We start from the raw sequence: 228,301 nt of genomic DNA, 5'->3' as shown, positions 1-228,301 counted from the left end.
AATTGGGAAGGCTCAGGGCTTGCGATACTCGGCGTCGAACGTGACGGTCACGTCGTCTGCCACCTTCATGGCTCCGAACATCTGCGAATACGGCGTGATCTTGTAATCCGTTTGACGCACGGTAGTTTCGGAACCGATCTGCCATCTGTCGCCGGAGTCGGTGACGTCCACGTCCACGGTGATCTCCTTCGAGACACCGTGTATCTCGGCGGTGCCCGCCAAGCGAAATCCGGAGGCAACGGCAGTGATCTCCTCCGAACGAAATCGAATTGTCGGGTACCGATTGGCGTCGAAGGCCTTGAGTGCGTTGGCTTTTGCGACGATCTTCTCCGGCCCGATCAGCGGTGTCAGTCCGCCCTCGCCGTGGATCACCTCGAGTGAGCCGACCTCGGCGGTCAGTGACACCGCGGTGGGGGCGTCCCCGGACCACTCGACCGTCGCGGTCCAGGAGGTCACCGCAATCGTGAGTCGATGCCCCATCTTCGATGCCCTCCCGGTGACATCCGTCCGAACAGCCAGCTGCCCGCCGTCCGATGCGTCGAAAGCCCAGGTCTCGGTGGTCATCTTCGCGACTGTAGACGCGCGGCGGCCCGGCAGCTCACCGAAGCCGACAATGGAGGCTTAGTGTGAAGGAATGTTCTCCAATTCTCCTCGAACATTCGTCGCCGACGCCCTCCGCGGCTTCGTGGCCGCCACCGACGACGTCACCTGGCACGCCGATCCCGGATTCCTCACCCGTCGCTATCGCATCTCCGACGGTCAAGTCGCGCTGCTGTCCGGTGGCGGATCGGGCCACGAGCCGATGCATGCCGGATTCATCGGTCGCGGCATGCTCACCGGCGCGTGCCCCGGCCTGGTGTTCACGTCACCGAACGCCCTCCAAGTACACGAGGCATCCAAGGCCGTGGACTCCGGCGGCGGAGTGGTGCACATCGTGAAGAACTACACCGGCGACGTGATGAACTTCAAGATCGCCCGAGAGTTGTTGCAGGAAGACGGTATTGCAGCCGATGTCGTTCTCGTCGACGACGACGTGGCCAGCGAGAGCGAGGACGGCCCGGGTCGGCGTGGCACTGCCGCGACCATCGTCGTCGAAAAGGTGTGCGGCGCAGCGGCAGAACGCGGCGACAGCCTGCAGGCGGTGGTCGCGCTGGGGCGTCGAACAGCGGAGAACGCGCGCAGTATGGCGGTCGCACTGAACCCGCCGACGCTACCGGGTGCCGACGGGCCGTCGTTCGAATTGCCCAAGGAGGAAATCGAACTCGGCATCGGTATCCACGGCGAGCGCGGCACCGACCGGGTGTCCCGGCTGCCTGCTCAGGAGGTCGTTAAGAAGCTGACCGAGCCCATCGTGAGCTCGCTCGGATTGAACTCGGGCGAATCGGTGATCGCCATCGTCAACGGGCTCGGCGCAACGCACCCGCTCGAACTGCATCTGCTGTTCGGGGAACTCTCGGAGTACCTCGCGGGTAAGGGCATCGAGATAACCCGCTCACTCGTCGGAAGTTTTGTCACCGCACTCAACATGGGCGGAGCGTCCATCACTCTGGTGCGCGCCGACGACGAGATGCTCGAGCTCTGGGATGCCCCCACCGATGCGCCCGGTTGGCCCAACGCGCAGAGCCAAGGCGCGAAACCGGTGGGCGAGCGCGGCGCATTCGGGCCGACGTTCTCGCCGTCCGACACCGGAGAGAAATCGGCATTCGTCTCGGAGTGGATCGGGTCGTGGGCACAGCGGGTACTCGACGAGGAGCCCGCCCTGACCGAATTGGATCGCAAGGCGGGCGACGGCGACTTCGGAACCAACATGGTGGCCGCACTGGAACAACTCGACCTCGACGCGATCAAGGAAACTTACTCGGCAGCAACGGTATTCGAAGCCGTGAGCGAGGCCTACCTCGGCCACGCTGGCGGTACGTCCGGCGCACTGTTCGGTATTTGGTTCCGGCAGTTCTACCGAACGATGCTCGACACCGAGCCATCTGCCGCGGCTGTCGCAGCGGCCGCGCGGGCCGGACTGGACAGCATCACCGAACTCGGCGGAGCCCGCGTGGGCGACAAGACGATGATCGACGCCATTGCCCCGGCTGTCGACGCGCTCGAGAAAGGCGGCGGCACCCTGCAGGATGCCGCCGACGCCGCGAAGACCGGAGCCGAATCGACCAAGGACATCACCGCCAACCGCGGCCGCGCCAGCTATGTCGGCGAGGCCGCGCGAGGCGTCGTCGACCCCGGTGCGTTGGTCATGGCCTGGTTCTTCGAGGCAGCAGCGTCTAGCTGATCGAACCGAGGAACACCGCCGCGATCGCTTCGAGGCCGGCCTGATCGTCGGCGTCGAAGCGGTTCGGCACGGGGCTGTCCAGATCGAATACACCGATCAGTTTCTCGCCCTGGTACAGCGGAACGACGACCTCGGAGCGAGTGTTGGCATCGCACGCGATGTGGCCGGGGAAGGCATGAACGTCGGCCACTCGCTGTGTCTCGCGGGTGGTCGCGGCAGCGCCGCAGACCCCTTTGCTCAGCGCGATACGAACACAGGCAGGCTGGCCCTGGAACGGACCGACTACCAGTTCGGTGCCGTCGAACAGGTAGAAGCCGACCCAATTGACCTCGGGCAGAGCGTGATAGACCAACGCGGAAAGATTGGCGGCGTTGGCGATCAGGTTCGATTCCTCGTAGACGAGGCCCCTGGCCTGCTCGGCGAGCTGCTGGTACTGCTCTGCCTTGGACCCGTTCAGTGCTGTCGCGGTGAAGGACATGCGCCGAGTCTAAGCGCACACCCCAGCACCACCAGATACGCCGACATCCCGCCCACCTGCACCCGCTGAGCGATGCCGAGGCCGTGATCGCCGGGAAGGTTGTCGGCGATCAACAGCCACGCCGTGGCCAGGGCCGTGATGGCCAGCACCGCGACACCGAGCGTCCGAAGCAGGGGATAGGCCCGATAGCGGAATGCGGCGAGCGTGAACGCGATCATGACCGTGAAGATCGCGAACACCGCGATGGTGCTCGTCAGAGCATGAAGATGATGAAGCTGTGGGAACAACCCGCTGGGCTCGATCGGGCAGCTCGGATCGTCGGCGGCCACACACTCGAGTGGCAGTTTCGCGTCGGCGATGGTGGCGACACCGAAGATGCCCGACGCCACCCAGCCGGTGACGACGAGCCGTCGGCGAGGGCTGACGAGGAAACCGAGCACGGCGGCGAGAATCATCAGCGAACCCGTGACCACGTCTGCGGTGGAGAAGAATTCGCGGTACGGCTGATCGCGGGCATCGAGTTCGCTGAGGAACGACCGGGCCGGGTCGAGCCCGGTGTCGAGGAAGAATTCGGCCACCCACGCGGAGTACAGCAACCCGGCGAGGATCAGAAACACCACCGCGATTACTCGGCGGATATCCACACCTTCGGTTTTCGAGCGCACCGATCAAGGCTAACCAGTGAGCTCGTCGGCAGCTGCCACCGCCAGCGCGACGGCGGAGTCGCAGTCGTCCGCCATGACGGACAGCTCGGGAACCGTGCGGGCGTAACGCGCGGCCGAGTCGTCGTTACCGGGCAGGCCGAGAACGGGGTTGCCCAACACGATGTCGGCCGAACACACCGAATCCGAGTCGCGAGTCTCGACGGTGTAACCGCCCTGCCGGATCTTCTCGCGATCTGTCGAACGCAAGTCGCTGTCGTCGTAGGTGAGCGCGACGTCGAGCAGTACCAGGTTGTCCTCGAATGTCGCCGACGACGCCTCGAAGTGGCAGCCGTACGGATCCGCGGCAGGGTTCCACCGGTCGACCGTCCAGGTCTCGGGCAGATGCTCGAGAACGCTGCACGGATCCTTCGTGGCCAACGGCAGGTTGTACCTGGAATCGGCACGTAGTGGTGGATCGCTCACGAGGCCGAGTGCGGTTTCGGTGACGGATTTCGCTGCACTGCAGGCGTCTCCTTCAGCGCGATAGACGTCGATCGTGGCGAAACTACGACCGGATTCGGTGAGGACATCGTCCATGGGGCCGGAGGTGGCACCGTCGAACTCGTCGCGAAGCGGGAAGCTGACGCGACACGTCCCTCGGGAGGCGTCGTCGAGGTACACCTGTTCGTCACCGATCGTGACTTGCTCGAAGTTCGGGTCGGCCGGCGTCGGCTGGTATCCGTTCAGCTTGATCGACACGGAGTCCGTGGCGTCCGATCGCCCAGGGTTGACTTCTGCCGAGCAGCTACTCAGTTCGCCGTCCGGTCGGAGCTGCACCACGGTGCCGAGGGCGGAGAGGTCGTCCTCGGTGAGGAAGCCGCAGGGATCCAGGCTGCGGACGTAGGCCGCCGAGTCGGCCAGATAGCGGTCTGCCTCCGACATCTCGAATCCGTGCCGGTTCTGCCCCGCCGGCGACGCACTGCCGGCGGGGAACGCGCTGCCGAGCAACACCACCGCGCATCCACTGGTCGATACCGACATCGCCGCTGCCATCGCCGCAAGCACCCAACTTTTACGCACTGTCCTCATCCCCCGACTCGAATCGACCGATCATCAGGTTGGACGCGCGGGGAGTGCTGTGGGTTTCAGTCGGTCACTATCGGATCTGCAGCAAGATCATCGACGACGCGTTGGGCGGCGACGACCGGGTCCTCGTGTTCCCAGATCCGCACGACGCGCCAGCCTTCCTCGATCAGGCGGGTGTCGGTGTCGCGGTCGCGGGCCACGTTGGCGGCCAGCTTGTCGGCCCACCACTGGGCGTTGTTGCGCGGTTTCGTCGCGTGGACGGGGCAACTGTGCCAGAAGCAGCCGTCGACGTAGACCGCCACTTTGCGTCGGGGAAACACCAGATCTGCTCGACGCCGCATGCCCTTCAGCGGGGCGCGGTCGACGAAATAGCGCAGTCCTCGTCGGTGCAACTCACGACGCAGCGCCACTTCTGGCTTGGTGTCGCGGCGGCGTTGCTTACTGAGCCGTGCACTGGTTTTCGCATCGGTGACGGGGCGTTTCGCGCTCACACCGACACCCGTTGCGTGTACCCACCCATGCGCTCGAGGTGGGCGTCGAGGTCGTCGAGAAAGCCGTCGGCGAAGCGGAGGTTGCCGGCTCGCGCGCGCTTGAGGAACCCGGCCGTGGCTCGCGCCGACAGCAGGGTGGAGTCGTCCAGGAAGTCGATCAGGTCCTCGGGCGGTTCGTGCACCGGCATGGTCGAGACGGTCACCTTGAAGCTCGCGCGGTCTCGGCCCCACGCGGCCGTCGGCCAGGCCTGACCGGGCAGCAATGCGGTGTCGCCTGCGACGTCGTAGGGCTTCGGGTCGTCGAGTGCACCGGCCACCCACGACGCCATCCGCACACTGACGGCGTTACCGACGAGCTTCCAGCGATGCCCGGTACGTACTCCGGCGCGCTCGACCGCGGGCAGCGTCCAGTCCGGATCGAACCCCTGCAGTCGCTCGGCCCCGATGATGCCGGGCGTGACGATCTCCCCGGACGGCAACCGGACGGCCGGCGGACTGGCGATGCCGAGGGAGGAACCGCCCTTGAGGGTGGGGACGGCGTTGACGGCCCAGCCCAGTCCGCGGGTGCCCTCGGTCCAGTAGAAGCCGCAGGGCTGAGTAGTCGGATCGCCGTCGGGCAACGGCCCGGCATCCTGCGAGAACAGCACCTCACGCGGATCGTCGGTGCGCGAGGCCAGCATCACCACGCGCTGTCGACGCTGCGGCAACCCGAACGCACGGGCGTCGACGACGCGGTAGGCCCACATGTAGCCGAGGTCCTCGAGCGCGTCGGTGATGTGTCGCATCGCTGCGCCACGTCCGAGTTGCAGCATGAACGGCACGTTCTCCATCAACAGCCACCGCGGGCCGCGGCGACGTGAGACCAGCCGGAACACCTCGTCGACCAGCCCGGAACGAGCCCCGGTGATGCCTGCGGTCCGTCCGGCCTGGGAGAGATCCTGGCAGGGGAAGCCGGCGGCCACGAGCTCGGTGCCGGTGGGCAGGCTGCGCAGTGTGGTGACGTCGGTGTGCAGCGGCACGTTCGGCATGCGCGCCGACAGCACCGCGCCGGCACCCGGATCGATCTCGCACAACAGCTGCGTCGTCCACCCTGCCTCGGCCAACCCCAGCTCGAGCCCGCCGATACCGGCAAACAACCCGACCATCGACCGTGTGCTCACGTATGCCCTTCTCTCGCCCGACGGGTTCACGTTACTCGAGAGTCGGTGCGCTGAGGGTCTACAAGCTGAGCGTCCGCGAGCTGAGCGTCGGTCGAACTTGACCTCGACCGCGCTCGAGGTTCCACACTGGAATGCACGCCGCCGAAAATCGGTTGGAAACTGAGCCTGAGCAATGAAATCATTCGGGCACCGCAATAAGGAGAACAACACGTGTCCACGGGTGTGCTCGACCCCGAAGCTCCAACCGTCGTTGAGTCGAACCCAAATGCTGCGCGGACACCCACGTCGCTGCAGCGTTTCGCGCCGTTCCTGGCCCCGTACAAGTGGTTCTACATCGGCTCCATCGTGGTCTCGCTCATCGCGACCCTCACCGGCCTCGTCATTCCGCTGGTGATGCAACGCGTCATCGACGGGCCCATCGCCGACCGCAACTTTTCCGCGGTGTGGTGGCCCGCGGCTTTGATCCTGCTGCTCGGCACCATCGACGCGGCCGGCATCTGGGTGCGTCGATACCTGGTGTCCCGCCCGTCGAGCCAATTCGAGATCAGTGCTCGGGCAACGGTATTCGACAAGCTGCAACGGCTGTCGGTCGCGGCGCACGAGAGTTGGGAATCGGGTCAGCTGCTCTCCCGTGCCATCGCCGATCTCGGGTCGCTGCGCCGGTTCATGGCGTTCATCGGTCCGTTCATCATCATCAATGCCGTCACGCTCGTCGTGGGTATCGGCGTATTGCTCGTTCAGGCATGGCAATTGGGTCTGATCATGTTGGTGACATCGGTTCCGCTGGTGATCGCCTGCACCAGGTTCGAGACGTTGTACCGCGTCGTCGCGCGCGATGCTCAGGACCAAGCGGGCGATGTGACGACGACGGTCGAGGAGTCCATTCAGGGCATCCGCGTTCTGAAGGCGTTCGGGCGAAGTGCACACCTGGGCAAGCAGTTTCTGCGTCAGGCCTACACTCTTCGCGGTACCGAGCTGAAGAAGGTGCGCTATCTCGCGATCATCTGGGCGGTGATCGTCGGACTGCAGCCGATCACCATCGGCGCGATTCTGGCCGTGGGGACCTACTCGATCGTGCAGGGCACGATGACGGTCGGCACGCTCGTCGCTGCCATTGCCATCGTCACGTTCCTGCTGTGGCCGATCGAATCCTTCGGATACCTGCTGGCGGAGTTGAACAATGCGCGGACTGCGGCGGATCGGTACTGGGAGATCATCGACACCCCGGAGACCGTGACGGATCCGGACAACCCCGTCGAATTGCCCGACAAGATCCGTGGCCGAGTGCAGTTCGACCGCGTCGGATTCACCTTTCCGGACGCGTCCTCGCCGCTGCTCACCGATGTCAGTTTTGTCGTCGAGCCGGGGGAGACCGTTGCGCTCGTCGGCAACACCGGCAGCGGAAAGACGGCACTGACGAACCTCGTTCCTCGCTTGTTCGACGCCACCGAGGGCACCATTTCGATCGACGGTATCGATGTGGCGTCGATGCGCCTGGCCGATCTGCGCTCGATCGTCTCGGTAGCGTTCGAGGATCCGGTGCTGTTCTCGGCCAGTGCGCGGGAGAACATCGCGCTCGGCTCTCCCGGCGCGTCCGATGCCGAGATCACCGAGGCGCTGGAGATTGCCCACGCAACGGAATTCGTCGACCGGCTGCCGTGGGGCCTGGCCACGCGCATCGGTGAGCAGGGCATGAGCTTGTCGGGCGGGCAGCGGCAGCGACTGGCACTGGCCCGTGCGGTGCTGGGCAAGCCGCGGGTGCTGGTGCTCGACGACCCGCTCTCGGCACTCGACGTGGACACCGAAGCGAAAGTGCAGAAGGAATTGCGGCGCGTGTTGGCGCATTCGACGACGTTGCTGGTGGCTCACCGACCGTCGACTGCAGCGTTGGCCGACCGGGTGCTGTATCTGGAGAACGGAAGAATTGTGGAGCAGGGAACGCACGAGGGACTGCTGGCGTCGTCGCCGCGGTACCGCGACGTCATGGGGTCGATCCATGGCTGAGCAGACCGCAACCGCAGACTGGCGGGGAGTGGGCGGCGAGGACTCGGAGGTCGACGCCACCGGAAACCTGGTGCTGGCCGGACGTTCTCGGCGGTTGCTCGCCTCGCTGGTGCGCCCGTACAAGAAGCAGGCCCTGCTGTCTTTCGTCATCATCCTGATCGACAACATCACCTATGTGGCCGGCCCGCTGTTCGTCGCCTACGCCCTCGATAGCGGCGTCGGTGCTGCCGGACAGGGTGATTGGGGTCCGCTGCTGTGGGCCGTGGGCGGATACACCGGCTTCGGCCTGCTCGGAATGTTCACCACCTACGCGTTTCTCACCGTCTCGGGCCGGCTCAGTCAGAACATTCTCTACGACCTGCGTGGACGCGTGTTCGACCACGCGCAGAAACTCAGTCTGTCGTTCCACGAGAAATACACGTCGGGACGGTTGATCTCGCGGTTGACCAGTGACGTGGAGTCGTTGCAGACACTGCTCGAAAGTGCGCTCAACGACGCGTTGACGGCCATCCTGTCGATGGTCTCGATTGCCGTCATCCTCGTGTATCTCGATGTTCCGATGGCGATGATCGTGCTCGCCGGCTTCGTACCGCTGGTGCTCGTCACCCGGTGGTCACAGCGACGCCAACGCCAGGGATACCGTCGAACACGGGTGGCGATCGCGCGTGTGGTGGTTCATTTCGTGGAGTCGATGGGCGGAATCCGTGCCGTACAGGTCTTTCGGCGTGAAGGTCGCAACGACGCGATTCTCGAGACCGAGGACTCGGAGTACCGGGACGCCACCGCCGCGGCCCTGCGCGGCATGGCGAGCTACACCGGAATCGTTCGGTGGATCGGCAACGTCACTCTGGCGATCATCCTGGTGTTCGGTAGCTGGCGAGTGATCAACGGCCACATGGACGTCGGCGTGCTCGCCGCGTACGTGCTGTACCTTCGCCGGTTCTACGGCCCGCTCGACGAGCTGGCGATGGTGTTCAATGCCTACCAGTCGGCCGCCGCTGCGCTGGAGAAGATCTCCGGCGTACTCGAGGAAGAGCCGTCGGTGGTTGCCCCGAAAAACCCGGTGTCGATCGGAACGGTGAAGGGAGACATCACGTTCGACGACGTGCACTTCTCCTACGGCACCGAGCGCGTCGTGCTGCCGGAGTTCTCGTTGCATGTGCCCGCGGGACAGGTGGTTGCCATGGTCGGCGCGACCGGAGCCGGAAAGTCGACGCTGGCAAAGCTGTTGGCGCGCTTCTACGATCCGACCGCCGGATCCGTGCGACTCGACGGCATCGACATGCGCGACATCTCCGACGAAGACCTGCGCCGCAACGTCGTCATGGTGACACAGGAATCGTTCCTGTTCTCCGGCTCGGTGGCCGACAACATCCGCCTCGGACGCCCCGATGCGACGGACGCCGAGGTCCGCGCTGCCGCGGATGCCGTCGGACTGACCGAGTTCATTGCCTCGCTCCCCGAAGGGATCGATACCGACGTGCGTAAGCGCGGAGGCCGATTGTCCTCGGGCCAAAGGCAATTGGTGGCCTTTGCGAGGGTGTTCCTCGCTGCGCCGTCGGTGATCGTGCTCGACGAGGCGACGTCGAGTCTCGACATTCCGAGCGAGCGGTTGGTGCAGCGCGCACTCGAAACGATTCTGCAGGGCCGGACGGCGTTGATCATCGCGCACCGCTTGTCGACGGTGGCCATCGCGGACCGCGTCCTCGTCATGGCGGACGGGAACATCGTCGAGGACGGCACCCCGGCGGACCTCATTGCGGGAGAGGGCCGCTTCGCACACCTGCACGAGGCGTGGGAGGACTCGCTCGTCTAGGTCCAGGGGGTGATCGGCGGTTTGACCCACATGATCTTCTCGTCGGCGTGCTGGGGCGTCGCCCCGTCGTGACCGGGGTGCTCGGCCGCCCACGCGGATTTGCGGTCGAGCAACTCGGCCACGATGGTCCACGTTTCCATCGTGCTCGGTGGATGCAGGTCGGCTGCGCGGGCCAGTTTTCGACGGGTGGCGTCGGTGAGATCGAGCAGTTCCGCGCCGCTGATGCCGCGCTCCCAGACGTAGCGCGCCAGAGCGGTCGCCTTGTCCTGTCGGCTCTTCGCGGCCTGCTCGGAATGCGCGAAATCGAACTGGCCGCCGCCTGGGTTCCCTGTCGTCACGGCCATCACCTTAGTAATCGTGAGCGAAATCGACAGGGCCCGGCCGCTGTAAGGCGTCGCACACGGTAGCGGGCCAGAAGTCGACGTCGACGGGGTCGGCCGAGGCCGAATGCAGCATGAACGGCCGGGTCGGTGCAAAGAAAAGTCGCGTCCGCTTGTTCTACAGGGGGCCCTGTCGCATACCGTAGGACCTGTGATCACTCAAGCATCGGGTGCAGAGCACGTCTCCGTTCCCGCAACCGCCACCACCGACGCGAAATCCTGGCCCTCGATCCTGACGTGGCGAGCGCACGACGTTCCCCGCATGGAGTCCGTGCGCGTCCAGCTTTCCGGCAACCGCATCAAAGCTGCCGGACGCATCATCGGTGCCGCCTGCAGTGATCATCCCGCGTTCAGTGCGTCGTACGACCTGGTGACCGACGAATACGGCGTCACCAAGAGGCTCTCGGTGCGCACGTCGCTCGCGTCGGGTGACCGGCAGGCCTCGGTCAGCCGCGACGACGAGGGCTACTGGATGGTGGAGAACTCCGCCAACCACCAGCGCTCGACCTACAGCGGTGCCCTCGACGTCGACATGGTGCTCAGCCCGTTCTTCAACACCCTGCCGATCCGACGATTCGGTCTGCACACCCAGGTCCAGGACCTCGAGGTGCCGACGGTCTACGTCAACCTCCTCGATCTGAGCATCCAGGAAGCGACGCTGACCTACAGCAGCGGCGCGCACGGCATCCACGTCATCTCGCCGGTCTCGACATCGTCGGTGACGGTCGACGCCGACGGCTTCGTCGTCGACTACCCGGGACTCGCCGAGCGGATCTGACGCACGACGCCACCGCGTCGCCCCGCGTCCTGCAGGTTCTCTCGCCACCCCGGCTCGCCCGGGGTGACGTCGGTGATGTCGAATCGCTGATGCTGCTCGTACTGCAGTCGCGCTGCGTGTCCGGCGTCGACCAGCGTTTCGGTCGAGTTCTCGTTCAATTTTTCGCGCGCTGTGGTGAGCGTATGCAGCGCCTCGTCGAGCGCGGTTCGTAGCGCGGTCGCGTTGCCCTCGGTCATCGCACGGACGAGATTGGGGGCCGAGGACGCCACCCGGGTGCCGTCGCGAAACGACCCCGCGGCGAGCCCGAGCGCCAACGGCCCTCCCGCGGCCCCGACGATCGCCAACGCCTCGGCCAGCAGATGCGGTAGGTGCGAGATGCGGGCGACGGCACTGTCGTGCTCGACGCTGCCGGCCGGAACGACCACCGAGCCGCAGTCCAGGGCCAGCTGAGCCACCCGCACCCACACGTCCGCATCGACCCCGGGGTCCGTGGACACCACCCAGACCGCGTCGGTGAACAGTGCCGGGTCCGTCGCCGCCCAGCCCGAATGATTGGTACCCGCCATCGGATGGCCGCCGACATAGCGGGCCTGTAGTCCGCGAGCAGCGACGGCCGCGGCAACCTCGGCCTTGACGCTCACCACGTCGGTGATCGGGGCGGCGGGTGCGTGCTCGGCGATGGCCTGCAGAACGGAGTCGACGGCAGGCATCGGAACGGCGATGACGATCAGCGCATCCTCGTCTGCAGCCCTGGTCAGAGCGGCTGTCAGATCGGTGCCGACGTCGTAGCCATCGTCCGCAGCCCCGGCGATCGCGTCGGCCGATCGGTTCCAGCCCCACACCCGGCGACCGGCGTCGTGCGTCGCCCGCAGAATCGACCCACCGATCAGTCCCAGACCGAGAACGCACACCGAAGAAGAAGTCACCCGATCAGATTGGCACAGGTGGGTGACTTCCAAGGGAGGTGGACTTCGAATACCGGCACCTACCGGACTACCGTTGCGCACATGGCCGCACAGCGCGCGAACAACAACCGTGCCTCCGCATCGGAGTACGACGACCTCGAAGGATTCGGCGTTGCAGTTGTCCGAGAGGACGGCAAGTGGACCGTGACGCCACTGTCCGACGACGCACTGACCAGCCTGTCGGCAGCAGAAACCGAATTGCGTGAACTACGCAGCTCGGGAGCGGTGTTCGGACTGCTCGACGTGGACGAGGAATTCTTCGTCATTCTGCGTCCCGCACCCAACGGCACCCGCCTACTGCTGTCCGACGCGGTCGCCGCCGTCGACTACGAAATCGCCGCCGACGTCCTCGACGCACTCAACATCGAGATCCCCGACGTCGACCCCGACGAACTCGACGACATCGAACCCTACGAGGAAGGCGACCTCGCTCTCCTCGCCGACCTGGGCCTGCCCGAGGCAGTCCTGGGCATCATCGTCGCCGAGACCGACGACTACCCGGACGAACAACTGCAATCGATCGCCGAGCGCCTGGGCTTCGAGGACGAATTCGCCGCAGCGGTGAACAAGCTGCGGCGGTAACCGATGCCGCTGCCCGACGCGGACATGATCCGCGCAGCGCTGTCGGCCGCAGCCGAGGCATCGGACGCCGACGTCCCCGTCGGAGCCGTCGTGTACGACGCGTCGGGACGTGAGATCGCGCGAGCCTGCAATGCGCGGGAGGCGTCGGGCGACCCCACTGCCCACGCCGAAGTGCTCGCATTGCGTCGAGCAGCCGCCGTCCACGGAGACGGCTGGCGACTCGAAAACTGCACTCTTGCAGTCACTTTGGAACCCTGCACGATGTGCGCCGGTGCCCTCGTTGCGGCCCGCGTCGGCACCGTGGTGTTCGGAGCCTGGGAACCGAAAACCGGGGCCGTCGGCTCGCTGTGGGACGTCGTCCGAGACCGTCGACTCACCCACCGCCCACAGGTGCGCGGGGGAGTGTTGGAAGCCGAATGCGCCGAAGTGCTGACCCAGTTCTTCGCCCGCCAGAGATAACGATCTCGTCACGGGGTGGCCGGAATGTCCAACATTGGGGAGGGTGGAGGGCAGGGCGCAACGCTGCGCTCCGAACTTGCGAAGGAGACACTCATGGGACTCGACGACAAGATCTCGAACAAGACCGAAGACCTCGGCGGCAAGGCAAAAGAAGCCGCAGGTTCGGCAACCGGAGACAGGGACCTCGAAGCAGAGGGCAAGGGCGATCAGACCTCCGCCGCATTCAAAGACGGTGCCGAGAAGGTCAAGGACGCGGCCTCGAACATCAAGGACAAGCTCACCGGTAAGTAGGTTTTGTGCTCTGAGCAGGCGATTTAGCCTCAGGCGCTCATTCCGGTACAGTCTTCTGCGGTGGCGTGTCCGAGCGGCCTAAGGAGCACGCCTCGAAAGCGTGTGAGGGTTCACCCCCTCCGAGGGTTCAAATCCCTCCGCCACCGCCAAGAACTCCCCACCCGATCCGTCGGGTGGGGAGTTTTTTTGTGCGCGGGGTGGGGTGGCTGGGTGTTGCCCGGCAAACGCGCGCGCATTTGTCAGACGCGAGCGAATTTGCCACCGATTCGGGGTCTATTTCGCGCGCACCTGGCAAACGCGCGCGCGTTTGCGGGATCACCAGGGCCCGGGCATCGAACCCCCAGGGCCCGGGCGGGATCACCGGGCGGGTGTTACGCGGCAAACGCGCGCGCATTTGTCAGATGCGTTCAGATTCGCCACCGATTCGGGGTCTTTTTCGCGCGCACCTGGCAAACGCGCGCGCGTTTGCGGGATCACCAGGGCCCAAGATCAGCAGGGCTCGGGCGGGATCGCCAGGGCCCGGGCATCGAATCCCCAGGGCTCAGACGCTCAGCATTGCCCCGCGCCCGCGGCGTCGAGTCCCCGCAGAATTTCGCCTTGATCGGCCTCGGGCACCGTGGACCAACTCGGCGCGGTGGTCATTTCGCTGCGCAGACCCTCGACGGATTTTGCGCGGTCGGATATTCCGGTTTGCTCCAGTGCATCGATGGACGGGAGAAACTGGGTGCAGGTCTGTCGGTAGAGATCGTCGCCGGTGACGCCTCCGGTTCCTCCGGTCACTCCGGGGTCGGCTGGATCGGCGGCGGGCGGGGCCTCGGGAGCCGGGCTGTCAGCGGGTGCATCGGCCGTCGGCGTGGCAGCTGCCGTGGTCGCCTGCGTCGTCGTAGCCGGAGCGGCCTGAGCAGACGTGGCCTGAACGGACGTGGTCGACGCGTTCTCGGTCGACGCGTCGTCGCCGCATCCGGCTACAGAGGTGGCCACGATCAGCCCGAGCAATCCGGTCGCGATCTTTCGTTTCATCGCCACTGTGTACCACCTGCGGCTCAGAGCAGTGTCTGCGCGCGCCCGGTGATGGTGCTCAGTGCGGTGGACCAGGCGATGTGCTTGGGGTCCAGGAACGCTCCGTGTCCGGCTCCGGGCAGTACGACCAGCTCGGGGTCCGTGCTCCCTGCGCGGGTCGCGGCGTCGACGTACACGCGGCTCTGGTTCACCGACACGGTCTGGTCCGCATCACCGTGCAGCGCGGTCAACGGGACGTCGAGCGGGAGGTATTCGATGGGGGAGGCGATCTTGTATCGACCGGGAACGTCGTTGGGCATGCCGCCGAGGAATGCGGGCACGAACTTGTCGTTGCCGATGTTCGCCGCTCGTTTCATGTCGAACACCCCGGCCATGATGGTGGCACTGCGCGGTCGGATTCTGGGGTCTGCTCCCGGTGCGTCGATCGGCATCAGGTGACGCGCAGCGACCCACGCGGCCAGCTGTCCGCCGGCCGAATGTCCGGCGACATGCACTCGATCGAGGTCGAGTCGCCCGTCGGCGGCGTTCTGTACGACGGTTGCCAGTGCCTCGGTGGCGTCGTCGACGTCGGTGAGGGTGTTGGCCCAATTGTTCGGACCGCGCCGATACTCGACGTTCCACACGGCGATGCCTTGGTCTGCGATGGCCTTGGACATCTGCTGGAAGTACGACAGATCGAGGTTCTCCTGCCATCCACCGCCGTGGATCATCACCACCACAGGCAGTGACGTCGCAGTGTTGGCAGGGAGATACAGGTCTCCGATGTTGTCGGGTTGGTACCCGTACTTCAGCCGGATCGGATCTCCGGTCGGTCCCGAAACAGGTTGCAGTGCAGCCGAATACGTCTCTGCTGTGGTCGGTGAGGATGCGGTGTCCGTGGAACTGCAGCCGACCAGCGTGACAGCGAGCAGGCCGGACAGGAAGTGGCGACGATTCACGTGCCCTGAGCCGTCCAATCGAGCAGCTCGGACAGCGACCAGGTGTTGATGACGCGATCGGCGGGAACGCCTTGGGCTTCGGCGCGGACACAGCCGTAGCCCTGCCAGTCGAGCTGGCCCGGTGCGTGTGCGTCGGTATCGATGGAGAAGAGGCAGTCGCGTTCGAGGGCGATGTCGATCAGGCGCTCGGGCGGGTCCTGGCGTTCGGGCCTGGCGTTGATCTCCACCGCGGTGCCGAACTGTCGGCATCCCTCGAACACCACCGGGGCGTCGAACGTCGACTCTGGCCGCTTTCCCCGGCCGCCCTCGACCAGTCGTCCGGTGCAATGACCGAGTACGTCGACGTGCGGATTCGCGATAGCGGTGACCATGCGCTTCGTCATCGCCACAGAATCGGCCCGCAGGTTCGAATGCACGCTGGCCACCACCACGTCCAGCTCGGCGAGCAATCCCTCGTCCTGATCCAGCGAACCGTCGTCGAGGATGTCCACTTCGATTCCGGTGAGGATGCGGAACGGCGCGAGTTGCTCGTTGAGCTCGGCGACGATGTCGAGTTGTTTTCGCAGACGCTCGGCGCTGAGTCCGTTGGCGACCTTGAGCCGCGGTGAATGATCGGTCAGCGCGCAGTACTCGTGCCCGAGGTTCTTGGCGGTGCGCATCATCTCGTCGATGGGGCTGCCGCCGTCGGACCAATTGGAGTGGGTGTGCAGGTCGCCTTTGAGTGCGGCTCGTAGTGCGTTGTTGCCGATGGGTTCTGCGGCATCGCGTTGTTCGGCCAGGTAGTCAGGAACGTCCTGGGTCAGCGCCTGCCGGATGATCAGCGAGGTCTTGGCACCGATTCCGGCCAACGACGACCAGCTGTCCGCCTTCTCGTGCTCGGATCGCTGTGCAGGAGAGAGCGATTCGACGACATCCGCGGCTCGGCGGTAGGCCTTGACGCGATGGGTGTCCGAGCGCGAACGCTCGAGCCAGAAGCCGATCTCACGAAGTGCCTCCACCGGATCCATGAACTCCATTGTGCCTGGCACCACCGACACCTGCGCACGGGGTAATCGGACAAAATTCTCAGGGAGTTGCCAGGTCGCTCACTCCCCATGGGCTTGAAGCTGCAACTATCATCGTCGGTCATGACCAAGAAATGGTGGACAGTCGGCGTCGTTGTCGTAGTGCTCGTGGCCCTCGGGCTGTATTTCGGCCCCAAGATCTACGCGTCCTTCCAGGAGGACGACGCTCCGGCGGCGACCGTCGATACCTCCGGTGCGCAGGCCGCCACCACCGACGATCTGAACGGCACATGGACGGTGACGGCAGGCGATGCGTCGAACAAGACCGCGGCCGGCTACACCGTCGACGAGGTGCTCAACGGATCGGACGTGACCGTCGTCGGGTCGACGCCCGAGGTCAGCGGCTCGGTGACCGTGGCGGACAATTCGTTGACCGCCGGTGAGGTTGTGGTGCAGACCAATTCGATCACCACCGACAGTGATCGTCGAGACGGTCAGTTCCGCGGCAACATCTTCGACACCGCGACGTACCCGACGGCGACGTTCACCATCGACCAGTCCGTCGACCTCTCGTCGTTGCCCAAGGACGGCACCACCCAAACCGTCACGGCGGAAGGGACATTGACGCTCAAGGATCAGACGCGCCCGGTGTCGGTCGAGATGGAGGTGCTGCAGTCCGGTGACACGCTCATCGCGTCGGGCGCAATTCCGACGACGTGGTCGGACTACGGCATCGAGCCGCCGTCGCTCGGATTCGTGACCGTCGAGGGTTCGGGAACGGTCGACTTCCTGATCAATCTGAGTCGGCAGTAGCCCGTTCTCGTGGGGCCGCCGGTGTCCATCCCGGCGGTCCGACGACGTATCCGACGCGTTCCTTCCATGACCTCGATGCCGCGACATCCCGTGCGATGTTGCGGTATTCGTGTGTTTGGAGCGTCCAGATGTTGAACGTGTCGACGGGCTTGGTCAGCCCGTAGTTCGGCCGTTGCACTTCGTCTGCGTAGCTGCCGAACAGCCGGTCCCAGACGATGAGGATGCCGCCGTAGTTCTTGTCGAGGTACTGCGGATCGCGACCGTGATGGACGCGGTGGTGAGAAGGCGTGTTGAAGACGAACTCGAACGGCCGCGGCAACTTGTCGATCCGTTCGGTGTGTACCCAGAACTGGTAGACGAGATTGATCGAGAAGCCCACGAACACCATCCACGGCGGCATCCCCAGCAGCGGCAAGGGCAGCCACATGATGATCTCGCCGCTGTTGTTCCACTTCTGCCGCAGCGCCGCGGCGAAGTTGAAGTACTCGCTCGAGTGGTGAGCCTGATGGGTCGCCCAAATCAGTCGGGTTCGGTGCGCAATGCGGTGGTAGCCGTAGAACAGCAGATCGACGCCCAGGATCAGGATGACCCACGTGTACCAGGCATCGGCGGGTAGATGCCACGGCGCGATGTAGACGTAGATGGCCGTGTAGCCGATCAGGGCCAGCGCTTTCCACACCGTCGTGGTTGCGATCGAAACCAAACCCATGCTCAGGCTCGCCCGTGCGTCTCGGGCCGAATACGCGCCGGGGGTTCCGTCTTCGAGTTTCTTCGCCGCGATCCACTCGATCGCCAGCAGTAGCGCGAACGTGGGGACGGCCAGGGCAACCGGATCCCGCAGCGGTTCGGGTAGCGAGTTCCACGCCGATGCGAGTTGGTCCCTCATGTGTACGGCCTTCCGTGCGTGACACTGCTGTTCGAAGTGTAACGACAGTATGGTGATCGTAGTCTCGACGCGTGAAAATTCGTAGCCGCCGTTCCGGGGATATGGCGTTCTGTGTGACCGCGCTGGCGACGGTGCACGAGGCCGACGGGTATCCCGCACTGTGGCCCGAGGATCCGGCCGCCTGGTTGCACTCGGCAACGCAGGTCGCCGCATGGGTAGCGGAGTCGAATGACCGGATCGTCGGCCACCTGGCACTCGACCTGGTCGACGACGGGCTGGTGGTCTCGCGATTGTTCGTCCGTCCCGAGTGTCGGGGCACAGGCGCAGCCGCGGCCTTGTTGGACGCCGCAGTGGCGTATGCGGCGGAACGGTCGGTTGCTATCGAACTGCACGTGGAACAGGGCTCGGCTGCGGCGATCGCGTTCTACGGGAAGTCGGGTTGGATCAGGACCGGTACCGCGCCCGCGGACTGGGTGTTGCCCGACGGGCGCAGAGCCGTCGAACATCGGTACGTACCCGGTCGCTAATTTCCTATCGAAATGATAGGAATTGAATCGTGCACATCACGGCGAAAGCGGACTACGCGGTGCGGACTCTCGTTGAACTCGCCGCGGTCGGCGGCCGAGCACCCGCCAAGGCCGAGGCGCTTGCCGCCGCTCAAGGGATACCGCACAAATTTCTCGAGTCGGTGCTCTCCGACCTGCGTCGCGCCGAGTTGGTGCGAAGTAGAAGGGGACCCGACGGCGGATACTGGCTCGCGCGGGAGGCGTCGAACATTTCCGTCGCGGACGTGATGCGTGCCGTCGAGGGGCCGCTCGCGTCGGTGCGCGGGCAACGGCCCGAGGATGCGCAGTACGCCGGTCCCGCCGAGCCGTTGACGCGGGTGTGGCTGGCCGTCCGGGTCAATCTGCGTGCGGTTCTCGAATCCGTATCGCTGGCGGACATCGTCGACGACGACCTCCCGGATTTTGTCGGAGAGCTGATCAGCGAGCCGACCGCATGGTCCCGTCGATGACCTGAGTCACAGTCGGCCGCCGATGTGGCGCGGTCGTCAATATTGCACAGCTCTGCAAACTTGCCGAGCTGTGCAACTTCCGTATGTTGGACAGGGTGACCACCCCGACCGGCCTTCGCGATCAGAAGAAGGCAGCCACCCGCGACGCCCTCGGCATTGCCGCGGTCCGTCTGGGAAAAGAGCACGGACTCGATGCCGTGACGGCCGACGCCATCGCACACGAAGCCGGAGTGTCGACCCGAACGTTCCACAACTACTTCTCCAACAAGGAAGAAGCGGTACTCCACAACATCGAGGCCTCGGCTCTGGAATGGTTCGAGCTGCTTCGCGCCAGACCCGAGGCCGAGCCCATCTGGGATTCGTTGCAGCACATCGCCGTCAACCTCGTCGCCGACCCCGGCCGCGACCTCGACGACACATTCGCCGCAGCACGACTCATCGAGGCCAACCCGGCGCTGATGGCACGCAAGCTCGAAATGCACCACTCGCTCACCCGCAAACTCGGCGAGGCAATCGCCGAACGCACCGGAACCGATATCGATTCCGACCTCTACCCCAACCTGCTGCAAATGGCAGTCGGCGGTGCCGTGACCTCCGCACTGAACCTGTGGATCAACGACCCCGGCGGAGAGAACACTCCGAAAGCACTCGTGGAGAACGCATTCCAACAACTCCGCGCCGGAATCCCCGAGCCTGTGGGTCATTCCGCAGGCTCCACTCCCGAGCCCGATTCTCGCCAGCACGTATCCGATAACAACCGAGGAGCCTGACAGTGGCCACCTATCTGTACCGAATCGGCAGATTCGCCTACCGCCGCAAGGGGGTCGTCCTCGGCCTCTGGCTCGTCATTCTGATCCTGGCCGGAGTGGGCGCAGCCACGCTGTCCGCGCCTACCGTCAACTCGTTCAGCATCCCCGGAACGCCTGCTCAGGCCGCATTGGATCTGCAGAAGGAACGATTCGGCGGAGCCGAGGATCCCCTTCAGGCCGTCAACGCCGAGTACGTGTTCCAGGCACCCGACGGTCAGTCGCTCGATACCCCGCAGTACACCTCGGCCATCGACGCCACGATCGCCGAGATCGAGAAGGTCGATGCGGCCAAGCCGGCGGAAGGCGCTCCGCCGCTTGCCGATCCGGTCGAGGCGAACAAGGCCATCGTGCAGCAGTACACCGACGCCGCCGCCGAGGCCGGTACGCCGGCCGACAAGGTGGCAGCCGACGCGGCAGCGACGTCGCCGTTGAGCCCCAACGGCAACGTCGGCACCGTCACGGTTCCGATCAACGTCGAGCTGGCCGATGTCACCGACGCGATTCGCAGCGATCTCGATGCCGCGGCGCAACCCGCGCGTGACGCAGGGCTGACCGTCATCCTCGGTGGCACCGTCGCCCAGGAGAACCCGTCGCCCGGTGGAAGTTCGGAGATCGTCGGTCTTGCCGTCGCCGCCATCGTGCTTCTCATCATGTTCGGCTCGGCCGCCGCTGCCAGCCTGCCGCTGATCACCGCGATCGTCGGTATCGGTATTTCGAGTCTGGCCATCACGACGGCCTCCGGGTTCGCGAGCCTGTCCTCGTTCACCCCGATTCTCGCTATCATGATCGGGCTCGCCGTCGCGATCGACTACTCGCTGTTCATCCTCGCGCGCTACCGGCACGAGCTCACGCTCACCGACAACCGCGAAGAAGCAGTCGGGCGAGCGGTCGGTACCGCCGGATCGGCCGTCGTGTTCGCCGGCGCGACCGTGCTCATCGCCCTCGTCGCCCTGCGCGTCGTCGGCATCCCGTTCCTGTCGCAGATGGGTCTGGCAGCAGGCTTCGCGGTGTTCATCGCGGTACTCATCGCCCTGACGTTCCTGCCTGCCATGCTGGGCGTCTACAAGGGCAAGGCCTTCGCGGGCAAGCTCAAGTTCGTCAACACCACCGATCCGGAGGACCCGAACGCAACCCCCACCAACGGTCTTCGGTGGGCACGATTCCTGGTCAAGAAGCCGATCCTCGGCCTCGTCGGAGGCATCGTGCTGCTCGGTGTCATCGCGGGCCCGACCACCGGGTTGTCGCTGGCTCTCCCGTCGATCGCCACCTCGGACCCGTCCACGCCTGCCCGTCAGGCCTACGACATCACCGAAGAGGCATTCGGGCCGGGACGTAACGGCCCGCTGCTCGTCATCGCCGACGCGTCCGACGTCGCCGAGGCCGACCGCACCGCGTCCTTCGGCAAGGTCATCGAGACGATCACCGCACAATCCGACGTGACGAATGCGCAGATCGTCGCCGTCAATCCGGCGGGTGACACCGCGCAGATACTCGTCACCCCGTCGAGCACACCCAACAGTGACCAGACGAAGGCGCTCGTGACCAACCTGCGCGATGCCGAGAGCGGATTGCAGGAGAGCTCGGGCGTCTCCTACGGAGTGACGGGCGAAACCGCGATCGGGATCGACATCTCGGAGCGGCTGCAGAGCGCGCTGATTCCGTACCTGGCCGTGGTCGTCGGACTGGCGTTCGTGCTGCTGATGCTGGTGTTCCGCTCGATTCTGGTGCCGCTGACGGCAACTGTCGGGTTCCTGCTCAGCGTGCTCGCCACCTTCGGCGCGACGGTGTTCATCTTCCAAGAGGGCGGGCTCGGCATCATTTCCAACCCGCAGCCGATCGTCAGCTTCATGCCGATCTTCCTCATCGGTGTGGTGTTCGGCCTCGCGATGGACTACCAGGTGTTCCTCGTCTCGCGCATGCGTGAGGAGTTCGTCCACGGCGCGGCCGCCAAGGACGCCGTCGTCAACGGCTTCAAGTACGGCGCACGCGTGGTCACCTCGGCAGCGGTCATCATGATCTCGGTGTTCGCCGCCTTCATCGCCGAGCCGGACTCGTTCATCAAGTCCATCGGCTTCGCATTGGCCGCCGCCGTCTTCTTCGACGCGTTCGTCGTCCGTATGGTGCTGATTCCGTCGGTGATGGCGCTACTGGGCGACAAAGCCTGGTGGTTGCCGAAGTGGCTGGACAAGATCCTGCCCAACGTCGACATCGAAGGGGCCAAGCTGAAGACGGCCCCGGAGAAGCGCGCGTAGTACTCGCGTCGCAGCTGAGAGGCCGAAGATTGCTCGTAATACTCGAAACGGAGAGACTGTTATCCATGTGTACGAGTAATCTTCGGTCATCATGCTGATCCCCCTTCTGCGTAGGTTTCTCGCCCCGTACAAGCTGCCGATTCTCTGCTTGGTGCTGCTGCAGCTGATCGCCACCCTCGCCGCGTTGTTCCTCCCGAGCCTCAACGCGGACATCATCGACAACGGTGTGACCGTCGGCGACACCGGCTACATCCTGTCCGCCGGCGGCGTCATGCTGTTGATCTCGGCAGTACAGATCATCAGCTCTGCCGCAGCGGTGTTCCTCGGTGCACGCACGGCCATGAGTGTCGGACGCGACCTTCGCGGAGCAATCCTCGAACGCGTCGGCACGTTCTCCGCCCGCGAGGTCGGAAAATTCGGTGCTCCGTCACTGATCACCCGCAACACCAACGACGTGCAGCAGGTGCAGTTGGTGATCATCATGGGATTCACCATCGTGGTGATGGCTCCCATCATGTGCATCGGCGGCATCGTGATGTCACTGCGTGAGGACATCGGCCTGTCGTGGATCCTGCTCATCGCGGTGCCGGGCCTCGCGCTCGCGATGGGCCTGATCATCGTTCGTATGGTGCCGGCCTTCCGCTCCATGCAGAAGCGCATCGACGCGGTCAATCGCGTACTACGCGAACAGATCACCGGTATTCGCGTCGTGCGGGCGTTCGTTCGCGAACAATTCGAGGTCGACCGTTTCGGCGCAGCCAACACCTCGTTGACCGAGACGGCACTCAAGGTCGGCCGGCTGATGGCCTTGATGTTCCCGACCGTCATGCTCATCAGCAACGTCACCAGCGTCGCCGTCATCTGGTTCGGCGGTCACGCCATCGACAACGGCACGATGCAGATCGGTTCGCTCACTGCACTTCTGAGCTACATCATGCTCATCCTGATGTCGGTGATGATGGCGTCGTTCATCGCGATGATGGTGCCGCGCGCATCGGTGTGCGCCGACCGCATCAGTGAGGTGCTGGCCACCGAATCCTCGGTGGTGCTGCCCGAGAATCCCCGCACGTTCGTGTCCTCACCGGGCACGGTCGAGCTCGTCGGGGCCGAATTCTCCTATCCCGGAGCCGAATACCCGGTGCTGTGCGGGGTGAGTCTGACTGCCGAGGCAGGCAAGGTCACCGCCATCATCGGCGGCACCGGATCGGGTAAATCGACTCTCGTCAATCTGATTCCACGGCTGATGGACGTCACCGGCGGCCAGGTGCGGGTCGGCGGTGTCGACATTCGCGAACTCGATCTGGACCTACTGCGATCCGAGATCGGATTCGTGCCGCAGAAGCCGTACCTGTTCTCCGGCACCATCGCCAGCAATCTGCGGTACGGCAAGGCCGACGCCACCGACGCGGAACTGTGGGAGGCGCTCGAGATCGCCCAGGGTGCCGACTTCGTGCGCGCGATGCCCGACGGCCTGGAGACTGCCGTCGCGCAGGGCGGCACCACCGTGTCGGGCGGGCAGCGTCAACGACTGGCCATTGCCCGGGCGCTGGTACGCAAACCCAAGATCTACTTGTTCGACGATTCCTTCTCCGCTCTCGACCTCACCACCGACGCGAAACTGCGTGCGGCGCTGCGGCCGGTGACGCGAGATGCATGCATGATCGTTGTGGCTCAACGGGTGTCGACCATCGTCGACGCCGACCAGATACTCGTGCTCGACGACGGAAAGCCGGTGGGCGTGGGTAACCACGAGCAACTGATGGCCACCTGCCCCACCTACGCCGAGATCGTCGACTCGCAGCGGCAAGTTGCAGGTGCACTGTGACCGACACCGACACCACCAAGGATTCCGCAGCCAAGCCCTCTTTGGAGAAGAAGAAGGGCGGCCGCGTCGCGAAGGCACTGCCGGCCACGAAAGCCAAGAACTTCAAGGGCTCGTTCAAACGCGTCATCGGTTTGCTCGCTCCGGAACGATTCCTGCTGAGCCTCATGCTCGTGCTGGGAATCGTCAGCGTCGTCCTCAGCGTCGCTGCGCCGACCGTCCTCGGGCATGCCACCAACCTCATCTTCAACGGAGTCGTCGGCGGAGATCTCGAACCGGGGCAGACGAAAGAGCAAGCGGTCGAAGGCCTTCGGGCCGCCGGTAACGACACCGTCGCCGACCTCGTCTCGGGCATGGACGTGACGCCCGGTGCGGGAATCGATTTCGGTGCCGTCGGAACGGTATTGCTCTGGGTTCTCGCGCTGTACGTAGTGTCTGCACTGCTGGCATGGGCTCAGGGCTACATCCTCAACATCGCGCTGCAGCGTCGAATTCTGTTGCTGCGCGGCAGCGTCGAGGCCAAGGTGCATCGCCTGCCGCTGCAGTACTTCGACAACAATGCCCGAGGCGAGACGCTCAGCCGCGTCACCAACGACATCGACAACGTCTCGACCAGCCTGCAGCAGACACTGAGCCAGCTCATCACCGGCATCCTGACCGTGCTCGGCATCCTCGGCGTGATGATCTGGATCTCGCCGTTGCTCGCTCTGGTTGCGCTGCTGACGATCCCGGCCTCGTTCCTGGTGACCGCGCTGATCGCCAAGAGGTCGCAGCCGCACTTCGTGGCGCAGTGGAAGCACACCGGCAAGCTCAACGCGCAGATCGAAGAGACCTACACCGGCCACGAGATCGTCAAGGCGTTCGGTCGCCAGGCGGAGGTGGAACGCGAGTTCGGTGACCGCAACGAGAAGCTCTTCCAAGCAGGCTTCCGAGCGCAATTCATCTCCGGTCTGATCATGCCGATCATCATGTTCCTCGGAAACATCAACTACGTCGTCGTCGCCGTTGTGGGCGGCCTTCGCGTGGCGTCGGGAACATTGAGCCTGGGCGAAGTGCAGGCATTCATTCAGTATTCGCGGCAGTTCACTCAGCCGCTGTCGCAGGTCGGCGCGATGATCAATCTGATTCAGTCCGGAGTCGCGTCCGCCGAACGCATCTTCGAGGTGCTCGATGCCGACGAGGAAGACCCGGACGTCGTGCCTGCGTCCAGCCCCACGGAGCGCCGCGGACGCGTCGTGTTCGACGACGTCTCGTTCAGTTATTCGCCGGAGCAGCCGCTCATCCAGAACCTGTCGCTCACCGCGGATCCGGGACATCTGGTGGCGATCGTCGGACCGACCGGTGCCGGCAAGACCACACTGGTCAACCTCATCATGCGGTTCTACGAGATCGATTCCGGCCGAATCACACTCGATGGCGTCGACACTCGCAAGATGACTCGCGACGAGTTGCGTTCGCGAACCGGCATGGTGTTGCAGGACACGTGGTTGTTCGGCGGCACCATCCGCGACAACATCGCCTACGGTGATCCGACCGCCAGTGAGGAAGAGATCCTCGAGGCAGCTCGGGTGAGCTACGTCGACAAGTTCGTGCATTCGCTGCCCGATGGATACGACACGATCATCGACGAGGAGGGCAACAACGTCAGCGCCGGTGAGAAGCAGCTCATCACCATCGCCCGTGCCTTCCTGGCCAAGCCGCTGATCCTGATCCTCGACGAGGCCACCAGCTCGGTGGACACTCGCACCGAACTGCTGGTGCAGAAGGCGACAGCAGCGCTGCGCAACGACCGCACCAGTTTTGTTATCGCGCATCGTCTCTCGACCATCCGTGACGCCGATACCATCGTCGTGATGGAAAACGGCAGCATCGTCGAGCAGGGCAATCACGAGGAATTGCTCGAGGCCAAGGGTGCGTACTACCGGCTCTACAGCAGTTAGGCGGCTGGCGCCGCATGTGAGTGGAAAATCGCAGTGGGCTACGAATTTCCACTCACATGCGGCGAAGCCGCATACTGACGCGGTGAGTTCTTCCAATTTCGGCTTCGATATCGGCACCCGGCTCGACGGTGAGCTCGGCCGCACCGGAACCATCCACACTCCGCACGGCGACATCGCCACCCCGGCGTTCATTGCGGTGGGGACGAAGGCGACCGTCAAAGCAGTGCTGCCGGAGGCGATGAAGGAACTCGGCGCTCAGGCGGTACTCGCCAACGCGTATCACCTGTATCTGCAGCCGGGCTCGGACATCGTCGACGAGGCCGGTGGGTTGGGCAAATTCATGAACTGGGACGGGCCCACGTTCACCGACAGCGGCGGCTTCCAGGTGATGTCCCTCGGTGTCGGGTTCAAGAAGGTCATCTCGATGGACGCCTCACGGGTGGAGTCCGACGACGTCATCGCCGAGGGCAAAGAGCGATTGGCCCACGTCGACGACGACGGAGTCACGTTCAAATCCCATCTCGACGGCTCCAAGCATCGATTCACTCCCGAGGTGTCGATGCAGATTCAGCATCGGCTCGGCGCCGACATCATGTTCGCGTTCGACGAGCTGACCACGCTGATGAATACCCGCGGGTATCAGGAGAAGTCGGTCGACCGCACCCAGGCATGGGCGAAGCGATGCGTCCTCGAACACGAACGGCTCACCGTCGAACGCGCCGACAAGCCGTACCAGGCGCTGTTCGGAGTGGTGCAGGGTGCGCAGTACGAGGACCTGCGACGCAAGGCCGCGCACGACCTCGAGACCATCACGGGGGACACGGGCCGTGGGTTCGACGGCTACGGAATCGGCGGCGCACTCGAGAAGCAAAACCTCGGCACCATCACCCGGTGGGTGAACGAGGAACTGCCCGAACACAAGCCGCGCCACATGCTCGGGATCAGCGAGCCGGACGACTTCTTCGTTGCAATCGAGAACGGTGCCGACACCTTCGACTGCGTCAATCCCTCACGGGTGGCGCGCAATGCGGCGATCTACGTGCCGACGGGCCGCTTCAACATCAACACCGCGAAGCATCGACGCGACTTCACCCCGATCGACGAGAACTGCGACTGCTACACCTGCGCGCACTACACCAAGGCCTACATCCATCATCTGTTCAAGGCCAAGGAGATGCTCGCCTCGACGCTGTGCACGATTCACAACGAGCGATTCACGGTCAAGCTGGTCGACGACATCCGTGCTTCGATCGAGCAGCAGCGATTCACCGAGTTCAAGACGGAGTATCTGGGCCGGTTCTATGCGTCGAAGACTGCCTGAGCTGATCTTCCAGCTCCGAAACGCGCTGCAGTAGTTCGGTTTCCCGCTCGGCAGCTTTGCGTTGGTACACCTCGGACAGGTCCGCGAGGTACGCCGCGTCGTAGCGCGGGATGATGCTGCGCGTGCAGTTCCAGTCGAATGCCTCGACATCGATGACGACGCTGCGTTCGCAGGTGGCGGCGACGGTCAGGTCGCCGATCTTTTTGAGTCGCTCCAGTAGTTCGGGATCGTCCGCGGCCTCGATTGTCCGTGCCCGTCCGTAGAGCTTGAGTCGTTGTCGCAGAGGGTAATTGACCAAGAACACGGCGACGCGGTCGTCGTGATCGAGATTGGCCGCCGTCACGTACTGATGGTTGCCGGCGAGATCGGCGAATCCCAGAGTGTGGTCGTCGAGTACCTGCAGGAACCCCTTCGGCCCACTGCGGTACTGAATGTAGGGCCACCCGGACTCGGTGACGGTGGCGATCTGGAACTGATCCAGCGCGCCGATCATGGCCTTCTCGAGATCGTCGAGTGGCATCGGGCCGTCGTCGGGTCGCTCGGTCTGTGAGCCGTAGGCGGTGTAACTGCCGTCGACCTGCTGCCGCGCAATCGCGGCAGGGCCGAACATCAAATGGTGATAGTGGTTGCTCTGCGGCATCTCACGGTGTCCTGGGATCGGTCAGCTCGGTCTGCATCGTGTTGACGAGCTCGCCGACGAAGCTCTCGAACTCCGCGAGCATGTCGGGTGGGTACCGGGCCATCATCGTGTCGAGACGGTTACCCAGGGGGCCGAAGAACTCGTCCGCCATCTCGTGCACGCTGGCCCCGCTTCGCAGTGTCACGGTACGTCGATCGGTGCCCTCTCTTGTACGCCGGACGTGTCCAGCCCGTTCGAGTCGGTCTATCAGTGTCGAGGTGGCCCCTGAGGTGAGTTGCACACGCTCTGCCAGTCGAGACGGGGACAACGGGACACCGCGTTCTTCGGCGTAGACGATCTCCATCAGCGCTTCTCCGTCGGTGGGATGCAGTCCGGACCACTGGGCGAACTGTCGGCTGAATTGATTGAAGGCGGATCCGTACATTCGCAGCGCCTCCATCAGGCGGGTTCGTTGTTCGGCAATCTCGGACCGATCGTCGCTCATCGAATCGCCTCGCTTCTCCGGCATGGTGCCCCGAGTGCACGGAGCTGCGTTGACAATCTACCGATCCTCGATATAGCTTCACCATAAAGTAACTTTACCGTGGAGGTATTGGAATGACGATGTCCCCTTCGTTGCGCCGTTGGCTCGGTCTGATCGCTATCGCGCTCGGTGTCGCGCTCATCGTGGTCGACACCACGATCGTCAATGTGATCGTGCCGTCGATCATCGATGATCTCGGCGTCGATTCCGGTCAAGCGCAATGGATTCAGGAGTCCTACGCCATCGTCTTCGCCGCGCTGCTCCTGCTGGTCGGCCGCATCTCCGACATCGTGGGTGCACGAAGAGTCTTTGTGACAGGCGTCGTTGTCTTCGGAACCTCGAGTCTGTTGGCCGGTGTAGCCACGAGTGGTGAGTTGTTGATCGGAGCCAGGTTCCTCCAAGGTGTGGGAGGTGCGCTGATCCTGCCGACGTCGTTGGCGCTACTGAATGCGACGTTCAGCGGAAAGGCCCGTGGCCAGGCGTTTGCGGTGTGGGGCTCGACAATCGGAGCTGCGTCGGCCCTCGGCCCACTCCTCGGTGGCTGGCTTGCGGAACACGCATCGTGGCGTTGGGCGTTCGGCATCAACCTCCCCCTCGTCGCCCTGATTCTCGTCGCTTCGCTGTTGTTCATCGATCGGTCACCGCGTGGCTCCGGACGAATCGACTCACTCGGTGCGGTGCTGTCGATCGCCGGACTCGGACTGTTGGCGTTCGGGCTCATCGAAGGGCGCACATACGGCTGGGTTCTGTCCACGGAGCCATTCGAGTTGTTCGGGGCAACCTGGGGTGTGGGCGTGTCCGTAGTGTTCGTTTCGTTGACGCTGTCCGTATTATCGTTGGCGGCCTTCGGTGTTCGACAGCGAGCCCTCAGCCGCGACGCTGATACGAACAAGGCCTTGATGGACACCCGACTGTTCTCCATCGCTTCGTTCCGCGGTGGCAATATCGCGACACTGCTGATCGGACTGGGTGAGTTCGGAATCATCGCCGTACTACCGTTGTGGCTGCAATTCACATTGGGATACAGCGCAGTCCAGGCCGGTGCCATGCTCGTTCCCATCGCTATCGGCAGCTTCGTCGCCAGCGGGGCGAGCTTCGCCCTCGCAGCCTCGCTGTCGCCGTTGAACCTGGTTCGGATCGGGCTGGGCCTCGAGGTGGTCGGGCTTGCCGGGCTGGGGTTCGTTGCGGCGGTGGATAGCCGGTGGTGGCATATCGCGATCGTGTTGTTCTTCTATGGAATCGGTGTCGGATTCGCAACTGCTCAGGTTACGAACGTCGTTCTCGATGACGTGCCCGCCGCCAGTGCCGGTCAGGGATCCGGAATTCAGAGTGCGTTCCGGCAACTCGGCTCCGCGCTGGGCATCGCGGTGCTGACGACGACCTTCTTCACCACTCTCGGCTCGCAGGTACGTGAATCGCTCTCGGGAGTTCCGGATGCCGAGATGCTGGCGCGGTCGATCAGCGACAGTGCAGGCGGAGCTATCGCCGGATTTGCGAGCCGCCCCGAAACGGAGTTCGTCGCCGACGCCGCACGCAACGCTATGACGCACGGGGTCAACCTGGGAGGTTTCATCGCAGCCGGATTCGTTGCGTTCGGACTGCTTGCCACCGCACTGATTCCGAACCGACCAGCGCAGTCGGTACCGCCGAGCGACGCGCACGAGGGTGTCACAGCATGACGGCGTCGGGTGGCGACGAACGGGATGAGGATCAGGAAAGCGCTCGTCCGGCGACGTTTCTGGACATGTTCGTTGCAATGGATGCCGCCCTCCGCAACCCCGACAACGACGGGATCGAAAGCGGGACCCGCTGACCCGTGGTACTACTGAATGTGTAGTACTTCGTGATGCAGTGGGGGGGGACCACCATGTTCGACGACGCCATACCTGTGAGTTCGTCCCAGGCCGACATCTGGCTGGCGCAGCAGTTCATGCCCGCCGTACCTTTCTCCATTGCGTACTTCGTGGACATCGTCGGTGCCGTCGATGTCGATGCCTTGGTCGCCTGCGGTAGCCGGGCGCATCGCGAGTTCTCGTCGTCGACCATGCGGGTTTTCGAGGTCGACGGCACTCCGATGCAGCGATTCGTGGCCGCGGAGACCGAGGCGGTGGAGATTCTCGACTGCCGTGGACACGACCGTCCGGAAGAGAGAGCCCGACAGTGGATGAACGACGACTGCCGAACGCCCTTGTCGATCTACGGCCAGCTGGTGAGACTGCGCGTCCTCCGCGTCGAGGACGATCGCGTGTTCTGGTACACCAGAGCGCACCATATTGCGCTCGACGGCTATGCCTCGATGAAGGTGCTCGAGTGCTTCTATCTTCTACGCAACTTTATCCCCGATCGGCGTACCTTTGCGGTGCGCCGATCGGGCTTGGTCGCAGGTTCTCCCACCGAGTAGAGCACTGGCGGCGAAGTGGAGCCCCACCCGTCAGAGTTCTGCGGAGAGGGCGGTTATGTTGCTGTTGAAGGCCCGTGCGAGGGCCTCCGGGTCACCGCCGTCGAGCGGAGCTGTCCCGGATGCGAGGTGGGTCTTGCCTCGTTCGAGTTCCCGGACTGTGCGGTGAATGACGGCCTCGTGCACAGACACCGAAGCCTGCTCGGACCATGCAGCCTCCTCGATGGCAGCTCCCCATTCGGTCAGCAGTGACAAGGTTTGGTTCAACGCGTGCATCAGTTCGTGGTGCTCAAGCTCGATGCCCGCCGAGGCGGCAAGCTCGGTGATGATCGCCAGCCCCGCCACCGTGCGCCCAGCGGCAGCAACCGGGACAGTGTGAGTGGGGGCGAGGTCGGCTAGGTGTGCGCCGGGAGCTTCTGCAGCCATGGATGCGGCGGTGGTGTGCACCAGGGCGCGAACATCGTCGTCGGAGAAGTACTTTCGGGCTGTCACCGGGGTGATTCTCATGCGCAACGCCACCCGGTTCACCGTGTTGTCGATCAGTGACGACACGGCGGTGCGGGGTGCGCTGAGTCCGTGCGCTCATGCCTCTGCAAGAAATACGTCGGTCTGCTGGTCCAACCAGCTTCGTCGTGGGCTCACCGCCCCGAGTGTGCCGCAGTCCGCCACGCGGCCGCAGGACTTCCCACGAGCCTGCAGGTCGAAGAGCTGTCGATATGTTCGCCTTCGAATTGTGATCGGGGCCGGCGCTTCGTGAGCAGTCCCCTGTGCAACGCCGTCCGCAGGTACCGTCGGTATGTTCGGGCATCAACGCCACCGACCGCGAACGGAGGAAGTGGCATGGACGGCTCCAAGCGACGCCCGATGCGCGCCGACGCAGCCCGCAATCGCGCACGGGTCCTGGAAGTTGCGTACGAGACGCTGGCCACCGAGGGCACGTCGGTGTCGATCGACGAGATAGCCCGGCGGGCAGGTGTGGGAGCCGGGACGGTGTGGCGCCACTTTCCGACCAAGGCAGCCCTGTTGAGCGCCGTCATCGTCGGCCGTGTGCACAAGTTGGTCGATATCGCCCGAGAACTGCTCGACAACGGCGACTCCAGCGAGGCCATCTTTCACTTTCTTCGCGCGGTGATCGCCGAGGGCTTCCTCGACCGTTCCTTCGCCGATGCGATGGCCGGCATGGGCATCGACCTCCACCTCGCAGCACCGGAGGCCGACGAAGAATTTCGCGCCCTGCTCGGCGAGCTGCTCACTGCAGCGCAGCAGTCCGGATCCATCAAGACCACCGTCACAGCGTCTGACCTGAAAGCGCTCATCGTCGGCGTCCACGCCATGCAGGCATACGACGCGGAGGTCGCCGACCGTGTCACCGAGATGGCCATCGCCGGCCTGCGCCCCTGAGACCGCAACCCAACAGCTGTTATCTACGCCACTATTCGACCGCCATCTCGGCGCATCTTCTCTATATTGATTTAAGCGGGGCGTGCGCCCCGCTTAATCTTCTCGAGAGGACGGCCATGAGCTGGACCACTGACGACATTTCCGACCAGTCCGGCCGCACTGCGGTCATCACAGGGGCGAACACCGGTCTGGGTTTCCGGACTGCCACTGCTCTGGCTGCACACGGCGCTCACGTCGTGCTGGCAGTGCGTAACCTTGCCAAAGGTCAGCAAGCGGCCGACGCGATTGTCGCGAAGAACCCCGGTGCGCACCTCTCGTTACAAGAACTCGATCTCAGTTCGCAGACGTCTATCCGGGCTGCCGCCGCGGCATTACGTGCCGCACACGAGTCGATCGATCTGCTGATCAACAACGCTGGAGTCATGTTCGGGCCGAAAATCACCACTGAAGACGGCTTCGAGTTGCAGTTCGGCACCAATCATCTCGGTCATTTCGCGCTCACCGGGCTGCTGCTGGACCGCATACTGTCGACGCCTCGCTCTCGAATCGTCACCGTCAGTAGCGTCGGTCACCGTATGCGAGCTGCCATTCATTTCGACGACCTGCAGTGGGAACGCACGTACTCCTCGTCCGGTGCCTACGGCCAAGCCAAGTTGGCCAACCTATTGTTCACCTACGAGTTGCAGCGCCGACTGCTCGGCACGACGACCATCGCCGCCGCCGCTCACCCAGGCCTGTCCAACACCGAACTCACCCGCAACATAGTCACGCCGTTGCGTCAGGTCCTGGAACTGATCAACCCACTCGTCTCCCAAACCTCCGAAATGGGCGCACTACCGACCCTGCGTGCGGCGACCGATGCCGGCGTCCTGGGCGGCCAGTACTACGGCCCGAGCGGTATCGGCGGGACGCGAGGGCATCCCAAAGTCGTGGCCTCCAGCGACCAATCCCACGACGTCGAACTACAACGCCGACTGTGGGCCGTCTCGGAGAAACTGACCGGAGTCACCTACCCGATTTAGTTCACCGCCCGATACGCCGGTCACCCCAAAGAAGAAACCGTTGGGACTTCACCAGGGCAAGATCGGACACCTTCCACAACTCGCCCGGCCGCTCACACGGTCAAGCCGCCTGAGCGAGGCGCTACGCCGCAGCAACAGCAGCCGCTCGACCCGGCCGCCCTTCCCGGCGTTCGTACACCGACCCTGTCTTCAACATCGTGAACAGCACGGTGCAGCGGCGTCGAGCGAGGCAGATCAGCGCGGACCGGTGGTCTTTGCCTTCCGCTCGTTTTCGGTCGTAGTATTCGCGAGACGGTGGTTCACGTAGCGAGGCGAACGCCGAAAGATACAGTGCACGTTTGAGTCTGGTGTTTCCTCCGCGTTGTCGGTGCTCACCGCGGATCGATGTTCCGGAGCGGTGTGTGCGTGGTGCGACACCGGCATACGCGGCGAGGTTGCCTGCACTGTCGAACCGGTCGACGTCGACGATTTCCACCAGGATCGTCGCTGCGATCCGAGCCCCGACGCCCGGCATCGAGGTCAGGATCGGCCCGGCTGGGTGCTTGTTCAGTTCGGACTCGAATTGCTCCTCGAGTTCGGCGCGGGCACGACGTACCTCGCTCAGCTGTCGCGCAAGGGTTTTCAGTACGAAGTTCGTTTTCTCCGCCCCCGGCACGATCACGGTCTGCTCGGCGAGTGCAGCGATGATCGACTCCGCGATTGTGTCTCCGATACGTGGTGCCGACCGTTTCGCGACGCGTCGCAGTGATGCGGGGGTTGCTGCGGCGAAGCCGATCGGGCCACCGAACTCGGCAAGCAGTGTCAGTGCGACGGGTCGGTACAGGTGTTTGCCGATGGCGCGTTCGAGGGCGGGATGCACCGAGAGCAGCACCGATCGGATGCGGCTCGTGATGCGGTTCTCCTCGGTCGCCAGGTCCGCGTCGAACCCGGCGAGCATCCGCAGGCCTTCGACGATGTCGTCGTCCTGGGTGACGGGCAACAGTGTGTCGGGCAGTGTGCGGGCGGCGTCGGCGATGATGAACGCATCGCGCGCATCGGTTTTCGCCTGCCCCGGATAGAGCGCAGCTATCCGCCGCATCCGCAGACCGGGCAGGTAGGCGACATCGAGGCCGCTGTCTCGGGCCACCGCGATCGGTAGTGCCCCGATGTTGCGCGGTTGATCGACCACCATCAGCACCGAACCGTGTGCCGCGAGCTCGGAGAACAACGCACGGAGCATCGTTTCGTCCTGGGGCAGGTCTCGGCTGAGTATCCGGCGCCCGTCTGCGGTGAGAGCGATCGCGTGATGCGCACTTTTGCCGACGTCGATACCGCAGTAGATAGCGTAACGCTTGTTCACATACCCTCCGCATCAACATGTTTCGCGGCGGTCCTGGCATCGGTTCCCGGCAATCACGTTATGCAGGCCGTGTGCTCCCTCTCGGCCACGCCTCTATCAGCGGTGATCCGACGCCCTCTGCTCCGGCGGCAACACTCGAGTAGACGTGCTTTCCGTCCGGGCGGCCGAAGCCATACCGGAGCAGACGACCCACCCCCCGCAAGTTGCGAGGGTGGGAAGAAGATAACGCGGGCGGCGGCCCTGTATGCGGCCGTCTGTGACGGCGTCGAGCCGCCGCGGATCGATCCGACGACTCCGGCGGCACTGCTCGCCGAGGACGAGCGCTACCGCGCATCTGCCCGTGCCCTGCGCGATCGGGCGCACTGGGAGTCCGCTGACCTGGGCTACGGCGCACCGTGGGGCCGGAGTGCTCAGCCTGCGTCGGTGCCGATCGTCGTCGGGGAGGATCGGTCGATTTCTCCGACCGCTCGGGGTCATGCCACGTCGACCGTGGTGATCGCGGCGCTCGCCGCCTTCCTCTCGCGCATGAACGATGTAGACGACGTCGATCTGTCGCTGCCGGTCTCGGCGCGGCCGACAGCAGTGCTGCGCGGAGCCGGGTCGTCGTTGTCGCATGTGGTGCCGTTGCGGTTGCCGGGCGTCGGATCGGCAACGGTGAACAACGTGATCAAGTCGGCCGAGGTGGCGATCGGTGCCGTCCTCCGACACCAGCGCAGCAGGCCGCCGGTATCCGAGAGCGGGAATGCTCTGCACGCAGGGCGTTTCGGTCCGACCATCAACGTGATGATGTTCGCGAACACCGTGGCCGTCGGGGACTTCGACGGCGAGATCAACATTCTGACCACGGGCCCGGTCTCGGATCTTGCCGTCAACATCTATCCCGGTCGAGGCGGAGCTCGTCCGCGCATCGACTTCGAAGCCAACCCTGCCGCGTACACGCCGAGCGACCTCGCTCGCCACCACGAGCGGTTCCTGTACTTTCTCGATCGTTTCGGCGAATCTGGTTGCGGGGACACCGCGGTGGCAGACCTCGACCTGTTCCTGCCCGGAGAGCCCGATGCAGTGCCCGCATCGGTGGGCGCGACCGTGGTCGAGCGTGGATCCCTGAACGACGTGTTCTCGACGGCAATTGCACAGCACGGCAATCGAATTGCGATTCAGGATGCAGATGTCTCGGTGACCTATGCAGAGTCGGCCGCGAGAGTCGACACACTTGCGTCCATATTGCGTGCCCGAGGAATCGGTACCGAGGATCGGGTCGCCGTGCGCATCGGCCGGTCCGTTGCGGGGATCGTCTCGTTCTGGGCAATCGCACGAGTTGGCGCGGTCTATGTTCCGGTCGACCCGAATCACCCCCGTGAGCGAGCCCAGTTCGTGGTGCGGGACAGCGGTGCGGTGTTGGGCCTGTGCACGGGCGGCGGCGGCGAGTTCGGTGGCGTGGAGTGGCTGGACCTCGATGCCGTTGTTGCAGAGGGAGGCTTGGACGACGTTGCCGCGCCGACGGCACCAGGTCACGCGGCGTACGTCATCTACACCTCCGGGTCCACCGGCACCCCCAAAGGCGTCGTTGTCACCCACGGTGGCATCGCCGCTCTGGTACAACAGATCGGGAGCAGCTACCACCTCGACGTCGAGTCACGAGTCTGTCACCTCGCCTCGCCCGGATTCGACACCGCCATCGTCGAGGTGCTGGCCGCGGCAACCGCGGGCGCAGCAGTGGTGATCGCGCCGGCAGGCAGCTACGCGGGTGCCGAACTGACGGAACTGATTGCTCAGCAGGCAATTACACATCTGCTCATCACGCCCTCGGCGCTGGCCACGTTGGATCCCGCAGCGCTGTCGGGTGTCGGGACCATCATCATCGGCGGTGAGGCGGCGCCGCAGGACACGGTGGACCGCTGGTCGGTGCGTCGCCGACTGCTCAACGCCTACGGCCCCACCGAAACGACGTGCAGTGTCACGATGACCGCGCCACTGACTTCGGGTAGCGCGGACGGAATCGGTCGAGCCATGGTGGGGGCGGTGATTCACCTTCTCGATCGCACTCTGCGGCCCGTTCCGTCGGGAGCAGTCGGCGAGATCTACATCGAGACTCCCGGCGTCGCGCGCGGATATCTCGGCCGCACCGCGGACACAGCGGCACGCTTCGTTGCGAACCCGTTCGGCAGCAATGTGAGTCGGATGTTCCGCAGTGGAGATCGGGCGCGTCTGCGCGGCGACGGCACGCTCGAGTTTCTCGGTCGCACCGACGATCAAATCAAGATCCGGGGAAATCGCGTCGAACTGGGTGAGGTCGACGCGGCGTTGCGGGCTTGTCCGAACGTCGCTGCGGCATCATCGGCTTTGCGCCGCAGTCACACTGGAGATCTGCGTATCGACGGGTACGTGGTGGCCGCACCCCACGGACACTTGCTCGACACCGAGCGCATCCGCCAGGATCTCACCAGGCGCTTGCCTGCCCACATGGTGCCGTCGACGCTCTCTGTTCTCGACGAGATTCCGCTGACGATCAATCGGAAGGCCGACCGCGGCGCACTTCCTGCGCCGGACCTCACCACGTCGACGACCGGCGCCCGAACCGAGCCGGCCGGTGCCACCGAGGAGATGGTGGCGGCAGCGTTCGCGCGTGTGCTCGGCAGGGGCGGCATCGATTGCGCTGCTTCGTTCTTCGACCTCGGAGGCGACTCGCTGGCGGCGACCAGGGTCGTGTCGACGGTGCGGGCCGAGGCCGCGGTGGACATCGGTGTGCGTGACCTCGCCGGTGCCCCGTCCGTTCAGGCCTTGGCAGCATGCGTAGACGAGCGTCGACTCACTGGACGGCAGCAGAATTCCCGGCCCGAACGCGGAACGTCGGCGAGAGTATCCGCAATCCCACTCGCGCCGCAGCAACGCCACATCGATCGAAATGCGCAGCTACCTCTGTACAACCTGCCGTTCACGGTCACGATTTCCGGGGAGTTCCACTCGGCGGCGGCCTCGCAGGCTTTGACCGACCTGATCGATCGACACAGCACCTTGCGCACGCGGTACCCGGATGTCGACGGGGTTCCGGCGCAGGTCGTCGAGCCGGATTCGGCGAGGGCGGTACCGAACCTCGACGTTGTCGACTTCGACGACGCCGCAGTGGTGGAGACTCTCGAGCACCCCTTCGACATGCGCAACGAGTTCCCGATCCGAGCTCGACTGTTCGCAGTGGCGCCCGGTCATCACGTGCTCGCGTGCGCCGTCCACCACAGTGCAGCGGACGGTTGGTCGCTGGGGCTGTTGGCGTCGGACTTCGTCATGGCCTATCACGCCAGGATTGCCGGCAGCGCACCCACGTGGGCCGAATTGCCGCTCCAGTACGCCGATTACAGCGTCTGGGCTGCCGAGCGCGACGTGTCGGGCGATCTCGACTTCTGGCGCGCGGAGTTGGCGGACACACCCGGCTCGAGGGATTTGCCGTTGGACCGCCCTCGCATGCAGGACTGGAACTTCTCCGGCGCCCGCACCTCGCTTCGGTTCGACGCGGACGCCACCGAGAGAATGACCGATCTGGCACAGCGCTGCGGGACAAACCGATTCACCGTGCTGCGCGCAGCGCTGTTGATCCTGCTCGCCCAGACGACGGAATCCACCGACATCGTCGTCGGAACCCCGGTTGCCGGTCGAGACGACCCGAGACTCGTGCAACTCGTCGGTACCTTCACCAACACCGTCGCCATCCGGACGAACATCGCGGCCGCATCGACCGTCGAGGACGTCGTGCAGTCGGCCCGAGCGAGTGAACTACTGGCCTTCGACCATGCATCGGTGCCGTTCGAGGATGTCGTCGCCGATCTCGCTGCTGACTCGGTGGATGGGCGGCACCCGATCTTTCAGGTGGCGCTGTCGTTGGACGTTTTTGCGACCCAGACGCTCACTATGGGGGACGTTTGCTTCGAGATCACGCCTCGGCCGATCGACATCGCCAAATGTGACCTTCATTTCCACGTCACCGAACATCGAGACGGCGAAGATAAGACAGGAGTGGAGCCCGCGGAACGACCCAGGGGCGCTATCGAGACTGCGGTCGATATCGTGTATCCCACGGCATTGTTCGACGCGAATACCGTTGTCGCACTGGGGCAGCGGCTCGAGCATATCGTGCAGGCGATGGTCGCAGGACCGAGCTCGCCGTGGCGAGATATGACAGCACGCGAACCGTCGGCGCAACTACTACATGGTGTGTAGCATGTGCGGTGCGTGACGTGCACGCGACTTCGAAGCCAGCAGGAGAACGCATGTCCACCTTCAACGGCCTACCGGCCCACATTCTGCTCGTTCACTTCATCGTGGTCCTGGCACCGCTCACTGCGATCCTCGCTATCGCCGCCAGCATCTGGTCCGGTGTACGCAGCAGGCTCGTGTGGCTCATCGCAGCCCTGGCGGTGTTCACGCTGGTGCTGACGCCGCTGACGACCGAGGCGGGCGAGTGGCTCGAGAAGCGCGTACCCAAGACCGCGGCGGTCGAACAGCACACCGAGATCGGCGACTGGATGATCTACTTCTCCGTCGGTCTGGTCGTCGTCGCCGCGGCCCTCGTGTTCCTGCATCTGCGTGAGCGTCGCGGCAATACGCCCGTCCGGTGGCAGTCCATTGCGGTGGTGGTGTTGGCAGTGGTGATCGGAGCGACCACAATTGTCCAGGTGTACAGAATCGGTGAGTCCGGCGCTCGCGCCGCGTGGGACGACGTATCGGCGACGGCCGGCGATGAGTGAGCCCGAGCCGAGCCTGCACGAGCACGAACCGCACGGAGCTCTCTCCGGTCGACTGAACTGGTTACGGGCCGGGGTGCTGGGTGCCAACGACGGGATCGTCTCCACCGCCGGTCTGGTCGTCGGTGTCGCGGCCGCCACCACCGACCGTGGGTCGCTGCTGACCGCGGGCGTTGCCGGCCTTGTTGCGGGAGCGGTGTCCATGGCACTCGGGGAGTACGTCTCGGTGAGCACACAACGTGACGCCGAGCGTTCGCTGTTGATCAAGGAGCGCCGGGAACTCGACGAGCAACCCGAGCAGGAACTGGCGGAGCTCGCGGCACTGTATGAGGCCAAGGGCCTCTCGGCCGACACTGCTCAGACCGTTGCTCGCGAACTCACCGAACACGATCCGTTTGCCGCACACGTGGACGTCGAATTGGGAATCGACCCCGATGCGCTGACGAATCCGTGGCAGGCGGCCGCGTCGTCGGCGGTGTCGTTCATCAGTGGTGCGCTCTTGCCGTTGCTCTCGATCCTGCTTCTGCCTGCTTCGCAACGTATTCCGGTCACATTCGTCGTCGTGTTGCTGGCTCTGGCGTTGACCGGAACTATCAGCGCACGCCTCGGTGGCGCGCCGAGTCGCCCGGCGGTGACTCGAATCGTGATCGGTGGTGCGATCGCGATGGCCGTCACCTATGCGATCGGCCAACTGGCGGGCGTCGCAGGCATCTGACCGAGGTCAGCGGAAGATCGAGGTGGCGACTTCTCCGGTTTCGGGTGCCACCACATCTTGGACGACGTCGAACAACGCCGCCGAGATGACGGTGAACGCGAGGACGAGAACCATTCCGGCGGCGAGGATTCCGCGATCGGGGTGGTGTCGTGGTGGTTCGCTCAGTGCCTGTACGCGGCGCACGACGTCGCCGCCGGTACTGGCGAGAGTGTGGGTTCCCTGGTCGAGATGGCTCCGAAGCAGAGCAGTTCTGGCGATGGCAGACAACGCATCTCGACGGCCGAGCGCCGCGGCGCTCTCGTCTGCTTGACGCTCCGCCGCGTGCCGCACCTTGGCGGTCAACGGCCCGAGAATAGGATCGATCAGGGCTGCGATCTCGCACATCTGGATCCACACGCTGTGACGGTGCCGCAGGTGAGCGCGCTCGTGTTCGATCACCGCATGTAACTCGTTGTCCGACAGCGCTTCCGCCAAACCGGTGGTGATCACGACGGCACCTCCACCGGAGGGGACGGCAAAGGCGTCGGGAACATCGGAGTCGACCACGACGATGCCGCCTGTCGCCCGCGCCTCGTCACCGAATTCGGATGCGATGGACGCACCGACCAGGGCGCGTCGAACATGGCGAGCCACCTCGACCGAGCGCCAGAACATCCACGCGCAGATCACAATTCCCAGCGACACCCACACAACCTGAGCCGACGCGAGAAGAACCGCGGCAAGCGCTGCGAGGGAAGCGGCAACCGCAAACGCGGTGACCATCGACAGGATGGGGAGCAGAACCACGGCGGTCGACGGGTTGAGTCGGCGGTCGACGTGCTCGGCTCCGAATCCCAGCAACAGCGACAGCACCCACGGCAGCACGGCCACGACCAGTAGCAGGGTCATCGATGCTGCTCGGCTGCGTCCGACTTGGCGAGCAACTCTCGCAGCGTCGCCTCGTCCTCAGGGTCGAGTGCGGCAACGAAGCTGGCCAGTACGTCGGCGCGCTCGGCTCGTGTGCCGAGCTCGGTGCGCATTCGCATCGCGGCCCGAAGCGCCGGGATCTCGTCGACCGGGGCGTTGAGGGTGTAGACGTACGACCGTCCTCGGCGCTCGCGATCGACCAGCCCCTTGCCGTGCAAGCGCACCAATGCGGTCATGACGGTGGTGTGCGCGAGATCCGAGCCCAGATGCTCGCGGGCTTGGGCCACTGAAAGTTCCGTGTGCTCGCCGAGCAGATCGAGGATCGACTCCTCCAACTGTCCGGACGCTCTACGCACTGCGATTCCTCACTCGATTCGGCTACCTCGAGGATAGTTCAGCGGGCAGCGGTATCGACACCCGAATCGAGGTCGACTACCGCGGAGTCCAGATCAGGGCGACTCGGCCGTGGTCCTCCAGTGCGTCTTCTAGGTAAGGAGGTCTGCGTGGTCGGTGCTGCGGAGGAAGTCGATGACGGCATCGCGGCTTTTCTCGAGGCACACGATTCGGTTCTCCACCACCCGCAACTCACGCGCGAGCTCCTCTGCAGCCGCGCGACCACCCATCGTCGAATACTGTTTCGGCTCAGGAGTTTCGATGTCGAGGACGATCTTGATCATGCGCGTGGAAAGACCCGCCTCGACGAGCGCGCGCACGTGGCGTGCGTGCTCGATCTGCTCGTCGGAGTAATCGCGGTACCCGTTTGCCGACCGTGCAGCGTCGATGAGTCCCTGCTGCTCGTAGTACCGCAGCATCCGTGCCGGCGCTCCGATCGCATCCGCTGCCTCACTGATTTTCATGCCGGGGTCCTTCCGTCGGTGGCCACCGATTTGACCTTGACAGTGATGTCAACGTTTATGGTCGCAGACGTGTTCGGCGCCCGATCCTCGGGGGAGCCGAAGAAAGGAACACATGACCAACGACTGGAATGGCCCGTCACGGAAGATCCTCGTCATCGGAGCCGGTGAACTCGGCATGCCCGTGCTACGCAACGTCGTCCGTCGAGCCGCTGGCGTCGCGGAATCTGTCGTCGATGTCTTGCTCCGTGGGACCACCATCGACTCCACCGTCCCGGCCAAGCAGCACGACGTCGCGGAGATCCGCGAACTAGGGATAGGCATCGTTCGTGGTGACCTGGTCGAGAACACCGTCGATGACCTCGCTGCGGTCTTCGCCGACTACGACACCGTCATCGGCTGCACCGGGATCACCGCAGGATTGGACACTCCGATGAAAGTCGCGCAGGCGGCATTGCAAGCGAAGCTTCCGCGATACTTCCCGTGGCAGTTCGGTGTCGACTTCGATGTCATCGGCCGGGGTAGCCCCCAGGACATCTTCGACTCCCAGCTCGACGTGCGGGATCTCCTCCGTTCACAGCACGACACCGAGTGGGTCATCATCTCCACCGGCATGTTCATGAACTACCTTTTCGACGCCGGCTCCGGGATGGTCGACCTCCCGAACGACACCGTCAATGCCCTCGGGACCGTCGACACTGCAGTGACCGTGACCACGCCGGAGGACATCGGCGCGCTCACCGCGGAGATCCTCTTCGCCGAGCCGCGCATCCGTGACGAGATCGTCTTCGTCGCCGGGGACACGATCACCTACGGCCAACTCGCCGAGACCCTCGAAACAGTCCTCGGTCGTCCGTTCGCGCTCCGGGTGTGGTCGGAACCGCTCCTGATGGCAGAACTCGGTGCAGACCCGGACAACATGACTCGGAAGTATCGTGCCGTCTTCGCGCAGGGACGCGGTGTCGCATGGGACAAGGCCGACACGTTCAATGCCCGGCGCGGGATCCCGACCACAACGCTCCGCGAGTGGGTCGCACAGAACCTCGCCGAGCGCACCACCACTGTTGTCAATCGTTGATGGACGCACCGATCCACTTCTCGAGGTTCGGTCGCGAATCACTGACTTACGGATATCTGGCGGTCGGCACATATGTGTAATACGGTGGACTCATCAGCCCATCACCTCGAGGATCAGCCATGAGCGTCGAATCCAATACTCGCGCGATCGAGAAGAGCGTCGTCACCGATTTCAGCGACCGCATGAGCTACGGGTCCTACCTCGACCTCGATACGTTGCTCAGCGCCCAGAAGCCGGTGAGCACCCCGGAGCATCACGACGAACTGCTGTTCATCATTCAGCACCAGACCACCGAGCTCTGGCTCAAGCTGGTGCTGCACGAGACGCTGGCCGCGCGAGCAGCTTTCGATGCCGACGACATCGGTACCGCGCTCAAGTGTGTGGCCCGGGTCAAGCACATTCAGAAGACACTGACCGAGCAGTGGTCTGTGCTGGCCACTCTGACGCCGACGGAGTACTCCCAGTTTCGTGACTTTCTCGGGAACTCCTCGGGCTTCCAGTCGTACCAGTACCGGGCCGTGGAGTTCGTGCTCGGCAACAAGAATGCGGGCATGCTGACGGTCTTCGAGTCCGATCCTGCTGCGCATGAGCTGCTTTCGACTCTGTTGCGCGAACCCAGCCTGTACGACGCCTTCTGGCGGTCGTTGGCGCGGCAGGGATACGACGTACCGGCATCGGCCCTCGACCGTGATGTCACGACGGCATACACGGTCAACGAGGACCTGATGCCGCTGATCAAGTTCGTCTACGAGAACCACACCGAACATTGGGCGGTGTACGAGGCATTCGAGGAGCTCGTCGACTTGGAGGAGAACTTCCAGCTCTGGCGATTCCGCCACATGCGCACGGTGCTGCGCACCATCGGAATGAAGAGCGGGACGGGAGGGTCGAGTGGCGTCGGGTTCTTGCAGAAAGCACTCGAACTCACGTTCTTCCCCGAATTGCTCGCTGTGAGAACGGAGATCGGTCGATGATGGAACGCGCACTCGAACTCGACGACAATGATCCCCTTCGGGGCTATCGCGACAAGTTCCTCGGTAGCGACGACCCGTCGATCACCGCATATCTCGACGGCAACTCGCTGGGCCGGCCCACCAAAGCCAGCGTCGAACGGATCAACACCTTCATGACCGACGCCTGGGGTGGTCGCCTCATCCGCGGCTGGGACGAGCAGTGGTTCGACCTCCCCGTCACCATCGGCGACGCCCTGGCCGACGCCACCCTCGGGGCAGCGGCCGGGCAGACCACGATCGGCGATTCGACGACGGTACTGCTGTACAAGCTGGCGCGGGCGGCCATCGCCATGCGGCCCGGCCGCACCGAGATCGTCATCGACCGCGACAACTTCCCGACCGACCGCTATCTACTCGAAGGTATTGCGGCCGAGATGAATATGACTCTCCGATGGATCGAGACGGACCGCCGCGGAGGCATCGAACCGGAACAACTCGCCGAGGTGGTGGGGGAGAACACCGCCTTGGTGGTGATCACCCACGTCGCCTACCGGTCCGGCTTCCTCGTCGACGTGGCCGAGGCGACGCGCATCACGCACGAGGCCGGCGCTCTGATGCTGTTGGACGTGTGCCATTCCGTCGGGTCGGTTCCGCTCGAATTCGATTCGTGGGGAGTGGATCTGGCCGTCGGGTGTACCTACAAGTACCTCAACGGCGGTCCGGGTTCGCCGGCCTTCGCGTACGTGCGTAGTGACCTTCTGGCCGACTTCGTGCAGCCGATCTGGGGCTGGATGGGCCGGGCCGATCCGTTCGAGATGGCGCAGGGTTACGTTCCGGCGCAGGGTATTCGACGCGTCATCAGTGGCACGCCGTCGGTGTTCGGCATGATCGCGATGCAGGACACCATCGAGATGGTCGCCGAGGTGGGGATGGACGCGATCCGTGCGAAGTCCGTTGCGCTCACCGAATACGCCCTCGAGCTCGTGCGCGAGATGCTGGTACCGCTCGGGGTGGAGATCGCCTCACCCAAGGATTCGAATCGGCGCGGTGGTCACGTCACCATCGACCATCCGGAATTCAAGGCCATCACTGCTCGGCTGTGGGAGCAGGGTGTCATCCCGGATTACCGCGCACCACAGGGTATTCGGCTGGGGTTGAGCCCACTGAGTACCTCGTATCGCGAGGTGTACCTGGGTATCGTGGCGATTCGTGACGAACTCCGCGCCTAGCACTGCCGGGGCCATCCTCGACGACTTCGAGTCGCGTCCGGGTAGTGCGACGTCGTTGGTGCGCACGGTGCTCGGTGCCTACGTTCGCCCTCTCGGCGGGTGGTTTGCCATCGCCGATTTCGTCGTCTGGATGGACACGCTGGGAGTGCCACCGGAAAGCACGCGCATTGCGGTGACGAGGTTGAAGAAGAAGGGCGTCGTCGAATCAGCTAATCGAGAGGGCCGCACCGGCTATCGGATCACCGAGCAGGCCGACGCAATGTTCGCTCGGGGAGACGGACGCATCTTCGGCTTCCGGCGGATGGCCGACGGCGATCCATTTCGGTTGATCTCGTTCACCATTCCCGAGACGCAACGCGCGGCGCGGCACCAGCTGAGGCGTCGGCTCACGTCGATAGGTTGTGGGACCGTCTCACCAGGATTGTGGATCGCGCCCGAATATCTCGCGGCGGAGGCCATTGCCATCGTCGACGCGTTGGAGTTGTCGCAGTACGTCACGACGTTCGTCGCGTCCGAGGTCGCGCCTCCCGGCACGCTGCGCGAAAGTGCCGAGCAGTGGTGGGATCTGGCCGGCATCGCTGATCGGCATCGGGCATTTCTCGACGCTTTCGACGGCGGGTCGCCGGCGCGGAACCCGCGCGACGCGTTTGTCACATTCGTGCCGTTGCTCGACGAATGGCGCGTCATTCCCTACGTCGACCCGGGTCTTCCGCCGTGTATGACACCGGAGGACTGGCCGGGCACCCGGGCCGTCGCCACGTTCGAGACGGCCCGGGAGCGCTACTTCGATCTGAGTATGGAATGGGTCGCGTTCTAGCGATCCTGGTACGACGGCTCGCGCTTCTTGATGTACGAGATGACGCGGTAGGTGATGGGCATGACGATGACCTCGGCCAGCGTCTTCCACAGGAATCCGACGATGACGTAATTGACGAAGTCGGTCCACGTGGTGATGCCGATGACTCCGGCGGCGATGGAGCAGAAGATCAGCGTGTCGAAGAATTCGCCGACGATGGTCGAGCCGATCAGTCGCGCCCACAGGTGCTTTTCCTTGGTGCGTTCCTTGATCTTGACCAGGACGACGGAGTTGAGTAGTTGCCCGACGGTGTAGCCGGCGAGACCGGCGAGGACCAGTCGGGGGACAACGCCGACGACGCTCTCGAGGGCGGCCTGGTTCTCGTAGAACGAGGCGGCGGGGAGTTCGATGGCGATCCAGAAGCACACCGAGGTGAGCAGCAGGGAGCCGAAGCCGAGATAGATCGCGCGGCGCGTGGCTTTGAAGCCGTAGACCTCGCTGAGCACGTCGCCGAGGATGTAGGCGAGGGGGAACAGAAAGAATGCGCCGTCGGTATTGATCGGCAGAATTTGGAACGGTCCGAGCATGACGTCGGACGAGGCGAAGAAGGCGACACCTTTGCTGGCGGCCACATTCGAGATCAGCAGCGTCGCGACGAACAACGCGACGATGGTGGGGTAGTAGCCCCGGCTGATGTGAGCGAACGTGGCCTGCCCAGACTCGGTGCCGCCGTCAGGGGCGGTGTGTTGGGTAGTAGTCACCTGACAATCCAAGCACCGAGACGACGATGGGCGCGAATCCCGGGGTAGGGGATTCGCGCCCATCGAGGCGGATTACGGGTCAGGCGACGTTGCCACGCACCGTGACGCGGTAAGCGTAGGTACCGGCGATGATCGTGATCGGAATGGTCACCAGCAGACCGAGGCCGAGGGGGATCGCACCGACGATGTTGAGGCCTACCAGGGCGAGAGCGAGCACGAAGAGTGTTCCACCGTTCGACGCAATGGCCTGCGCGCTGGCCTTGATAGCCGGGATGGGTTCGTCGCCGCGGTCGATGACGAACTGAAAGGTCCACCACGTGAAGAACGTGATGACGATGCCGGGGATGATCAGCAGGACGAAGCCGATGCTCGTTGCAATGCCGACGAGGATGCCGGCGATGGTGACGGCGGCGACGTTGCCGAATTGGAAGAAGGACCCGAACGCGGGCTTGATCCCGTCCACCTCGTGCAGAGCGCCGCGGACGAGCGCCGCCTGGATGAGGAGTGCGACGACACCGACGATGATGCTGAAGACCAGGCTGAGGACGATGCTGTCGGAGCTCAGAACGAAGTTCAGGACGCCCTGGATGATCGCGGCGATCAGGACGATGCCGATCCAGACGAGGGCGTTCTGCTTGAACTTCTCGAACGCGTAGCCGATGGCCGTTCCCACGGATAGCTGCGTCGGCATCGGTGAGTTACCGAACGACGGAGGCGGCGGGTAGTTGCCCTGTGGGGGAGGTGGGTAGTTGCCGGGTGGTGGGTAGCCACCTTGCTGGGGATAGTCGCCGGGAGGAGGCGGGTAGTTCCCGGGCGGCGGGTAGTTGCCCTGCGCGGGTGGTGGGTAGTTACCGGGTGGTGGGTAGCCGCCGCCCTGCGGCGGGGGATAACCACCGGGGTTCTGTGGATCCTTGTCGGGGTCGTAGCCGCCTGAGGTCATGGTGTCCTTCTCCCTCGGGATGAGTTGTCGCAGTCACTGTACGTCCGATTCGTCCCCGAGTCGGGTCCTGTCGCGTTGCGACGTGATCTCGATCGGTTCGTGGTCAGACGATCGAGGGGTCGAACACCCACGGTTCGCGCGGCACCAGCCTCGGCTTCCACTGTTCGAGCAGTTCCTCGGCGTTCTTCACGTCCGGCATGCCGAGGGATGCTGTGATGAGCGTCCACGCATCGGGCCGTTCGCGCAGTGTTACGGCACCGTCGCGCTTGGCAAGGCGCTTGCCCTCGACGTTCAGAGCGAGGGGCACGTGGACGTACGTCGCGGGGGTCAGTCCCAGGAGCTGAGCGAGATACCCCTGCCGCGGCGCGGAGGTGAGGAGGTCGTCGCCGCGCACGATCTGGTCGACGCCTTGCGCGCCATCATCGACGACGACGGCGAGGTTGTAGGCGGGTACACCGTCGGATCGACGCAGGACGAAGTCGTCCACCTGGCCTCGGAAGAGACCGTGCAGCTGATCGACGACGGTGAATTCGGTTGTCTGCGAGCGCAATCGGATGGCAGGTGGTCGGTCTTTGGCTGCTTTCTCGTCAGCGGTCAGATTTCTGCAGGTCCCCGGGTATGCGCCGTCGGGTGCATGCGGAGCCGACGCGGCCTGCAGGATTTCCCGACGCGTGCAAAAACATTCGTACGTCAGCCCGGCGGCGGTGAGCGTGCGAATCGTGGCGTCGTAGATATCCCGACGCTCGGATTGCCGCATGATCGGCCCGTCCCAGTCGAGTCCGATGGCCGCGAGGTCGTCGAGTTGACGTTGCTCGGAGCCGGCTTTCACGCGATCGAGGTCTTCGACGCGCATGACGAAACGCCGTTCAGTGGAGCGGGCGAATAGCCATGCCAGTAGGGCGGTTCGTAGATTGCCGAGATGCAAGTCGCCGGAGGGACTGGGAGCGAAGCGGCCGGCGGGCATGGGAACAGCTTAGTTTCAGGGTGTTCATAACTGACCAACCGATTGCGGTATCGGGGTATCGGCCGCGAAGACTTCGGTAGGTGCGGGGCGGCAGTGGCTGACGGGCCAGGTCGGCTGGGTTGGACCCATCATCGAGGCTTGCCGGTTCCGCGGTTCTTTCGGCGGCCTTGGTTCGGGTAGGGCGTCGCCTTCGGCGTCGACCGATTGTATTGTGCCGGTTGCTTTTTGTCTGCCCCGGATCACGTAGCGCTACACGTATGCAGTGTCGCAACCTTGACAACCCTGACCGAGCGGCGGATGATGCGGGAGTCGATCGACAACGACAATCATGTTCAACAATGGAAGAAGGTATGCGTAATGTCCAACTTCACCGCAACCGATATCGCCGGCGCTCCCACGACGAGCGCACTGCAGGGTGCGACCACGAACTCGATCGTGCACAATCCGTTTGCCTTCGAGGAGATCGAGTCGTCGGCTGCGCAGAGCGCCCCGCAGAGCCCGACCACCAATTCGATCGTGCACAATCCGTTCGCCTTCGAGGACTGACACACGTTCGCGGACAACTGAACTGACACCGAACTACTCACGCCTGTGATCGCGGGCCCACTCTGACGGAGCTTGTCATGCCAAGTATTGCCGCCGGACATCATCTGTATCCGGCTGTCGACGGCACCTGGTTGTGCTCGAGGCCGGGAGATCGCTTCGTCCGCCTCAGCGGGCCACCTCATGTGGTGAAACTCCTGCAGGAGTCGGCTCATATGGGGAGGGAAATCGATTTCGACTCGCTCGGCGACGATGCCGACCTGACTCGGCAGCTCATCGCATTACTGGATGAGCGCGGCATTCTTGCGGAGGAGTCGACAGCTTCATCTGTATCGACGGCGTCGTCTGTTCTCGTCGACGGAGACACTCCGATCGCCGAGGCGGTGGCTTCTCTGCTCGAGGACTGCGGCGATGTGACGGTGGGGATTGCAGACGAGGGCTCGGTGTCGACGGCGGACGTCGTGGTCAGCTGCGCTACATGGCTGCCCGACGCCCGCTGGTCGCAATTGCAGAACTGGTGCACTGCCCACCGAACGGCATGGCACCGCTGCCACGCCGAAGGCGAACGGTTCTTCATCGGTCCGCTGTGGTCACCGGCATCGAACAATGCCGACTACCACGACGTCCGGGGCCGCCGTCTCGCCGCGTCCGGTGTCGCCGACCAACTGCTCAATCATTGGCGCTACCTCGACGATCCCCACTCGATCCTACCTCCCGTTCGGTGGCCCCACCGCAGCGGTATCGCCGTCGTCGCCGGTGTCATCGCCGCCGAGGTGCGCGCATACCTCGCAACGGGCGACACTGCAATCGGCTCGGTGCAACTCGACGTCGACCCGGCATCGGCGCACATCGTTCATCATCCCGTTCTGCCCATCCCGTTTCGGCGCAGCACCGCTACGCTGTGACGAAAAGTCCACGATCGCAGCACAACCTGCGCGTGCCGAACGGCGACGGAACGTGTTGCGTCGCAGACATCTACCTTCCCGAGCCAGGATGTTTCCCGGCCACCGCTGTCATCACACGCACGATGTACGGACGATCGCGCCACCGCTCCGAAGGCCTCGGCTGGGCGCGCAACGGCTTCGCCTACGTCGTCGCCGATGTACGAGGACGGTACGACTCCGACGGAACCTTCACTCCCTACCACTCGGAACGAGACGACGGCGCAGCACTGGTCGACTTCGTATGCGGTCAACCATGGGCGAACGGCGGCGTCGTCGCATACGGCGGCTCCTACTCCGCCTACACCGCATGGGCGATGGCCGTAGAACGCCCGATCGCGGTCCGGGCGGTGGTGAGCCTGTGTCCCTCGATGGAACTCGCTCGCACCAAATTCGACCCGTCCGGCATTCTGCGCCTGTACGAGCACTTGGGGTGGTGGCTGCAGCACGGCGACGCCCGGGTGAGCCGAACGGACATGCCGGGCAATGCTTTACCCGACCTCGAGTCGTATCTCGCACTTCCGGTCAAGCAGCTACCCGACACCGCCGGGGTGCACCTCCCGACGTGGGGCGGGGTACTCGATCGAGGCCCAGACCATCTCGACGACCAACGCATCACCGACAACGAACTGGCTGAATTGACGGTGCCTTCGTTTCACGTCGGAGGGTGGTACGACCTGGTGACCGAGACGTCGATCGCCCATTTCGACCTTGTCGGTTCCAACGTCGAACCCCGCCCGGCCCGGCGGCTGATGATCGGGCCGTGGACCCACGAGCTGTTCGTCGATCCTTCCGGCCGCCACGGCCCGGTGGCGTCGATCGAGTGGGGGAAGATATGCGTGCAGTGGCTGCATTCGGTCCTCGGCCACCGCGCCGCCGAATCCAAATCGGCGTCCGTGTCGATCTTTCACCGGGGGGTCGATACGTGGATCGACAACGAGACACGTGAAGAACCGGAATCGTCGATCCTGCTGTATGCACACGACCGTCGCCGGCTCGAAACCGCGCCGCAGTCCGGCTCGGCAGCACTGTCTTTCGAGTACAACCCCGCCGACCCGTACCCCACCATCCCCACCCACCACGACCGCAGCGCTGTCGTCCGCAGTGACTTCGTCGATTTCACCACCGGCCCGCTGGCAGCCGACCTGCACATCGACGGCATCCCAGAAGCACACCTGACCGCATCGACCACAGCACCGGAAGCCGACTGGATCGTGCGGCTGCTCCGCCGCAGCGCCCGCGGTTCGCTGCACCAAATCGGCTACGGCGTCGCGGTGACCGGTGCCAGCGCCGACGCCGTGCGCGTTCCTCTCTCTCGCACGGCTGTACATCTCGAACGCGGGTCGGAGCTGATCCTGCACATCACCGGCAGCGACTTCCCCGCCCTCACGCGGAATTTGAACAGCGGCAACCGCTACACCGGCACGACAATCGAGAAGGCAACGCAAACAGTGCATGTCGGTGCCGCCCGTACCCTCGTCCGTCTCCCTATCCGACAGGAAAAGCAGTGAGCGTTCACGGATCGAGCCTTCATGGATCCCGGCTCGGCGTCCTAACCGGTGTGGGTCCGCTCGAACGAGATGTCGAGCTGCCCAGTGCGTGGGTGGGCTATCGCGCTCATGTCGCATGCATGGATCGGGTCGTCGACTGGGTCGCCGACCCGATCGGCTTCGGTGCCTCGTTCGGAGATCACGGAGCGGCACGTGGTGCCGCGATCGGGGAAGCCGTCGAACGGTATTGCGGCAATGCTGTTCCCCCGCATCTCGACCGTGCGAGCTACCGCGAACTGCGCGCCCGCGGAATCGACGCGCTCGATCCCGGCACCTTCGCGTTGTACTCGCCCGAGCAATACGCAAGCCGTGGTTTCCCGTTCGTACCGTTCACGGCCGATACCCCTGTCGAATGGGTCGAAGGCGTTGACATGCACGATGGCCGGGCCGTACGAGCCCCGGCAGGATCGGTCTATCTCAACTACATTCGTGGCTCCCGCACGTCGGAGCCGCCGCTGCACTCGTTGATGTACTCCGGTATCGCCACCGGCACGAGCCGGCAGCGGGCCGAGCAATCCGCCATCGAGGAGCTGCTCGAGCGCGATGCCACAACGATCTGGTGGGCCAGCGGTGCCGACGCTCACCGACTCGACGACGGGGGGCGGGTCATAGGCCAGATGGGCTGCCCTGCTGAAGGATTCGACCTCGACGTGACTTTGATTAACATCCCGTCGCAATTCGGTGTGCCCGTCGTCGGGGCACTGGTCCGCGACCGTGCCCGCGAACTCGTCGCCTTCGGCAGCGCCTGCCGCGCCACCCCGCATGCCGCTGCGACGAAAGCGCTCGTCGAAGCGCTGGGATCGATGCAACTCTCCCGTCAACTTGCCGACCCGGACAGCGAGACCTGGCAGTCCGTCCGTACCGGCGCGATGCCAGACCACGTCTTCCTTCCGTACCGCGAGGATCGCAACTACCTCGACGCGGCCGGAAAGAACTTCCGCAACCTGGTCGACCTCCCCGCCGTCGCACAGCTCTACCAGGACCGGCGCATGCAGGCCGGCACCGCGCTCCTTCGCCTCGAACCTCGCGACCTGGTCGCGATGGACGAGATCCCCGCGGTCACGGGCTCGGTGCGGGAAACCTACCTCGCCGCACTCGCACGCCACGGCATCGACGCGGTCGTCGTCGATCTCACCACCGACGACATCGCGCAATCCGGTCTGACGGTGGTTCGAGTGCTGACACCCCAACTGGTCGGCAACGGCCCGCCGGCATTCCCGCTCCACGGGTCACCGCGTCTACTCGAGTTACCCACCGCTCTCGGGTGGAACGCGCACCCGCGCAACAGCTCTGAACTGGTCAGAGTCCCCCTACCGCTTGCCTAGCATTGCTTGCCCTGTGGCCGACTGCAAGAAGAAGGAAGACATGTACGACGCGTTGGTCGACCCCCGGTTCGGAGTTCTCACCCGACTGGACCCCCGCTGCATTCCCGAGCACTTTCCCTCCTCCTTCGCCCTGACCCATTCCCGTATCAGCGACATCAGCCGATTCAGCGACTGGCCGGCGGACAATTCCGGAGCCGGCTACGGCTTCGGCTCCCCGGACCGTGTGCTGGGCGCAGCAATCGGCGAAGGCGTCGAACGATACTGCGGCAACCTCGTTCCGGACGGCCTCCGCCGCGGCAGCTACCTCTCTCTGACCGCCGAGGGTGTCGACGCTCTCGACCCCGCCACGGTGTGCCTGTACTCCGCCGAACAGCATGCGGCACCGCGCTTCCCTGCGTCCGAGCTCACCGGAAGCCTCGACGTCGAATGGATCGACGGCACCGACCTCTCGACCGGGAGCTCGGTGTGGGTGCCGGCGTCACTGGTGTGGCCCTCGTACTTCGGATCGCACACACGCCCGGTGGGCGAGGACCGCCCGCTGACGAACCCGATCATCCAGGCAGGTCTCGCCGCGGGCCCCAGCAGTGAATTCGCCTGCTGGGGCGCACTATGCGAAATACTCGAACGTGATGCGATGACACTGTCCTGGTACGGCGGACAAGGCGTTCACGAAGTGTCCGTACCGACGTGGCTACGCCAGTTCGCGAGGGGACCACAGGGGCGACTCGACACTCGTTTCTATTCGTTCACCACCGAATTCGGTATTCCGGTACTCGGTTCTTTGGTGCACGACCGCTCGACGGGATTTCTGACGCTCGGGATGGGTGTGGGAACAGACGCGGTGCGCACTGCGGAAAAGGCATACGCCGAAGCCCTGCAACTCCAACTGTTCGTCTCCGAATACGACGACCCGACCTCGGCTTATATGCAGGCCGCGCAGTCACCGGCCAGCCCGCTCAAACCCTGGCGCGCGGACCGCGCCTACGGAATGTCCTATCGAAGCGATCGGCGCGATCTGGTCGACTACGTCTGCCACCTCCAGATACACCTCGATCCCGAAGTGCAAGAACAGTTCCGTCGTGAACTTGCCGCCGCCACACTCGGTTCGGTCGACCTGTCGGACCTCGACACGGCCGACGCCGCACCGACAACCGACCGAATCGCGGCATTGGTCAAGGTCTTGAACAGCGCTGGGCACCGTGTCGTCGAAGTCGATGTCACCACCGCGGACGTGAGAGCGGCCGGACTACACGTAGTTCGGGTCGTTGCCACCGGGCTGTATTCGAGCTCGCCGATCGGCCTTCCGTTCCTCGGCGGGAGCCGTATGCCCGCTGCTGTCGCCGCCGCAGCCGCCGCGGGCACCACGCTGCCGACTACGCCCCTCCCACACTGAGACCAACTCCTACACTGACGATTCTTCCAGCCCGGTGATGCGCGGCGGCCCAACAGCCACCAGCATCGTCACTATCGCAGCAGCATCGAGTCCGAGCACCGATTCCGCCGCCGGATCGGAAAAACCCGAGACTGCGCAGCACGCCATGCCCATCGCTGTGGCGGTCAAATACAGATTCTGGACCCCGATGCCGGCATCGACGTGCACCGTGCGGTAGTGGCGCGGTGGGTATTTGGCCAGCGCGACATCCAGCCTTGCAGTCAGAGCGAGGCTCGCCGCCGGCAACGCCGCGAACTCGCTCTGGGCGTACAGCTCGGCCAGTGCAACGGCAGGGTGCACCGCGGACACGAGCTGCAAAGAGTGATCGGCCATGTCGTATCGGTAGATTCCCGGCCGGATGCCGGCGATGCGGGTTGCGAACAGGAACGTGTCGCGGGTGCGGAGGCCGCCTGCGGTCGGTGCCACGCTCAGCGGGTATTCGCGGTCGCCGTAGGCCTCGATCCGGCGTCCGAGTCCGAGCGCGGTGCCGAGCAGGGTTCCTACCGAATCCACGCTCAGTTCGCCACTCGGGTCGAAGTCGTACCGCGAACGCCGGGCGTGGACCAGCGCTGTGAACGGCGAGTCGAGTGTGCGTGGCTTCGGGAGGTGAATCGAGGCACCGTTTCGATTCATGGGTCTCTGAGTCGGCGCAGGATCGACTGCGCCGTTGAGCCGATCGTGAATCTTTCTGAGAGAGGCGATCTCCGTGTGCATCAGGGTCGGCTCCTTCACCAGTACGCACAGCCCGAGGTGTCGTCTCCGCACTGCATTCGCTACTGTATCGACACTGATTGTCATTAACAACTAGCTGTCGGGATGTAGACCTGATGAAACGATCGCCGGCCACTGCGGTGCGCAGCACGGGCGCACCGCCCTTCGCCTCGCCCCAACGCTTTCGCGTGTTGCTGGCGATCTCGGGCTTCGCCATCGTGATCATCGCGGTGGCGTCGGTCAGCATCGGCGCTGTCACCATCGGACTCGGAGACATCTGGGGTTCGGTCGCCCAACACCTCGGCATGGCGGGCGCACACACCTCGACACCGGTCAACGATCAGATCGTTTGGCAGGTCCGCGTGCCGCGCACCATTCTCGCCATCGTCGTCGGCGCGGGTCTGGCGATAGCGGGCGTGGTCATCCAAGTCGTTGTACGTAACCCGCTGGGCGACCCCTACCTGATCGGGATCGTGCCGGGCGCGAGCCTGGGCGCAGTTATCGTCATTGTCTTCGGCGCCGGGGTACTCGGCGGCGTATCGCTGTCCGCGGCAGCCTTCATCGGCGGCCTCCTGGCGTTCGCGCTGGTGTTCGTCCTCGCCCGCCGCGGAGGGCAATGGCCACCGACCCGGCTCGTGCTGGCAGGGGTCGCCGTCGGGTACCTCGTCTCCTCGTTCACGTTCTTCTTTCAAACCATCGCCACTCCCAATCAATCTCAGCGCGTGCTGTTCTGGAGTCTCGGTTCGATCGCCGGGGCATCGTGGGCGAGCCTGCTGCTGCCCGCGGTCGTCATCGCGGCGGCCACGACGTGGCTGATGTGGAACAGTGCCCGCCTGAACGCCCTGGCTTCCGGCACCGACCTCGGCTACTCCCTCGGCATCGACGTCGCGCGATTCCAGCTGACGCTGATGGTCGTGGTGTCGGTCCTGACCGGCGTCATCGTTGCCGAAGTCGGCGGTATCGGGTTCGTCGGCCTGGTCATCCCGCACATTGCGCGTCTGCTCGTCGGTGCCGATCACCGCCGCGTCGTTGTCACCGCAACACTGCTCGGCGCATGCTTCCTACCGCTTTCGGACATCGCGGCCCGCGTGCTCCGCGCCCCCGCCGAACTTCCGATCGGGGTGGTCACCTCGGCCATCGGCGCTCCGTTCTTCCTGTACCTGCTGGTCTCCTCCGGGCGGACGGCGAGGGCTCGATGAAACTCGACGCACAGGGCGTCGCCGTCGCTATCGACGGTGCCAAGATTCTCACCGACGGGGTCATACACGCCGAATCAGGCTCGGTTGTAGGACTTCTCGGACCGAACGGCAGCGGAAAGTCGACGCTGCTGCGCACGCTCTACCGGGCCCTCATACCCTCAGGCGGAACGATCGTGCTGGGCGAGGACGACCTTCGCCGCCTCAGCGCTCGTGAATCGGCGACCAGGACTGCGGTTGTCCTGCAGGACGATTCACCGGAATTCGAGTTCACCGCACGGGAGATCATCGAACTCGGACGCATCCCGCACAACACCGGTCTGCGACGCTTCGGCGCGGTCGATGTCGCCGCAGTGGACGCCGCCGTGATGGCCGCCGGGATCGCGCACCTCGTCGACCGTCAGATCTCGACCCTGTCCGGAGGCGAGCGGCAACGCGTCTTCGTAGCTCGGGCCCTCGCGCAACAAGCTCCGATACTGATCCTCGACGAACCCACCAATCACCTCGACATCTCGGCGCAGCTCGACCTCCTCGAACTGCTCACCGCAACCGAAGCCACCGTTGTCGTCGCACTACACGACATCGACCTCGCTGCCGCCTACTGCGACAGCCTGTTCGTCATGAAATCCGGTGCCCTCGTCGCCCACGGAACTCCCACCGACGTCTTGACAACGGACATGCTTCGCGAGGTCTACGGCGTCGATTCGGTCATCGCCGTCAACCCGATCACCGGCCGACCGTGCGTCCATTTCGGACCCGCCACCTCGCACCGCCCATCCACCGTGAGCTGCACCGCTACTCAACCCAATTTCGACACCCGCACCGAAAGTAGCCAACCATGAAGATCGCCGTACGAACCGGAACTTGCGCCGCCGCAACCATTCTCCTATTGTCCGCCTGCGCGAGCGGACAGGCCGAACCCACTGCCGCAGGCACCGAGACCGACAGCGGCACCTCGGCATACCCGGTGACCGTGGCCAGCTGCGGCGTCGACTACACCTACGACGCCCCACCCGAGCGGGTACTCCTCGGAGCTCCGGGAGTCATCGCCACGCTCGATGCACTCGGCGTCGCCGACAGCGCGATCGGATACACCAACGGCAGTTACGCATTCGACGGACTCGACCGATTCTCTGGCCTGACCTCCAACACCGACGACTATGCACCCTCACGCGAATTCCTTATCGGGGCCTCACCGGATCTGTTCCTGTCCAACGACCAAGGGCAACTCGGCGGCCAAGGATCGGCGAGCTCCGATGACCTGACCGCTGCAGGCGGCAACCTCTACGTCCTCGGCGAATACTGCCAGAACACGCCCGCGCCCAAGACAATCGACGCGGTCTACACCGACGTGGACAACCTCGGCACCATCTACGGCGTCCCGGACAAAGCAGCAGAGGTCGTGACCTCGCTGCGCGATCGCGTCACCGCAGCACGAGCGAAGAACACCGACAGTGCGCCGCTGTCGGCAGCGGTTGTCCAGAGCTTCGACGGCAAGCTCTACGCCTTGAGTGGGTCTTACTACAGCGCAGTGGTCGACGCACTCGGCATGACCAACGAATTCGCCGACATCGACGGCAATTTCGCCGAAATCACCCCCGAGGCAGCCTTGAGCGCTGCACCCGACGTCGTCCTGGTGCAATACGCCGGATCGGAGGCGGACGCCGCGGCCGCCGTGACAGACATATCGGCTCTGCTCGCGAACTCACCAGCGGTGCGGAACTCCCGGGTGTACCCGCAGAACGAAGCGGACTTCCAGGCTGCCGGAGTCCGCATCGTCGACGCCATCGAGAACACCGCGGACAACGTGTTCGGCAAGTGAGCTCGACGAACGCTCGGACGTCGCTGGGGTCCGCGTTCCGGTTGATGGTGCTCGCGCGCACCGTCGCCTGGTTCGGAACTGCCGTCGCGTTGGTAGCCTTCCCGCTCGTCATCTACCGCACCACCGGAAGTGCCGCGGCCACTGCGCTTCTCACCGCTGTCGAATCGGCACCGTACCTGGTGTTCGGGCTGTTCGCCGGTGCCGTTGCCGACCGCTGGCGGCGTCGCCCGACGATGGTCGTCACCGCGCTCGCCGCATGCGCTGCAACGGCATCCATACCGGCGGCGCATTGGATGGCGACTCTGTCGACGGCACACGTGTTCGTTGCAGCGTTCGTCAGCGCCGCCGCTATGGTGTTCTTCGACGCCGCCGGCTTCGGTTTGCTGCCCTCACTGGTGCCACGCGCTCGACTGGCCGACGCCGTCGGGCGACAAACTGCGATGGCAACGGTCATCACTATGGCCGGGCCCGCACTGGGTGGTGTGCTAATTGCCGCATCCTCGCCGTTCGCCGCGCTGGCCCTCAACGCGGCCACGTTCGCAGTGACCGCGATCCTGCTGCTGTGGGTACGTGAACCCACATCCGCGCCGCGGACGGAACAACCCCACTTGTGGCGCGATATCGGCAACGGGGTGCGCTTCATCTACGGTCACCCACTTGTCCGCCTGCTCACCCTGATCGGGACCGGCAACAGTGTGGCCGGCGGCATCATGACCGGCCTCCTCGTCGTCACCGCCGTCGAGCGGTACGGTGTCGACGAGGACGGCGGCGAGCTGGGTCTGTTCTTCGCAGCCCTCGGAGTTGGAACGCTGATCTCGACAGCATTACTACCGCGCCTGTCCCGAAAGTTCACAGCTGGGACGATCGCCATCGCCGGTTTGCTCGCACAAGCAGGCGCGATCAGCGTGTGGATTCTGGCCACCGTACCGGTGCTGGGAGTGTGCGCGTTGGTCGTCTTCCAAGCCGCAGCATCGACGGTGATCATCAACGGCATCACCGTCCGCCACCTGGTGACCCCGGACGAACTTCAGGGCCGCGTCAACACCACGGCCCGCATGCTGGCGTGGGGCGGACAACCCATCGGTGCCGGCCTCGCCGGAGCCCTCGTGGGTCCGATCGGCCTGCCCGCAACGCTGTCGCTGGCAGTCGGCGTCATTGCGGCCAACGCCCTGTTCGCGTACCTGTCCTCGCTACGAGCCGTCAGCTCACAACTCCACTCGAACAGCCGTTGAGGACCGGACAGGCAGAAAGACGGCTGTGAGAACGGTCAGACCTCGATCGCGAGCCTTGACGACCGACATCGAAGACCCGGCCTGCGACACGTCGGATCGAACACCACAAGGGTAGCTATTTCACCTTACGGCGACCGGTACGCCCGATCTGCCGACCGTCTCAGCGGTATGGGGACTTCGGCCGGCCCCGGAGTGCGAGAACTGCGAACAGCCACATCTTCGACCTCAACCCGTGACAAACCTCGCCCCACCCGGAATCTGCAATCCCACGGCGTCCCCGACCCGCACAGCAGATCCCGCCGCCAGCTCCACCTTCAGCACTGTCGATCCCACCGTCACATCGGCGATGCTGCGAAATCCGGTAGGCCTCGAGGCAGAAACAGCCCCACGAATCCCGTTGTCATTCAATGTGATCAACTCATGTCGAAGCAGTAGCACGGCACGCCCAGCCGGCAAAGAAACTCCTTCGACCTCCAGCTCCCCGAGCTCGGAGCGATGCACCCCAACCCCGTCCCACTGCCCCTCGATTTCGTTCATCCCACCCATCAGTCGCGACACTGCGAGCGTGCTCGGACGCGTGTAGGCCGTTGCGATATCGGAGTGATGCTCCAATCGCCCGTCGATGAGCACTGCGACCGAATCGGCCAGCACCGCAGCTTCCTGCTGATCGTGGGTGACGAGCAGCAGGGTCTGATCGAGCGTCGAACGTAATTCGCGAACCAGGTCGTGCATCTCGCTGCGCAACACAGGGTCCAGAGCGCTGAAGGGCTCGTCCAACAACAACACTCGCGGTGAACCGGCAAGTGAGCGTGCCAACGCCACCCGTTGGGCCTGCCCGCCGGATACCTCCGACACCGCGCGATCCCCGATGTCACCGAGATGAACCAGATCGAGATACTCCCGGGCACGTTCGCGCGACCGCTTGCGACTTTCCCCGGCCGCGCGGTACGCGAAACCGATGTTGTCCAGTACCGACATGTGCGGGAACAACATCGGACGTTGAAACACCATCCCGACGCCGCGGTTCTCGGCCGCAACACCGTTCACCTCGTGGCCGTCGATCTGCACCGTGCCGGTGGTGGGTGAATCCAATCCCGCGATGAGCCGCAGCGCCGTACTCTTGCCCGAGCCCGACGGCCCGAGAATCGCCGTGCAGGATCCCGGTGGCACGGTGAGATCCAACGAATCCAGAGCCGCAACCGATTGACCGGCATGTACTTTCGTGAGTCCGTGAACGGACAGTTCGACGCTCATCGTGCACTCCTACGACGCAACCGGGCGAGCATGAGCACCAGCAACAACGGCGGCACGACGGCGGTGACCGACAGCGCAGCCACCACCGAATCGTTACCGGTCCCCGCAGCGAACGAGGCGACAAGTATCGGCACGGTGACCAGTCTGCCGCCACCGATCAACAGGGTGATGACGTAATCGCTCCACGCCACGAGGAAGGCGAGTAACGCCGCCCCCGCCAACGCCGGAGCCAGCAGGGGAATGCGAATCCGTCGCAGCACCATGGCACTCGACGCACCGAGCGTGCGGGCCTCCTCCTCGTAGCCGATGTCGTATGCGCCGAACGCCACTCGCATCAGGTACGTCGTATACGGAATGGCCGCAACGGTCAGCAACGCGATCACAGCCACCGTGCTCGGAATGCGGGAGCGCAGCACCAGAACATCGAGTCCCAACGCCACCGCAAACGGGGGCAGGGCCAGCGGAGCGAAGAGAACCCCGGCCACGAAAGCGGGAAAGCGCACGTTGCCGTTCACCAGGGCGCGAGCAGCCAACGCGCCCAATGGCGTTGCGATGGCGGCGACGGCGAGAGCGAGCAGGGTAGACCTCACGAAAGCATCGAAGCCCCCGGCGTCGAGGGCACTCCGGACGCCGTCGAATCCCCATTCTTGCGGAACCGAGCCGGGAAACGACCAGCGATTGCTGATGGCCCACAAGACAACCGGAATCAGCGGCAACAGGAACCACAGGACCAGAACGGACCTGCCGACAGCGGGAAGAATCCTGTTCACTTCCACCCTGTTCATTTCCACGCTGCCGATCTGCGCAGATAGTGCAGTGCCACCGCGGCCACGACCACCGTGAGAGCGGTGGCGATCGTCGCGGCAGCAGCTGCCTGCGGACGCGTCTGAAGATCGATCGACGTGAACAGGCGAATCGCCATCACCGACAACGGTTCCGGATACGGGCGACCCAGTATGCGGGCCACCTCGTACGAGCCAACCGTGTAGGCGAACGCGATGGCCGCCGACGCGATCAGTGCGGGCCGAGCCAACGGCAGCGTGACCAAACGGAGCCGAGCCCACCGGCCGGCGCCCAAGGTCGCGGCCGTCTCGTCGAATGCCGCTACACGGGTGGCGAGAGTCCCGGCCACGACAACGGCCACGAAAGCCGATTCTTTCCAGGCATATTCGGCGACGACGGCGATCCACCACTTCCCACCGACCAACTCCGGCCAGCCGCCGTCGGTCATGCCGAGAATGCGGGGCAGCATGCCCGAATCCGCCAACAGCAATGCCATCGCGGCGGCACCGATCAGGTGCGGCACCGTGATCGTCAACCCGGCAGCGACCAACGCGGCGCGTCCACCCGACAAGGCCGTCAGCGCCGCGGCAAGCCCGATCACCGTGGCCAGAGCCGTCGAGACGACGGCGATCGACAGCGTCAACGCCACCGAGCGCCACAGGTCACCGCCCAGCGCGGAGTACGCGTCGACCGATAGCTCGGGGGTTCCGACCAACGGCATCAGACCTAGGCTCTGCAGCACCACGGTTCCGAGACCGCCGCCGACGACGAGAACAACCAAGACGACGGCGGGGAGGACCGCCGCTGTGCCGAGAAAGCTCCTCGTGGACGCGCTCACTGACCGGCGAGCACGCTTCGACGCCAACCCTCGTCGACCGGCGAGACCCAGTCGGCTGACAGTTCTGGATGCGCGTTGGCCGACAGCTCTTCGTAGGACGGCAGAACCGTCGAACTCGGCAACGCCTCGAACCTGGCGCGGGCGTCATCGGGCAATCGGTCGATATCGAGCACGGTGAACTGGCCCCACACTTCCGGCGTCGCCTTTGCGAGTTGTTGCTCGGGCGACAGCGCGAGATTGGCAACCACCTGCGCCGCGGCGGACTTCCCCGACGTCGACGGAATGGCAAGGAAACTCGCATTCCCGACGGTTCCCTCGTCGAGAGTCAGGACGCGGGTCTCCGGTGGGAAGGTGCCGTCGGCGACGAGTTTCGGGAGGGTCGCGGGGCCGTACGTCATCGTCATGTCGACCTGACCGCCGGCGTAGAGGGCGTCGAGCTCGGAGGAGGACTGCGGATACGTCGTTCCCTCGCGCCACAGCGACGGGGCGAGCTCGTTCAGTCGGTCGAACAATGCCGGGGCGAGGCGATCGTAGGAGTCCTGATCGAACTGTGCGGGAACCTCGTCGACACCGCCGGAGGCATTGATCAACGCTTCACGCACGAACACCGATCCGGTGAAGTCCGGGGGAGCGGGGTAGGTGAAGCGGCCCGGGTTCGCCCGCGCCCAGTCGAGCACGCCGTCGAATGTCGTCGGCGGATCGGGGATGGCTGCCGCGTTGTAGACCAGGGTGAATTGAGCCTTGTGCCAGGGTGATTCGCAGTTCTCGACCGGGGTGCCGAAGTCGTCGAGCAACAGCGGATCCTCGGGATCGGTCAGTTCCATGTTCGGCAGATTCTGCGTCCACCCACACAGCCACGCGCCGGCCTGCTTACCGGTGCCGAAGTTCGCGCCGTTGACCCACACCAGGTCCACCTCACCGTCGGTGACCCCGGCCTGCCGCTCGGACAGGATGCGGTTGACGGCATCGGTCGTCGATTCCACCGGCACGCGACGCAATGTGACGCCCTCCGCGGCGGCCGCGGGGGTGAGCACGTCGTCGACGTAGGCATTGCCCTGCTCGTCGCCGCCGTACATCCACAGCGAGACGGTCTGTCCTTGCGCCTGCTGTTCGATCTCGCTCCACGACTGCGCCTCGGCTATCGGTGCTTCCGAATCCGGCGCAGCACAGGAGGTAAGCAGCAGCCCTGCGCTCGCCGCAATCGCCACTGCGCACCGTACTGAACGAATCACCCGGGGGCCTCCAGATCAACCGAAGCAGCCGTCGTCGACGCTGCCCTCACCACCGTAATCGGTCGAATGCGACAACCGCTGAACACGCGGGCAGACCGGCCGTGTGCACAATGGATCGTGAACCGTCGGACGAGAGGCACACACCGTGACGCAGGACCGCCCGACGCGTAGTCGCCGCGGCACGACCCTGAAATTGCTCGCGGCTGCCGTGATCGTCATCGCTGTGGTGATCGTGCTGAGCACCGTCGATCTTCCCGATCCGTCGTTCATCCGCGATCGCGTGGCGTCGGCCGGGCCCTGGGGCATCGCGTTGTTCGTCGTGCTCTATGCCGTCCTGTCGGCCACCCCGTTCCCCGCCAGCACGTTGACCATCGCGTCGGGACTGCTGTTCGGGTTGGCGGTGGGCGCGACCGTCGTGGTGTTCGCTGCCACCGCGGGGGCATATCTCGGGTACTGGGGAGCGCGGGCGCTCGGCCGTGGACAGGTGGCCCGCACCGAATGGGACAGGCTTCGCCGGCTCGACGCCATGCTCGGGCGACGGGGACTGCTGTCAGTACTGGTCGTGCGACTGGTGCCGCTGCCGTTCTCCCTGGTCAACTACGCGGCCGGAGTCAGTGCCGTGGGGCAACGTGACTACGTGGTGGGCACCATGATCGGCATCGTGCCCGCGACCGTCGCCTACACCGCGCTCGGTGCCTACGGAACCTCACCGCTGTCGTGGCCGTTCGCCATCGCACTGCTCGCGGTGCTGGCGATCGCGGCCGGCTCGGCCCTGTTGGCCCGCCGTCTCGGGCTCACCGGAGCTGCCGAATGATCGACAGCTTTCTGCGCCGCCACCTCGAAGGCCCACTCGATCGTTGTGCCCGCGCGCTCGACCGTCCCTCGATCACCCCGGACCGGATCACCGTCGCGGGACTCGTACTGGGCTTGGGTAGTGCACTCGCCGCCGGCCTGCAATTCTGGTTGCTCGCGTTGGTGTTGTGGATCGTCTCCCGCATCGCCGACGGTCTGGACGGACCGCTGGCACGCAGGCGGGCGACAACAGCCGGGGCCGGCGGATTCTTCGACATCACCGCCGATTTCGTGGTGTACGGAACGACTGTGGTGGGCGTCGCGGTGGGTGCCTCGGCCGCGTACGACGCCCCCTGGTGGCCGTTCCTGCTGGTGCTGTTGGCGTACTACATCAACGGGACCGCGTTTCTTGCGTTCTCCTCGATTGCCGAACGCACCGGTCGTACCATCGACGACGGCCGCTCGCTGTCGTTCCTCGGGGGCCTGGCCGAGGGTGCCGAAACAATTGCGGTGCACAGTCTCTGGCTACTGCTCCCCGGCATCTCGTGGCAGATCGCGGTGGTGTGGGCGGCCGTGGTCGCGGTGAGCTCTACCCAACGGATCATCGCCGGGTATCGCGCTCTTTCCTGACGAACCACGCACCGCGCGCCTTCGCCAGTGCGGCGGTTGCCCGAGAAATCACCGGAGAACCCAACTGCGCCTTCACGTCTGCGATCGCCGCGTTCCACGGCCCGTCGTTGTACGTCGGATACGGGTGCGTTGCCCCGGCGAGATCGCGGGTACGCAGGCCCTGCTCGATGGCGATGATCAGCTCCCCGATAGTCTCGCCCGCTCGCGGTCCCACCACACACGCTCCCACGATCCGACGCTTCGCGTCGAGAACGAGGGTCGTCGATCCGGTAGTTCTGCCCTCGGTGACGGCTCGATCGACGTGATGGTGATCGAGCGTCTGCAATCGAAGTCCACGCTGCCGCGCAGTCCGCACATCGATTCCGGCCGAAGCGATCTCGGGATCGGTGAACGTCACCCGCGGCATCCCCGTCGTACTCACCTTTCGGTTCAGGCCGAGCGCCGCGTTGCTCGCGGCCAGGCTGCCGTGCACACCGGCGGTGTGGGTGAACTGAGGGTGACCGGTGAGATCTCCGGCCGCCCAGATGCGGGGATTGGTGGTTCGTAGATGCTCGTCGACCCGCACGAATCCGTTGCCGTCCAATTCCACACCGGCCGAGTCCAAGCCGAGTGACGCGGTTCGTGGAGTCCGCCCGGTGGCGATCAGGACCCGGTCGAAAGCGATGTCTACGCCCGAGTCGGTAACTGCGGAACCGTCGCCGATGCGCACGACTGCGGTAGAGGTCAGCACGCGCACGCCCTCGTCGGTCAGGGCCTGCGTCAGTATCGACGAGGCCTCAGGGTGCTCGCGGGGAAGGATCGTCGCTGACCGTCCGACAAGGGTGACGTCGGATCCGAGACGCGAGAATGCTTGCGCCATTTCGCAACCCACCGATCCGGCTCCGACAATGAGCAGCCGCTCGGGCAGGGTCGTCAGATCCCATAGAGTGTCGCTGGTCAGGTAGTCGACGCTATCGATACCGTCGATCGTCGGCACCGTGGGATGCGCGCCGGTGGTCACGATCGCCTGACCGAAATGCAGCATCCGAGTGCCGACATTCACCGTGTTCGGACCGGTGAACACGGCGTCACCGCTGATGACGTCGACCCCGGCCGCAGTGAGTGCCTCCGGTGAATCGATCGGCGCGATCTCGGAGATCGACCCGTGCACGTGCTGCATCACGCGTGCAAAATCCACGCGCGGCGGCTCGGTGTCGATGCCGAACCGGGACGCGGATCGAACCGTCTGTGCCACCGAGGCCGCCGCGAGCAGGGCCTTCGACGGCACGCATCCGGTCCAGAGGCAGTCGCCGCCGGTGCGGTCCCGTTCGATCAACACGACGCGAACGCCGAAGCCGGCCGCGGTCTTCGCTGCCACGATGCCGGCGGTACCGCCGCCCACCACGACCACGTCGGCGCGGTTCTCGGGCACACTCGAAGACGAACGACGAATTCCCATACCTCCCACTATGCCCGCGCCTTGGAGAGACCCGAGATGAGACGACCGACCAAGTACACCTTCTCGGCGCGCCTTTACGACGTGATCTCCGCCGAATGGCCGGTGTATCGAGCCGGACGGGACGCGGCTTTTGAGCTGATGAATCTGCCTGTGGGGAGCCATGTTCTGGACCTCGGCTGCGGGACGGGGCTGAACTTCGCCGGGTTGCAGCGGATGATCGGCCCGACCGGCTCGATCACCGGAATCGACGCCAGCCCGCAGATGCTCGAACAGGCCCGACTTCGAGCTGCCCGCGCGGGGTGGACGAATGTCACATTGATCCCCGCCGACGCCACCGCCCTGACGTCCGCCGATCTGGGGGAGCAGGCCCCGTTCGATGCGGCCCTCAGCACCTACGCGCTGTCATTGATGACGCCATGGCAGGCGGCGCTCGAATCGATGACCTCGGCTACGCGGGTGGGCGGCGTTGTTGCCGTCGTCGACATGCAGCGGCCCGTCGGACGAGCCGCAGCGTGGACGCCGCTCGCGAAGCTTGCGTGTCGACTCGGAGGGGCGGACATCGAGGCGCATCCGTGGACAGCGATGACGCCACTGCTGCAGGATCTTTCGGCCCGCGCTGTCCGCGGAGGCCATATCCAGATTCGCGTCGGGACTGTCAACTCTGGCTCGGCAGAGCCGAGTTCATGAACGGTGGCGTCGAACGGCTCCTCGTCGCGCGAGGTCTGCCTCGTCGAACGGCGATCGAGTCAATTCGTGCGGCCATACCACCAGTGTCCGCGCATCGGGTGCATCGTCACCCGGATATCCGATCGAGCCAAGCAATCATGGGCCTCATCACGCTGGAGCTTTTTGCCACCCTCGACCTCGTCGCGCAATCACCCGGAAGCCCGGAGGAAGACCCCGAGAATTTTCCCTACGGCGGCTGGCAGGCTCCTTTGCTCGACCAGGTTTCGGGGGCACAGGTCGCCGCCGCATACGAGGGCACGGATGCGCTCCTACTCGGGCGGCGTACCTACAACATTTTCGCCGCGTACTGGCCGCATCAACACGATTCGTTCGCAACGTTGTTCAACACCATCCCGAAATACGTGGCCTCGCGCGGCACACCCGATCTGCGGTGGGACGGTTCGACTCAACTCGGACCGGACCTGGCCGGGGCGGTGCGTGAGATCCGAGATCGACACGACCACATCAAGGTGGTCGGAAGTCTCGATCTGGTGCAGACCCTGTTGCGCGAGAAGCTCTTCGATCGACTCGATCTGTGGGTGCATCCCATTCTTCTCGGAGTGGGAAAGAAGGTGTTCGCCGACGGCACCGTGCCCAGCAACCTGACGCTGCTCGAGCCCCCGGCCGTCGACGGCAAGGGCACCGTCTACCTGCGTTACGGCCTCGATGCCGGAACCCCGGACGTCGGCAACATGGACGACGTACTGGCCGACTAGCTCGAAGGGCAATTCACTTCTTCTGCCGTCGGCTCCCGCCGTGCCAATCCTGTTGTACGCCAACCTCGTCCTCCGTAACCCCCAGTGCCTTCAACTGGGGGAGTTCACGCATGCTGCGCTTCATCTCGGCGAAGCCGGGGAATCGTGCGAGTCCGATCACGTTGTCCCACAGTGGCACTGCCTCGTCGTCGCTGGGGAGCCTGCTGATCACCGGACCGAAGAACGCGACACCGTCCGGCGGCTCGAAGGCGATGATGGGTGTGCCGACGTCCTTACCGGTCAGCGACAGCGCATGATCGGTTTCGGCCCGGATCTCGTCGTCGATCGTCGAATCATCGAGTGCTGCAGTGTGATGGGTGGGCAGCCCGACTTCCTCGAGGATCGGCCCGAGGAATGCCGCGGTGCCGCGATGTCCGTGGCTCGCAGCGTCGTCGGGCACCGCCTCGGTGTCGAAGATGTGCGTTCCGAGGGCCTGATACAGCGGCCCGACAGCGTCCGACCCATGCTCACGACGAACAGAGGCAGCGGCCCGCAACAGTCGCAGACCTGCGGTGTGGCCGGCCTCGTACTCGGGTGGGAAATGGGCGTCGTAGTCGATGTGGGAGTTGAGCAGGCGCAGTGAGATGAACCGCCAGTCGACGGTGTAGTCGCGCTGGGCCTGTACCTTGCGAACCCATTTGCTGGTCATCCACGCGAACGGGCATACCGGATCGAAATAGAAATCGATATCGGACATCAGGGGAGTCTCCTAGTGGGGCGTAGGTTCCGTGCGTTCATTTCTCGCCCAGCAGAGCCGAGCGTTGTTCGGTGACCACCGCGCGAATCGCGTCGATCACCGCCGACACTTCGGGTCGTCTGAGAGTTTCGGTGCGGGTGACGAGCCAGTACGTCAGGGTCACCGCGATGGCGTCGGGCAGGATTCGTTGCAGGTCGGGGTGTCGGTCGGCCATGAAACACGGCAACAATCCGATGCCTGCCGAGGCTCGTGTGGCCTCGACGTGGACGAAGACGTTGGTCGACGTCACCGATTCGCGCATCGTCGGAGTGAAGTTGGGGGCCAGATCCAGATCGTCGACGTGCAGCATCGAGTCGATGAAGTAGATGAACGGATGGGCGGCGAGGTCGGCCGGCACCTGCGGTGTGCCGTGCTCGTCCACGTAGGTCTGCGACGCGTACAGACCCAACACGTAATCGCCCAGCCGGATGGCCTCCGCGCGATGCACCTGCGGTTGTCCGACGACGATCTCGATGTCCAGTCCGGACCGTTGCCTCGACGCACGTCTGGTGGTCGCGACGATCTCCACCGACACCAGCGGATGGGTGCGTTGCACGCGAGCAGCCGCAGGGGCTGCGATGTAAGCGCTGAAACCGTCCGTGGCCGAGATGCGTACGACGCCCTTCAGCGCACCCGCGTCGCTCGAGACCAGCGTCTGCAGCGCATTCTCGACGGCCTCGGCAGCGGCGAGTGCGCCGTGCCCCAGTTGGGTCAGTTCCCAACCTCCGCCGGCGCGGGTGAGCACCCGTCCGCCGAGGGTGTCCTCGAGGGCGGCGATGCGTCGGGAGATGGTCGTGTGGTTGATGCCGAGGTCGTCGGCAGCGGAGCTGTAGCGTCCGGTTCGACTGACGGCGAGCAGGACCAGCAAGTCGTCGGCACTGGGAACCTTCCCGTCACCGCGTGTCATGTGTGCAGTTTTGCAGATCGAACCTGCGTCCATGCCTCTTGCGCAGAAAAAGATCTGCACCAATACTCAGACCAACCCCGCTACATGTGTGGTCTGTCACAAACACGAGCACGCAGTGCCGAGCAACACAGGAGAAGCTATGAGCGTCGACCAACCGCTGGCAGAAAGGTCCGAGCCGGACCCCGATGCCACCCCCACCGGCCTGAAGAAGGTCGTCGGAGCATCGATGGCCGGCACCATCGTCGAGTGGTACGAGTTCTTTCTCTACGGAACCGCCGCCACACTGGTGTTCAGCAAGATCTTCTTCGCGGCCGGAACCAGTGAGCTCGACGCCATCCTCGCGGCCTTCGTCACCTACGCCGTCGGCTTCGTCGCACGCCCCTTGGGCGGCATCGTCTTCGGACACTACGGCGACAAGTACGGCCGAAAGAAGCTGCTGCAGTTCAGCCTCGTCCTCGTCGGCGGTGCCACGTTCCTCATGGGCTGCCTACCGACATTCGAGGCCATCGGCTATTGGGCCCCGGCACTGCTGGTGACCCTGCGATTCATTCAGGGCTTCGCCGTCGGCGGCGAATGGGGTGGCGCGGTTCTCCTTGTCGCAGAACACAGCCCGAACAAGAGCCGCGGATTCTGGGCCAGCTGGCCGCAGGCAGGCGTCCCCGCCGGTAACCTCCTCGCCACCGTCGCACTGCTCGTCCTGACGACAACCCTGTCCGACGAAGCCTTCCTCAGCTGGGGCTGGCGCGTCGCGTTCTGGCTCTCTGCCGTCATCGTTTTCGTCGGCTACTACATCCGTACCAAGGTCTCCGACGCCCCGATCTTCATCGAGGCACACAAGCAGGCCGAGGTCATCAAGGCCGCGTCGTACGGCGTCTTCGAGGTCGTGAAGCGTTACCCGCGTGGCGTATTCACCGCGATGGGTCTGCGCTTCGGTGAGAACGTCATGTACTACCTCGTCGTCACCTTCTCCATCACCTACCTCAAGGTGGAGGTCGGCACCGACACCTCCACGATCCTGTGGTGGATGCTCATCGCCCACGCGATCCACTTCTGCACAATTCCGTTGGTGGGCAGGCTCGCCGACCGCATCGGCCGCCGTCCGGTGTACTTCGCCGGTGCCCTCACCGCGGCAACGTGGGGCTTCTTCGCCTTCCCGATGATGAACAGCGGCCACAACGTCGTGATCCTGCTGGCCATCATCATCGGCCTGATGTTCCACGCCTTCATGTACGCCACGCAGCCGGCCATCATGGCCGAGATGTTCCCGACGCGGATGCGGTATTCCGGTGTGTCCCTCGGCTATCAGGTCACCTCGATCGTCGCCGGCTCGCTGGCCCCGATCATTGCGGTGAAGCTGCTCGACATCTACGGCTCGTCCGTGCCCATCGCGGTGTACCTGGCCGTGGCCTGCGCGATCACCGTGGTTGCCGTCATCGTAGCCAGGGAGACAAAGGGATTGGCGCTCGAAAGCATCGACATCGCCGACGCCAAGAACCTGGCCACCGAAGCCGAGCTGGCCAAGGCCGGTCTGCTCGATCCGAGTGTAAAGCGGTGACCGACCTGACCGGACGCTCCGCCCTCGTCACCGGGGGAGCGTCCGGCATCGGGGCCGCGTGCGCACGTGAGCTCGCCGGCCGCGGTGCCCGCGTCACCATCGCCGACGTGAACGACGTCGCAGCAAAGGAATTGGCGGCCGAGCTCGACGGTGAGGTGTGGTCGGTCGATCTGCTCGACACCACCGCGCTGGACGACCTTCGGTTGGACGTCGACATCCTCGTCAACAATGCGGGTATCCAAACCGTCGCACCGATCGTCGACTTCGACCCGGGCGCGTTCCGCCGCATTCAGACGCTGATGGTGGAGGCACCGTTCCTGCTGATTCGTGCGGCGTTGCCTGGGATGTATGCCCGCCGGTTCGGCCGAGTCATCAATCTGTCGTCGGTGCACGGACTGCGGGCATCGGAATTCAAGGTCGCCTACGTCACCGCCAAACACGCACTCGAAGGACTGTCGAAAGTGACAGCCCTCGAAGGTGCCGCGCACGGCGTGACGAGCAACTGCGTCAACCCCGGATACGTCCGCACACCGCTGGTGGAAAAACAGATCGCCGATCAAGCCAAGGCGCACGGGATTCCCGAGGACGAAGTACTCGAAAAGGTGCTGTTGACCGAAGCCGCCATCAAGAGACTCGTCGAACCGGCCGAAGTCGCCTCACTGGTGGGATGGCTGACCTCCGAGAACGCAGGCATGGTCACCGGGGCGTCCTACACCATGGATGGTGGTTGGTCGGCTCGTTAGATTCGTTGCCGCCCGTCTGCTGCGCCCCCCACTTTGGGATCAATGTGGGTTTCAGTCGCTCAGATTGCAACAAAGTCGCATTCATCCGGATCGGGTCGCCGCACCCCACCGGATGAATGCGGCTTTGTTGCACTCAGACGGACTCGAACGCCCATTGATCCGGAGACGGGTGGGCTGATCGGGAGACGGGTGGGCGCGAACCGGAGCACCCCTCCCCGAACAGCAAGAAGCCCCCGTGACAGGTCACGGGGGCTTCTCTGGCGGAGGATAGGGGATTTGAACCCCTGAGGGCGTTAACCCAACCCGCGTTCCAGGCGAGCGCCATAGGCCACTAGGCGAATCCTCCGTGGGAGAGCTTACCCGGTTACCCCCACCATCTCCCAAATCGGGAGGCGCGAAGGGTGGTGATGCGTTGCTCGACGGGAGGCGGCTACACTTCCTAACGGATCCCGCGCGGCGCGCATCCTGTGAACTCCCCCAGGGCCGGAAGGCAGCAAGGGTCAATGGGCTCTGCCGGGTGCGCGGGGTCCCCTTTATTTCAGTGACATAGACACTGTCCGGGGAACCCAGTCACCGAGAGGCCGCTCCGCATGCCAGCGCAAACCCAGTTGGGTCTGATGAACCATGAGGAGCTCGCCTCCGAGCACGAGCGGCAGAGCGCGAAGTACACGCAGCTCAAAGCCGAGGATCTGAAGCTGGATCTCACCCGCGGCAAGCCGTCGCCTGAGCAGCTCGATCTCGCTGCTGATCTGTTGACGCTCCCCGGCGCGGACTACAAGGACGGCAACGGCACCGATTGCCGCAACTACGGTGGCCTCGCGGGTCTGCCGGAATTGCGTGCCATCTTCGGTGAACTGCTCGGCATCCCGGTGAAGAACCTGGTGGCCGGTAACAACGCCAGCCTCGAGATCATGCAGGACCTGGTGGTCTGGGCTCTGCTGCACGGGCTGTCGGATTCGCCGCGCCCGTGGTCGGCTGAGCCGAACGTTCGCTTCCTGTGCCCGGCCCCTGGCTACGACCGTCACTTCGCGATCACCGAGAGCTTCGGCATCGAGATGATTTCGGTGCCGATGGGTCCCGACGGACCCGATGTGCACGAGATCGCCAACTTGGTGGCGTCGGATCCGCAGATCAAGGGCATGTGGGTCGTGCCGAACTACGCCAATCCCACCGGTGCCGTCTACTCGGAGGAAGTCGTTCGCGCGCTGGCAACGATGCCCGCAGCCGCACCCGATTTCCGTCTGTTCTGGGACAACGCGTACGCGGTGCATCCGCTGACCGACGAGTTCGCGCCGTCCTACGACGTCATCGGCATGGCGGCCAAGGCAGGTTTCCCCAATCGTGCGTTCGTGTTCGCGTCGACCTCGAAGGTCACGTTCGCCGGTGCGGGCGTCAGCTTCTTCGGCAGTTCCGAGGAGAACCTCGCCTGGTATCAGAAGCACCTCGGCAAGAAGAGCATCGGACCGGACAAGCTCAACCAGCTGCGGCACCTGCGTTTCTTCGGTGACGCCGAGGGGGTGCGGGCGCACATGGCCAAGCATCGCGAGATCCTGAAGCCCAAGTTCGCGCTGGTGCAGCAGATTCTCGAGGACCGGCTCGGTGCCTCGAAGATCGCGTCGTGGACCGAACCCAAGGGTGGTTACTTCATCAGCCTCGACGTGCTCGAAGGGACGGCTGCGCGGTCGATCGCGCTGGCCAAGGATGCCGGAATTGCTCTGACGGCCGCCGGCTCGGCCTTCCCGTACGGAAAAGATCCGGAAGACAAGAACATTCGCCTCGCCCCGAGCTTCCCGTCGCTCGGTGAGCTGGAGAAGTCGATGGACGGCGTCGCAACCTGCGTTCTGCTGGCCGCGACGGAGAAGCTGCTCGAAGGCTGAACGCATGTGAGTGGAAACTCGTAGCAGGCTACGCGTTTCCACTCACATGCGGCGAAGCCGCTCTCAGTGCCCGACGACAACCGCACCTTCGGGAGCGGAGGGCAACGGCCCCTTCTTCAGGAGCGTGGCCGAGAGCACCGCGCCCAGTAGGAAGATGCCCGACGCCCACCAGAAGGTGGTCGTGTAGCTCGCGATTTCGGCGTTGGCCTGCAGCAGAGCCGCATCGGTTGCCGTCGCCATGTTGGAGCTGACGTAGCTGGTGGCGGCGTTGGCTGCCACGGTGCTCAGGAGTGCGGTGCCGATCGAGCCGCCCACCTGCTGCATGGTGTTCACCGTTGCCGACGCGACTCCGGAGTCGTCCGGGGCGACGCCCGAGATTGCGCCCTGCATGGCCGGTGCCATGGTGGCACCGAGTCCGAGGCCCATGATGATCAAGCCGGGCAGGATGTGCGTGACGTAGCTGCTGTCCAGATCGATCTGGGTGAGCAGTCCCATTCCGATCGACGCGACGATCAGGCCGGTCGTCATCAGGATGCGTGGTCCGAACCGGGGGAGGATCAGTGCCGTCGACAGTGTCGCGGTGAGGATCAGCGACGCGATCATCGGCATGAACGCGAACCCGGTGGTGATCGGGGTGTACTTCAGCGTGCTCTGCAGATAGTAGGTCAAGAACAGGAACACCGCGAACATGCCTGCGCCGGTGACGAACACCGCGAGGAATGATCCGGCCCGGGTGCGATCCAGAACGATGCGCAGCGGCAGCAGAGGGTGTTCGACGCGATTCTGGATGGTTACGAAGACAGCGACAACAACGACACCTGCCGCAAGGAAGCCGAGGGTGACGGGGTTGCTCCAGCCGTCGGACTCGGCGTGGGCGAAGCCGTAGACGATCGAGAACAGCGCGGCGGAGACGGCGATCGTTCCGGGGATATCGAGCTTGGGCCGGACGTCGACCTTGTGCTTGGCCAGGAACAGGAAGGCTCCGACGAAGGCGAGCGCAGCGAAGATCAGGTTGACGTACAGGCTCCAGCGCCAGTTGGCCCACTCGGTGAGCATGCCGCCGAGCAGTAGACCCAGTGCGCCGCCGCCGCCGGCGATGGCACCGAAGATGCCGAAGGCCTTGGCGCGTTCCTTGGTGTCGGTGAAGGTGGTGGCCAACAGTGACAGGGCCGCGGGTGCCAGCAGTGCACCGAAGACGCCCTGACCGGCGCGGGCTGCGACGAGCATGCCGAAGTTGACGGCCGCACCGCCCACTGCCGACATCAGCGCGAAGCCGACAAGGCCGATGAGGAAGGTGTTACGTCGACCGAAGAGGTCGCTCAAGCGTCCACCGAGGAGCAACAGGCTGCCGAACGCGAGTGCGTAGGCGGTGACGACCCAGGAGCGGTCGGCGTTGTCGAAGCCCAGATCGAGCTGGGCGGCGGGGAGTGCGATATTCACGATGGTCGCGTCGAGCACGACCATGAGCTGGGCCAGTCCGAGAGTGGCGAGAATCAACCAGCGATTCCGGTGCGCACGCTCGTCCGCCGGCGTCGTGGTCGACGTTGCGCCGTCCACGTTCTCCGATGAAAGGGTGGTCATGGTGTCCTCGGTTCGACTATGCGGAGGTGTATCCTCCGGTTGTAGGGCAAAGGTAGCAGCTAAGTGGAGGAATGTCCTCCGCTTATCGGGTGAAACGGACATCGAATGAGTGTGAGAGCGGACACAGCGGCATCGAAGCCCCTACGGGCGGATGCCGAACGCAACCGACGCCGCATCGTGGACGCGGCTCGCGACCTGTTCGCTTCCCGCGGTATCGACATCACGCTCGACGACGTCGCCGCACACGCCAAGGTGGGCGTCGGCACCGTCTATCGCCGCTTCTCGTGCAAGGAAGAGCTCATCGACGGCGTCTTCGAGCAGCGCCTCGAAGGAATGCTCGCCAGTGCCGAACGCGCCCTCGAAGCGGAGGATCCCTGGAGTGGGTTGGTGGGCTTTCTCTCGGACGTATGCGAGGAAATGGCCTCCGACCGCGGGCTCGGTGATGTGGTCCTCGGGTCGGACGAGGGGTGCCGCGGCATCGCGGAGATGCGCCGACGGATCGATCCGTTCTTCGCGAAAATCGTCGATCGCGCCCTCGAATCCGGTCAGCTGCGTCCCGATGTGGCCGTCACCGACTTCTATCCGGTGCTGGGGATGATCGGCTCGACCGTCGAGTTCTCCAGTCATGTCGATCCCGCGAACTGGCGTCGGTACTTCACGGTGCTGCTCGACGGCCTGCGCGGTGATTCGGTACCCCGATCGGAGCTCCCCGGACGTCCCTTCACCGACGACGAAGTGGATACGGCGAAGGCGGCCATGCACGGTCGCCGCCGCTGACTGGTGATTCGTCCAACTTCGGTCTGTACGTTGTGTGCGCCGTCACGTAAGGTGCGTCACGGTAAGTGCTACGCGGGGTAGCGCACACCTGGCAGCAGGTGTTCAGACGTTGGGGGTTCGATTTGCGTTCGACGCGTGTCTTCGGTTCGGCCGTGGCAGTGATGGCAGTGTTCATGGGGGTGACTGCGCCGGCCGTGTCGGCAGCACCGTCGACGGGTTCGACCGTCGAATCCGACTTCTACATTCCGCCGAGCCCGCTGCCTGCCGGCGCGGCGGGCGACGTGATTCGTTCCGAGCCTTCGCATCTCGCGCTGTCGGTGCCGGGCATCGGCGGCACCCTGCCGGGTGAGGCAACCCGAATCATGTACCGCAGCACCGATTCCAACGACGACGCCAACGCTGTCACGGGTACCTACATCGACCCGGCCGCGCCGTGGACCGGTCCGGGGCCGCGCCCGCTCGTGGTGTTGGCACCGGGAACGCAGGGGCAGGGCGATCAGTGCGCGCCGTCCAAGATGCTCAACAACGTCATCACCTACACCCCGCCGCTCGGATTCATGGTCGAGTACGAGGTACTGGCCGCGTATTCGCTTCTCTCCCAGGGCTATGGCGTCGTGATCACCGATTACGAGGGTCTCGGCACGCCGGGCGCGCACACCTATGTGAACCGCGCGTCCGAGGCTCATGCCGTGCTCGACGCGGCCCGCGCAGCTCAGCAGCTGCAGGGCACCAAGATCTCCGGCGACGGCCCGGTCGCGGCCTACGGCTACTCGCAGGGCGGCGGAGCTGCCGCAGCGGCGGCCGAGATCGCCGACGAATACGCCCCGGAACTCGATCTGGTCGGCACCTACGCAGGAGCACCGCCCGCGGATCTGAAGGCGACCCTCGAGCAGGTAGACGGCACCATCCTCACCGGCGTGATCGGCTACACCCTCAACGGCCTGCTCAATTCCGACCCCGGTCTGCAGCCGATCGTCGACGAGAACATCAACGACGCAGGCAAGGCCATGCTCAACCTGGTCGCGAATCAGTGTGTCGGAGAGACGATTCTGAACGTCGGGCTGCACCGCACCAACGAGTACACCAAGACCGGCGAGCCGCTGTCGGTCGTGCTGGACAGGTTGCCCGTCGCGCAGGAAATCCTGGCCAAGAACAAGATCGGCGAACGTACGCCGAATGCCCCGGTGCTGATCCAGTCCGGTACCTCCGACGACATCGTGCCCCACGGTCAGGCCGTCGAACTGGCCGGCGACTGGTGCGGCAAGGGTGCAACAGTGCAGCTCAGTTCCGCGCAGGTCCCGGCTATCGTGCCGGGTTCCGGTGCCGGGCATCTGATCCCGGACATCCTCGGTCTCGGCGAAGCTCAGAGCTGGATCAAGGATCGCTTCTACGGAGTGCCCGCCCCGTCGAATTGCTGATCGGCAACCGATGATGGAACGGCCCGCGCTCACCGAGCGCGGGCCGTTCGGCGTTCCCTCCCATGTCGGCCATCGGTTCGTGTTCAGCAGGCATGACCGACGTCACACCGTCGAGTTCTCCAACGAGCCCACAGCGGTGTGAGGGTGTAGAAGGATGCGCAGCAGGGTACTGCCCTGCAATGCCCTGAGGTTGGGCTGTCGAGCGGTTGGGGTGAGTGAACATGCGGGACAGTTACACGGAGGCGCTCGACACGTTGGCGTCGGAGCTGTCCGAAATGTCGAGAATCGCGGAACGAGCGATGGCTGACGCCACGCGCGCGCTGCTCACCGCCGACATCGTGCTCGCCGAGCAGACGATCGAGTACCGCGAAGAGATCGACACTCTCGCCGTCGAATGGGAACACGAGGCCTTCGCCTTCCTCGCTCGACAGTCACCGGTTGCTCACGATCTGCGCCGTGTCGTATCCGGGATCAACATCGTGGCCGACCTCCAGCGCATGGGTGGACTTGCGGTGCACATCGCCGAGTTGGCCCGCCGCCGTCACCCCGCACATGTGCTGCCGCCCGAGGTCGAGGGCGTGTTCACCGAGATGGGTCGGGTAGCCATCGCTCAAGCGGAGGCGACCCAACGAGTGCTCGAGACGCGGGACGCCGAACTCGCCGCGAGTCTGCGAACGCAGGACGAGGAGATGGACGCACTGCACCGCAGCCTGTTCATGTTGACCTCCGCGCCCGACTGGCCGCACGGTGTACCGGCCGCCGTCGACATCACGTTGCTCGGCCGCTTCTACGAGCGGTATTCCGACCACACCGTCGAGGTCGCGAAACGGGTCATCTTCCTGGTGACCGGAGCTCGCCCCACCGACGAGTCTTAGTCTGCGAGAACCGCTCGGAGATGGCAGGATCGGCACGATGAAACGTGACGTCTCCGCGTACCTCGATGTCGATGTGACCGAGGCCAGCACCCTCGAGTTCCAGATCGCGATCGCGCCGCATCCAGGAACCGAAGTGTGGGAAGCACTCTCGTTCACACTCGACGGCCAGCCCGTCGAAGCGCAGGAAATCAGCGGCGCGCACGGCACCCGCATCCACAAGCTGCACGCCGACGTCGGCAAGCTCGAAGCGTCGTACTCGGCGACGATCTACGGCAACACCGACCCGGCACCGGTGTCCGATTACGACCTGTCGCTGTATCTGCGGCCGAGCCGCTACGCCGAGGCAGACAAGTTCTTCGGTTTCGCAGCAACGGAATTCGGCTCGTACCCGCCGTCGGAGAAGCTGCTCGCCGAGGTGTCGTCCTGGGTGGGAGCTCGGCTGAGCTACGTTCCCGGAAGCAGCGACCCCATCGACGGCGCCGTCGACACCCTCCTCGCCGGTGCCGGAGTGTGCCGCGACTACACCCACCTCGTCGTCGCACTGCTCCGCGCAGTGAACGTGCCCGCTCGACTTGTGGCCGTGTACGCGCCGGGCTGCGATCCGATGGACTTCCACGCAGTTGCCGAAGCCTTCGTCGAAGGACAATGGCGAGTGGTCGACGCCACCTGCCTCGCGCCGCGATCGACCCTGGTGCGCATCGCAACCGGACGCGACGCAGCCGATACCGCATTCCTCGACAATCACGGCGGATCGATCATCCTCAACAGCGCCGTCGTCGGAGCCGTCGTGGATGGGCCGCTGCCCTTCGACGACATCACCCAATTGGTGTCCATCACCTGATCGGGTCGCTACTGCCGGACATGGCAGGATCGAGCCCATGTCTCGCACTCTGAACCTCGTCGGCGATCCGGAGGCCGATGCATTGCTCGCCGAGGATCCGTTCGCGCTGTTGATCGGCATGCTTCTAGATCAGCAGGTGCCGATGGAATCCGCCTTCGCCGGGCCGAAGAAGCTCGTCGACCGCCTCGGTGATCTGAAAGTCGATACCGTCGCCGACGCCGATCCGGACGACTTCGCCGCATTGTGCGCGCAGACCCCGGCCGTGCATCGTTTTCCCGGCTCGATGGCCAAGCGCATCCAGGGACTCGCCGCATTTCTCGTCGAGAACTACGACGGCAAGCCGCAGGAAATCTGGACCCGCGACGACCCCGACGGTGCCGAGGTTCTGAAGCGTCTCAAAGCACTTCCCGGCTATGGCGACCAGAAGGCGCGCATCTTCCTCGCGCTGCTCGGCAAGCAGATGGGCGTGACGCCCGACGGGTGGCGAAAGGCTGCCGGAGCGTACGGCGACGAGGGTGCACGTCGATCCATCGCCGATGTCGTCGACGAGAAGTCCCTGCTCGAGGTACGCGAATTCAAGAAGGCAGCGAAAGCGGCAGCCAAGAACAAATAAGTCTGTCGGTGCCCGTCGGTACGTTGTGGCAGAACTTGCACCGGGGGGACGAGATGACCGAGACGATCGGGACGTACGAGGGGTGGCTGGCCTCGCTCGACGAGGACGCACTGACGGATCTGCTGCGACGTCGACCGGACGTGGCAACCGACCCGCCACCCCGCTCGTTCGGGTTGCTCGCGCAACTGCTCGGCTCGCCCTGGCGGGTGGCGGCGTTACCTCGAAAACTCGACAGAGGTGCGCTCGACCTGCTCGAGTTGTTCGCGCTCATGGAGGATCTCAGCCGCGCCGAGATCGGCCACTGGACGGGCGAGGGAATCTCGAACGAGACGGCGCATATCGATACGGCCCTGAACACGCTGATGGCCTACGGCCTGATCTGGCCGCACACGGCAGAGGGCTCGGACGCGGTCGAGTACCGCCCCGTCGATCTGTCCGGCGTGTTCTCGCACCCATTCGGTCTTGCCCGTAGGCAGCGAAAGTTGTTCTTGCACTGCGCCGTCGAGCAGGACCGACCTGCTTTGTTGACCCGCCTTGGAGTCGACTCCTCGCTCGATCGAGCCGAACGCGCCGACGCCGTCGCGGCCGCGATGACCCCCGAACGTATCCGAGCCTTGTTCGACGACGGCCCGCCCGAGATGCGAGAGATGTTGTCTCGCTTCGTCGATGGACAACCGGCGTCATTGATCTTCGATGTGCCGCCGACCGCAGGTACCGCCGCCTTCGAGCGCGGATTGCTGTATCGATTGGACGGGCATCGCGTCGAGATGCCGTTGGAAGTGAGCATCGCGCTGCGAGGAGACGGGTGGCGATTGCCCATCGAGCTCAGGCCGCCGGAATTCGCCACTCGTGTTCTGTCGCACAATGACTCGCGGCGAGCGCGCTCCATCGCCTTGCTGCAGTTCTGTGAGCACACGCAGGCGTTGTTGACGGCAATCGACACCGATGGCCTGGCAATGATGAAGACCGGTGGCATCAGCACCAAAGAACTCCGTGCGCTGACTTCTCGTCTGGGATTCGCCGACGAGCATCACACCGCGTTGATGCTGATGCTGGCGCGCGAAGCCGGGTTGCTCGCCGACCGGGGAAAGACCGGCGTCGCATTGACCTCGACCTACGAAACCTGGTCGACGAGCTCGCGATCCGAACAGGCGGCAGCATTGTTGGCCGCGTGGTGGTGCTCGCCCTTCACGCCGACCCACCGGGTGCCTCGATCCTCCCAGAAGACCGCGCCGGTACTCAAGAAGATGCTCGACGATCCCGCGGCCGCAGACGTGCGTTCGACTGCCTTGGCGGCTCTTCTGCGCCTCGGCGGATCCGACAGCCCGACGCCGGTGTTGTCCGATCCCGACGAATTCGCCCGCTACCTCGAGTGGCATATTCCGGTCGTCTCGACGAGCGCCGGGTTTGGCCACGTGCGCGCACTCTGGGCCGAGGCCACCCGCCTCGGAGTTCTGGTCGACGGCGCACCGACCGATCTGTGCGCCACCCTGACGGACTTCCGAGTGGGCCGAGACGGCGATCCGCGCCAGATCGCCTCCGCGCTGGCAACGCAGCTACAAGATATGGCCGAATGGGTGCCGTTCTCGGTGCGCCTGTTGCCCGATTCGACCGCAGTGGTCACCGGGCCGCCGAGCACCGAGGTGGCGTCGATACTCGGTGCGGCCGCGCAACCCGAGTCGCGGGAAGTGGCGTCGGTCTGGCGCTTCACGCCGGCGACGATCCGCAACTTCTTCGACACCGGTGGTACCGGTGAGGAGTTGATCGACGCCCTCGCCGAGATGGCCGACACCGACGTTCCCCAAGCCCTGGCCTATACGATCCGAGACTGTTGGCGCACCTACGGCGCACTGGCCGTGCGCAAGATCCCGTGCGCCATCGTCTCCGAGGACGTCGTACTGCTGACGAACATCGAGACGGACGAGGCATTGGCGGTGCTGCAGTTCCAGCGGCTCGCGCCGACAGTCCTGATCAGTTCTGCCACACCCATCGACACTCTCGCGGTGCTGCGCAGGCACGGATACTCCCCGGTGCGGCACTCCGACACCGGTCGGCTCGAGCTGGACAGCGCGACCAGGGTCCGCGCCAACACCACCCGCATCTCGCACCCCGCACCCGCAGCACCACGTCGACGCGAATCACGCGAGCTCGCACGGCTGCTGCAAGCAGGCGACCCCGGCACCGTCGACGACGCACGGGTGCGTTCCGCGCTCAGCCGGCACAGCAGACTGCTGCCACGGGAGCTCGATGCGCTGACCGACGCCGCAGCGCGCGGCGCACCCGTCTCGATCGACTATCAGAACTCCAAAGGCGCAATCGTGCGGCACGCGATCTCGGACGCGCTGCAGGACGGCAACTGGCTACTCGCGCTGTCGACGTCCACCGGCAGCCGGGAAAGCTTCGCGATCATGAACATCAGAGCGGTGTCCGCCGGTCCGCACTGATGCACGATGCAACTCTGTCGTCGGTCGCCGGTACCCTTTCGGGCGTGGCCCTCTACCGGAAGTACCGTCCCGCGACGTTCGCCGAAGTCGTCGGTCAGGAGCACGTCACCGAACCGATCAGCGTGGCGCTCGATTCCAACAGAATCAACCACGCCTATCTCTTCTCAGGCCCTCGTGGCTGCGGAAAGACGTCCTCGGCACGCATCCTCGCCCGATCGCTGAACTGCGCCGAAGGACCGACCTCCACCCCCTGCGGTGTGTGCAACTCCTGCGTCGCACTGGCACCGGGCGGGCCCGGCAACTTCGACGTCGTCGAGATGGACGCAGCCAGCCACGGTGGCGTCGACGATGCACGCGATCTTCGAGACAAAGCCGTGTACGCCCCGGCCGAGTCGCGCTACGTCATCTTCATCATCGACGAGGCGCACATGGTCACCCCGGCCGGCTTCAACGCGCTGCTCAAGGTCGTCGAGGAACCGCCGGAGCACCTGGTCTTCATCTTCGCGACCACCGAGCCCGAGAAGGTGCTCCCCACCATCCGCTCGCGAACCCACCACTACCCGTTCCGACTGCTCGCGCCGTCGACGATGCGCGGCCTGCTCGAGAAGATCTGTGGTCAGGAACAGGTACCGGTCGAGGACGCGGTCTATCCACTCGTTATCCGCGCGGGTGGCGGTTCTCCGCGTGACTCGCTGTCGGTCATGGACCAGTTGCTGGCCGGAGCCGGACCGGAAGGCGTCACCTACCCGCGAGCTCTGTCGCTGCTCGGCGTCACCGACGTCGCGCTGATCGACGAGGCCGTCGACGCCCTGGCCGCGGGAGACGGCGGCGCACTGTTCGGCACCGTCGACAAGGTGATGGACGCGGGCCACGACCCACGTCGCTTCGCCATCGACCTCCTCGATCGCATGCGAGACCTGATCCTGATGAAGGCCGTACCCGACGCCGGTGAACGTGGCCTGGTCGACGTGCCGGGCGACGTCCTCGAACGGCTCCGCGACGAGGCGGACCTGCTCGGCTCGGCGACGCTGACTCGCTACGCCGAAATCGTGCACTCGGGCCTCGGCGAAATGCGAGGGGCCACCGCGCCGCGCCTGCTGCTCGAAGTGATGTGCGCACGGATGCTGCTGCCCTCGGCTTCCGATGCGGAATCGGCGGTGCTGCAGAGGCTCGAACGCGTCGAACGTCGCCTGGACGTCACCCTTCCTGCCGGTGAGCAGGCGGCAGTGGCACAGGCAGCCGCAGACCCGACACGACCACAGCTGCCCGCGACCGACGAGCCTGCACCCTCCGGCCCGCCCCCGGTGAACAAATTCCAGCGACCGTCCCAGCGACAGCCGGCCGCCGAGTCCGCACCCGCGGCACCAGCATCGGCCCCGGCTCCGGCACCTGCGCCTGCGCCTGTCGCGGCACCCGAACCCATGGCGGTCCCGGAAACGTCTCCGGTGCCCGAGCCTGCAGCTCCTGAGCCAGCTCCCGCACCCGAGCCAGCTCCCGCACCCGAGCCGGCTCCGACACCCGAACCAGCTCCGACACCCGAACCAGCTCCGACACCCGAACCGGCTCCGACACCCGAACCGGCTCCAACACCCGAGCCAGCTCCGACACCCGAGCCAGCTCCGACACCCGAACCGGCACCCACACCCGAACCGGCGCGCGAGCCCGCACCGGTCACGACTTCCGCTGCAGCGCAACAGCATTCGGAAACTTCGCTGTCCCATGAGGATTTTCCGCCGGAGCCCGAGGACGAGTACGGACCGGAGCCCGAGCCGGTGTACGAATCCGAGCCCGAGCCTGTCGCGGCACCCGCGGCGGCCTCCAACGAGCCGGATGCGGCGGCCGTCCGCGCGGTGTGGTCCGAGGTGCGAACCAAGGTACGAGAGCGAAGCAGGACCGTCGAGGTGATGTTGTCCGGTGCGTCGGTACGCACCGTCGAGAACGGCACCATCACACTGGGCCACGATTCGGCACCGCTCGCGAAGCGACTCGAAGAACCCCGCAACGCCGACGTCATTCGGGACGCGTTGCGTGACGTGTTCGGCGTCGAATGGTCGGTGGTCTGTCTGGTGGGTGCTGCGGCACCACCGGAACCGTCATCAGCAAAAAAAGATGAACCGGCAGCGAAACCCGCGTCGCTGCCGAAGTTCTCGAGGCCGAGCCAGGCAGGGGCTCCCCGTCCGACGTCGGACGGTTTCGGTTCAGCGGGCGATGGATCGGACGCAGATATTCCGATGCCCGAGGCCCCGGACTATCCCGATGATCCCGAGCCGGTAGGTCCGCCGCCTCCGGAGACGCCGGAGGACGAGGAAGAACTGCTCAAGGCCGCGGCCGAACCCGCGGACCCGTCGGTTCGTCGGGACCCGGAAACGGTCGCCATGGAGCTGCTGGTGAGCGAACTCGGAGCGGTACCGCTCAAGGAGATCTGAGGCTCAGGCGAGCGTGAGATCGTCGGTGTCGACGAATACCAGTCGGCCGCTGTCGAGAGCGACGGCCCAACGCTTGGCGACGGCCCAGTCCCGCGAGGTGCTGTCGGTCGCTTGGACTCCGAAGTCGTCGACGATAGCGCCGGTCTCGTAGGCGTCGGATCCAGAACTGTCGGCTCCGGACTTGTCGTCGTTGCGAGTGCGTACCTTGACGCGAGCGCCCACGGTCGGTTCGTTGTCGGTTTCCATGGTCGGTCTTCTTTCGCCTTCGGTCGATCTGACGCATCGTAATTTCCCATGACGGGGTCGTTCAAACCTGAACCGCATCGTGGGTCATGCGAAACGCTCGTTTCGGTCCTTATGTCGGATCGGTATGCCAACTTACTGTGGCATGAGCTGAGGTCTGTCATGGCCTCGCACCGACGCGATCGGCCGGCACGGCGATCGCGACAAGATCGAGTATGTGGAAGGAACTGCGCGCTGTGACTACAGAGGCATTCATTTACGAGGCCATCAGGACTCCCCGAGGTAAAGGAAAGAACGGCTCCCTGCATTCGGTGAAGCCGATTTCCTTGGTGACCGGGCTGATCGACGAGCTCCGTCGACGTTTCCCCGACATGGACGAGAACCGAATCTCCGACCTCATCCTGGGCGTGGTCTCGCCCGTCGGAGATCAGGGTGCCGACATCGCCCGCACGGCCGTGCTCGCAGCCAAGATGCCCGACACCGTCGGCGGCTTCCAGCTCAACCGCTTCTGCGCGTCGGGCCTCGAGGCCGTCAACCTGGCCGCGCAGAAGGTGCGCTCGGGCTGGGACGAACTGGTCGTTGCCGGCGGCGTCGAGTCGATGTCTCGCGTGCCGATGGGCAGTGACGGCGGCGCATGGGCCATGGACCCGGCCACCAACTACGACACCTACTTCGCCCCGCAGGGCATCGGTGCCGACCTGATCGCCACCATCGAAGGATTCACCCGCGAGGACGTCGACGCGTATGCCGTCCAGTCCCAGGAGCGCGCCGCAGCGGCGTGGTCCGGTGGCTACTTCGCCAAGTCCGTCGTTCCGGTCACCGACCAGAACGGTCTGCTGATCCTCGATCAGGACGAGCACATGCGTCCGGGCAGTACCGTCGAGTCGCTCGGCAAGCTGAACCCGGCATTCACCGGTATCGCGGCCATGGGCGGATTCGACGACGTGGCGCTGCAGAAGTACCACTGGATCGAGAAGATCGATCACGTCCACACCGGCGGAAACAGCTCCGGCATCGTCGACGGCGCAGCCCTCGTCCTCGTCGGCAGCGAGCAGGCGGGCAAGGACCTGAACATGGTCCCGCGCGCCCGCATCGTCGCGACGGCCACCAGTGGTGCCGATACGACGATCATGCTGACCGGACCGACCCCGGCGTCGAAGAAGGTTCTCGCCACCGCCGGCCTGACCGTCGACGACATCGATCTGTTCGAGCTCAACGAGGCGTTCGCTTCCGTGGTGCTGCGTTTCCAGAAGGATCTGAAGATCCCGAACGAGAAGCTCAACGTCAACGGCGGCGCCATCGCCATGGGCCACCCGCTCGGTGCCACCGGAGCCATGATCACCGGCACCGTGCTCGACGAGCTCGAGCGCCGCGGCGGCCGGTACGCCTTGATCACCCTGTGCATCGGCGGCGGCATGGGCGTTGCCACCATCATCGAGCGAGTCTGAGGTAGAACGATGTCTGACAACATGATTCAGTGGGACCAGGACGCCGACGGCATCGTCGTTCTGACGATGGACGACCCCAACCAGGGCGCCAACACGATGAACCAGCTGTACAAGGACTCGATGGGCGCGACGGTCGACCGCCTCGAGGCCGAGAAGGACAGCATCACCGGAGTCGTGCTGACCTCCGCCAAGAAGACGTTCTTCGCCGGCGGCGATCTGCACACCCTCATCGAAGCCAAGCCCGAGGACGCCCAGCGGGTGTTCGACGAGGTCCAGGAAGTCAAGGGACAGCTGCGTCGGCTCGAGAAGCTCGGCAAGCCGGTCGTGTCCGCCATCAACGGTGCGGCACTCGGCGGCGGACTCGAGATCGCTCTCGCAACGCATCACCGCATCGCGGCCGATGTTCCCGGCGTGCAGATCGGTCTGCCCGAGGTCTCGCTCGGCCTCCTGCCCGGCGGCGGCGGCGTTGCCCGCATCACGCGACTGCTCGGCATCCAGACCGGCTTCATGACGGTCCTCGCTCAGGGCACTCGGTTCCGTCCGGCCAAGGCTCTCGAAATCGGTCTGGTTCACGAATTGGTCGGCAGCATCGACGAATTGGTGCCCACCGCCAAGGCATGGATCAAGGCCAACCCCGAGGGTGGCGTCGCACCGTGGGACGTCAAGGGTTACAAGATCCCCGGCGGCACGCCGTCGAACCCGAAGCTCGCGCAGATCCTGCCTGCCTTCCCGTCCAACCTGCGCAAGCAGATCAAGGGCGCACCGATGCCGGCTCCGCGCGCGATTCTCGCTGCGGCGGTGGAGGGTGCGCAGGTCGACTTCGACAATGCGTGCACCATCGAGTCGCGGTACTTCACCGAGTTGGTCACCGGTCTGGTGTCCAAGAACATGATTCAGGCGTTCTTCTTCGACCTGCAGGCGATCAACGCCGGTAAGTCTCGTCCCGACGGCATCGAGAAGACCACCTTCACCAAGGTCGCGGTTCTCGGCGCAGGCATGATGGGCGCGGGCATCGCGTACGTGTGTGCCAAGGCCGGAATCGACGTGGTGCTCAAGGACGTTGCGATCGAGTCGGCGCAGAAGGGCAAGGCGTACTCCGAGGCCATCGAGGCCAAGGCACTCTCGCGTGGCAAGACCACCCAGGAGAAGTCGGACGCTCTGCTCGCACGCATCCACCCGACCGCCGATGCCAAGGACGTCGAAGGTGCCGACCTCGTCATCGAGGCCGTCTTCGAGTCGGAAGAGTTGAAGCAGAAGGTCTTCCAGGAGATCGAGGACCTCGTCGATCCGACGGCGCTGCTCGGTTCCAACACCTCGACGCTGCCCATCACGAGCCTCGCTCAGGGCATCAAGCGTCAGGAAGACTTCATCGGCATCCACTTCTTCTCACCCGTCGACAAGATGCCGCTGGTGGAGATCATTCGCGGCGAGAAGACGTCGGATGCGGCCTTGGCCAAGGCATTCGACCTGGTGCAGCTCATCAAGAAGACGCCGATCGTCGTCAACGACAGTCGTGGATTCTTCACCTCTCGCGTGATCGGTACGTTCATCAACGAGGCCATTGCGATGCTGGGCGAGGGCGTCGAGCCGTCGACCATCGAGCAGGCCGGTCTGCAGGCCGGTTACCCGGCTGCGCCGCTGCAGCTTTCGGACGAGCTCACGCTCAACCTGATGCAGAAGATCCGCAAGGAAACCTACGACGCCATCAAGGCTGCCGGTGGAACGCCTCCGGAGGATCCGGCCGGCGAGGTCATCGACAAGATGGTCGACGAGTTCGAGCGTCCGTCGAAGGCCAAGGGTGCGGGCTTCTACGAGTACGAAGACGGCAAGCGCGCCGGCCTGTGGCCCGGACTGCGTGATGCGTTCAAGTCGGGTTCGGCGGACATCCCGTTCGAGGACCTCAAGGAACGCATGCTGTTCATCGAGGCCATCGAGACGCAGAAGTGCTTCGACGAGGGTGTCCTGAATACCACCGCCGACGCCAACATCGGTTCGATCTTCGGCATCGGCTTCCCGGCATGGACGGGTGGCGTGCACCAGTACGTCGTCGGCTACCCGGGTGGTCAGGCCGGATTCGTCGCTCGCGCGGACGAATTGGCCAAGAAGTACGGAGAGCGCTTCCAGGTTCCGGCCTCGCTGCGCTGACCCCATGTGAGTGGAAACGCGTAGCAGGCTACGAGTTTCCACTCACGTGCGCGTAGCGCTGTCACCCGCGATGCGCGATCAACCTCTCGGCGCCGTCTGTGAATTGTTGCTTCATCAATTCGCAGGCGGCGTCGATGTCGTTTCGAATCAGGGCCGCGATCAGCTCCTCGTGATTGCGCACGGCTGCTCGGCCCCAGTCACGGTCGGTGGCGTAGAGACGGGTCGGGGTATAGCGGGTGGCGTTGTTGAGAAACCACGCCAACTTGGCCGACTCGGCCAGACGGTTCAGCACACGATGGAACTCGAACTCGATGTTCTCGACGTCCTCGGCCTTGCCGTTCTCGACGGCGACCGACAGTGCGTCGGTGAGCTCGGTGAGTCGATCCAGTTCGACCTCGGTGATCTTCGGTGCCGCCCGGCGCACGAGTTCGACCGCGATCTCACCCTGCAGCCAGAAGATGTCGACGATGTCGCTCGGCGTCAGCGCAGACACCACATAGCCGCGGTGGGGGACGAGCTCGACGATGCCCTCACCGCGCAAGGTCAGTAGCGCCTCACGCACCGGGGTGACGCTGACGCCCAGCTGGGCTGCGGTCTCGTCGAGCCGGATGAAGTCTCCCGGACTCACCTCTCCGGACATCACCAGGTGCCGGACGTGGCTGGCGACTTCCTCGGACAACTGCGGCCGTCGCCTCAGAGCCGTCCGCTTGTCTGCCATGTCGAAAAGCCAATCACACCGCGGGCTTGGTCCGGAGCACAACCTTCGCGACGGGTTCGACGACGCGGGCAGCAATCGGCCCCAGGATGGCCATCAGCAGCACGTACGCCGTCGCCAGGGCCGCCAGTTCGCCTTCGACAGCTCCCGCGGCGACGGCCAGTCCGGCGATGACGATGGAGAACTCTCCGCGCGCCACCAGAGCCGCACCGGCGCGTAGTCGTCCCGGCCTGCCGATTCCCTGCCGACCTGCTGCCCACCAGCCCGTCGCGATCTTGGTCGCGGCGGTGGTGACGGCGAGTACGACGGCCCAGCCCAACACGGGCGGGATGGTCGACGGGTCGGTGCCCAGACCGAACACGACGAAGAACATCGCAGCGAACAGGTCGCGTAGGGGTTCGAGGACGCGGGTCGCGTTGTCGGCCGTCGACCCGGAGATCGCGATTCCCAGCAGGAACGCACCGACGGCCGCCGAGACCTGCAGTTCCGACGCGATGCCGGCCACCAGCAGGGCGGACCCGAGGACTTTGAGCAGCACGACCTCACGGTCGGGACTGTCGACGATCGCCGAGACGAATCTGCCGTATTTCAGCGCGACGACCAACACGAAGGTGATGACGAACAGTGAGATGCCGAGGGCTTCGAGTCCGCCGAGGAAGCTGACTCCGCTCAGGACGGCGGTGAGGATCGGGAGGTAGATGGCCATGGCCAGGTCCTCGAACACCAGGATCGACAGCACGACCGGGGTTTCGCGGTTTCCCAGTCGGCCCAGGTCGGTGAGAACTTTGGCAATGATGCCCGACGACGAGATGTACGTGACGCCGCCCATCACGAGCGCCCCGACTCCGCCCCAGCCGAGCAGCAGCGCGACGACGGCACCGGGCGCGAAGTTGAGGACGATGTCGACCAGACCGGCCATCCACGATCGACGCAGGCCGGTGACGAGCTCGGTTGCGGTGTATTCGAGGCCGAGCAGCAGCAACAGCAGGATGACGCCGATTTCGCTGGCGATCTCGCTGAACTCGTCGATGCCGCCGAGGTTGACGAATCCGCCGTTGCCGAAGGCCAGTCCGCCGAGCAGGTAGAACGGGATGGGGGAGACGCCGATCCGGCCGGCGAGACGAGCGAGAAGTCCGAGAACGAAGAACACGGCACCCAGCTCGGTGAGGGCGAGCGCGCTCTCGGCCACGGGTCAGCCCCGACTGATCTCAGGCATTGCCGAGCAACTTGGCTGCTGCGTCCAGTCCGTCCGCGGTGCCGACGGCGACCAGCAGGTCACCTGCGGCGAGCGTGAAGTCGGGGGTGGGTGACGGTTGTACCTGGCCGGCGCGCATGACAGCGACGACGGATACTCCGGTCTTGGTGCGCATGGCGGTGTCGCCGAGTGTGCGGCTGACGAACCGTGAATTCGCGCGAATGGGGAGCTGACGAGTGTTGATTCCGGGGAGATCGCGATGCTCTTCCCCGAGCTGAGCAATGAGTTGCGGCGACCCGAGCAGATTGCCCAGGGCCGCCGCTTCCTCATTGCTCAGGGTGATGGACGCCTGCGTCGCATCGGGGTCGTCCTTGCGCGAAACGATCAACTCGTTCGCGCCGTCCTTGCGGGTGATGACGCCGATGCGGCGCCCGGAAGCGAGGGCAAAATCTTTCCGCACCCCGATTCCGGGCAGCAGGGTCACTTCGACGTTCATGGTCGAAATGCTAGCCCTGCAGGCAACGCGTTATCGCAGGATCAGGCGTGGAGCCTGCAGGAACGACCCGTGAAAATGTGAATCAGGATGCGACGGCAGCGAGCAGCGCTTCGCGCTGGTTTGCGCCGAGGCCGCCGATGCGGCGCGTATCTGCGATGGACAGCTGCTCGAGCAGCTGTGCGGCGCGCACGGATCCAACGCCCGGCAGGGCCTTGATCAGCGCGGACACCTTGGTCTTCTTGACGATCTCGTCGTTCTCCGCCTTGGCGAGGACGTCAGCGACGCTCAGTTCGCCGGACTTGACGGATGCGAGCAGCTTCGACCGCGCAGTGCGTGCCTCGGCCGCCTTGGCCAGCGCCGCGGTGCGCTGTTCCGGTGTCAATACTGGTAAAGCCATGGCCTGTTCTCCTCGATTGTGGTGACCCGTCGCTCGTTGACAGGTCTCGACCCTCTTGCATCGTGCCTGGTGGCTCTTCCAATCTAACCGAACAACACGGGTGTCATTCACGGTCGAACCACCGAACCTCCCTCGCCAGGCTACGTCCTATCCGATTCGGGGTGTGCCCCGACCAGCACTTCGGCCTTCCGGAGCCGGTGTGTGCTGGGTGTTCGACGCCTCGAGCCGGCTCGGTCGGGAGCGGTCGCGTGCGTTTTTCGATGGGCGACGTCGAGTGCCGTGCCGCGGGTTACGGGCAGCGTACCCATATCCGAACGGTCGGTCGGATTGTTATTCTGGCGGCATGATGCGCACCCGAGGACTGCTGGCCGGACTGGCCGCGTCGATGCTCCTGCTCGTCGGCGCGGGTACCGCGGCCGCTGCTCCGATCAACGTTCCGTGGTCACCCGACGACGCGCTCGATTCGGAGGTCAGCTTCGAGTCCGGCGGCGTCACCTTCTACGGCAGCCTCCGCATGCCGGTCGGCGACACCCGCGGCGTGGCCTTGGTGCTGCCGGGCAGCGGGCCGACCGATCGCAACGGGAACTCGGGTGATCTGCACCTGAACACGACCGCATACGTCGCCGACGAGTTGTCCCGACGCGGTATTGCGAGCCTGCGGTTCGACAAGCTCGGGAGCGGCCGCACCGGGCTGGCCGGGGTGGATCCGAACAACCCGCCCGGCTTCGATGCGCAGGTCGACAATGCCGCGGACGCACTGGCTTTCCTGCAGCAGCGCACCGGTGTCGGGGCGGATCGCACGACGGTGATCGGGCACAGCGAGGGCGCACTGACGGCACTGCGCCTGGCCGATGCCGACAGTGCGGCGTTCACCCATGTCGGCCTGCTCGAGCCGTTGTCCATCCGCTACCTCGACCTGCTGACCGCGCAGGTCGATCGCAACATCGGCGAGGCCGTGGCGGTCGGCCAGTTCACCGAGGAGCAGGCCGCGTCGTCGCGGGATCGCTTCGCCCAGGCCGTCGCCGATATTCGCGCGGGACAACCGCTGTCTGCCGAGCCCGACCCGATCGTCGACGGTCTGGGACTGCGGCAGAGCGCCACCTTCCTGCGGGAAGCGGATGCCACGGACCCGGCGGATCTGGCTGCCGCGCTACCGGACTCGTACTCCTCGTTCCTGACCTGCTCGGACAAGGACCTGAACGTGTCCTGCGGCCAGGTCGAGAACGTGCGAGTGGCCCTGGGCCACACCGACCTCCACTTCGCGCACTTCGCCAACAGCTCGCACATGCTGGGCGAGCTCGGCCCGCTGCCCGCCGATCCGAACACTGCCCTGGCACCGCTGCCGCTCTCGGGGGAGTTTCGCGATGCGTTCGGGCGGTGGGTGGACGGACTCTGACCCGTCGAGTTGGCAGTTACGTCGTCGCTACCGGACAACCGCGAATCGGTGATGCGGCCTGGGTGCCCAGATCTTTCGGGCTGTACCCGACGGGATAGCCGGGGTAGGTCTTGTTGCCCGCGTCGGCTGTCGTGCGTGAGTGTTTTCTCGAGGGCAGGAAACGCTCCACGCGGGCCTTGGTCCGCAGCGCCCGCACCGCGGCCCGTTCCAGCGTGGGTGAGCCGGCGGGGAAGCCGAATGCGTTCGCCATCCGATCGTCGAGCAACGCGAACACGCCCTGCCGGACGGCCGGGGTGAGCGCGGCGGGAAACCACGAGCAGTAGAGATCGAGGGTGTAGGTGCCGATGCGACGGTTGTCCTCGCTGAAGCGGAACGTTCGTTCTTCGTAATCGAGCTTGAACTGTGCGAACTCGGTATACGACTCTGGAATGTCCTTGATGCCCATGCGTTTACCCACTTCGCTGTAGAAGTGGAAGGTCGCGAGCCGCTCGTGGGGATGCAGACGACGCCACCCGTAGGTGTCGATCCATTCGATGGGCTCGTAGATGAACGTCGTGAGCACGTACAGCATGTCGTCGTTGGAAATGTCGTACTGGGCGTGCATTCGATTGACCGTCCGCAGTGACTGACGACCTCGTTCGGAGTCGTATCCGTGCTCGACCATTTCCGACATCAGCAGCGAGGTGTCGTCGTACCGCTTCTGCGGTCGCTTCTCGAACTCGCCGGTCCGGGCCAGCAGAGCGGAGATCGTCGGCACGCAATACGTTCGGAACAAGGCGAATTCGAGGGCCCGCTGATAATCCCAGGGGAACTCGTACCCCGCGGTGATCCGGTGAATGGTGTGACAGTCGCGGACCGGGTCGAGTTCCTCGACGCGGCGCAACCACCCGTATCGACCCCGACCCGGCGCGATGTCCATGGTCAGCCTCGTCCGTGGCGAAGTTTGAGCGCCAGCACCGAGAGCTTCATGTTTCGTGCTTTGCGCTTCATCGTCAGCAGATCGATCGGTGCCGCGAAGCCCTGCACAGTCAGTGATTTGACGGTGCTGAATTCACGAAGACCGTCGTCGCCGTGGATGCGCCCGAAGCCCGAGTCGCCCGTTCCGCCGAACGGTAGGGCCGGGACGCCGGCGAAGCCCAGCACCGAATTGACCGTCACGACACCACAATCGAGCTTCTCGGCGGCGCGTCGCCCGACCGCGGTGTCCTTGGTGAACACCGATGCACCCAGACCGTAGGAGGACGCGTTGGCACGGGCGATGGCCTCGTCCAGGTCGCGGACCTTGTTGACGACGACGGTGGGCCCGAACGTCTCCTCGGTGATCGCGGTCGAATCCTCGGGAACGTCGGTGAGGACGACGGGGTCGATGTACGGCCCGTGCAGTGAGTCGAGACCTCCCACCAATGCCGTGCCGCCCTTGGCCAACGCATCCTCGATCTGGCCGCGGACGATGTCGCTCTGCTTGCCCAGCGTCATCGGGCCGTAGGACGAGGTCTTCGATCCACCGGGCTTCAATTCCTTGACCGCCCTGGTGAATTCGACGACGAACCGGTCGTACACCGGGGCGGCGACGTAGATACGTTCGACTCCGGCGCAGGTCTGCCCGGCATTGCCCATCGCGCCGAACGTCGCGAACTCCACGGCCGCAGGGATATCGGCGTCGGCGTCGACGAGCATCGCGTCCTTACCGCCGCACTCGGCGATCAGTGGCGTCAACGACTTCGCGCAGGTGGCCATGACTTTCTTGGCCGTCGCGGTCGAGCCGGTGAACGCGATCTTGTCGACGCCGGCTTCGACCAGGGCGGTGCCGGTGGAACCGTCGCCGGTGATCGTCTGGAACACCGGGTGGGGAGCGGCGAGCGACTGCCACTTCTCGGCCAACCAGACCCCGACACCCGGAGTGAGTTCGCTGGGCTTGAAGACGACGGTGTTGCCTGCGGCGAGGGCGTACGCGATCGACCCCATCGGCGTGTAGAGCGGGTAGTTCCACGGCCCGATGACGCCGACGACGCCGAACGGGCGGTAGCTGACGTAGGCCTTCTGGTTGATGGCGAGCAGACCCGATCCGACCCTGCGCTGTTTCAGGGTCTTGCCGGCGTGGCGCGCCGCCCAATCGATGTGTTCGACGCCCAACATGACTTCCAGCAGGGAGTCCTCGTCCGGCTTGCCGGTTTCGGCGGCGATGACGGCGGCGAGGCTCGCGGCGTCGCGGGCGATCGCGGTCTTGAATTCGAGGAGCCACCGCTTGCGGCCCTCGAATCCCTGCGCGTCCCACCACCGGGCGGCCGAGCGGGCGCGGGCCACGGCGATCTCGACCTCGGCGCCGTCGGCGATCGGGTACGTGGCGAGTGCGAGACCCGTTCTGGGATCGAGGCTTTCGAAGGTGCTCTCGTTCGTTCGTTCGATCTGGTCCGTCACGGGCTCTATCCTCCAGCAGATCGCATCACATATATTTGATGTGATTCAATGTTGTCCAGGACACACTATGCGCCCGCCACCGTTGCAACAACCCCCGCAGCCCCGCTGTGCAGGAGATGTGGAATGAGCCTCGATCTCACACGCACGGCGTCTTCGAAACAGCCGATTGCGCGACGACCGCAGCTGTCCGAGGACGTCGCAGTGAGCATCAGCCGAAGGATCGTCGCCGGTGCGCTGAAGCCGGGGGCGTTCGTCCGCATCGACGAGACCGCAGCCGAGTTGGGAGTCAGTGCCACCCCGGTACGCGAGGCGCTGGTGTCGTTGCGCGGCGAAGGGTTGCTCGAATCGGTCCCGCATCGGGGCTACCGCGTTGTCGAACTGACACGGCAGGACATCGACGACATCTTCTGGTTGCAGGGCACGATCGCCGCGGCCTTGGCCGAGCGGGCATCCCGCCGGGTCACCGCGGAGCATCTCCAGCAGTTGACCACCCTCAACGACGACCTACGCGACGCCGTGACACGCACCGACGCCGATGCCGTCGAACGGTGCGAGTTCGAGTTTCACCGCGCCATCAACAAGATCGCAGGCGGCACCACATTGGCGTGGTTTCTGCTCGGTGCCGTCAAGTACACCCCGACGCATCTACATGCGTCCGACACCGACTGGGGACGACGGGCGGTACGCGGCCACGAGGAATTGATCGAGGCGATGCGTCGAGCCGATCACCGGGCCGCCGGTGAACTGATGCGACATCAGTTCACCGACGCAGCGACCCTGGTTCGATCGTTCAGCTGAGTCCGCTCAGCTCAGGTGATGCGGCTGGGGGTGCGACTTGTGCCCCTCGTCCGAGCCCTCGTTGTCCTGATGACCGTTCGACGTGCCCTGCGCTCCTGTTCCCGCCGGAACCATCGAGATGATCACCGACTTCGAAGTAGGGCAGTTGCTCTGCAGCGCAGTCGAATCCAACGGAATCAGCGGATTGGTCTCGGGGTAGTACGCAGCAGCCGACCCACGCGGGGTGTCGTACTCGACGATGCGGAACGACGGCGCGCACCGTTCCACGTCGTCGTCGTCCCACTTGGTGACGAGATCGACCATGTCGCCGTCGCGGAAGCCGAGCGTCGAGATGTCTTCTCGGTGCACGAAGATGACGCGTCGGCCGTTCTCGATTCCGCGGTAGCGATCGCTGAGGCCGTAGATCGTCGTGTTGAACTGATCGTGGCTGCGCAGCGTCTGCAGAATCAGATGGCCGGACGGAACCTGCAGCACGTCGATCGGCGAGACGGCGAATTCGCCCTTGCCGCTATTGGTTTCGAACGTCCTGCTGTCGCGAGGGGGATGCGGAAGGACGAAGCCGCCGGGTCGTCGAACATTGACCTCGTACCCTTCGCAACCGGCGACGACGCGCGAGATGTGCGTGCGAATGTTGCGGTAGTCGTCGCGGAAACCCTTCCAATCGAGACCGTATCGATCACCGAGTGTCGCCTCGGCGATTCCGCTGACGATCGCGACCTCCGAGCGCAGGTACGGGCTCGCGGGCTTCAGCGGTCCTCGTGACGAGTGCACCGAGCAGGTGGAGTCCTCCACCGAAATCCATTGCTCACCACTGGCTTGCACGTCCTTCTCGGTGCGTCCGAGGGTCGGCAGAATGAGAGCCGTCTCGCCGCACACGAGATGCGAACGGTTGATCTTCGTGGAGATCTGCACGGTCATGCGCATCTTGCGCAGCGCCTCGAACGTGACGTCGCTGTCGGGCGTCGCCTGTACGAAGTTGCCGCCGAGGCCGAGGAAGAAATGGGCCTTGCCGTCGCGCATGGCGCGGATCGAGTCGACGGTGTCCAAGCCGTGCTCACGGGGCGGCTCGAAGTCGAACTCCGCCGCCATGGCGTCGAGGAAGGCCACCGGAGGGCGCTCCCAGATGCCCATCGTTCGGTCGCCCTGCACGTTCGAGTGGCCACGGACGGGAAGCAAACCGGCACCGGCCTTACCGATGTTTCCTTGCGCGAACGCGAGATTGGTGACTTCCTTGATGGTGGCGACGGCATTGCGATGCTGCGTCAGACCCATCGCCCAGCAGAAGACGGTGGCCTTGGAGTCGCGCAGCATCTCGGCGGCCTCGGTGATCTGCTGCATCGACAGACCGGTGACCTCGGTGACGAGATCGAAATCGACCTCGGCAACGTGTGCCTTCCACTCGTCGAATCCGACGGTGTATTCGCCGAGGAATTCGTGATCGAGGGCGTCCCACTTCACCAACAGCGCCCCGAGGGCCTGGAACAGAGCGAGGTCGCCGTTGAGCTTGATCGGCAGGTGCAGATCCGACAGATCGGTACCGGGACCGACCATGCCGCGCGGGGTCTGGGGGTTCTTGAAGTTCAGCAGTCCCGCTTCGCGAAGGGGATTGATGGACAGAATCTTTGCGCCGTTCTGCTTCGCCAGCTCGAGGGCGGAGAGCATACGCGGGTGATTCGTGCCGGGATTCTGGCCGGCCAGGATGATCAGTTCGGCGTTGTGAACGTCGTCGAGCGTGACGCTGGCCTTGCCGATGCCGATGGATTCCTGCAGCGCGATGGACGTCGACTCGTGACACATGTTGGAGCAGTCGGGCATGTTGTTGGTGCCGAACGACCGAGCGAACAACTGGTAGATGAACGCGGACTCGTTGGACGCACGACCCGAGGTGTAGAAGATGGCCTCGTCCGGGCTGGCCAGGCTCTTCAACTCGTCGCCGATCAGACGGAACGCATCGTCCCATTCGATGGGCTCGTAGTGGCTGCCGCCGGGGAGCTTGATCATCGGATGCGTGATGCGGCCTTGCTGACCCAACCAGTGTTCGGTGTGCGCATCGAGCTCGGCAATGCTGTGCTGCGCGAAGAACTCCGGAGTGGCTCGCGTCGTCGTCGCCTCCTCGGCGACGGCCTTGGCACCGTTCTCGCAGAACTCGGCGGCGTGCCGATGACCCGGATCGGGATCGGGCCACGCGCAGCTCATGCAGTCGAAGCCCTCGGCCTGGTTCAGCTTGAGGAGCGTCTGCGCGGTGCGCTTGGGACCCATGTGTCCCAGCGCGCGCTTCATCGACACCGCGACGGCGGTGGCACCTGCCGCATGGGTCTTCGGCTTCTCGATGTCGAGCTCGGCCTCGTCGACGTCGCTGTCGGTGCGTCTCATGCGGGTCCCTTCGTTGCGTTACCCCCGCCCTCGACCATAGCCGTAGGCTCAGCCGGCGAGGAGTGCGGTCACCAAATCCACGTACTGCTGTTTCGCCGAATCCTGGCTCGTGCCTTCGAGCTTCGCCCAGGCATCGAACTTTGCGCGGTTCACCATGTCCAGCCGTCCGGGACGCTTACCCGTCACGTCTCCGATCGAACCTTGCTTGAAGAGCGAGTACAGGCGCAGCAGATCGTCGTTGCTCGGCTTGGACGTGAGCTTCTTGACGTCAACCTGCGCATCGGCGAACGACTGGTCGAGATCGGACATGAACGAGCTCCTTCGGCTGTAGGTGCCGTCATCCTTGCACGGCGGCCTGCTCGAGGATGCGTATACAGTGCGCGACCAGAGCGTCGCGAGTGGCGTCGAGGGTGCCGTCCAGAAAACCGATGAACAGAGCCGTCAACGCGCCGACGGTTCCGACGGCGACGAGCTGCCGGTCGGCGGACTCGGGTAGCCGGGCACGAACCAGTTCGACGAACCCGGGCAGCAGGTCGAGTCCGCGTCGGCTCAGCGCAGGTTCGGCCAACGGAGCGATCAGCAGCACTCGTCCCATCCGAGGCTCGTCGACGACGATTTCGACGAACGCCCGGACGGGCGCGGCCACGGCGTCCTTCGGTGGTGCTCCGGCGACGGCGTTCTCCAGGGCCTCCTGCGCCCGAGCCCCTACCCAGGCGTAGACCGCGCGAACGAACGTGTCGCGATCGGTGAAGCTCTCGTAGAAGTAGCGCTCGGTGAGTCCGGCTGCGCGGCACACGGCGCGCACGTTGACCGCAGGTCCCTCCTGCGCGCCGAGGAGTTCGATCCCCGCATCGAGCAACGCGTCGTATCGCATGGATCTGCGCTCTTCCAACTGTTGACCACGCATGTTGTCGAGGCTACTTTGACAACATGCGTAGTCAGTTCGATCGACCTGTCCCACTCGGTCCCGACTCGCTCACCTGGAAGTACTTCGGTGACTGGCGGGGGATGTTGCAGGGCGTGTGGGCGGGGTCGATGCAGAACATGCACCCGGGCCTCGGAGCGGGCGTCGAACAGCATTCGACGTTCTTCGACGAGCGATGGCAGCGCCTCTACCGCTCCCTGTATCCGATCGGGGGAGTGGTGTTCGACGGCGACCGCGCCGAGGAAACCGCCCGCCAGGTTCGCGGCTACCACAACGACATCAAGGGAATCGACTCGAAAGGGCGCACGTATCACGCCCTCGATCCCGACACCTTCTACTGGGCACACGCGACGTTCTTCATGGGCACGGTGCTCACCGCCGACCGTTTCATGGGCGGACTGACCGAAACGCAGAAAGTGCAATTGTTCGACGAACACGTGCAGTGGTATCGGCTCTACGGCATGAGCATGCGATCGGTGCCCGAGACCTGGGCCGAATTCCAGAAGTACTGGGAGCACATGTGCACACACGTGCTCGAAGACAACATGGCTGCACGTGGAGTGCTGGATCTGTCCGCGCTCGGCCCGCCACCGTATGCCTCCTGGCTGCCGGAACGAGTGTGGGCCGTGCTGCGCAGGCCGGTGGCATCGTTGTTCGTCTGGATCACCGTCGGGCTCTACGACCCGCCCGTCCGGGAGCTACTGGGATACACGTGGTCGGAGCGGGACGCACGACGGTTCGCGGTGTTCGGCGGGGCGGTGAACCTGGCGTTCGGGCTGGTGCCGCGTCGTCGCCGACTCCATCCGCGCGCCCGGGCCGGCTGGGATCGCGTGGCGGGCCGCAGGCCGGCAACGGCTCCTCTGGTGCACACGCCTGCCCGCAATCTGCCGCCGGCGCAGCGTCGCTCGCACCCGTCGCACTACAGCCCGAAAGTGTAGGTTTCCGGTCTCCGGGTACAACGCGGGTATGTACAACGTCAGAACTGGCAGCGGGTCGCCGCTGGTCCTCGTCCACGGGCTCGGGTCCTCGCACCGCAACTGGGATCCGATCGTCCCGGCACTCGCGGAGCACCGCGAGGTCATCGCCCTCGATCTCCCCGGGTTCGGACGGACACCGCCGCTGGCCGACGTGTCCATCGCGTCGTTGACCGATGCCCTGCGCGCGTACCTCGACAGCGAGGGATTGTCCGACGCCGATCTCGTCGGCAGCTCGATGGGCGCGCGGATGGTCGTCGAGCTGGCCCGACGGGGTCACCGGGGGTCGATGGTCGCCCTCGACCCGGGCGGCTTCTGGAACGACCGTCAGGTCAAGGTGTTCGGGGCGACCATCACCGCATCGCTGGCGTTGATGAAGCGGGCGCAACCGCTGGTGCCCTTCCTGGCCGGGAACCCGATCACCAGAACCGCTGCACTGGCGCAGTTCTCGGCCGCGCCGTGGAAATTGCCGAGCGGACTGGTCGAACGGGAGCTGAAGGGCTTCTCTGCCAAGACTTCACCCTCGCTCGATGCCGCTCGCAAGGCGCTGACCCACGGGCCGAAGCAGCAGGGTGCCCCGAAAGGTTCCCTGCAGGGGTCGCTGCTCATCGGCTGGGGCCGTCAGGACAAGGTGACGACGCCCAGCCAGGCAGAGGTGGCAATGCAGCGTTTCCCCGACGCCACCCTGCACTGGTTCGACAAATGCGGACACTTCCCGCACTGGGACCAGCCGACCGAAACCGTCCGAGTCATCCTGCGGGCGACCGGTCGCTAGCTCCCATGTGAGTGGAACTTCGACCCCTGCTACGAAGTTCCACTCACAAGGCTCAGCCGTTCCACCACGGACGCAGAGGTACGTCGGCCTGACCTTTCGGTCCCAGTTTCACGGCCAGAACCTGGTGCAGCTGAACGACATTGCGCTCGAATCCCAGACGGGACCCGGCCATGTACAGTCCCCAGACACGGGCGGTTCCCTCGCCGGCCTCGGCGACGCACGCATCCCAATTGTCCACCAGGTTCTGACACCACCCAGCGAGGGTCAGCGCGTAGTGCTCGCGCAGGTTCTCCTCGTGCCGGACCTCGAGGCCGACGTCCTGGATCTCGGTGATGATGCGACCCGATCCGGTCAGCTCCCCGTCGGGAAAGACGTACCGGTCGATGAAGCTGCCTGCCTTGGCGTGCGCGCGGTTGTCGGGCCGGGTGATCGAGTGGTTGAGCAGTCGACCACCGTCACGCAGCTTGGACTGGATGAACGTGAAGTACGCCGGGTAGTTGCCGACTCCGATGTGTTCGGTCAGCCCGATCGACGAGATCGCGTCGAAATTCGTCTCGGGCACGTCGCGGTAATCGGAGAAGCGAACCTCGGCGAGGTCCGCAAGACCCTCGTCTTCGATGGCCTTCTGCGCCCACGAGGCCTGCTCCTGCGAGAGTGTCACACCGATGACCTGAACTCCGCGTCGCGCTGCGTAGCGCACCATCGAACCCCAGCCGCACCCGATGTCGAGCAGGCGATCACCGGGCTGCAGACCCAATTTGTCGAACACCAACCGATACTTGTTCTCCTGCGCGGCCTCCAGAGACTGCTCGACGTTCTCGAATGCCGCACAGGTGTACGTCATCGAGGGACCGAGGACCATCTCGTAGAACCTGTTCGACACGTCGTAGTGGTGGTGGATCGCTTCGGCATCGCGTGTCTTGGAATGCCGCAGACCTTCGGCGATGCGACGCCACCGCGGAATCGCCTCCTGGGGCGGAGGAGCGATGGGACGCAGCACGTCCCAGCCGAGCGACCGAGCGATCGAGGTCAAGGTCATGGCCGACGGGCGGCGGAAATGGAGCTCGTCGCCCATCAGCGCGAGCAGTTCGTAGGGATCACCGGGATGAACACCGGTGGCCTCCAGGTCGCCGGAGACATAGGCTCGGGCCATGCCGAGATCACCGGGAGCTGTTGCGAGATAGGTGGTTCCGCGTGGGCTCTTGAGGTTGAGGCCGATCTTGGCATCCTCGGGGCCGGCCACGCTGCCGTCGTACGCGGTGAAACGCAGGGGAATGTTGCCGTCGGAGATCAGCTCGAGGATCTCGGAGATCTTGAGTTTCTGTGGCCCGTTCACCGTGCGATTGCCGGAGTCCTTGAACGTCGTCATTTGCGCTGCACCGCCTTCGAGTACAAATCCAGCAATCGGGATTCGGGATCGTATTTCTTCTTCAGTTCTCTGTATTTCTCGCCGCCGTAGAGAACGGCGAATTCATCCTCGGTGTAGTAAGCATCCGAGTACAGCGATTTATGCCCCTCGAACTCGGTGACCTTCTTCTCGATGGCGCGGTTCGCGGCACCCTCGGGTCGACCGGGCACGATCGGCACCGACGACCAGAAGCCGATGTTGACGTAGGTGCGCTTGGGCTCGAGCGGGTACAGCGGCCACGGCCGGGACGGATCGGCTCCGGGGGCGGCCGGTTCGCGAAGACGCAAGGGGCACAACCACAACGGCTCGATCGGAATCTCGTCGAGAAACCAGCGTACGAATCCGGCGGTGTGTTCGATGGGAACCTCGACGTCCTGTACGACGCGTTCGCGCGGCGGATGTCCCTTGCGCTTCTCGAGTCGATCGGCGATGTCGTACTTGCGATCGAGGCCGATCAACTTCCAGTAGAAGCTGCTGCGCCGGTACTTGCGCGGCCAGAAGCGTCGGATCCGGGGGTTCTGGGTTCCGAACGCACGCGAGCACCAGAACCAGTCGGTGTCCCAGCGCCACAGGTAATCGTGGATGGTGAGCCGATCGGTCTTCGGAGTGTCCGACGAATGCTGGATCGAACGGTAGTAGATGTCGGCACCGGTGTAGTCGCTGACGGGTCCGGGCTCGTCGGTCTGAACCCCGAGAGTGAGGTAGCTTTCGTCGGCGCTGAAGACGACGCCGTCCAGGTACTGAACGTCGATGCCGTCGTACTCACGCCGAGCGACGATGGTGTCCATCGTGGCCTGAAGCGCGTCCAGATCGTGGAATCGCAAGTGGCGCAGGGCAACGAACGGAAGTACCGGCTCGAGTTCGATCTTCAGCCGCGTCGAGTAGCCGAGAGTGCCGTACGAGTTGGGAAAGCCCCAGTACAGGTCCGCGTGTTCGCCCTCGGGTGTTGCCGTGAGGATCTCACCGCTACCGGTGAGGACGTCGATCTCGAGTACCGACTCGTGCGGAAGCCCGCTGCGGAACGACGTCGACTCGATGCCGAGTCCGGTGACCGCGCCGCCGAGGGTGATCGTTTTGAGCTGCGGAACGACGAGAGGGGCGAGGCCGTAGGGCAGCGTCGCGTCGACCAGATCCTCGTACGTGCACATCCCCGCCACGTCGGCGGTGCGAGCCGCGGGATCGACGGTGACGACCTTGCTCAATCCCGAGACGTCGAGTCCCGGCGTCTTCGAGGTCGTCCTGGCCCGAAACAGGTTGGACGTCTTCTTAGCCAGACGCACCGTCGCGTCGGTCGGTATTGCGCGATAGCTGCGAAGCAACTTCTCGACACCCGACCGATGCGCTGCGTAACCGCTCTCCCTCGGTTCTGGCCGGCGTCCGAGAAGAGCATTCACTGAAGCCACGAGTAGACGCTATATCTCGTACTGCTCGGTATCCACCGAAGCTGCCGACGGTCCGGTGAAACTTCACGCAACTGTTGTCGAATCGGCTGGCTCAAACAGAACTATTCGGACAAATGGTTGCATCATGCATGTGTTTTTTGATGACAGCTCATCGTATGTGAACCACCTCACACACCCTCGGCGGCAGTGCCGAGATCGGGAGCGACGCGAGGCAGGATGGAGAACGCAACCCCAATCGACTCGAAGGAGAACGTTCTCGTGGCTCAGGTCAGCGCATCCAGTTCCGCCACCATCGCCACCACACCCGATCAGGTGCTCGCCGCGCTCGCCGACTACGAAACCGTGCGGCCCCGCATCCTTCCCGAGCAGTATCGCGACTACCGGGTGGTGCAGGGCGGACAAGGCGACGGCACCGTGGCCGAATGGACCCTGCAGGCCACCGAGAAGCGAGCGCGCAACGTGAGCGCATCCGTCACGGTCTCCGGCTCGACCATCACCGAACGCGACGCCAACTCCTCCATGGTCACCACCTGGACCGTCGCCCCCGAAGGCAACGGCACCGTCGTCACCACGACGACCGAGTGGACGGGCGCCGGAGGAATCGGCGGATTCTTCGAGAAGACGTTCGCGCCCCTCGGATTGAAGAAGATCCAGGCCGCGACCCTCGACAACCTGCGCCGCGAGTTGATCTAGACCCGCTCGAAATCCGGCTCTTCGATCAACGCCAACGTGCCGACCACCACGGTGCGCATCGACCACAGAAACATCCCGTCGGGTCCACGGTCGACCGTGTCGTAGGCCCCCGGCAGGGTGTCGAGGTCGGTGCGCGCCGCGATCGCGTCGTCGTACTCACGGTCGCGGCGATCGACGTTGTACACCATCTGCGCCAACGCCAGTGCATGTTCGCTGACGGTGATGACGGCCCACGTAGCCTGCTTGGAAGTCAGTTCGTACCGCACTCGATATCGGGTCTGCACGGTGTCGGCCATGCGCAGCGCGTCGACGGAACTGGGAGTCAGTCCGATCAGATACTCGGCGATGCCCGGGTTCTCGAGTACGAGCACCCGCAACGCGGAAGAAAGTCCCAGCAACGCGTCGTGCATCGACTCGTCGTCTCCGGGGAGCGGCGGCGACCAGCGTCGCAGGATCTCCTCGGCGACCAGGGCCTTGAGTGCGGTCGGGCCGTCGATGTTGTTGTAGATCGCGACGATCGATACGCCCAGCGCGTCGGCGACCGACTTCACCGTCACCTTGGGCAGCGTCAGAGCGATGCCCGCCTCGGCCATGGTTTCGGGAGTCACTCGGCGCTTGCGAGGGGTCGAGCTCGCCGGCGCGTTCATGCCCTCAGGCTACGTGGGCTCAGAACTGACGGAACGTCAGCCGAGTGTCGAACCCGATCGTGCGGTCGAACGTCTTCCGACACCGTGCGACTACGCTGGAGGTTGCTTCGACCCACGCGAGAGGACGGCACAGTGCAACCCGGTGAACAGCCCGACATGGCCTCGATTCTGCAGCAGGCTCAGCAGATGCAGCAGCAACTGATGGCGGCACAGGCGGAGATCGCCGAAACCGAGGTCACCGGCCAGGCCGGCGGCGGACTCGTCGTGGCGACCGTCAAGGGAACGGGCGAAGTGGTCGGACTGACCATCGACCCCAAGATCGTCGATCCCGACGACGTCGAGACACTGCAGGACCTGGTGATCGGTGCCATCGCCGACGCGTCGAAGGCAGCGCAGAACGTAGCGAGCGAGAAGCTCGGCCCCCTCGCAGGCGGTCTCGGCGGCGGCTCCCTCGGACTACCCGGCTTCTAGGCGAGACGAGTGTACGAAGGTCCCGTACAGGATCTGATCGACGAGCTGGGAAAGTTTCCCGGAGTCGGTCCGAAGAGCGCTCAGCGTATAGCGTTTCACCTCCTGGCCGTCGAGCCACCCGAGGTCGATCGCCTCATGCGCGCGTTGCAGCGCATCCGCGACGGCGTGCAATTCTGCATCGTCTGCGGGACCGTATCGGACAAGGAACTGTGCCGAATCTGCGCCGACTCCCGACGCGACAGGTCCATGATCTGCGTCGTCGAAGAGCCCAAAGACGTTCAGGCCGTGGAACGTACGCGCGAATTCAAAGGCCGATACCACGTACTCGGCGGAGCGCTCGACCCACTCAACGGAGTAGGCCCCGACCAGCTGCGCATCCGAGAGTTGTTGACCCGCGTGGGAACTCAGGACGACGGCGTCGACGTCACCGAGGTCATCATCGCCACCGACCCCAACACCGAGGGCGAAGCAACGGCTACGTATTTGGTTCGGATGATGCGCGATTTCCCCGGTCTCGCCATCACCCGTCTCGCCTCCGGCCTGCCGATGGGCGGAGACCTCGAATTCGCCGACGAACTGACACTCGGCCGAGCTCTCACCGGTAGGCGTCGTATGTAGAGCGGCTTCGCCGCACGTGCGTGGAAGTTCGTAGCAGGGGTCGAGTTTCCACTCACGACCCTTTCTATCCACAGCCTGTGGATAGATTCTGACGCGGTCACCGTAAACCGGCCATCCTGAGATACATGAGGACGAGACCGGCGGGTGCCTGGCAGCGACTACTGGACGATCAGCACGGAATCATCACCACGAAACAAATGCACGAGAACGGGGTCAACAAGGACTCCATCGACCACTGTGTGGAAACCGGGCAGTGGCTCCGGGTGTTTCGTGGAGTCATATCGGTGACCAACGGACCGCTGACTCGTGAGATGCAGCTGTCGGCGGCATTGTTGTTCGCGGGCCGGGGAGCGTTGCTCAGCCACACCACCGCCGCTGAGGAGTGGGGGTGGCGGCGGGTCAGTTCTGGGCCGGTTCATCTCACCGTTCCCTACGGGTGCTCGGCAATCAGCAGGCCGCCGACAATGCGACACGCCAAGCAGAACTTCACGTCGGAGAGCAATGAACAAATTCATCCCGGCGTGATCGTGCACCGTTCCCGAGCCATGAGCCACATCGGCGTCGAGACGAATCCGGCGCGAACGAGCTCTGCCGACACGGTGCTGGATCTGACAGTCGCGGAACCGTCGTCGAGGCAGGCGGTGATCACGCTGGTTTCAGCGATGTCATCGGGCGGCGTGAACGTTGCGGCAATGACACGCAAGATCGAGGTCCGACGGCCGATGCGCTACCTGAAGGCGATTCTGCACACGTTGGCTCTCATGCGCGACGGGGTCCATTCTGCGCTGGAGCACCGCTACGTGCTCGATGTCGAACAGGCGCACGGACTTCCGGCCGGGAAGCGACAGGCACCGGTCTTCGTCGACGGCCGTCAGCTCTTCGAGGACATTCGTTACGAAATATGCGACCTCATCGTCAGGCTGGACGGCCAGGCTTTCCACTCCGCCAAGCAACGGCGTTTTCGCGATCGACGACGCGACATTGCCGCGGAACTACGAAACCTGCCGCGGCTGATGTACGGCTGGCACGAAGTGACCGAAGACCCGTGCGGTGTGTACCGCGAAGTCCGCGAGGTGCTGGTCAGAGAGGGATGGAACGACTCGTCTTACCCCTGTGAACGGTGCACGTCGTGAGTGGAAAATCGTAGTGGGCTACGAAGTTTCACTCACGTGCGGCGGAGCCGCTCCCTGCGGAGTTGCGTGACCTCGGGGAGGTCGAGGGGAGCAAGAGTAGTGCCCAGCGCCCGTTCGAGTAGGTAGTCCGCCAACTCCGGGTTTCGGGCGAGTACCGGCCCGTGCATGTAGGTGCCCAGCACCGAACCCTGCACGACGCCTTCACGTCCGTCGCCGACACCGTTACCCACCCCGTGCGTGACCTTGGCGAGTGGTGCCGCGTCTAGACCGAGTGTCGTTCCGCCGCGGTGGTTCTCGAATCCACTGAGCTTCTGGGTGAGACCGTCGAGCGTGGGTTCGGTGACGACTTCACCGATGGATCGGGTGGCCTGGGGCGCGGTGGTCACGTCGAAGAGGGAGATGCCGTCGACGCGTTCGCCTGCGGAGGTCTCGTACCAGTGCCCGAGTACCTGAATCGCGGCGCAGATAGCGAGTACCGGCACACCGCGAGCAGCTGCGTTCTGAAGGCCCGGGTATCGGGTGAGGTGACGCGTCGCGAGGCGCTGAGCCGAATCCTCTGCTCCACCAAGGGTGTACACGTCCAACGAATCCGGGACAGGATCGTTGAGCGTGATGTGCACGACCTCGGCGTCGATGTCTCGCATCCGCAGTCGCTGGCGGAGAACGAGGGCGTTGCCGTTGTCGCCGTACGTGCCCATGACGTCGGGCAGAACGAGGCCGATGCGAACGGTGGACTCAGACATCCTTGGTCTCCCGTGCCAGTGCGCGACCGAGATCGCGGAACGCGGTGTAGTTGGCCAGCACTTCGACGCGTCCCGGCGGGCAGGATGCGATGGCCTGCAACGGATCTGCGATGGTGGTGTGCTGCGAACCGGCGTACAGCAAGCGAACGCCCAGGTCGGTCGCGCGTTCACCGGCCGCGACGACGGCGACGTCCTCGAAGTGCTCGAAACGCACGTCCCACAGCCACGACAGGTCTTCACCGTCGGGAACCTGCCCGTTGACGGCGATGACGAGACCGTCGCACGTGGGGTCGATCATCGACAGCGCTTCCTGCCATCCGGCGGGATTCTTGGCCAGAAGCATTCGGACGGAATGCGATCCGTACTGGACGGTGGAGTAACGCCCGGCCACCTCGTCGACTCCCGATGCGGCAGCGACGGCGTCGGCTGGTGCTGCGCCGAGAGTGACGGCTGCGGCCACGGCCTGAGCTGCGTTGCCGCGGTTGGCCTTTCCCGGCAGCGCCAATGTCATCGGTAGAACGAGCCCATCGGGGCCGTAGAGATTCTCGTCGTCGAGCCACCAATCCGGCGTCGGACGCTTGAAATCGCTTCCGGTGCTGTACCAGTGCTCGCCGTCCCAGACGATGGGTTCGCCGGTACGCGGGCAGCTGACGGAGTCGCCGGCCCAGCCGCCGCCCGCGGCGACCCACACGACGTTCGGCGCATCGAATGCCGCCGAGGTGACGAGGACGTCGTCGCAGTTGGCAATGACGACGGTGTCGGGATGACGGGCCAACCCGGCGCGCAGGGCTCGCTCGATCATATTGATCTCGCCGACACGGTCGAGCTGGTCGCGGCTGAGATTCAGCAGCACGATCGCCGCGGGATCGACCGCGTCGGAAACGTGGGGGACGTGGAGCTCGTCGACCTCCAGGGCGGCCAGCTCGGCGTCGAAATGAGCGTGCAGTGCCGCGACGATGCCGGCATCCATGTTGGCTCCGTCGGCCTGGGTGGCGACGTCGCCGAGAGTAGCCAGCGCTGCGGCCGTCATCCGCGTCGTGGTGGACTTGCCGTTGGTGCCGGTGACGATGACGGTGCGCCGCCCACGGCCCAGGCCGCCCAGAATGGTCGGATCGATCTTGAGCGCGACCAGACCACCGATCATCGAGCCTTTGCCTCGGCCCGCCTTGCGGGACGCCCACGTCGCCAGCTCCGCCGCGCGTAATGCCACGCGGCCACGGGCGCCGATACGTCTGCGCTCACCCAGTTCAGCCATCCGCCGAGTCTGGCACAGAAGAGCGTGCAGTTTCACGTCGACGCTTGCTACCCCTCGCTCATTCCGCGGGCTCCACTCCCGTCGCCCCCCCGGGTCATTCCGCAGGCCCCACTCCCGCTACCCCTGGGTCATTCCGCAGGCTCCACTCCCGCCCTCATACCGGTACTTTCTCCAGAACTGGGGCAGGCTTCCTGGCAGCCATTCCGCCCAGGCAGCCGCCGATGACGATCGCTCCGCCGAGCAGGGCCAACAGCGACGGGGTTTCGTCGAGAAACGCCCAGGCACCCGCGATACCGACGACGGGAACCAGCAGCGAGAACGGTGCGACGAGACCGGCCGGGTTGCGGCTCATCAGGATGCTCCACAGGCCGCTGCCCACGATCGTGGCGGGAATCACGATGTACGCCAACGCGACCAGCCCGGGCCAGCCCTGCGAACCGAACGAGTCGGCCAGCGCATGCCAGCCCGTGCTCGGGCCCTCGACGACCGCCGACAGAGCCAACATCGGCACCGGCGGTACGACGGTCATCCAGAGCATCAGTGTCATCGGGGAGTCGGATTTGGCCAGTCGGTTTCCGAGATTGCCGAAGGCCCAGCCCAGACCGGCGAGCAGGGTGAGGACGACAGGAAGCAGGGTGGCGTTCTGGGCGCGATCCCACCCGATGAGAACCATGCCGAGGACGGCCACACCGATGCCGATTGCCTGCCTGCGGCTCACGTGTTCGCGTAACAGCAGCGCGCCGAGAACGACGGTGAACGGAGCGGACGACTGCAGGACGAGCGACGCCAATCCGGTGGGCATGCCTGCCGCCATCGCCGCGAACAGGAAGGCGAACTGCAGGAAGCCGAAGCCGAAACCGTAGAGCAGCAACCATTTGAGGGGCACCTTCGGTCGCGGAACGAACATCACGACCGGAATGGCAATGACCAGAAAGCGCAGTGCCGCGAAGAAGAAGGGCGGAAAGTGGTCGAGCCCGACGCGGATGGCGAGGAAGTTCAGTCCCCACAGAACGGCGACAGTCAGTCCGAGGAGGCGGTCGCGTGTGGTCATGTCATTTATCGTGACGGGCGCAAACAATCAGCACAATCGAATATATCCGCACCAACAGTTAAGATTTTCTGTATGAATGTGGAGCGGCTCCGGATCCTCGCTGAGCTTGCCGACCGCGGAACCGTTGCATCGGTCGCCGAGGCGATGTCGATGACTCCGTCGGCGGTGTCTCAACAGCTCAAGTTGCTGGCGCGCGAGGCCGGCGTGACATTGCTCGAACCGGACGGGCGTCGGCTGCGCCTCACCGACGCCGGGCGGGCGCTTGTACTCAGAACCGACGAGGTTCTCGCTGCCCTCGCCCGCGCCACAGCAGAAATGGATCGCTATCGAGCGTCTCCGCGGGGACGCGTCCGAGTTGCCCTGTTCCCGTCGGGTGCGGCACTGCTGCTGCCCGGGGTCCTGACGCGGTTGGCGGACTCGGACGTCGACATCGATGCGCGCGACGAGGACCTGCCCGCCTCCTCGGTGCCCGAGCTACTCGCCGATTACGACGTGGTGCTCACCCACCGAGACGACCGAGCTCCGTCGACGGCGGGTCCACGGATCGAGGTGACGACCCTGATGCGCGAGCCCATCGATCTGGTGTTGCCTCTCGATCACGCACTGGCGCAGCAAGGCTCGATCGATCTGCGAGACTTGATCGACGAGCGGTGGATCAGCGTTCGCGGCGGTTTTCCGGTCGACGACGTGTTGCTCTCCGTGGCCTCGGTGACCGGAGTGCAGCCGCGAGTTGTCCAACGCATCAACGACTTTCGAGTGACCGAAACACTCGTCGCGGCCGGGCACGGAGTGGCGTTGATGCCGCGCTACGCCGTTGTGCATCCGGGCCTGGTACGTCGAGAGCTCGCCGGCGTTCGAGCCGGGCGAATCTACGAACTCGCGACGAGGACGGATGCGCGGCGACTACCCGCGATCGCCGCTGTGCTCGATGCGTTCGGAGCGGAAGCTACGTTCAGGACAGCGCTTTGGCCTTCAGCGTCGTGAACTCGTCCTGATCGATGGTTCCATTGTCGAGCAACGCCTTTGCGTGTGCGATCTCTTCGGACGCAGATCGACCGGCGACGTGCTTGATGTACTCCTCCTGCTGGTCCTGTGCGTGCTTCAGGGCGGCAACCTGACGCTTGGCCATGTTGCTGCCGTTCACGATGAGGTAGACCAGCGCGGTGAGGAACGGCGCAACGATGAGGAAGAGCACCCACAGGGCTTTGACGAACCCGGATGTCTTGTGGTCCCGAAAAAGATCTCCGATGATCGAGAACATCACCATGAGGTAGGCCACGAAGGCGAACCCGACGATGAGAAGCCAAAGAAAATCCCAGAAAGAATCCATGGCGAACTTCCATTCTCTAAGGTGCCCCGACGGCTGATTCAGTGTGGCATTTGCGGCACCCCGTGCACACGGGTCTTTGGTCCCTTTCGTCGACCGGAAGTCCGCGTGAGCCACACATCGACCGCGCCCGCTTTCGTTTCGTGAGGGCCCCACAACGCAACACGCCGCCCACCCCGAAAGGTGAGCGGCGTGTCGTCGAGCAGCGAAGTTACTTCAGCGCGCGGTTCACGGCCGAGACCACAGCGCGCAGTGACGCGGTGGTGATCGAGGTCGCGATGCCGACACCCCAGACTGTGGTGGCGACACCTGCAGGCGAGGTGACCGAGGCTTCGACGTAGGCGGCGGCCTGGGCGTCGTCGCCTGCGGACAGTGCGTGCTCGGAATAGTCGAGGACGCTGACGTCGTAACCGATGGTGGACAGCGCGTCGACGAACGAAGCGAGTGGTCCGTTGCCGGAGCCGGAGATTTCCTGTTCGACGCCGTCGACCTTGACCGTGGCGGTGATGGTGTCGGTTCCGCCGTCGATCTCGGCGGCCTGTACCGACTGCTTGATGCGCTCGAGCGGACGGATCGGCGTCAGGTACTCCTCGGCGAAGACGTCCCACATCTCCTTCGGCGAGACCTCGCCGCCCTCACCGTCGGTGATGCGCTGGACTGCCTGGGAGAACTCGATCTGCAGGCGACGCGGCAGGTTCAGTCCGTGATCGGACTTCATGATGTACGCGACGCCGCCCTTGCCGGACTGCGAGTTGACGCGGATGACGGCCTCGTAGGTGCGGCCGACGTCCTTGGGGTCGATGGGCAGGTACGGCACCTGCCAGGTGATGTCGCCGATGTCCGAACCCTGTTCGTCCGCGGTGACTTTCATGGCATCGAGGCCCTTGTTAATGGCGTCCTGATGGCTGCCCGAGAACGCGGTGTACACCAGGTCGCCGCCGTAGGGGTGGCGCTCGGCGACGGGCAACTGGTTGCAGTACTCGACCGTGCGACGAATCTCGTCGATGTTGGAGAAGTCGATCTGCGGATCGACGCCGCGGGTGAACAGATTCAGGCCGAGCGTGACCAGGCAGACGTTGCCGGTGCGCTCACCGTTGCCGAACAGGCATCCCTCGATGCGATCGGCACCGGCCTGGTAGCCCAGTTCGGCTGCGGCAACACCGGTTCCGCGGTCGTTGTGCGGGTGCAGAGACAGCACGATGCTGTCGCGGCGATCGAGGTTGCGGCTCATCCACTCGATCGAGTCGGCGTAGACGTTCGGCGTCGCCATCTCGACGGTGGCCGGCAGGTTCAGGATCAGAGGCTTCTCGGGCGTCGGGTCGATGACCGCGGTGACCGCGTCGCACACCTCTTTGGCGTAGCTGAGTTCGGTGCCGGTGTAGGACTCGGGGGAGTACTCGTAGCGCCAGTCGGTATCGGGGAACTTGGCCGCTTCTTCGAGTACCTTGCGAGCACCGTCGGTCGCGATCTTCTTGATGACGTCACGATCGGCCCGGAACACCACTTTGCGCTGCAGGATCGACGTCGAGTTGTAGAAGTGCACGATGACGCTGCGAGCGCCCTCGCACGCGACGAACGTGCGCTCGATCAGCTCCGGGCGGCACTGCGTCAGAACCTGGATGGTGACGTCGTCGGGAATCGCGCCGTCCTCGATGATTTCGCGGACGAAGTCGAAGTCGGTCTGGCTGGCGGACGGGAAGCCGACCTCGATCTGCTTGTAGCCCATGCGGACCAGCAGGTCGAACATGCGGCGCTTGCGCGCGGGACTCATCGGATCGATCAGCGCCTGATTGCCGTCGCGCAGATCGACTGCACACCACTGTGGCGTCCGGTCGATGATCTTGTCCGGCCACGTGCGGTCGGGGAGGGTGACGGGCTCCACTTCCTCGGCGAACGGCCGATAACGGAACGTGGGCATCGAGGAGTTCTTCTGAGTGTTCCACGCTGGCTGGTCGCTGGGAGCGGGCCGCGAGGGCGGGGTGATGGTGCGAGATCCCGAGGTGAATGCGTCGGCTGGTGACATGGTCTTCGTCTCTCCGTACAGATCAGAGCAATGGTGTTCGACCGGCGCAACGAACCCCGCGACGGGAAGCCAGTCTGGTCTCAGACCCCGTCGCGGCTGTTAAGAAGGAGAGCTCGCAGCATGGGGTGAGTGTACTACCGCAGACCGACCGCCTACCCCAGGGTTCGGGAGTCGAATTTTCCGGTCACGGTGTCGTGCCTGCGTTGCCACTGATCGATGTCGTTCGGTCGTCCGACATCGTCCGCGGTCCAACACCGTGCGAGCAGTTCGTATCCGAGGTGGTCGACCTCTGCATGCCTCTCCCACATTCGATGCGCCCAGCGGCGATCGTTGTGCGCCGCTTCGGCTCCCGCGAGCGCGGCACCGACCAGCTCGAACTGGATATCTCGCCGTAGCTCCATAGTGGCTGCCGCCGAGGCTTTTTCGGTTCGGAGGGCCGTCAACAATCGGTCGGTCAACTCCAGAACCCGCCGATCGGACCACAGCAGCGCGCGCCGAAAAGCGCCCGGTAACAACAACCACAGCGCCGCGAAGGCAAGGGCGACACCCACCGCGGTCTCCACCACCCGATCGACGACGATGCCGCCGAGCGGAGCGCCCGGATGCGAGATGGTACCCATCAGTAACGCGAGTGGGGTGATGAACGTGACGGCGAGACCGTAATTGCGCGCAACACTGATCTCGATCGCGAACTGCAGCACCATCAACACCACGATCACCGCAAGACCCGTCAGCGGTGAGAGATAGATCGCCGAGAACAGCACCACTCCGGCCAGCGTTCCGCCGAGCCGCTGCATGCCGCGGTACGTCCCGTGCACACGATCCGGCCCCTGCTGGAGCACCAGGACCGCGCCGAGGATCGCCCAATCCGGCCTGCTCAAACCCAGCGCCACGCTGATGCCGCCGGCACCTGCCGCCGCGCAGAACACCCGGATCGCCGTGGACGCCGCGTGCGAATCTCGATGCAACGACCGCTTCAACCGATACCCGATGCCCGGACGCGCCAGCGGCAGCTGATCTCGTGGCGATTCCACCGCACTTTCCGGATCCGGAAGGGTGCCGGCGCGCGCCCTCGTGGCGGCCGCAAACGCGAGATGGGCGTCGAACAGGGTCTGTACCAGCGCGGGGCGCGAGGTCCCGCGCGTCGACCCGGCCTCGTACACCGCGGCCCACGCCGCGTGCAGACGCGAGGCGGCGGTGTGCCGATCGACGACGGACGCCGTCGGCGATGCCGTGTACTTCTCGATCGCCGTCACGGCCGCACCGACGGCCGCCCGTTCGGGACCCCTCGGGTCACGCACCACCCCGGACATCGCGACCACCAGCGCCGACGCCACCCCGATCGCCGCGCACACGGCACCGCGGGTCGCGCTGATGTCGGCGGCAGGGAGGTACGACGCCACCGCGCACACCAGCACGAAGAAGAAGGCTCCGGGCGGGCCGAGTCGCAGCGCTGCCACGACGTAGACCGCGACGAGAGCGAGAACGGACAACACGGTCACCGGGATCATCCGCGCCCACCCGGTCTCGCCGAAGTCGAGGGCGAGCCGACCGGCCGTCGCGCCCAGCCACACCGAGGCCACCAGGGCGGCCCCTGCGGTCAGCACCACCCACCACCGCGATCGGTAGGGACGGCCCTCGCCGTAGATCACCGCGAAACTGCCCGAGACCACCAGCAGTGCCTCGGTGTGGAAGCCGAGCAGCCACGCCAGGATCGCCGGAACACCGAACGCCAGCGCCGAACGCAGTCCACCGGGCCAGCGCCGGCCGACGGCGGGGAGCCCGAAGAGCACCTTCAGGCCTCGAGCCGGCGGTGGTGGGAGATGTTCGGGAACGGTCACTCGAACATGTTAAGGCAGGCGAGAGGCCCTAAAGTCCCAGCTCGGAGCTACCCGGCCCACTGCTCGGGGCATTCGCTCGGTAAGGTGACCCGCGGACAATCGAACGATTGTCGGCTATCCAGCGGAGGTAAAACGCGTGGCTCTCATCGTCCAGAAGTACGGTGGATCGTCGGTGGGGACCGCCGAACGTATCCGACGCGTCGCTGAACGAATCGTCGAGACCAAGAAGGCGGGCAACGACGTTGTCGTCGTCGTATCGGCGATGGGCGACACCACCGACGAACTGCTCGACCTGGCACAGCAGGTGTGCCCGGCCCCGCCTGCTCGCGAGATGGACATGCTGCTCACCTCGGGTGAACGCATCTCCAACGCACTGGTCGCGATGGCCATCCACTCGCTCGGCGCCGAGGCACGGTCGTTCACCGGTTCCCAGGCAGGCGTCGTCACCACCAGCGTGCACGGCAACGCCAAGATCATCGACGTCACCCCCGGCCGCGTCCGCAGCGCTCTCGACGAGGGCTCGATCGTGCTCGTCGCCGGCTTCCAGGGCGTCAGCCAGGACAGCAAGGACGTCACGACGCTCGGTCGTGGTGGGTCCGACACCACCGCCGTCGCGCTCGCCGCGGCATTGAACGCCGACGTCTGCGAGATCTACACCGACGTCGACGGCATCTTCACCGCAGACCCGCGCATCGTCCCCAACGCACGCCACCTCGAGACCGTCTCGTTCGAGGAGATGCTCGAAATGGCAGCCTGCGGCGCGAAGGTGCTCATGCTGCGCTGCGTCGAATATGCCCGTCGTTACAACGTTCCCGTTCACGTGCGCTCGTCGTACACCACCAAACCCGGAACGATCGTCTCCGGATCTATGGAGGACATTCCAGTGGAAGAAGCAATTCTCACCGGCGTCGCACACGATCGCAGCGAGGCGAAGGTCACCGTCGTCGGTCTGCCCGACACACCGGGCTACGCCGCCAAGGTCTTTCGCGCCGTGGCCGACTCCGAGATCAACATCGACATGGTGTTGCAGAACGTCTCCAAGATCGACACCGGCAAGACCGACATCACCTTCACCTGCCCCAAGGCCGACGGCCCGACGGCAGTGGAGAAGCTCACCAAGCTGCAGGCCGATATCGGCTTCGCGCAGGTGCTCTACGACGACCACATCGGCAAGGTCTCGCTCGTCGGTGCCGGTATGAAGAGCCACCCCGGCGTCACCGCGACGTTCTGTGAGGCCCTCGCCGACGCCGGCATCAACATCGATCTCATCAGCACCTCCGAAATCCGTATCTCGGTGCTGTGCAGCGACACTCAGCTCGACGACGCCGTACGCGCACTGCACGCCGCCTTCGATCTCGGCGGCGACGAAGAAGCCGTCGTGCACGCAGGAACAGGACGATAGCCATGACCACAGTTGCAGTCGTAGGAGCCACCGGCCAGGTCGGTGCCGTTATGCGAACCCTGTTGGAGGAGCGCAACTTTCCCGCCGACACCGTTCGATTCTTCGCCTCCGCACGCTCGGCGGGCAAGAAGCTGCCGTTCCGCGGCGAGGAGATCATCGTCGAGGACGCGTCCACCGCGGACCTCACCGGTATCGACATCGCACTGTTCTCGGCCGGTGCCACGCTTTCGCGTGAGCAGGCACCGCGATTCGCTGCCGCAGGTGCCACCGTCATCGACAACTCGTCGGCGTTCCGCAAGGACTCCGATGTGCCGCTGGTGGTCAGCGAGGTCAACCCCGAGTCCGCGAAGAACCCGCCCCGCGGCATCATCGCCAACCCCAACTGCACCACCATGGCCGCCATGCCGGTGCTCAAGGTGCTGCACGACGAAGCCGGCTTGCAGCGGTTGATCGTTTCGAGTTACCAGGCGGTGTCCGGTAGCGGCCTCGCCGGCGTCGACGAGCTCGCCACTCAGGCACGCGCCGTCATCGACGACGTCGAAAAACTGGTGCACGACGGTTCGTCGGTCGATTTCCCGGCCCCGAACAAGTACGTCGCGCCCATCGCTTTCAACGTCCTGCCGCTGGCCGGCGCGTTGGTCGACGACGGATCCGGCGAGACGGACGAGGACCAGAAGCTACGCAACGAATCGCGCAAGATCCTCGGACTGCCCGACCTGCTGGTCAGTGGCACCTGCGTGCGCGTTCCGGTCTTCACCGGGCACTCGCTGTCGATCAACGCCGAGTTCGCTTCACCGCTGTCAGTGGAACGCGCTCGTGAACTGCTCGCCTCCGCACCGGGTGTCTCGCTGGTCGACGTACCGACGCCGCTGGAAGCCGCAGGCAAGGACGACTCCCTCGTCGGCCGCATCCGTCAGGATCCGGGCGTCCCCGAGGGCCGCGGACTCGCCCTGTTCGTCTCGGGCGACAACCTGCGTAAGGGTGCCGCGCTCAACACCATTCAGATCGCCGAGCTGCTGGTCTGACGTCGTGCGCGTTGTGCGTACCCAGGGGTACGCACAACGCGCACGACGGTCAGTTCAGGCGGTGACCTTCGGCGGAGGCGTCGAAGATGTGCGCATGGGCCTCGTCGATGCGGACGTGAACGCGGTCGCCCTTCTCGGGCGGGCTGCGCCAATCGGCCCGAGCGACAATGGTTTCGGTCCGGCCGTTGATGTCCGCGCGGCCGAACACGAAGGCCTCGGAGCCGAGTTCTTCGACGACGTCGATCTCGAGAGCAATTCCGCTGTCGGCGATTTCGATGTGCTCGGGACGAATGCCGAACATCACCTCGGTCGCGGAACCGAGGGTCTGACGTGGGACCGGGACTACCTGATCGGCCAGGCGGACGCCGCCGTCGGTGACCGGAGCGCGGAACAGATTCATCGACGGTGAGCCCATGAACCCGGCGACGAATGCGTTGACCGGGGTTCGGTACAGCTCACGCGGTGTGGCGCACTGTTGCAGCACACCACCTTTCAGTACGGCGACGCGATCACCCATCGTCATGGCCTCGACCTGATCGTGCGTGACGTAGACCGTTGTGGTGCCGAGCCGACGCTGCAACTGAGCGATCTGCGTCCGCGTCTGAACCCGCAATTTGGCGTCGAGATTGGACAGCGGCTCGTCCATCAGGAACACCTGGGGCTGCCGAACGATGGCGCGCCCCATGGCAACTCGCTGCCGCTGGCCGCCGGAGAGCGCCTTGGGCTTGCGGTCCAGGTACGGCTCGAGGTCGAGTAGCTTGGCGGCCTCCTCGACGCGAGTGCGAATGTCCTCCTTGTTCGCCTTCGCCAGCTTGAGGGCGAACCCCATGTTCTCGGCGACGGTCATGTGCGGGTACAGCGCGTAGTTCTGGAACACCATCGCGATGTCGCGATCCTTGGGTTCGGAATTGGTGACGTCCTTGCCGCCGATGAGGATGCGTCCCGAGTTGACCTCCTCGAGCCCGGCGAGCATCCGGAGCGACGTCGACTTGCCGCACCCGGAGGGGCCGACCAGAACGAGGAACTCACCGTCCTCGATGTGCAGGTCGAGCTCGTTCACCGCGGGGGTGTCGGAGCCGGGAAAAAGCCTGGTCGTGCGCTCGAACGAGATTGTTGCCATGACGAAATAGATCCCTCCACCGGCAGGAACGTGCCGGACGATCCGAGTGTGGGGTGACGGCGGTAGCCGACCAGCACATAGTATGGGCCCCATCACAACCAGGAGGAAGGTGGCCGGGTGAGCGGCTCCGTGTCCAGACGCACCGCCCTACGTGGGCTGGCGGCGGCCGCAGTGGCAGCCGGAGCAGCCGCGATACCCGTGGCGTCGACGACGCGTCGAGCGCTGGCCGACGACTTCCTCCGAGGGCAGAGCCCACTGCTGTTCCATTCGCCGCAGCTGACGCCGTTCCGTGACGAGCTACCGCGGTTGCCGCTGATCAGCGGTACCGAGATCTCCCTCGACGCGCACAGCGCCACCCACTCTTTCCACGCCGATCTCAGGCCCGGGCCTACGTTCGGCTACGGTCAGTGCGACTACCTCGGGCCCACCATCGAATCGCAGCAGGGCGAGCCGTGGACGCTGAAGTACTCCAACACCACCGCAGGCAACCCACTCGCCGCCGACGTAGACACCTCGCTGCACGGCATGAGCGAGATGGATCGCACGATGACGCCGACGGCACTGCACCTGCACGGTGCCGTCACCGAACCCGCGAGCGACGGGCACTCCGAGATGCTGGTGCGCCCGGGTGAGTCGATGACTCACAATTTTTCCGGGCTCAATGATGCTGCCGGGCTGTGGTACCACGACCACGCTATGTCGATGACGCGCATCAACGTCTACGCGGGCCTGCTCGGGATGAACCTCGTCCGTGATCGGTGGGACACCGGCACATCCGACAACGCCCTCGGTCTGCCCTCGGGCGAATTCGAGTTGCCGTTGGTGCTGCAGGAAAAGATCATGAATCCAGACGGCAGCATGAGTATCCGCTCCAATATCACTGTGCCGCAGGGTAAGTGGGAGGGCGGCGGTACCGGCGACGTCGGCGTCGTCAACGGCAAGATCTGGCCGACGATGGAAGTGGCCCGGGGCATGTACCGGCTGCGGCTCGTCAACGCCGGGTCGTACAGCGTGTGGAACCTCTTCTTCACCAACAAGTTACGATTCTGGGTCATCGGAAACGACGGTGGATTGCTCGACGCTCCGGTGGAGACCACCAGCATCCGGCTCGCGCCCGCCGAGCGTGCCGACATCCTCGTCGACTTCGGAGCCGTCGAGGCAGGTGCCCTCGTCGAGCTGCTGAACGACGAGCCTCCGCCCGCGCAGGCCGCGTCCCTCGGAGCCGTCCCGATGCCGATGTTCTGCCAGTTCCGCGTCGCGTCCGCGGCGGGGTTCCGGGGCGGGATGCCGTCGTTGCTGCGCGGCGGAAAGGGGCAGCCGGATCTGTTGCCCGCGTTGCCGACACCCACCTTCACGCGCACCGTTACCGTCAACCAGCCCTCCGGTGGGCTGAACCTCGACATGACGCTGATGAACTTGAACAACCTGCGGTACTCCGACCCGGACATCGAGATGCCCAAGCAGGGCACCGTGGAGATGTGGAACATCGTCAACACGACGGTGGAGCCGCACCCAATTCACCTGCACCTGGCGCACTTCCGGACGCTGGGGCGTATCCCCATCGACCTCGCGGCGTACCAACGCGACTTCCCCCGGCCGACGTTCGGCACCAAATGGGCTCCGCCGGTGGAGAAGTTCCTCACCGGACCCTCGGTGCCGCCGGCCACCTGGGAAGCCGGGTGGAAAGACACCGTCAACACGTACCCGGGCACCGTTACCCAGATCCTCGTTCGATTCCCGACGGCCGACGAACTCGGCTTCGATCCCGACGCCATGTTCGCGGGACCGGCCGCACACCACGGCGGTCACGACATGAGCGGTCACGACATGCCGGCTGCGGGTCCGTCCGAACTGCAGGGGTACATGTGGCACTGCCACATGCTCGACCACGAGGACCACGAAATGATGCTGCGGTACCGCACCGTCGCTCCGTGACGCACGACCCCGAACCTGTCCCGGGTCGAGAGTTGGTTGTATTCGCCGTCAGGTCGGCCCACACTGACCGTGCCGTGTAAGGCAATCACCGTGCTCGGTCGGTCTTTCTGCCCGTCGGCTGACTGCGACAACTGAACGGACCCAGGCCATGACCAGCGGAACGAAATCCGACCCGTGGGCTCTCACCACCGCCCCCGGCACCTCGGCGTACACCATGTACCGTGATCCCGACCACGAGCCACCTGCCCTCGTGTGCCAGGTGGGGTCGACGACTCTTCGATACCGCATCGAGGCAATCGAAGACCTGCACGGTTGGCTCACCGAACGTGGCGACTGGGTATTGCTCGGTGCCGCTGACGAGAAGAAGCCGGCTGCGCCGGACACGGTCGAAGCATGGGGGTGCTCGCCGGACAACCCGGTCGGTGGTTGGTACGGGCTCAGGAACGGATACCGCGGCCGCTTCGGCATGTATTTGCCACCGCTACTCGAAGAGCTCGGCCTTGCAGAGCTCACCCACAATGCGCGGAACAACAGCATGCGCGCGCTGTGACGGAGTCATCGAAAAAGTCTGTCGGTGGGTGGGTATAGCTTTCGTGGGGTGAAGACATGGGGGGATGTGTTCGAGCTCGGGGACCAGGAATTGGTCTCCGAGCTTGCTGACGTGACCTCACTCGAAAACGCTCTCGCCGCAACTAGATTGACGTTGCTCGCCGAGATAGACCGCCGCGGCTTGGCAATGAAACTCGGGCACTCGTCCGTCACCCGCTGGTACGCGAAGTCGGTGCGGATCACCGACGGATCCGCCGCCCGCCAGAACGCACTGGGGTACTGGCTGTTCGATCACCCCACCGTGCTCGACGCCCTCGCCGACGGCCGCATCCATGCCGCACATGCCGCCGCGATTGCCGAGGGATACGACGTCGTCCTGGTGGCCGACCCGACGTTGGATCAGGACCGGCGCTACGGAATTGTCGACGAATTGCTCGACACCGCGATGCGCAACACCGCGGGGCAGGTGACCTCCCGCGCGCAGGCTTTGGCGCATGCGGCCGCGGACGACGCCCGAGCACGACACACGAAAGCCGAGAAACAAAGACGCGAGCAGGAACAGCAGGAACGCGAGCGTCATGATCAGGAGCGGCGGAAAGATGGTGGTGCGACCGCTACCGGCCGGCTGCCCGATCCGGAACCGCCTGCACCCGAGCCTGTTCCGCCGACACCTGCACCGCGACCGGTGTCGGAGAACTCGGCACTGAACCGGTTCGACCTGCATGCTCTGGCCAACGGCCGCTTCCAGTTCGGTGGCGACATCGACCGGTTGCTCGCCGAGAAACTTCTCACCGCTCTGTCGCAGTTGACAGCACCGCGACCAGGTCCCGGCGGGGAGCGCGACCCACGCAGCCCGTCGAAGCGCCGGGCCGATGCACTCGATCAGATCCTCGACCGACACCTCCGCGGCGGCACCCGGGGGTCGGCGGGCGGGTCGCGGGCGTCGGTACACCTGATCGTCCCCCTGCGGGACTTGCTCGCCCACGGCGACAACAAGCAATCGGGTAGCACCGCAACCGAATCGGGCGACACCGGTACGGGCGCGGGGAGCTCCTCGAACGGCGGCGACAGCAACGGCTCGCGTCCGCATGGAGTGGCTCGAGGGGATATCGCTGCTCACGGCGAAACGACATCCGGATGTGGTGGTGCCGGGCGGAAATCTGTGCCCGAGAGGGGAGGCGCTGCTGCTTGCGGCGAAGCGTCAGCCGGTGGCCATGGTGGCGGTGGTAGTAGCGCCGGGCATAGGTCTGCCTCCAGCCCAGGGAGTATGGTTGCTCGCGGCGAAGCAGCGTCCGGTGGTGACGGTGGCGATTTCGACCGTGCCGGGAAGGAGACTGCGCCCGACCCGGGCGACGCTGGTCCTCGCGGCGGTGGCAGTAACGCCGGGCATAAGTCTGTGCCCGAGAGGGGAGTCGCTGCTGCTTGCGGCGAAGCTTCAGCCGATGGTGATGGTGCCGGGCAGAAGTCTGTCCCCGAGCCGGGCGACGCGGACTGGCCGTTCCACCTCGACTGGACCGGCCCCATCAGCCGCTTCCTCGCCGAGCTGGTCACCTGCGACGCCGACCTGACCCCCGTCATCGTCGACCACCACGGCGTACCACTCGCGCTCGGACGAACCACCCGACTCGCCTCCGACGACCAACGCATCGCCCTGACCATTCGCGACACCTGCTGCGTCATGTGCGGCCGCCCAGCCCAGTGGTGCCAAGCCCACCACATCAGATTCTGGGAACACGGCGGCCGCACCGACCTGATCAACCTCGCGCTGGTCTGCGGAGAATGCCACCGCCTCGTCCATCACGGCGACTGGCAACTGCTCATGGGCGACGACGGACACCCGTACGCCATCCCACCCGAATCCGTCGACCCCAGACAGGAACCCCTCCCCAGCTACCACCGACGAAAACAACGAGCAGCCTGACTCCACGCCGACAGCGGTCCAGCCGATCTATCGGACGGGAGGTACAACCGTGCGGTAGTGCGCCGCGATGTCGCCGGGGGTGGTGAACCAGACGCCGTCGTTGTTGGCGGTCAGGTGCTCGAGTGCAGCACGGAACCGTCGCAGTCGGTAGGGCTGTCCCGTCAGGAAGGTGTGCACGGAGATCGCGAGCACCACCGGTTGCCTTGCCGAGTTCTCCTTCAGCTCGTCGAAGCTGCCGATGATGTTGTGCTCGAACGCTTCTGCGGTCTGATGGTGATGGACGAACATCGGCAGATCGTTGATCTCGTGGGGATACGGGACGCTGAGCAGCGGGCCGCCGCGGGTCTGTAGCCACACCGGTTGGTCGTCGACGGGCCAGTCCAAGGTGTACTGGTAACCGTGCTCCGCGAGGATGTCCTCGGTGACGCGGCTCGGGTTGGCACCTGGGCTCATCCATCCTCTGGGCGGTGCTCCCTCGTGTCGTTCGATCGCGGCGGTGACATCCTCGATGGAGCGACGTTCGGTGTCCTCGTCCTGATCGTTCGGTTGCACCGCGTTCGTTCGGCCGTGTGCGACGACCTCGGCGTCGAGTGCTCGGAACGCCGCGGTCAGCTGCGGGGCGTGCTCGTACACCTCGGTATTGACCAGCAATGTCGGTCGAATTCCGCACTGCTGCAGTGTCTCTGCGATGCGGAAGCCGCCGACGCGATTGCCGTATTCACGCCAGCCCCAGTTGTACGTGTTGGGTTGGTCCATCGCAGGCGTGTAACCGAGGCCGGGCTGCCCGTCGTCGTACGGAAAGTGCTCGCAGTTGACCGCGACATACACCGCGAGACGCGCGCCGCCGGGCCACTCGAACCGAGGCCGATCGACGATGGGGGAGTACTCGAAGCGGCCGTGCGAGGGGAGAGCCATGGCCGGGGTATTGCCCGCGGCGAGTCGGCACAAACTGTCGGTCAGTCGGTGTGAGTCGCGACGTCCACCAGGTGGGCGATCTGCGGGTCCCGTGGCTCGAACACCTCGAACACTCCGATTGCCGCCAGCTGCGGTGCCAGCTCTTTCAGCGTCGCGATCAGTTCGTCGTGAGCCTCGGTCCCGGGTTCCACGTCGCGGAGCGCGCGCGCATTCGCGACGAACGCCGCCACGGTGCCTTTCCGTATCGGGAGCCCGTCGAACGACGCTCTTTCGGCTCCGTCGGGAAGTATGTCCTCGGGGCGCACGGAATGACCGGTCATCGTGTATTCCCTCCGTCGAAGCAGCGTACGAATGCCAGTGTGGTCGACGTCAGCGCGACGATGTGGTGCCACGGCTGGCCGCCATGCGGGCCTTCTTCTGACGGTTTCCACACGTGTTCATGTCGCACCATTTTCGACTGCGGCTCTGGCTGGTGTCGAAGAACGCCGCGCGGCACGTAGGGGATGCGCACAACGCCACCGTGCCGTCTCGCTCACCAGCGACAATGTCGATTGCGTCGGCTGCGATGACACCGAGGGCGTCTTCGACCGCCGTCGTAGCCGTCAACTGCCACTGCCGGACACCCGACGGCGACAGGATTGCCGACGCCCGACCCCGAAGGCTGTGGTCGTTCAAAATGCGAACGGGGGAAGTGGGCAGTCGATCTCCAGTCGCGGCTGCAGTAGCGCAGAGGTGGATCGCTTCCCGTAGCTTCCGAGCCGCGTCGAGCTGTGAGTCGGTGCAGGATTCGACGGCGAGTCCGTGGAGAGTCAACCAGTCGGCGAGCCGTTCCGGCACAGGGATTCGTTCGACGGCATCGCCGCGACGCTCGGTGAGGGTTCCGGTGAATGCCGTCGACAGGACATTGCCGGGTCGGAAATCGGGGAAGCTCCTTGCCATAGAACCACCTTAGCCGGTTGCGCCAAGCCGTCTGCGCTGTTAGAACTGCCTTAGCCGGTTCAACTAAACAAAGGAGCTTCATGATGCGCGTCGACAAGCCCGATGCCCGCCCGTTCGAGTGGCGCGCAACCGACGCCGACCTCGCCGATCTGGTCGCACGGCTCGACTCGGCTCGCCTGCCCGAATCCGAGACCGTGGCCGGCGCGCGCAGATGGGAGCAGGGGGTACCGCTCACCGAGCTCACGGACGCGATCGAGTTCTGGCGCACCGAATACGACTGGCGATCGCTCGAGTCGAGGCTCGACCGAGTCGGGCAGTTCTGCACGACGATCGACGGCGTGGGGATTCATTTCCTGCACCGTCGTTCACCGCGGAGTGACGCAGCGCCGTTGATCGTGACGCACGGCTGGCCGGGCAGCGTTGTCGAATTCCTCGACATCATCGACGAACTGGCCGATCCGTCGGACCTCTCGGCACGTGCATTCCACGTCGTGGTCCCGTCTCTTCCGGGCTTCGCGTTCAGCGACAAACCTGCGACGACCGGGTGGGACACCGAGAAGATCGCGGCCGCGTGGGTCGAGCTGATGGGCCGTCTCGGCTACGACCGGTTCCTCGCCCACGGGGGCGATTGGGGAGGTGTCGTCACCACGATCCTGGGCGGCCGATTCCCTGAGCAGGTCATCGGAATCCACACGACCTACGCCGAAGCGCCGCCCGGGTTGTCGACGGACGGACTGACGGCCGAGGAGCTCGGCTGGGTTCAGCACACCAGAGAGTTCGACCGTGATCGCATCGCCTACGCGACACTGCAGGCGACGCAGCCGCAGACGATCGGGTATTCACTCGTCGATTCCCCGGTCGGGCTGTTGGCCTGGATTCTCGACAAGTTCGCGGAGTGGACGGACACCGAGAGCAGTCCGTTCGAGACGATCTCTCGCACGGACTTTTTCGACAACGTCACCCTGTACTGGTTGACACGTAGCGGGGCGTCGTCGGCCCGCATCTACTACGAAAGCCACCACTCACTCGACCCGGACCTCCGCGTCGATGTCCCGGCCGCGATCACGACATATCCCCGGGACATTGCGAAGTGCCCGCTGCCATGGGCCCAGCAGAGGTACCGGCGCATCGTTCGATGGCGGGCACCCGACGCCGGCGGTCACTTCCCTTCACTCGAACGGCGCGACTACTTCGTCCGGGACCTTCGCGCGGGTCTGTCGGCGGTCGTGGAGGCGGATGAGCGCAGTTGTGACAAAACTTAAAGTCAGGCTGGACTGTTTGTTGTTTTGACGCTACTGTGCGAAGTGTGACTACCGACACAGGGCTCAACGACGGCGCGCCTACCCCGCGCCGTACGCAGGCCGAACGCACCGCGGGGACCCGCGCAAAGTTGCTCGATGCAGCCATCGAGTGCCTCGTCGAGCTGGGTTTCTCGAAGACCAGCACGCAGGAGATCGCGCGGCGTGCCGGAGTATCCCGTGGAGCGCAGCTGCACCACTTCCCGACCAAGGAGACGTTGGTGACCGCTGCCGTCGAGCATCTCGTCGACCGCCGCCTGTCCGAAATCTTGGAAGCCGAGCCCGATCCGGAACGCGGACCCGAGATCCTCGTCGACGCGTTCTCGGGCCCGCTGTTCTATGCCGCGCTCGAGCTGTGGGTCGCGGCACGTACCGATCCGGCTCTGCACGAGGCAATGGTTCCGCTCGAGCGCCGCGTCGCCGAGGCCATCCAGAGCGGCGCTCAGATCGTCATGGGTAGCCGCATGTCCACCGAGTCCATCGAGCTCAGCGTCGAGCTGGCACGTGGGCTCGCTGTATCGGCTCTGTTCCGTACCCCCGAAGCCGACGCGCAGCTGCGCGGACGGCTCCTCCCCGTCTGGTCCGAAAAGGTGATGGACTCGTGAATTCCGCACTGCCCCAACAACTTGACGTGCTCGTCGTCGGAGCCGGTTTCGCCGGCCTCGCCGCGGTGGCGAAGATCCTCGCCGCCGATCCGAGTGCCGACGTGACCGTCATCGAGCGAGCGTCGGAGGTGGGCGGCACATGGCGGGACAACACTTACCCCGGGTGTGCGTGCGATGTCCCGACGTCGCTGTACTCGTTCTCGTTCGCGCCGAGCCCGAAGTGGAGTCACACCTTCGCGCGCCAACCGGAGCTGTTCGACTACCTCCAATCGGTGGTCGAGCGGCTGAACCTGCGGGATCGCATCGTCACCGATTGCGAACTGCTGTCGGCCGATTGGAGTGACACGGACCAGCGGTGGACCGTGCAGACCTCGAAGGGCGCGGCGAGCGTCAGAGTTCTCATAGCTGCCACCGGCGCACTGTCGACGCCGAAGATCCCGGACGTCCCGGGCATCGACACATTCCAGGGAACGGTATTCCACTCCGCGACGTGGAACCACGAGCACGATCTCACCGGAGAGCGCGTCGCCGTGATCGGCACCGGAGCGTCGGCGGTGCAGTTCGTGCCCGAGATCGTCGACAAGGCCCAGCGGCTCACCGTCTTTCAACGCACACCGGCCTGGGTCATCCCGCGCCTGGACCGCACCATCGGCCGGGTCGAGCGGACTCTGTACGAGAAGGTCCCCGCGGCTCATCGCGCGGTTCGCGGCATCATCTACGGGTACCGCGAGGCATACGTGACCGTTCTGGCCGACAACCCGTGGATGTTGCCCGCCGTCAAGGCATTCGCGAAGGCCAATCTGAAGCGTCAGGTCAAGAACCCGACGAAGAGGGCGGCTCTGACCCCCGACTACGCACCCGGCTGCAAACGTCTTCTGCTGTCCAATGATTGGCTGCGGACGCTGGATCGACCCGACGTCGACCTGGTGACATCGGGCCTGACGTCGGTGACCGAGAACGGCGTCGTCGACGCGTCGGGCCGCAACTACGAGGTGCACACCATCATCTTCGCGACGGGGTTCACCCCGACCGAACCGCCGGTGTCGCATCTGTTGCGCGGCAGCGATGGTCGTACTCTCGCGGAGCGCTGGGGCGGTAGCCCGCAGGCCCACCTGGGTACCACTGTCGCCGGGTTCCCGAATCTCTTCCTGATGTACGGCCCCAACACCAATCTCGGGCACAGTTCGATCGTCTACATGCTCGAGTCGCAGGCCAATTACGTCGTCTCGGCGCTCAGCGAGATGCGGGACCATCATGCAACCGCCGTCGAGGTGTCCGAATCCGCTCAGCAGCAGCACAACTCGTGGGTCGACTCTTCTCTCGACGGCACAGTCTGGAATGCCGGCGGCTGCTCGAGCTGGTACCTTGACGCCAACGGACGTAACTCGACGATGTGGCCCACGTACACGTTCCGGTTCCGCAACAAGACGCGAACGTTCGACACCTCGAATTACCGACTCGTCTCCGACACCCGTGAATCAGACAAGAAGGCGGTTTCCGCATGAGCGACTACGACGTACTGATCATCGGCTCCGGGTTCGGCGGGAGCGTCGCCGCGCTGCGGGCCGTCGAGAAGGGCTACCGGGTGGCGGTGTTGGAATCCGGCCGACGGTTCGCCGATCACGAATTGCCCAAGACCAGTTGGCGTTTGCGTAAGTACCTGTGGGCTCCGGCGCTCGGCTGCTACGGCGTCCAACGTATCCACCTGTTGCCCGACGTGCTGGTGATGGCGGGGGCAGGCGTCGGCGGAGGCTCGCTCAACTACGCCAACACGCTGTACCAGCCGCCGACGAAGTTCTTCGAGGACCCGCAGTGGGGTGCCATCACGGACTGGAAGCGTGAACTGAATCCGTACTACGACCAGGCGCGTCGGATGCTCGGGGTCGAGACGAACCCGACGATCACTGCCTCGGACAAGGTCATGAAGGAGGTCGCCGAGGACATGGGCGTGGGCGACACGTTCACCTCTACTCCGGTGGGCGTCTACTTCGGTGACCGTGGCAAGACTGCACCCGACCCGTTCTTCGGTGGTGCCGGCCCGGAGCGGACCGGGTGCACCGAGTGTGGTTCGTGCATGACGGGTTGCCGCGTCGGCGCGAAGAACACCCTCGTCAAGAATTACCTCTACCTCGCCGAACGTGCAGGCGCACACATCCTTCCGCTGACGACCGTCGTGGACGTCCGCCCGAACGGCAGCGGCTACGACGTCGTGACGCGCCGCACCGGCGGCAAGCTGCGCCGCAAGGAGAAGACGATCACCGCCGATCAGGTGGTCTTCTCGGCCGGCACCTACGGAACGCAGAAGCTCATGCTCGCCGCGAAGGAGAAGGGCTCGTTGCCGCGGCTGTCGAACAAGATCGGTTCGTTGGTACGTACCAACTCCGAGGCCGTACTGGCCGCAACGGCGCGCGGACGCGAGGTCGACTACCACGAGGGAGTGGCGATCACCTCGTCGTTCCACCCGGACGATCACACGCACATCGAACCGGTGCGATACGGCAAGGGCAGCAACGCGATCGGGCTGCTGCAAACCGTTCTCAGTGACGGCGGCGGCAAGGTGCCGCGGATTCTCAAGACGCTCGGAGTGGCGCTGCGTCACCCCGGCGCGGCGGCCCGCAGTCTGTCGGTCCACAGGTGGTCCGAACGCACCGTCATCGCTCTGGTGATGCAGACCGACGACAACTCCCTCGAGCTGGGCTCGAAGAAGGGGCCGTTCGGGCGTCGACTGACGAGTCGGCCCGGGGCGGGCGATCCCCCGCCGCAGTGGATTCCGCAGGGGCACACGGCCATCAGGTTGCTCGCCGACAAGATCGGCGGCGATCCGGGCGGGTCGATCGCCGAGATCGTCAACATTCCGATGACCGCGCACTTCCTCGGCGGCTGCGCCATCGGTGATTCACCGAACACCGGTGTGATCGACGGCTACCAGCGGGTGTACGGGTACGAGGGCTTGCACGTGCTCGACGGGTCTGCCGTCAGCGCCAACCTCGGCGTCAATCCGTCTCTGACCATCACCGCGCAGGCCGAGCGGGCAATGGCGTTGTGGCCCAACAAGGGTGAGCCGGACCGTAGGCCTGCCGTCGGCTCGGGTTATGTCGAGGTGGCACCGGTTCAGCCGTCCAACCCGGTGGTGCCGGTGACCGCGCCGGGCGCGCTGCGCCTGCCGCTGACCGTCGTGGGGAGGGACTCCTGATGTGGAGCGTCGCCGAGTCGGAGACCGAGCGCACCGATTGGCCGGTCAGCCCCGCAGCGCCGTGGCCGGCGAACGTCCGGGCCACGATCTGGTGGCATCGCGCCCGGTCGTCGGATTTCGCTCCCGCCGGCGCGAAGACGTTGCCGATCACGATGTGCATGGTCGTCGACTACATGACGTCACCCGTCGGTCCCTACCGCGAGATACTGGCGAGCCCGGTGTTGCGCCGGGACGTCGGAAAGATTCCGCGCATGTCGGTGCCGTTCATCGCCGTCGATTCCGCGACGTCGGTGCACGGCGGCAGGACCAACTGGCATCTGCCCAAGGTGCTGGCCGAGTTCGACGGCGACGTGCTGAACAAGGCCGGGGTCAGCGGTGGGGACTGGTCGGTGCGGACCGGCTCCCGCGGCTTCGGGCCCGCATTTCCGATGCGCGGATCGATCGGGTTCGCGCAGCCGGTGCCCGGCGGATCGGCTCTGGGCGTCGCGAGCTTGAAGGGGAAAGCCAGGTTGGCCCGAGTGCAGGTGGATGCGTCGGGGCCGACGCTCGATCGCTGGATGCCGTCGGGCACGTATTTCGGGTTGCAGATCGTGTCGGGTTCGATGCGGACGGGTGAGGCGCGGCTGGTGCCCTGACGGCAATCCTTTTCTTGACTTAGTACAGATTGATGGCATGCTGGTGGTCGAGCTCGAGGGTTTATGCCGCGTGAGTACGGGCATTCCCCATGAGAATCCGGCCGCGCCCTCGGCCGCACAGATTTCGTCCGGGACAGCCCTCTCGGACTCGATACAGCCATCAGGAGGCTTCGTATGACCAAGCCGACCACCAGCAAGCCCACCACCAGTAACTCGGGAATCCCCGTAGCCAGCGACGATCAGTCGCTCACCGCCGGCGCACAGGGCCCGATCCTGCTGCACGATCACTACCTGATCGAGAAGATGGCGCAGTTCAACCGCGAGCGAGTCCCGGAGCGCGTCGTGCATGCCAAGGGCGCGGGCGCGTTCGGCGAGCTCGAGATCACCGGTGACATCAGCAAGTACACCAAGGCGAAGGCGTTGCAGCCCGGCGCGAAGACCGAGATGCTGGCACGGTTCTCCACCGTCGCCGGCGAGCAGGGTAGCCCCGACACCTGGCGTGATCCGCGCGGCTTCTCGCTGAAGTTCTACACCGAGGAAGGCAACTGGGACCTCGTCGGCAACAACACGCCGATCTTCTTCGTCAAGGATCCGATCAAGTTCCAGGACTTCATCCGCAGCCAGAAGCGCATGCCCGACTCCGGTCTGCGTGACAACAACATGCAGTGGGACTTCTGGACCCTCTCGCCCGAGTCGGCGCACCAGGTCACGTGGCTCATGGGTGACCGCGGCATCCCGAAGTCGTTCCGCCACATGGACGGTTTCGGTTCGCACACGTACCAGCTCATCGCCGAGGACGGAACGAAGACCTGGGTGAAGTTCCACTTCAAGACCGATCAGGGCATCGACTTCCTGACGCAGGACAAGGCCGACGAGGTTGCGGGTACGTCACCCGACCACCACCGTCAGGACCTGTTCGGGTCCATCAAGAACGGCGACTTCCCCAGCTGGACCCTCAAGGTCCAGCTCATGCCGTACGACGAGGCCGAAAACTACAAGTACAACCCGTTCGATCTCACCAAGGTCTGGTCGCAGAAGGATTACCCGCTCATCGAGGTCGGCAAGATGACCTTGAACCGGAACCCGGAGAACTTCTTCGCACAGATCGAGCAGAGCTCGTTCGAGCCGTCCAACACCGTGCCCGGCATCGGCTTCAGCCCCGACAAGATGCTGCTCGGCCGCGTGTTCTCCTACGCGGACGCGCATCGTTACCGCATCGGAGCGAACTATGCGCAGCTGCCGGTCAACGCCCCGAAGTCCGAGGTCAACTCGTACTCCAAGGACGGCAACATGCGGTACTCGTTCAACTCTCCGGAGACGCCCGTCTACGCGCCGAACTCCTTCGGCGGTCCGTCGGCGGACACGAACAAGTACGGCGACGACGGAGCGTGGGACTTCGAGCCTCGCTTCGTCCGCACCGGCTACATCGAGCACCCCGAGGACGGCGACTTCGTCCAAGCTGGAGCCCTCGTCCGCGAGGTCATGGACGATGCGCAGCGCGAGCGTCTGGTCGGGAACATCGTCGGACACGTCCTCAACGGCGTCAGCGAGCCGGTTCTGAGCCGAGTGTTCGAGTACTGGACCAACGTCGACCCCGAGCTCGGCAAGAAGGTCGAGGAAGGTGTTCGGTCGCAGCAGAACGAGACCGCTCCCACCACCGGTGCCGGCGCGATCGACGATCCTGCCGACGAGGCCGCCAAGGTCTGATCCGGACGTTCCTAGGATCGGCGTCACAACGACGCCGATCCCGGAACAACCGGCGCGGCGCCGCCGTTGTGCAATACAGACGGAAGCACAATAATGGCGTGCGATGCACACCGTCGTACAACGGCAGGGAGGCCACATCATGACGAACCCCATCACCAGCACCCTCGACGCAGGTCAGCAGAAGATCGCGGGCGACGCTCTGCAGGGCACCGTCGTCGACCTGATCGATCTCTCGCTCATCGCGAAGCAGGCGCACTGGAACGTGATCGGCAAGAACTTCCGGTCCGTGCACCTCGAGCTCGACGAACTGGTCACTGCTGCACGTGAATTCACCGATCAGGCGGCCGAGCGCGCCACCGCGATCGGTGTCAGCCCGGACGGCCGGGCAGCCACCGTCTCCTCGACGGCCGGAACCAAGGGCTTCGGTGCCGGGTGGACCCAGGACAGCGAAGTGGTGCCGGCCATCGTCGACAACATCGCTGCCGTCGTCGACCGGCTGCGTGGACGCGTCGCCGATACCGCGGAAGCCGACCCGGTGACGCAGGACCTGCTCATCGCCATCACTGCTCGGCTCGAGCAGCTGCACTGGATGTGGCAGGCCCAGGCCAGCTGAAACCTGAATTCGATGCGGGCCCCTCACCGGTGGTGAGGGGCCCGTTTTGTTTGCGTGTACAGCCCATGGGTATTCGTACGCCCATGTCTGAAAGTGCTCCGAAGGTCGACGCGGTGTTGTTCGATATCGACGGCACGCTCGTCGATTCCAATTACGTCCATGTCGACGCGTGGTCCCGCGCGTTCCGCGATGCCGGGCACGAGGTGTCGTCGTGGCGCATTCATCGCAGTATCGGGATGGACGGGTCGAAGTTGCTGGAGGCGTTGGTCGGTTCGTCCGACAGCGCGCTCGCGCAGGAAGCGAAAACCCTGCACGGGGAGTACTACGCGGCCGCGTCGCAGACCTTGGAAATTCTGCCGGGTGCACGGGAGCTGTTGGCAGAGCTGAACACTCGCGAGGTCACCGTGGTGCTCGCGACGTCCGCTCCGGAGTCCGAGCTGTCGACGTTGCGTGATCTGCTCGAGGTCGAGGATTCGGTAGCGGTGGTGACATCCGGCGAGGACGCCGAGGTGGCAAAGCCGGAGCCCGACATCATCGGTGTTGCGCTCGAGCGCGCCGGCGTCGACGCCGAACACGCGATCATGGTGGGAGACAGCGTGTGGGACATCGAATCCGCGGGCCGGGCAGGGGTGCGGGCCATCGGCGTGCTGAGCGGCGGTATCTCACGCGCAGAGCTGCTCGACGCGGGTGCGGTGGCAGTGTTCGACGACCCGGCCGATCTGCTGGAACACCTCGCCGAGAGCCCGATCCTTGCCGGCAAGGCAAGTGCTTGAGCAACTTCCGAAAGCCTTGTCCGAGGGTCGACGGGTACGTCCCCATCGAAAGTTACGGCGCGATCGGTGACGGCCGGACCGTCGCGATGATCGCCGACGACGGCCGCATCGATTGGTTCCCGGTACCGAATCTCGATTCGCCACCGCCGTTCGCCTCGCTGCTCGACGCCCCGCACGGTGGGTACATCGAACTGACGCCCAGAGGCGAGTTCACCGTCGAGCGCGAATTCGTGCCCGGCACAAACGTTCTGACCACCACGTTCCGCACCGACGGCGGTACGGTCCGAATCACCGACTCGCTCAACACAGGTGTGGCCGGGCGATTGCCGTGGGTGGAGTTGGCGCGCCGCATCGACGGACTGGACGGAACAGTGGACATGACGTGGTCCGTCGCACCGGGGACGATGCTCGGTATCGCGTCGCCGTGGGCGTACGACACCGAGCACGGAACCGTCCTGCGCGTCGACGGATTGACGCTGGCAGTCCGGACTTTGGGGATCGAAGACGTGCAGCTCGCGGATCGCGACATCAGCGGCATCTTCACCACGCGCTCGGGTTCGCGTCACGTCATCGGTGTGGTCGGAACCGAGAACGAGCCACTGCCTCTGCCGGATCCTCAACACCTCGACGAGGGCATCGACCGGACCATCGACAATTGGCGCGTCTGGTCGGACGAGTTCTCGTACGAGGGCCCGTGGGCGAAGCACGTCGCTCGCAGCGCGTTGGCGTTGAAGCTGTTGCTGCATAGCCCATCCGGTGCTATCGCGGCGGCAGCGACCACGTCACTGCCCGAGAATCGCACCGGTGGCAAGAACTGGGACTACCGCTACGCCTGGGTTCGCGACGCCGCGTACACCATTCGGGCGCTGCAACGGTTCGGTCTGCGTGAGGAAATCCATGCGGCGGTCGCGTGGCTGTTGAAGGTCATTCGAGTCAACGATCCGTTGGTGAACGTGTTCTACACCCTCGGCGGCGAATTGCCGGGCGGCACAGAGCAGCCCGACGTGCCCGGCTGGCGCGGCATCGGACCGGTGGTCAACGGCAACGCCGCGGCGGACCAACTCCAGCTGATGATCTTCGGAGACCTGTTCTCGATCATTCGGCAGTACGTGGACGCGGGCAACATTCTCGACGCGCAAACCGGTCGGCTGTTGGCGACCATCGCGGACGAGGCCTGCGACTCGTGGCAGCGCAAGGATGCCGGTATCTGGGAGCTCGAGGTGGAGCAGCACTACACGAGCTCGAAGCTGGGGTGCTGGCAGGCACTGGACTGCGCGGTGCACCTGGCCGAAGCCGGGGAGATCCCGGGCATACCGGATCGGTGGAAAGCCGAGAAGGAGTGCATACGGCGGTACATCGAAACCGAGTGCTGGTCCGAGGAGCGGCAGACATACCTCGCGTACCCGGGAGCCGACGGGCTCGACGCGTCGGTGCTGTTGGCAGCGGAGATGAATTTCGATCGCGGAGAACGTATTTCGGCCACGATCGATGCGCTCGGCGAGGAGCTCGGTGCCGGGCCGTTGATGTACCGCTACAGCGGAGTGGCCGAGGAAGAGGTCACGTTCGTGGCCTGCGCGTTTTGGCGAGTGTCGGCGCTGTCGTGCGTCGGCCGAGACGACGAGGCCACGGCCCTGATGGACCAGTTGGTGGAAATGTCCAACGACGTCGGGCTGTACAGCGAGATGATCGATGCTTCGGATGGGTCGTTTCTGGGTAACTTCCCGCAGGGCTTGAGCCACCTGGCCCTGGTGAATGCGGCGTTGACCATCGCGCGTTCGCACGACGCCACAGCCTGACAACCGACCTCTAGCGCAAAGTGGGATCGAATGGATTTGGGAATCGACGGTAGAGCCGCACTGGTGACCGGAGCCGACTCCGGCATCGGGTGGCACACTGCGAAGCTGCTGCTGGCCGAGGGCGTCCGTGTGGTCGTCAGCGACAAGGACCAGAGTTCGCTGGACGAAGCCGCCGCGAAACTCGGTGCAGCGGAAGGACAGCTGTTCGCGTTCGCCGCGGACGTGACCGACACCGAGGCCGTCGAGAACCTGGCAGTGCGCACGCAGCAGGCCGTGGGCGACATCGACATTCTGGTGCAGTCCTCCGGCGTCACCGGCGCTCAGGGGCTGTTCCACGAGATCGACGAGGAAGGGTGGCGCTCCACCCTCGACATCGACCTCATGGGCCCGGTCCGCCTACTGCGCGCGTTTCTCCCCGCCCTCCGGCGCGGTGGATGGGGGCGCATCGTGCTGTTGACGTCCGAGGACGCCGTGCAGCCGTACGACGACGAATTGCCCTACTGCTCGGCCAAAGCCGGAGTTCTGGCTCTGGCCAAGGGGCTTTCGCGCAGCTATGCGTCGGAGGGCCTGCTGGTCAACGCGGTCTCCCCGGCATTCATTCACACCCCGATGACCGACGCGATGATGGACAAGCGAGCCGAAGAGAAGGGCACCGACAGAGACGGTGCCATCGAGAGCTTCCTCGACGAGGAGCGCCCGTACATGGAACTGGGACGCCGCGGCGAACCCGAGGAAGTGGCCTCGGTGATCACGTTCCTGTGCTCGGACCGCGCGTCCTTCGTCAACGGATCCAACTACCGAGTCGACGCCGGTTCCGTCGCAACAATTTAGGAGAACAGCATGACCAATTTCGGATACACGTTGATGACCGAGCAGAGCGGTCCCAAAGAGCTGGTGAAGTACGCCGTCGGAGCCGAGAAGGTCGGCTTCGACTTCGAGGTCAGCAGTGACCACTACTCGCCGTGGCTCTCGTCCATGGGCCACTCTCCTTACGCGTGGACCACTTTGGGTGCGGTCGCGCAGGCCACCGAGCGCGTCGAGTTGATGACGTACGTGACGTGCCCGATCATCCGGTACCACCCGGCCGTCGTCGCCCAGAAGGCGGCGACATTGCAGATCCTGGCCGACGGACGTTTCACCCTCGGCCTCGGCAGCGGCGAGAACCTCAACGAGCACGTCGTGGGTGAAGGCTGGCCGTCCATCGACAAGCGACAGGACATGTTCGTCGAGGCACTCGAGATCATCCGCGCACTGCACGCCGGTGGCCTGGTCACCTACGAGGGCAAGCACTTTCGCGTCGACTCGGCTCGGATCTGGGACCTGCCCGAGGGCGGCGTCCCGATCGGCATCGCAGCCGGCGGCGAGAAGGCCGTGGCGAGGTTCACCGAGTACGGCGATCACCTCATCGCCACCGAGCCGGATGCGGATCTCGTCAAGGCGTGGTCGGACAACCACGAGGGCCCGGCGCGCTCCATCGGCCAGATCCCCATTTCGTGGGATCCCGACAAGGATGCCGCCATCGATCGCGCACACGACCGCTTCCGCTGGTTCGCCGGCGGCTGGGCCGTCAACGCGGATCTGCCGACGACGGCCGGTTTCGCCGGTGCGACGAAGTTCGTCAGGAAAGAGGATGTGGCCGACACGATCCCGTGTGGACCGGACCTGGACGCCATCGTCGAGGCCGTGAAGCCGTACTGGGAGGCCGGTTACACCGACATCGCGCTGGTCCAGGTGGGCGACGAAACTCAGGAGCGCTTCCTGGCCGAGGCGGCCGGCCCGCTGTTGGAGAAGCTGCGCGCTGCGTCCAGCTGAGCACACACGAGAAGACCCCGATCGAGACCATCGATCGGGGTCTTGTCGTTGTGCGGCAGTGCTACCGAGCCAAGCGCGGCAGGTTCTTCGAGATGCTCGACGTCAACGCCTTGCCGACGATCGCGGCGAGACCGGGGATCGGGGCGTCGAATCCGATTGTGTAGTCGAGTTCGGTACCGCCGTCAGTGGTGGGGGTCAGCTTCTGCACACCCCAATGACCGCGTAGCGGGCCACCTTTGGTGATGCGGTACTCGATGAGGGTGTTCGGCTCGGAGACGGTTGTGGTCTCCTCGAACGCGGGGAGTGGCCCCAGCTTCAGGCTACGAGCCGATCCGACGCCGTTGCGTGAGGTGTCTCCATCGCGCACCCGGCGGATCTTGGCCAGGAACAACGGGCCGAGGTTCTCGTGTTCGGACAGCGCCGCGAAGACGACGTCGGGAGACGAAGCGAACCGATGGGTGACATGAACGCGGGTGGGGGTCGGCATGCCTCACAGTAGCGCCGATCAGGCAAAGAAAAGGGACCCGCTCGACTGAATCGAGTGGGTCCCTTTTCGTGGTCCAACTGTCGGGGTGGCGGGATTCGAACCCACGACCTCTTCGTCCCGAACGAAGCGCGCTACCAAGCTGCGCCACACCCCGTGTACCGCTGGAGAAGTCTAACTCACGACTGCCTCAGAACGCGAAACGCCCTCGTCGGAGACGTCCTTCGGGCCCTTTCTGGGGGCAGGAGTGAGCGTGATCAGGGTTGCTTCGGGGCGGCAGCAGAAGCGGGCAGGCGCGTACGGCGATGTCCCGAGACCGGCCGACACGTGGAGCTGCGTGTGCGCACCCCACTTGGACGGACCCTTGACCCGGGAGCGATCGATCTCGCAGTTCGTCACCAGCGCACCGTAGAACGGCAGGCACAGCTGGCCGCCGTGGGTGTGCCCGGCGAGGACGAGGTCGTAACCGTCCTGCGCGAACTTGTCCAACACCCGGGGCTCGGGGGAGTGGGTAATGCCGAGGCGCAAATCCGCCAACGGGTTCGGCTGGCCCGCGATGGTGTCGTAGCGATCGCGCTTCAGGTGCGGATCGTCGACGCCCGCCGATGCGATCCGGACTCCGGCGACCTCGAGTTCGCGGCGGACATGCGTCACGTCGAGCCAACCGCGTTCGGAGAACGCAGCCCGCAGATCACGCCACGGCAGCGACTCGCCCGTCGTGCGCTTGTGGTTCTTGTCGAAGTACCTGAAGGGGTTCTTCGGCTTGGGTGCGAAGTAGTCGTTGCTGCCGAACACGAACAGCCCTGGACGCGACAGCAGCGGCCCGAGAGCCTGCACGACGCTGGGAACGGCGCGTTGGTGCGACAGATTGTCGCCGGTGTTGACCACGAGGTCGGGTTCGAGGCGGTCCAGTTCGCGGAGCCAGTTCTGCTTCATCCGCTGGCCCGGCATCATGTGCAGGTCGCTGATGTGCAGTACTCGCAGCGTCGCGGAGCCGGGTTCGAGCACCGCCATCGACGTCTCACGGAGCGTGAACGCGTTGCGCTCGACGAGGGTGGCGTAGCCGATGCCCAAGGCCGCAGCACCCGCCGTCCCGATCACCGAGCTCTTGAGCGGTGCCGCTCTGACGACGTCGCGCGTGTGCTCGGCAACCGACCGCAGTTGCGTGGAAGCGCTGCGCAGTTGCGCCGAGGTTGGCAGTAACGAGGAACTGAAGTGAACGGCCACCCAGTCCACGATACGGCAGCAAGCCGATATGGACGCGCGAGCCGACGGCTGGGCCGCGTAGCGTTTCTGCCATGTCCGAACTCAAGGCCCGTATCCGAACCGACCTGACCACAGCGATGAAAGCGAAGGACAAGCTCCGGCTGGCAACGCTGCGCATGATCCTCGCCGCCATTCAGACCGAGGAGGTCTCCGGCAAGGAGGCCCACGAACTGACCGACGACGACGTCCTGAAGGTGCTGGCAAAGGAATCGAAGAAGCGCGGCGAATCGGCCGAGATCTACACGCAGAACGGCCGCGGCGAACTCGCCGCCAACGAGCACGCCGAGGCGCAGATCATCAACGAGTATCTGCCCACTCCGCTGACCGACGAGGAACTGGCCACCATCGTCGATACCGCCATCGCCCAGGTCGCCGAAGTATTGGGCGAGCGACCGGCCATGAAGCAGATGGGCCAGGTCATGAAGATCGCGTCGGGACTCGCTGCCGGTAAGGCCGATGGATCCCGCCTGTCGAAGGCCGTCAAAGACCGCCTGTAGTGCGCTCCGCGCAGTGGTGCGGTTATGTGCCCCAGGAGGGCCGTAACCACACCACTGCCGCAGGCACTAGCGAGGAGCGGTGAGCCCGGGGATCGCCGGTATCTGGATACCCGGCGGCAGGTCCGGTATCTGGATACCCGGCGGCAGGGCAGGGGCCGGAGCCGGTGCCGGGCGAACCGATCCGTCACTGACGTAGATCGTGATGTTCGATCCGGGAACCGCACTGCCCGACGGTGACGTCGACACCACGGTTCCGCGCGCAGCCTGATCGGCCGTCGTCACCGCTGTCACCTGGAAGCCCGCACCCTGCAGCGTGGACGTCGCGGACGACTGGCTCTGGCCGGTGACGTCGGGTACCTGTCCGTTGGCCGAACCGCGGACGTACTTCTGATCGACCGGTGGAAGTTGGACGGGCCCGTAGTTGGTGGCGATCGGGCTCATCGCGTCGAACCAGGTTCTCGCGGGTTCGTTACCGCCGTACAGGTTTCCCGAACCGCAGGGCCGAAGCGGGAACGAGCAGATCTCGCTGGGCGTCGGTGAGTCGCCGTAGGTGTACACGGCGGCGGCGTAATTGTTGGTGAACCCGAGGAAGCCCGAGGATCGGTTCGACTCGGTGGTACCGGTCTTGCCGGACATCGGCAGGTTCCAGCCGGCCGAGGCAGCGGCGGACGCGGACGTGCCACCTGCCTGGTCGTCCTTGCTCATAGCGTTGGCGAGGGTGTTCGCCAGACCGGGTTCGACGACCTGCTCGCAGGCCTGGTGAGCGACGGGGACGGGCTTGCCGTCGCGGTCGAAGATCGAGTCGATCGGGGTCGGCGGGCACCATTTGCCACCGGAAGCCAAGGTCGCGGCCACGTTGGACAGCTCCAGCGGGTTCACCCAGGTGGGTCCGAGGGTGAACGAGCCGAGGTTCTGACTCTTCTGGAAATCGGCCATCGACTGCTCGGCACCCGAGGAACCCGGGTCCGTGTACGAGCGCAGGCCGAGACGGACGGCCATGTCGACCGTCGGCGTGACGCCGACGGACTCGATCAGCTTGACGAAGGCCGTGTTGGGGGACTGAGCCAGCGCGTCGGTTATGGACAGCGCGGGTGGGTAGTTGCCCGCGTTTTCCACGCAGTAGGTGGAGGCCGGGCAGTTACGAGCACCACCGTCGCCGACGCCCTTGACCTCCACGCGCTTGGGGACCTGCAGCGTTGCGCTGGTGCCCAGTCCGCGTTCCATGGCGGCGGCCGTGGTGAAGATCTTGAAAATGGAGCCGGCTCCGTTACCCACGAGGGAGTGCGGTTGCGGCTGCACGGTCTCGTCGGCGTCGGCGTTGAGGCCGTAGGTGCGGCTGCTGCCCATCGCCAGGACGCGGTGCTGGTCCTGGCCCGGGGCGACGACGTTCATCACCGTCGCCACGCCGTCGAGCGAGGGGCTGGTGTTGCTGACCAGGGCGGACTTGGTGGAGTTCTGGACCGCGGGGTCGAGCGTCGTGCGGATGAGATACCCGCCCTTGTCGATCTGCTCCTGGCTGATTCCGGCCTGAGCGAGGTACTGCAACGCGTAGTCGCAGAAGAATCCTCGGTCTCCTGCCGCGATACAGCCGCGGGGCAGGGTCTGGGGGACCGGTAGCACGCCGAGGGGCTCGGCCTTGAGTGCGGTGAGCTCGGCCGCACGCTCGGGGAGGTTCTGGATCATCGTGTCGAGCACGGTGTTCCTGCGCTCGATCACACCCTCTTCGTTGGTGTACGGGTTGAGGGCGGAGCTGGACTGGACCATGCCGGCGAGCATCGCGGCCTGGACGGCGCTGAGCTGGCTGGCATCGATGCCGAAGTACGTCTGAGCCGCGTCCTGGATGCCGAACGAGGCATTACCGAACGGCACCAGGTTGAGGTAGCGGGTGAGGATCTCGTCCTTGGTCAGTTCCTTGTCGAGGGTCAACGCCATCCGGATCTCGCGGATCTTGCGGGCGGGCGTCGTTTCGATGGCGGCGCGTCGCTCGGCGTCGGTCTTCGCCACGACCAGCAGCTGGTAGTTCTTCACGTACTGCTGGTCGATGGTCGATGCACCCTGCTGGACCTGGCCGCTGGTGGTGTTGGTCAGGAACGCGCGCAGCGTGCCCTGCCAGTCGACGCCCTGGTGCTCCGCGAAGCGCCGGTCCTCGATGGAGACGATGGCCAGCTTCATCTCGTTGGAGATCTTGTCGCTCGGTACCTCGAAGCGGCGCTGTTCGTACAGCCACGCGATCGGGTTGCCGTTGACGTCGGTCATCGTCGAAACAGCAGGTACGGCACCCTCGACCAACTCGGCCGAGACGTTGTCGACGGTATCGGCGGCGCGGTTGGACGCGAACCCGAACCCGCCGGCCAAGGGGAACATCACGCCGGCGAGCAATGCACCGGCGAGTGCTGAACATCCGGCGAGCTTCGCCACGGTTTTTCCAACTGACACAGAGCACAGCGTACGTGTGCCTCGTTCGGATCGGCAGTGCCCCGCATGCGTTGTGCGCTGCGCCCCTGCTCGGGACGCCCGTACCAGAAATGTGACCTCACCGTCTTGCATTCGGGGCCGGGTTTACCTAAATTATGAGCACAGTGTGATTCGCATAACACTTGATAATGAATGTGGGGCAGCTCCTAGAATTTGTGCTTCGACACCGAGGTACAAACTGCTCGGAGCCTCCAGGACGCCCAGTGAGGGCGACCGAGACGTAAAGGGGATCCGCCATGCACACGACAACCGCGCCGACGCGACTCGATGTAGAGGAAGCAGAAGCACGTATCGCTTGGGTGTCACACGCTCGGTGCAAGGGCACGGATCCGGACCAGCTGTTCGTCCGGGGTGCAGCGCAGCGCAAGGCCGCGACCATTTGCCGGCACTGCCCGGTTCTGATGCAGTGCGGTGCGGATGCCCTCGACAATCGCGTCGAGTTCGGTGTGTGGGGTGGCATGACCGAGCGTCAGCGCAGGGCACTGCTCAAGCAGCACCCCGAGGTCGACTCGTGGTCCGAATTCTTCGAGACCCAGCGTCAGCAGCAGGCGGCGATCTGACCGCCTGCCGAAACGGCCGATCAGCCTCTGCGGGTCAGCTGGTCGGCCACCGCGCGTAGTGCGGCGAGGTCGGAGACCTCGAACGGCAGGGACGGAACACCGACGATGGGCACGCGGGGGTGCGCGCCGGTGAAGCGTTTGAGCAACCGCACCTCGCGCGCCGCCGTCACCGCGCGTTGAGCGTGGATACGCAGCACCGCAGCAGTCAGTTCGGCACCGGGGTCGTCGATTCTGTCCAGGAGATCGGCGGCAGTGGCCGCGTGATCGGCCTGCACCGACGACAACGTCGGATGCGTCCGATTTACCACCAGTCCGGCCAGCGGCATGTTCTCGGCGGAGAGTCGCTCGACGAAGAACGCGGCCTCGCGCAATGCGTCGGGCTCGGCGGCAGCGACGACGAGGAAACTGGTGCCGTCCTCGCGGAGCAATTGGTATGTGCGCGTAGCGCGTTCGCGGAACCCGCCGAACATCGAATCCAGCGATTGCACGAAAGCCGAAGCGTCGGACAGCATTTGGCTGCCGATGACGGTCGAGACGCCGCGCATCGCCAGGCTCATCGCGCTGGTGACGACGCGGGTGATTCCTCGTCCGGGAGCGGTCAACAGCCGGATGAAACGACCGTCGAGAAACGACCCGAGCCGTTGCGGAGCGTCGAGGAAATCCAACGCGTTGCGCGACGGCGGAGTGTCCACCACGATCAGATCCCACGACGCGTCGAGGGACAGCTGCCCCAGCTTCTCCATCGCCATGTACTCCTGCGTGCCCGAAAAGGACGACGCCACAGTCTGATAGAACGGGTTGGCCAGAACCTGCGCCGCCTTTTCCGGCGTCGAATGTTCGATGACCATCTCGTCGAACGTGCGCCGCATGTTCAGCATCATCGCGTGCAGTTCGCCCTTGGCGTCGGCACCCAATTTCACCGGCTGCGGGCTGTTGTCGAGGTCGCCGAGCCCGAGGGCCTGGGCCAGCCGGCGAGCCGGATCGATGGTCAGCACGACGACACGCCTGCCCTGTTCGGCGGCACGCAGAGCCATCGCCGCTGCGGTGGTGGTCTTCCCGACACCGCCTGCGCCGCAGACCACGACGATTCGTGACGCGGGGTCGGTGAGGATGCGGTCGACGTCGAGTTCGGTTGCTGCTGGTCGAGTCATCGGACACCCTGTTCTGCGAGCGTGGCGGCGAGCTCGTACAAGCCGCCGAGGTCGACGCCGTCGGCCAACATCGGCAGCGTCATGCGTGCGACGTCGAGTTCGTCGAGTTGTGTTGCGCTCTCCACCTGAGCGGACAGCGTCGACGCGTGCTCGATCGATTCGGTCAGGAGACCGGCGAAGTCGGCCTCGGACAACGTGATTCCGGTCTTGGCCAGACCCTCCTGAATTGCGACGGCATCGATCTCGCCCTCGGCGATGGGTTCGAGGGAGTCGGCAGGCAGGTACGTCGGCTCGGTGCGGTTGACGATCACCGTGCCCAGGCGGAGGTCGGCTGCTTCGAGCTCGCGTACCGCATCTGCCGTCTCCTGCACCGGCAATGCTTCGAGCAGGGTGACCAGGTGCACGACGGTGTCCGACGAATGCAGCAACCGCACCACGCCCTCGCTCTGCGAGCGGACCGGGCCGCCCTTGGCCAGGTCGGCCATGGCCTTGGTGACGTCGAGGAAGTTTCCGATGCGGCCGGTGGGCGGCGAGTCGACGACCACCTCGTCGTACGCGCGGTTGCCCTTCTTGTCGGTGCGCACCACGCACTCCTTGACCTTTCCGGTCAGCAGTACGTCACGCAGGCCGGGCGCGATGGTCGTCGCGAACTCGATGGCACCGATCTTGCGCATCGCGCGGCCGGCGAAACCGAGGTTGTAGAACATGTCGAGATACTCGAGGAACGCGGTCTCGATGTCGATCGCCAGCGCGTAGACCTCGCCGCCGCCGTCCGCCGAGGCGACGCGGGTCTCCACCGGCGGGAGCTGCGGCACGTCGAACAGCTGCGCGATGCCCTGCCTGCCCTCGACCTCCACCAACAACACTCGCCGGCCACCCGCGGCCAGCGCCAACGCCAGCGCGGCAGCGACCGTCGACTTACCGGTACCGCCCTTGCCGGACACGAAATGCAGCCGCGCGGCATCCGCCTTCGCCGGCCATCCCTCTTGCTTCGATGTACCCACGCCTCGACCATATAGAGACGCGATGCCGGTCGTCCGACAGAACCGAGAATCACCCGATCGCAGTGACGCACCCCTCGTACTCCGGTGGGCGATAGGCTTCGAGTCATGAGCGAAAAGATCATCTGGGAGTACTTCACCGCACCGGTGCTGATTCACGCCACCAAGCAGATTCTCGACAACTACGGCTCCGAGGGCTGGGAGCTCGTGACGATCATGGCGGGACCGAACGGCGGCGACACACTGGTCGCGTACTTCAAGCGTCCGAAGGGCTGACGCCGTGGCGAACTGGAGCGAACGCCTCTCCGAGCTGGGCATCGAGCTGCCCGACGTCGTTCCGCCGCTGGCCGCGTACGTCCCCGCCGTACAGGTGGGTTCGCTCGTCTACACCTCCGGTCAACTGCCGATCGTGGACGGAAACCTGACGTCCGTGGGCAAGGTGGGTGCCGACGTGTCGGCCGAGGACGCCACGGCAGCTGCGCGGATCTGTGCGTTGAACGCGCTGGCCGCGGTGCATGCGCTGGTCGGTATCGATTCGGTCGCACGCGTGATCAAGGCCGTCGGCTTCGTCGCTTCCGCGGAGGGCTTCACCGGTCAGCCCGGTGTCGTCAACGGAGCCTCGAACGTCATCGGCGAGATTTTCGGTGACGCAGGCAAGCACGCCCGCTCGGCCGTGGGTGTCGCCGAACTTCCGCTCGGTGCGTCGGTGGAAGTGGAGCTCATCGTCGAACTGCAGTAGTCGACGTCCCATGAAGTGCACCGCAGGTCTCGTCGACTGCGGAACGCAGCAGGTCGGCATACACGGCGTGATCGGGGACCGTCGTCGGGCAGGCCGTCACACAGACGGTGACGACGTCCCCGTATCCGTACACGGCGTGGGTGATGCTGCAGCCCGGGCTCAGCGATGCGACCCCCGCGCACAGGGTTGCCCGGCTCGACCCCAACTCGAGGTCCAGACCGGTTCGATTGACGCTCGTCACCACGGTATGGCTGGTGACACGCTCGGGCGTACCGCTGCGAGGCGCGACGAGCCGAGCGCGGCGACCGAAGCCGAGCAGTAGAGCGGCGGGGTAGAGCTCGGCCGACCGGGTGGCGTCGATGTGGCGGCGATCGTTCACGCGTTCACGCTGCAGGTTGAGCGCGTGCGCCACTGCCGATGCTCGGTCGGGCACGTCGGTGAGCTCGGGATGCAGATCGACGGCAGCCGGGACGGTTCGGTTGACGGCAGGCCAGGCCGCCGACGTCTCGATCGCGGTGGGCACTGTGGCGCGGATGCGGGTGCCGACCCTCTCTCCGTGCGCCGCGAGATACGTCGACAACGCCGCTCCGACGGCGGTGAGTGCGGTAGCCGTGACGGTGGCCGGCCCGCCCGTCCACTGCGACTTCGGGAACTGCAGGACGTGCACCGCTCTCGTTTCGTCGGGATGGGCGTTGACGCGCGTGGGTTCGACCGGTGCGGGGGCAACCAGCTCCCCGGTCCGCACTGCGTCGAGATACGTCTGCTGTGCCCGCCCCATCCGCCGCTGCGACCGCGCCCAGCGGTAGGGCAGGAGCGCCGTCGCAACGACCGCATCTCGCACGCGACGTGGACGAGAGACGGCAGGGTCGTCGGGGAACGTGACGTTGTCGGTCGGCTCGTCCGGTCCGAAGAGAGCTCGAACGATGCGGGTACCGACCGACCCGTCGGACAATGCGTGGCTGACCTGAACGATCACGACGGTGGCCGCACCGCGGATACCGTCGACGCCCGACAGGCCCCGGCCGACGTGCACGGTCCATGCCCGCGTCGTCGCATCGACCGGAACGCACGCGCGTTCGGCCAGAAACGAATTCAGTGTGTGACGACCGTCGGAGAGATCGTGGTCGACCACGTGGTCACGAGGCGGCGTCGGGTCCCTGATCCATCGGGGGTACTCCAACAGACCCACCGCATCGCCGATGCGAATCTGCAGTCTCGGAACGAATCGAGCGCGTCTCTCGACGTGGGCCACGACGTCGTCGAACGTCGGTGGCTCGTGGTCCCCCGAGTCGAAGACGAACGTCGTGTACTGGTCCATCGAGCGATGCGGGGCCGAGGTGTAGTGGAACATCGCATCTTTGACGTCCATGGTGGTCACACGATCAGGGTGCCCACTCCCGCGCCCGATCAATCACCCTCTGCAAGTGCAGTCCTCGGTGCACCGAGCATTCGTGGTCGACACCCGATTCCACCGATTCGAGGAACTCGTCCAGCAGTACGGCGTAGCAGTCGGTCGACGACGTGGATCGGTCGGTGAAGGTGTCGACCCCGGCGGGTCCGGACAGCTCGATCCGCATGAGCGACGGCATGACCGGTGTCCGCAGCGACAATTGGACGGTGCTACGCGCGCCGCCCTCGTGTTCGAGCAGAACGGTCCAACTGTCCGACGCCACGTCGCGGTGCGAGTAGGCAACGCGCGCAATGGTTCCCAGTGCCGCGTCGAGGAGATCGAAGACGTGTGGCCCGATGTCGAGGATCGCCCCGTCGTCGTGTCGCCACTGCGATTCCGAGTACGCCCCGCCGAGAGTGGCGCCGGAGAACCAGGTTCCGGAGCCGGCTGCCCAGGGGCGGCCCGCTGTCGAGGCGAGGAATTGCCTTGTCTCCGGGGCGAATCGGAGTGTCAGAGTCACCATCGAACGAACTCCGGCGGTGGTGACGGCCTCGGCCAGTTCCTCGGCCTCTGCCACGGTGGCGGCAATGGGCTTGTCCAGCAACACATGCTTGCCTGCTCGCGCGGCGCGGAGGGCGAACCCGGCTTGCACAGCCGGTGGAACCGCGAACGCCACCGCGTCGACGGCATCGAGCAGGGCGTCGAAGGACTCGCAGACCGGTGCACCCAACTCGGCCGCGGCGTCCGGTCTGCGTGCCCACACTCCGGTGAAGTCCACTCCCGGATGAGCGAGCAGCGAGGGGGCCTGAGTCTTGCGAGCCCAGGGGCCGGCACCGACGAGTCCGATCTTCATATGCGTCGACGTTAGTCGTCGTCACCGGTCCTGTTCCACCTCGAGAACAGTGGGCGTCCTACAGTGTTTCAATGGCCGACTCGAACTTGACGCATCCCGCCTACGGACTGGTCCGGCACGTGACGCCCACGGCGTCGGTTCTACTCGCGGAGAACCCGGGCAAGATGACGCTCGACGGAACGAACACGTGGATTCTGCGGGCACCGGGTTCCGAGGAATGTATCGTCGTCGACCCGGGTCCGAAGGACAAGGCCCATCTCGACGCCGTCGCCGCGTCGGGCACGGTGGTGCTGACCCTGGTGACCCATCGCCATGCCGATCACACGGCGGGGTTGAAGCGGTTTCACCGCAAGACAGGGGCACCGGTGCGGGCGGTGGGGGAGAAGTTCCTGCACGGCGGCGGTGAGCGGTTGGCCGACGGCGAGGTCATCGATGCGGCGGGTCTACGGATCCGGGTGCTCCACACACCCGGCCACACGGCGGATTCGGTGAGCTTCGTGCTCGACGACGCGGTCCTGACGGGAGATACGATCCTCGGCCGCGGCACCACGGTGCTCGACCCGAAGGACGGCTCGCTCGCGGACTATCTGAATTCGCTCGATCGACTCGAGGCCGCCGGTGCGGGCAAGACGGTGTTGCCGGGGCACGGGGCCGATGTTCCGGATACCGCCGAGGTGGCGCGACTGTATCGCGCTCACCGTCGGCAGCGGCTGGATCAGGTGCGGGCGGCGTTGGCCGAGATCGGAGACGACGCCAAACCGATGCAGGTGGTGCGCCACGTCTACTCGGACGTGGACAAGAAGTTGTGGCCGGCTGCGCGGATGTCGGTCAAGACGCAGCTGGCCTACCTCAGGGAGAACTAGCTAGCGAGCTCGGCGAGCCAGGCGCTCGGAGTCCGAGATCAGTACGGACTTGCCCTCGAGGCGCAGCCATCCGCGGTGTGCGAAGTCGGCCAGTGCCTTGTTGACGGTCTCGCGCGACGCTCCGACGAGCTGAGCGATCTCTTCCTGCGTCAGGTCGTGGGTGACGCGCAGCGATCCCGCTTCCTGGGTGCCGAAGCGCTGGGCAAGCTGAAGCAGCGCCTTGGCCACGCGTCCGGGGACGTCGGTGAAGATGAGGTCGGCCAGGTTGTTGTTGGTGCGACGCAACCGGCGAGCCAGGACGCGCAGCAGCTGCTCGGCGATCTCGGGGCGCTGATCGATCCAGTCCTTGAGGGCCGCACGGTCCATGCTGACTGCGCGCACCTCGGTGACCGTGGTGGCCGAGGACGTGCGAGGGCCGGGGTCGAAGATGGAGAGCTCGCCGAACATGTCCGACGGTCCCATGATCGTCAGCAAGTTCTCGCGGCCGTCGGGGGAGCGTCGCCCGAGCTTGATCTTGCCGGAAACGATGATGTAGAGCCGGTCTCCGGGCTCACCCTCGTTGAACACCACGTGTCCCCGGGGGAAATCGACAGGCTGCAGCTGCTTCGTCAGTGCCGCAACCGCAGAGGGTTCGACTCCTTGGAAGATGCCGGCCCGTGCCAGGACGTCGTCCACTTGCGCTCCTTTTGGGATGTCGGTGATGCGGTGACCCGCACCCCCGAAGGCGTCTGTACACACTCGTCTCACCACCGAATCGCGCTGCGATTCAGGCGTCGATGCCGATGCAATGTTCAAACACAACAATTACCTCAGGGGAGTCTACTTCGACTCGGCCGAAACCGAGTGATCGACGCCACCACAGGTTGCCAGAGGAACGGTACGTCTGTTCGCGTTCACCGTAAATTCATCCGAATGCGGACAAATGGGTGCTCAACTGGCCCGTTGGTCGACCATGCCGTCGCGCGTGTCGATCGTGCGCGGAGGAGTCTGGTGACGCTTGCGGGAGTTGAACCGAGCCAGGGCGTGGGGGAAGCCCTCGTTCGCCAGTGTGGCGACCTCGGACTTGCTCGCCTGATCGAGGAATTCCTCTACTTCGTGCTCCCGGACGCCGAGCTTGCTGAGCCGGAACTCGACGCGCTCCATCGCGAGTGCGAAGAGCATGAGTAGTACCGGAAAGAGCACCACGGCGAGTCCTTGCATACCGGCCAGTTAACACCGAAAAGGTCTCGATACAAACACAGCTCGGCGCGCTCGCGTAGTTCGTTACGCATTCTTGTCCGTACAGTTGTGGCGTGGAATCGACAGCCCCGAAACGCCCCGACGTGCGCAAACGCGAGGAGACGCGACTCGGCCTCGTGCGGCGGGCCCGGCGGATGAACCGAACGCTCGGGGTCGCGTTTCCGCACGTCTACTGCGAACTCGACTTCACCACGCCCCTCGAACTCGCCGTCGCGACCATCCTCTCGGCGCAGTGCACCGACAAGCGCGTCAACATGGTGACTCCGGCCCTGTTCGTGAGATACCGCACAGCTCGCGACTACGCCGAAGCCGACCGCACCGAACTCGAAGAGTTCATCCGAACCACCGGCTTCTACCGCAACAAGGCCAACTCGCTGATCGGGCTCGGGCAGAAGTTACTCGAGAACTTCGACGGCGAAGTCCCCGCATCGTTGAAGGACCTGGTGACGTTGCCCGGCATCGGCCGCAAGACGGCCAACGTCGTGCTCGGCAACGCGTTCGACGTTCCCGGCATCACCGTCGACACCCACTTCGGTCGGTTGGTACGGCGCTGGCAGTGGACCGAAGAAGAGGACCCGGTCAAGGTGGAGCACGCCGTCGGCGCGCTGATCGAGCGGAAAGAGTGGACCGTGCTCTCCCATCGCGTCATCTTTCACGGTCGACGCGTCTGCCACTCCCGCACGCCGGCGTGCGGGGTGTGCGTCCTCGCCAAGGACTGCCCGTCGTTCGGCCTCGGCCCGACCGATCCGGCGACCGCTGCCGCCCTGGTGAGAGGTCCCGAGACCGATCATCTGCTCGCTCTCGCCGGAATCGTGTCGTGAACAAGGCCGCACTCCGCTGGTCTCTGGTCGCGCTCATTCTCGTCGTCGGGATGGTCTATGCCCTCTGGCCACGCAATGAATCTCCGGCAACGCAGCGCGCCGATGGTCCCGGTCTGGGGCAGCAAGGACCGTCGACGGACGAGCGTCGGGCCGCCGATACTCCCGAGGCTCTGGGACCGCTGCGGCAGACCGCCGGTCTCGACGCATGTCCGACGCCGTCGGGCGCTGCAGCAGGCCCGTTGACGGGCATCACCCTCGAATGCATCGGCGACGGCTCGTCGGTCGACCTCGGCCAGGCTCTGGCCGGGCGACCCGCACTGCTCAACATCTGGGCCTACTGGTGCGGCCCGTGCGCGCAGGAGTTGCCTTACCTGCAGCAATACGCGCAGCGGGCGGGTGATGCAGTCACGGTGTTGACCGTCCACAACGATGCCAACGAGTCCAACGGGCTGACCCGTCTGGCCGAGTACGGCGTCACGCTGCCCGGCGTTCAGGACGGTGCCGGACGTGTCGCCGCGGCGGCGGAAGCGCCGAACGTGTTGCCCGTATCCGTTTTGATATCTGCGGATGGCACTGTCGCCAAGGTGCTGACCGAACCCTTCACAAGCGTCGACGACATAGCCGACGCAGTCCGCGAGAACCTCGGAGTCGCGTCGTGAGCGCACCCGAGTGGCTCGGGCGCATGCTCGACGTCGCCGGCAGCGAAAACGGACTGACCGACACCACCGGCATCAACCCGGTACTGCAACGGCAGGCGCAGCCGGCCGATCGAACCCGCTCGGCGGCGGTGTTGGTGCTGTTCGGCGGTCCGGCTGCCGCCGATCCGACCGCGCCCGGTGGGCTACCCGCCGAGGCCGACGTACTGCTGACCCAGCGGGCGTCGACCTTGCGCGACCACAGTGGGCAGATCGCCTTCCCCGGCGGTGCCACCGACCCGGGTGACGACGGGCCCATCGGAACGGCGCTGCGCGAGGCCCAGGAAGAGACCGGTCTCGACCCGGCCGGCGTCGTACCGCTCGCGACGATGCCCGGCATCTACGTGCCGCCGTCTCGATTCGACGTGGTTCCCGTGCTCTCGTACTGGCAGAGTCCAACCCCGGTCCGCGTCGTCGACGCCGGCGAAACCGAGCGCGTGGTGCGAGTTCCCCTGCGCGAGTTGCTCGATCCGGCCAACCGATTCCAGGTGCGTCACCCCGCCGGCTACCAGGGCCCGGCCTTCTCGGTGCAGGGAATGCTGGTGTGGGGATTCACGGGCGGTATTCTGGCGGGCCTGCTCGCTGTGTCGGGCTGGGAGTCCGATTGGGACACGGGGGATATACGCGATCTGGAGGCCAGCTTGACTGCGGTAGGAGCGAGGCTCGATCGGTGACGGGTTCAGGGTGGGTCGATATCGCGGTGCTCGCCGTCGCGCTACTGGCGGCGACGTCGGGATGGCGACAGGGGGCGGTGGCGTCGGCGTTGGCGTTTCTGGGAGTCGTTCTGGGTGCCGTCGCCGGGATTCTGGTGGCACCGCACGTGCTCGAACACGTCGACGGATCACGCACGAGGGTGTTCGTCGGTATCGCGTTGATCGTGGTGTTGGTGATCGTCGGTGAGGTGGCCGGCATGGTTCTGGGTCGTGCGTTGCGCAGCGGAATACATTCGCGCTCAGCCAGATCCGTGGACAGCACGATCGGGGCAGGTCTGCAGGCCGCGGCCGTGCTCGCTGCCGCATGGTTGCTCGCCATTCCGCTGACGTCCTCGTCGCAGCCCGAGGTGGCCAGTGCCGTGCGTGGCTCGACGGTCCTGGGCAAGGTCGACGAGGTGGCACCCGAGTGGCTGCGTCAGGTGCCCAAGGAATTCTCGGCGCTGCTCGACACGTCCGGGCTGCCGGACGTCATCGGTCCGTTCGGACGCACTCCGGTCGCCGACGTCGCTGCTCCCGACTCCGGGATCGCCGCAGGCCCCGTCCCGATAGCGTTGCAGGCGAGCGTCATCAAGATCAACGGAATTGCCCCGAGTTGCCAGAAGGCGCTCGAGGGTTCGGGTTTCGTCGTCGGGCCGGATCTGGTGATGACCAACGCCCACGTGGTGGCCGGTACCTCCGAGGTGACCGTCGATTCTCCGGACGGCCCTCTCGACGCCGACGTCGTCCTGTTCGATCCCGAAGAAGATGTTGCAGTGCTTCGTGTTTCGCAGCTGCAAGCTCCGGTGTTGCCGTTCGCGCCGAACCCGGCCGAATCCGGATCCGACGCCATCGTGTTGGGTTACCCGGGCGGCGGTCCGTACACGGCGAGCCCAGCGCGTATTCGCGAGATCATCAACCTCAGCGGACCGGACATCTACCGCACCGGAACTGTTCAACGCGAGGTCTATACGGTTCGCGGATCGGTGCGGCAGGGCAATTCCGGTGGGCCACTGGTCAATTCGAACGGTGAGGTACTCGGTGTGGTGTTCGGTGCTGCCGTCGACGACCCCGATACCGGATTCGTCCTGACCGCAACCGAGATCTCGGACGAGCTTGCCCGCAGCTTCGATGCGCCGGTCAGTGTGGGGACCGGCGACTGCATCGTCTGACGGCGGGACGTCAGCTTTCGAGCGCGACGCGCAGAATTTCCTCGGACACGACGTCGGGGGCTTCCTGGTGCACGTAGTGCCCGACGTCCCGCACTGTTCGACGCGTCAGCCCCGGTGCCCAGTGCCGATCGCGATCGAGGGTGGTGGGTAGGACGTACGGATCGAGGTCACCGCTGATCTGCGCGACGGGGATCGAGGTCTTCACGTCGACGGCATCCATGAAGCGTCGGCCCTCGGCGCGGAACTGGCTACGGAACGCCCAGCGCTGATATTCGAGTGCGCAGTGCGCGGCCCCGGGAATTCGGATGGCCGAGCGCATCTTGCCTGCGGTATCGGCGAAATCGTCGGTGCGCTGCCACTGCGACCCGGCGCGGCTGCGCATCAATTCCTCCACTGCCGCGCCCCCTCGGCGCGTGAGCAGCTTCTCGGGGCGCAGCGGAATTTGATACCGAACGAAGTGCGGCAGCAGAGCACCGCGCTGTTCGGAATCCTTCAGCACGGCGCGGCGCAGCGAGATCGGGTGCGGTGCATTGATCAGGACCATCGAGCGGACCATTCGCGGATGCAGAGCCGAGCTTGCCCAGCACACCAGGCCGCCGTCGGCATGACCGACGAACGTCGCGTGCGGGTACCCCAGCGCGCGAACGAGACCGACGATGTCGCCGGCCAGGGTCCATCCGTCGTAACCACGTGGGGGCTTGTCGGAGTCGCCGTAGCCGCGGAGGTCGACTGCGACCGCTCGAACTCCGGAACGCGCGAGCGCGTCGAGCTGGTGATGCCAGGAGTACCAGAAGTCGGCGAAGCCGTGCAGCAGCACCACGAGCGGGGCGTCGGGAGCATGCTCGCCGACCTCCACGGTGTGGAACCGGATTCCATTGGCATGGATGTCGCGATGGATCCACTGTCCCGGGTAACGGACCGTGGACGGATCGGGATGATTCATACTGCTCGACTCGCCGGGCGTCGTCTACTTCTTGTAGCCGGGGATTCCGGGAATGCTCTCGTGCTGGTTGGGCAGCACGGTCGACGCCTGCTTGAGGGAGTCGATGGTCTTCTCGGGCTTGCGCAGTTTCTTGACCCTGCGGTAGCCGAGGAACCCGAACAGGCCGGCAACCAGCACCATGAACACGAAGACGATGAGGAACGAGGCCCATCGGTAGAGCCACACGTCGAGGAGCTCGGCGGCGAAGAAGAAGAAGAAGAACGAGCTGAACAGCAGCACTGTCAGCGCGACGATGAAGAAGACGCTGCCCTGCAGACCCTTCTTGACCTCGCCGGTGACCTCGGCCTTGGCGAGGGCCACCTCGGCACGCACCAGCGTCGAGACCTGAGTCGTGGCGTCCTTGACGAGGTTTCCGATGCTCGCGCTGCCGGGTGTGCGGGCATCGACATCGGTGAGAGGTATCGACGAAATCGTGTTCGGGACGCCGTTGCCGTATCCCTTGTCATTGCTGACGCTCAACTCTCGACCCCTTGTAATCGCTGTGCTCGGTATTGCGGTGATCGCTCTGCTCGGTGTTGCGGAAGATCGTATCGACAGTAGTGCCTAAGTAGCAGATTATCTGTCCCGCGGCGGCCGAGCGACGCTCGGCCCGTCGTCGGTTACCTCTCCGCCCGTCGCGACAAACACGGGAATGTTGCACGAATCGGCAACGAACGGCCCGGGGGCGTGAAATTCTCAGGTGTTCATCAGGTAATTTTCAGGGAACTTTCCCCTTCAGGAGCACTCGTGAGTTCAACACACGCCGTCACGGACGACGGCGCAATTCCCGCACCTCAGGTGCCTCGGTCCCGAATCGTCATCGCCTCGATGGTCGGTACGTCCATCGAGTTCTTCGACTTCTATATCTATGCAACGGCCGCAGTACTCGTCTTCCCCCGCCTGTTCTTCCCCGCAGGCAACGACACGACCGCGCTGCTGGCGTCGTTCGCGACGTTCGGTTTGGCGTTCGTCGCGCGACCCATCGGCTCGATTCTGTTCGGCCACTTCGGTGATCGCATCGGACGCAAGGCCACCCTCGTCGGGTCCCTGCTGACGATGGGTGTCGCGACGTTCGCGATCGGGCTCCTGCCGACCTACGCCGCGGCGGGTCTGTGGGCACCGGCTCTGTTGGCGCTGATGCGCTTCACTCAGGGCGTGGGCCTCGGCGGTGAATGGAGTGGTGCGGCGTTGCTGGCCACCGAAACCGCGAAGCCGGGCAAGCGAGCCTGGGCGGCGATGTACCCGCAGCTGGGTGCGCCGATCGGCTTCTTCTTCGCCAACGGCATCTTCCTGCTCATCGTCATCGCGACCGGCTACGACTCCGCGAACTCCGGCACCGACCACGCGTTCCTCACGTGGGGCTGGCGCATCCCGTTCCTACTCAGCGCGATCATGGTGATCATCGGCCTGTACGTCCGCCTCAAGCTCGAGGAGACGCCGGTGTTCAAGCTGGCAGTCGAGCGCGGCCAGAAGGTCAAGACCCCGTTGGCCCAGGTGTTCAAGACGAGCTGGCGTCAGCTGATCATCGGCACGTTCGTCATGCTCGCCACGTACACGCTCTTCTACATCATGACGACGTGGGTGGTCAGTTACGGAACAGGCAAGGTGGCCGACGTCAACGGGCCCAAGCTCGCGATTCCGTACACGGACTTCCTGGAACTCCAGCTCATCGCGGTGCTGTTCTTCGCGGCGCTGATCCCGGTCGCCGGGCTGCTGGCCGACAAGTACGGCCGCCGCCCCACGCTCATCGTCATCACCGCGGCGATCGTGCTGTTCGGTCTGTCGTTCCACTGGTTCGCCGACCCGTCGTCCGCGTCGGCAGGCAAGATGCTGGTGTTCATGTGCGTCGGCCTGGGACTGATGGGCCTGACGTTCGGGCCCATGAGTGCCGTTCTGCCGGAACTGTTTCCGACGAACGTGCGCTACACGGGCTCGGGAATTTCGTACAACACCGCGTCGATCCTCGGAGCTGCAGTGGCCCCGTTCATCGCAACCTGGCTGGTGAGTTCCTACGGCGTCGGCTGGGTGGGCGTCTATCTCGCCATCGCCGCTGCGCTGACCCTGATCTCGCTGATCATCATGAAGGAAACGCGAGACCAGTCGCTCGACAGCGTCTGAGCGGCTGCGCCGCATGTGAGTGGAACCTCGTAGTGGGCTACGAGGTTCCACTCACATGGGAGCGCTAGCGGCCCTTCTTGATCGCCTCGAACACCTTCGGGTCGACGAGAGTGGAGACGTCACCGAGTTCGCGGCCCTCGGCCACGTCACGGAGCAGGCGGCGCATGATCTTGCCGGAGCGGGTCTTCGGCAACTCCGGCACGATGGAGATTTCCCGTGGCCGGGCGATCGGCGAGATCTCCTTGGAGACCTGAGCTTTGAGTTCGGCGATCAATGCGTCGCCGGTGTTCTCCTCGCCGCCGCGCAGGATGACGAACGCGACGATGCCCTGACCGGTGGTCTCGTCGGCGGCACCGACGACGGCAGCCTCGGCGACACTGTGATGACTCACCAATGCCGACTCCACTTCCGACGTGGAGATGCGGTGGCCCGAGACGTTCATGACGTCGTCGACGCGGCCGAGGACCCACAGGGCGCCGTCCTCGTCGTACTTGGCACCGTCACCGGCGAAGTACCAGCCTTCTTCGGCGTAGCGGGACCAGTAGGTGTCCTTGTAGCGGTCCATGTCGCCCCAGATCCCGCGGAGCATCGCCGGCCACGGCTCGGAGAGAACGAGGTATCCGTTGCCGCCGTTGCCCAGTGGCTTGGCGTCGTCGTCGACGATCTTGGCCGAGATACCGGGCAGCGGAGTCATGGCCGAGCCGGGCTTGGTGGATGTGACGCCGGGGAGCGGGGAGATCATGATCGCGCCGGTCTCGGTCTGCCACCAGGTGTCGACGATCGGTGCGCTGCCGCCGCCGACGACGTCGCGGAACCAGCGCCATGCCTCGGGGTTGATGGGTTCGCCGACGGACCCGAGCAGGCGGATCGAGGACAGATCGTGTGCCTCGGGAATCTCCTTGCCCCACTTCATGAACGTGCGCACCAGGGTGGGGGAGGTGTAGTAGATCGAGACCTTGTACTTCTCGATGACGTTCCAATGCCGGTGCTCGTCGGGCGAATTGGGCGTGCCCTCGTAGACGACCTGGGTCGCGCGGTTCGAAAGCGGTCCGTAGACGATGTAGGAGTGCCCGGTGACCCAGCCGATGTCGGCGGTGCACCAGTAGACGTCCGTGCCCGCCTTGTGGTCGAAGACGTTGTGGTGGGTGTACGAGGTCTGCGTCAGGTAACCACCGGAGGTGTGGATGATGCCCTTGGGCTTACCCGTCGTACCCGAGGTGTAGAGGATGAACAGGGGGTGCTCGGCCGGGAACGGCTGCGCCTCATGCTCTTTCGACGCTTTCGCGACGGTCTCGTGCCACCACAGGTCGCGTCCCTCGGTCCAGGCGACGTCGGAGTCGGTGCGCTTGACGACCAGAACGTTCCGGATGGAGGCGGCTCCGTCGACGGCCTCGTCGACGGTGTCCTTGATGGGGGCGGGCTTGCCGCGTCGCCACTGGCCGTCGGTGGTGATGACGAGTTTGGCTTCGGCGTCGTCGATGCGCGAGCGCAGTGCGGTGGCGGAGAACCCGGCGAAGACGACCGAATGGGTCAGACCGAGGCGTGCACAGGCGAGGATCGAGACGATGGCCTCGGGGATCATCGGCATGTAGATCGCGACGCGGTCACCGGAGACGAGGCCGAGTTCGGTCAGGGTGTTGGCGGCCTGGCTGACGTCGGCGAGCAGATCGGAGTAGGTGATGTCGCGGCTGTCGCCGGGTTCACCTTCCCAGTGGATGGCGACCTGGTCGCCGTGGCCGTCGAGGACGTGGCGGTCGACGCAGTTGTAGGCGACGTTGAGCTCGCCGTCGGCGAACCATTTCGCGACGGGGGCGTCGGACCAGTCGAGTACCTCGGTGAACGGGGTGTGCCAGTGCAGCCGGCGGGCCTGCTCCGCCCAGAACGCGAGCCGGTCCTTCTCCGCGGCGGCGTACAGATCTGCCTGAGCGTTCGCCTGCGCCGCGAACTCGGCCGAGGGTGCGTAGGAGGCAACCGCGGTCTCGTCGGTTCCGGGGGTACTGGTCGTCATCTCGAATAGCTCTCTTTCGTCCGATGCTTTTCGCCCATGAAACGGCACTCACTAGCCGGTCTCGAGCCCCTAGTGAGGGTAGTCACATGTGATGGCGATCGCACCGTTGCAATCGGCTGCAACCCCTTGATCTGCGGTGATCGGTTGTTTCCGCACGATGGACGGTCATCGCCGTCGTCGACGGGAGGCTGTCTCGGCGGCTCTGCCCGCACTGTGAGAAATCGACTTGCCGAAACGTTTCGATCATGTTTCCGACTTACTCGCCGGTCAACAAAACCCGGGGGAGTTCACATGTTCGTTTCAGGATGTGTCTAAAGTTCGTTCCATCAGATCGTTGGTACGGCTCACAGGCCGTGTCTTGCGGTCGCCCACGAATCCCCGGGCGTCGCGCCCGAGGAACTGAGCACGGACGACCCCGTGTTCACATCTGGATGGAGGATTTCCTTGCGTAAAACACGCATCGCGTCAGCTGCAATCGCAGTTGTCGTCGGAGCGGCGCTGGTGACGGCGTGCTCTTCGAGCGATTCGACCGGCGGCGGAGGGTCAGGAGACGGCTCCGGCATCATCAACGCCTGGAGCGGCGAGCCGCAGAACCCCTTGGTGCCCACCAATACGAGCGAGAACACCGGCGGACGTGTCGTCGACTCGATCTTCGCCGGCCTGGTGTCCTACACCCCCGAGGGCGGTGTCGAGAACGAGGTCGCGGACTCGATCGATACCACCGACGGCCAGAACTACACCGTCACGTTGAAGGACGGCTGGCAGTTCACCGACGGCACGCCGGTCACGGCCAAGTCGTTCGTCGATGCCTGGAACTACGGCGCACTGTCGACCAATGCGCAGCTGCAGGGATCGTTCTTCGATCCGATTCAGGGCTACGACGAGGTCGCAGCCGAGAACCCGACGGTGCAGACCATGTCCGGTCTGAAGGTCGTCGACGACAAGACGTTCACCATCGAGCTCAAGCAGCCCGAAGCAGCGTTCCCCGATCGTCTCGGCTTCGCCGCGTACTACCCGCTGCCCGAGGTTGCGTACCAGGACATCGCCGCGTTCGGCGAGAACCCGATCGGCAACGGCCCGTACAAGTTCGCCCAGGAGGGCGCTTGGCAGCACAACGTGCGGATCGACCTGGTCACGAACCCCGACTACGCCGGTAACCGCAAGCCCGCCAACGGCGGCGTGAGCTTCATTCTGTACAGCAATCTCGACACCGCATACACGGACCTGCTGTCGAACAACGTCGACGTTCTCGACAACGTTCCGGCCTCGGCCGTCACCACCTTCGAGTCCGATCTTCCCGACCGCACGGTGAACCAGCCGTCCGCGTCGATCGAGACGTTCACGATTCCGGGCCGCCTCGCGCACTTCGGTGGCGAAGAGGGTGTGCTGCGTCGTCAGGCGATCTCCAAGGCGATCAACCGCGACCAGATCACCGAGCAGATCTTCAACAAGACCCGTACCCCGGCCAAGGACTTCACCAGCCCGGCCATCGACGGCTGGACCGGCGATCTCTCCGACGTCGGAAACGTCGAGTACGACCCCGAGGGTGCCAAGGCTCTGTGGGCCCAGGCCGACGCCATCGCGCCGTGGTCCGGAACGTTCTCCATTGCGTACAACTCCGACGGTGGACACCAGGAATGGGTGGATGCGGTCAGCAACAGCATCCGCAACACGCTCGGCATCGAGGCGCAGGGTGCGCCGTACCCGACGTTCGCTCAGCTGCGCACCGAAGCCACCAACCGCACCATCGCGACCGCCTTCCGGTCGGGCTGGCAGGGTGACTACCCGCAGCAGTACGGCTTCCTGGCACAGAACTACCAGACCGGTGGCAGCTCCAACGACGGTGAGTACTCCAACCCCGAGTTCGACCGCCTGCTCCGCGAGTCCGCAGGTGAGACCGACAAGACCAAGGCGCAGGAGCTGACCAACCAGGCTCAGGAAATCCTGCTCAACGACCTGCCAGCAGTGCCGACCTGGTACCGCAACGCAGCGAGTGGTTGGTCGGAGAACGTCACCAACGTCAAGATCGGTTGGGACGGAATCCCCATCTACAACCAGATCGAGAAGAACTGATCACGTTCGCTCCACTGCTGTAGAGACCGAGAAGGGCGGTAGGTCTTCCACCTACCGCCCTTCTCGTGTGCTCGCTCACTCCCGTATCTACGTTCGACGCCCCGCTGCAGCTGATCCTTGCGCCTCTGCGGTGACGTCCACCTTCCTCCAAAGGAGGTGATCCGATGCTCTGGTACATCGGACGCCGATTACTTCAGATGATCCCCGTGTTCATCGGGGCGACATTCTTGATCTATGCCATGGTCTTCTTGCTGCCAGGAGACCCCATCGCGGCATTGGCCGGAGACAAGGCGATCAGTCCCGCCGTCGCCGACCAACTGCGCGCCCGCTACAACCTCGACCAGCCGTTCATCGTGCAGTACCTGCTGTACCTGAAGGGCATTTTCACGTTCGACTTCGGCATGTCCTTCTCGGGCCGCCCGGTCAGTGAAGTTCTCGTACAGGCGTTTCCGATCACGGCCAAGCTCGCCTCGATGGCCCTCGTGATCGAGGCCGTGTTCGGTATCGGCTTCGGTCTCATCGCGGGTCTGCGCAAGGGCAAGCTGTTCGACTCGACGGTCCTCGTCGTCAGCCTCGTCATCATCGCCGTGCCGATCTTCGTCATCGGCTTTCTCGCGCAGTTCTTCATCGGGATCAAGTGGGGTTGGGTGCCGCCGACAGTGGGAGGCAACACCAGCTTCACCAACCTGTTGCTGCCGGCATTCGTACTCGGAGCCGTCTCGTTCGCCTACGTGGTGCGGTTGACGCGCACGTCGGTGGCCGAGAATCTCAGTGCGGACTTCGTGCGGACGGCGACGGCCAAGGGGCTCTCGCGTAACCGGGTCGTCAACGTGCACGTGTTGCGTAACTCGCTGATTCCCGTCGTGACGTTCCTCGGTGCAGATCTGGCCAGCCTCATGGGCGGCGCGATCATCACCGAAGGAATTTTCAACATCAACGGAGTCGGCGGCACCATCTACCAAGCCGTCATCCGCGGTGAGGCACCGACCGTTGTGTCTTTCGTGACCGTGCTGATCGTCGTCTATCTGGTCGCCAATCTCATCGTCGACCTTCTCTATGCCGCGCTCGACCCGAGGATTCGCTATGTCTGATCCCATCACCCCGAAGAGCGTCGACGCCGATCGCGCCACTCGCCAAGCACGTTTCGTCGAGGCCGACGAGGTCATCGACGTGTCGCAGACCGACGCTGTCGTCATCGACGACGCACCCGCCAGCATCTGGTCGGATGCGTGGCGGAACCTGCGCACGCGTCCGATGTTCATCGTCTCGGCCATCATCATCCTGGCCGTCATCGTGGTCGCAGCCGTACCTGGCCTGTTCACCAGTACCGATCCGCGCTTCTGCGATCTGCAGTTCAGCATGCAGGGCCCGGGATCCGGACACTGGTTCGGTTACGACCGCCAGGGCTGCGACATCTACTCCCGGGTGCTGTTCGGTGCTCGGGCGTCCGTGCTGACCGGAGTCGGGGTCACGTTCCTCGTGCTGGTCATCGGCGTCGTGTTCGGTGCTCTGGCCGGCTTCTACGGCGGCATCGCGGACTCGTTGCTCTCACGGATCACCGACATCTTCTTCGGCGTTCCGCTAATTCTGGCGGCCATCGTCCTCATGCAGCTGTTCACCGATCGCACGATCTTCACGGTGATTCTGGTGTTGGCGTTGTTCGGCTGGCCTCAGATGGCTCGCATCACTCGCGGTGCAGTGCTGTCGGCGAAGGGCAACGACTACGTAATGGCCTCGCAGGCTTTGGGTTTGACGCGACTGCGAACTCTGATCCGGCACGTCCTGCCCAACGCGATGGCACCGATCATCGTCATCACGACGATTTCACTCGGTACGTTCATCGTGGCCGAGGCGACGCTGTCGTTCCTCGGCATCGGACTGCCTCCCACCGAGGTCTCCTGGGGCGGCGACATCAGTGCCGCCCAGGTCACCCTGCGACAGGGCTCGACCATTCTCTTCTATCCTGCTGCAGCGCTGGCAATCACGGTGCTCGGCTTCATCATGATGGGTGACGCCCTGCGCGACGCCCTCGACCCGAAGGCGAGGAAGCGATGACGGATCCAGCACGCATCGCAGTGGAGCAGCCCCTGCTCGACATCCAAGATCTCGAGGTCTCGTTCCGGTCCAACTCCGGTGCGGTCCCGGCTGTTCGCGGAGTATCGCTGACGGTCTACCCGGGGCAGACCGTTGCGATCGTGGGCGAATCCGGTTCCGGTAAGTCGACCACCGCGCACTCGATCATCAACCTGCTTCCCGGAACCGGCACGGTGACGGCGGGGCGCATCCTGTTCGAGGGCCGTGACTTGGCGCAGGCCAAGGAAAAGGACTTCGTCGACATCCGCGGCAGCCAGATCGGCCTGGTTCCTCAGGACCCGATGTCCAACTTGAACCCGGTGTGGAAGATCGGCTTCCAGATCGAGGAGGCCCTCGCTGCCAACGGCATCGCCAAGGGCAAGGCGGCTCGGGTTCGGGCAGCCGAGCTGCTCGAGGAAGCGGGTCTCAGCGATTCGGAGAAGCGGGTCAATCAGTACCCGCACGAGTTCTCGGGCGGTATGCGTCAGCGTGCGCTCATCGCGATCGGGCTTTCGGCACGTCCGAAACTACTGATTGCCGACGAGCCGACGTCCGCTCTCGACGTGACCGTGCAGCGTCAGATTCTCGATCATCTCGAAGGTTTGACGAAGGAACTCGGAACCGCGGTTCTGCTGATCACCCACGATCTCGGCCTGGCTGCCGAACGAGCCGAGCACCTCGTCGTCATGAGCAAGGGGCGGATCGTGGAATCCGGTCCGGCACTGGAGATCCTGCAGGACCCTCAGCATCCGTACACGCGCAAGCTCGTCTCCGCCGCGCCGTCTCTGGCGTCGCAGCGACTGAAGTCGTCGGTGGTGCGCAAGGACATCGTCGAGCATGCCAAGCAGGTGGCGGTCGAGGCCGTCACCGAGGAGACCGACTCGGCATTCGAGCCGGCCGCGGACACTGTGCTCGTGGTCGAGGGGCTGACCAAGGAATTCAAGCTCCGGGGCGGCAACCCGTTCAAGTCGTCCGTGTTCACGGCCGTCAAGGATGTGTCGTTCGGAGTCGCACGCGGTACCACCACTGCGATCGTCGGCGAATCGGGTTCTGGCAAGTCGACTGTGGCACAGATGGTTCTGGGACTTCTCGAGCCCACTGCGGGTTCGGTGAAGTTCGACGGGCGCGACGTGGCGGGGTTGAACAACAAGGACGCGTTCGCATTTCGTCGTCGAGTGCAGCCGATCTTCCAGAATCCGTACGGGACGCTGGACCCGATGTATTCGATCTTCAGCACCATCGAGGAGCCTCTGCGCACCCACAAGGTGGGGTCGAAGTCCGAGCGGGAAGCCAGAGTCCGTGATCTGTTGGACAAGGTGGCACTGCCGTCGTCGGTGATGCGCAGGTTCCCCAACGAGCTGTCCGGCGGCCAGCGGCAACGTGTCGCAATCGCTCGTGCGTTGGCCCTCGAGCCCGAAATGGTCATCTGCGACGAGGCAGTGTCGGCTTTGGACGTGTTGGTGCAGGCGCAGATCCTGTCCCTGCTCAACGACCTTCAGGCCGAGCTCGGGTTGACGTACCTGTTCATCACGCACGACCTCGCGGTGGTCCGTCAGATTGCTGACGACGTGCTCGTGATGCGCAGCGGCGAAATCGTCGAGGCGGCGTCGACCGATGCCGTCTTCGACAACCCGCAGCAGGAGTACACCCAGAAGCTGCTCGCCGCCATTCCGGGTGGCTCGGTGCAGCTGGGCGCATAGCCGCGGTGGGTGAGGGGGTACCGTCGTCTGTCGTGACGGACCCCCTCGCCCCGCTGCTGGAATTGCCCGGAGTTGTCGATTCCGCCGAACGGGCACGCGATGCCCTCGGTGCCGTGCATCGGCACAAGGCCAATCGTCGTGGGTGGCCGGCGACCGCGGCCGAGGCCGCTGTGCGGGCAGCTCGTTCGTCCTCCGCGCTCGAGGGCGGTTCGATGGATTTCCCTCGCGAAGGCGAGGAGGGCGACCCGATTCTGGCGGGTGCGCTGCGAGTGGCCGCTGCTCTCGACGGTGACGCCCTGCAGAACACGTTGTCGACGTGGAAGCGCGCACCACTGCAGACGCTGGCCCGCCTACATCTGTTGGCCGCCGCCGATCTCGTCGACGACGCGTCCTCGCTCGGTCGACCGCGCACGGACGCGGGCATCGGCGAGCGGCTCGATCTCCTTGCGCAGTTGGTGACGGGTGGAACCTCCGCGCCGGCTCCGGTGATCGCGGCAGTCGTGCACGGTGAACTGTTGACGCTGCGGCCTTTCGGAACTGCCGACGGCATCGTGGCGCGTGCTGCATCGAGGTTGGTGGCCGCATCGTCGGGATTCGATCCGCACAACCTGGGCGTGCCCGAGGTGAGCTGGATGCGTCGAGTGAACGCGTACCGGGATGGAGCCGCCGGGTTCGCCGAGGGCACGGCAACGGGCGTCGGTAGTTGGGTGATCCTCTGCCTCGGAGCATTCGAAGCTGGTGCGGCAGAAGCGACTTCGATTGCCGAAGCTGCACAGTAGGAGTTGTGCACACGTAAAAGGGCGGCGATGCCGACTTGCGTCGACGTCGCCGCCCGTTAGCACGGAGCGCCTGGTTACCAAGCGTGCACAGGTGGGCTGTGATGGACTACCACGTGGCCTCGGCGAGAACTCGACGGTGATGAGGTCATCCCTGCAACCGGTGCAGGGTTCTTGCTGATCACCCACGAATATCGCAGGCCCACAGCGCTTCTGCCATTAGGTGGCAAGCTCCGCGTGGGTGCCGGTGTCCGTGCTGGGAATCGCGGTCGGGAGAAGCGAACCTTCTCTTCCGGTTCGTTCTTGGCCTTCCGTTCTTCCGTACGTCATTTGTACCCCGTGACGCCGCTCACATCAAGGGTTTGGGCTCATCGTTTTCTGCGGAGTAGTCCGTAGGTGATCGCGCCGGCCGCTATTGCGCTGAAACCTGCTGCAGCACTGGCTACTACGGTCTTCCCGGACGGATTCGGAATGCGGGAGCGCAGTGAAACGGGGTTCGAGAATGTCAGAATCGGCCAGCCGAGGGACGAGGCCTCTTTGCGGAGTGCGCGGTCGGGATTGACGGCGGTGGGGTGGCCGACCGCCCGCAGCATCGGCACGTCGGTGATCGAATCCGAGTAGGCGTAGCTCTTGGATAGGTCGTAATCATGTTGTGCCGCCAGGGACTTCATGGCGTCGACCTTGCCCTCGCCGTAGCAGTAGAAGTCGACCTCGCCGATGTACTTGCCGTCGACGGTCACCATCGTCGTGGCCATGCTGTGGTCGGCGCCCAGCAGTTCGGCGATGGGATGCACGATCTCGTCACCCGACGCCGAGACGACCACCACGTCGTGTCCGCGGAGCTTGTGGTCCGCGATCAGATCGGCCGCTTCGGCGAAGACGAGGGGGTCGACGATGTCGTGCAGGGTTTCGGCCACCACTGCTCGCACCTGTTCGACGTCCCACCCGGCGGTCATACCGGCGATGTGTGCGCGCATGCGTTCCATCTGGTCGTGATCGGCACCGGAGAGCAGGAACAAGAACTGCGCATAGCTGCTCTTGAGTACCGCTCGCCGGTTGATCAGACCTTGGTCGAAGAACGGCTTGCTGAAGGCCAGAGTGCTGGACTTCGCGATGATCGTTTTGTCGAGGTCGAAGAAGGCGGCGACGCGCGCTGCGCGTCGGCCGGCGGGGGCGTCGTCGGTGTCTGCGCTGAGGGTCACGATTGTCACCATAGTGGCCGGTGGTGACCGGTGGATGTCGCGCAACTTCTCTTCTCGACTCGCTCCGAACAAGTCCACAAATTGAGACGGTTGAACTTGCAAACAAGGACGTCCACGGGTGTAGTATTTTCCACGAGCCCGGTTCATTCCGGGCGGTGTTCAGCCCGACCCCCCGGGGCTGAACCAGACGACCCTCGCCTCCTCCCCCCCTGGCGAGGGTCGTCCTCTTTTTCGGGGTAGGCCGAAAACTGGTACCGCGGTACCGGTATTCATCCACAGGGGCCGATCTATCCACATTTCCCCAAGTCGCGCGCCGCGCGAGCGGATTCTCGCGCACGCTTGGGTCCATGAAAACGGATCCGATTTCACGGCGGACGAATGCGAAGGCGTCGATGTCGATCGACCATCACGGACTGCGTCAGGACGTGTATCGAATCGCCGCAGCCGCGGATTGTGTTGTGGAAGAGCAGAACTTACTGGTCGGTATCGGATCGGCGCGCCCGATTTGGGAATTCCCAGGAATTATTTTGATCGATTTTTCTTCTGCCGAGTCGGCGCTCGCAGGCGGATTTCCGCGGCGGCCCGGCGTCGTTCTGGTCACGGCCGCCTCGCCGACACTCGACGATTGGCGGACGGCCACAGCGCTCGGTGCCGAACACGTGGTCTCGTTACCCTCGGACGAGGACACGCTCGTTCGCATTCTCGGTGAACCCGTCGCCACATCGCCGGGCGGCGGTGGCGTCATCGTGGTCGTCGGTGCCCGCGGAGGTGCGGGTGCCTCCACGTTTGCGGCGGCGCTGGGCCTGTGCAGCAGTCGCACGGGGCAACGCACACTCATGGTCGAAGCCGACCGGTACGGCAGCGGCCTCGATCTGCTGCTCGGCTGGGAGAACGCCCCAGGTTTGCGATGGTCCGGCCTCGTCGTCGAGGGCGGGCGAGTATCCGGCGACGCACTCCACGGCGCGCTGCCATCGAAGAACGGATTGTCGGTGCTGGCACTCGGGCGAACCGACGACCGGCGAACCGGACTCTCGGCCGTCGCCGCGGCGGCTGTGCTCGACGCAGGGCGCGCTGGAGGCGATCTCGTGGTGTGCGACGCCCCGCGTCACTCCGATGACCTCTCGGACGCCCTGTACGCCGCAGCCGACCTCGTCGTACTGGTGCTGCCTGCGGAATTGCGGGCCGTGACGTCGGCAGAAGCAGTAGCGGACGAGATCTCGAGTCGCAATCCGAACGTCGGATTGGTCGTTCGTGGGCCAGCACCCGGGGGACTGCGGGCCGCGGACATCGCCGCCGCCCTCGACCTGTCGCTGCTGACGTCCATGCGGGCCGAGCCGGGGTTGGCCGAGCGTCTCGAGCGTGGCGGGCTTGCTTTCGGACGCCGATCACCGCTGGCGGCGGCGGCCACTGTGGTCCTCGATACGTTCGCGCACAAGCCCGGTGGTCAGCGGTGGGCAGCATGAGCGCAGTCGTCACCGCCGAATTGCTCGACCGCGTACGAGATCGGCTCGCTGCTTCGGCACAGTCTCCGGTGCCCGCCACCGTTGCCGCAGCAATCCGCACCGAGGCAGGGGGAGTCATCGGTGACACCGATATGCTTGCGGCACTGCGTATTCTGCAGACCGAGCTAACCGGAGCAGGCCCGTTGGAGCCGCTCCTGTCCGAGCCAGGGGTGACCGATGTCCTGGTCACGGCGCCGGATCAGGTGTGGATCGATCGCGGTAGAGGACTGGAACGCACCGGAGTTCAGTTCGTCGACGAAGCCGCGGTCAGGCGGCTGGCGCAGCGGCTCGCGCTCTCGGCCGGTCGGCGATTGGACGATGCGCAGCCGTGGGTCGACGGCCGATTACCCGGCGTCGGACAGGGAGTGTTCGGGGTCCGTCTGCACGCGGTGCTGGCACCGGTGGCGAGCGGTGGAACCTGCCTGTCGTTGCGAGTGCTCCGCCCTGCTACCCAGGGACTCGCCGCGCTCCGGGCGTCCGGTGCGGTGACCGAGGAGGGCTACGATCTGCTCGCGCGGATTGTGCTCGCGCGCTTGGCGTTTCTGGTCGTCGGAGGTACCGGCGCTGGAAAGACTACGCTTCTGGCTGCTCTGCTGGGCGAGGTCGACCCGGCCGAACGAATCGTCTGCGTGGAGGACGCGGCCGAGTTGGCACCGGCCCATCCTCATGTGGTGCGTCTGGTGGCCCGTGCTCCGAACGTCGAAGGTGTGGGCGAGGTGTCGGTTCGGCAATTGGTTCGCCAGGCACTACGGATGCGACCCGATCGGCTCGTCGTCGGTGAGGTGCGCGGGGCCGAGGTGATCGACCTGATGACGGCGCTCAACACCGGGCACGACGGCGGTGCCGGAACCATCCATGCCAATTCGCCCTCGGAAGTACCCGCTCGGCTCGAAGCCCTTGCCGCACTGGGCGGAATGGGTCGCGACGCCTTGCACAGTCAACTCGCGGCGGCCGTCCAGGTCGTCCTGCACGTCCACCGGAGCGCCGACGGCACGCGCAGATTGCGGGAGATCGGACTGGTGGAGGTGGATTCGACGGGTCGTGTTCATATCGTGCCGGCATGGTCCGCTGATTCCGACGCCGTGCCCGGGCAGCGCGGGCTGCACGAACTGCTCGCTCGGCGCTGTGGCGAGATGCGATGACGGCTGCACTGTGTGTCCTGGCCGCTGCATTTACGCTGTGGCCCAGCCGCTCTCGCCGACTACCGCGCCGCGGTCGAGTTGCCGTCGGCGTTCCTGGGTGGGCGTTCCCTGTGGCTGTAGCGTCGGTGTTGGCCGTGGGCATGTTCTGGATCGGCGGTCCGTGGGGCGCGGCGGCTCTGTTCGTGGCGGGCGGTACCGGATGGTACCGACATGGCCGTCGCACCGTACGCGCCCGTCGGACGGCCGAATTGGATTGGTTGGCAACCGGAGTCGAAGTGGTCATCGGTGAACTGCGGGTCGGTGCGCACCCGGCGACGGCCGGCGAGGTGGCTGCGGACGAGTGCAGCGGGATCGCCTCGGAGGCGCTGCGCGGTGCTGCGTCCAGATCGCGACTCGGTGGACGCGCTGCCGACGGGATAGCCGCGTCGGATCCACTGTTGAACCCCGAACTGGACCGCTTGGCCGCGGCATGGCGGGTGGCCGACGAACACGGCCTCGCACTCGCCGAGTTGCTCGACGCCGTGCGCGAGGATCTGCTCGGACGTCGGCGATTCCGGGAACGAACCGAGGCGTCGCTCGCAGGGGCCCGCGCTACTGCATTGGTGTTGGCTGGACTGCCCGTTCTTGGGGTCGCGCTCGGACAACTGATGGGGGCCGATCCGCTGCGCATACTGCTGGGCGGCGGGCTGGGCGGAATCCTGCTCCTCATCGGAACCGCTCTCGGTTGCGCAGGTCTGCTGTGGACCGATGCGATCACCGGCAAGGTGACGACATGACGTGGGCGATCACGCTCTGTCTGGCAACGGCTTTGGTCGTCGTCCCCGCTGCCCGTGGCGGTTTGGCGCGAGTAGAGGTTTCAGGGCTTTCGACGACAGAAGCCGTCGACGACTCCGGACCCGATCCGCTCGCCGTGGCGACGACGTTCGACCTTCTCGCTGCGTGTCTGCGTTCCGGACTCCCGATCTCGACTGCCGCGGCGGCCGCAGCCCATTCCGCTCCGCCCGCATTCGGTGTCGCACTGCGCAAAGCCGCCGATCTGCTCGAGCTGGGGGCCGATGCAGCGACGGCGTGGGATGCAGTGGCAAAGGATCCGAAGACCGAGGCGCTGGCACGGATGGCGCGACGATCCGCTCGGGCCGGGTCGTCCATGGCGTCGGCGATGACGGAACTGGCTGCCACCCAACGAACTCGGGCCGAGGATGCGTCGGCGGCTGCGGCCGAACGGGCCGGTGTGCTGATAAGCGGACCGCTGGGCCTGTGCTTTCTGCCGGCTTTCATCTGCCTGGGCATCGTGCCCGTGGTGATCGGCCTTGCGGGCAATGTGCTGGGCGGCGGCGTGCTGTGACCGCCGAACTACGAATCGTCCGGTGCGGATACGCCGCGCCGGAATACTGGGAGGGGAAGCGTCATGATGGGAAATGCACTGCAGGAGATCAAGACTCGAGTCGCATTGTTCGGTGTGGAGGACGACGGTATGTCGACCGCGGAGTACGCGATCGGCACCATCGCGGCCGCGGCATTCGGCGCGGTGCTCTACACGGTGGTGACGGGGGACAGCATTGTGACCGCGCTGACGGGGATCATCGATCGAGCGCTCAACACAGCCGTCTGATTCCGGGCGGTGAGGACGGGGCTGTGACGGTGGAGGCGGCGATTGCCGTCGCGTCCATCGTCGCAGTGATCGTGGTGTGCATCGGTGCGATCGTGTCGGTGACGATGCACATCGGCTGTGTCGATGCTGCGCGGGAGGCGGCTCGGTTGGCGGCGAGAGGTGATGCGACCCGGGCGGTGTCGGTGGGGGAGCGGGTTGCGCCGGAGGGTGCTCGGATCACGGTGCGCGAAGACGGTGAATTCTTCGTCGCGCGGGTGGAGGTGGAGAGTCCGCTCCCGGGACTGACGTTGTCGGCGGAGGCCGTTGCTGCTGCGGAACCGGTTGCAGCGGAATGAAATCCGGTGTGCGTGATGACGAGGGTGGGGCGACGGTGTTGGCGGCACTGGCGATGTCGGCGTTGATTGCGGTGGTGGTGATGGTGATGCACGTCGGGTCGGCGGTGGGCGCTCGTCATCAGGCGCAGTCGGCTGCTGATCTCGCTGCATTGGCCGGTGCGGGGGCCCTCGATCGTGGGGTGGCCGATGCGTGTGAGACGGCGAGGGGATTGGCGATGCGAATGGGAACGGAGTTGCGGGAGTGCACGATCGACGAGTGGGACGTGATCGTGACTGTGGGCCAGCCGGTGTTCCTCGGACGTTTCGGAATGTCCGACGCCGTCGCTTCGGCGCGGGCGGGACCGGAGTGACCGGACGCCCGCCCGCCGGCCGCCCGCCCGAATCCGCAAACGCGCGCGCGTTTGTCAGGTGCGAGCGGAATCGCCCCGTTCGAGCCGGCGAATTCGCGCGCGTTCAGCGAATGCGCGCGCGTTTGCGGTGAAACCCGGCCTCGACCCCCGCCCGAGGACCCTAACCCGTGGCCGATACGTCGCCCCCGGCCTCGAACCCCGGCAGCGACGGTCCGTCCGCAGCGGTCAGCTCGACGTGAACGTGCGGGCTCCGGACTGCAGAGGGGCCAATCGAGTGAGTTGCGTGACGTGTTCCGGGGTCAGTTCCGCGAGTGAATTGACCTGCAGCAGTTGCATGGTGCGGATGATCTCCTCCCGCAGGATGTCGATCATGCGGTCGACGCCCGCGCGGCCACCGGCCATCAGGCCGTACAGATAGGCCCGGCCGACGAGCGTGAACGATGCTCCCATTGCGATGGAGGCGACGATGTCGGAACCGTGCATGATGCCCGTGTCGACGGCCACCTCGAAGTCGGGACCCACTTCACGGACGACCTGCGGCAGCAGGTGGAAGGGGACGGGAGCCCGATCGAGTTGTCGGCCTCCGTGATTGGACAGAACGATGCCGTCCACACCCAGTTCGGCCAGACGCGCCGAATCCGCCACCGACTGAACACCTTTGACGACCAGCTTGCCGGGCCAGATCTCCCGAATGATGTCGAGATCCTCGAACGAGATGGACGGATCCATCGCTGAATCGACCAGCTCTCCGACCGTGCCGCCGGTCGAGGTCAGCGACGCGAACTCCAACTTGGGCGTGGTGAGGAAGTCCCACCACCACCATGGACGAGGAATGGCGTTGGCGATGGTCGACGCGGTCAACTGCGGCGGAATGGAGAACCCGTTGCGTTTGTCTCGCAGGCGAGCTCCGGCGACCGGTGTGTCGACCGTGAACAGGAGGGTGTCGAAGCCAGCTTTCGCGGCGCGTTCGACCAGACCGAACGAGATGTCGCGGTTACGCATGACGTAGAGCTGGAACCAGTTTCGGCCGTTCGGGTTGGTGGCCTTCACGTCCTCGATCGACGTGGTGCCCAGCGTCGAGAGGGAGAATGGAATTCCAGCAGCGCCGGCGGCGGCAGAACCGGCGTACTCACCCTCGGTCTGCATCAGGCGCGTGAAGCCCGTCGGGGCGATACCGAACGGAAGCGCGGACGGTCCGCCGAACACCGTCGTCGAGGTGTCGACGTGGGAGACGTCTCGCAGGATCGAGGGGTGGAATTCGACGTCACGGAAGGCCTGCCGGGCTCGGGAGAGTGAGATCTCGGCGTCGGCCGCGCCGTCGGTGTAATCGAATGCCGCGCGCGGGGTACGGCGACGGGCGATGGTGCGGAGATCGTCGATGGTCAGTGCCGCGCTGAGGCGTCGTCGACGCAGGTTCAGATCGGGCTTCTTGAACGAGAGGACCTCGCGCAGGTCGGTGGCTTTCGGTATCTGCCGGGCAATGGGCATACGTTGTCTCGATTCTGTGGGCTGATCCTCTCCCCACCACACCACCCGAGGTGTTAGCAACGACAAGCAGGGTGGCGCACCAGTTCGATCCAAGCCTTGAACGCGCGCGCGTTTGCGAAAAATGACTGGCAATCCCCGCGAAACCCTGGCAATTTTGCGTGCGCATGGCAAGTGCGCGCGCGTTTGCGGCGAACCCCACAATTGGTACCCAGCCACCAGGTTCCTGACTGCGAGATCGGCCGGCTCATCCCTCGCGAGTGACCGCCGCCAACACTGCGGTCAGCACTCGAACGGCACCCTCTTTGTCCAGGGGGTCGTTACCGTTTCCGCATTTCGGGGATTGCACGCAGGACGGGCATCCGGTCTGGCATTCGCAGGAGACGATCGCGTCCTTGGTGGCGGCGAGCCAGTCGGCGATGGCCACGTGTCCGCGGTCTGCGAAACCCGCTCCGCCGTCGTATCCGTCGTAAACGAAGACGGTCGGGAGCCCGGTGTCGGGGTGTAATGCCGTCGACACTCCACCGATGTCCCATCGATCGCAGGTCGCGACCAACGGCAGCAAGCCGATGGCGGCGTGCTCGGCGGCATGCAGTGATCCGGGGAATCGCTCGAACGGAACGCCGCTGTGCTCCAACAACTCCGGGGTGATGGTGTACATAACGGCGCGGGTGTCGAGGGTCTGCGCCGGCATGTCGAGTTCGATGGAATCGAGGACCTCACCCGACGGGAGGCGTCGGAGATATCCCACCACCTGATGGGTGACGTTCACCTGCACCAAGGCGACGCGGACCTCGCCGTAGTCGACGGATTCGTGCACCGCGGTGATCGCGATGTCGGTGATCTCGCGGGCCGAGGTGTTCCACTCGGGTTGTTCGGCATGCACCAGCGCGAGGCCGGCCTCGAGATCGAGCTCGTCGACCACGAAGGATTCGCCCTGATGTATGTGCACCGCACCGGGATGTGCTGTGGCAGGGGCACGTCCGCCGTCGACGGTGCCGAGCATGCGGCCGGACTCGCCATCGACGATGGCGACCTGCACGCCCGTGCCGCCGCGAATGTTGACCGCACCGTGCGGAGACAGCTGCTGCCCCTCGGGGGTGATGAACCACCCGTGAGGACGCTTACGCACGTAGCCCTTCAGCTCGAGCTCTTCGAGTACCGATTCCGCGCTCAACGCCTCGGCCTCGGCTAGGGTGATCGGTAGTTCGACTGCAGCGCAGAGCAATTGGGGAGCAAGAATATACGGATTGGTCGGGTCGGTAACGGTTGCCTCGACCGGCTTGTCCAGCAGGGCAGCCGGGTGATGCACCAGGTAGGTATCCAACGGATCGTCGCGCGCGACGAGCACCAGCAGTGAGCCCTCTCCGCGACGTCCGGCGCGCCCGCCCTGCTGCCAGAACGAGGCGACGGTACCGGGGAAACCGGCGACGATCACCGCGTCCAAACCGGCGATGTCGACGCCGAGTTCGAGGGCGTTGGTGGTGGCCACTCCCAGCAGGGTGCCGTCGGAGAGGTCGCGTTCGAGTTTGCGACGATCCTCGGCCAAATAGCCTGCGCGATAAGCGGCGACGCGTCGGACCAATTGCGGATCGACGTCGGCGAGAATTCTCTGGGTCCCCAACGCAGTGACCTCGGCTCCGCGCCTGGACCGTACGAACGCGAGTGTCCGTGCACCCTCGATCAACAGATCCGCCATGATGCGCGACGCCTCGGCCCCCGCCGATTTGCGTACCGGCGCACCGTTCTCGCCGGTGATCTCCTTGAGCAGCGGCGGTTCCCAGAGTGCGACGGTACGCGCTCCGTGGGGCGAGCCGTCTTCGGTGATCTCCTCGCAGGGCGCTCCGATGAGTCGACTGGCAGCGCGTCCCGGCTCCGAGGTGGTGGCACTGGCGAGAACGAACACCGGAGACGCTCCGTAGCGCGCGCAGAGGCGTCGCAGCCGACGGAGTACCAGGGCGACGTTGGAGCCGAAAACACCTCGGTAGTAATGGCATTCGTCGACCACCACGTACCGAAGGTTGCGCAGGAAACGCGACCATCGCTCGTGTGCGCCGAGGATGCCCAGGTGCAACATGTCGGGATTGGTGAAGATCCAGCGCGCATTGGTTCTGGCCCACTGCCGAATCTCGATCGGGGTATCGCCGTCGTACGAGCTGGGAAACACCTCGGCGAGATCGTCTGACAGCGAACGTAACTCGTCGGTGATCGAGATGGTGGTGCGTAGCTGATCGGCACCGAGGGCCTTGGTCGGTGCGAGATACAGAGCCGTCGCCCGGGCGTCGGCGGCCAGCGTCGTCAGAATGGGCAGCTGATAGGCCAACGATTTGCCCGACGCGGTACTCGTCGAGAGCACCACATGACTGCCCTCGGCGGCGAGCGTCGCGGCCCGGGCCTGATGCGTCCACGGTTGTGCGATGCCCCGAGAGGTGATCACCTGCACCACTTCCGGGCCGACCCACGACGGCCAGGGGGCAAAACTGGACGATCGAGCCGGTAACTCGGCGACGTGCGTGACGGGGCCGTCGTCGGCGGGGGTACCGGCCAACACTCGATCCAGCAGCCGCTGCCCGTAACTCCGGACATCCGCACCGTCGTGCGGATGCTTCTCGCTCACTGCCGGTCTCCATGCATTCGTTCGATCTACTGGCCAGCCCTTCGGGCTTGCTGGGTCGTTCCGCAGGCTCCACTCCTGCTTAGGCGCGACCTGGGGTCCTCATGCTATCGCGGACCCGAAACGAGCGGCTCGAGCCCTGGTGAGAGCCGCATTCCACCCGTCCGGCGTTGTGTGTTGTTACAAGACGGGCAATTTGTTCGAAAAGGGGCGGTTTTCGACTGTTGCGAACGCGGAGTTCATGGTTCACTTGACGCGGTCGCAGCTTCTGTGTTCGTTCTACGCTTCGCAGGATCTTATGTTGCGGGCGCGGTACTGGGAGAGCTCGTCCATCAGGGGGAATCCTGAGGGGGATTCGTACAAGTGCAGCGGTCGGAACCGGCCCGATGGATCGAAAGTGCGCTCCATCGAATCCGGTGTTAGAAAGAGAAGGAAAAGCATGGCACAGGGAACTGTGAAGTGGTTCAACGCCGAAAAGGGCTTTGGATTCATCGCACCAGAAGACGGCTCCGCTGACGTTTTCGTTCACTACTCCGAGATCCAGGGCAGCGGCTTCCGCACCCTCGAGGAGAACCAGCGCGTCGAGTTCGAGGTCGGCCAGGGCACCAAGGGTCCTCAGGCAACGGGCGTTCGCGCAGTCTGATTCTTTTCTCTTCGGAGACGAGAACCTTCATCCCCCTTTCTCGATCGGCCGTGAAAAGCCGTTCGAGAAAGGGGGATGTTTCGTTCGTGGCGAACCACCAGGAAGAGTCGAAAGCAGTGTCTGCCGGTGTCGATGTCCTAATGTCCATGCTGTGAACCAGCTGTCCTTCTTCTCTGCCGAGTCGTTGCCGCCCGCGGTGACCGATCTCAGCGGACTGCTGGCTGCCACCGGCCATGTCGTCACGTCCTCGGGATCGGCACGCATCTCTGTCGTCGTCGACGCGCAGTGGCGGGCCGATGCCATTGCCGAGTTGATCGAACAGTGTGGTCTGTCGGCAGAGCTGGGACGGTCCGAAGAAGACCGTCCTCTCGTCCGCACCGCGTCGGTTCCGGAACTGTCCGCGTTGGCGTCGTTGTGGACCAAGGGCGCGGTGAAGGCCGTGCCTCCCGGGTGGGTGCCCGGTTCTCGGGAGTTGCGGGCATGGGTGCTCGCGTCGGGGCGTCCCGAGGCGGAGGGGGAACGCTACGTACTCGGCCTTGATCCGCACGCGCCGGAGACTCATGCGGTCCTCGCTCAATCGTTGATGCGCGCGGGCATCGCGCCGACTCTGATCGGCACCCGCGGGTCCAATCCTGGCCTTCGAATCACCGGCCGACGTCGGCTGTTGCGCCTCACCGAGAACGTCGGCGAGGCTCCTGCGAATGTGGACGCACGTACCAATTGGCCCCACGCTGAGTAGGAAGATGAATGACTGATCTGCGAGTATTTGCTCGACGTATGTCAGTCTGTTAGGAGTGGGGCAGGCAAATCTGCTTGTGAAAACGCACTAGGGAAGGTTCGGCAGCAAGGTGGCAGCACGTAACAACGGCTCGGGGGACAGCTCCGCCGAGCCGCGTCGTCTGGTCATCGTCGAGTCTCCGACCAAGGCCAAAAAGATCGCTCCCTACCTCGGGAGCAACTATGTCGTCGAGGCCTCGGTCGGCCATATCCGCGACCTTCCTCGCGGTGCTGCCGACGTGCCCGCCAAATACAAGGGCGAGCCCTGGGCGCGTCTGGGCGTGGACGTCGACCACGACTTCGAGGCCCTGTACGTCGTCTCGCCCGAGAAGAAGGGCAAGGTCGCAGAGCTGAAAAGCCTGCTCAAGGACGCCGACGAGCTGTATCTCGCCACTGACCCCGACCGCGAGGGTGAGGCCATCGCCTGGCATCTCCTCGAGACCCTGAACCCCAAAGTCCCGGTTCGACGCATGGTCTTCCACGAGATCACCAAGCCGGCGATCCTTGCGGCCGCCGCCGATACTCGCGACCTGGACCAAGACCTCGTCGACGCACAGGAAACCCGCCGCATCCTCGACCGTCTCTACGGCTACGAGGTCAGCCCGGTGCTGTGGAAGAAGGTCATGCCGAAGCTGTCGGCAGGCCGTGTGCAGTCCGTGGCCACCCGCATCATCGTCCAGCGTGAACGCGAGCGGATGGCATTCCGTAGCGCCGAGTACTGGGATATTTCTGCCACCCTCGACGCCGGGGCCGAGGCGAGCCCGCGGAGTTTCGGAGCTCGGCTGGTCAACGTCGACGGCAATCGCGTCGCCGCCGGCCGCGACTTCGGTCCCGACGGCAAGCTGAAGACCGAGTCGGTCACCGTTCTCGACGAACCGCATGCCCGACGCCTCGCCGACGCTCTCGAAGGCGTCGACCTCACCGTCGCGTCCGCCGAGGACAAGCCGTACACGCGTAAGCCGTACCCGCCGTTCATGACGTCGACGCTGCAGCAGGAGGCCGGCCGCAAGCTGCGGTTCAGTTCCGAGCGGACCATGCGTGTCGCGCAGCGTCTGTACGAGAACGGCTACATCACCTACATGCGTACCGACTCGACGTCGCTGTCCGCGTCTGCGGTCTCCGCGGCACGGGCGCAGGCGACCGAGCTGTACGGCCCGGAGTACGTGCACCCCACTCCGCGGCAGTACACCCGCAAGGTCAAGAACGCGCAGGAGGCGCACGAGGCCATCCGCCCCTCGGGTGACGTGTTCCAGACTCCCGGTCAGCTGCATTCGGCGCTGCAGACCGACGAGTTCCGGCTCTACGAGCTGATCTGGCAGCGCACCGTCGCGTCGCAGATGGCAGATCTGCGCGGCACCACGCTGACCCTGCGCATCACCGGAACCGCCGGTACCGGCGAGGAGTGCACGTTCTCCGCGTCGGGTCGCACCATCACGTTCGCGGGCTTCCTCAAGGCCTACGTCGAGAGCGTCGACGACGAGGCAGGCGGTCAGACCGACGACGCCGAGTCGCGTCTACCCGCGTTGAAGGCCGGCCAGGCGGTGACGGCCACCAAGCTCGATCCCGACGGTCACACCACCAACCCGCCTGCTCGATTCACCGAGGCGTCGCTGATCAAGACGCTCGAAGAGTTGGGAATCGGTCGGCCGTCGACGTATTCGTCGATCATCAAGACGATCCTCGACCGCGGTTACGTCTACAAGCGTGGCAGCGCTCTCGTGCCGTCGTGGGTGGCGTTCTCGGTTATTGCGTTGTTGGAAGCGCACTTCGGACGTCTGGTGGACTTCGACTTCACCGCAGGCATGGAAGACGATCTCGACGCGATCGCGGGAGGTCGTGAGCGGCGCGGAGATTGGCTGCAGAGCTTCTACTTCGGCGGCGAGACCGGTGCCGAAGGTTCGGTGGCGCGCTCGGGTGGCCTGAAGAAGATGGTGGGCCAGAACCTCGAAGACATCGATGCGCGCACCATCAACTCGATTCGTCTGTTCGACGATTCAGAGGGGCGCGAAATCCATGTGCGCGTGGGCCGTTACGGTCCGTACCTCGAGCGCATGGTCAAGAACGACGACGATCCGGACGGCGATCCGATCAGCCAGCGCGCCAACCTGCCCGACGACTTGCCGCCTGACGAGCTGACGATCGATTTCGCCGAAAAGCTGTTCGCCACACCACAAGAGGGCCGCAAGCTCGGTGTGGATCCGCTTACCGGTCACGACATCGTGGCGAAGGAAGGCCGTTTCGGGCCCTACGTCACCGAGATCCTGCCCGAGCCGGCACCCGAGCCGACGCCGCCTCAGCCCGACATCGTGCCGATCTCGACCGGTGGTGACGGTGATGGCGGCGGTGGCGTCAAGACTGCGGTGAAGAAGGCCGCGGCCAAGAAAGCTCCGGCCAAGAAGGCTGCTGCGAAGAAAGCCACCGGCCCCAAGCCGCGGACCGGCTCGTTGCTCAAGTCGATGGATCTGGCGACGATCACGCTCGAGGATGCGCTCAAGCTGCTGTCGTTGCCACGCGTCGTCGGCGTCGATCCCGAGTCCAAGGAAGAGATCACCGCGCAGAACGGCCGCTACGGCCCGTATCTGAAGAAGGGCACCGACTCTCGCTCGCTCGCCGACGAGGATCAGATGTTCACGGTCAGTCTCGAAGAGGCTCTGAAGATCTACGCCGAGCCCAAGCGTCGGGGCCGTCAGGGTGAGGCCAAGCCGCCGCTGCGGGAACTGGGCGTCGACCCGATCAGTGAGAAGCCGATGGTGATCAAGGACGGTCGATTCGGGCCGTACGTCACCGATGGCGAGACCAACGCAAGTCTGCGCAAGGACGACGAGGTCGAGACGATCACCGACGATCGCGCGTCGGAGTTGTTGGCGGACAGGCGTGCTCGTGGCCCGGTGAAGAAGAAGGCACCGGCCAAGAAGGCCGCTGCGAAGAAGGCACCGGCCAAGAAGGCTGCTGCGAAGAAGGCTCCGGCCAAGAAGGCTGCAGCCAAGAAGACCGCCACGAAGACGACGGCGGCCAAGACCACGACGAAGAAGGCTGCTGCCAAGAAGGCACCGGCGAAGAAGACCGACGGCAAGTAGCTCGCGAACTCGACGTTGTGGATGGAATCGGCAGCGATTATGTCCATAGCTTCGAGTTCGGCAGTGTCCGGGAACAGTGCGCCGGGAACAGTCGGTCCCAACCGTTAGGGTTGCCAGCATGGCGGGTGTGTTCGATCGATTGGTCGGTCAGGAAGATGTCGAGGCCGATCTGACGGCTGCAGCAGTGGCTGCTCGTACGGGCGTCGACTCGTCGGCGATGACGCATTCGTGGCTCTTCACCGGCCCTCCCGGGTCCGGGCGTTCCATCGCCGCCCTGTGCTTCGCTGCGGCGTTGCAGTGCACCACCGAGGGCATTCCGGGGTGTGGGCATTGTCAGGCGTGTTCGACAACGATGGCAGGCACTCACGGCGATGTGCGACGCGTCATCCCGGAGGGTCTGAGCATCAGTACCAAGGAGATGCGAGACATCGTCTCGGTCGCGTCGCGTCGGCCGAGCACCGGTCTGTGGCAGGTGGTCGTCGTCGAGGATGCCGATCGACTCACCGAGGGTGCCGGAAATGTGCTGCTCAAAGTCGTCGAGGAGCCGCCCGCTCGGACGGTGTTCCTGTTGTGCGCTCCGTCGGTCGATCCGCAGGACATCTCGGTGACGCTGCGCTCGCGCTGCCGGCACGTCTCGTTGGTGACGCCCACAGTGCCGGCCATCGCGCAGGTGCTGCAGACCCGCGACAAGCTCGACGCCGAGACGGCGGAATGGGCCGCGTCGATCAGCGGCGGCCATGTGGGCAGAGCACGCCGACTCGCGACCGACGAGGACGCGCGGGCGCGACGCAAGCGGGCACTTGCCCTGGCGTCGGCCGCAGCCCGTCCCAATCAGGCGTACCTCGCAGCCGAGGAACTGGTGAAGGCCGCCGAGGACGAGGCCAAGGAAATGAGTGCCACTCGTGACGAGGCCGAGACCGAGGAGTTGCGCACGGCCCTTGGAGCCGGAGGTACAGGTAAGGGCGCTGCCGGAGCATTGCGTGGCTCGGCCGGAGTGCTGAAGGACCTCGAGAAGCGGCAGAAGTCTCGCGCCACCAGAACCGGCCGTGACTCGTTGGACCGGGCGTTGATGGACCTGGTGGGCCTGTACCGCGACGCGCTCGCGCGTTCGTACGGCTCGACCGCGACGGCTACGCACCCCGACATGGCCGAGCAGGTCGAGCGAATGGCGAAAGCCGTACCGCCCGAGGCTCTGCTGAAAAGCATCGAGGCGATCCTCGAATGCCGAGAGTCGTTGGCTGTCAACGCAAAACCGAAATTTGCCATCTATGCGATGGTGGCGACGCTCGGCGACGTGCTGCGTTAGTCCTTCGCTTTTTTCCGCGCTCGCGAAGCGCGAAGATTGGCGACATTGCCGCACGTCTTCACGTCGTGCCAGACGCCGCTGTTGTTGCGGGAGCGGTCGTAGAAGGCAGATCCGCATGCCTCGTTCTTGCATCGCTTGAGTCGTCGCCACGTGTCCGCTTGTTGGGCGAGAAGCACTTCGGACCACATCTTCGACGCGATGTAGTCGGCCCCGGTGCCGGTCGGCATCAGTCGTACGGTGCCGTCGTCGCCCGGTACGAGTTCTGCTCGGACGGCCGGACGCGTGGGCAGGTCGCCGGCAATGGCCGCTTCGACATCCGAGCGCAGAGCTCGCAGCGTGGCCGCATCGTCGTCCGACAGCGTGGTCTCCCATACGAGCGATGCTTCCTTCCCGTCCGCTAGGAGGTCGGGGAGGCCGTACGCGTCGATGGCTCGCGTGTTGAGCAGATTCTGAACCACCTGCAGTCCGTCGGGTGCCGGTGCGAGGTGAAAGCGCTCCGTCGGCGACTGTGACATAAGTGAACAATATTTGACTATGTCGGACTGGTCAACTACTACTGACAGAGTCAAAAGCATTTAACATCTGTCGTAAGGGTGAGTTCGATGGTGTCTGTTTCGGGAGCAACGGTATTGGTGACCGGCGGTCAGCGCGGTCTGGGCAAGGCGACGGTCGACGCATTGCTCGAGCGTGGGGCAACGAAGGTGTACGCGACTGCGAGGAGCCCGCGAGAGGACTCGGATCCTCGGGTGGTTCCCGTTGCTCTCGATGTCACCGACGCGGATTCCGTTGCCGCACTTGCCGATATCGCATCCGATGTGTCGATCGTCTTCAACAACGCCGGCGCTCCCGGAACGACACCGTTGCTGACGACGTCGATCGACGACATTCGCGCGGTGTTCGAGACCAATGTCTTCGGCGCGCTGCGAATCGCGCAAGAATTCGCTCCGATACTGAAGGCAAACGGCGGCGGGGCGTTGGTCGACATTCACTCGGTGCTGTCGTGGCTCGGCGGTGCAGGTGCCTACGGGGCATCGAAGGCGGCGATCTGGTCGGCCACCAACTCGCTCCGGCTCGAGCTCGCACCGCAGGGAACCCTCGTTGTCGGGGTGCATCTCGGGTACACCGACACCGACATGATCGCCGAACTCGACGTCCCGAAGAACGACCCACGCGACGTGGTGCGCCAGGTGCTCGACGCCCTGGAGGCCGGGGAGACCGAAGTGCTCGCCGACGACCTGACCAGGCACGTCAAGACGATCCTCAGCGGGCCTGCGGAAGGACTCGGCCTCGCGGGCTGACCGTCAGGGAGGGCGATTTTCGTTTCGACCCGATGCTCCGTTAGACTCACCAACGCCGAAAGGCACGCCGCCTTAGCTCAGTCGGTAGAGCATTTCACTCGTAATGAAAAGGTCAAGAGTTCGATTCTCTTAGGCGGCTCAGACTCAGCCCCTCACCGATACAAATCTGTGAGGGGCTTTTTCGTATCCCGCTCCGGTGAGCATCGGACCCGTCAGCCTCGCGGACCCCGCGACATCCATCACCGAACGAACAGGAACACCCACATGATCGACGCCGTCATTTTCACCAACTACTCCGACACCGAAACCCCCGTCCGAATCAGCACCATCGACGGACACCAGCATGTCGGCAAGATCGGGGCCGTGGACAACAACGATGAGGACGGTGGCTTCATCACCGTCGCCCTCACCGAGGTCCCCACAGGGTCCCCCTACGTCACCGTCGTCATCGCTGTCGACGCGATCACCGCCATCGAAAGCTGAACCGCAGACACCCTGGCCTTCCGCACCACCGTCGACGGGCACACTGGACGAGGTGTTCGCCTCCCTCGCCCCGGCTCGTCGTCGTCTTATGTACGTCGTACTCGCTCTCGTCCTGATCGGTCTCGTCGTAGCCGTGGCGGCCTTCGTCGCATCACGCCTCACGAGCGACCCCGTTGCGAGCGTCGACCAGTCCGTTCCCGGCCCGGTGCTGCTGGTCCCCGGGTTCGGCGGATCCACCGATGCTCTCGAGGTGCTCGCGGCGGAACTACGGGAGAACGGCCGCGACGCCACCGTCGTGGCTCTGCCCGATGGTGGCGTCGGCGACCTGACCGCACAGGCGCAGACCCTGCGCGACGACGTCGACGCGGCTCTGACTCGGACGGGAGCGACCTCGGTCGACGTCGTCGGGTACTCCGCCGGCGGGGTGGTGGCCCGGATCTGGGCTGCCGATCTGGGCGGTGCCGAGCAGGCCCGACGCATCGTGACCCTCGGCTCCCCACACCACGGCACCCAGGTGGCGGGGCTGGCTGCCCAGGTCCTGCCCGACCGGTGCCCGATCGCCTGCCAACAGCTGGCCCCGGACAGCTCTGTGCTGGCCGCCCTGAACTCTGGCGACGAGACGCCGGACGGGCCGCAGTGGGTGTCGATCCGGACCGAACTGGATCAGGTGGTGACCCCGCCGAACTCGGCCCGCCTCGACGGGGCACTCGACATCCCCGTCCAGAGCGTGTGCGCGGACTCGGCCGTCGACCACGGAAACCTGCCCCGTGATCCTCTCGTCGGCGCGATGGTCTCGGCCCAGTTGGACGGCAGCTCCACCGTCGAGCTCGGCGCAGCCGACTGCAGCCGTCTCAGCTCGTGATGTCCTTGGTCGTGAAGTTCGCCCATGCGGCCCCCAGGAGCACGACGACGTAGACGCCCTGCAATCCGACGCCGCGCACCAGGTCCCGCGTCGGCACCGGGTCGCGGAAGAGATCGACGAAGGCCAGCCAGTACCGCGTCGGAAGGTACGGCGCGATGGCGTCGGCGGCGTCCAGCGTCAGCAGTAGCGAGCTGGCGATGAGGAAGGCCAACGCGCCCAGCGTCGCCGCGAGTGGCGAGTCGGTCAGGGTCGACAGGAACAGCCCCATGGCAGCAACTCCGAGCATCGACAGGGTCACGTAGAGCACGGCGATGACAGTGCGCACGGCGACCTGTTCGTCTGTCAGTACCGTGCCGGACACGCTGGACACGCCGGCCAACGACGTGGTGTCGAACAGCGTCGTGCCGACGAAGTATGCGACGGCAGCAACGATGACGACGGCCAGCAGCACGAACGCAGCCACCGAGATCAGCTTCGCGACCAACAGCTTCGTTCGTCCCACCGGGCGGGCCAGCAGGTAACGCAGGGTGCCGGCCTGGGCCTCCCCGGCGACGGAATCGCCGGCGATGACCGACACCGCGACGGGCAGGAACAGCGGGAGCACGATGGCAAGAGCGGCGAGTGGGAAGAGCTGGCCGTTCGTGGTCACCGCGGACAGGAAGGCAGGTCCGTCGCCGGGACGCGGACCGACGTCGGTGAGTGCCAGCAGGCCCGCGACGATGGTGGGTAGCAGGTTCAGCAGGAGGATGACGACCCAGGTGCGGGGTCGGCGAAGCATCGCGCGCAGTTCGACTCCGATCATGCGGTCACCTCCGATCGGACGGAACCTTCGCGAGGGCCAGCAGGACCGTCGACTCGGTCCGCGCTGGCACCGGTGACCGCCAGCACCGACTGCTCGAGGCTCATTTGCTGCGGGCTCAACTCGCTCACCCGGACGCCGCCTTCGACGAGCAGTCGATTGAGCAGGGCCGGGTCAGGGTGTTCGATCACGAGCTGCTGTCCGTCACGCTCGAGCACGGTGGCGTCCTTCACGTCGGACAGGACCGTCACCGCGTCGGCGGGGTCGGGGGTACGCACGAGCACCCGGCCGGTGGGTTGCTGGAACGCAGAGAGCTGATCCTGCAGAACGAGGCGACCTCGATCGAGCACTCCCACTCGGTCGCACAATTGCTCCACTTCGGCCAGCAGGTGGCTCGAGAGGAACACGGTGGTGCCCCGGGAATGCAAGTCCAGCAACAACTCTCGAATCTCGAGGATTCCCTGCGGATCGAGACCGTTGGTCGGCTCGTCCAGTATCAGCAGCTCGGGGGTGCGCATGAGGGCCGCGGCCAAGCCGAGGCGTTGCCGCATGCCGAGCGAGTACTGCTTGACCGGCCTGCGTCCGACCCCGGCGAGGCCCACCTGCTCAAGGGCCTCGCCGACGCGGGCGGTGCGGGTGCGCCGAGAACCACCGGGGCCGGCCGCGTCGAGCAGGGTGAGGTTCCGGCGCCCGGAAAGATTGGGGTAGGCGGCGGGGTTCTCGATCAGCGCACCCACTCGCGGCAGCACGCTCCTGCGTCGTCGGGGCATCTCCTCGCCGAGCACCTGCATCTGCCCGGAGGTGGCCAGGACCAGCCCGAGCAGCATCCGCACGGTCGTCGTCTTGCCGGAGCCGTTCGCGCCCACGAAGCCGTAGATGTCGCCGGCGCGTACGTCGAGGTCGACGCCGTCGACGGCCCGCACCGATCCGTAACGCTTGGTGAGGCCGGTCGTGCGGATCATGTGGCTGCTCCTTCGAGCTGCTGGGCTGCGGTGGCCAAGGTTTCTGCGGTGACGGTGCCGGAGAGCAGATATCGGCGGCGGTCTCCGGCGGGCTCGGTGATCAGGACGTTCAGCGGTCCGATCGACAGCGCCACGCTGTCGCCGGTCACGACTGCGCCGGGAGCGGCCCGCAACTGGTCGACGAGCCCGCGCGCGGCGCGACGCGGCAGCGGAGCGGCGATCAGCTCGGTCACTCCGCGGCCGAATATCCCGACGGATCCCGGTTCGTCGCGGTCCCGCAGATCCAGTCCGGACAGAGTCGACGGAAGAAGGGGAGAGTCGATCCCGTCGGCGAACGAGGCGATGTCGAGACCGTCCTGCTGCTGCACATCGGTACCCGGGGGCGGGACGAAACGGACGGTGTCGGCGTCGGGCATCTCGGATGAGAAGTCCAGGAATGCAGTGCTGACAACAGGCCGAGCGGCCCCGCCGGCGAGCACGTCGACCTGCAGTGGCAGCCCGCTGTCGGGGTCGGCCCACACGTCGACCTCGGTGATGGTGCTCTGCGACTCGGCGGGGACGAGCCGCAGGCCAGGGGCGTCCCGGCCGGCAATTCGGCGGGTCGGCAGCCGGGTGACCTCGTCGGTGGTCGCCTCACTGAGCAGCCGCTGCCCGAGCTCCGGCGGCAGCAGATCGGCCTCGCGCGGCAGACGCAGGCTCGGTTCGGGGACCGGGGTTGCCACAGCCGTGTTCTGCTCGTAGTCCCATCTCCACAGCAGAGCCGGGGACCGGTAGAGACCGCGTTCACCGGCGAGGCGGACGGTGTCGACGCGAAAGCTGTCCGGGGCGCGGTACCAGGCGCGCAGGGTCGTGGTGTCGCCCAACAGATCCGGTAGGCCGCCGAGTCCGTCGGTGACCGGCAGGGTGACACCGCCGACGGCCTGGGCGTAGCCCGAATACGGTGCTGCGGTGGAGGACTGGACCCGAGACAGCAGTTCCGCCGCACCGATGTCCGACGCGGCGACGGGCAGGCGCTCGATCACCGAGGGCGTGGCGACGAGCACGGCGATGCCGAGCACCACCGCCAGCCACCGCCACTGTCCACGCACCTCATCGACCGTACGGACGTAGCCGATGTGCCGCATGTGCGTGGTACAAAGCCGGCGGCTAGCGGACGAGCACGAACTCCGCGAGACCGTAACTCACGCCGTTGATCTGGAGCTCGATCGAGTGCGGGCCGGGGTAGTACGTGCGTGTGGTCAACGTTCTGAACGAGTGTCGGCGCGCAACCTCGATGCTCTCTCCGGGCGCGACCGATTTGGTCGTCAGCTTGAACGTCTTCCCCGTCACCCCGCCGTTCGCTTTGGTGTGGTGCACGACGTAGTCGATCGCGATCTTTGCGGGCTCGACGCCGACGTTGCGAATTTTCGCGGTGAATCCCAGGCTCTCGCCGATCTGCAACTCGGTCACGTCCACGGCAGGGCCCGTCACCTCGAGTTCGGCCGGGGCGAAACCCAATAACGCGAGCGCGTCGGTGTTCCCCTTCTTGATCACCGTCCGAAGCGCATGGCGCGCAAGCCGGTCGGTGTTGGCGTCCGGCTCGCCCAGCCACCGCGCCGCGGTCCCGACCACGACATCCGGGATGTCTCGGCTGAAGTCGTTGAGATGGTTGGCAACCGACCGCCGAACGTAGTCGCTGTCGTCTCGGTACAGCCTGTCCAGAATCGGCACGGTCACGCCGGGGCGCGCAAGTATCTCGGGCACTCTCACCGACCACGGCAAGTACGGTCGAGTGCCTTCCGACGCGAGGCGGCGAACGTGTTCGTCCGGTGATTGCGTCCACTCGGCCGCGATGGCGAGAGCCCGATCCAGATCGGTTCGGAGGAAGGTCCGGATGGCGAATTCGGAGGTCAGTCGGCCGGTGAGCTCGGCGAGCAAGGACATCCCGTCGTCGAACGCGGTCGCAGTTCGCTCGTCGACGGCTTTCGATGCGACAGCACTCGTCACGGGCCAGACCGACCAGCCTCGAAAGTCGGGATCCGCAGCGGCCAGTCGGATGGTCCGAGCGAACTGGGCGTAGTCGCCCGGCAGCCCTGTCAGTAGCGCGTCACGCAGCAGGTCGGCGCGGGCTCGGAGTGCGAGTGGAGCCAACCCGTCCGACGACTCTCGAAGCAACGACAAATCCGCTTTCGGAGCAGCCGTACGAATGGTCCGAAACAGCGTGTGGGCTGCGTCCGGACCGAGTAGTTCATCGGCGAAGGGCATGGGAGCTTCTTACCCGACGCATCGCGTTCGTTCGGAGGCGGACCGAAGGTCCGGATTATTCGGCGAAACACCCGATTCTCGACTGCCTGAACGGCAGCAGTGTAAAAAGAACTGCGATTACCTTCGCGAAACACAATGTGCTGAAACGCTGGTCAATGCGGGTTTTCGGTGGTGAAGTATCGAATTCCGGTCTCGGTCCGATCATTCTGTGCAACGCGCTACGAACCTGGGGGGTCGCATCGTGCTCGTCGTCGACTCGAACCGACTCGTGAGCCCGGTGTACCGAGCCGATGAGCGATCGCGGTGAGCGGGTGGCTCTGGGTGGTGATCCTCAACGGGATCACCGCTGCTGCGTACTCGGGGATCGTGCTGCTCATCGTCCGAGGGCTGTTGCGAACCGGGCAGTTTCGTAACAACCGGCTCGCGGTCGCCACCGCCGCGATCTTCACGACGTGTGCCGCCCACCATTTGATCCATGCGTGGCATCTGACGGCCGGGCTCGGCACTCACGCATCGCATCTCGGTACCGATTCCGGCATGGGACCCCTGGACGCGATGCGGGAGTCGATGGGCGGGACCGTCGACGTGATGGTGGCGGCCTCGACGGCACTCGCCGGCGTCGTCTACCTGGGGATGCGCCGCTTCTACGGACCGTTGCTCCGCTCACCTGCGATGTTCGACGACGCGAGCGAGGCCCGGTATCGGCAGCTGGCGGCGAACCTCCCGCACACGTCGGTGCTGGTCGTCGATCGCGACCTGCGATTCATTCTCGTCGAAGGTGCCGGACTGCTGGCGGAAGGATACGACCCGCGGCGGATGGAGGGGCAGCTGCTGCAAGACACTGTCCCGCCGGAGGTCAATGCCCGGCTGAAGCCGTTCTACACAGCGGCCATCGATGGGGAGGAGTCGTCCTTCGACTCCGTAGGTTCCCGGACGGGTGCGATCTTCGCCGTGAAGACCAGACCTCTGCGCGATGACACAGGTCGAATCGTCGGCGCGATGGTGCTGTCCGAGGACGTCACTGCCGAGCGTGAGGCGCGCGCCGAGCTCGAGCAGGCGCGCGCGTTCCGTGATGCGGTGCTGACGGCATCGCCGGACGTCACCATCGTCACCGATGTCGAGACCGGGACCGTGAAGTGGGCCTCGCGCAACGTCAGGTCGTTGTTGACCGGGCCGAACCAGGACGGCTCACCCGGCGACACCGCCGCCCCCGAGGACGGGTTGGAGTCGGTGGTGCCCGAGGACATCGACGTCGTCCGGGCAGCGGACCGGGACGCTGCCTCCCTGCCGGATGGGGAGAGCGTCAGCATCCGGTACCGGGTGCGTGCGGCGGACGGCTCGCACCGGCGCTGCCGCGGCGGTGCTGTTCTGCGATTTGGACGGGTTCAAACGAATCAACGACACCGGCGGCCATGCGGCCGGTGACGCCGTGCTGGTCGAGGTCGCTCGCCGATTGCGTTCGGTGCTGCGGGCCGAGGACTCGATCGCCCGCGTCGGCGGCGACGAGTTCGTTCTGGTCCTCGATGCGTTGCCTGCGGAGAACGGGACAGGCAAGCCTGCGGGCGGCGCGCTTGCCGCACAGGTCGCCGAACGAATCCGGACGGTACTCGCAGCGCCCATCGCGTACGGAGGCCGTGAGTACGTGGTGTCGGCAAGCGTCGGGATGGTGTTGGTCCGCCGGGGCGTCAGTGCTCAGGAAGCGCTGCGCGATGCGGACTCCGCGATGTACCGGGCGAAGCAATTGGGCAAGGACCGAATCGAACTGTTCGACGACGCGCTGCGGGTGCACGCGATCGAGCGTGCGTACATCGAACAGACCCTGAGGGACGCGCTCGATCCTGATCGGGTCGGTTCCGCGACGTTCGGTGTGGCCTACCAACCGGTCTACGATCTCGGCAGTCGTCGACTGGTCAGTTTCGAGGCGCTCGCTCGCCTGCGGGACAGCACGGGCACAGCGATTTCACCCGACAGATTCATCCCGGTGGCCGAGGACACGGGACTCATTTCCGATCTGGGTGAGCGCGTGCTCGACGACGCTCTCGGCACCCTCGCGCGGTGGCGATCCGAGAACCCGCCTACCTCCGCGTCCGACGCGCCCGTCACGATGGCCGTGAATCTCAGTGCCCGACAGGCTCAACACGTCGACATTTGTGCGGCAGTGGAAACAGCCCTCGAGCGGCATCGCATGGCTCCGGGGGACCTCGTTCTCGAGCTCACCGAGTCCGTGTTGCTCGATTCCGGCTCGTCGGTCCTGCGTCAGCTCGGCTAATTACGCACACTGGGTGTGGGAATCGCCATCGACGACTTCGGAACGGGCTTCGCGAGCCTGCGATACCTCGCTACGCTGCCGGTGAGCGCTGTGAAGTTAGACCGGTCCTTCACGTCCAGCATTACCAGTGACGCGACGAGCAGCAGCATCGTCGGAGCAATCATCAATCTGGCCCGCGATCTGAAACTGGGCTGCGTGGTCGAGGGCATCGAAACTCTCGACCAACTCGAAGCGCTGCCCAATTCTGTTCAGGGACAGGGCTATCTGCTGGGCAGGCCTGCCGAGATCGCGTCGGATACCTGGAATCCCTGAGCCTCACCGCGGGGTTGCCGAGGCCCGTCGAGCCAGGGTTGCCACTCCCAGTAGAAGTACCAGCACCAAGGCCGCAAGTCCGGTCATGGCTGCGGTTGCGGACATCGAGAGGGTGGCGATTCCGATTCCCACGGCCGGAATGCCCAGGCCGAGGTATGCGATCAGGAACAGTCCGGCCAAGGCCTCGCTTCGTTCGGCCGGTGCCGCCATCGCGGCGACGGCTCCCACTGCGGCCTTGAACAGGACGCCCGCCCCGATTCCGGCCACGACGCCGCCGACCAGGAATGTCGGCAGGCTCAGGGTGTGCATTCCGATCACCAACGCGATCAGACCGAGGGCTTCGGCCGAGATGCCGAGTGAGAGTTTCGCTGTGCTCGACATGCGACTGGTCATCGTCTGCGCGAGCGCTGCCGTGCCGAACACCGCGAACACGGTGGCACCGCTGAGGGCGCGGGACGGATGGTCGAGTGTGCCCGCCACGAATCCCGGTGCCACCGAGGTGAACACACCGAACACTGCGAACGACGCGAAACCGGCTGCGGCAGCGGCGAAGTACCCGGCGCGATCACCGTGATCGGCACTGATTCGCTGCGGGCGATAGGCGGGCCGCTCCGGCATTTCGGCCACGGTCTCGGGTACCAGCGCGACACCGACGACAGCGACGACGATCAGTACCGCGAACACGAGATACGGGGTGTGCAGGGGAGCCGCGACGAACTGCGCCAGGAACCCGGCTACCAACGGCCCGACGCCGAGTCCGCCGATGTTCGCTGCGGTGGAGACCTTCTCGAATCGCTGGCCGGACGCGGTCGGCCGGTGCGTGGAATGCAGCTCGTGCAGGTAGGCCGTAGCGGTCGCGGTGAGTGCTCCGACGCCGAGTCCGGTGATGAGCCGTGCGACGAGCAGTAGAGGAAGTGCAGTGCCGCTGAGGAACATGACCGCAGCCACCAATTCGAGCAGCAACGCGGCGATCAAGACCTTCTTCCGGCCCACCCAGTCCGAGACATGTCCGGCCAGAACAAGACTGACGATCACGCCGACGGCGTAGGCCGCGAACACGATCGTGACCATGAACGTCGAGAAGCCGTCACGCACCTGATAGAGCGGGTACAGCGGGCTGGGCACGGTGGAGAACGCCATCGCGGTGAGGAATGCCGCCGCAACCACCCAGAAGCCGACGCCGTGTCGACGAGTCGAGGTCGGTGAGTGAGTCTGTTCCGGCGGAGCGGCGGGCAGGGTGTCGTGGGACATGTCGTTCTCCGAAGTCGGTGTTGTTCGTTCGGATACGACTGTCCTCGGACTCGACGATCACGTCCAACGAAGAAAAACGCTGACAACTATCTCGATATGCGATCATCGACGGATGGAGCTGCGCCACCTCGAATACTTCGTCGCGGTCAGTGAAGAACAGAACTTCACCCGTGCCGCTGCCCGTCTGCATATCGTTCAATCTGCGGTTTCGGCGGCGATCAAGTCCCTCGAACGAGAACTGGGTGCATCGCTGCTCGATCGCAACTCCAAGCGTGTGCTGCTGACCGAGGCCGGCCGGGCTCTGCTTCCCCGTGCTCGGGTGGTACTCGATGCCGCTCGCGATGCCCGTGATGCGGTCGACGACGTTCGAGGCGGCCTGCGCGGCACCGTCAGAATCGGCACGTTGACCTCGATCAAGCTGATCGACCTTCCCGGTCTGCTGGGCGAGTACCACCGCCGGTTTCCGCACGTCCAGCTCATCACCGGCGCAGCGCCGTCGGGCACTCAGGGGCTACTCGAATCGGTGGCAGACGGCCGACTGGACCTCGCGTTCGTCTCCGACTCCGGCCGACGGCCCGCCGGGATCGACGTGCGAGAACTCGCGTCGTCGGTATTGGATCTGGTGCTCCCGTCGGACCACCCCCTGGCCGAACGAGAGTCCTTGACGCTGGACGACATTGCACCGTACGACTTCATCGACTCGCCGATCGGCTTCGGAAATCGCGCGGTGGCCGACCGCGCGTTCGCCGACGCGGGATTGCAACGACGCGTGAGCATCGAAATCACCGATATCTCCACCGGCGTTGCCTACGTCCGCAACGGCCTCGGGATATCGCTGCTACCCCGGTTCGTCCTGACCGAGCGGAGCGGTGTGGTCGTCACCACGGTGTCGAAAGTGGATCTGACGTGGCCGCTCGCGGTTGCGACCTCGTCGACTCGCGCTCCGAGCGCGGCGGTACGTGCCCTGCTGGGCGTGCTCGACGAATTTCTCGCCTGAGCTGCGGTAACCGGGAAGCATTGCACGCTGCGACGCGTTCAACACGAGTAATGGATGATCTTCTGGTTGCCCCCACTCGACTCTGGACACCCTCGCGTGTCCTGGTCACCAAGTCTGCGTCCGAGTTACCCCACACCGCGGAAATTCTCCGTCGGTGCGAAGCAGCAGGCGTCGCCGACATCGACATTCTGTCCGGTGACCGCCTCACCGGACTGCGTGGTGAGTCCGAGCGCGAGACCTACGCACGAGCCAAGTCGACGATGGCCGTGGTGGTCGCTCCGCCGAGTGTGCTGAAACCGCAACCGATTCCGCCGAGCGCGGACTGGCGGATCGACCTGGCGAAAGGATGCCCGGCGCATTGCCAGTACTGCTATCTCGCCGGCTCGTTGTCTGGTCCGCCGATCACCAGGGTCTTCGCCAACCTCGACGACGTGTTGGCCGGTATCGGCACTCACGCAGGCCGCGGTTCCATCACCTCCGGCACCGATGAGCGCGGGCACGAAGGCACCACATTCGAGTTATCCTGCTACACCGATCCTTTGGGGATCGAACACGTGACGGGCTCTCTTGCCGAGGCCGTTCGCAGAGTGGGCGCGGGCGTGTACGGGGACGACGTGTCGCTGCGTTTCACCACCAAGTTCGACGACGTCCGCGAGTTGGTGACGCTCGACCACGGCCGCCGAACGCGAGTTCGGCTGTCGGTCAACGCCGATGACATCGCTCACCGCTTCGAGGGCGGCACGGCACGTATGCCGGCTCGGATAGAAGCTCTGCGGCAGTTGGCACTGGCCGGTTACCGAGTGGGGTTGACGATCGCGCCGATCATGCCGATCCCGCAGTGGCGCGAGCAGTACGGTCGATTGCTCGCGAACGTCGCCGACGCGTTGCGCGATGTGCCCGATCTCGATCTGACCGCCGAAATCATCACTCACCGCTTCACGCCGTCGAGCAAGGATGTGTTGTTGAGCTGGTATCCGGGAACGAAACTGGAGATGGACGAGGGCGCGCGCACAGCGAAGAGAAACAAGTTCGGCGGCGTGAAATACGTCTATCCGAAGGACACGATGGCCGAGATGCGCAGCTGGTTCGTCGACGAACTTCGCGACGTTCTGCCCGACGCGCAGCTGCTGTACTGGACGTGAACCGTCACAGGGCATCGAATCGGTCTCGCGCTCGGTCGATGTCGTCCATGTGCGTGCTTGCCCACGCCAGCAGGACGTCGACGGGAGTTCGAAGTGTTTTGCCCAGGGGAGTGATTCGATATTCCACTGCCACCGGGCGGGTGCTCAGCACCGTGCGTTCGATGATTCCGTTGCGTTCGAGCTTCCGCAGCGTTGCGGTGAGGGACTTCTGAGTCACCTCGGGAATCCCGCGGCGGAGATCGTTGAATCGGCAGGGGCGCTCGCACAATTCGTTGAGTACTTGCAGTGACCATTTGTCGAGCACCTGATCCAACAATTCGCGGTGCGGGGCAGTGATCGTGAGTTCTGCGGTGCCGTCGGCGGTATCGGTCATGAAACCAGGTTCCCTTGAAGTGTCCTTTGTGTACCAGGTATCAACGTTATACCTGAATTTCTACGACGAAGGACCAACCATGAGCGTCACTCGATTCACCCCGCCCGGAATGATGCAACCCACCCCGTATCACCACGTGGCGGTGGGTCAGGGTTCTCGACACATCCACGTCAGCGGTCAGATCGCCCGGAACGAGGACGGGTCGGCCATCGATACCGACGACCTCGCCGGTCAGGTTGCGCAGGCGCTGCGCAATACCGCGATCGGATTGACCGGTGCAGGAGCAACATTCGAGGACGTACTGCGGCTGACGTTCTACGTCACGCACTGGGCTCCCGAGCTGATCGGTGAGTTCATGGACGGCGTCACGCGCGTCGCCGACGAGATCGGACTGCCGACTCCCATGCCGCCGGCGTCGTTGATCGGAGTGGATTACCTCTTCGAACCGGACGTGCGGGTAGAGGTGGAAGCAACCGCGATTCTGGACTGAATCCGCGGATAGGCCGGTGACTTCTCGGCGGTGCAGAGGTCGATACCGGCAAACCCACCCGACCTCTGGAGTGACATGGCGATTCTGACCTACAACCTGCATGTTTCCCTCGACGGCTACATCGAGGATCCCGACGGCAGCCTCGACTACTCGATGCCCGACGAGGAATCGCATCGGTTCTCGAATCGACAGACCGTGGAGACGAGCGTCTTTCTGTTCGGACGGCGGCTGTACGAGGCCATGGAGGACTACTGGACCGACCCGGAACGGGCGGCCGGCGACCCCGTCGAAGCCGAATTCGCCGAGCTGTACAAGGCAACTCCCCGGGTGGTCTTCTCGGACACCCTCACTTCCGTGCCCGACGGTTGCCGGCTGGTCCGTAGTGCCGACGCCGTCGCGGAGGTGGAGCGAATGAAACGGGAGACCGAGGGCACGTTGGCCGTCGCCGGCGCGTCGTTGGCCGCATCGTTGTTCGACTCGATCGACCAGTTCGAGCTCATTGTCGTCCCGACAATCCTGGGTGGTGGAAAGCCGTACTTCCCCGTGGGGCACCGACTGAACCTGGTGCTGGAAGAGCAGAGGCACTTCCCTACGTCGGGCTGGATGTATCTGCGGTACAGGGTGGTTCGGTAAGCGGACCTGTCGTCCGGCCCGATCGCGCAGAATGGGCTCATGACATCCGGTGATCGTCGTCAGTGGTGGACCTTGCCCGCGCACCAGCGGTGGCTCGACACAGAATCGGCTCGGCTCCTCCGGTTCGGTAGCTCGCTCGAGCATCCTGCCGGGGGAGCGGCGTGGTTGAACGACCGCGGACATCCGGACCTGAGACATCCGGCCCTGACCTACATCACTGCTCGGATGGCGCACGTGCATTTCCTGGCCTCGATGCAGGGGTATCCCGGGTCTCGTAGGAAAGCCGATCGAGTGTTCGACGGTCTACTGACGACGTTGCGGGACAGCACGAACGGCGGGTGGTTCGAGTCCAGCGCCGACGCCTCGTCCCCCGACGCGACGAAGACGGCCTACACGCATGCCTTCGTGGTGTTGGCGGCAGCCGCAGCCGCAGCGGCGGGACACCCCAGTGGACGGGGGCTTCTCGACGAAGCCCTCGAGGTCGTGGATCGGCGATTCTGGGACGAGAACCACGGCATGTGCGCAGACACCTGGAATGCGAGCTGGACCGCGCTCGACGGTTATCGCGGTATCAACGCCAACATGCACATGGTCGAGGCACTGCTGGCGGCGGCCGATGCGGGTGCGCCCGAGGTCTGGCGGAGCAGGGCAGTACGCATCTGCGACAACGTGATCGGCTGGTCACAGTCGAACGAGAATCGCATTCCCGAGCATTTCACTGCGGAATGGCAGCCGATGCTCGAGTACAACAGCGGCGACACCGCAAACCAGTTCAAGCCGTACGGAGCAACGGTGGGGCACGGTTTCGAGTGGGCTCGGCTGCTCGTGCAGGCGAGTCTCGTGGCCTACAGCCCTTGTGGCCACGATTACATTGCCGCCGCCGCGTCGCTGTATCACCGCGCGGCGCAGGACGGATGGCAACCCGGCCCGTCGCCCGGCTTCGTCTACACCACCGACTGGACCGGGCGACCGGTAGAGACAGAGCGTCTGCACTGGGTGTTGTGCGAGGCGATCGCGGCCGCCGCGACACTGGGTCGTCGGACCGGAGAAGAGCGCTACGACAACGACTATCGCACTTGGTGGGACATTGCCGCCGACTCCTTCATCGACCTCGTCGACGGCTCCTGGCATCACGAACTCGACGCGGACAACAGGCCCGCAGCCACGGTGTGGAGTGGAAAGCCGGACCTGTACCACGCTGTGCAGGCGACATGGATCAGCCGAGGTGTGAACAGCTCGAGTATGGTGGCGGCGCTGCTGGCGGACTCGGCCTGAATGGCCGCATCGGACCAAAACCGTCCGTTGGGTATGTAGTGTCGTCTCGTGCGCGAAGGAAGAAGACACAACGCCGTCATCGACGTATCGGTCATCGTCACGGTGGTCGCACTCGGTGTCGTTGCGGCCGGACTGCTGCATTCGCCGGAAAGTGAACTGCCGCCCGGAAATGCCGTGTCATCCGGGGAGGCCGCGCGCGACGGTGACTACTCCATCGTCTCCGAGCCCGTCGAGTATCCGGTCGACATTCCGGGGTGCTCCGAGGTCGAGCCGCCCCCGCCCAGTGAGGATGGGCGCCTCATCTCGGTCATCGGGAGTCAGGCTCGGTCCTACGACAATCCTGCCTACCCGTGGTTGACCGCGAGCAAGGCAGGAGCGATGACCGACGCCCTCGTGGGCGCACTTCCAGCGGATGTCACCGTGAAGTTGGCCGCCCCATCCCAGTCGCTGACCTTCCAACCGGTGGACGACTTCGGCGGTAATGTGCCGGAGGGCCTCGAGGCAAGCACCAGTGCCCGCGGCGACCTGACTCGCGCGGGGGTGTCTGCGTTTGCCAGCGTCGATGTTCGACCGTCGTCGACGGGGATTCCGGCCTGTGTCGCAGGCGTTCTCGACGCCCGCACCACCGAGCCCGACGGAACGGTGGTCGATACCGACGACAGTTGGTACGAGATCGGTGGTGACCGCACGAACAGTCGCAGAGCGACGGCGTATCACCCGGACGGAACTCTGGTCACCGCGAATCTGAGTACTACCGTTGGTCCCGAATTTCCCTTGGACACATCCGAGTTGACCCGAATCGCGGCGCTGCCGGGCCTCCGAGTCGCTTCGCCTGCACCGGCGGGAAGCGCTGCGCCGCGCCAGGATTGCTCGGTCTCGCTCGCAGGGGAGGCGACAGCGGTGGATATCGACGAGGTGTCCTTGGACGCCGCGAACGAGGCGTTGACGACAACCTGGCAGGCGCTACCCGATGCGCCCGTCCTGAACCGGCCGATCGGGTCGCTGGTACCCGATCGCACGGGCAGGGGTGCCTGTACGGACATCGACGTAGTGAAATCCGATGTAGCGCTGTCGATTTCCGTATCCTCCGGCGCGGCACTCCCGGTGGCGAGGGACCCCTACGATCCGGAGAATGCGTACGGTCCGGTTGTGGAGCTGCGAACATTGCCCGACGGTTCGGTGCTCGAATCGTACGACGTCGATCTGTCGAGCAGTATGACCGCGGAGGACGGAACCATGCGGTTGGCGAGGTCGGTCACGCTGACGCGACCGTCCGGCGTGCAGGTGTCGGTTCGGTCGACGGCGGATTTCGTTCCTGGCGGGGGCCGTTCGACACGGCCGGAACCGCTGCCACTCGAGCTACTGGATGCAGTGGCCCAAGCTCCGATCACGGAGTGGCCGTGAAGGATTCGACGACACGCACTGTTCTCGCTGCAGCCGCGGTGATGGTGGCAGTGGTATCCGTCGCCGCGGCTGCGGTCGTGCTGGTGAATGTGGACGTGTCCGTAAAGCCGTCGATGGACGATGCAACGACGTCGGCGTTCGACGAGATGCCGACGTTCTCGGAGGAGACGGAGACAATTGAGGCGCCGGCTGGGCCGGCGCTCGAGCCCAGCTGGCGGATCGACGCAGAGACCGTCTACGGTAGGCAATTCGCTGCATTCCGTTCGCCGACCGCAAGTTTGACGTTCGATCTCGGGGTCACGGGCGTGATCGACGCCGGCGATGTTCTCGTCACCGCAATGGGCCTGCCGAATCCACGGTCGTCTTCGCTCGATGCAGTCGAGTTCGTGGCCCTCGATGCCGACGACGGCAGTGTGCGATGGAAGGCGTCGCCCGGAACAGTCGACGTATGCGCGAGCGTTCCCGTTCAGAGCGAGATCGTCTGTCTCGACACGTATTCCGATGTGCAGTCCCTCGTCACTATCGGTACGAACGACGGGGTGGTGAAGCGGATACCGGTCCCCGAGGACTGGTACGTCTACGCGATCGAGAGCGACGGGACATCGGTGCTGTTGTTGGAAGGCAGCCCTGAGGATGGCGAATCCGTGTTGCACGGCGGGTCGGTGAATGCACTCGACCGAATGTGGACGCTACCGATCACCACATCCATGGGGTGGGAGGGCCTGAGTGGCACAGTGATTCACACGGCCGACGGGCGAGGCGTCGTCACGATGGGCGGGGAGGCGACATTTTTCGATCCGACCACCGGAGCACCCGTCGGGGGTCTCGACATGACCTCGGATGACACCGTCGTCGACTCCACCGGCGCTACTGTGTGGGAGTTGCCGGATCCGTTCGATACGGACAAGGTCATCGGCAACACTCGTTATTCGATCGACGGTCCGGCGTATGTCGCAACCACGGATTCCGGTGACGTGCGGTGGCATTGGACCATCCCGGCTGGGTCCGATGGGTTCACCGACAGCGGCACTATCGCCCAGACGCTATCGGGTGTGTTCTTCCTCGGAACCGATTCGATGGTTCGTCTCGAATCGGTTCCGAGTTGACGCCGAGCAGCACTACCGTGCGGCAGTGCTATTCCCGGTGCGGAGTGCGCTCACCGGTGTTCGGGTCCACGTCGAACAGTTGATCGGTGTTGTCGGGGGAGTAGACGACGGTGTCGACTTCCCGCGCGCGTCGTCGGGCACCGTCGCGAACGGCGAAGAACGCTGCTGCGAACAGTACGACCACGGTGATGCCGGCGACGATCGCCCATCCCTCGAAGCCGCCCGCCAGAGCCGCGATCAGACCGCCCGCGGATGCGATTCCGGCGAAGATCAAGATGACGGCCAGCATGTTCTCGACTGCACGTGCCCAGCTCGTTTTCGAAGGCCTTTTCTCGACCATGGGGATGTTCCTCTCGCTAAGTTCCGTCGCCGAATACCCGAAACCCGGTCGTCTAAGCCCTGCGGTGCTACTGGGCCTTGCGTGCGCGGTACGCGGCGACCGCCGCGCGGTTGCCGCAGGTGGTGCTGCAGAAGCGGCGAGAGCGGTTTCGGGAGAGGTCGAGAACCAGCCCGTTGCAGTCCGGATCGGCGCAGACGTCGAAACGAGAGAGCTCGTCGGCTCGGATGACGTCGATCATGGCCATCGCGGTCTCGACGACGATGCGGGTTGCCAGTGGACTGTCGTCGGCGACGGCATGGACGTGCCAGTCGAGAGTGTCGTGCCGGACCAGTCGGGGCAGGGCCGAGGATTCGGCAAGCAAGCGGTTCACCTCGAGCACGGCATCGTCTCGACTGCTGGTGAGCAGTGATCGCACGGTCGGACGCAGTGCCCGCACCGCCTCGAGCTCGGCGTCGTCGCCGTCGAACCGTCCGGAGTAGCCCTGGTCGGTGAAGAACTCGGCCAGCTCCTCGCGGGTGGTCAGCGTGTCCGGGTCTTCGGCGGAATTGACCAATGCCACGGCGGACAGAAGCGACAGTTCTGCGTCATGAGCAAAAAGCATGTTGACACCTTACCAATTCACTCCCTACTGTCACATGTCATGACGGCTTACACTCATGACGCGCTGGTGGATCGCGCAGCTGCACACGACGCTGCGGCACGGTCGCGTCGACTCTCGGGGCTCGGGTTCGCGCTCCTGTCCGCGGCATCGTTCGGGCTCTCCGGCTCACTGGCCAAAGGCCTGCTCGATGCCGGCTGGACCGCCGGTGCCGCCGTGACTGCGCGCATCCTGCTCGCGGCAGCGGTGTTGCTGATTCCGTCGATTCTCGCGCTGCGTGGACGCTGGGGCCTGTTGGTCAAGAATTGGAAGCTGCTCGTGGCCTACGGTGCCTTCGCGGTGGCCGGTTGTCAGCTCGCGTTCTTCAACGCCGTCGGCCGAATGGACGTGGGTGTCGCACTGCTCATCGAATTCACCTCGCCCGTAGCCGTCATCGGCTGGATGTGGTTTCGGCACCAGCAGCGTCCGGGCCGGCTGACGCTGGTCGGTGCGCTGTTGGCCGCAATGGGGCTGGTACTCGTTCTCGACCTGATCTCCGGCGCGGACGTCGACAGCGTCGGCGTGCTGTGGGCGCTCGGTGCGATGGCGGGAGCCGCCGTCTACTGGGTGCTCTCCGCCGACGAGAGCAACGGCTTGCCGCCGATCGTGCTCGCCGGGGGCGGTCTGCTGGCAGGTGGACTCATTCTGCTCGCCGCTGGGCTGGTCGGCATCGTCCCGTTCGCGGCTCCGCTGACCGACGTCACGTTCGTCGATGCCGTTGTGCCATGGTGGGTTCCGATCATCGGTCTCGGTGTGGTGACCGCCGCTCTGGCGTACGTGCTCGGAATTGCAGCCGGTCGACGCCTCGGCTCGCGGCTGGCGTCGTTCATGGGTCTGATGGAAGTTGTTGCGGCGCTTGTGTTCGCGTGGCTGTTGCTCGGCCAGGCTCCGGGACCGATCCAATTGGCCGGTGGCGCACTGATTCTGCTCGGTGTCGTCGTCGTCAAATCAGGTGAACGCGTCACCTCGGACGAACCTGTGGAGCCGCTGCAGAGCAGAGCATGACAGCTGCTCAGCCGTCGACGCGTCCGAATACGACGGCGGCCAGAATGGTGTGCGCGCTGGCGATCACGGAGTCGAGAGGTTCGCGTTCGGGGGACAGCAACCATTGCTGAGCAATGGTGAGTACCGCGCCCACCAGGCCCATCGCCAGCGTTTTACGGTTCGGCCCGGCCAGGCCACGGCTGGACCCTACGGTGTCGGCGACCTGTAGCACCGTCGCCGAGAACGAGGTGGTGGTCTTGCGGTACAACGCGTCGACGGTGGGGGATACGCCGAGGATTTCGACGAAGGCGATACGAGCGGATTTCGGCTGCTCGGCGACGAACGTGAAGAATCCGGTCAGGGCTCCTCGGAGCACCTGTTCGCTGGACTCCGTTTCCGACGCCGCTCCGGCGAGGATGCTCTCGCGCATCGCGTCGGTAGCGCGGGCGTAGGTGGCCATCAGCAGGTCTTCGCTGTTGGTGAAGGACTCGTAGAAGTAGCGCTTGGTCAGGCCCGCTTCGGTGCAGACTTTCTCCACGGTCGCCGTTCGGTACCCGGTGGTGCCGAACACTTCGACGGCGGCATCGAGCAGGCGGGTTCGACGCTCCTGCTGCCGCTGCTGCGGGGGAGCTCCGCGATACGTCCTGCCGACGTCACTGTGATGGGTAGTCACAGACAGATCTTGACACCGCTCGGTATCAGATGCAAAGTGTTCGCAGGAATGCATCTCGATCGAGGGGGAGACATGGCGTCATCGACGCTCCGGAACAAGGTCGTTCTGATCACCGGCGCGGCACGAGGAATCGGTGCCGAGACCGCACGTGCGTTGGCAGGTCGTGGAGCCAAGTTGGTACTCGTCGACGTCGACGAGGCCCCGCTGCGGGAGGTCGCGACGCAGCTGAAGGCCGAGGCGTTCGTCGCCGACGTCCGAAATCTGGACGACATGCAGCGCGCCGTCGACGGCGGCATCGCGGCCTACGGGGGCATCGATCTGGTGCTCGCCAATGCGGGAATCGCCAGCTACGGATCCATCCTGCAGGTGGACCCGGCCACGTTCCAGCGCGTCATGGACATCAACGTGATGGGCGTGTTCAACACCGTCCGCGCGGCCTTGCCGTCGCTGATCGAACGCAACGGCTACATCCTCGTCGTCTCCTCGCTGGCCGCGTTCACCCCGTGCCCCGGCTTGGCCGCGTACAACGCCAGCAAGGCCGCAGCCGAGCATTTCGCCAATGCGCTTCGGCTGGAAGTGAACTACCGAGGAGTCGACGTCGGCTCGGCCCACATGGCCTGGATCGATACCCCGATGGTCCAGGACGCGAAGTCCGATCTCACGGCCTTCCAGGATTTGCTCGCGGTACTGCCCGGCCCCCTCGGGAAGACGATGACCGTCGAGCAGTGCGTGGATGCGTTCGTCGACGGCCTGGCCAAGCGCAAGCGCCGCGTCTACGTACCGCGGTGGGTTGGTGCGGCGTCCTGGTTCAAGGCCGTCATCACCTCGCGCGTCGGCGATCGCAGCATGTTGGCGCACGTGCCGACGATCCTGCCCAAGATGGACGAAGAAGTAGCGCGTCTCGGTAGGTCCGAGAGCGCACGCAACAAAATCAGCTGACCCCCCACCGAAGGAATCGTTGCTCATGACTGCCGTACTGACCACCCCCGAGGTCGATGTCCTCATCATCGGTGCCGGCCTGTCCGGGATCGGTGCCGCGCGTCACCTCGGCCACGATCTGCCCGGGAAGACGTACACCATCCTCGAAAGCCGCGGGGCGATCGGTGGCACCTGGGATCTGTTCCGCTATCCCGGTATTCGCTCCGATTCCGACATGTACACCCTCGGGTACAGCTTCAGGCCGTGGACAGGAGAGAAGTCCATCGCCGACGGTTCCGACATCCGTAACTACATCGTCGAAACCGCACGAGAAGCGGGTGTGGACAAGCACATTCGATACCACCACAAGGTCGTCGCCCTCGAATGGTCGTCCGAGCAGCAGTTCTGGACGGTCACGGCGCAGCGCAGCGACACGAACGAGACCGTCACGATCACCGCGTCGTTCGTGTTCTCCTGCAGTGGTTACTACAACTACGACAAGGGTTTCAGCCCGGAGTTCGTCGGCCAGGAGAACTTCGGTGGGCAGGTGATCCACCCGCAGCACTGGCCCGAGGATCTGGATTACGCGGGCAAGAAGGTCGTCGTCATCGGCAGCGGTGCAACGGCGATCACGTTGGCTCCCAACCTCGCTCGTGAGGCCGAGCACGTGACGTTGCTGCAGCGCTCGCCGAGCTACATCCTTTCGCTCCCCTCGAAGGATCCGATTGCGCAGACACTGCGGAAGCGTCTGCCGAAGAAGTTGGCGTACAGCGTGACTCGGCTCAAGAACGTGTCGATGGCCATGTTGATCTTCACGTTGAGCCAGAAGTACCCGGAATTCATGAAGAAGCGGATCCGGAAGATGCAGGAGGGCTGGCTGCCGAAGGGGTACGACCTGGACACCCACTTCACCCCGTCGTACAACCCGTGGGATCAGCGCCTGTGCCTGGTGCCCGACAACGATCTGTTCCGCTCGATCCGCAAGGACGAGGTCTCGATCGTCACCGATCACATCGACAGCTTCACCGAGACCGGCCTGAAGTTGAAGTCCGGCCAGCACCTCGACGCCGATATCGTTGTCACGGCAACGGGATTGAACCTGTCCGCACTCGGTGGCGCGACCTTCCGCGTCGACGGTAGAGACGTGGATCTGCCCAGCACCATGGCGTACAAGGGCATGATGCTCACCGGAATCCCCAACTTCGCTTTTGTCGTCGGGTACACCAACGCGTCGTGGACGCTCAAAGCCGACATGGTCTCGAACTACGTCATGCGCCTGCTCGCCCACATGGACGAGAACGGGTACAGCACCGTCGAGCTCGAACGCGACCCGTCCGTGGACGAAGAGCCGTTCCTCGATTTCGCCGCCGGCTACGTGCTGCGGGCCGTGGACAACTTCCCGAGGCAGGGCAGTGAAACTCCGTGGAAGCTGCGGATGAATTACTTCCGCGACCTGCCGGTTCTGCGGTACGGCAAGCTCGTCGACAAGGCGATGAAGTTCGGGCGGCCTCGATCGAAGGTCGCGGTCGCTTCCTGACGGGAATAGATCGAGTCCCTGATCGTTTGTTCCGGACATGAAAATTGGCATCATCGGAAGTGGATTCATCGGTGGAACGCTCGTGCGCCGGTTGACGGCGCTCGGTCACGAGGTTCGGTTCTCGAACTCACGAGACCCGGAGACTCTGGCGGAGCTGGCGTCGGAAACCGGAGCGACGGCGGTGTGGGCAGCGGACGCGGCGCAGGATGCGGACCTGGTCATCCTCAGCATCCCGCAGAAGAACGTGCCCGACCTCGCCGCCGGTATCGCCGGCGCACGCAAGCCCGGAGCGCCGATCATCGAAACGAACAACTACTACCCGCAGCAGCGCGACGGTCTGATCGAAGACATCGAAGGCGGCACACCCGAGAGCGTATGGGTGTCGCAGCAGCTCGGTGAGCCGGTGATCAAGGCGTTCAACGGAATTTGGTACAAGCACCTGCTCGAGAAGGGTGTTCCTGCCGGAACCGACAAGCGCATCGCACTGCCGATCGCCGGGGACGACGCAGAGTCGAAGAAGTTGGTGTTCTCGGTGATCGACGAGCTCGGCTTCGACCCGGTCGATGCCGGTTCTCTCGCCGAGTCCTGGCGTCAGCAACCGGGAACCCCGGTGTACGGCAAGGACTTCGGCGTCGACGACACGGTGAAGGCGTTGGCCGAGGCGTCCCCGGAACGCTCCGCGGAATGGAAAGCTTGAGCCGAGCTGCTGAACTACCTGACGCGACCCTCGCGGAGTGTGCGCTCCGCGAGGTCGCGTAGCGGCCCGGTCAGGGCCGAATCGCCGACCCGGCACGATTGCTCGCCCACCGACACGTTCCACACGAAGGTGTCGCGGGCCTGCGACTCGGCCGGCTCGGGTGGGGGCGGCTCAGCCAGGTACGGGCGCGCAGCCTCGACCAGCGACTGCCATTCCGGCTCGTCGGTCTCGACCACTCCGCGCTTGGACATTCCGGCGATCCCGCCGGTTCGCAGTACCTCGATGCGCAGGCTCATGCCCCTCGATCACACCCGATCGTCGCTCGGCTCCCGTGTTGACTGAACTCCCACGGTAGACCAACCGGTGGCCACGGCCCGTGCGACGTCGGAATCGGCACCGAATCGCTTCTGCGCTGCGAGCAGCGTCGCCGCGGAGAAACCCGCGAAGTCGACCGTCGGTGCCAGACCCCCGACAGTCATGGTGTCGAACCAGACCTGCCCGACGCGGTCCCACGCCGGGCCACCCAAGGTGGTTGCGGCGACGGCGAACGCGCGGTTGGGAATGCCCGAGTTGATGTGCACACCGCCGTCGTCCTCGGTGGTGACGACGAAGTCGTCCATGCTCGCCGGCTGTGGGTCTTTGCCGAGTACATCGTCGTCGTACGCGGTACCGGGCTCGAGGAGCGAGCGCAGCGCCTTGCCCTGCACCGCAGGCAGGAACAGACCTTCGCCGATCAACCACGACGCGTCCTCGGCGTTCTGCTTCGCGGTGTACTGCTCCACGAGTGCACCGAACACGTCGGAGATGGATTCGTTCAGTGCGCCGGCCTGGTCCTTGTATTCGAGCGGGGTGGTGTACTGCGTGAAACCGTGCGCGAGCTCGTGTGCAATGACGCCCAGAGAAACGGTGAAGCGGGCGAACACCTCTCCGTCACCGTCGCCGAACACCATGCGAGAGCCGTCCCAGAACGCGTTGTCGTAGTCCCGGCCGTAATGGACCGTCGCATCGAGGGGCAGGCCGCTGCCGTCGAGACTCGAGTAGCCGTACACCTCGTCGAAGAACGCATACGTGGCACCGAGGCCGTCGTATGCCTCGTCGGTCGCAGCATCGCCGGTGGGATCCTCACCCTCGGCGCGAACCTGCTGACCCGGGAGGTCGCGGGTCGCTTTCGCATCGGAGATGGTGCGTTCGAGGGTGCCGCCGGTCCGCGGTGCGATGGCGGTACGTGCCTGGACGACCTCTCTGCCCGCCCGCATCTCGCGGTCGGCCAGCAGAGTCGCGCGGGCACCGGCTCCCTGCAGACGCTCGAGCAGAAACGGTGGAACTACGCCATGCGAGTGGAGCCTGCGGAACGATCCGGAATCGGTATCTGTCGTCATGTGCGGTGACCCCCTAGGTCCGTTGCATGTGCGGTGATGATTCCCAGTGTGCCCGAGGGCACCGACACAATCGGCTCCACCGCACCGAGCTCACTCACGCAGCGTCGACAGATCGATGCTGTCCACCTCGCTCGGGGGACGCAGCGCGGTGACGGTCGCCCAGTTCCGGGCCAGCAGGGAGGCGTCGGAGTCGTCGTCCTCCGCGTGGATCTCGTCGAACCGGACGGTGACGAAATCTTCTCCGCGATCGCCTATTTCGGCCTGCACCGCGCCGTACCGGGCCAGCGAGGCCGGAACGATCCCGGCGAAATCCGACCGTGGAACGTCGGGAATGTTGACGTTGACGACGGCATCGACGGTCAGGTGCGAAATCATCCATGTCACCGCCAGATGCGCGACGTGTTCGGCGGTGTCCCAGTGCGACGGCCGGGTGGCGAGCGAGGACAGCGCCATGGCGGGAACCCCGTGCGTCAACGCGGTCAGCGCCGCGCCCACCGTGCCCGAATGTAGAACGGCCGCACCGGTATTGGGGCCGTGATTGATACCGGAGAGGACCACGTCGGGTGGATCGCCGAAGGCCCCTCGGGTGGCGACGAACGCGATGAGGGCCGGTGAGGCCTGTACCGCATAGACCTCGACGCCGCGCAGCCCCTCGATCTCGGTTCGCTCGATACCCAGGTGATCGTCGACGCCCATCCCCGTCAGCGATGCACTGGCACCGCTGCGTTCCTCGTGGGGTGCGGCCACCACGACGTCGAGGCCGGCGTCGAGCGCGACCCGCGCCAGCAGTGCGATGCCTGCGCTGTCCACGCCGTCGTCGTTGGTGATCAGCGCCCTCATTTCTTGCCCGCCTTGCCGTACGGACGCACGTCGACCGATTCGGTGAGTCCGAGAACCAGGTCTTTTCGGCCGCTACCGAGGCCGCGGCGGGTGACGTTGGCAGTGCCCGCGCCGCCGCCCAGGCGGAGCGCCTCCGGCATCGACATCCCCTGAGCAATTCCGGCGGCGATGCCGGCGCTCATCGAATCGCCTGCGCCGTGGTGGTCGACCATCTGCAGACCCGGGGTGACGATCTCCAGCACGTCGCCGTCGACCAGCGCCAGGGCGGGGTCTCCCGCTCGGGAGATCACGACCACCTCGGCACCGTCGTCGTGCATCTTTCGCATGGCATCGATCAGGTGCTTCGGGTCCTCGGTCTCGGCTCCGCCGTCGGCGATCAGATCCTCGTGGCTGACCTTGAGAACTGTGAGGCCGCCGGCGAGGGCGGCCAGCATGGTGGGGCCCGACAGGTCCGCCACCACCGGGACGTCGAGCGCACGTAGGTCTGCGCACAGTCGCTCGTAGACCTCGGGCGGCACGATGTTGTCGGCGTGCGGACCGCCGAGAATTGCCACGTCGCTGCGGGCGCCGGTGGCAAGTGCCGCGCCGAACAGGTCGTCGAGCGCGTGCCTGGCCAGCGGCGGCGGATCGACCGTGGCCAGTACCTCGCGCTCTCCGCTTCGGCGATCGTGCACGTAGGAGCCGCTTTCCTGGCCGATGTCGACGGAGACGACGGAGATGCCCTCGCTCTCGACGATGCCCCGCAATACGGCACCGATCTCGCCGCCGAACACCCCGGCGAGGGTGACATCGAGACCGAGCACCGACGCCATCCTGGCGATCCAGTGACCCTGACCGCCCGCGTGCACGTGCAGTTCGGTACTGCCGTTGGGGGCAGCGTCGAGGGTCACCGTCAGTAGTGGGGACGGCGCGAAGACGAGCGCGCTCGGTGCGCGAGAGGAGGTGGACATCGTGAGCGAATGCCCGATATGTCAGGTCCGAAACAGCTACAACTCGAAAACGTGGACTCAGAATCGACGACGCAGGCGCATCCCGATAGGGCGTCCGTCGGGGTCGACGAACAACCGGTAGGCGAGTGCGGCAAGTCGCTGCTGCCAGACGGGCGGCACCGTGATCTCGTGCATTCGCAGTCGGCCGACGGGCCGGGGCTTCGCGGACGGGTTGCGGTGCCAGTTGTCCAGGGCCGTCGCGCTCGCCGAGATCACGTCGAAGAACTGCTGCGGGTCGACGAGGTCGGCGTCGTCGCCGTCGGCCCGCCCGAGGTGTTCGCGGATCAGTTCGAGTCTCAGGTTGCGCGCGTGGGTTCTGGCGCCGTCGCCGAGGCCTGCTGGGTCCAAGGGTGCCCGATCGTCGCGCTGCTCGTCGACAATGGCCGCGGTCAGCTCCGAATCATGGGTCCAGGAGCGGCGATTGAAGTTGTCCGACCCCACTGCCGCCCACACGTCGTCGATGATGCAGACCTTCGAGTGCACGTATACCGGTATGCCACGGTCGTTTTCGATGTCGAGTACCAGTACGCGGTCACCGCCGGCCGCGCGGATGACCCCGAGCGCCGCCGAGTGTCCCAGCAGCGCAGAGGGAATGGTCAGGTTGCTGTCGTCGTCGAGGTGTTTGGGGACCACCACCACCAGCCGCAGGTTCGGCTTGCGGCGCAGTGCCGCGGCGAACACGCGCGCGACGTCGACGGACCACAGATATTGGTCCTCGATGTAGATCAGCTCGGTGGCGCGGTCGAGGGCTTTGGCGTACGCACGGGCCGCGCTGCGCTCGCCTCTCGTCGCGAACGGGTAGGCGGGGCGTCGACGCGGGTAAGTACGCAGCAGCTGAACCGAGCACGTGCCCTGCGGCTCCGGGGCGGCGGCAGCGGGTGGCAACTCCGACGGTTCACGCGTGACTCCGCGCAGGAAATCGGGAATGGCATGCCACGGTAGACGCGAGAGCGCCGCGGGATCTTCCCACCGTTCGCGGAAGACGTCCTCCACATCCCGGACTGCGGGGCCCTCGATCTGCACCTGCACGTCGTGCCACGCCGGAATCTCGCCGTACTCGGGCGGGAAGGGGCGCGAGACGGGATCGCCGAAGTGATCGGCGTCGTCGCGTCGAGCACGGGCCAGATCGATACCGCCCACGAAAGCGACGTCGGGCAGATCTTTCCTGCCGTACCGCACGACCACGAACTTCTGATGGTGGCTCCCGGTGACCAGCACGCGCTGGTCCAGAATGACCTCGCCGCCCGCCTCCTCCAGCCGCAGCGCGAGCTTGCGGTTCTTCGGACCGGTGAAACCGAGGGTTTCCATGTGGGAGCGCCACACCATGCCCTTGACGACGCCACCGCGGTGCGCGACGGCGGCCAGTGCATCCTCGACGGTCACGCCGTCGTCGGTGAGCAGCTGCTCCGGGTCCCCGCGCCAATCGGTGAAGAGCACCAGATCGTCGCGCTCGGTCTGCTCGAGGGCCCGTGCGAGTGCCGCGAAGTACGTCTTGCCGTGCACGAGGTTCTCGACGCGATTGCCCTCGGTCCAGGCCGAAATTCGGGTGTCGTCGTTGCCTCGCTCGGGCGCGGTCAGGAACCATGGGTGCCCCGGATCGAAACTGCGCTCTGGAGCTGTCAGAGCAGAGGTGGACCGACCGAATTTCTCGGCAACTCCGTCTACGACGCGCCGGATGCGCTGCACTATCACGATGGCATTGTTCCACCCGGTTTGAAGGCCACAGTGGGCGGGCACCCCGGCGATATGACTCAGGTACCCAACGTCACGCTCAGAAACGGCAAGCAGATTCCCCAGCTCGGTTTCGGCGTCTTTCAGATCGACGCCGACGAGACCGCGAAGGCCGTCGAAACGGCGCTCGAGATCGGCTACCGACACATCGACACCGCGCAGATGTACGGCAACGAGAAGCAGGTCGGCGAGGGCATTCGTAACTCCGGCATCGACCGCGAATCGGTGTTCGTCACCAGCAAGCTCAACAACGGTTTCCACCGGCCCGACGACGCGCGCTCGGCGTTCGACAAGACGCTCAGCGACCTCGGGACCGACTACGTCGATCTCTTCCTCATCCACTGGCCGCTGCCCACCCGGTACGACGGCGACTTCGTCTCCACGTGGAAGACGTTGGAGGAGTTCGCGGCCGACGGCCGGGCCCGCAACATCGGCGTCTCGAACTTCCAGCCCGCTCACCTCGATCGCCTCGCCGAAGAGACCGAGACGGTCCCCGCGGTGAACCAGATCGAGGTGCACCCGTACTTCGTCAACCACGACGTGTGGGCCTACGGCCGCGAACATGCCATCCCCACCGAGGCGTGGTCGCCGATCGCTCAGGGCAACGTTCTCGACGACGCGGAACTGAAGCGAATCGCCGACGCCACAGGCAAATCCGTCGCACAGGTGGTGCTGCGCTGGCACATTCAGCGTGGCAACATCATCTTCCCGAAGTCGGTGACACCGGAGCGAGTGAAGGCCAACTTCGACATCTTCGACTTCGAGCTGAGCTCGGCCGACGTCGATGCAATCACTGCACTCGACAAGGGCGAGGAAGGCCGGAACGGTCCGAATCCGGACACGTTCGACATGATCCCGGACTAGAACGTAACACTGTGGGCCCGAACGTCTTCGGACGTTCGGGCCCACAGTGCTGTTCGAACGGCTGTCAGTGCTTCAGTGCTTCAGGGTTGATCCGGTGGCGGCGACGACCTGTTCGGTGGTCACCCCGGGTGCAAGTTCCACCAGCTTCAGCGTGCCGTCGCCGACGACATCGATGACGGCCAGGTTGGTGATGATGCGGTCGACGACGCCCTGGCCGGTCAGCGGCAGGGTGCACGCGTCGAGGATCTTCGGATTGCCGTCGCGGTCGGTGTGTTCCATGACCACGATGACGCGTCGAGCCCCGTGCACCAGGTCCATAGCGCCGCCCATACCCTTGACCATCTTGCCGGGGACCATCCAGTTGGCGAGGTCGCCGTTTCGGGAGACCTGCATGCCGCCGAGGACGGCCGTGTCGATGTGACCGCCTCGGATCATGCCGAAGCTCAGCGACGAATCGAAGTACGACGCACCGGGATTGACGGTGACTGTCTCCTTTCCGGCATTGATGAGGTTGGCGTCGACCTCGTCCTCGGTGGGGTAGGGGCCGGTGCCGAGGATGCCGTTCTCCGAATGCAGAGTGACGTTCACCTTGTCGGTGAGGTAGCCCGGGATCAGCGTCGGCAAGCCGATGCCGAGGTTGACGTATTCGCCGTCGACCATCTCGGCCGCCGCACGCTCGGCCATCCGGTCTCGGGTCCATCCTGCGGTCATGCTCCAACTCCTGAACTGACGGTGCGCTTTTCGATGCGCTTGTCCTGTGGACCGGTATGTACGACACGTTGGACGAACACTCCGGGGAGATGCACCTGGGCCGGGTCGATTTCGCCGGGCTCGACGAGCTTCTCCACCTGAGCGATGGTGATCCTGCCCGCCATCGCTGCCAGCGGATTGAAGTTCATCGCTGTCTTGTCGAACACGAGATTGCCTGCGGTGTCGCCGATCTCGGCGTGCACCAGAGCGAAGTCGGCGTTGATCGCCTCCTCGAGCACGTAGCGTTTGTTGCCGAACACCCGTGTTTCCTTGGGCGGTGACTCGATCGAGACGGAACCGTCGGCGTTGTAGCGCCACGGCATTCCGCCGTCGGCGATGGGGCTGCCGACCCCGGCGGGGGTGAAGAAGGCGGGAATGCCGGTGCCGCCGGCGCGGAGACGCTCGGCGAGCGTGCCCTGCGGTGTCAGTTCCACTTCGAGTTCGCCGGCGAGGTACTGCCGGGCGAACTCCTTGTTCTCGCCGACGTACGACGCAGTGACGCGGCGAATACGTCCGGCTGCCAACAGAATTCCCAATCCGTAGCCGTCGACGCCGCAGTTGTTGGAGAACACCTCCAATTCGTCCGCGTCGGTGTCGGCGATGGCCTCGATGAGGGCATCGGGGATGCCGCACAGGCCGAAGCCGCCGACCGCGATGGTCGCTCCTCTACCGATGTCCGCCACCGCGTCGGCTGCGGAGTCGTAGGTCTTTCCTGTCACGTGAACTCCTGATGTGTTCGTTGAGCAAACGATGGGTCCAGTGAACTCAACCTGGGGGCATCGCGGTTGCTTTAGGAAATTCTGCTCGATTGTCGAACATGAAGTGCGTCGGCGTTCACTCAGCGGACGTACAGTGGTGCGGTGACTGTGCTCGATGCCAACGCAGGCGTCATCGCCAAAGTGTGTGCTCTGCTGCGTGCCGCCAGTGCGGCGGAGGCGGCCGGTACCTCGACCACCGAGTTGGCGAGGTCTGCTGGCGTTGCGCGCCCGACGGCGCATCGGCTGTTGACGGAACTGGCCGACGAAGGATTCGTCGACCGCGATACGGCGACCGGACGGTGGGCACTGGGACCGGAAATCTATCTCCTCGGTTCCATGGCCGCATTGCGCTACGACGTCACCGATCAGGCCCGAGATATCGTGCAGGACTTGGCAATGCGGAGCGGCGAGAGTGCGTTCCTGTCCGCGCGTCGAGGTGGCGAGACGGTGTGTCTGCTTCGGGTGGAGGGCAGCTTCCCGCTACGGTCGCATGTGCTGTACGAGGGCATCCGACTACCGCTGGGTGTGGCCTCCGCAGGCTTGGCCGTTCTCGCTCATCTCCCGGACCGCGAGGTCGACGACTACCTCGACGGAGTCGATCTGGTGCCCGAGTGGGGAGCCGATCATTCGGAAACGGCCATTCGCCACCGGATCGAGCTGACGCGGTCCTCGGGCTACGCCGTCAACCCGGCGTTGCTCGTGGAAGGCAGCTGGGGACTGGGAGCAGCGGTGTTCGACCGCGGCCGCAGGCCGGCATGGGCGTTGAGTCTGACCGGTGTGGAAACGAGGTTTCGAGAGGACAGACGTCGGGAGTTGGGAAAGATGCTGCTCGACGCCGCGCATCGGCTCACCCTGCAGGTGGGCACCCGTCCCGATCCGATCTAGCCGTCCAGTTCTTCGAGAATGTCTGCGGCATCCTGGCTTCCGCCGGCTGCCAGCCGCTGCAGTTCGTCGCGGTCCTCGCGCTCTCCGGCGCGTTCGACGAGCATGTCGACGGCGTCGCTGTTGCCGGCTGCGGCAAGTGAACGCAGGTCGTCGACGGTGCCCTGCTCCACCAATTCGTCGATCGCGTCCTGGTCACCGCCCGCAGCCCGTGCACGTAGCGCGGTCAGGTCGGATGGCGTGCGTTCGGTCATGTTCGGAGTCTAGGTCGCCGGTGCGAGGCGAGGAACGATCCTGACGTACGCGATCATGCCGATCAGCTCCACCAACGTCTGCGTCACCACGACCACTGCGGCGAGGGAAAGAGCCGGCGGCAGCGCGAGCGCGAGAGGCAGCACCACCAGCGAGTTCCGGGTCGCCCCGGAGAAGATCAAAGCCCGGGTCGCGGGCACGTCCTGGCGGGTGATCCGAGCCGTCGCGAGTCCGACGACGGCCATGACGACCAGAAACGCGACGAAGATCGGCACTGCTGCGATCAGCTGAGATGCCTCGCTGCGGACTGCGTCGACCTGAGATGCGACGACGACTGCGAGGGTCGCCATCATGATCGGCACCATCGCCGCTGCCATGGCGTCCATGATGCGAGTGCCGAGGCGTGTGCGTCGTGCCAACCACTGCGTTGCCGCAGCCGATGTCAGTGGCAGCGCGATCAGTAGGACGAACGCCTCGACGAACGGTGCGACGTCGATGATCTTCACCAGGTCGGGTCCGACGAACAACCAGAGATACAGCGGCAAGAACGCGATCTGCAGCAGCATCAGCAACGGAGCAGCGGCGAGAAGTCGTTCCGATGCCGCCCCGGCCAACCCGCTGAAAACGATGACGTAGTCGATGCACGGAGCCAACAGCACCAGAAGTATCCCGACGAGCACCGCTTCGTTACTCGCAACGAACCGGGTCAGTGCGAACACGACGATCGGAACGAGCACGAAATTGAGCACCACGACGCTGAGCAAGAAATTCGTGTCGCGCAGCGATACACCGATGGCGGAGAACGGAACTGCGAGGAACGTCGCGTAGAGCAAGACTATCAGCACCGGATTGATGGCGATTTCGAATGCGGGAGCCGATGCCGGTGCCGCCAACCCGACAACAACTCCGACGGCCAACGCCAATAGGTACAGCGGGATCTGGAACTTCTCCAGCCACGCCACTGCCGAACCGGTCACGTGGTACTCGTCGGTGAAGTGTAGAGGGTGGGCACGTACCGAGGATAGGCGTTGTCGAGTATTCGGGGGATGTGGCTCGGGTGCGCGATCATCGCCGCGTCGGTCCGACGACCTGGGGTTCGACGGGTCCGGCGTTCTTGTCGGTGGGTCGGGTTACTCTTCTTGCAGTTCGAACATGCGTTCTTGTTTCGATTCACTGGGGGGTGAAGAGATGGCGATACCGACGGTCTCGTTGGATGCGTTGACCGCCGCTGCGCGAGAAGAGAATCGGCTGGCGGCCCGCAAGATTTCCGCGTGCTACGACGTCCATCGGAGCTGGATCACTCTCGACACCAAGCACAAGCACTACAGCCGGTATGGGCGCACCGAGATGGCGGTGGCGTTGGGGTGTTCGGCGACGGTCGCCGAGGCGTATGTCTCGGTCGGGGTCGCCCTGCACACTCGACTGCCGCTGGTGAAGAAGGCATTCGAGGCTGGGGAGATCGACCTTCCGCGAGTGAGGGTGGTGTGCCGGATCCTCGACAACCTCTCGGACGACATCGTGAGGTCGGTCGAGGACGAGATCGTCGAGGCGGCCCGACGGTCGTCACCGGGGCCGTTGGAGAAGGAGATCTGGGACATTCTTCTGCGGGTCGCGCCGGAGGAAGCAGCAGCGTTGCGGGAGTTCGCGAAAAAGTTCCGCAATGTTTCCTACGCCCCGGCTGGGGAGTTGGCGCGGATCCGAGCAGAATTGACCGCCCCCGAAGCCGCGGCCGCATGGCAGCTCCTGGAGGAAATGGCCGACACGCTCTGCTCGAAAGACCCACGCGGAAAACAGGATCGGCTGTGTGACGCCTTCATGGCGCGGATGCACGGTGAACCCCGGCTGGTATGCCTGTGTCAACGAGCGGACTGCCCGAAGAAAGATGCAGAGCTGCCGGATCGTCGGGTGCCGTTGACGATGGTCACTGTCGATATCGCAACGCTGATCGGACTGCTCGCGAACCCGGCGTACCTGGCCGGGCACGGATCCATCGATCCCGACCTCGCGCGGGCATTGGCGCGCAACAGTCACTGGCAGGTCCTGCTCACCGAGGCGGTGACGTTGGCAGAGAAACTCGGACTGGCAGTGCAGAACCCGGAAACCGGGGAATGGGAACAACGCTCGGCAGAAACCACAGCCGAGCCGAGTGCGACAGAGCCCGAGCCGGCAGAGCCTGACGCGACACAAACCAACGCGGAACCGAATGCAGCGAAACCGGATACGCGAGTAACGCGGACGGATACTGGCACTGGCACTGGCACTGGCACTGGCACTGGCACTGGCACTGGCACTGGCACTGGCACTGCAACGAACACAGCAGCGCCACTACCGTCGATACCGCCGCCTTCGGTACCGCCACCGTCGCTACCGGACCCAGGACCGCATCCCGGCGCAGGGCCGGGCCAGGGTTCGGGTTCGGTTGCCGCAGAATCGCATTCGAAGCCAGACCCGACACCGCCTGAACCGACCGGCTACGACGAGACCCAGCACCGGCAACGACGTCGGAATGCCTTGGCGTCCTCTGCAGCCCTGTTCTGTACTCACACACCCGTCGGCAGGGGTACACGGCACAGCTCTGCCCTCGACCTATCCTCGGAGGTCCGCCCCGACAACCCGACGATCCGCCCCGCAGGCCGCACCGCACAGCGCACTTCCTCAGGCATCTATCTCGGCAACGCATCCCTGGCCGCAGCCCTCGAAGCCGCCATCGCCGCCGACCCCACCCTCGGCAAGTCCGTCCGACGCGACCCACTCACCGACCGAGCCCTGATCTACCGGCCCGACGCCCTCACCACCGCGGCAGTCCGGCTACGCGACCGGCATTGCCGTTTCCCCGGCTGCCACCGACCTGCCGAACGCTGCCAACTCGACCACATCATCGCCTTCGATCACGCCAATCCACTCGGCGGCGGCTGGACGACAGTCAACAACCTCCAATGCCTCTGCGAATACCACCACAGCGTCAAAACCGCAGGCTATTGGAAAGCGGTCATGCTCCCCGGTGGCGCGGTTCTATGGACCTCCACCTCGAAGACCACCCGAATCACCCTGCCCGCCAACGGAACAGCCGTACCCATCATCGGCAACGACCTCCGGCCCTATATCCCCACCAAACCGCGACGATCGGGAGTCATCGCCTACCCCGACCCACCGAACAACGAACAGCCCGAGACAGACGACACGGCAGCACCGCCCTTCTAGAGGCCGCGTTCTTGGATGCAGCGTTCAATAGTCGAACGCCTCGAACCTGACGTCTTCACCAGCCAACCACCCCAGAACTGCTGCGTGTAGAGGAGGCACAGCGCACACATAGAACTGCCTTCGCCCGACGTGGCCTACGGCTTTGACGTCGGACTCGGTCATTCGTCGTATGTATGTCCGGGCTCGGAGCTGTTCGAGAGTGCGTGCCTTGGCATGCCCGTCGGTGTCCAACTGTCCGGTGATGAACACCGTGATCGCCATCCCCAAGTGGCCGACCTGCTCGATGACGTCGACGGCGAGAGCCAGGTCCTCTGCGCGGATGCTCCACAGCAGGGTCAGCGCGAGTCCGGATTCGTGGGCAGCATGCGCCTGCGCCATGAAGGGCGTGATCCCGATCCCCGATGCCACGACCACTACGTCGTCGGTATCGGGCTGCGTATCGGCGTATCTGGTGTCGTCCTCGCCGCCGAAGCCCATGACAGGGACGGGCAGGTCCGACCCTGGAGTCCACCGCGACAGCAGGCGGCTGACCGGTCCGTGCTCCCGAACGGTTATCTCGAATACATTGCTGCCCGAAGTGTTCGGTTCGCTGGACACCGTGAACGTTCTGATGAAGTCGTCGTTGAGGGAGCTCGGGTCATGATCGCGCATGTGCGACCAGCCACGATCGAGTCGATGCGAGAAGTCGAGGGTGACGTGTTGCCCTGCACTCCATCGCACCGGCGTCGACGACTCGCCCGGAGAAAGCCGGAATGTGTAGCGCGATATCGTCGGTGTGATCGGCAGCTTGTGGATCAGCGAGGCAAGCATTCTGTCCGCTGATCTGGGCCGCCGGCCCGAACCTCCGACCTCGCGGGCCAATCTTCGAACCGGCGGGTTGTACGGCGACGGGTCGAGCAGCGTGCCTCGGAATGCAAGGCCCTCTCTTACGAAGCGCACTGCCTCGATATCGATCCGTACAGCCATACTGCTATGTGGCAGAACGCTTTCAGCGGCATCTCCGATCAGTACCTCTGCGCGTCCCGTCAGGTAGAGGATGTCGCCGGTGTCGAAATCGGGAAAGGTGAGTCCCACTGCCCGGTCGGAAGTGATGTTTCCCAACGTCTGGTAGAGGCGGTTCCCCGAGTACTCCGGGTACACCAGGGTCACGCCCTCCGTGTCGGAGTTGCTGAATATCCGGACGAATCCTGGTGCCCCACCGCGGATGTTGGTGTCCATGCTGTGGGCACCGTGTCGGCTGGAGATGAGGAACGTGTCGGATCTGCCGATGAGGGCGAGGGCGTCGGCTGGTAGGGGGAGCGAATCGGTGATCAACTGCGGAGATGATGCGTAGGGTGTTATCGCCCGCTTGTTCAGATATTTGGGGCAGTTTCCGAGGGTTTCGTCGACTGCGACATTCACCTGTACGTCGATAGGTTCGCTGGTCTCCGAAGGCGTTGTGTTCGTTCGCCTTTCCATCACCATCCCGTCGTGCAGCCGTCCTGCGATCTTGACCCGGCCCCTGTGCTCGAGATCGATGACGAGGCCCGAGACCAGCCTTCCTCGTCCGTTCGTGGCTTCGTCGCCCACGAGACCCTCGAGCACTGGGTCGGTACCCGTCCAGTGAGCGCCCGGATCTGCGGGACGAGGTTCGAGCCGGGTCCGAAACCTCACTCGGAGAACACTGTCCGCGGCCACGGTTGCTGTTCCCGGAGCGCCTCCGAGCAGCGTTGTCCACACACGGCCGTCGACGCCGATCGTCCCCAGCGCCACGAGTGGGCTCCGGCTCATCCAGGGTCCGTATGCGGCGGGCAGCCCTGGGACAGTGGGGTTGTCCTCGTACGGCACCTGCAGAAGACGGTGCATCGTCTCCTCCCCTGGATGCCACTGGCTCGGCATGTGGTCGTCATCTGCTCGCACGACGTCTGGCCTTTCTCCGAGGTTGTTGGCATACATGGCTATTGGGAACAACTGGTGCGGAATCGAGAACAAGTTCTCTATCAGGCTGCGTGTCGCGCCCCGGAAGATCGGTGCAGGAAGGTGGTGATCAGGGTGGCGACGTCGTCGAGGTGGCTTTCGAGGAGGAAGTGGCCCCCGTCCAGTAGATGAATTTCCGCGTCGGGGAGATCGCGCAGGAACGCGCGCGCGCCGTCGGGTCCGAAGATTTCGTCGTTCTTGCCCCAGACAGCAAGGAGTGGGGGACGACAATCGCGAAAGTAGCGCTGTACCGCGGGATACAGGCGGACGTTGGTCGGATAGTCGGCGAACAGCCGCAGTTGGATCTCGTCGATGCCGGGGCGGGTGAGTAGCGTGTGGTCGTGGATCCAAGCGTCGGGACTCAGGAGCGTCGAATCGGAGACACCGTGGACGTACTGCCATCGGACCGCGTCCAGTTCGAGCGCTTCGCGCAGCGGAGCCGCGGTTTCCGGTGTGCGGTTATTCGCGTAGGTCCATAGAGGAGCCCAGAACGAGTCGACGAACCCTTCCTCGTAGGCATTTCCGTTCTGAGTGACGATGGCGGTGATGCGATCGGGATGGCTGAGGGCGAGACGCCATCCGACGGGTGCGCCGTAGTCCTGGGTGTAGATCGCGTACCGGTCGAGACCCAGCTGCTCGAGGAGGTGATCGGTCACCGCGGTGAGCGTGTCGAAGGTGTAGTCGAAGTTGTCGACGGATGGAGCTGACGAGTATCCGAAGCCGATGAGGTCGGGTGCGATCACGTGAAAATGCTTGCCCAACAACGGGATGAGGTGGCGGAACATGAAAGAGCTCGAGGGTGTTCCGTGCAGCAGCACGATGGTGGGATCGGCGGGATTGCCGGCCTCGCGGTAGAAGACTTCGAGTCCGTCGACGGTGGTGGTGTGGTGATGAACGGCGACCATGAATAACCCCTATAGGTAGTTGATGTGGTTACTCCCATGACGGAACCACACTGGCCGTAACCTGTCAAGCGGTCTACGATGGTTACATGGACACCGCGGAGGCACGGGCGATCGACGAAGCGCTGCTGATCGACCTGCTCAACACCACACCGGTCGTGGATGATCAGCCGATCGATCTCTTGGCGGGCGACGCCGACGGCCGAGACTGGCTGAGTGCACGCGGCGGGACCGGAAGCGCCGAGGAGCTTCAGGTGTGTCGCGCTGTGCGTGACGACCTTCAGCGGGTGGTGCGGGGTGAGGCGTCACCGTCGTCGCTGAGAACGTACTTGGATGGCCTCTCGCGGGTGCCGGTGCTGACCGATGACGCGCTGGACTGGAATCTGCAGGTAGCCGAGGATCGCCGACTGGCTGCGCGAATAGTGCTGGCCTGGGCGGAGATTCGTGAGACTATTCCCGGCGCACTGCGTCCGTGTGCGAATGACGAGTGCCGCCTGTTTCTCCTGGATCGCTCCCGTGCGGGCACCGCGCGGTGGTGTTCGATGGCCACGTGTGGCAACAAGATGAAGGCCCGACGGCACCGTGCTCGGGCAGCGGGCGACTGATTGTCGCGCGCCGCAGCGGGCAGGGCGATCGCCCTCGTCGCGAACATTGTGCTGGCCGGCGCGGGGTGTGCCGTCTCCTGCTCGGGCGCAACACGCGAGCCCACGACCGACCGATCGTGGGCTCGTCGTGCAGGGGTGAGAGTCGCTCTCGGGCGCTAGGACCCGAGGGCGACCAGGGCTGGGGGCGTCAGACCAGGTTCCGAATGTGGTCGCGCGTGAATTCGATGCGCTCGTCGACGCGGCCGTCGCCGACCTTGTTCACCCACTCCGGATCGGAGAGCAGCGCGCGTCCGACAGCCACCAGATCGAACTCGCCGTCCTGGAACTGGCCCGCCAGCGCGTCCAATCCCGTCACACCGGAGGCCGCGTCCTCCGACCATGCCGAGGTGAACACCGAATCGAGGCCCACGGAGCCGACGGTGATGGTCGGAACGCCGGTGAGCTTGCGCGTCCAACCGGCCAGACCGAGCTTGCCGTCCACTCCGTCCAGTTCGGGGAATGCCGGATCCCAGTGCCGACGAGTCGAAGCATGCAGTACGTCCACGCCTGCTTCGACCAGCGGCGTGAGGACGCGATCGAGTTCGGCCGGGTTCTCTGCGAGTCGAGCGTCGAAGTGGTTGCTCTTCCACTGCGAGAAGCGGTAGACGATCGCGAAGTCCTCACCCACCGCGGCGCGGATCGCAGCGACAACCTGTGCGGGGAAGCGGGTGCGGGCCTCGAGAGATCCGCCGAATTCGTCGTCACGCACATTGGTTGTTGCCCAGAGGAATTCGTCGAGAAGGTAACCGTGAGCACCGTGCAGTTCCAGGCCGTCGAAGCCGGTGTTCTTCGCGTTGACGGCAGCCTGAACCCAGTGCGAGGTCAGTTCGTCGAGATCGGCGTCGGTGAAGGCGCGACCGACCGAGGAGCCGTCGAGAGCGATGCCGGACGGGCTGACGGTGGTGACGTCGGGGAACAGGCGTGGCTCGGTGCCGCGCTCGACTCCCAGGTGCCACAGCTGCGGGATGATCGCGCTGCCCTCGGCGTGGACTGCATCGACGACGCCCTTCCATCCGTCGAGGCTGGCGTCGCCGTAGATCCTCGGTACGCGGGTGTGCGGTCCTGCGGCGGGGTCGGGGATATACGTGCCCTCGGTGATGATGAGGCCGGTGCCGCCTGCTGCACGTTTGCGGTAGTACCCCGCCACGTCCGGGCCGGGGATGCCGTCGGGCGAGAACGCCCTCGTCATCGGCGCCATGGCGAAGCGGTTGCGCAGCTTCAGCGACTTGACCTCGAACGGCTCGAAGAGTCCAGCGGTGGACAGGTGCGGTGTTGTTGTTGCAGTTTCGGTCACGCCTGCGCACAACCTAGCCGGAGTCCGAGCTATTCCCCCTCCCGGACTGTTAGCGTCGAAACACTATGAGCCAGTCGCCGCTGATATCAGCTTCCGAATTGCACGGTCTGTTCGAGATGGGTCGCGGCCCCGTGGTCCTGGACATTCGGTGGACCCTTCAAAACGGTAGCGACAGAGCAGGTTACGAGGCGGGGCACATCCCGACCGCGCAATTCGTCGATCTCGGTACGGAACTGGCGGCACCGCCGGACGATCGTGGTCGCCATCCGCTGCCTGATGCGGACACGTTCGTCGCGGCAATGCGGGGAGCCGGAGTCGGCGACGATTCCGCGGTGGTGGTCTACGACGCGGGCCCGGCAACTGCGGCTGCGCGGGCCTGGTGGTTGCTCCGCTACTTCGGCCACCGGGATGTGCGCGTCCTCGACGGCGGGTTCGCGCGATGGGTCGACGAGGGCTATTCCGTCGGCACCGAGCCCTCGATCGTGGCGGCCGGATCGTTCACGGCGCGGCCACCGCTGGCCCGGGTCCTCGAGGTCGAGGACGTGCTGGCCTTCGCCCGCGAGAACGTCCTGCTCGACGCCCGCGCACCCGAGCGATTCCGCGGCGAGGTCGAGCCAGTCGATCCTGTGGCCGGCCACATCCCCGGGGCGATCAACAGGCCGACGGCCGACAATGTCGATTCCGACGGGCGCTTCCTGCCCCCGGAGGTACTCGACGGCGCATTCGGTGGACTCGTACCGAAGGGTAAGGACGTCGCCGTCTACTGCGGCTCGGGCGTGACCGCTGCACATCAGGTTCTCGCACTGGAGTTGGCAGGCATCGACGCGGCGTTGTATCCCGGCTCGTGGTCGGGTTGGATCACCGATCCGACGCGGCCGAGGGCATGACACACCGGCGCTGAGCTGGCAGTTCATCCAACCAGGGTTGAACTTGAATCTGACTTCAACTATACCTGGGTAATGAAGGTTGCAGGCAAGGTCGCCATCGTCACCGGAGGTGGTGGCGGAATCGGCGGAGCCATCGCCGCCAGACTCGCCGAACACGGCACCCGCGTCGTCGTCTCCGATGTGGACGAGTCCACGGCCCGATCCGTGGTCGACGCCATCGAGCGAGACCGGCCGGGCACAGCCGTCGCTGCCGCGGCCGACGCGTCGGACATCGGGGATATCGAGCGGCTGATCGCGGTCGCCGAAGAGTCGTTCGGTCCGGTCGATCTGTATTTCGCAAACGCCGGCATCAGCGGTGCCCCCGGGCTCGACGCCAGTGAACAGGATTGGGACCTGTCCTTCGACGTCAACGTGCGCGCACACATCCGCGCTGCGCAGCTGTTGGTGCCCGGTTGGCTCGAACGTGGTGAGGGCTATTTCGTCAGTACGGCCTCGGCAGCCGGCTTGCTCACCCAGATCGGTTCCGCGACATACGCGACGACCAAGCATGCCGCGGTGGGATTCGCCGAGTGGCTCAACGTCACCTACGGCAATCGGGGCATTCGCGTCAGCTGCCTGTGCCCGATGGGCGTCAATACCAAGCTGCTCTACGAAGGCCGCGAATCGGGAGATGCCTTGGGAGCGGCCGCAACTGCCGCGGTGCTGAGCGCGGGTGCTGTGCTCGAGCCGCTCGACGTCGCCGACGTGGTGCTCGACGCGATGGACCGGGAGCAGTTCCTGATCCTGCCCCACGAGAACGTACTGGACATGTACCGCAACAAAGGTGCCGATTACGACCGGTGGTTGCGCGGCATGCGCCGCTACCAGGACAGCTTGCTCGACAACCAACAGGGGAACTGAACGTGGCATTTTTCGAGACCAGCGACCGCGCAAAGAAGTACGAGTCGGATCTGTTGGAGTTCATGGACTCTCACGTCTATCCGGCGGAGGCGGTGTACGAGCAACAGATGCTCGAAGCCGGTGACCCGCACTTCCATCCCCCGATTCTCGAGGACCTGAAGAAGGAAGCGCGCTCGCGTGGACTGTGGAATCTGTTCCACCCGCACCCCGAGTGGGGCCCCGGCCTGACCAACCTCGAATACGCTCCGCTGGCCGAGATCATGGGCCGCAGCCTGCTCGCCCCCGAGGCATGCAACTGCAACGCACCCGATACCGGCAACATGGAGGTGTTCACCCTCTTCGGTACCGACGAGCACAAAGAGAAGTACCTGAAGCCGTTGCTGGACGGTAAGATTCGTTCGGCCTTCGCGATGACCGAGCCCGACGTCGCCAGTTCCGATGCCACCAACATCGCAATGAAGATGGACCGCGACGGCGACGACTTCATCCTGAACGGGCGCAAATGGTGGACGTCGAACGCGATGCACAAGAACTGCAAGGTTCTGATCGTCATGGGCAAGACCGATCCCGAGGCAGCAACGCACCGGCAGCAGTCGATGCTCGTCGTGCCCATCGATGCGCCCGGCGTCACCGTGCTGCGCAACCTGCCCGTCTTTGGTTACGTCGACCGAGAGGGCCACGCGGAGGTGCTGTTCGAGGACGTGCGGGTGCCGGCGAAGGACGTACTGAAGGGGCCGGGTGAGGGGTTTGCTATCAGTCAGGCTCGGCTGGGGCCCGGTCGTATCCATCACGCGATGCGGACCATCGGTGTTGCGGAACGGGCGCTCGAATTGCTCTGTCGCCGTGCGGTTTCGCGGGTGACCTTCGGCAAGCCGGTCGCCATGCGTGCGAACATCCAGGACTGGATCGCCGAGGCGCGCATCGAGATCGAGAAGACGCGGCTGCTCACGTTCAAGGCCGCATACCTGATGGACACCGTCGGAAACAAGGAAGCGCGCACCGAGATCGCAGCGATCAAGGTCGCTGCGCCCGAGATGGCGCTGAAGATCATCGACCGCGCCATTCAGGTGCACGGCGGCGGCGGAGTCAGCAACGACTTCCCGCTGGCGATGATGTACGCACACGTGCGGACGCTGCGGCTCGCCGACGGTCCCGACGAGGTGCACAAGATGTCCATCGCGAAGATGGAGCTGCGCAAGTACATGTGAACGTAGCTCACCTCAGGAAGGCAAGGCTGTGCTAATTTCTGCCGATGACAAGGACCTTCCTGGGGTGTGCCTTTGCCGTCGCCACGGCCCTGACGCTGGCATCGTGCAGCAGCAACACCGCTGACGACGCCGGCTCCGACACCCGCAGCGTCACCGTCGACACACTCGCCGGACCCACGCAGATCACGGGAACGCCACAGCGCATCGTCGCATTCGGGCAGCAGTGGGTGGACGCTCTGCTCGAATTCGACGTGCAACCCGTCGGGTATGTCTCCGCCGGATCGAACGGCGACGAACGCGGGCTCTACCCCTGGCAGTCCGCAGTGGGTACGGATGCCCAGATGCTCGACCCGGCCGCCGTCGATCAGATGGGGGCTTCGGTGCCGACCGAGCAGATCGCGGCGCTACAGCCCGACCTGATCCTGCTGTCGGGGATACCGTCGATAGAGCCGTACAAGAGCTTGTCCGACGTCGCGCCCACGATATTTCCGAAGGCGGAGAAGGTCGAGACGTGGGAATCGCAGATCGAGACGCTCGGGCGGGTGCTCGATCGCGAGGACGATGCACAGAGCATCATCGACGAGGGGCATGCCGTAACCGATGGCATCCGTCAGCAGTACCCGGAGCTCGACGGTAAGTCGGCTGTGTTGTCGCAGTTCGTTTTCGACAGTCAGCAGCTTGCGGTCGTCGCCGACCCGGAGGACGGTGCCGCGAAAGTCTTCGACAGCATCGGACTCGACGTCCCGCAGGATTTGGTGAACTCGCCCGACATCTCTCACGGCCGGATCGTGCTGAGCCCCGAACGGCTGGACGTTCTCACCGCAGACCTCGTGGTCATTCTCCCCAACGGCGGCACGCGCGAAGACCTCGAACAACTTCCGGGATTCACCAGCCTGCCCGCGGCGACCGGCGGCGGAGTTGCCGTCGTCGACTACGCGACGGTGGTGGGATTCAATACACCATCGAAAGCGTCGGTCGAGTTCTCGCTGAACAAGATTCGTCCGCAGCTCGAGGCTGTGGGTACCTAACTCTCGGGTGACCAGGACGGGTCGCGTCCGATGAAGGCCATCAACCTGTCCTGGGCGGATGCGTTGTCGTCGACGTCGACGGCAGGGCCGAACTCCCCGCTCTCGCGGAGCACGCGGTCCATCGGTTTCATGGCGATCAGCGCTGCGGCGCACCGCTCTTCGCCGAGATCGGGTTCGCGTCCCAGGGCTTTGGCCAGATCCCAAGTGTGCATCCACACATCGGCGGTGTAGAACCGGTCGATCGCGTCTTCGACCGGCATGTCGCCGATGTGCGGATTCCTCAGGATGCGGCCTGCGGGGGCGTCGAGGATGGCTTGGATGTCGGCGACGTGTCGCGCCCACGCGGCGGCAGGGTCGCGCGTCACGTCGAGTTCGGTGAGCTCGACACCCTCGACACCGCCGAGGAAACCACGTGACCAACCGACGAGATGTTCGACGACACCCAGCGCGTTCCACTCCGGTACCGGACTGGGCCGAGACCACGCGTCCCCGGAAACGGAATCGACCAACGCCGTGAACGCGGCGGCGTCCCGTGCATGCTGTGCAGCCGGTCCCGTCAACAGTGCATCGAGTTTCTCGTAGCCCTCCCTGACTCCGACATCCATTCCGCTGGAGAGCATCCCGTCTCGGGTTGCGAAGTCGGACAGCACGCTCAGCACCCTCAATCGCGTGCCGCCGTCGTCGCGGGCCTCGAAAGCCATTGTCTCGAGGGCGACCGAATCCGGATCGCCTTCGTAGGTGAAGGTCCACACGATCCGCTCGTTCGCGCGAACCTCGTGGAAGCTGCCGAAGAACGACGCGATCTCTTCGCCGTCGCGGTCGTTCGCGAACGACCATGCACCGCCGGTTCGCGCGTCCCACGCGATGATTCGCGTCGTCACCGACCGTGGGCCCACCCACTGCCGATACAGATCGGGGTCGACGTGTGCGCGGAACACCTGCTCGGGCGACGCGTCGAACTGCCGGATGATCTCGATTGTGGGTACTTTGTCGTCCGCTACTATCTCGGTTTCGTGCTCGGTCATGACACGTCCTTCTGAGAGTCGTCCTGTGTTACAACGTGATCCAGCAGGTCGTCGAGTCGGCGGTAGCGCTGCTCGGCCTCCTGGCGATAACGCTCGATCCACTTCGCCATCAGGCCGAACACCTCCGCATCCAAGTGCACCGGTCTGCGCTGGGCGTCTTTGCTGCGCGTCACCAGCCCGGCGTCCTCGAGCACCTTCACGTGCTTGGAGACTGCCTGCAGGCTCATGTCGTACGGCTCGGCCAGTTCGCTGACGTTGGCGTCGGCACCCGCAAGCCGAGCAACCATGTCGCGCCGGGTGGGGTCCGCCAACGCTGCAAAGGTTCGATTGAGCTGCTCGATCCGGTCGTCCATGGTCACCCACCTCCTCGAATGCAGTAAAGATATGCGCCTCGAGCTGTGTAGTCAACCAATTGGTTTACAAGGATCGCAGAAGGGTTGACAGCCTGCTGTCGTGCGCGCAATATTGACAGCATCCTGTCAATCGACGTGAGGACCGTTCCGTGATCACCGTTGCGCTGTATGCCACCGACACCATGGCCGATTGGGAGTACGGCTACCTCATCGCCGGGCTCGCGATGGCCCGCGAGCAGAATCCCGACGCCAACCGGTTGCTCGTCGCATCGGAGTCGGGGGAGGCGGTGACGACGATGGGCGGCCTGAGGATTACCCCCGACGTTGCGTTGGCCGATCTTCCGTCCGTCGACGCGCTGATTCTGCCCGGTGCCGGCACGTGGGAATCCGCCAACGATGCAGCTTTGGAGTTGGCCGCCGAACTCGTGGCAGCGGGCACCCCGGTCGCAGCAATCTGCGGGGCAACCTACGGGCTTGCTCGGACCGGCCTGCTCGACGGCCGGCCACATACCTCGAATGCCGCCGAATTCCTCACTCAGGCTGCGAAATACCGCGGAGCGGAGCATTACCGTGAGGAGAAGGCAGTGTCCGACGGCACCGTCATCACCGCGGGAGCGACCGCACCGATCGAGTTCGCCAAGCTGGTGTTCGAGCGCCTGGACGTGTTCCCGCAGCCCATCATCGACGCTTGGTACGGGCTCTACACGACGGGGGAGCGCAGGTTCTACGACCAGCTGACGGGCGCATGAGCCGACGAACGCCGGAGGGGGATGCACTCACCGAGGTGGTCCTGCCGGTATTCGAGCTCAACGGCGAATTCCTCGCTGCCGCACAGGACATCACCGAGCCGACAGGATTGACGCCGGCCTGGTGGCAGGTTCTCGGGGCCACTCTCGACGAGCCGCTCTCGGTGGCCGATATTGCGCGACGCGTCGGTCTGGGTTTGGCGCGGCAAAGTGTGCAACGAACCGCAAACCTGATGGTGGACAGGGGCTGGGCCGTCTACAGCGAAAACCCGAACCACAAGCGAGCGAAGCTCCTCGAGCCCACCCCGAAGGGGCGCGAGACCGTAGCCGCTCTGCGAGATGCTCAACACGCGTGGTCGGACGCGGTGGGTGCCGCGGTGGGTGAGGACGAATTGCGTTCTTTTGCACAGACTTTGGAGAAGATTATTGCGGCATCCCGCACCTATCGGGCTGGCCGTGCATAATTCGGGGATGTCATCGCTCGCGATCGTTCTTTCCGGCCTCCTGGCCGGTTTGCTCTCGCAATCCGACGGGGTCGATATCTTCGGCGACACCAGCGTCGGGGGTGTGGTGTTCTCCAGCGGCGGAGGGGGAGTCGCCGTAGCAGTGATTCTGGCGTCGGGTCTGGCTATGCTCGTCCGTCGGCGCAGTATTTTGGCCGGCCTGTCCATCGCTGCGGCCATTGGCGCCGGGGTGACGGCCCTGATGATGCCCTCCGACCTCG

The 228,301-nt window shown here is 65.0% G+C and carries 222 protein-coding genes, 4 tRNA genes, 1 other RNA gene and 1 pseudogene (1 of these 228 running past the window's edge); 133 read left to right on the top strand and 95 right to left on the bottom strand.

Annotation, left to right across the window (positions count from 1 at the left end):
- Positions 1-12 precede the first annotated feature (12 nt).
- Positions 13-564: a YceI family protein gene (locus CH281_RS08905; protein WP_094693800.1), complete on the bottom strand. Its 552-nt coding sequence runs from the start codon at positions 562-564 to the stop codon at positions 13-15.
- A 70-nt stretch (positions 565-634) separates the two neighbouring features.
- Between CH281_RS08905 and dhaL the strand changes: the two genes are divergently transcribed.
- Positions 635-2,281, top strand: a complete 1,647-nt coding sequence (gene dhaL / locus CH281_RS08900; RefSeq protein ID WP_094693798.1) for a dihydroxyacetone kinase subunit DhaL — start codon at positions 635-637, stop codon at positions 2,279-2,281.
- Here dhaL and CH281_RS08895 read toward each other — a convergent pair.
- Genes CH281_RS08895 through CH281_RS08875 form a run of 5 tightly spaced genes read right to left on the bottom strand, consistent with a single transcriptional unit; the run spans position 2,274 to position 6,125 of the window.
- Positions 2,274-2,759, bottom strand: coding sequence for a GAF domain-containing protein (locus CH281_RS08895; protein WP_094693796.1), 486 nt, complete (start codon positions 2,757-2,759; stop codon positions 2,274-2,276). The genes dhaL and CH281_RS08895 overlap by 8 nt on opposite strands.
- Positions 2,735-3,424 carry a DUF998 domain-containing protein gene (locus CH281_RS08890; protein ID WP_256983406.1) on the bottom strand — a complete coding sequence of 230 codons (690 nt, stop codon included), beginning with the start codon at positions 3,422-3,424 and terminating at the stop codon, positions 2,735-2,737. The genes CH281_RS08895 and CH281_RS08890 overlap by 25 nt, the downstream gene beginning before the upstream one ends.
- Before the next feature lie 9 nt (positions 3,425-3,433).
- On the bottom strand, positions 3,434-4,492 hold the full coding sequence (locus CH281_RS08885) for a hypothetical protein (RefSeq protein WP_143544777.1): 1,059 nt from the start codon (positions 4,490-4,492) through the stop codon (positions 3,434-3,436).
- Between the two features lie 56 nt (positions 4,493-4,548).
- Positions 4,549-4,980: a very short patch repair endonuclease gene (locus tag CH281_RS08880; RefSeq protein ID WP_032388004.1), complete on the bottom strand. Its 432-nt coding sequence runs from the start codon at positions 4,978-4,980 to the stop codon at positions 4,549-4,551.
- Positions 4,977-6,125, bottom strand: a complete 1,149-nt coding sequence (locus CH281_RS08875; protein ID WP_179274158.1) for a DNA cytosine methyltransferase — start codon at positions 6,123-6,125, stop codon at positions 4,977-4,979. Before CH281_RS08875 ends, CH281_RS08880 begins: the two co-directional genes overlap by 4 nt.
- A gap of 225 nt (positions 6,126-6,350) precedes the next feature.
- Here CH281_RS08875 and CH281_RS08870 point away from each other — a divergent pair, with 225 nt between their 5' ends.
- Complete coding sequence (locus CH281_RS08870; RefSeq protein WP_057472519.1) at positions 6,351-8,144, top strand: ABC transporter ATP-binding protein; 1,794 nt, start codon at positions 6,351-6,353, stop codon at positions 8,142-8,144.
- Positions 8,137-9,960 (top strand): ABC transporter ATP-binding protein, encoded by a 1,824-nt coding sequence (locus CH281_RS08865; RefSeq protein WP_094693790.1) that lies wholly within the window; start codon positions 8,137-8,139, stop codon positions 9,958-9,960. Before CH281_RS08870 ends, CH281_RS08865 begins: the two co-directional genes overlap by 8 nt.
- Here CH281_RS08865 and CH281_RS08860 read toward each other — a convergent pair.
- Entirely contained in the window at positions 9,957-10,304 is a 348-nt protein-coding gene (locus CH281_RS08860) for a hypothetical protein (protein WP_032368652.1), read from the bottom strand. The genes CH281_RS08865 and CH281_RS08860 overlap by 4 nt on opposite strands.
- Positions 10,305-10,602: 298 nt before the next feature.
- Here CH281_RS08860 and CH281_RS08855 point away from each other — a divergent pair, with 298 nt between their 5' ends.
- Positions 10,603-11,118 carry a putative glycolipid-binding domain-containing protein gene (locus CH281_RS08855; RefSeq protein ID WP_027494613.1) on the top strand — a complete coding sequence of 172 codons (516 nt, stop codon included), beginning with the start codon at positions 10,603-10,605 and terminating at the stop codon, positions 11,116-11,118.
- On the opposite strand, the gene CH281_RS08850 is transcribed toward CH281_RS08855, so the two are convergent.
- A complete protein-coding gene (locus CH281_RS08850; RefSeq protein WP_373453879.1) occupies positions 11,091-12,062 on the bottom strand; it encodes a prephenate dehydrogenase in 972 nt (323 codons plus the stop codon). The two genes, CH281_RS08855 and CH281_RS08850, sit on opposite strands and share 28 nt — an antisense overlap.
- 63 nt (positions 12,063-12,125) lie before the next feature.
- Between CH281_RS08850 and CH281_RS08845 the strand changes: the two genes are divergently transcribed.
- The 4 genes from CH281_RS08845 (at position 12,126) to CH281_RS08830 (ending at position 13,564) form a co-directional block, all read left to right on the top strand.
- A complete protein-coding gene (locus tag CH281_RS08845; protein ID WP_027494611.1) occupies positions 12,126-12,665 on the top strand; it encodes a tRNA adenosine deaminase-associated protein in 540 nt (179 codons plus the stop codon).
- A 3-nt stretch (positions 12,666-12,668) separates the two neighbouring features.
- Positions 12,669-13,124 (top strand): nucleoside deaminase, encoded by a 456-nt coding sequence (locus tag CH281_RS08840; protein WP_027494610.1) that lies wholly within the window; start codon positions 12,669-12,671, stop codon positions 13,122-13,124.
- Positions 13,125-13,217: 93 nt separating this feature from the next.
- On the top strand, positions 13,218-13,415 hold the full coding sequence (locus CH281_RS08835; RefSeq protein ID WP_027494609.1) for a CsbD family protein: 198 nt from the start codon (positions 13,218-13,220) through the stop codon (positions 13,413-13,415).
- 59 nt (positions 13,416-13,474) lie between these two features.
- A tRNA-Ser gene (locus CH281_RS08830) sits at positions 13,475-13,564 on the top strand.
- Positions 13,565-13,964: 400 nt separating this feature from the next.
- Here CH281_RS08830 and CH281_RS08825 read toward each other — a convergent pair.
- From CH281_RS08825 to CH281_RS08815, 3 genes are read right to left on the bottom strand one after another with little or no spacing between them, the layout of a single operon-like run.
- Positions 13,965-14,435 (bottom strand): hypothetical protein, encoded by a 471-nt coding sequence (locus CH281_RS08825; RefSeq protein ID WP_094693788.1) that lies wholly within the window; start codon positions 14,433-14,435, stop codon positions 13,965-13,967.
- Between the two features lie 23 nt (positions 14,436-14,458).
- Positions 14,459-15,373, bottom strand: coding sequence for an alpha/beta hydrolase family protein (locus CH281_RS08820; RefSeq protein ID WP_094693786.1), 915 nt, complete (start codon positions 15,371-15,373; stop codon positions 14,459-14,461).
- On the bottom strand, positions 15,370-16,380 hold the full coding sequence (locus tag CH281_RS08815; protein WP_094694004.1) for a PHP domain-containing protein: 1,011 nt from the start codon (positions 16,378-16,380) through the stop codon (positions 15,370-15,372). Before CH281_RS08815 ends, CH281_RS08820 begins: the two co-directional genes overlap by 4 nt.
- Positions 16,381-16,500: 120 nt before the next feature.
- Between CH281_RS08815 and CH281_RS08810 the strand changes: the two genes are divergently transcribed.
- Positions 16,501-17,190 (top strand): YceI family protein, encoded by a 690-nt coding sequence (locus CH281_RS08810; RefSeq protein WP_094693784.1) that lies wholly within the window; start codon positions 16,501-16,503, stop codon positions 17,188-17,190.
- Here CH281_RS08810 and CH281_RS08805 read toward each other — a convergent pair.
- Positions 17,171-18,076 (bottom strand): sterol desaturase family protein, encoded by a 906-nt coding sequence (locus tag CH281_RS08805; RefSeq protein WP_094693782.1) that lies wholly within the window; start codon positions 18,074-18,076, stop codon positions 17,171-17,173. The genes CH281_RS08810 and CH281_RS08805 overlap by 20 nt on opposite strands.
- Before the next feature lie 71 nt (positions 18,077-18,147).
- On the opposite strand from CH281_RS08805, the gene CH281_RS08800 reads away from it, so the two are divergent.
- The 7 genes from CH281_RS08800 to tgt all read left to right on the top strand — a co-directional run bounded on the left by CH281_RS08800 (position 18,148) and on the right by tgt (position 27,235).
- On the top strand, positions 18,148-18,603 hold the full coding sequence (locus CH281_RS08800) for a GNAT family N-acetyltransferase (RefSeq protein WP_204847052.1): 456 nt from the start codon (positions 18,148-18,150) through the stop codon (positions 18,601-18,603).
- Positions 18,604-18,632: 29 nt separating this feature from the next.
- Entirely contained in the window at positions 18,633-19,091 is a 459-nt protein-coding gene (locus tag CH281_RS08795; protein ID WP_027494603.1) for an RrF2 family transcriptional regulator, read from the top strand.
- 83 nt (positions 19,092-19,174) lie between these two features.
- Positions 19,175-19,861, top strand: coding sequence for a TetR/AcrR family transcriptional regulator (locus CH281_RS08790; protein WP_179274148.1), 687 nt, complete (start codon positions 19,175-19,177; stop codon positions 19,859-19,861).
- 2 nt (positions 19,862-19,863) lie between these two features.
- Positions 19,864-22,152, top strand: coding sequence for an MMPL family transporter (locus CH281_RS08785; protein WP_027494601.1), 2,289 nt, complete (start codon positions 19,864-19,866; stop codon positions 22,150-22,152).
- 91 nt (positions 22,153-22,243) lie between these two features.
- Positions 22,244-23,977 (top strand): ABC transporter ATP-binding protein, encoded by a 1,734-nt coding sequence (locus tag CH281_RS08780; RefSeq protein ID WP_032367801.1) that lies wholly within the window; start codon positions 22,244-22,246, stop codon positions 23,975-23,977.
- A 41-nt stretch (positions 23,978-24,018) separates the two neighbouring features.
- Entirely contained in the window at positions 24,019-25,914 is a 1,896-nt protein-coding gene (locus CH281_RS08775; RefSeq protein ID WP_032386572.1) for an ABC transporter ATP-binding protein, read from the top strand.
- Positions 25,915-25,996: 82 nt separating this feature from the next.
- The gene (gene tgt, locus CH281_RS08770) at positions 25,997-27,235 is read left to right on the top strand and encodes a tRNA guanosine(34) transglycosylase Tgt (RefSeq protein ID WP_032368643.1); all 1,239 of its coding nucleotides are present in this window, start codon (positions 25,997-25,999) and stop codon (positions 27,233-27,235) included.
- Here tgt and CH281_RS08765 read toward each other — a convergent pair.
- Both CH281_RS08765 and CH281_RS08760 read right to left on the bottom strand, forming a co-directional pair.
- A complete protein-coding gene (locus tag CH281_RS08765; RefSeq protein WP_094693778.1) occupies positions 27,189-27,875 on the bottom strand; it encodes a pyridoxamine 5'-phosphate oxidase family protein in 687 nt (228 codons plus the stop codon). The genes tgt and CH281_RS08765 overlap by 47 nt on opposite strands.
- 1 nt (position 27,876) lies before the next feature.
- Positions 27,877-28,359 (bottom strand): MarR family winged helix-turn-helix transcriptional regulator, encoded by a 483-nt coding sequence (locus CH281_RS08760; protein ID WP_032368029.1) that lies wholly within the window; start codon positions 28,357-28,359, stop codon positions 27,877-27,879.
- Positions 28,360-28,472: 113 nt separating this feature from the next.
- On the opposite strand from CH281_RS08760, the gene CH281_RS08755 reads away from it, so the two are divergent.
- The 3 genes from CH281_RS08755 (at position 28,473) to CH281_RS08750 (ending at position 30,799) form a co-directional block, all read left to right on the top strand.
- Positions 28,473-30,077: a DHA2 family efflux MFS transporter permease subunit gene (locus CH281_RS08755; protein ID WP_032367798.1), complete on the top strand. Its 1,605-nt coding sequence runs from the start codon at positions 28,473-28,475 to the stop codon at positions 30,075-30,077.
- Positions 30,074-30,211, top strand: coding sequence for a hypothetical protein (locus CH281_RS26795; RefSeq protein WP_155290134.1), 138 nt, complete (start codon positions 30,074-30,076; stop codon positions 30,209-30,211). Before CH281_RS08755 ends, CH281_RS26795 begins: the two co-directional genes overlap by 4 nt.
- 75 nt (positions 30,212-30,286) lie before the next feature.
- Positions 30,287-30,799: a condensation domain-containing protein gene (locus CH281_RS08750; protein WP_230072863.1), complete on the top strand. Its 513-nt coding sequence runs from the start codon at positions 30,287-30,289 to the stop codon at positions 30,797-30,799.
- 30 nt (positions 30,800-30,829) lie between these two features.
- Here CH281_RS08750 and CH281_RS08745 read toward each other — a convergent pair whose 3' ends face one another.
- Positions 30,830-31,303 carry a hypothetical protein gene (locus CH281_RS08745; protein WP_143544776.1) on the bottom strand — a complete coding sequence of 158 codons (474 nt, stop codon included), beginning with the start codon at positions 31,301-31,303 and terminating at the stop codon, positions 30,830-30,832.
- A gap of 333 nt (positions 31,304-31,636) precedes the next feature.
- Between CH281_RS08745 and CH281_RS08740 the strand changes: the two genes are divergently transcribed.
- Entirely contained in the window at positions 31,637-32,197 is a 561-nt protein-coding gene (locus CH281_RS08740; RefSeq protein ID WP_032367796.1) for a TetR/AcrR family transcriptional regulator, read from the top strand.
- A 116-nt stretch (positions 32,198-32,313) separates the two neighbouring features.
- Positions 32,314-33,219, top strand: coding sequence for an SDR family NAD(P)-dependent oxidoreductase (locus tag CH281_RS08735; RefSeq protein WP_032367795.1), 906 nt, complete (start codon positions 32,314-32,316; stop codon positions 33,217-33,219).
- Between the two features lie 121 nt (positions 33,220-33,340).
- Here CH281_RS08735 and CH281_RS08730 read toward each other — a convergent pair whose 3' ends face one another.
- Positions 33,341-34,558, bottom strand: a complete 1,218-nt coding sequence (locus tag CH281_RS08730; RefSeq protein ID WP_032367794.1) for an IS110 family transposase — start codon at positions 34,556-34,558, stop codon at positions 33,341-33,343.
- A 102-nt stretch (positions 34,559-34,660) separates the two neighbouring features.
- On the opposite strand from CH281_RS08730, the gene CH281_RS08725 reads away from it, so the two are divergent.
- Genes CH281_RS08725 through CH281_RS08715 form a run of 3 tightly spaced genes read left to right on the top strand, consistent with a single transcriptional unit; the run spans position 34,661 to position 40,009 of the window.
- Positions 34,661-38,770: an amino acid adenylation domain-containing protein gene (locus CH281_RS08725; protein WP_256983403.1), complete on the top strand. Its 4,110-nt coding sequence runs from the start codon at positions 34,661-34,663 to the stop codon at positions 38,768-38,770.
- A 50-nt stretch (positions 38,771-38,820) separates the two neighbouring features.
- Complete coding sequence (locus CH281_RS08720) at positions 38,821-39,297, top strand: DUF2231 domain-containing protein (RefSeq protein WP_032368640.1); 477 nt, start codon at positions 38,821-38,823, stop codon at positions 39,295-39,297.
- Positions 39,290-40,009: a VIT1/CCC1 transporter family protein gene (locus CH281_RS08715; RefSeq protein WP_032368639.1), complete on the top strand. Its 720-nt coding sequence runs from the start codon at positions 39,290-39,292 to the stop codon at positions 40,007-40,009. Before CH281_RS08720 ends, CH281_RS08715 begins: the two co-directional genes overlap by 8 nt.
- A gap of 6 nt (positions 40,010-40,015) precedes the next feature.
- Here CH281_RS08715 and CH281_RS08710 read toward each other — a convergent pair whose 3' ends face one another.
- From CH281_RS08710 to CH281_RS08700, 3 genes are all read right to left on the bottom strand, one after another.
- Positions 40,016-40,897: a M56 family metallopeptidase gene (locus tag CH281_RS08710; protein ID WP_032368638.1), complete on the bottom strand. Its 882-nt coding sequence runs from the start codon at positions 40,895-40,897 to the stop codon at positions 40,016-40,018.
- Entirely contained in the window at positions 40,894-41,271 is a 378-nt protein-coding gene (locus CH281_RS08705; protein ID WP_094693774.1) for a BlaI/MecI/CopY family transcriptional regulator, read from the bottom strand. Before CH281_RS08705 ends, CH281_RS08710 begins: the two co-directional genes overlap by 4 nt.
- A gap of 129 nt (positions 41,272-41,400) precedes the next feature.
- Complete coding sequence (locus CH281_RS08700; RefSeq protein ID WP_032367789.1) at positions 41,401-41,772, bottom strand: MerR family transcriptional regulator; 372 nt, start codon at positions 41,770-41,772, stop codon at positions 41,401-41,403.
- 112 nt (positions 41,773-41,884) lie between these two features.
- On the opposite strand from CH281_RS08700, the gene CH281_RS08695 reads away from it, so the two are divergent.
- From CH281_RS08695 to CH281_RS08680, 4 genes are all read left to right on the top strand, one after another.
- Positions 41,885-42,847: an aromatic alcohol reductase gene (locus CH281_RS08695; protein ID WP_094693772.1), complete on the top strand. Its 963-nt coding sequence runs from the start codon at positions 41,885-41,887 to the stop codon at positions 42,845-42,847.
- Between the two features lie 119 nt (positions 42,848-42,966).
- Positions 42,967-43,821 (top strand): tryptophan 2,3-dioxygenase, encoded by an 855-nt coding sequence (locus CH281_RS08690; RefSeq protein ID WP_094693770.1) that lies wholly within the window; start codon positions 42,967-42,969, stop codon positions 43,819-43,821.
- Positions 43,821-45,029, top strand: a complete 1,209-nt coding sequence (locus CH281_RS08685; protein WP_094693768.1) for a kynureninase — start codon at positions 43,821-43,823, stop codon at positions 45,027-45,029. The genes CH281_RS08690 and CH281_RS08685 overlap by 1 nt, the downstream gene beginning before the upstream one ends.
- The gene (locus CH281_RS08680) at positions 45,010-45,846 is read left to right on the top strand and encodes a PaaX family transcriptional regulator (RefSeq protein ID WP_032392831.1); all 837 of its coding nucleotides are present in this window, start codon (positions 45,010-45,012) and stop codon (positions 45,844-45,846) included. The genes CH281_RS08685 and CH281_RS08680 overlap by 20 nt, the downstream gene beginning before the upstream one ends.
- Here CH281_RS08680 and CH281_RS08675 read toward each other — a convergent pair.
- The 3 genes from CH281_RS08675 to gluQRS all read right to left on the bottom strand — a co-directional run bounded on the left by CH281_RS08675 (position 45,843) and on the right by gluQRS (position 48,490).
- Positions 45,843-46,586: a queuosine precursor transporter gene (locus tag CH281_RS08675; protein ID WP_032368634.1), complete on the bottom strand. Its 744-nt coding sequence runs from the start codon at positions 46,584-46,586 to the stop codon at positions 45,843-45,845. The genes CH281_RS08680 and CH281_RS08675 overlap by 4 nt on opposite strands.
- A 79-nt stretch (positions 46,587-46,665) precedes the next feature.
- Positions 46,666-47,526 (bottom strand): hypothetical protein, encoded by an 861-nt coding sequence (locus CH281_RS08670; RefSeq protein ID WP_094693766.1) that lies wholly within the window; start codon positions 47,524-47,526, stop codon positions 46,666-46,668.
- Between the two features lie 103 nt (positions 47,527-47,629).
- Complete coding sequence (gene gluQRS / locus CH281_RS08665; RefSeq protein WP_094693764.1) at positions 47,630-48,490, bottom strand: tRNA glutamyl-Q(34) synthetase GluQRS; 861 nt, start codon at positions 48,488-48,490, stop codon at positions 47,630-47,632.
- A gap of 273 nt (positions 48,491-48,763) precedes the next feature.
- Between gluQRS and CH281_RS08660 the strand changes: the two genes are divergently transcribed.
- The 5 genes from CH281_RS08660 to CH281_RS08645 all read left to right on the top strand — a co-directional run bounded on the left by CH281_RS08660 (position 48,764) and on the right by CH281_RS08645 (position 54,242).
- Positions 48,764-49,036 carry a streptamidine-related RiPP repeat protein gene (locus tag CH281_RS08660; RefSeq protein ID WP_143544775.1) on the top strand — a complete coding sequence of 91 codons (273 nt, stop codon included), beginning with the start codon at positions 48,764-48,766 and terminating at the stop codon, positions 49,034-49,036.
- Positions 49,037-49,113: 77 nt separating this feature from the next.
- Entirely contained in the window at positions 49,114-49,938 is an 825-nt protein-coding gene (locus tag CH281_RS26790) for a hypothetical protein (RefSeq protein ID WP_179274147.1), read from the top strand.
- Between the two features lie 32 nt (positions 49,939-49,970).
- Positions 49,971-51,485, top strand: coding sequence for a CocE/NonD family hydrolase (locus CH281_RS08655; RefSeq protein WP_179274146.1), 1,515 nt, complete (start codon positions 49,971-49,973; stop codon positions 51,483-51,485).
- Positions 51,482-52,849, top strand: a complete 1,368-nt coding sequence (locus CH281_RS08650) for a YcaO-like family protein (RefSeq protein WP_094693760.1) — start codon at positions 51,482-51,484, stop codon at positions 52,847-52,849. The genes CH281_RS08655 and CH281_RS08650 overlap by 4 nt, the downstream gene beginning before the upstream one ends.
- Positions 52,850-52,862: 13 nt before the next feature.
- A complete protein-coding gene (locus CH281_RS08645; protein ID WP_256983401.1) occupies positions 52,863-54,242 on the top strand; it encodes a YcaO-like family protein in 1,380 nt (459 codons plus the stop codon).
- A gap of 9 nt (positions 54,243-54,251) precedes the next feature.
- Here the strand turns inward: CH281_RS08645 and CH281_RS08640 are convergent, their stop codons facing one another.
- Complete coding sequence (locus CH281_RS08640; RefSeq protein WP_179274145.1) at positions 54,252-54,995, bottom strand: SagB family peptide dehydrogenase; 744 nt, start codon at positions 54,993-54,995, stop codon at positions 54,252-54,254.
- 113 nt (positions 54,996-55,108) lie between these two features.
- On the opposite strand from CH281_RS08640, the gene CH281_RS08635 reads away from it, so the two are divergent.
- Genes CH281_RS08635 through CH281_RS08620 form a run of 4 tightly spaced genes read left to right on the top strand, consistent with a single transcriptional unit; the run spans position 55,109 to position 59,242 of the window.
- Entirely contained in the window at positions 55,109-56,191 is a 1,083-nt protein-coding gene (locus tag CH281_RS08635; RefSeq protein WP_094693756.1) for a FecCD family ABC transporter permease, read from the top strand.
- Positions 56,188-57,030: an ABC transporter ATP-binding protein gene (locus CH281_RS08630; protein WP_094693754.1), complete on the top strand. Its 843-nt coding sequence runs from the start codon at positions 56,188-56,190 to the stop codon at positions 57,028-57,030. Before CH281_RS08635 ends, CH281_RS08630 begins: the two co-directional genes overlap by 4 nt.
- Entirely contained in the window at positions 57,027-58,010 is a 984-nt protein-coding gene (locus CH281_RS08625; RefSeq protein ID WP_094693752.1) for an ABC transporter substrate-binding protein, read from the top strand. Before CH281_RS08630 ends, CH281_RS08625 begins: the two co-directional genes overlap by 4 nt.
- On the top strand, positions 58,007-59,242 hold the full coding sequence (locus CH281_RS08620; RefSeq protein ID WP_094693750.1) for an MFS transporter: 1,236 nt from the start codon (positions 58,007-58,009) through the stop codon (positions 59,240-59,242). Before CH281_RS08625 ends, CH281_RS08620 begins: the two co-directional genes overlap by 4 nt.
- Positions 59,243-59,467: 225 nt before the next feature.
- On the opposite strand, the gene CH281_RS08615 is transcribed toward CH281_RS08620, so the two are convergent.
- Genes CH281_RS08615 through CH281_RS08600 form a run of 4 tightly spaced genes read right to left on the bottom strand, consistent with a single transcriptional unit; the run spans position 59,468 to position 63,349 of the window.
- Positions 59,468-60,496: an ABC transporter ATP-binding protein gene (locus tag CH281_RS08615; RefSeq protein ID WP_094693748.1), complete on the bottom strand. Its 1,029-nt coding sequence runs from the start codon at positions 60,494-60,496 to the stop codon at positions 59,468-59,470.
- The gene (locus CH281_RS08610) at positions 60,493-61,266 is read right to left on the bottom strand and encodes an ABC transporter permease (protein WP_256983400.1); all 774 of its coding nucleotides are present in this window, start codon (positions 61,264-61,266) and stop codon (positions 60,493-60,495) included. Before CH281_RS08610 ends, CH281_RS08615 begins: the two co-directional genes overlap by 4 nt.
- Positions 61,267-61,277: 11 nt before the next feature.
- The gene (locus tag CH281_RS08605) at positions 61,278-62,117 is read right to left on the bottom strand and encodes an ABC transporter permease (protein WP_094693744.1); all 840 of its coding nucleotides are present in this window, start codon (positions 62,115-62,117) and stop codon (positions 61,278-61,280) included.
- Positions 62,114-63,349 carry an ABC transporter substrate-binding protein gene (locus tag CH281_RS08600; protein WP_094693742.1) on the bottom strand — a complete coding sequence of 412 codons (1,236 nt, stop codon included), beginning with the start codon at positions 63,347-63,349 and terminating at the stop codon, positions 62,114-62,116. Before CH281_RS08600 ends, CH281_RS08605 begins: the two co-directional genes overlap by 4 nt.
- Positions 63,350-63,494: 145 nt before the next feature.
- On the opposite strand from CH281_RS08600, the gene CH281_RS08595 reads away from it, so the two are divergent.
- Both CH281_RS08595 and CH281_RS08590 read left to right on the top strand, forming a co-directional pair.
- Positions 63,495-64,163, top strand: coding sequence for a TVP38/TMEM64 family protein (locus CH281_RS08595; RefSeq protein WP_230072880.1), 669 nt, complete (start codon positions 63,495-63,497; stop codon positions 64,161-64,163).
- Entirely contained in the window at positions 64,160-64,771 is a 612-nt protein-coding gene (locus CH281_RS08590; RefSeq protein WP_032364601.1) for a CDP-alcohol phosphatidyltransferase family protein, read from the top strand. Before CH281_RS08595 ends, CH281_RS08590 begins: the two co-directional genes overlap by 4 nt.
- Here the strand turns inward: CH281_RS08590 and CH281_RS08585 are convergent.
- Positions 64,743-66,182: a dihydrolipoyl dehydrogenase family protein gene (locus tag CH281_RS08585; RefSeq protein ID WP_256983399.1), complete on the bottom strand. Its 1,440-nt coding sequence runs from the start codon at positions 66,180-66,182 to the stop codon at positions 64,743-64,745. The genes CH281_RS08590 and CH281_RS08585 overlap by 29 nt on opposite strands.
- 63 nt (positions 66,183-66,245) lie before the next feature.
- On the opposite strand from CH281_RS08585, the gene CH281_RS08580 reads away from it, so the two are divergent.
- On the top strand, positions 66,246-66,896 hold the full coding sequence (locus CH281_RS08580) for a class I SAM-dependent methyltransferase (RefSeq protein WP_094693738.1): 651 nt from the start codon (positions 66,246-66,248) through the stop codon (positions 66,894-66,896).
- A 137-nt stretch (positions 66,897-67,033) separates the two neighbouring features.
- Entirely contained in the window at positions 67,034-67,651 is a 618-nt protein-coding gene (locus tag CH281_RS08575) for a dihydrofolate reductase family protein (protein ID WP_094693996.1), read from the top strand.
- Between the two features lie 13 nt (positions 67,652-67,664).
- Here the strand turns inward: CH281_RS08575 and CH281_RS08570 are convergent, their stop codons facing one another.
- Both CH281_RS08570 and CH281_RS08565 read right to left on the bottom strand, forming a co-directional pair.
- A complete protein-coding gene (locus CH281_RS08570) occupies positions 67,665-68,387 on the bottom strand; it encodes a mycothiol-dependent nitroreductase Rv2466c family protein (RefSeq protein ID WP_094693736.1) in 723 nt (240 codons plus the stop codon).
- A 37-nt stretch (positions 68,388-68,424) separates the two neighbouring features.
- Positions 68,425-69,333 (bottom strand): LysR family transcriptional regulator, encoded by a 909-nt coding sequence (locus CH281_RS08565; RefSeq protein ID WP_094644222.1) that lies wholly within the window; start codon positions 69,331-69,333, stop codon positions 68,425-68,427.
- 139 nt (positions 69,334-69,472) lie between these two features.
- Here CH281_RS08565 and CH281_RS08560 point away from each other — a divergent pair, with 139 nt between their 5' ends.
- Both CH281_RS08560 and CH281_RS08555 read left to right on the top strand, forming a co-directional pair.
- Positions 69,473-70,888 carry an MFS transporter gene (locus tag CH281_RS08560; protein WP_032387980.1) on the top strand — a complete coding sequence of 472 codons (1,416 nt, stop codon included), beginning with the start codon at positions 69,473-69,475 and terminating at the stop codon, positions 70,886-70,888.
- Positions 70,885-71,631: a 3-hydroxybutyrate dehydrogenase gene (locus CH281_RS08555; protein ID WP_094693734.1), complete on the top strand. Its 747-nt coding sequence runs from the start codon at positions 70,885-70,887 to the stop codon at positions 71,629-71,631. The genes CH281_RS08560 and CH281_RS08555 overlap by 4 nt, the downstream gene beginning before the upstream one ends.
- Positions 71,632-71,889: 258 nt before the next feature.
- On the opposite strand, the gene CH281_RS08550 is transcribed toward CH281_RS08555, so the two are convergent.
- Positions 71,890-71,977 (bottom strand) — tRNA-Ser (locus CH281_RS08550).
- A 95-nt stretch (positions 71,978-72,072) separates the two neighbouring features.
- On the opposite strand from CH281_RS08550, the gene ffs reads away from it, so the two are divergent.
- Together ffs and CH281_RS08540 are read left to right on the top strand one after the other, a co-directional pair.
- Positions 72,073-72,167: signal recognition particle sRNA small type (gene ffs, locus CH281_RS08545), an RNA gene on the top strand.
- 54 nt (positions 72,168-72,221) lie between these two features.
- Positions 72,222-73,508: an aminotransferase class I/II-fold pyridoxal phosphate-dependent enzyme gene (locus CH281_RS08540; RefSeq protein WP_094693732.1), complete on the top strand. Its 1,287-nt coding sequence runs from the start codon at positions 72,222-72,224 to the stop codon at positions 73,506-73,508.
- A 63-nt stretch (positions 73,509-73,571) separates the two neighbouring features.
- Here CH281_RS08540 and CH281_RS08535 read toward each other — a convergent pair whose 3' ends face one another.
- Positions 73,572-75,089 (bottom strand): MFS transporter, encoded by a 1,518-nt coding sequence (locus CH281_RS08535; RefSeq protein WP_094693730.1) that lies wholly within the window; start codon positions 75,087-75,089, stop codon positions 73,572-73,574.
- 105 nt (positions 75,090-75,194) lie between these two features.
- On the opposite strand from CH281_RS08535, the gene CH281_RS08530 reads away from it, so the two are divergent.
- From CH281_RS08530 to CH281_RS08500, 7 genes are all read left to right on the top strand, one after another.
- On the top strand, positions 75,195-75,866 hold the full coding sequence (locus CH281_RS08530) for a TetR/AcrR family transcriptional regulator (RefSeq protein WP_094693728.1): 672 nt from the start codon (positions 75,195-75,197) through the stop codon (positions 75,864-75,866).
- Positions 75,867-76,027: 161 nt separating this feature from the next.
- Positions 76,028-77,284 (top strand): lipase family protein, encoded by a 1,257-nt coding sequence (locus CH281_RS08525; protein ID WP_032408544.1) that lies wholly within the window; start codon positions 76,028-76,030, stop codon positions 77,282-77,284.
- A gap of 221 nt (positions 77,285-77,505) precedes the next feature.
- Complete coding sequence (gene phoU / locus CH281_RS08520) at positions 77,506-78,159, top strand: phosphate signaling complex protein PhoU (RefSeq protein ID WP_027494559.1); 654 nt, start codon at positions 77,506-77,508, stop codon at positions 78,157-78,159.
- 37 nt (positions 78,160-78,196) lie between these two features.
- A complete protein-coding gene (locus tag CH281_RS08515; protein ID WP_045841454.1) occupies positions 78,197-79,000 on the top strand; it encodes a transglutaminase-like domain-containing protein in 804 nt (267 codons plus the stop codon).
- Positions 79,001-79,037: 37 nt separating this feature from the next.
- Positions 79,038-79,613, top strand: a complete 576-nt coding sequence (locus tag CH281_RS08510) for an HhH-GPD-type base excision DNA repair protein (RefSeq protein WP_027494555.1) — start codon at positions 79,038-79,040, stop codon at positions 79,611-79,613.
- A 53-nt stretch (positions 79,614-79,666) separates the two neighbouring features.
- On the top strand, positions 79,667-82,057 hold the full coding sequence (locus CH281_RS08505; protein ID WP_072691990.1) for a helicase-associated domain-containing protein: 2,391 nt from the start codon (positions 79,667-79,669) through the stop codon (positions 82,055-82,057).
- Positions 82,058-82,101: 44 nt separating this feature from the next.
- The gene (locus CH281_RS08500) at positions 82,102-84,483 is read left to right on the top strand and encodes a DNA polymerase III subunit gamma and tau (protein ID WP_032408545.1); all 2,382 of its coding nucleotides are present in this window, start codon (positions 82,102-82,104) and stop codon (positions 84,481-84,483) included.
- Between the two features lie 3 nt (positions 84,484-84,486).
- On the opposite strand, the gene CH281_RS08495 is transcribed toward CH281_RS08500, so the two are convergent.
- A complete protein-coding gene (locus CH281_RS08495) occupies positions 84,487-84,729 on the bottom strand; it encodes a hypothetical protein (protein ID WP_027494552.1) in 243 nt (80 codons plus the stop codon).
- A 233-nt stretch (positions 84,730-84,962) separates the two neighbouring features.
- On the opposite strand from CH281_RS08495, the gene CH281_RS08490 reads away from it, so the two are divergent.
- A complete protein-coding gene (locus CH281_RS08490; protein ID WP_027494551.1) occupies positions 84,963-86,174 on the top strand; it encodes an acetyl-CoA C-acetyltransferase in 1,212 nt (403 codons plus the stop codon).
- A 9-nt stretch (positions 86,175-86,183) separates the two neighbouring features.
- Positions 86,184-88,319, top strand: a complete 2,136-nt coding sequence (locus CH281_RS08485) for a 3-hydroxyacyl-CoA dehydrogenase NAD-binding domain-containing protein (RefSeq protein ID WP_032399301.1) — start codon at positions 86,184-86,186, stop codon at positions 88,317-88,319.
- A 61-nt stretch (positions 88,320-88,380) separates the two neighbouring features.
- On the opposite strand, the gene CH281_RS08480 is transcribed toward CH281_RS08485, so the two are convergent.
- The 4 genes from CH281_RS08480 to mihF all read right to left on the bottom strand — a co-directional run bounded on the left by CH281_RS08480 (position 88,381) and on the right by mihF (position 91,122).
- Positions 88,381-89,037, bottom strand: coding sequence for a GntR family transcriptional regulator (locus tag CH281_RS08480; RefSeq protein ID WP_052060936.1), 657 nt, complete (start codon positions 89,035-89,037; stop codon positions 88,381-88,383).
- 13 nt (positions 89,038-89,050) lie between these two features.
- Positions 89,051-90,223, bottom strand: a complete 1,173-nt coding sequence (locus CH281_RS08475; protein WP_032408441.1) for a cation:proton antiporter — start codon at positions 90,221-90,223, stop codon at positions 89,051-89,053.
- A 19-nt stretch (positions 90,224-90,242) separates the two neighbouring features.
- The gene (locus CH281_RS08470; protein WP_027494547.1) at positions 90,243-90,725 is read right to left on the bottom strand and encodes a cation:proton antiporter regulatory subunit; all 483 of its coding nucleotides are present in this window, start codon (positions 90,723-90,725) and stop codon (positions 90,243-90,245) included.
- An 82-nt stretch (positions 90,726-90,807) separates the two neighbouring features.
- The gene (mihF, locus tag CH281_RS08465) at positions 90,808-91,122 is read right to left on the bottom strand and encodes an integration host factor, actinobacterial type (protein ID WP_008712632.1); all 315 of its coding nucleotides are present in this window, start codon (positions 91,120-91,122) and stop codon (positions 90,808-90,810) included.
- A gap of 343 nt (positions 91,123-91,465) precedes the next feature.
- Between mihF and CH281_RS08460 the strand changes: the two genes are divergently transcribed.
- Positions 91,466-92,518, top strand: a complete 1,053-nt coding sequence (locus CH281_RS08460; RefSeq protein WP_052060938.1) for an alpha/beta hydrolase — start codon at positions 91,466-91,468, stop codon at positions 92,516-92,518.
- Between the two features lie 16 nt (positions 92,519-92,534).
- Here CH281_RS08460 and CH281_RS08455 read toward each other — a convergent pair whose 3' ends face one another.
- Together CH281_RS08455 and CH281_RS08450 are read right to left on the bottom strand one after the other, a co-directional pair.
- On the bottom strand, positions 92,535-93,437 hold the full coding sequence (locus CH281_RS08455) for an oxygenase MpaB family protein (RefSeq protein ID WP_032392800.1): 903 nt from the start codon (positions 93,435-93,437) through the stop codon (positions 92,535-92,537).
- A gap of 2 nt (positions 93,438-93,439) precedes the next feature.
- Positions 93,440-94,957 carry an aldehyde dehydrogenase family protein gene (locus CH281_RS08450; RefSeq protein WP_370878754.1) on the bottom strand — a complete coding sequence of 506 codons (1,518 nt, stop codon included), beginning with the start codon at positions 94,955-94,957 and terminating at the stop codon, positions 93,440-93,442.
- Between the two features lie 102 nt (positions 94,958-95,059).
- On the opposite strand from CH281_RS08450, the gene CH281_RS08445 reads away from it, so the two are divergent.
- Positions 95,060-95,734 (top strand): GntR family transcriptional regulator, encoded by a 675-nt coding sequence (locus CH281_RS08445; protein ID WP_052060940.1) that lies wholly within the window; start codon positions 95,060-95,062, stop codon positions 95,732-95,734.
- Positions 95,735-95,740: 6 nt separating this feature from the next.
- Here the strand turns inward: CH281_RS08445 and CH281_RS08440 are convergent, their stop codons facing one another.
- The 3 genes from CH281_RS08440 to CH281_RS08430 are packed head-to-tail and all read right to left on the bottom strand — an operon-like array spanning position 95,741 to position 99,014.
- The gene (locus CH281_RS08440) at positions 95,741-98,107 is read right to left on the bottom strand and encodes an FdhF/YdeP family oxidoreductase (RefSeq protein ID WP_094693724.1); all 2,367 of its coding nucleotides are present in this window, start codon (positions 98,105-98,107) and stop codon (positions 95,741-95,743) included.
- 48 nt (positions 98,108-98,155) lie between these two features.
- Positions 98,156-98,416: an acyl-CoA-binding protein gene (locus CH281_RS08435; RefSeq protein WP_032364582.1), complete on the bottom strand. Its 261-nt coding sequence runs from the start codon at positions 98,414-98,416 to the stop codon at positions 98,156-98,158.
- A gap of 28 nt (positions 98,417-98,444) precedes the next feature.
- Complete coding sequence (locus CH281_RS08430; RefSeq protein ID WP_027494540.1) at positions 98,445-99,014, bottom strand: TetR/AcrR family transcriptional regulator; 570 nt, start codon at positions 99,012-99,014, stop codon at positions 98,445-98,447.
- A 23-nt stretch (positions 99,015-99,037) separates the two neighbouring features.
- On the opposite strand from CH281_RS08430, the gene CH281_RS08425 reads away from it, so the two are divergent.
- Together CH281_RS08425 and CH281_RS08420 are read left to right on the top strand one after the other, a co-directional pair.
- A complete protein-coding gene (locus tag CH281_RS08425; protein WP_048316774.1) occupies positions 99,038-99,970 on the top strand; it encodes an oxygenase MpaB family protein in 933 nt (310 codons plus the stop codon).
- Positions 99,971-99,998: 28 nt separating this feature from the next.
- Complete coding sequence (locus CH281_RS08420; protein WP_094693722.1) at positions 99,999-100,781, top strand: alpha/beta fold hydrolase; 783 nt, start codon at positions 99,999-100,001, stop codon at positions 100,779-100,781.
- A 52-nt stretch (positions 100,782-100,833) separates the two neighbouring features.
- Here CH281_RS08420 and CH281_RS08415 read toward each other — a convergent pair whose 3' ends face one another.
- Positions 100,834-102,150 (bottom strand): class I SAM-dependent methyltransferase, encoded by a 1,317-nt coding sequence (locus CH281_RS08415; protein ID WP_027494537.1) that lies wholly within the window; start codon positions 102,148-102,150, stop codon positions 100,834-100,836.
- Positions 102,147-103,592, bottom strand: a complete 1,446-nt coding sequence (locus CH281_RS08410; RefSeq protein ID WP_179274144.1) for an FAD-binding oxidoreductase — start codon at positions 103,590-103,592, stop codon at positions 102,147-102,149. The genes CH281_RS08415 and CH281_RS08410 overlap by 4 nt, the downstream gene beginning before the upstream one ends.
- 258 nt (positions 103,593-103,850) lie before the next feature.
- Here CH281_RS08410 and CH281_RS08405 point away from each other — a divergent pair, with 258 nt between their 5' ends.
- Entirely contained in the window at positions 103,851-104,285 is a 435-nt protein-coding gene (locus tag CH281_RS08405; RefSeq protein ID WP_094693995.1) for an SRPBCC family protein, read from the top strand.
- On the opposite strand, the gene CH281_RS08400 is transcribed toward CH281_RS08405, so the two are convergent.
- Entirely contained in the window at positions 104,282-104,932 is a 651-nt protein-coding gene (locus CH281_RS08400) for a hypothetical protein (protein WP_143544774.1), read from the bottom strand. The two genes, CH281_RS08405 and CH281_RS08400, sit on opposite strands and share 4 nt — an antisense overlap.
- 132 nt (positions 104,933-105,064) lie before the next feature.
- Between CH281_RS08400 and CH281_RS08395 the strand changes: the two genes are divergently transcribed.
- The 3 genes from CH281_RS08395 to CH281_RS08385 all read left to right on the top strand — a co-directional run bounded on the left by CH281_RS08395 (position 105,065) and on the right by CH281_RS08385 (position 107,154).
- On the top strand, positions 105,065-105,403 hold the full coding sequence (locus tag CH281_RS08395) for a YbaB/EbfC family nucleoid-associated protein (protein ID WP_027494533.1): 339 nt from the start codon (positions 105,065-105,067) through the stop codon (positions 105,401-105,403).
- A gap of 9 nt (positions 105,404-105,412) precedes the next feature.
- Positions 105,413-106,021: a recombination mediator RecR gene (recR, locus tag CH281_RS08390; protein WP_027494532.1), complete on the top strand. Its 609-nt coding sequence runs from the start codon at positions 105,413-105,415 to the stop codon at positions 106,019-106,021.
- A 125-nt stretch (positions 106,022-106,146) separates the two neighbouring features.
- On the top strand, positions 106,147-107,154 hold the full coding sequence (locus CH281_RS08385; protein WP_094693716.1) for a type IV toxin-antitoxin system AbiEi family antitoxin domain-containing protein: 1,008 nt from the start codon (positions 106,147-106,149) through the stop codon (positions 107,152-107,154).
- A 32-nt stretch (positions 107,155-107,186) separates the two neighbouring features.
- On the opposite strand, the gene CH281_RS08380 is transcribed toward CH281_RS08385, so the two are convergent.
- From CH281_RS08380 to CH281_RS08370, 3 genes are all read right to left on the bottom strand, one after another.
- Positions 107,187-107,897 carry a type 1 glutamine amidotransferase gene (locus CH281_RS08380; protein WP_094622898.1) on the bottom strand — a complete coding sequence of 237 codons (711 nt, stop codon included), beginning with the start codon at positions 107,895-107,897 and terminating at the stop codon, positions 107,187-107,189.
- Positions 107,890-109,152: a Mur ligase family protein gene (locus CH281_RS08375; protein ID WP_032373778.1), complete on the bottom strand. Its 1,263-nt coding sequence runs from the start codon at positions 109,150-109,152 to the stop codon at positions 107,890-107,892. Before CH281_RS08375 ends, CH281_RS08380 begins: the two co-directional genes overlap by 8 nt.
- Positions 109,153-109,306: 154 nt before the next feature.
- Positions 109,307-110,203, bottom strand: a complete 897-nt coding sequence (locus CH281_RS08370) for an EamA family transporter (RefSeq protein WP_032364573.1) — start codon at positions 110,201-110,203, stop codon at positions 109,307-109,309.
- A gap of 72 nt (positions 110,204-110,275) precedes the next feature.
- Here CH281_RS08370 and CH281_RS08365 point away from each other — a divergent pair, with 72 nt between their 5' ends.
- Entirely contained in the window at positions 110,276-111,187 is a 912-nt protein-coding gene (locus tag CH281_RS08365) for a LysR family transcriptional regulator (protein WP_032384094.1), read from the top strand.
- Here CH281_RS08365 and CH281_RS08360 read toward each other — a convergent pair.
- The 3 genes from CH281_RS08360 to CH281_RS08350 form a co-directional block, all read right to left on the bottom strand.
- The gene (locus CH281_RS08360) at positions 111,156-111,533 is read right to left on the bottom strand and encodes an SHOCT domain-containing protein (protein ID WP_094693714.1); all 378 of its coding nucleotides are present in this window, start codon (positions 111,531-111,533) and stop codon (positions 111,156-111,158) included. The two genes, CH281_RS08365 and CH281_RS08360, sit on opposite strands and share 32 nt — an antisense overlap.
- A 208-nt stretch (positions 111,534-111,741) precedes the next feature.
- Positions 111,742-113,553 carry a 2-isopropylmalate synthase gene (gene leuA / locus CH281_RS08355; RefSeq protein ID WP_032364570.1) on the bottom strand — a complete coding sequence of 604 codons (1,812 nt, stop codon included), beginning with the start codon at positions 113,551-113,553 and terminating at the stop codon, positions 111,742-111,744.
- A gap of 152 nt (positions 113,554-113,705) precedes the next feature.
- Entirely contained in the window at positions 113,706-115,394 is a 1,689-nt protein-coding gene (locus CH281_RS08350; RefSeq protein WP_143544773.1) for an FUSC family protein, read from the bottom strand.
- A gap of 136 nt (positions 115,395-115,530) precedes the next feature.
- On the opposite strand from CH281_RS08350, the gene CH281_RS08345 reads away from it, so the two are divergent.
- Both CH281_RS08345 and CH281_RS08340 read left to right on the top strand, forming a co-directional pair.
- Positions 115,531-116,796 (top strand): aspartate kinase, encoded by a 1,266-nt coding sequence (locus CH281_RS08345; RefSeq protein WP_027494523.1) that lies wholly within the window; start codon positions 115,531-115,533, stop codon positions 116,794-116,796.
- Between the two features lie 2 nt (positions 116,797-116,798).
- Positions 116,799-117,821 carry an aspartate-semialdehyde dehydrogenase gene (locus tag CH281_RS08340; RefSeq protein ID WP_032364568.1) on the top strand — a complete coding sequence of 341 codons (1,023 nt, stop codon included), beginning with the start codon at positions 116,799-116,801 and terminating at the stop codon, positions 117,819-117,821.
- Positions 117,822-117,870: 49 nt separating this feature from the next.
- Here the strand turns inward: CH281_RS08340 and CH281_RS08335 are convergent, their stop codons facing one another.
- Positions 117,871-118,941, bottom strand: a complete 1,071-nt coding sequence (locus CH281_RS08335; protein ID WP_032364567.1) for an ABC transporter ATP-binding protein — start codon at positions 118,939-118,941, stop codon at positions 117,871-117,873.
- A gap of 117 nt (positions 118,942-119,058) precedes the next feature.
- Here CH281_RS08335 and CH281_RS08330 point away from each other — a divergent pair, with 117 nt between their 5' ends.
- The 3 genes from CH281_RS08330 (at position 119,059) to CH281_RS27255 (ending at position 123,346) form a co-directional block, all read left to right on the top strand.
- The gene (locus tag CH281_RS08330; RefSeq protein ID WP_094693710.1) at positions 119,059-120,876 is read left to right on the top strand and encodes a multicopper oxidase family protein; all 1,818 of its coding nucleotides are present in this window, start codon (positions 119,059-119,061) and stop codon (positions 120,874-120,876) included.
- A gap of 148 nt (positions 120,877-121,024) precedes the next feature.
- On the top strand, positions 121,025-121,426 hold the full coding sequence (locus CH281_RS08325) for a DUF6855 family protein (protein ID WP_094693708.1): 402 nt from the start codon (positions 121,025-121,027) through the stop codon (positions 121,424-121,426).
- A gap of 111 nt (positions 121,427-121,537) precedes the next feature.
- Complete coding sequence (locus CH281_RS27255) at positions 121,538-123,346, top strand: HNH endonuclease signature motif containing protein (protein WP_256983397.1); 1,809 nt, start codon at positions 121,538-121,540, stop codon at positions 123,344-123,346.
- 27 nt (positions 123,347-123,373) lie between these two features.
- Here the strand turns inward: CH281_RS27255 and CH281_RS08310 are convergent, their stop codons facing one another.
- From CH281_RS08310 to CH281_RS08300, 3 genes are read right to left on the bottom strand one after another with little or no spacing between them, the layout of a single operon-like run.
- Positions 123,374-124,261: a polysaccharide deacetylase family protein gene (locus CH281_RS08310; RefSeq protein ID WP_032369293.1), complete on the bottom strand. Its 888-nt coding sequence runs from the start codon at positions 124,259-124,261 to the stop codon at positions 123,374-123,376.
- Between the two features lie 41 nt (positions 124,262-124,302).
- The gene (locus CH281_RS08305) at positions 124,303-124,581 is read right to left on the bottom strand and encodes a hypothetical protein (protein ID WP_094693706.1); all 279 of its coding nucleotides are present in this window, start codon (positions 124,579-124,581) and stop codon (positions 124,303-124,305) included.
- 49 nt (positions 124,582-124,630) lie between these two features.
- Positions 124,631-125,200, bottom strand: coding sequence for a CGNR zinc finger domain-containing protein (locus tag CH281_RS08300; RefSeq protein ID WP_094693704.1), 570 nt, complete (start codon positions 125,198-125,200; stop codon positions 124,631-124,633).
- A gap of 83 nt (positions 125,201-125,283) precedes the next feature.
- Between CH281_RS08300 and CH281_RS08295 the strand changes: the two genes are divergently transcribed.
- From CH281_RS08295 to CH281_RS08245, 11 genes are all read left to right on the top strand, one after another.
- Positions 125,284-126,462 carry an epoxide hydrolase family protein gene (locus CH281_RS08295; RefSeq protein WP_094693993.1) on the top strand — a complete coding sequence of 393 codons (1,179 nt, stop codon included), beginning with the start codon at positions 125,284-125,286 and terminating at the stop codon, positions 126,460-126,462.
- 35 nt (positions 126,463-126,497) lie between these two features.
- Positions 126,498-127,103 carry a TetR/AcrR family transcriptional regulator gene (locus CH281_RS08290; protein ID WP_370878638.1) on the top strand — a complete coding sequence of 202 codons (606 nt, stop codon included), beginning with the start codon at positions 126,498-126,500 and terminating at the stop codon, positions 127,101-127,103.
- Complete coding sequence (locus CH281_RS08285) at positions 127,100-128,608, top strand: flavin-containing monooxygenase (protein WP_256983396.1); 1,509 nt, start codon at positions 127,100-127,102, stop codon at positions 128,606-128,608. Before CH281_RS08290 ends, CH281_RS08285 begins: the two co-directional genes overlap by 4 nt.
- A complete protein-coding gene (locus CH281_RS08280; protein ID WP_032373786.1) occupies positions 128,605-130,296 on the top strand; it encodes a GMC oxidoreductase in 1,692 nt (563 codons plus the stop codon). Before CH281_RS08285 ends, CH281_RS08280 begins: the two co-directional genes overlap by 4 nt.
- Positions 130,296-130,931 (top strand): hypothetical protein, encoded by a 636-nt coding sequence (locus CH281_RS08275; protein WP_032373787.1) that lies wholly within the window; start codon positions 130,296-130,298, stop codon positions 130,929-130,931. Before CH281_RS08280 ends, CH281_RS08275 begins: the two co-directional genes overlap by 1 nt.
- 174 nt (positions 130,932-131,105) lie before the next feature.
- Entirely contained in the window at positions 131,106-132,638 is a 1,533-nt protein-coding gene (locus tag CH281_RS08270) for a catalase (RefSeq protein WP_027494511.1), read from the top strand.
- A 139-nt stretch (positions 132,639-132,777) separates the two neighbouring features.
- The gene (locus CH281_RS08265; RefSeq protein WP_027494510.1) at positions 132,778-133,251 is read left to right on the top strand and encodes a Dps family protein; all 474 of its coding nucleotides are present in this window, start codon (positions 132,778-132,780) and stop codon (positions 133,249-133,251) included.
- Positions 133,252-133,334: 83 nt separating this feature from the next.
- Entirely contained in the window at positions 133,335-134,024 is a 690-nt protein-coding gene (locus CH281_RS08260) for an HAD family hydrolase (RefSeq protein WP_032373788.1), read from the top strand.
- Positions 134,021-135,820 carry a glycoside hydrolase family 15 protein gene (locus CH281_RS08255; protein WP_032373789.1) on the top strand — a complete coding sequence of 600 codons (1,800 nt, stop codon included), beginning with the start codon at positions 134,021-134,023 and terminating at the stop codon, positions 135,818-135,820. Before CH281_RS08260 ends, CH281_RS08255 begins: the two co-directional genes overlap by 4 nt.
- A 30-nt stretch (positions 135,821-135,850) precedes the next feature.
- Positions 135,851-136,651, top strand: a complete 801-nt coding sequence (locus CH281_RS08250) for an SDR family NAD(P)-dependent oxidoreductase (protein WP_027494507.1) — start codon at positions 135,851-135,853, stop codon at positions 136,649-136,651.
- 9 nt (positions 136,652-136,660) lie between these two features.
- The gene (locus CH281_RS08245) at positions 136,661-137,632 is read left to right on the top strand and encodes an LLM class F420-dependent oxidoreductase (protein ID WP_032373790.1); all 972 of its coding nucleotides are present in this window, start codon (positions 136,661-136,663) and stop codon (positions 137,630-137,632) included.
- Between the two features lie 61 nt (positions 137,633-137,693).
- Here the strand turns inward: CH281_RS08245 and CH281_RS08240 are convergent, their stop codons facing one another.
- From CH281_RS08240 to CH281_RS08230, 3 genes are all read right to left on the bottom strand, one after another.
- Positions 137,694-138,119, bottom strand: a complete 426-nt coding sequence (locus CH281_RS08240) for an SRPBCC family protein (RefSeq protein WP_027494505.1) — start codon at positions 138,117-138,119, stop codon at positions 137,694-137,696.
- An 80-nt stretch (positions 138,120-138,199) separates the two neighbouring features.
- A tRNA-Pro gene (locus CH281_RS08235) sits at positions 138,200-138,273 on the bottom strand.
- A 17-nt stretch (positions 138,274-138,290) separates the two neighbouring features.
- Positions 138,291-139,217 (bottom strand): metallophosphoesterase, encoded by a 927-nt coding sequence (locus CH281_RS08230; protein WP_231578232.1) that lies wholly within the window; start codon positions 139,215-139,217, stop codon positions 138,291-138,293.
- 197 nt (positions 139,218-139,414) lie between these two features.
- Here CH281_RS08230 and CH281_RS08225 point away from each other — a divergent pair, with 197 nt between their 5' ends.
- Positions 139,415-139,879 (top strand): GatB/YqeY domain-containing protein, encoded by a 465-nt coding sequence (locus tag CH281_RS08225; protein ID WP_032373792.1) that lies wholly within the window; start codon positions 139,415-139,417, stop codon positions 139,877-139,879.
- Positions 139,880-139,945: 66 nt separating this feature from the next.
- Here CH281_RS08225 and CH281_RS08220 read toward each other — a convergent pair whose 3' ends face one another.
- Positions 139,946-142,297: a penicillin-binding protein gene (locus tag CH281_RS08220; protein WP_032373793.1), complete on the bottom strand. Its 2,352-nt coding sequence runs from the start codon at positions 142,295-142,297 to the stop codon at positions 139,946-139,948.
- 293 nt (positions 142,298-142,590) lie between these two features.
- Between CH281_RS08220 and CH281_RS08215 the strand changes: the two genes are divergently transcribed.
- A complete protein-coding gene (locus CH281_RS08215) occupies positions 142,591-142,914 on the top strand; it encodes a WhiB family transcriptional regulator (protein ID WP_008712729.1) in 324 nt (107 codons plus the stop codon).
- Between the two features lie 20 nt (positions 142,915-142,934).
- Here CH281_RS08215 and CH281_RS08210 read toward each other — a convergent pair whose 3' ends face one another.
- Together CH281_RS08210 and CH281_RS08205 are read right to left on the bottom strand one after the other, a co-directional pair.
- Positions 142,935-144,065, bottom strand: coding sequence for an ArsA family ATPase (locus CH281_RS08210; RefSeq protein ID WP_027494500.1), 1,131 nt, complete (start codon positions 144,063-144,065; stop codon positions 142,935-142,937).
- Positions 144,062-145,069: an ArsA-related P-loop ATPase gene (locus tag CH281_RS08205; RefSeq protein ID WP_027494499.1), complete on the bottom strand. Its 1,008-nt coding sequence runs from the start codon at positions 145,067-145,069 to the stop codon at positions 144,062-144,064. The genes CH281_RS08210 and CH281_RS08205 overlap by 4 nt, the downstream gene beginning before the upstream one ends.
- 105 nt (positions 145,070-145,174) lie before the next feature.
- Between CH281_RS08205 and CH281_RS08200 the strand changes: the two genes are divergently transcribed.
- Both CH281_RS08200 and CH281_RS08195 read left to right on the top strand, forming a co-directional pair.
- Entirely contained in the window at positions 145,175-145,342 is a 168-nt protein-coding gene (locus CH281_RS08200; RefSeq protein ID WP_072691993.1) for a DUF4177 domain-containing protein, read from the top strand.
- Positions 145,343-145,346: 4 nt separating this feature from the next.
- Positions 145,347-145,805 carry a RidA family protein gene (locus CH281_RS08195; RefSeq protein WP_027494498.1) on the top strand — a complete coding sequence of 153 codons (459 nt, stop codon included), beginning with the start codon at positions 145,347-145,349 and terminating at the stop codon, positions 145,803-145,805.
- On the opposite strand, the gene CH281_RS08190 is transcribed toward CH281_RS08195, so the two are convergent.
- Entirely contained in the window at positions 145,786-147,174 is a 1,389-nt protein-coding gene (locus CH281_RS08190; RefSeq protein WP_230595225.1) for a wax ester/triacylglycerol synthase domain-containing protein, read from the bottom strand. The two genes, CH281_RS08195 and CH281_RS08190, sit on opposite strands and share 20 nt — an antisense overlap.
- A gap of 13 nt (positions 147,175-147,187) precedes the next feature.
- Positions 147,188-148,048, bottom strand: coding sequence for a Gfo/Idh/MocA family protein (locus CH281_RS08185; RefSeq protein ID WP_032406886.1), 861 nt, complete (start codon positions 148,046-148,048; stop codon positions 147,188-147,190).
- 71 nt (positions 148,049-148,119) lie between these two features.
- Here CH281_RS08185 and CH281_RS08180 point away from each other — a divergent pair, with 71 nt between their 5' ends.
- Positions 148,120-148,911: an MBL fold metallo-hydrolase gene (locus tag CH281_RS08180; RefSeq protein WP_032384056.1), complete on the top strand. Its 792-nt coding sequence runs from the start codon at positions 148,120-148,122 to the stop codon at positions 148,909-148,911.
- On the opposite strand, the gene CH281_RS08175 is transcribed toward CH281_RS08180, so the two are convergent.
- Complete coding sequence (locus CH281_RS08175; RefSeq protein WP_027494494.1) at positions 148,912-149,586, bottom strand: Crp/Fnr family transcriptional regulator; 675 nt, start codon at positions 149,584-149,586, stop codon at positions 148,912-148,914.
- A gap of 255 nt (positions 149,587-149,841) precedes the next feature.
- Positions 149,842-150,111 (bottom strand): hypothetical protein, encoded by a 270-nt coding sequence (locus CH281_RS08170; RefSeq protein WP_032364550.1) that lies wholly within the window; start codon positions 150,109-150,111, stop codon positions 149,842-149,844.
- Between the two features lie 173 nt (positions 150,112-150,284).
- Between CH281_RS08170 and nth the strand changes: the two genes are divergently transcribed.
- Genes nth through marP form a run of 4 tightly spaced genes read left to right on the top strand, consistent with a single transcriptional unit; the run spans position 150,285 to position 153,527 of the window.
- Entirely contained in the window at positions 150,285-150,971 is a 687-nt protein-coding gene (gene nth, locus CH281_RS08165; protein ID WP_205912677.1) for an endonuclease III, read from the top strand.
- Between the two features lie 50 nt (positions 150,972-151,021).
- Complete coding sequence (locus CH281_RS08160; RefSeq protein ID WP_094693989.1) at positions 151,022-151,630, top strand: TlpA family protein disulfide reductase; 609 nt, start codon at positions 151,022-151,024, stop codon at positions 151,628-151,630.
- A gap of 23 nt (positions 151,631-151,653) precedes the next feature.
- Positions 151,654-152,340, top strand: coding sequence for an NUDIX hydrolase (locus CH281_RS08155; protein WP_094693987.1), 687 nt, complete (start codon positions 151,654-151,656; stop codon positions 152,338-152,340).
- On the top strand, positions 152,337-153,527 hold the full coding sequence (gene marP, locus CH281_RS08150) for an acid resistance serine protease MarP (protein ID WP_032364547.1): 1,191 nt from the start codon (positions 152,337-152,339) through the stop codon (positions 153,525-153,527). Before CH281_RS08155 ends, marP begins: the two co-directional genes overlap by 4 nt.
- Positions 153,528-153,537: 10 nt before the next feature.
- Here the strand turns inward: marP and CH281_RS08145 are convergent, their stop codons facing one another.
- A complete protein-coding gene (locus CH281_RS08145) occupies positions 153,538-154,470 on the bottom strand; it encodes an alpha/beta fold hydrolase (RefSeq protein WP_094693700.1) in 933 nt (310 codons plus the stop codon).
- Between the two features lie 24 nt (positions 154,471-154,494).
- Positions 154,495-154,989: a phage holin family protein gene (locus CH281_RS08140; protein ID WP_032373800.1), complete on the bottom strand. Its 495-nt coding sequence runs from the start codon at positions 154,987-154,989 to the stop codon at positions 154,495-154,497.
- A 267-nt stretch (positions 154,990-155,256) separates the two neighbouring features.
- Here CH281_RS08140 and CH281_RS08135 point away from each other — a divergent pair, with 267 nt between their 5' ends.
- Positions 155,257-156,627: an MFS transporter gene (locus tag CH281_RS08135; protein ID WP_048316729.1), complete on the top strand. Its 1,371-nt coding sequence runs from the start codon at positions 155,257-155,259 to the stop codon at positions 156,625-156,627.
- A gap of 64 nt (positions 156,628-156,691) precedes the next feature.
- On the opposite strand, the gene acs is transcribed toward CH281_RS08135, so the two are convergent.
- Complete coding sequence (gene acs / locus CH281_RS08130; protein WP_094693698.1) at positions 156,692-158,635, bottom strand: acetate--CoA ligase; 1,944 nt, start codon at positions 158,633-158,635, stop codon at positions 156,692-156,694.
- Positions 158,636-159,079: 444 nt separating this feature from the next.
- Here acs and CH281_RS08125 point away from each other — a divergent pair, with 444 nt between their 5' ends.
- From CH281_RS08125 to CH281_RS08105, 5 genes are all read left to right on the top strand, one after another.
- On the top strand, positions 159,080-160,708 hold the full coding sequence (locus tag CH281_RS08125) for a peptide ABC transporter substrate-binding protein (RefSeq protein ID WP_027494484.1): 1,629 nt from the start codon (positions 159,080-159,082) through the stop codon (positions 160,706-160,708).
- Between the two features lie 164 nt (positions 160,709-160,872).
- Positions 160,873-161,799, top strand: a complete 927-nt coding sequence (locus CH281_RS08120; RefSeq protein WP_027494483.1) for an ABC transporter permease — start codon at positions 160,873-160,875, stop codon at positions 161,797-161,799.
- A complete protein-coding gene (locus tag CH281_RS08115; RefSeq protein WP_027494482.1) occupies positions 161,792-162,763 on the top strand; it encodes an ABC transporter permease in 972 nt (323 codons plus the stop codon). Before CH281_RS08120 ends, CH281_RS08115 begins: the two co-directional genes overlap by 8 nt.
- Entirely contained in the window at positions 162,760-164,481 is a 1,722-nt protein-coding gene (locus CH281_RS08110; protein WP_027494481.1) for a dipeptide ABC transporter ATP-binding protein, read from the top strand. Before CH281_RS08115 ends, CH281_RS08110 begins: the two co-directional genes overlap by 4 nt.
- Positions 164,482-164,513: 32 nt before the next feature.
- Positions 164,514-165,260 (top strand): oxidoreductase, encoded by a 747-nt coding sequence (locus CH281_RS08105; RefSeq protein WP_094693985.1) that lies wholly within the window; start codon positions 164,514-164,516, stop codon positions 165,258-165,260.
- A gap of 365 nt (positions 165,261-165,625) precedes the next feature.
- On the opposite strand, the gene CH281_RS08100 is transcribed toward CH281_RS08105, so the two are convergent.
- Positions 165,626-166,471 (bottom strand): HAD-IB family hydrolase, encoded by an 846-nt coding sequence (locus CH281_RS08100; protein ID WP_205914341.1) that lies wholly within the window; start codon positions 166,469-166,471, stop codon positions 165,626-165,628.
- 335 nt (positions 166,472-166,806) lie between these two features.
- On the opposite strand from CH281_RS08100, the gene ssd reads away from it, so the two are divergent.
- The 7 genes from ssd to CH281_RS08065 all read left to right on the top strand — a co-directional run bounded on the left by ssd (position 166,807) and on the right by CH281_RS08065 (position 171,400).
- A complete protein-coding gene (ssd, locus tag CH281_RS08095; protein WP_094693696.1) occupies positions 166,807-167,922 on the top strand; it encodes a septum site-determining protein Ssd in 1,116 nt (371 codons plus the stop codon).
- Positions 167,919-169,103, top strand: coding sequence for a TadA family conjugal transfer-associated ATPase (locus tag CH281_RS08090; RefSeq protein WP_179274143.1), 1,185 nt, complete (start codon positions 167,919-167,921; stop codon positions 169,101-169,103). The genes ssd and CH281_RS08090 overlap by 4 nt, the downstream gene beginning before the upstream one ends.
- The gene (locus CH281_RS08085) at positions 169,100-169,879 is read left to right on the top strand and encodes a type II secretion system F family protein (RefSeq protein ID WP_057472578.1); all 780 of its coding nucleotides are present in this window, start codon (positions 169,100-169,102) and stop codon (positions 169,877-169,879) included. Before CH281_RS08090 ends, CH281_RS08085 begins: the two co-directional genes overlap by 4 nt.
- Positions 169,876-170,448, top strand: a complete 573-nt coding sequence (locus CH281_RS08080; RefSeq protein WP_094693692.1) for a type II secretion system F family protein — start codon at positions 169,876-169,878, stop codon at positions 170,446-170,448. The genes CH281_RS08085 and CH281_RS08080 overlap by 4 nt, the downstream gene beginning before the upstream one ends.
- A 63-nt stretch (positions 170,449-170,511) precedes the next feature.
- Positions 170,512-170,715, top strand: coding sequence for a DUF4244 domain-containing protein (locus tag CH281_RS08075; RefSeq protein ID WP_179274142.1), 204 nt, complete (start codon positions 170,512-170,514; stop codon positions 170,713-170,715).
- Between the two features lie 23 nt (positions 170,716-170,738).
- Positions 170,739-171,050 (top strand): TadE family type IV pilus minor pilin, encoded by a 312-nt coding sequence (locus CH281_RS08070; RefSeq protein ID WP_032392769.1) that lies wholly within the window; start codon positions 170,739-170,741, stop codon positions 171,048-171,050.
- On the top strand, positions 171,047-171,400 hold the full coding sequence (locus tag CH281_RS08065; protein ID WP_094693688.1) for an Rv3654c family TadE-like protein: 354 nt from the start codon (positions 171,047-171,049) through the stop codon (positions 171,398-171,400). The genes CH281_RS08070 and CH281_RS08065 overlap by 4 nt, the downstream gene beginning before the upstream one ends.
- 225 nt (positions 171,401-171,625) lie before the next feature.
- Here the strand turns inward: CH281_RS08065 and CH281_RS08060 are convergent, their stop codons facing one another.
- Positions 171,626-172,888, bottom strand: coding sequence for an alpha-hydroxy acid oxidase (locus CH281_RS08060; protein WP_094693686.1), 1,263 nt, complete (start codon positions 172,886-172,888; stop codon positions 171,626-171,628).
- Positions 172,889-173,132: 244 nt separating this feature from the next.
- A complete protein-coding gene (locus CH281_RS08055; protein WP_052068707.1) occupies positions 173,133-175,502 on the bottom strand; it encodes a DEAD/DEAH box helicase in 2,370 nt (789 codons plus the stop codon).
- A gap of 436 nt (positions 175,503-175,938) precedes the next feature.
- On the opposite strand from CH281_RS08055, the gene CH281_RS08050 reads away from it, so the two are divergent.
- The 4 genes from CH281_RS08050 (at position 175,939) to CH281_RS08035 (ending at position 181,302) form a co-directional block, all read left to right on the top strand.
- On the top strand, positions 175,939-176,142 hold the full coding sequence (locus CH281_RS08050; RefSeq protein ID WP_005248460.1) for a cold-shock protein: 204 nt from the start codon (positions 175,939-175,941) through the stop codon (positions 176,140-176,142).
- A gap of 151 nt (positions 176,143-176,293) precedes the next feature.
- Complete coding sequence (locus CH281_RS08045) at positions 176,294-176,881, top strand: hypothetical protein (protein ID WP_032364537.1); 588 nt, start codon at positions 176,294-176,296, stop codon at positions 176,879-176,881.
- Between the two features lie 109 nt (positions 176,882-176,990).
- Positions 176,991-179,996 (top strand): type I DNA topoisomerase, encoded by a 3,006-nt coding sequence (gene topA / locus CH281_RS08040; RefSeq protein ID WP_094693684.1) that lies wholly within the window; start codon positions 176,991-176,993, stop codon positions 179,994-179,996.
- 118 nt (positions 179,997-180,114) lie between these two features.
- Positions 180,115-181,302: a DNA polymerase III subunit delta' gene (locus tag CH281_RS08035; RefSeq protein ID WP_032386020.1), complete on the top strand. Its 1,188-nt coding sequence runs from the start codon at positions 180,115-180,117 to the stop codon at positions 181,300-181,302.
- Here CH281_RS08035 and CH281_RS08030 read toward each other — a convergent pair.
- Positions 181,299-181,817: a CGNR zinc finger domain-containing protein gene (locus CH281_RS08030; RefSeq protein WP_032406608.1), complete on the bottom strand. Its 519-nt coding sequence runs from the start codon at positions 181,815-181,817 to the stop codon at positions 181,299-181,301. The genes CH281_RS08035 and CH281_RS08030 overlap by 4 nt on opposite strands.
- Positions 181,818-181,904: 87 nt before the next feature.
- Here CH281_RS08030 and CH281_RS08025 point away from each other — a divergent pair, with 87 nt between their 5' ends.
- From CH281_RS08025 to CH281_RS08010, 4 genes are all read left to right on the top strand, one after another.
- Positions 181,905-182,600: an SDR family oxidoreductase gene (locus CH281_RS08025; protein WP_032386610.1), complete on the top strand. Its 696-nt coding sequence runs from the start codon at positions 181,905-181,907 to the stop codon at positions 182,598-182,600.
- Positions 182,601-182,666: 66 nt separating this feature from the next.
- Positions 182,667-182,739: transfer RNA gene (locus tag CH281_RS08020), tRNA-Thr, on the top strand.
- A gap of 125 nt (positions 182,740-182,864) precedes the next feature.
- Positions 182,865-183,083 carry a hypothetical protein gene (locus CH281_RS08015; RefSeq protein WP_032364533.1) on the top strand — a complete coding sequence of 73 codons (219 nt, stop codon included), beginning with the start codon at positions 182,865-182,867 and terminating at the stop codon, positions 183,081-183,083.
- Positions 183,084-183,135: 52 nt separating this feature from the next.
- Entirely contained in the window at positions 183,136-183,945 is an 810-nt protein-coding gene (locus CH281_RS08010; protein ID WP_094693682.1) for a lipase family alpha/beta hydrolase, read from the top strand.
- Here CH281_RS08010 and CH281_RS08005 read toward each other — a convergent pair.
- From CH281_RS08005 to CH281_RS07990, 4 genes are read right to left on the bottom strand one after another with little or no spacing between them, the layout of a single operon-like run.
- Positions 183,935-184,747, bottom strand: coding sequence for an ABC transporter permease (locus CH281_RS08005; protein ID WP_027494448.1), 813 nt, complete (start codon positions 184,745-184,747; stop codon positions 183,935-183,937). The two genes, CH281_RS08010 and CH281_RS08005, sit on opposite strands and share 11 nt — an antisense overlap.
- The gene (locus CH281_RS08000; RefSeq protein ID WP_094693680.1) at positions 184,744-185,706 is read right to left on the bottom strand and encodes an ABC transporter ATP-binding protein; all 963 of its coding nucleotides are present in this window, start codon (positions 185,704-185,706) and stop codon (positions 184,744-184,746) included. The genes CH281_RS08005 and CH281_RS08000 overlap by 4 nt, the downstream gene beginning before the upstream one ends.
- Positions 185,703-186,794: a LolA family protein gene (locus tag CH281_RS07995; protein WP_143544772.1), complete on the bottom strand. Its 1,092-nt coding sequence runs from the start codon at positions 186,792-186,794 to the stop codon at positions 185,703-185,705. The genes CH281_RS08000 and CH281_RS07995 overlap by 4 nt, the downstream gene beginning before the upstream one ends.
- A gap of 58 nt (positions 186,795-186,852) precedes the next feature.
- Entirely contained in the window at positions 186,853-187,950 is a 1,098-nt protein-coding gene (locus tag CH281_RS07990) for a DNA alkylation repair protein (protein ID WP_094693676.1), read from the bottom strand.
- A 303-nt stretch (positions 187,951-188,253) separates the two neighbouring features.
- Between CH281_RS07990 and CH281_RS07985 the strand changes: the two genes are divergently transcribed.
- Together CH281_RS07985 and CH281_RS07980 are read left to right on the top strand one after the other, a co-directional pair.
- A complete protein-coding gene (locus CH281_RS07985) occupies positions 188,254-189,375 on the top strand; it encodes a PAS domain-containing protein (protein ID WP_032406604.1) in 1,122 nt (373 codons plus the stop codon).
- Positions 189,275-190,531, top strand: a pseudogene (locus tag CH281_RS07980) (putative bifunctional diguanylate cyclase/phosphodiesterase). The gene CH281_RS07985 and the pseudogene CH281_RS07980 overlap by 101 nt, the downstream one beginning before the upstream one ends.
- 3 nt (positions 190,532-190,534) lie before the next feature.
- Here the strand turns inward: CH281_RS07980 and CH281_RS07970 are convergent.
- Positions 190,535-191,782 (bottom strand): MFS transporter, encoded by a 1,248-nt coding sequence (locus CH281_RS07970; RefSeq protein ID WP_032406603.1) that lies wholly within the window; start codon positions 191,780-191,782, stop codon positions 190,535-190,537.
- Positions 191,783-191,894: 112 nt separating this feature from the next.
- Between CH281_RS07970 and CH281_RS07965 the strand changes: the two genes are divergently transcribed.
- Together CH281_RS07965 and CH281_RS07960 are read left to right on the top strand one after the other, a co-directional pair.
- A complete protein-coding gene (locus CH281_RS07965; protein ID WP_032373818.1) occupies positions 191,895-192,779 on the top strand; it encodes a LysR family transcriptional regulator in 885 nt (294 codons plus the stop codon).
- Positions 192,780-192,829: 50 nt separating this feature from the next.
- Complete coding sequence (locus CH281_RS07960) at positions 192,830-193,921, top strand: spore photoproduct lyase family protein (protein WP_032406602.1); 1,092 nt, start codon at positions 192,830-192,832, stop codon at positions 193,919-193,921.
- A gap of 4 nt (positions 193,922-193,925) precedes the next feature.
- On the opposite strand, the gene CH281_RS07955 is transcribed toward CH281_RS07960, so the two are convergent.
- The gene (locus tag CH281_RS07955) at positions 193,926-194,294 is read right to left on the bottom strand and encodes a winged helix-turn-helix transcriptional regulator (protein ID WP_032406601.1); all 369 of its coding nucleotides are present in this window, start codon (positions 194,292-194,294) and stop codon (positions 193,926-193,928) included.
- Between the two features lie 79 nt (positions 194,295-194,373).
- Between CH281_RS07955 and CH281_RS07950 the strand changes: the two genes are divergently transcribed.
- The 5 genes from CH281_RS07950 (at position 194,374) to CH281_RS07930 (ending at position 199,202) form a co-directional block, all read left to right on the top strand.
- Complete coding sequence (locus tag CH281_RS07950) at positions 194,374-194,784, top strand: RidA family protein (RefSeq protein ID WP_027494441.1); 411 nt, start codon at positions 194,374-194,376, stop codon at positions 194,782-194,784.
- A gap of 75 nt (positions 194,785-194,859) precedes the next feature.
- Positions 194,860-195,417, top strand: a complete 558-nt coding sequence (locus CH281_RS07945; protein WP_027494440.1) for a dihydrofolate reductase family protein — start codon at positions 194,860-194,862, stop codon at positions 195,415-195,417.
- 39 nt (positions 195,418-195,456) lie between these two features.
- A complete protein-coding gene (locus CH281_RS07940) occupies positions 195,457-196,692 on the top strand; it encodes an AGE family epimerase/isomerase (RefSeq protein ID WP_032406600.1) in 1,236 nt (411 codons plus the stop codon).
- A gap of 48 nt (positions 196,693-196,740) precedes the next feature.
- Positions 196,741-198,096 carry a hypothetical protein gene (locus CH281_RS07935; RefSeq protein WP_094693674.1) on the top strand — a complete coding sequence of 452 codons (1,356 nt, stop codon included), beginning with the start codon at positions 196,741-196,743 and terminating at the stop codon, positions 198,094-198,096.
- Positions 198,093-199,202 carry a hypothetical protein gene (locus tag CH281_RS07930; RefSeq protein ID WP_032406660.1) on the top strand — a complete coding sequence of 370 codons (1,110 nt, stop codon included), beginning with the start codon at positions 198,093-198,095 and terminating at the stop codon, positions 199,200-199,202. Before CH281_RS07935 ends, CH281_RS07930 begins: the two co-directional genes overlap by 4 nt.
- Positions 199,203-199,230: 28 nt before the next feature.
- Here the strand turns inward: CH281_RS07930 and CH281_RS07925 are convergent, their stop codons facing one another.
- Positions 199,231-199,491 carry a hypothetical protein gene (locus tag CH281_RS07925; protein WP_052053276.1) on the bottom strand — a complete coding sequence of 87 codons (261 nt, stop codon included), beginning with the start codon at positions 199,489-199,491 and terminating at the stop codon, positions 199,231-199,233.
- A gap of 118 nt (positions 199,492-199,609) precedes the next feature.
- Positions 199,610-200,143 carry a CGNR zinc finger domain-containing protein gene (locus CH281_RS07920; RefSeq protein ID WP_032406598.1) on the bottom strand — a complete coding sequence of 178 codons (534 nt, stop codon included), beginning with the start codon at positions 200,141-200,143 and terminating at the stop codon, positions 199,610-199,612.
- A gap of 39 nt (positions 200,144-200,182) precedes the next feature.
- Here CH281_RS07920 and CH281_RS07915 point away from each other — a divergent pair, with 39 nt between their 5' ends.
- Positions 200,183-201,184, top strand: a complete 1,002-nt coding sequence (locus tag CH281_RS07915; RefSeq protein WP_032406597.1) for an EamA family transporter — start codon at positions 200,183-200,185, stop codon at positions 201,182-201,184.
- 7 nt (positions 201,185-201,191) lie between these two features.
- On the opposite strand, the gene CH281_RS07910 is transcribed toward CH281_RS07915, so the two are convergent.
- A complete protein-coding gene (locus CH281_RS07910) occupies positions 201,192-201,836 on the bottom strand; it encodes a TetR/AcrR family transcriptional regulator (protein ID WP_032406596.1) in 645 nt (214 codons plus the stop codon).
- 72 nt (positions 201,837-201,908) lie between these two features.
- Between CH281_RS07910 and CH281_RS07905 the strand changes: the two genes are divergently transcribed.
- From CH281_RS07905 to CH281_RS07895, 3 genes are read left to right on the top strand one after another with little or no spacing between them, the layout of a single operon-like run.
- A complete protein-coding gene (locus CH281_RS07905; RefSeq protein ID WP_032364730.1) occupies positions 201,909-202,775 on the top strand; it encodes an SDR family oxidoreductase in 867 nt (288 codons plus the stop codon).
- A 25-nt stretch (positions 202,776-202,800) separates the two neighbouring features.
- Positions 202,801-204,291: a flavin-containing monooxygenase gene (locus tag CH281_RS07900; RefSeq protein ID WP_032406595.1), complete on the top strand. Its 1,491-nt coding sequence runs from the start codon at positions 202,801-202,803 to the stop codon at positions 204,289-204,291.
- Between the two features lie 37 nt (positions 204,292-204,328).
- Positions 204,329-204,988 (top strand): NADPH-dependent F420 reductase, encoded by a 660-nt coding sequence (locus CH281_RS07895; RefSeq protein ID WP_027494431.1) that lies wholly within the window; start codon positions 204,329-204,331, stop codon positions 204,986-204,988.
- Positions 204,989-205,002: 14 nt separating this feature from the next.
- Here CH281_RS07895 and CH281_RS07890 read toward each other — a convergent pair whose 3' ends face one another.
- The 5 genes from CH281_RS07890 to CH281_RS07870 form a co-directional block, all read right to left on the bottom strand.
- Positions 205,003-205,284: a protealysin inhibitor emfourin gene (locus CH281_RS07890; RefSeq protein ID WP_027494430.1), complete on the bottom strand. Its 282-nt coding sequence runs from the start codon at positions 205,282-205,284 to the stop codon at positions 205,003-205,005.
- 9 nt (positions 205,285-205,293) lie between these two features.
- On the bottom strand, positions 205,294-206,367 hold the full coding sequence (locus CH281_RS07885; RefSeq protein ID WP_027494429.1) for a M4 family metallopeptidase: 1,074 nt from the start codon (positions 206,365-206,367) through the stop codon (positions 205,294-205,296).
- A gap of 90 nt (positions 206,368-206,457) precedes the next feature.
- Positions 206,458-207,207 carry a 5'/3'-nucleotidase SurE gene (gene surE / locus CH281_RS07880; protein WP_094622858.1) on the bottom strand — a complete coding sequence of 250 codons (750 nt, stop codon included), beginning with the start codon at positions 207,205-207,207 and terminating at the stop codon, positions 206,458-206,460.
- Positions 207,204-208,157 carry a 1-phosphofructokinase family hexose kinase gene (locus CH281_RS07875; protein WP_032406593.1) on the bottom strand — a complete coding sequence of 318 codons (954 nt, stop codon included), beginning with the start codon at positions 208,155-208,157 and terminating at the stop codon, positions 207,204-207,206. The genes surE and CH281_RS07875 overlap by 4 nt, the downstream gene beginning before the upstream one ends.
- 57 nt (positions 208,158-208,214) lie before the next feature.
- Positions 208,215-209,888 (bottom strand): phospholipase D family protein, encoded by a 1,674-nt coding sequence (locus tag CH281_RS07870; RefSeq protein WP_027494426.1) that lies wholly within the window; start codon positions 209,886-209,888, stop codon positions 208,215-208,217.
- Positions 209,889-209,942: 54 nt separating this feature from the next.
- On the opposite strand from CH281_RS07870, the gene CH281_RS07865 reads away from it, so the two are divergent.
- Positions 209,943-210,791, top strand: a complete 849-nt coding sequence (locus tag CH281_RS07865) for an aldo/keto reductase (RefSeq protein ID WP_027494425.1) — start codon at positions 209,943-209,945, stop codon at positions 210,789-210,791.
- A 72-nt stretch (positions 210,792-210,863) separates the two neighbouring features.
- Here the strand turns inward: CH281_RS07865 and CH281_RS07860 are convergent, their stop codons facing one another.
- Positions 210,864-211,502 (bottom strand): 3-oxoacid CoA-transferase subunit B, encoded by a 639-nt coding sequence (locus tag CH281_RS07860; protein WP_032373830.1) that lies wholly within the window; start codon positions 211,500-211,502, stop codon positions 210,864-210,866.
- Positions 211,499-212,260 carry a CoA transferase subunit A gene (locus CH281_RS07855; protein ID WP_094693672.1) on the bottom strand — a complete coding sequence of 254 codons (762 nt, stop codon included), beginning with the start codon at positions 212,258-212,260 and terminating at the stop codon, positions 211,499-211,501. Before CH281_RS07855 ends, CH281_RS07860 begins: the two co-directional genes overlap by 4 nt.
- Positions 212,261-212,401: 141 nt before the next feature.
- On the opposite strand from CH281_RS07855, the gene CH281_RS07850 reads away from it, so the two are divergent.
- Complete coding sequence (locus CH281_RS07850; protein WP_032373878.1) at positions 212,402-213,184, top strand: IclR family transcriptional regulator; 783 nt, start codon at positions 212,402-212,404, stop codon at positions 213,182-213,184.
- Here the strand turns inward: CH281_RS07850 and CH281_RS07845 are convergent.
- A complete protein-coding gene (locus CH281_RS07845; RefSeq protein WP_032373831.1) occupies positions 213,181-213,435 on the bottom strand; it encodes a hypothetical protein in 255 nt (84 codons plus the stop codon). The two genes, CH281_RS07850 and CH281_RS07845, sit on opposite strands and share 4 nt — an antisense overlap.
- 9 nt (positions 213,436-213,444) lie before the next feature.
- On the bottom strand, positions 213,445-214,410 hold the full coding sequence (locus CH281_RS07840) for an arsenic resistance protein (protein ID WP_179274141.1): 966 nt from the start codon (positions 214,408-214,410) through the stop codon (positions 213,445-213,447).
- A 211-nt stretch (positions 214,411-214,621) separates the two neighbouring features.
- Here CH281_RS07840 and CH281_RS07835 point away from each other — a divergent pair, with 211 nt between their 5' ends.
- Entirely contained in the window at positions 214,622-216,634 is a 2,013-nt protein-coding gene (locus CH281_RS07835; protein ID WP_179274140.1) for an HNH endonuclease signature motif containing protein, read from the top strand.
- A 24-nt stretch (positions 216,635-216,658) separates the two neighbouring features.
- Here the strand turns inward: CH281_RS07835 and CH281_RS07830 are convergent, their stop codons facing one another.
- Positions 216,659-218,479: a pyridoxamine 5'-phosphate oxidase family protein gene (locus CH281_RS07830; protein WP_179274139.1), complete on the bottom strand. Its 1,821-nt coding sequence runs from the start codon at positions 218,477-218,479 to the stop codon at positions 216,659-216,661.
- Positions 218,480-218,613: 134 nt separating this feature from the next.
- On the bottom strand, positions 218,614-219,495 hold the full coding sequence (locus CH281_RS07825; protein WP_094664850.1) for an alpha/beta fold hydrolase: 882 nt from the start codon (positions 219,493-219,495) through the stop codon (positions 218,614-218,616).
- An 86-nt stretch (positions 219,496-219,581) separates the two neighbouring features.
- Here CH281_RS07825 and CH281_RS07820 point away from each other — a divergent pair, with 86 nt between their 5' ends.
- Entirely contained in the window at positions 219,582-220,097 is a 516-nt protein-coding gene (locus CH281_RS07820; protein ID WP_094664848.1) for a CGNR zinc finger domain-containing protein, read from the top strand.
- A gap of 187 nt (positions 220,098-220,284) precedes the next feature.
- On the opposite strand, the gene CH281_RS07815 is transcribed toward CH281_RS07820, so the two are convergent.
- On the bottom strand, positions 220,285-221,430 hold the full coding sequence (locus CH281_RS07815; RefSeq protein ID WP_179274138.1) for an NADH:flavin oxidoreductase: 1,146 nt from the start codon (positions 221,428-221,430) through the stop codon (positions 220,285-220,287).
- A gap of 65 nt (positions 221,431-221,495) precedes the next feature.
- Between CH281_RS07815 and CH281_RS07810 the strand changes: the two genes are divergently transcribed.
- The 4 genes from CH281_RS07810 (at position 221,496) to CH281_RS07795 (ending at position 225,453) form a co-directional block, all read left to right on the top strand.
- Positions 221,496-222,317: a sulfurtransferase gene (locus CH281_RS07810; protein WP_094693666.1), complete on the top strand. Its 822-nt coding sequence runs from the start codon at positions 221,496-221,498 to the stop codon at positions 222,315-222,317.
- A gap of 72 nt (positions 222,318-222,389) precedes the next feature.
- Positions 222,390-223,217: an SDR family oxidoreductase gene (locus tag CH281_RS07805; protein WP_094693664.1), complete on the top strand. Its 828-nt coding sequence runs from the start codon at positions 222,390-222,392 to the stop codon at positions 223,215-223,217.
- A 62-nt stretch (positions 223,218-223,279) separates the two neighbouring features.
- On the top strand, positions 223,280-224,425 hold the full coding sequence (locus CH281_RS07800) for an acyl-CoA dehydrogenase family protein (RefSeq protein ID WP_239536539.1): 1,146 nt from the start codon (positions 223,280-223,282) through the stop codon (positions 224,423-224,425).
- A gap of 44 nt (positions 224,426-224,469) precedes the next feature.
- Positions 224,470-225,453 carry an ABC transporter substrate-binding protein gene (locus CH281_RS07795; protein ID WP_094693662.1) on the top strand — a complete coding sequence of 328 codons (984 nt, stop codon included), beginning with the start codon at positions 224,470-224,472 and terminating at the stop codon, positions 225,451-225,453.
- Here the strand turns inward: CH281_RS07795 and CH281_RS27480 are convergent.
- Positions 225,450-226,478, bottom strand: a complete 1,029-nt coding sequence (locus CH281_RS27480) for a TIGR03086 family metal-binding protein (RefSeq protein ID WP_094693660.1) — start codon at positions 226,476-226,478, stop codon at positions 225,450-225,452. The genes CH281_RS07795 and CH281_RS27480 overlap by 4 nt on opposite strands.
- Positions 226,475-226,831 carry an ArsR/SmtB family transcription factor gene (locus CH281_RS07785; protein ID WP_032364507.1) on the bottom strand — a complete coding sequence of 119 codons (357 nt, stop codon included), beginning with the start codon at positions 226,829-226,831 and terminating at the stop codon, positions 226,475-226,477. Before CH281_RS07785 ends, CH281_RS27480 begins: the two co-directional genes overlap by 4 nt.
- 149 nt (positions 226,832-226,980) lie before the next feature.
- On the opposite strand from CH281_RS07785, the gene CH281_RS07780 reads away from it, so the two are divergent.
- The 3 genes in view from CH281_RS07780 to CH281_RS07770 are tightly spaced (at most 7 nt apart) and all read left to right on the top strand, a layout consistent with a single transcriptional unit that may run on beyond the window.
- The gene (locus CH281_RS07780) at positions 226,981-227,580 is read left to right on the top strand and encodes a DJ-1/PfpI family protein (protein WP_094693658.1); all 600 of its coding nucleotides are present in this window, start codon (positions 226,981-226,983) and stop codon (positions 227,578-227,580) included.
- Positions 227,577-228,041, top strand: coding sequence for a MarR family winged helix-turn-helix transcriptional regulator (locus tag CH281_RS07775; RefSeq protein WP_094693656.1), 465 nt, complete (start codon positions 227,577-227,579; stop codon positions 228,039-228,041). Before CH281_RS07780 ends, CH281_RS07775 begins: the two co-directional genes overlap by 4 nt.
- Before the next feature lie 7 nt (positions 228,042-228,048).
- Positions 228,049-228,301: the 5' end (the start) of a hypothetical protein gene (locus tag CH281_RS07770; protein ID WP_094693654.1), read on the top strand. 1,001 nt of this gene lie beyond the right edge of the window; only the first 253 of its 1,254 coding nucleotides appear in the window; it begins with the start codon at positions 228,049-228,051; the stop codon falls past the right edge of the window.

The organism is Rhodococcus sp. 06-221-2, from assembly GCF_002258365.1.
GTDB lineage: Bacteria > Actinomycetota > Actinomycetes > Mycobacteriales > Mycobacteriaceae > Rhodococcoides > Rhodococcoides fascians.
This window is presented reverse-complemented; position numbering and strand designations above follow the sequence as displayed.

Excerpts from the sequence above, each read along its gene's own strand:
- CH281_RS08905 (WP_094693800.1), bottom strand. The coding sequence starts at position 564 with ATGACCACCGAGACCTGGGCTTTCGACGCATCGGACGGCGGGCAGCTG.
- dhaL (WP_094693798.1), top strand. The coding sequence starts at position 635 with ATGTTCTCCAATTCTCCTCGAACATTCGTCGCCGACGCCCTCCGCGGC.
- CH281_RS08895 (WP_094693796.1), bottom strand. The coding sequence starts at position 2,759 with ATGTCCTTCACCGCGACAGCACTGAACGGGTCCAAGGCAGAGCAGTAC.
- CH281_RS08885 (WP_143544777.1), bottom strand. The coding sequence starts at position 4,492 with ATGAGGACAGTGCGTAAAAGTTGGGTGCTTGCGGCGATGGCAGCGGCG.
- CH281_RS08875 (WP_179274158.1), bottom strand. The coding sequence starts at position 6,125 with ATGGTCGGGTTGTTTGCCGGTATCGGCGGGCTCGAGCTGGGGTTGGCC.
- CH281_RS08865 (WP_094693790.1), top strand. The coding sequence starts at position 8,137 with ATGGCTGAGCAGACCGCAACCGCAGACTGGCGGGGAGTGGGCGGCGAG.
- CH281_RS08860 (WP_032368652.1), bottom strand. The coding sequence starts at position 10,304 with ATGGCCGTGACGACAGGGAACCCAGGCGGCGGCCAGTTCGATTTCGCG.
- CH281_RS08855 (WP_027494613.1), top strand. The coding sequence starts at position 10,603 with ATGGAGTCCGTGCGCGTCCAGCTTTCCGGCAACCGCATCAAAGCTGCC.
- CH281_RS08845 (WP_027494611.1), top strand. The coding sequence starts at position 12,126 with ATGGCCGCACAGCGCGCGAACAACAACCGTGCCTCCGCATCGGAGTAC.
- CH281_RS08840 (WP_027494610.1), top strand. The coding sequence starts at position 12,669 with ATGCCGCTGCCCGACGCGGACATGATCCGCGCAGCGCTGTCGGCCGCA.
- CH281_RS08835 (WP_027494609.1), top strand. The coding sequence starts at position 13,218 with ATGGGACTCGACGACAAGATCTCGAACAAGACCGAAGACCTCGGCGGC.
- CH281_RS08825 (WP_094693788.1), bottom strand. The coding sequence starts at position 14,435 with ATGAAACGAAAGATCGCGACCGGATTGCTCGGGCTGATCGTGGCCACC.
- CH281_RS08815 (WP_094694004.1), bottom strand. The coding sequence starts at position 16,380 with ATGGATCCGGTGGAGGCACTTCGTGAGATCGGCTTCTGGCTCGAGCGT.
- CH281_RS08810 (WP_094693784.1), top strand. The coding sequence starts at position 16,501 with ATGACCAAGAAATGGTGGACAGTCGGCGTCGTTGTCGTAGTGCTCGTG.
- CH281_RS08805 (WP_094693782.1), bottom strand. The coding sequence starts at position 18,076 with ATGAGGGACCAACTCGCATCGGCGTGGAACTCGCTACCCGAACCGCTG.
- CH281_RS08790 (WP_179274148.1), top strand. The coding sequence starts at position 19,175 with ATGTTGGACAGGGTGACCACCCCGACCGGCCTTCGCGATCAGAAGAAG.
- CH281_RS08780 (WP_032367801.1), top strand. The coding sequence starts at position 22,244 with ATGCTGATCCCCCTTCTGCGTAGGTTTCTCGCCCCGTACAAGCTGCCG.
- CH281_RS08765 (WP_094693778.1), bottom strand. The coding sequence starts at position 27,875 with ATGCCGCAGAGCAACCACTATCACCATTTGATGTTCGGCCCTGCCGCG.
- CH281_RS08760 (WP_032368029.1), bottom strand. The coding sequence starts at position 28,359 with ATGAGCGACGATCGGTCCGAGATTGCCGAACAACGAACCCGCCTGATG.
- CH281_RS08755 (WP_032367798.1), top strand. The coding sequence starts at position 28,473 with ATGACGATGTCCCCTTCGTTGCGCCGTTGGCTCGGTCTGATCGCTATC.
- CH281_RS26795 (WP_155290134.1), top strand. The coding sequence starts at position 30,074 with ATGACGGCGTCGGGTGGCGACGAACGGGATGAGGATCAGGAAAGCGCT.
- CH281_RS08745 (WP_143544776.1), bottom strand. The coding sequence starts at position 31,303 with ATGAGAATCACCCCGGTGACAGCCCGAAAGTACTTCTCCGACGACGAT.
- CH281_RS08740 (WP_032367796.1), top strand. The coding sequence starts at position 31,637 with ATGGACGGCTCCAAGCGACGCCCGATGCGCGCCGACGCAGCCCGCAAT.
- CH281_RS08735 (WP_032367795.1), top strand. The coding sequence starts at position 32,314 with ATGAGCTGGACCACTGACGACATTTCCGACCAGTCCGGCCGCACTGCG.
- CH281_RS08720 (WP_032368640.1), top strand. The coding sequence starts at position 38,821 with ATGTCCACCTTCAACGGCCTACCGGCCCACATTCTGCTCGTTCACTTC.
- CH281_RS08715 (WP_032368639.1), top strand. The coding sequence starts at position 39,290 with ATGAGTGAGCCCGAGCCGAGCCTGCACGAGCACGAACCGCACGGAGCT.
- CH281_RS08710 (WP_032368638.1), bottom strand. The coding sequence starts at position 40,897 with ATGACCCTGCTACTGGTCGTGGCCGTGCTGCCGTGGGTGCTGTCGCTG.
- CH281_RS08700 (WP_032367789.1), bottom strand. The coding sequence starts at position 41,772 with ATGAAAATCAGTGAGGCAGCGGATGCGATCGGAGCGCCGGCACGGATG.
- CH281_RS08695 (WP_094693772.1), top strand. The coding sequence starts at position 41,885 with ATGACCAACGACTGGAATGGCCCGTCACGGAAGATCCTCGTCATCGGA.
- CH281_RS08690 (WP_094693770.1), top strand. The coding sequence starts at position 42,967 with ATGAGCGTCGAATCCAATACTCGCGCGATCGAGAAGAGCGTCGTCACC.
- CH281_RS08685 (WP_094693768.1), top strand. The coding sequence starts at position 43,821 with ATGGAACGCGCACTCGAACTCGACGACAATGATCCCCTTCGGGGCTAT.
- CH281_RS08670 (WP_094693766.1), bottom strand. The coding sequence starts at position 47,526 with ATGACCTCAGGCGGCTACGACCCCGACAAGGATCCACAGAACCCCGGT.
- gluQRS (WP_094693764.1), bottom strand. The coding sequence starts at position 48,490 with ATGCCCGCCGGCCGCTTCGCTCCCAGTCCCTCCGGCGACTTGCATCTC.
- CH281_RS26790 (WP_179274147.1), top strand. The coding sequence starts at position 49,114 with ATGCCAAGTATTGCCGCCGGACATCATCTGTATCCGGCTGTCGACGGC.
- CH281_RS08640 (WP_179274145.1), bottom strand. The coding sequence starts at position 54,995 with ATGCACACGGAGATCGCCTCTCTCAGAAAGATTCACGATCGGCTCAAC.
- CH281_RS08635 (WP_094693756.1), top strand. The coding sequence starts at position 55,109 with ATGAAACGATCGCCGGCCACTGCGGTGCGCAGCACGGGCGCACCGCCC.
- CH281_RS08630 (WP_094693754.1), top strand. The coding sequence starts at position 56,188 with ATGAAACTCGACGCACAGGGCGTCGCCGTCGCTATCGACGGTGCCAAG.
- CH281_RS08625 (WP_094693752.1), top strand. The coding sequence starts at position 57,027 with ATGAAGATCGCCGTACGAACCGGAACTTGCGCCGCCGCAACCATTCTC.
- CH281_RS08615 (WP_094693748.1), bottom strand. The coding sequence starts at position 60,496 with ATGAGCGTCGAACTGTCCGTTCACGGACTCACGAAAGTACATGCCGGT.
- CH281_RS08590 (WP_032364601.1), top strand. The coding sequence starts at position 64,160 with ATGATCGACAGCTTTCTGCGCCGCCACCTCGAAGGCCCACTCGATCGT.
- CH281_RS08580 (WP_094693738.1), top strand. The coding sequence starts at position 66,246 with ATGAGACGACCGACCAAGTACACCTTCTCGGCGCGCCTTTACGACGTG.
- CH281_RS08575 (WP_094693996.1), top strand. The coding sequence starts at position 67,034 with ATGGGCCTCATCACGCTGGAGCTTTTTGCCACCCTCGACCTCGTCGCG.
- CH281_RS08570 (WP_094693736.1), bottom strand. The coding sequence starts at position 68,387 with ATGTCCGATATCGATTTCTATTTCGATCCGGTATGCCCGTTCGCGTGG.
- CH281_RS08565 (WP_094644222.1), bottom strand. The coding sequence starts at position 69,333 with ATGACACGCGGTGACGGGAAGGTTCCCAGTGCCGACGACTTGCTGGTC.
- CH281_RS08560 (WP_032387980.1), top strand. The coding sequence starts at position 69,473 with ATGAGCGTCGACCAACCGCTGGCAGAAAGGTCCGAGCCGGACCCCGAT.
- CH281_RS08540 (WP_094693732.1), top strand. The coding sequence starts at position 72,222 with ATGCCAGCGCAAACCCAGTTGGGTCTGATGAACCATGAGGAGCTCGCC.
- CH281_RS08535 (WP_094693730.1), bottom strand. The coding sequence starts at position 75,089 with ATGACCACCCTTTCATCGGAGAACGTGGACGGCGCAACGTCGACCACG.
- CH281_RS08530 (WP_094693728.1), top strand. The coding sequence starts at position 75,195 with ATGAGTGTGAGAGCGGACACAGCGGCATCGAAGCCCCTACGGGCGGAT.
- CH281_RS08525 (WP_032408544.1), top strand. The coding sequence starts at position 76,028 with ATGGCAGTGTTCATGGGGGTGACTGCGCCGGCCGTGTCGGCAGCACCG.
- phoU (WP_027494559.1), top strand. The coding sequence starts at position 77,506 with ATGCGGGACAGTTACACGGAGGCGCTCGACACGTTGGCGTCGGAGCTG.
- CH281_RS08515 (WP_045841454.1), top strand. The coding sequence starts at position 78,197 with ATGAAACGTGACGTCTCCGCGTACCTCGATGTCGATGTGACCGAGGCC.
- CH281_RS08510 (WP_027494555.1), top strand. The coding sequence starts at position 79,038 with ATGTCTCGCACTCTGAACCTCGTCGGCGATCCGGAGGCCGATGCATTG.
- CH281_RS08505 (WP_072691990.1), top strand. The coding sequence starts at position 79,667 with ATGACCGAGACGATCGGGACGTACGAGGGGTGGCTGGCCTCGCTCGAC.
- CH281_RS08495 (WP_027494552.1), bottom strand. The coding sequence starts at position 84,729 with ATGGAAACCGACAACGAACCGACCGTGGGCGCTCGCGTCAAGGTACGC.
- CH281_RS08485 (WP_032399301.1), top strand. The coding sequence starts at position 86,184 with ATGTCTGACAACATGATTCAGTGGGACCAGGACGCCGACGGCATCGTC.
- CH281_RS08480 (WP_052060936.1), bottom strand. The coding sequence starts at position 89,037 with ATGGCAGACAAGCGGACGGCTCTGAGGCGACGGCCGCAGTTGTCCGAG.
- CH281_RS08470 (WP_027494547.1), bottom strand. The coding sequence starts at position 90,725 with ATGAACGTCGAAGTGACCCTGCTGCCCGGAATCGGGGTGCGGAAAGAT.
- mihF (WP_008712632.1), bottom strand. The coding sequence starts at position 91,122 with ATGGCTTTACCAGTATTGACACCGGAACAGCGCACCGCGGCGCTGGCC.
- CH281_RS08460 (WP_052060938.1), top strand. The coding sequence starts at position 91,466 with ATGATGCGCACCCGAGGACTGCTGGCCGGACTGGCCGCGTCGATGCTC.
- CH281_RS08455 (WP_032392800.1), bottom strand. The coding sequence starts at position 93,437 with ATGGACATCGCGCCGGGTCGGGGTCGATACGGGTGGTTGCGCCGCGTC.
- CH281_RS08445 (WP_052060940.1), top strand. The coding sequence starts at position 95,060 with ATGAGCCTCGATCTCACACGCACGGCGTCTTCGAAACAGCCGATTGCG.
- CH281_RS08440 (WP_094693724.1), bottom strand. The coding sequence starts at position 98,107 with ATGAGACGCACCGACAGCGACGTCGACGAGGCCGAGCTCGACATCGAG.
- CH281_RS08435 (WP_032364582.1), bottom strand. The coding sequence starts at position 98,416 with ATGTCCGATCTCGACCAGTCGTTCGCCGATGCGCAGGTTGACGTCAAG.
- CH281_RS08430 (WP_027494540.1), bottom strand. The coding sequence starts at position 99,014 with ATGCGTGGTCAACAGTTGGAAGAGCGCAGATCCATGCGATACGACGCG.
- CH281_RS08425 (WP_048316774.1), top strand. The coding sequence starts at position 99,038 with ATGCGTAGTCAGTTCGATCGACCTGTCCCACTCGGTCCCGACTCGCTC.
- CH281_RS08420 (WP_094693722.1), top strand. The coding sequence starts at position 99,999 with ATGTACAACGTCAGAACTGGCAGCGGGTCGCCGCTGGTCCTCGTCCAC.
- CH281_RS08415 (WP_027494537.1), bottom strand. The coding sequence starts at position 102,150 with ATGACGACGTTCAAGGACTCCGGCAATCGCACGGTGAACGGGCCACAG.
- CH281_RS08400 (WP_143544774.1), bottom strand. The coding sequence starts at position 104,932 with ATGAACGCGCCGGCGAGCTCGACCCCTCGCAAGCGCCGAGTGACTCCC.
- CH281_RS08385 (WP_094693716.1), top strand. The coding sequence starts at position 106,147 with ATGAGGACGAGACCGGCGGGTGCCTGGCAGCGACTACTGGACGATCAG.
- CH281_RS08380 (WP_094622898.1), bottom strand. The coding sequence starts at position 107,897 with ATGTCTGAGTCCACCGTTCGCATCGGCCTCGTTCTGCCCGACGTCATG.
- CH281_RS08375 (WP_032373778.1), bottom strand. The coding sequence starts at position 109,152 with ATGGCTGAACTGGGTGAGCGCAGACGTATCGGCGCCCGTGGCCGCGTG.
- CH281_RS08370 (WP_032364573.1), bottom strand. The coding sequence starts at position 110,203 with ATGACCACACGCGACCGCCTCCTCGGACTGACTGTCGCCGTTCTGTGG.
- CH281_RS08365 (WP_032384094.1), top strand. The coding sequence starts at position 110,276 with ATGAATGTGGAGCGGCTCCGGATCCTCGCTGAGCTTGCCGACCGCGGA.
- CH281_RS08360 (WP_094693714.1), bottom strand. The coding sequence starts at position 111,533 with ATGGATTCTTTCTGGGATTTTCTTTGGCTTCTCATCGTCGGGTTCGCC.
- leuA (WP_032364570.1), bottom strand. The coding sequence starts at position 113,553 with ATGTCACCAGCCGACGCATTCACCTCGGGATCTCGCACCATCACCCCG.
- CH281_RS08340 (WP_032364568.1), top strand. The coding sequence starts at position 116,799 with ATGACCACAGTTGCAGTCGTAGGAGCCACCGGCCAGGTCGGTGCCGTT.
- CH281_RS08335 (WP_032364567.1), bottom strand. The coding sequence starts at position 118,941 with ATGGCAACAATCTCGTTCGAGCGCACGACCAGGCTTTTTCCCGGCTCC.
- CH281_RS08325 (WP_094693708.1), top strand. The coding sequence starts at position 121,025 with ATGACCAGCGGAACGAAATCCGACCCGTGGGCTCTCACCACCGCCCCC.
- CH281_RS08310 (WP_032369293.1), bottom strand. The coding sequence starts at position 124,261 with ATGGCTCTCCCCTCGCACGGCCGCTTCGAGTACTCCCCCATCGTCGAT.
- CH281_RS08305 (WP_094693706.1), bottom strand. The coding sequence starts at position 124,581 with ATGACCGGTCATTCCGTGCGCCCCGAGGACATACTTCCCGACGGAGCC.
- CH281_RS08300 (WP_094693704.1), bottom strand. The coding sequence starts at position 125,200 with ATGGCAAGGAGCTTCCCCGATTTCCGACCCGGCAATGTCCTGTCGACG.
- CH281_RS08295 (WP_094693993.1), top strand. The coding sequence starts at position 125,284 with ATGCGCGTCGACAAGCCCGATGCCCGCCCGTTCGAGTGGCGCGCAACC.
- CH281_RS08280 (WP_032373786.1), top strand. The coding sequence starts at position 128,605 with ATGAGCGACTACGACGTACTGATCATCGGCTCCGGGTTCGGCGGGAGC.
- CH281_RS08275 (WP_032373787.1), top strand. The coding sequence starts at position 130,296 with ATGTGGAGCGTCGCCGAGTCGGAGACCGAGCGCACCGATTGGCCGGTC.
- CH281_RS08270 (WP_027494511.1), top strand. The coding sequence starts at position 131,106 with ATGACCAAGCCGACCACCAGCAAGCCCACCACCAGTAACTCGGGAATC.
- CH281_RS08265 (WP_027494510.1), top strand. The coding sequence starts at position 132,778 with ATGACGAACCCCATCACCAGCACCCTCGACGCAGGTCAGCAGAAGATC.
- CH281_RS08260 (WP_032373788.1), top strand. The coding sequence starts at position 133,335 with ATGTCTGAAAGTGCTCCGAAGGTCGACGCGGTGTTGTTCGATATCGAC.
- CH281_RS08250 (WP_027494507.1), top strand. The coding sequence starts at position 135,851 with ATGGATTTGGGAATCGACGGTAGAGCCGCACTGGTGACCGGAGCCGAC.
- CH281_RS08245 (WP_032373790.1), top strand. The coding sequence starts at position 136,661 with ATGACCAATTTCGGATACACGTTGATGACCGAGCAGAGCGGTCCCAAA.
- CH281_RS08240 (WP_027494505.1), bottom strand. The coding sequence starts at position 138,119 with ATGCCGACCCCCACCCGCGTTCATGTCACCCATCGGTTCGCTTCGTCT.
- CH281_RS08225 (WP_032373792.1), top strand. The coding sequence starts at position 139,415 with ATGTCCGAACTCAAGGCCCGTATCCGAACCGACCTGACCACAGCGATG.
- CH281_RS08215 (WP_008712729.1), top strand. The coding sequence starts at position 142,591 with ATGCACACGACAACCGCGCCGACGCGACTCGATGTAGAGGAAGCAGAA.
- CH281_RS08210 (WP_027494500.1), bottom strand. The coding sequence starts at position 144,065 with ATGACTCGACCAGCAGCAACCGAACTCGACGTCGACCGCATCCTCACC.
- CH281_RS08200 (WP_072691993.1), top strand. The coding sequence starts at position 145,175 with ATGAGCGAAAAGATCATCTGGGAGTACTTCACCGCACCGGTGCTGATT.
- CH281_RS08190 (WP_230595225.1), bottom strand. The coding sequence starts at position 147,174 with ATGGACGTCAAAGATGCGATGTTCCACTACACCTCGGCCCCGCATCGC.
- CH281_RS08185 (WP_032406886.1), bottom strand. The coding sequence starts at position 148,048 with ATGAAGATCGGACTCGTCGGTGCCGGCCCCTGGGCTCGCAAGACTCAG.
- CH281_RS08180 (WP_032384056.1), top strand. The coding sequence starts at position 148,120 with ATGGCCGACTCGAACTTGACGCATCCCGCCTACGGACTGGTCCGGCAC.
- CH281_RS08170 (WP_032364550.1), bottom strand. The coding sequence starts at position 150,111 with ATGCAAGGACTCGCCGTGGTGCTCTTTCCGGTACTACTCATGCTCTTC.
- nth (WP_205912677.1), top strand. The coding sequence starts at position 150,285 with ATGAACCGAACGCTCGGGGTCGCGTTTCCGCACGTCTACTGCGAACTC.
- CH281_RS08160 (WP_094693989.1), top strand. The coding sequence starts at position 151,022 with ATGGTCTATGCCCTCTGGCCACGCAATGAATCTCCGGCAACGCAGCGC.
- CH281_RS08155 (WP_094693987.1), top strand. The coding sequence starts at position 151,654 with ATGCTCGACGTCGCCGGCAGCGAAAACGGACTGACCGACACCACCGGC.
- CH281_RS08145 (WP_094693700.1), bottom strand. The coding sequence starts at position 154,470 with ATGAATCATCCCGATCCGTCCACGGTCCGTTACCCGGGACAGTGGATC.
- acs (WP_094693698.1), bottom strand. The coding sequence starts at position 158,635 with ATGACGACCAGTACCCCCGGAACCGACGAGACCGCGGTTGCCTCCTAC.
- CH281_RS08120 (WP_027494483.1), top strand. The coding sequence starts at position 160,873 with ATGCTCTGGTACATCGGACGCCGATTACTTCAGATGATCCCCGTGTTC.
- CH281_RS08115 (WP_027494482.1), top strand. The coding sequence starts at position 161,792 with ATGTCTGATCCCATCACCCCGAAGAGCGTCGACGCCGATCGCGCCACT.
- CH281_RS08110 (WP_027494481.1), top strand. The coding sequence starts at position 162,760 with ATGACGGATCCAGCACGCATCGCAGTGGAGCAGCCCCTGCTCGACATC.
- CH281_RS08100 (WP_205914341.1), bottom strand. The coding sequence starts at position 166,471 with ATGGTGACAATCGTGACCCTCAGCGCAGACACCGACGACGCCCCCGCC.
- ssd (WP_094693696.1), top strand. The coding sequence starts at position 166,807 with ATGAAAACGGATCCGATTTCACGGCGGACGAATGCGAAGGCGTCGATG.
- CH281_RS08090 (WP_179274143.1), top strand. The coding sequence starts at position 167,919 with ATGAGCGCAGTCGTCACCGCCGAATTGCTCGACCGCGTACGAGATCGG.
- CH281_RS08085 (WP_057472578.1), top strand. The coding sequence starts at position 169,100 with ATGACGGCTGCACTGTGTGTCCTGGCCGCTGCATTTACGCTGTGGCCC.
- CH281_RS08080 (WP_094693692.1), top strand. The coding sequence starts at position 169,876 with ATGACGTGGGCGATCACGCTCTGTCTGGCAACGGCTTTGGTCGTCGTC.
- CH281_RS08075 (WP_179274142.1), top strand. The coding sequence starts at position 170,512 with ATGATGGGAAATGCACTGCAGGAGATCAAGACTCGAGTCGCATTGTTC.
- CH281_RS08065 (WP_094693688.1), top strand. The coding sequence starts at position 171,047 with ATGAAATCCGGTGTGCGTGATGACGAGGGTGGGGCGACGGTGTTGGCG.
- CH281_RS08060 (WP_094693686.1), bottom strand. The coding sequence starts at position 172,888 with ATGCCCATTGCCCGGCAGATACCGAAAGCCACCGACCTGCGCGAGGTC.
- CH281_RS08050 (WP_005248460.1), top strand. The coding sequence starts at position 175,939 with ATGGCACAGGGAACTGTGAAGTGGTTCAACGCCGAAAAGGGCTTTGGA.
- CH281_RS08035 (WP_032386020.1), top strand. The coding sequence starts at position 180,115 with ATGGCGGGTGTGTTCGATCGATTGGTCGGTCAGGAAGATGTCGAGGCC.
- CH281_RS08030 (WP_032406608.1), bottom strand. The coding sequence starts at position 181,817 with ATGTCACAGTCGCCGACGGAGCGCTTTCACCTCGCACCGGCACCCGAC.
- CH281_RS08025 (WP_032386610.1), top strand. The coding sequence starts at position 181,905 with ATGGTGTCTGTTTCGGGAGCAACGGTATTGGTGACCGGCGGTCAGCGC.
- CH281_RS08015 (WP_032364533.1), top strand. The coding sequence starts at position 182,865 with ATGATCGACGCCGTCATTTTCACCAACTACTCCGACACCGAAACCCCC.
- CH281_RS08005 (WP_027494448.1), bottom strand. The coding sequence starts at position 184,747 with ATGATCGGAGTCGAACTGCGCGCGATGCTTCGCCGACCCCGCACCTGG.
- CH281_RS08000 (WP_094693680.1), bottom strand. The coding sequence starts at position 185,706 with ATGATCCGCACGACCGGCCTCACCAAGCGTTACGGATCGGTGCGGGCC.
- CH281_RS07990 (WP_094693676.1), bottom strand. The coding sequence starts at position 187,950 with ATGCCCTTCGCCGATGAACTACTCGGTCCGGACGCAGCCCACACGCTG.
- CH281_RS07970 (WP_032406603.1), bottom strand. The coding sequence starts at position 191,782 with ATGTCCCACGACACCCTGCCCGCCGCTCCGCCGGAACAGACTCACTCA.
- CH281_RS07965 (WP_032373818.1), top strand. The coding sequence starts at position 191,895 with ATGGAGCTGCGCCACCTCGAATACTTCGTCGCGGTCAGTGAAGAACAG.
- CH281_RS07960 (WP_032406602.1), top strand. The coding sequence starts at position 192,830 with ATGGATGATCTTCTGGTTGCCCCCACTCGACTCTGGACACCCTCGCGT.
- CH281_RS07955 (WP_032406601.1), bottom strand. The coding sequence starts at position 194,294 with ATGACCGATACCGCCGACGGCACCGCAGAACTCACGATCACTGCCCCG.
- CH281_RS07950 (WP_027494441.1), top strand. The coding sequence starts at position 194,374 with ATGAGCGTCACTCGATTCACCCCGCCCGGAATGATGCAACCCACCCCG.
- CH281_RS07945 (WP_027494440.1), top strand. The coding sequence starts at position 194,860 with ATGGCGATTCTGACCTACAACCTGCATGTTTCCCTCGACGGCTACATC.
- CH281_RS07940 (WP_032406600.1), top strand. The coding sequence starts at position 195,457 with ATGACATCCGGTGATCGTCGTCAGTGGTGGACCTTGCCCGCGCACCAG.
- CH281_RS07925 (WP_052053276.1), bottom strand. The coding sequence starts at position 199,491 with ATGCTGGCCGTCATCTTGATCTTCGCCGGAATCGCATCCGCGGGCGGT.
- CH281_RS07920 (WP_032406598.1), bottom strand. The coding sequence starts at position 200,143 with ATGCTTTTTGCTCATGACGCAGAACTGTCGCTTCTGTCCGCCGTGGCA.
- CH281_RS07915 (WP_032406597.1), top strand. The coding sequence starts at position 200,183 with ATGACGGCTTACACTCATGACGCGCTGGTGGATCGCGCAGCTGCACAC.
- CH281_RS07905 (WP_032364730.1), top strand. The coding sequence starts at position 201,909 with ATGGCGTCATCGACGCTCCGGAACAAGGTCGTTCTGATCACCGGCGCG.
- CH281_RS07900 (WP_032406595.1), top strand. The coding sequence starts at position 202,801 with ATGACTGCCGTACTGACCACCCCCGAGGTCGATGTCCTCATCATCGGT.
- CH281_RS07895 (WP_027494431.1), top strand. The coding sequence starts at position 204,329 with ATGAAAATTGGCATCATCGGAAGTGGATTCATCGGTGGAACGCTCGTG.
- CH281_RS07890 (WP_027494430.1), bottom strand. The coding sequence starts at position 205,284 with ATGAGCCTGCGCATCGAGGTACTGCGAACCGGCGGGATCGCCGGAATG.
- CH281_RS07885 (WP_027494429.1), bottom strand. The coding sequence starts at position 206,367 with ATGACGACAGATACCGATTCCGGATCGTTCCGCAGGCTCCACTCGCAT.
- surE (WP_094622858.1), bottom strand. The coding sequence starts at position 207,207 with ATGAGGGCGCTGATCACCAACGACGACGGCGTGGACAGCGCAGGCATC.
- CH281_RS07875 (WP_032406593.1), bottom strand. The coding sequence starts at position 208,157 with ATGTCCACCTCCTCTCGCGCACCGAGCGCGCTCGTCTTCGCGCCGTCC.
- CH281_RS07865 (WP_027494425.1), top strand. The coding sequence starts at position 209,943 with ATGACTCAGGTACCCAACGTCACGCTCAGAAACGGCAAGCAGATTCCC.
- CH281_RS07860 (WP_032373830.1), bottom strand. The coding sequence starts at position 211,502 with ATGACCGCAGGATGGACCCGAGACCGGATGGCCGAGCGTGCGGCGGCC.
- CH281_RS07845 (WP_032373831.1), bottom strand. The coding sequence starts at position 213,435 with ATGACCGAACGCACGCCATCCGACCTGACCGCGCTACGTGCACGGGCT.
- CH281_RS07835 (WP_179274140.1), top strand. The coding sequence starts at position 214,622 with ATGGCGATACCGACGGTCTCGTTGGATGCGTTGACCGCCGCTGCGCGA.
- CH281_RS07830 (WP_179274139.1), bottom strand. The coding sequence starts at position 218,479 with ATGCACCGTCTTCTGCAGGTGCCGTACGAGGACAACCCCACTGTCCCA.
- CH281_RS07825 (WP_094664850.1), bottom strand. The coding sequence starts at position 219,495 with ATGGTCGCCGTTCATCACCACACCACCACCGTCGACGGACTCGAAGTC.
- CH281_RS07820 (WP_094664848.1), top strand. The coding sequence starts at position 219,582 with ATGGACACCGCGGAGGCACGGGCGATCGACGAAGCGCTGCTGATCGAC.
- CH281_RS07810 (WP_094693666.1), top strand. The coding sequence starts at position 221,496 with ATGAGCCAGTCGCCGCTGATATCAGCTTCCGAATTGCACGGTCTGTTC.
- CH281_RS07805 (WP_094693664.1), top strand. The coding sequence starts at position 222,390 with ATGAAGGTTGCAGGCAAGGTCGCCATCGTCACCGGAGGTGGTGGCGGA.
- CH281_RS07800 (WP_239536539.1), top strand. The coding sequence starts at position 223,280 with ATGGACTCTCACGTCTATCCGGCGGAGGCGGTGTACGAGCAACAGATG.
- CH281_RS07795 (WP_094693662.1), top strand. The coding sequence starts at position 224,470 with ATGACAAGGACCTTCCTGGGGTGTGCCTTTGCCGTCGCCACGGCCCTG.
- CH281_RS27480 (WP_094693660.1), bottom strand. The coding sequence starts at position 226,478 with ATGACCGAGCACGAAACCGAGATAGTAGCGGACGACAAAGTACCCACA.
- CH281_RS07785 (WP_032364507.1), bottom strand. The coding sequence starts at position 226,831 with ATGGACGACCGGATCGAGCAGCTCAATCGAACCTTTGCAGCGTTGGCG.
- CH281_RS07775 (WP_094693656.1), top strand. The coding sequence starts at position 227,577 with ATGAGCCGACGAACGCCGGAGGGGGATGCACTCACCGAGGTGGTCCTG.